The organism is Pseudomonas sp. GW821-FHT07F01 (genome assembly GCF_059418825.1).
In genome coordinates, this window is sequence record NZ_JBWKQO010000001.1 from 896,984 (window position 1) to 1,127,669 (window position 230,686).

General features: G+C 65.1%; 175 protein-coding genes, 3 pseudogenes and 1 riboswitch (2 of these 179 cut by a window edge). Of the genes and pseudogenes, 88 read left to right on the plus strand and 90 right to left on the minus strand.

Features of this window, described 5'->3' with window-relative positions; genetic code table 11:
* The 3 genes in view from AC07R1_RS04105 to AC07R1_RS04115 are tightly spaced (at most 55 nt apart) and all read right to left on the minus strand, a layout consistent with a single transcriptional unit that may run on beyond the window.
* Nucleotides 1–1,284, minus strand: the 5' portion of a protein-coding gene (locus tag AC07R1_RS04105; RefSeq protein WP_495110281.1) for a DUF1254 domain-containing protein. 114 nt of this gene lie to the left of the window's left edge; only the first 1,284 of its 1,398 coding nucleotides appear in the window; it begins with the start codon at nt 1,282–1,284; the stop codon falls past the left edge of the window.
* 55 nt (nt 1,285–1,339) lie between these two features.
* Complete coding sequence (locus AC07R1_RS04110) at nt 1,340–2,797, minus strand: DUF1254 domain-containing protein (protein WP_011061144.1); 1,458 nt, start codon at nt 2,795–2,797, stop codon at nt 1,340–1,342.
* A 9-nt stretch (nt 2,798–2,806) separates the two neighbouring features.
* Nucleotides 2,807–3,598 (minus strand): hypothetical protein, encoded by a 792-nt coding sequence (locus AC07R1_RS04115; protein ID WP_072441943.1) that lies wholly within the window; start codon nt 3,596–3,598, stop codon nt 2,807–2,809.
* A 398-nt stretch (nt 3,599–3,996) separates the two neighbouring features.
* Between AC07R1_RS04115 and AC07R1_RS04120 the strand changes: the two genes are divergently transcribed.
* The 9 genes from AC07R1_RS04120 (at nt 3,997) to AC07R1_RS04160 (ending at nt 18,738) form a co-directional block, all read left to right on the plus strand.
* Nucleotides 3,997–4,440: an SRPBCC family protein gene (locus AC07R1_RS04120; RefSeq protein ID WP_072441941.1), complete on the plus strand. Its 444-nt coding sequence runs from the start codon at nt 3,997–3,999 to the stop codon at nt 4,438–4,440.
* A gap of 43 nt (nt 4,441–4,483) precedes the next feature.
* The gene (locus AC07R1_RS04125) at nt 4,484–5,167 is read left to right on the plus strand and encodes a type 1 glutamine amidotransferase domain-containing protein (RefSeq protein WP_019095224.1); all 684 of its coding nucleotides are present in this window, start codon (nt 4,484–4,486) and stop codon (nt 5,165–5,167) included.
* A 545-nt stretch (nt 5,168–5,712) separates the two neighbouring features.
* On the plus strand, nt 5,713–6,213 hold the full coding sequence (gene tpx / locus AC07R1_RS04130) for a thiol peroxidase (RefSeq protein ID WP_011061148.1): 501 nt from the start codon (nt 5,713–5,715) through the stop codon (nt 6,211–6,213).
* A 177-nt stretch (nt 6,214–6,390) separates the two neighbouring features.
* Complete coding sequence (locus tag AC07R1_RS04135; protein WP_053151414.1) at nt 6,391–7,710, plus strand: MdtA/MuxA family multidrug efflux RND transporter periplasmic adaptor subunit; 1,320 nt, start codon at nt 6,391–6,393, stop codon at nt 7,708–7,710.
* Nucleotides 7,707–10,805 (plus strand): MdtB/MuxB family multidrug efflux RND transporter permease subunit, encoded by a 3,099-nt coding sequence (locus tag AC07R1_RS04140; protein WP_011061150.1) that lies wholly within the window; start codon nt 7,707–7,709, stop codon nt 10,803–10,805. Before AC07R1_RS04135 ends, AC07R1_RS04140 begins: the two co-directional genes overlap by 4 nt.
* 37 nt (nt 10,806–10,842) lie before the next feature.
* Nucleotides 10,843–13,950: an efflux RND transporter permease subunit gene (locus AC07R1_RS04145; protein ID WP_047336709.1), complete on the plus strand. Its 3,108-nt coding sequence runs from the start codon at nt 10,843–10,845 to the stop codon at nt 13,948–13,950.
* Complete coding sequence (locus tag AC07R1_RS04150) at nt 13,947–15,440, plus strand: efflux transporter outer membrane subunit (RefSeq protein ID WP_495110172.1); 1,494 nt, start codon at nt 13,947–13,949, stop codon at nt 15,438–15,440. The genes AC07R1_RS04145 and AC07R1_RS04150 overlap by 4 nt, the downstream gene beginning before the upstream one ends.
* 267 nt (nt 15,441–15,707) lie before the next feature.
* Nucleotides 15,708–17,783 (plus strand): putative bifunctional diguanylate cyclase/phosphodiesterase, encoded by a 2,076-nt coding sequence (locus AC07R1_RS04155; protein ID WP_495110173.1) that lies wholly within the window; start codon nt 15,708–15,710, stop codon nt 17,781–17,783.
* A gap of 208 nt (nt 17,784–17,991) precedes the next feature.
* Nucleotides 17,992–18,738 (plus strand): SDR family oxidoreductase, encoded by a 747-nt coding sequence (locus tag AC07R1_RS04160; RefSeq protein WP_047286367.1) that lies wholly within the window; start codon nt 17,992–17,994, stop codon nt 18,736–18,738.
* A 226-nt stretch (nt 18,739–18,964) separates the two neighbouring features.
* On the opposite strand, the gene AC07R1_RS04165 is transcribed toward AC07R1_RS04160, so the two are convergent.
* The 6 genes from AC07R1_RS04165 to AC07R1_RS04190 all read right to left on the minus strand — a co-directional run bounded on the left by AC07R1_RS04165 (nt 18,965) and on the right by AC07R1_RS04190 (nt 25,150).
* On the minus strand, nt 18,965–19,519 hold the full coding sequence (locus AC07R1_RS04165; protein WP_495110174.1) for a hypothetical protein: 555 nt from the start codon (nt 19,517–19,519) through the stop codon (nt 18,965–18,967).
* A 58-nt stretch (nt 19,520–19,577) separates the two neighbouring features.
* The gene (locus AC07R1_RS04170) at nt 19,578–20,360 is read right to left on the minus strand and encodes a PoNe immunity protein domain-containing protein (RefSeq protein ID WP_495110175.1); all 783 of its coding nucleotides are present in this window, start codon (nt 20,358–20,360) and stop codon (nt 19,578–19,580) included.
* Between the two features lie 14 nt (nt 20,361–20,374).
* Nucleotides 20,375–21,430, minus strand: a complete 1,056-nt coding sequence (locus tag AC07R1_RS04175) for a hypothetical protein (RefSeq protein WP_248766199.1) — start codon at nt 21,428–21,430, stop codon at nt 20,375–20,377.
* 295 nt (nt 21,431–21,725) lie between these two features.
* Nucleotides 21,726–23,135 (minus strand): GntR family transcriptional regulator MpaR, encoded by a 1,410-nt coding sequence (gene mapR / locus AC07R1_RS04180; RefSeq protein WP_011061157.1) that lies wholly within the window; start codon nt 23,133–23,135, stop codon nt 21,726–21,728.
* 157 nt (nt 23,136–23,292) lie between these two features.
* Entirely contained in the window at nt 23,293–24,708 is a 1,416-nt protein-coding gene (gene ccoG / locus AC07R1_RS04185; RefSeq protein ID WP_011061158.1) for a cytochrome c oxidase accessory protein CcoG, read from the minus strand.
* Nucleotides 24,709–24,916: 208 nt separating this feature from the next.
* Nucleotides 24,917–25,150, minus strand: a complete 234-nt coding sequence (locus tag AC07R1_RS04190; RefSeq protein ID WP_011061159.1) for a DUF3203 family protein — start codon at nt 25,148–25,150, stop codon at nt 24,917–24,919.
* A gap of 273 nt (nt 25,151–25,423) precedes the next feature.
* Between AC07R1_RS04190 and AC07R1_RS04195 the strand changes: the two genes are divergently transcribed.
* A complete protein-coding gene (locus AC07R1_RS04195) occupies nt 25,424–25,927 on the plus strand; it encodes an MgtC/SapB family protein (RefSeq protein WP_011061160.1) in 504 nt (167 codons plus the stop codon).
* A gap of 57 nt (nt 25,928–25,984) precedes the next feature.
* Here AC07R1_RS04195 and AC07R1_RS04200 read toward each other — a convergent pair whose 3' ends face one another.
* Nucleotides 25,985–26,149: a hypothetical protein gene (locus AC07R1_RS04200; RefSeq protein WP_019095231.1), complete on the minus strand. Its 165-nt coding sequence runs from the start codon at nt 26,147–26,149 to the stop codon at nt 25,985–25,987.
* A gap of 201 nt (nt 26,150–26,350) precedes the next feature.
* Here AC07R1_RS04200 and AC07R1_RS04205 point away from each other — a divergent pair, with 201 nt between their 5' ends.
* The 3 genes from AC07R1_RS04205 to glgB all read left to right on the plus strand — a co-directional run bounded on the left by AC07R1_RS04205 (nt 26,351) and on the right by glgB (nt 34,035).
* Entirely contained in the window at nt 26,351–28,339 is a 1,989-nt protein-coding gene (locus AC07R1_RS04205) for an alpha-1,4-glucan--maltose-1-phosphate maltosyltransferase (RefSeq protein ID WP_053151444.1), read from the plus strand.
* Between the two features lie 120 nt (nt 28,340–28,459).
* The gene (gene treS, locus AC07R1_RS04210; RefSeq protein ID WP_495110176.1) at nt 28,460–31,807 is read left to right on the plus strand and encodes a maltose alpha-D-glucosyltransferase; all 3,348 of its coding nucleotides are present in this window, start codon (nt 28,460–28,462) and stop codon (nt 31,805–31,807) included.
* Nucleotides 31,804–34,035: a 1,4-alpha-glucan branching protein GlgB gene (gene glgB, locus AC07R1_RS04215; RefSeq protein ID WP_495110177.1), complete on the plus strand. Its 2,232-nt coding sequence runs from the start codon at nt 31,804–31,806 to the stop codon at nt 34,033–34,035. Before treS ends, glgB begins: the two co-directional genes overlap by 4 nt.
* 118 nt (nt 34,036–34,153) lie before the next feature.
* Here glgB and AC07R1_RS04220 read toward each other — a convergent pair whose 3' ends face one another.
* From AC07R1_RS04220 to AC07R1_RS04325, 22 genes and pseudogenes are all read right to left on the minus strand, one after another.
* A complete protein-coding gene (locus AC07R1_RS04220; RefSeq protein WP_015635519.1) occupies nt 34,154–34,843 on the minus strand; it encodes an alpha/beta hydrolase in 690 nt (229 codons plus the stop codon).
* Nucleotides 34,844–34,948: 105 nt separating this feature from the next.
* Nucleotides 34,949–35,755: an endonuclease/exonuclease/phosphatase family protein gene (locus AC07R1_RS04225; RefSeq protein WP_011061165.1), complete on the minus strand. Its 807-nt coding sequence runs from the start codon at nt 35,753–35,755 to the stop codon at nt 34,949–34,951.
* A gap of 83 nt (nt 35,756–35,838) precedes the next feature.
* On the minus strand, nt 35,839–36,597 hold the full coding sequence (locus AC07R1_RS04230) for a PIG-L deacetylase family protein (protein ID WP_401399982.1): 759 nt from the start codon (nt 36,595–36,597) through the stop codon (nt 35,839–35,841).
* 282 nt (nt 36,598–36,879) lie between these two features.
* Nucleotides 36,880–37,545, minus strand: coding sequence for a glycosyltransferase family 2 protein (locus AC07R1_RS04235; protein ID WP_015635520.1), 666 nt, complete (start codon nt 37,543–37,545; stop codon nt 36,880–36,882).
* Nucleotides 37,542–38,141, minus strand: coding sequence for a class I SAM-dependent methyltransferase (locus AC07R1_RS04240; RefSeq protein ID WP_011061168.1), 600 nt, complete (start codon nt 38,139–38,141; stop codon nt 37,542–37,544). Before AC07R1_RS04240 ends, AC07R1_RS04235 begins: the two co-directional genes overlap by 4 nt.
* On the minus strand, nt 38,138–38,896 hold the full coding sequence (locus AC07R1_RS04245; RefSeq protein WP_401020058.1) for a PIG-L deacetylase family protein: 759 nt from the start codon (nt 38,894–38,896) through the stop codon (nt 38,138–38,140). Before AC07R1_RS04245 ends, AC07R1_RS04240 begins: the two co-directional genes overlap by 4 nt.
* Nucleotides 38,893–39,909 (minus strand): acyl-CoA dehydrogenase family protein, encoded by a 1,017-nt coding sequence (locus AC07R1_RS04250; protein ID WP_495110178.1) that lies wholly within the window; start codon nt 39,907–39,909, stop codon nt 38,893–38,895. The genes AC07R1_RS04245 and AC07R1_RS04250 overlap by 4 nt, the downstream gene beginning before the upstream one ends.
* 2 nt (nt 39,910–39,911) lie before the next feature.
* Complete coding sequence (gene glgX / locus AC07R1_RS04255) at nt 39,912–42,071, minus strand: glycogen debranching protein GlgX (protein ID WP_011061171.1); 2,160 nt, start codon at nt 42,069–42,071, stop codon at nt 39,912–39,914.
* 113 nt (nt 42,072–42,184) lie between these two features.
* Entirely contained in the window at nt 42,185–42,484 is a 300-nt protein-coding gene (locus AC07R1_RS04260) for a DUF2934 domain-containing protein (RefSeq protein WP_015635523.1), read from the minus strand.
* Nucleotides 42,485–42,505: 21 nt separating this feature from the next.
* Nucleotides 42,506–45,286, minus strand: a complete 2,781-nt coding sequence (locus AC07R1_RS04265; RefSeq protein WP_495110179.1) for a malto-oligosyltrehalose synthase — start codon at nt 45,284–45,286, stop codon at nt 42,506–42,508.
* Nucleotides 45,283–47,364 (minus strand): 4-alpha-glucanotransferase, encoded by a 2,082-nt coding sequence (gene malQ, locus AC07R1_RS04270; protein ID WP_495110180.1) that lies wholly within the window; start codon nt 47,362–47,364, stop codon nt 45,283–45,285. The genes AC07R1_RS04265 and malQ overlap by 4 nt, the downstream gene beginning before the upstream one ends.
* Nucleotides 47,361–49,157 (minus strand): malto-oligosyltrehalose trehalohydrolase, encoded by a 1,797-nt coding sequence (treZ, locus tag AC07R1_RS04275; RefSeq protein WP_495110181.1) that lies wholly within the window; start codon nt 49,155–49,157, stop codon nt 47,361–47,363. The genes malQ and treZ overlap by 4 nt, the downstream gene beginning before the upstream one ends.
* Nucleotides 49,158–49,170: 13 nt before the next feature.
* Nucleotides 49,171–50,739 carry a glycogen synthase GlgA gene (gene glgA / locus AC07R1_RS04280; protein ID WP_047286397.1) on the minus strand — a complete coding sequence of 523 codons (1,569 nt, stop codon included), beginning with the start codon at nt 50,737–50,739 and terminating at the stop codon, nt 49,171–49,173.
* 532 nt (nt 50,740–51,271) lie between these two features.
* Complete coding sequence (locus AC07R1_RS04285) at nt 51,272–52,225, minus strand: D-2-hydroxyacid dehydrogenase family protein (protein WP_495110182.1); 954 nt, start codon at nt 52,223–52,225, stop codon at nt 51,272–51,274.
* A gap of 15 nt (nt 52,226–52,240) precedes the next feature.
* Nucleotides 52,241–53,251, minus strand: a pseudogene (locus tag AC07R1_RS04290) (alpha/beta fold hydrolase).
* A 186-nt stretch (nt 53,252–53,437) separates the two neighbouring features.
* The gene (locus AC07R1_RS04295; protein ID WP_047286400.1) at nt 53,438–53,875 is read right to left on the minus strand and encodes a YqaA family protein; all 438 of its coding nucleotides are present in this window, start codon (nt 53,873–53,875) and stop codon (nt 53,438–53,440) included.
* Nucleotides 53,872–54,321: a DUF411 domain-containing protein gene (locus AC07R1_RS04300; protein ID WP_047286401.1), complete on the minus strand. Its 450-nt coding sequence runs from the start codon at nt 54,319–54,321 to the stop codon at nt 53,872–53,874. Before AC07R1_RS04300 ends, AC07R1_RS04295 begins: the two co-directional genes overlap by 4 nt.
* 154 nt (nt 54,322–54,475) lie before the next feature.
* Entirely contained in the window at nt 54,476–55,381 is a 906-nt protein-coding gene (locus tag AC07R1_RS04305) for a copper resistance protein B (protein WP_495110183.1), read from the minus strand.
* Nucleotides 55,371–57,119: a copper resistance system multicopper oxidase gene (locus AC07R1_RS04310; protein ID WP_047286403.1), complete on the minus strand. Its 1,749-nt coding sequence runs from the start codon at nt 57,117–57,119 to the stop codon at nt 55,371–55,373. The genes AC07R1_RS04305 and AC07R1_RS04310 overlap by 11 nt, the downstream gene beginning before the upstream one ends.
* Nucleotides 57,120–57,204: 85 nt before the next feature.
* Nucleotides 57,205–57,660, minus strand: coding sequence for an SRPBCC family protein (locus tag AC07R1_RS04315; RefSeq protein WP_495110184.1), 456 nt, complete (start codon nt 57,658–57,660; stop codon nt 57,205–57,207).
* Nucleotides 57,661–57,739: 79 nt separating this feature from the next.
* Nucleotides 57,740–58,270, minus strand: a pseudogene (locus AC07R1_RS04320) (methyl-accepting chemotaxis protein); the annotation flags it as partial.
* A gap of 327 nt (nt 58,271–58,597) precedes the next feature.
* Nucleotides 58,598–59,734: pseudogene (locus tag AC07R1_RS04325) on the minus strand (cache domain-containing protein); the annotation flags it as partial.
* Nucleotides 59,735–60,175: 441 nt separating this feature from the next.
* On the opposite strand from AC07R1_RS04325, the gene AC07R1_RS04330 reads away from it, so the two are divergent.
* Nucleotides 60,176–60,709, plus strand: a complete 534-nt coding sequence (locus tag AC07R1_RS04330) for a hypothetical protein (protein WP_047286406.1) — start codon at nt 60,176–60,178, stop codon at nt 60,707–60,709.
* Nucleotides 60,710–60,755: 46 nt separating this feature from the next.
* Here the strand turns inward: AC07R1_RS04330 and AC07R1_RS04335 are convergent, their stop codons facing one another.
* Entirely contained in the window at nt 60,756–61,751 is a 996-nt protein-coding gene (locus tag AC07R1_RS04335) for an aldo/keto reductase (protein WP_495110185.1), read from the minus strand.
* 118 nt (nt 61,752–61,869) lie between these two features.
* Here AC07R1_RS04335 and AC07R1_RS04340 point away from each other — a divergent pair, with 118 nt between their 5' ends.
* Nucleotides 61,870–62,784 (plus strand): LysR family transcriptional regulator, encoded by a 915-nt coding sequence (locus AC07R1_RS04340; protein ID WP_015635537.1) that lies wholly within the window; start codon nt 61,870–61,872, stop codon nt 62,782–62,784.
* Between the two features lie 94 nt (nt 62,785–62,878).
* Here AC07R1_RS04340 and AC07R1_RS04345 read toward each other — a convergent pair whose 3' ends face one another.
* Nucleotides 62,879–63,007, minus strand: a complete 129-nt coding sequence (locus tag AC07R1_RS04345; RefSeq protein ID WP_011061188.1) for a hypothetical protein — start codon at nt 63,005–63,007, stop codon at nt 62,879–62,881.
* A 171-nt stretch (nt 63,008–63,178) separates the two neighbouring features.
* On the opposite strand from AC07R1_RS04345, the gene AC07R1_RS04350 reads away from it, so the two are divergent.
* Complete coding sequence (locus AC07R1_RS04350; RefSeq protein WP_015635538.1) at nt 63,179–63,367, plus strand: hypothetical protein; 189 nt, start codon at nt 63,179–63,181, stop codon at nt 63,365–63,367.
* Between the two features lie 17 nt (nt 63,368–63,384).
* Here AC07R1_RS04350 and AC07R1_RS04355 read toward each other — a convergent pair whose 3' ends face one another.
* A complete protein-coding gene (locus AC07R1_RS04355) occupies nt 63,385–63,765 on the minus strand; it encodes a hypothetical protein (RefSeq protein ID WP_011061190.1) in 381 nt (126 codons plus the stop codon).
* Between the two features lie 296 nt (nt 63,766–64,061).
* Between AC07R1_RS04355 and pvdQ the strand changes: the two genes are divergently transcribed.
* Nucleotides 64,062–66,395: a bifunctional acylase PvdQ gene (pvdQ, locus tag AC07R1_RS04360; protein ID WP_495110186.1), complete on the plus strand. Its 2,334-nt coding sequence runs from the start codon at nt 64,062–64,064 to the stop codon at nt 66,393–66,395.
* Between the two features lie 50 nt (nt 66,396–66,445).
* Here the strand turns inward: pvdQ and AC07R1_RS04365 are convergent, their stop codons facing one another.
* On the minus strand, nt 66,446–67,459 hold the full coding sequence (locus tag AC07R1_RS04365) for a FecR family protein (protein WP_011061192.1): 1,014 nt from the start codon (nt 67,457–67,459) through the stop codon (nt 66,446–66,448).
* Between the two features lie 151 nt (nt 67,460–67,610).
* On the opposite strand from AC07R1_RS04365, the gene AC07R1_RS04370 reads away from it, so the two are divergent.
* Together AC07R1_RS04370 and AC07R1_RS04375 are read left to right on the plus strand one after the other, a co-directional pair.
* The gene (locus AC07R1_RS04370; protein WP_011061193.1) at nt 67,611–67,880 is read left to right on the plus strand and encodes a PepSY domain-containing protein; all 270 of its coding nucleotides are present in this window, start codon (nt 67,611–67,613) and stop codon (nt 67,878–67,880) included.
* A 201-nt stretch (nt 67,881–68,081) separates the two neighbouring features.
* Nucleotides 68,082–69,119, plus strand: a complete 1,038-nt coding sequence (locus AC07R1_RS04375; RefSeq protein WP_019093987.1) for an Ldh family oxidoreductase — start codon at nt 68,082–68,084, stop codon at nt 69,117–69,119.
* A gap of 58 nt (nt 69,120–69,177) precedes the next feature.
* Here AC07R1_RS04375 and AC07R1_RS04380 read toward each other — a convergent pair whose 3' ends face one another.
* Nucleotides 69,178–69,498 carry an ElaB/YgaM/YqjD family protein gene (locus AC07R1_RS04380; protein ID WP_011061195.1) on the minus strand — a complete coding sequence of 107 codons (321 nt, stop codon included), beginning with the start codon at nt 69,496–69,498 and terminating at the stop codon, nt 69,178–69,180.
* Nucleotides 69,499–69,695: 197 nt separating this feature from the next.
* Between AC07R1_RS04380 and AC07R1_RS04385 the strand changes: the two genes are divergently transcribed.
* Entirely contained in the window at nt 69,696–69,950 is a 255-nt protein-coding gene (locus AC07R1_RS04385) for a hypothetical protein (protein WP_011061196.1), read from the plus strand.
* Here AC07R1_RS04385 and AC07R1_RS04390 read toward each other — a convergent pair.
* A complete protein-coding gene (locus tag AC07R1_RS04390; RefSeq protein WP_368995139.1) occupies nt 69,922–70,857 on the minus strand; it encodes a LysR family transcriptional regulator in 936 nt (311 codons plus the stop codon). The genes AC07R1_RS04385 and AC07R1_RS04390 overlap by 29 nt on opposite strands.
* An 84-nt stretch (nt 70,858–70,941) precedes the next feature.
* On the opposite strand from AC07R1_RS04390, the gene AC07R1_RS04395 reads away from it, so the two are divergent.
* A complete protein-coding gene (locus AC07R1_RS04395) occupies nt 70,942–71,862 on the plus strand; it encodes a carbon-nitrogen hydrolase family protein (RefSeq protein ID WP_011061198.1) in 921 nt (306 codons plus the stop codon).
* Here the strand turns inward: AC07R1_RS04395 and AC07R1_RS04400 are convergent.
* Entirely contained in the window at nt 71,855–72,406 is a 552-nt protein-coding gene (locus tag AC07R1_RS04400; protein WP_011061199.1) for a GNAT family N-acetyltransferase, read from the minus strand. The two genes, AC07R1_RS04395 and AC07R1_RS04400, sit on opposite strands and share 8 nt — an antisense overlap.
* A 144-nt stretch (nt 72,407–72,550) precedes the next feature.
* On the opposite strand from AC07R1_RS04400, the gene AC07R1_RS04405 reads away from it, so the two are divergent.
* The gene (locus tag AC07R1_RS04405; protein WP_019093986.1) at nt 72,551–73,447 is read left to right on the plus strand and encodes a LysR family transcriptional regulator; all 897 of its coding nucleotides are present in this window, start codon (nt 72,551–72,553) and stop codon (nt 73,445–73,447) included.
* Nucleotides 73,448–73,456: 9 nt separating this feature from the next.
* Here the strand turns inward: AC07R1_RS04405 and AC07R1_RS04410 are convergent, their stop codons facing one another.
* The 4 genes from AC07R1_RS04410 to AC07R1_RS04425 form a co-directional block, all read right to left on the minus strand.
* A complete protein-coding gene (locus AC07R1_RS04410) occupies nt 73,457–74,887 on the minus strand; it encodes an aldehyde dehydrogenase family protein (protein WP_053158387.1) in 1,431 nt (476 codons plus the stop codon).
* Nucleotides 74,884–76,080, minus strand: coding sequence for an iron-containing alcohol dehydrogenase (locus AC07R1_RS04415; RefSeq protein ID WP_053151554.1), 1,197 nt, complete (start codon nt 76,078–76,080; stop codon nt 74,884–74,886). The genes AC07R1_RS04410 and AC07R1_RS04415 overlap by 4 nt, the downstream gene beginning before the upstream one ends.
* 99 nt (nt 76,081–76,179) lie before the next feature.
* Complete coding sequence (locus tag AC07R1_RS04420; protein WP_495110187.1) at nt 76,180–77,661, minus strand: APC family permease; 1,482 nt, start codon at nt 77,659–77,661, stop codon at nt 76,180–76,182.
* Nucleotides 77,662–77,953: 292 nt separating this feature from the next.
* A complete protein-coding gene (locus AC07R1_RS04425) occupies nt 77,954–78,862 on the minus strand; it encodes a LysR family transcriptional regulator (protein ID WP_495110188.1) in 909 nt (302 codons plus the stop codon).
* A gap of 128 nt (nt 78,863–78,990) precedes the next feature.
* On the opposite strand from AC07R1_RS04425, the gene AC07R1_RS04430 reads away from it, so the two are divergent.
* On the plus strand, nt 78,991–80,529 hold the full coding sequence (locus tag AC07R1_RS04430) for an MFS transporter (RefSeq protein ID WP_401332774.1): 1,539 nt from the start codon (nt 78,991–78,993) through the stop codon (nt 80,527–80,529).
* Here AC07R1_RS04430 and AC07R1_RS04435 read toward each other — a convergent pair whose 3' ends face one another.
* From AC07R1_RS04435 to AC07R1_RS04465, 7 genes are all read right to left on the minus strand, one after another.
* Nucleotides 80,530–81,783 (minus strand): ferredoxin reductase family protein, encoded by a 1,254-nt coding sequence (locus tag AC07R1_RS04435; RefSeq protein WP_011061206.1) that lies wholly within the window; start codon nt 81,781–81,783, stop codon nt 80,530–80,532.
* A gap of 486 nt (nt 81,784–82,269) precedes the next feature.
* Nucleotides 82,270–83,352, minus strand: a complete 1,083-nt coding sequence (locus AC07R1_RS04440; RefSeq protein ID WP_041118117.1) for an LLM class flavin-dependent oxidoreductase — start codon at nt 83,350–83,352, stop codon at nt 82,270–82,272.
* 36 nt (nt 83,353–83,388) lie between these two features.
* Nucleotides 83,389–85,968, minus strand: coding sequence for a TonB-dependent receptor plug domain-containing protein (locus AC07R1_RS04445; RefSeq protein ID WP_495110189.1), 2,580 nt, complete (start codon nt 85,966–85,968; stop codon nt 83,389–83,391).
* A 355-nt stretch (nt 85,969–86,323) separates the two neighbouring features.
* Nucleotides 86,324–87,907: an ABC transporter substrate-binding protein gene (locus AC07R1_RS04450; protein WP_495110190.1), complete on the minus strand. Its 1,584-nt coding sequence runs from the start codon at nt 87,905–87,907 to the stop codon at nt 86,324–86,326.
* A 4-nt stretch (nt 87,908–87,911) separates the two neighbouring features.
* Nucleotides 87,912–89,120: an LLM class flavin-dependent oxidoreductase gene (locus AC07R1_RS04455; RefSeq protein ID WP_495110191.1), complete on the minus strand. Its 1,209-nt coding sequence runs from the start codon at nt 89,118–89,120 to the stop codon at nt 87,912–87,914.
* A 15-nt stretch (nt 89,121–89,135) separates the two neighbouring features.
* Complete coding sequence (locus AC07R1_RS04460) at nt 89,136–90,359, minus strand: lipase family protein (protein ID WP_011061212.1); 1,224 nt, start codon at nt 90,357–90,359, stop codon at nt 89,136–89,138.
* Between the two features lie 22 nt (nt 90,360–90,381).
* Nucleotides 90,382–91,455, minus strand: coding sequence for an ABC transporter substrate-binding protein (locus tag AC07R1_RS04465; RefSeq protein WP_401023999.1), 1,074 nt, complete (start codon nt 91,453–91,455; stop codon nt 90,382–90,384).
* Between the two features lie 554 nt (nt 91,456–92,009).
* On the opposite strand from AC07R1_RS04465, the gene AC07R1_RS04470 reads away from it, so the two are divergent.
* From AC07R1_RS04470 to AC07R1_RS04485, 4 genes are all read left to right on the plus strand, one after another.
* Entirely contained in the window at nt 92,010–93,086 is a 1,077-nt protein-coding gene (locus AC07R1_RS04470; protein WP_011061215.1) for a sigma-54 interaction domain-containing protein, read from the plus strand.
* A 112-nt stretch (nt 93,087–93,198) separates the two neighbouring features.
* Nucleotides 93,199–93,780 carry a TetR/AcrR family transcriptional regulator gene (locus tag AC07R1_RS04475; RefSeq protein WP_123397390.1) on the plus strand — a complete coding sequence of 194 codons (582 nt, stop codon included), beginning with the start codon at nt 93,199–93,201 and terminating at the stop codon, nt 93,778–93,780.
* A 148-nt stretch (nt 93,781–93,928) separates the two neighbouring features.
* On the plus strand, nt 93,929–94,789 hold the full coding sequence (locus AC07R1_RS04480) for an NAD(P)-dependent oxidoreductase (RefSeq protein WP_026022879.1): 861 nt from the start codon (nt 93,929–93,931) through the stop codon (nt 94,787–94,789).
* Nucleotides 94,790–95,146: 357 nt separating this feature from the next.
* Complete coding sequence (locus tag AC07R1_RS04485; RefSeq protein WP_065364012.1) at nt 95,147–96,349, plus strand: MFS transporter; 1,203 nt, start codon at nt 95,147–95,149, stop codon at nt 96,347–96,349.
* Here AC07R1_RS04485 and AC07R1_RS04490 read toward each other — a convergent pair.
* The 4 genes from AC07R1_RS04490 to AC07R1_RS04505 form a co-directional block, all read right to left on the minus strand.
* Complete coding sequence (locus AC07R1_RS04490; protein WP_495110192.1) at nt 96,325–97,110, minus strand: type 1 glutamine amidotransferase domain-containing protein; 786 nt, start codon at nt 97,108–97,110, stop codon at nt 96,325–96,327. The genes AC07R1_RS04485 and AC07R1_RS04490 overlap by 25 nt on opposite strands.
* A 92-nt stretch (nt 97,111–97,202) precedes the next feature.
* Nucleotides 97,203–98,042, minus strand: coding sequence for a metal-dependent hydrolase (locus tag AC07R1_RS04495; protein WP_169891661.1), 840 nt, complete (start codon nt 98,040–98,042; stop codon nt 97,203–97,205).
* Nucleotides 98,043–98,081: 39 nt separating this feature from the next.
* Nucleotides 98,082–98,981 (minus strand): SDR family NAD(P)-dependent oxidoreductase, encoded by a 900-nt coding sequence (locus tag AC07R1_RS04500; RefSeq protein ID WP_495110193.1) that lies wholly within the window; start codon nt 98,979–98,981, stop codon nt 98,082–98,084.
* Nucleotides 98,968–100,536, minus strand: a complete 1,569-nt coding sequence (locus AC07R1_RS04505; RefSeq protein WP_495110194.1) for a flavin-containing monooxygenase — start codon at nt 100,534–100,536, stop codon at nt 98,968–98,970. The genes AC07R1_RS04500 and AC07R1_RS04505 overlap by 14 nt, the downstream gene beginning before the upstream one ends.
* A 268-nt stretch (nt 100,537–100,804) precedes the next feature.
* Between AC07R1_RS04505 and AC07R1_RS04510 the strand changes: the two genes are divergently transcribed.
* The 10 genes from AC07R1_RS04510 to AC07R1_RS04555 all read left to right on the plus strand — a co-directional run bounded on the left by AC07R1_RS04510 (nt 100,805) and on the right by AC07R1_RS04555 (nt 114,357).
* On the plus strand, nt 100,805–101,800 hold the full coding sequence (locus AC07R1_RS04510; RefSeq protein ID WP_072441899.1) for an alpha/beta fold hydrolase: 996 nt from the start codon (nt 100,805–100,807) through the stop codon (nt 101,798–101,800).
* A gap of 295 nt (nt 101,801–102,095) precedes the next feature.
* Nucleotides 102,096–103,388 carry an alkane 1-monooxygenase gene (locus tag AC07R1_RS04515; RefSeq protein ID WP_011061224.1) on the plus strand — a complete coding sequence of 431 codons (1,293 nt, stop codon included), beginning with the start codon at nt 102,096–102,098 and terminating at the stop codon, nt 103,386–103,388.
* Between the two features lie 141 nt (nt 103,389–103,529).
* Complete coding sequence (gene praA / locus AC07R1_RS04520; RefSeq protein WP_015635562.1) at nt 103,530–104,021, plus strand: alkane oxidation protein activator PraA; 492 nt, start codon at nt 103,530–103,532, stop codon at nt 104,019–104,021.
* Nucleotides 104,022–104,153: 132 nt separating this feature from the next.
* Nucleotides 104,154–104,660, plus strand: coding sequence for an alkane oxidation protein activator PraB (gene praB, locus AC07R1_RS04525; RefSeq protein WP_011061226.1), 507 nt, complete (start codon nt 104,154–104,156; stop codon nt 104,658–104,660).
* A 122-nt stretch (nt 104,661–104,782) separates the two neighbouring features.
* On the plus strand, nt 104,783–106,231 hold the full coding sequence (locus tag AC07R1_RS04530) for an outer membrane protein transport protein (RefSeq protein ID WP_015635564.1): 1,449 nt from the start codon (nt 104,783–104,785) through the stop codon (nt 106,229–106,231).
* 278 nt (nt 106,232–106,509) lie between these two features.
* A complete protein-coding gene (locus tag AC07R1_RS04535; RefSeq protein ID WP_495110195.1) occupies nt 106,510–109,059 on the plus strand; it encodes an acyl-CoA dehydrogenase in 2,550 nt (849 codons plus the stop codon).
* A 30-nt stretch (nt 109,060–109,089) separates the two neighbouring features.
* Nucleotides 109,090–110,442, plus strand: a complete 1,353-nt coding sequence (locus AC07R1_RS04540) for a 3-oxoacyl-ACP reductase (RefSeq protein WP_495110196.1) — start codon at nt 109,090–109,092, stop codon at nt 110,440–110,442.
* Nucleotides 110,443–110,445: 3 nt separating this feature from the next.
* Complete coding sequence (locus tag AC07R1_RS04545) at nt 110,446–111,336, plus strand: MaoC family dehydratase (RefSeq protein ID WP_220224363.1); 891 nt, start codon at nt 110,446–110,448, stop codon at nt 111,334–111,336.
* On the plus strand, nt 111,336–112,634 hold the full coding sequence (locus tag AC07R1_RS04550; RefSeq protein ID WP_011061231.1) for an acetyl-CoA C-acetyltransferase: 1,299 nt from the start codon (nt 111,336–111,338) through the stop codon (nt 112,632–112,634). The genes AC07R1_RS04545 and AC07R1_RS04550 overlap by 1 nt, the downstream gene beginning before the upstream one ends.
* Before the next feature lie 19 nt (nt 112,635–112,653).
* Nucleotides 112,654–114,357, plus strand: a complete 1,704-nt coding sequence (locus AC07R1_RS04555) for a long-chain-fatty-acid--CoA ligase (RefSeq protein ID WP_015635569.1) — start codon at nt 112,654–112,656, stop codon at nt 114,355–114,357.
* Nucleotides 114,358–114,438: 81 nt separating this feature from the next.
* Here AC07R1_RS04555 and AC07R1_RS04560 read toward each other — a convergent pair whose 3' ends face one another.
* From AC07R1_RS04560 to AC07R1_RS04575, 4 genes are read right to left on the minus strand one after another with little or no spacing between them, the layout of a single operon-like run.
* On the minus strand, nt 114,439–115,734 hold the full coding sequence (locus AC07R1_RS04560) for an efflux RND transporter periplasmic adaptor subunit (RefSeq protein WP_065364018.1): 1,296 nt from the start codon (nt 115,732–115,734) through the stop codon (nt 114,439–114,441).
* The gene (locus AC07R1_RS04565; RefSeq protein ID WP_011061234.1) at nt 115,724–117,214 is read right to left on the minus strand and encodes a TolC family protein; all 1,491 of its coding nucleotides are present in this window, start codon (nt 117,212–117,214) and stop codon (nt 115,724–115,726) included. Before AC07R1_RS04565 ends, AC07R1_RS04560 begins: the two co-directional genes overlap by 11 nt.
* Nucleotides 117,207–118,406, minus strand: a complete 1,200-nt coding sequence (locus tag AC07R1_RS04570) for an ABC transporter permease (protein ID WP_053158448.1) — start codon at nt 118,404–118,406, stop codon at nt 117,207–117,209. Before AC07R1_RS04570 ends, AC07R1_RS04565 begins: the two co-directional genes overlap by 8 nt.
* Nucleotides 118,403–119,107 (minus strand): ABC transporter ATP-binding protein, encoded by a 705-nt coding sequence (locus tag AC07R1_RS04575; protein ID WP_495110197.1) that lies wholly within the window; start codon nt 119,105–119,107, stop codon nt 118,403–118,405. Before AC07R1_RS04575 ends, AC07R1_RS04570 begins: the two co-directional genes overlap by 4 nt.
* A 355-nt stretch (nt 119,108–119,462) precedes the next feature.
* On the opposite strand from AC07R1_RS04575, the gene AC07R1_RS04580 reads away from it, so the two are divergent.
* The gene (locus AC07R1_RS04580) at nt 119,463–120,206 is read left to right on the plus strand and encodes a TetR/AcrR family transcriptional regulator (RefSeq protein WP_011061237.1); all 744 of its coding nucleotides are present in this window, start codon (nt 119,463–119,465) and stop codon (nt 120,204–120,206) included.
* Between the two features lie 122 nt (nt 120,207–120,328).
* A complete protein-coding gene (locus AC07R1_RS04585; RefSeq protein WP_065364020.1) occupies nt 120,329–121,276 on the plus strand; it encodes an alpha/beta fold hydrolase in 948 nt (315 codons plus the stop codon).
* A gap of 118 nt (nt 121,277–121,394) precedes the next feature.
* Here the strand turns inward: AC07R1_RS04585 and AC07R1_RS04590 are convergent, their stop codons facing one another.
* Genes AC07R1_RS04590 through AC07R1_RS04600 form a run of 3 tightly spaced genes read right to left on the minus strand, consistent with a single transcriptional unit; the run spans nt 121,395 to nt 125,199 of the window.
* The gene (locus AC07R1_RS04590) at nt 121,395–122,708 is read right to left on the minus strand and encodes an NAD(P)/FAD-dependent oxidoreductase (protein ID WP_019095529.1); all 1,314 of its coding nucleotides are present in this window, start codon (nt 122,706–122,708) and stop codon (nt 121,395–121,397) included.
* Complete coding sequence (locus tag AC07R1_RS04595; RefSeq protein WP_495110198.1) at nt 122,705–123,793, minus strand: polyamine ABC transporter substrate-binding protein; 1,089 nt, start codon at nt 123,791–123,793, stop codon at nt 122,705–122,707. Before AC07R1_RS04595 ends, AC07R1_RS04590 begins: the two co-directional genes overlap by 4 nt.
* A gap of 47 nt (nt 123,794–123,840) precedes the next feature.
* Complete coding sequence (locus AC07R1_RS04600; RefSeq protein WP_011061241.1) at nt 123,841–125,199, minus strand: glutamine synthetase family protein; 1,359 nt, start codon at nt 125,197–125,199, stop codon at nt 123,841–123,843.
* Nucleotides 125,200–125,362: 163 nt separating this feature from the next.
* Between AC07R1_RS04600 and AC07R1_RS04605 the strand changes: the two genes are divergently transcribed.
* A complete protein-coding gene (locus tag AC07R1_RS04605) occupies nt 125,363–126,277 on the plus strand; it encodes a helix-turn-helix domain-containing protein (protein ID WP_011061242.1) in 915 nt (304 codons plus the stop codon).
* A 30-nt stretch (nt 126,278–126,307) separates the two neighbouring features.
* Here AC07R1_RS04605 and AC07R1_RS04610 read toward each other — a convergent pair whose 3' ends face one another.
* Nucleotides 126,308–129,514, minus strand: a complete 3,207-nt coding sequence (locus AC07R1_RS04610) for an ATP-binding protein (protein WP_495110199.1) — start codon at nt 129,512–129,514, stop codon at nt 126,308–126,310.
* 10 nt (nt 129,515–129,524) lie between these two features.
* Nucleotides 129,525–130,151 (minus strand): response regulator transcription factor, encoded by a 627-nt coding sequence (locus tag AC07R1_RS04615; protein WP_011061244.1) that lies wholly within the window; start codon nt 130,149–130,151, stop codon nt 129,525–129,527.
* Nucleotides 130,152–130,586: 435 nt separating this feature from the next.
* Here AC07R1_RS04615 and AC07R1_RS04620 point away from each other — a divergent pair, with 435 nt between their 5' ends.
* Nucleotides 130,587–131,012 (plus strand): response regulator transcription factor, encoded by a 426-nt coding sequence (locus AC07R1_RS04620; protein WP_019095532.1) that lies wholly within the window; start codon nt 130,587–130,589, stop codon nt 131,010–131,012.
* A gap of 222 nt (nt 131,013–131,234) precedes the next feature.
* Entirely contained in the window at nt 131,235–131,990 is a 756-nt protein-coding gene (locus AC07R1_RS04625) for a response regulator transcription factor (RefSeq protein ID WP_011061246.1), read from the plus strand.
* A gap of 220 nt (nt 131,991–132,210) precedes the next feature.
* Here the strand turns inward: AC07R1_RS04625 and AC07R1_RS04630 are convergent, their stop codons facing one another.
* The gene (locus tag AC07R1_RS04630; protein ID WP_026020258.1) at nt 132,211–132,906 is read right to left on the minus strand and encodes a peptidoglycan DD-metalloendopeptidase family protein; all 696 of its coding nucleotides are present in this window, start codon (nt 132,904–132,906) and stop codon (nt 132,211–132,213) included.
* Between the two features lie 246 nt (nt 132,907–133,152).
* Here AC07R1_RS04630 and AC07R1_RS04635 point away from each other — a divergent pair, with 246 nt between their 5' ends.
* On the plus strand, nt 133,153–133,371 hold the full coding sequence (locus AC07R1_RS04635) for a PLDc N-terminal domain-containing protein (RefSeq protein ID WP_015635581.1): 219 nt from the start codon (nt 133,153–133,155) through the stop codon (nt 133,369–133,371).
* Between the two features lie 37 nt (nt 133,372–133,408).
* Nucleotides 133,409–133,945, plus strand: a complete 537-nt coding sequence (locus AC07R1_RS04640) for a hypothetical protein (protein WP_011061248.1) — start codon at nt 133,409–133,411, stop codon at nt 133,943–133,945.
* Between the two features lie 115 nt (nt 133,946–134,060).
* On the opposite strand, the gene AC07R1_RS04645 is transcribed toward AC07R1_RS04640, so the two are convergent.
* A complete protein-coding gene (locus AC07R1_RS04645; RefSeq protein WP_077934113.1) occupies nt 134,061–136,061 on the minus strand; it encodes a peptidase U32 family protein in 2,001 nt (666 codons plus the stop codon).
* Between the two features lie 123 nt (nt 136,062–136,184).
* Nucleotides 136,185–136,565, minus strand: a complete 381-nt coding sequence (locus AC07R1_RS04650) for a RidA family protein (protein WP_015635583.1) — start codon at nt 136,563–136,565, stop codon at nt 136,185–136,187.
* A gap of 249 nt (nt 136,566–136,814) precedes the next feature.
* On the opposite strand from AC07R1_RS04650, the gene AC07R1_RS04655 reads away from it, so the two are divergent.
* From AC07R1_RS04655 to AC07R1_RS04665, 3 genes are read left to right on the plus strand one after another with little or no spacing between them, the layout of a single operon-like run.
* Nucleotides 136,815–137,960, plus strand: a complete 1,146-nt coding sequence (locus AC07R1_RS04655; protein ID WP_026020259.1) for a MexC family multidrug efflux RND transporter periplasmic adaptor subunit — start codon at nt 136,815–136,817, stop codon at nt 137,958–137,960.
* A 27-nt stretch (nt 137,961–137,987) separates the two neighbouring features.
* Nucleotides 137,988–141,119, plus strand: a complete 3,132-nt coding sequence (locus AC07R1_RS04660; RefSeq protein ID WP_258611934.1) for a multidrug efflux RND transporter permease subunit — start codon at nt 137,988–137,990, stop codon at nt 141,117–141,119.
* A complete protein-coding gene (locus tag AC07R1_RS04665; RefSeq protein ID WP_026020260.1) occupies nt 141,119–142,531 on the plus strand; it encodes an efflux transporter outer membrane subunit in 1,413 nt (470 codons plus the stop codon). The genes AC07R1_RS04660 and AC07R1_RS04665 overlap by 1 nt, the downstream gene beginning before the upstream one ends.
* A 108-nt stretch (nt 142,532–142,639) precedes the next feature.
* On the opposite strand, the gene AC07R1_RS04670 is transcribed toward AC07R1_RS04665, so the two are convergent.
* Both AC07R1_RS04670 and AC07R1_RS04675 read right to left on the minus strand, forming a co-directional pair.
* Nucleotides 142,640–143,200: a TetR/AcrR family transcriptional regulator gene (locus AC07R1_RS04670; protein ID WP_047336765.1), complete on the minus strand. Its 561-nt coding sequence runs from the start codon at nt 143,198–143,200 to the stop codon at nt 142,640–142,642.
* Between the two features lie 127 nt (nt 143,201–143,327).
* On the minus strand, nt 143,328–143,591 hold the full coding sequence (locus AC07R1_RS04675; RefSeq protein ID WP_019095540.1) for a hypothetical protein: 264 nt from the start codon (nt 143,589–143,591) through the stop codon (nt 143,328–143,330).
* Nucleotides 143,592–143,809: 218 nt separating this feature from the next.
* Between AC07R1_RS04675 and AC07R1_RS04680 the strand changes: the two genes are divergently transcribed.
* Nucleotides 143,810–144,151: a lipoprotein gene (locus AC07R1_RS04680; protein WP_015635586.1), complete on the plus strand. Its 342-nt coding sequence runs from the start codon at nt 143,810–143,812 to the stop codon at nt 144,149–144,151.
* A 9-nt stretch (nt 144,152–144,160) separates the two neighbouring features.
* Here AC07R1_RS04680 and AC07R1_RS04685 read toward each other — a convergent pair whose 3' ends face one another.
* Both AC07R1_RS04685 and AC07R1_RS04690 read right to left on the minus strand, forming a co-directional pair.
* On the minus strand, nt 144,161–144,460 hold the full coding sequence (locus AC07R1_RS04685) for a DUF7693 family protein (RefSeq protein WP_065364046.1): 300 nt from the start codon (nt 144,458–144,460) through the stop codon (nt 144,161–144,163).
* Between the two features lie 170 nt (nt 144,461–144,630).
* A complete protein-coding gene (locus tag AC07R1_RS04690; RefSeq protein WP_495110200.1) occupies nt 144,631–146,781 on the minus strand; it encodes a TonB-dependent receptor in 2,151 nt (716 codons plus the stop codon).
* A gap of 110 nt (nt 146,782–146,891) precedes the next feature.
* Nucleotides 146,892–147,096, minus strand: a riboswitch (cobalamin riboswitch).
* Nucleotides 147,097–147,459: 363 nt separating this feature from the next.
* On the opposite strand from AC07R1_RS04690, the gene AC07R1_RS04695 reads away from it, so the two are divergent.
* The 8 genes from AC07R1_RS04695 (at nt 147,460) to pelG (ending at nt 160,650) form a co-directional block, all read left to right on the plus strand.
* Entirely contained in the window at nt 147,460–148,392 is a 933-nt protein-coding gene (locus AC07R1_RS04695; RefSeq protein WP_011061259.1) for an NAD-dependent epimerase/dehydratase family protein, read from the plus strand.
* A gap of 80 nt (nt 148,393–148,472) precedes the next feature.
* Complete coding sequence (locus tag AC07R1_RS04700; RefSeq protein ID WP_495110201.1) at nt 148,473–151,283, plus strand: bifunctional glycoside hydrolase/polysaccharide deacetylase family protein; 2,811 nt, start codon at nt 148,473–148,475, stop codon at nt 151,281–151,283.
* Nucleotides 151,261–154,857, plus strand: a complete 3,597-nt coding sequence (locus AC07R1_RS04705; protein ID WP_103407298.1) for a tetratricopeptide repeat protein — start codon at nt 151,261–151,263, stop codon at nt 154,855–154,857. Before AC07R1_RS04700 ends, AC07R1_RS04705 begins: the two co-directional genes overlap by 23 nt.
* A 28-nt stretch (nt 154,858–154,885) precedes the next feature.
* The gene (locus tag AC07R1_RS04710; protein ID WP_011061262.1) at nt 154,886–155,407 is read left to right on the plus strand and encodes a transporter; all 522 of its coding nucleotides are present in this window, start codon (nt 154,886–154,888) and stop codon (nt 155,405–155,407) included.
* A gap of 5 nt (nt 155,408–155,412) precedes the next feature.
* Nucleotides 155,413–156,783, plus strand: a complete 1,371-nt coding sequence (locus AC07R1_RS04715) for a PelD GGDEF domain-containing protein (RefSeq protein ID WP_015635591.1) — start codon at nt 155,413–155,415, stop codon at nt 156,781–156,783.
* Nucleotides 156,761–157,750, plus strand: coding sequence for a HEAT repeat domain-containing protein (locus tag AC07R1_RS04720; RefSeq protein ID WP_041752244.1), 990 nt, complete (start codon nt 156,761–156,763; stop codon nt 157,748–157,750). Before AC07R1_RS04715 ends, AC07R1_RS04720 begins: the two co-directional genes overlap by 23 nt.
* Nucleotides 157,747–159,279 (plus strand): GT4 family glycosyltransferase PelF, encoded by a 1,533-nt coding sequence (gene pelF, locus AC07R1_RS04725; RefSeq protein ID WP_495110202.1) that lies wholly within the window; start codon nt 157,747–157,749, stop codon nt 159,277–159,279. The genes AC07R1_RS04720 and pelF overlap by 4 nt, the downstream gene beginning before the upstream one ends.
* Nucleotides 159,280–160,650, plus strand: a complete 1,371-nt coding sequence (gene pelG, locus AC07R1_RS04730) for an exopolysaccharide Pel transporter PelG (protein ID WP_011061266.1) — start codon at nt 159,280–159,282, stop codon at nt 160,648–160,650. It abuts the gene before it with no gap.
* A gap of 113 nt (nt 160,651–160,763) precedes the next feature.
* Here pelG and AC07R1_RS04735 read toward each other — a convergent pair whose 3' ends face one another.
* Nucleotides 160,764–161,531 (minus strand): substrate-binding periplasmic protein, encoded by a 768-nt coding sequence (locus AC07R1_RS04735; protein WP_495110203.1) that lies wholly within the window; start codon nt 161,529–161,531, stop codon nt 160,764–160,766.
* A gap of 490 nt (nt 161,532–162,021) precedes the next feature.
* Between AC07R1_RS04735 and AC07R1_RS04740 the strand changes: the two genes are divergently transcribed.
* The 6 genes from AC07R1_RS04740 to AC07R1_RS04765 all read left to right on the plus strand — a co-directional run bounded on the left by AC07R1_RS04740 (nt 162,022) and on the right by AC07R1_RS04765 (nt 181,735).
* The gene (locus AC07R1_RS04740; RefSeq protein ID WP_011061268.1) at nt 162,022–164,163 is read left to right on the plus strand and encodes a type I secretion system permease/ATPase; all 2,142 of its coding nucleotides are present in this window, start codon (nt 162,022–162,024) and stop codon (nt 164,161–164,163) included.
* Nucleotides 164,160–165,548 carry an HlyD family type I secretion periplasmic adaptor subunit gene (locus tag AC07R1_RS04745; RefSeq protein WP_011061269.1) on the plus strand — a complete coding sequence of 463 codons (1,389 nt, stop codon included), beginning with the start codon at nt 164,160–164,162 and terminating at the stop codon, nt 165,546–165,548. Before AC07R1_RS04740 ends, AC07R1_RS04745 begins: the two co-directional genes overlap by 4 nt.
* A gap of 2 nt (nt 165,549–165,550) precedes the next feature.
* Nucleotides 165,551–167,710, plus strand: coding sequence for a type I secretion system permease/ATPase (locus tag AC07R1_RS04750; protein WP_011061270.1), 2,160 nt, complete (start codon nt 165,551–165,553; stop codon nt 167,708–167,710).
* Between the two features lie 121 nt (nt 167,711–167,831).
* Nucleotides 167,832–176,843, plus strand: coding sequence for a TcdA/TcdB pore-forming domain-containing protein (locus tag AC07R1_RS04755; RefSeq protein ID WP_495110204.1), 9,012 nt, complete (start codon nt 167,832–167,834; stop codon nt 176,841–176,843).
* Between the two features lie 78 nt (nt 176,844–176,921).
* Nucleotides 176,922–178,427: a TolC family outer membrane protein gene (locus AC07R1_RS04760; protein WP_495110205.1), complete on the plus strand. Its 1,506-nt coding sequence runs from the start codon at nt 176,922–176,924 to the stop codon at nt 178,425–178,427.
* A gap of 128 nt (nt 178,428–178,555) precedes the next feature.
* Nucleotides 178,556–181,735 carry an ATP-binding protein gene (locus tag AC07R1_RS04765; protein WP_495110282.1) on the plus strand — a complete coding sequence of 1,060 codons (3,180 nt, stop codon included), beginning with the start codon at nt 178,556–178,558 and terminating at the stop codon, nt 181,733–181,735.
* Here the strand turns inward: AC07R1_RS04765 and AC07R1_RS04770 are convergent.
* The 9 genes from AC07R1_RS04770 to AC07R1_RS04810 all read right to left on the minus strand — a co-directional run bounded on the left by AC07R1_RS04770 (nt 181,732) and on the right by AC07R1_RS04810 (nt 191,917).
* Entirely contained in the window at nt 181,732–182,649 is a 918-nt protein-coding gene (locus AC07R1_RS04770) for a LysR family transcriptional regulator (protein WP_342402130.1), read from the minus strand. The two genes, AC07R1_RS04765 and AC07R1_RS04770, sit on opposite strands and share 4 nt — an antisense overlap.
* Nucleotides 182,650–182,669: 20 nt before the next feature.
* On the minus strand, nt 182,670–183,650 hold the full coding sequence (locus AC07R1_RS04775; RefSeq protein WP_065364056.1) for a response regulator: 981 nt from the start codon (nt 183,648–183,650) through the stop codon (nt 182,670–182,672).
* Nucleotides 183,651–183,749: 99 nt separating this feature from the next.
* Nucleotides 183,750–185,000, minus strand: a complete 1,251-nt coding sequence (locus AC07R1_RS04780; RefSeq protein ID WP_495110206.1) for a TIGR02270 family protein — start codon at nt 184,998–185,000, stop codon at nt 183,750–183,752.
* A gap of 24 nt (nt 185,001–185,024) precedes the next feature.
* On the minus strand, nt 185,025–185,906 hold the full coding sequence (locus AC07R1_RS04785; RefSeq protein ID WP_041752250.1) for a hypothetical protein: 882 nt from the start codon (nt 185,904–185,906) through the stop codon (nt 185,025–185,027).
* Between the two features lie 27 nt (nt 185,907–185,933).
* On the minus strand, nt 185,934–187,046 hold the full coding sequence (locus tag AC07R1_RS04790) for a PAAR-like domain-containing protein (RefSeq protein WP_073698940.1): 1,113 nt from the start codon (nt 187,044–187,046) through the stop codon (nt 185,934–185,936).
* Nucleotides 187,046–188,086, minus strand: a complete 1,041-nt coding sequence (locus AC07R1_RS04795; protein WP_495110283.1) for a hypothetical protein — start codon at nt 188,084–188,086, stop codon at nt 187,046–187,048. Before AC07R1_RS04795 ends, AC07R1_RS04790 begins: the two co-directional genes overlap by 1 nt.
* Nucleotides 188,083–189,195, minus strand: a complete 1,113-nt coding sequence (locus AC07R1_RS04800; RefSeq protein ID WP_495110207.1) for a DUF2169 family type VI secretion system accessory protein — start codon at nt 189,193–189,195, stop codon at nt 188,083–188,085. Before AC07R1_RS04800 ends, AC07R1_RS04795 begins: the two co-directional genes overlap by 4 nt.
* Nucleotides 189,196–189,209: 14 nt before the next feature.
* Complete coding sequence (locus AC07R1_RS04805) at nt 189,210–189,656, minus strand: DUF6484 domain-containing protein (RefSeq protein ID WP_220222647.1); 447 nt, start codon at nt 189,654–189,656, stop codon at nt 189,210–189,212.
* A gap of 11 nt (nt 189,657–189,667) precedes the next feature.
* Nucleotides 189,668–191,917 (minus strand): type VI secretion system Vgr family protein, encoded by a 2,250-nt coding sequence (locus AC07R1_RS04810; RefSeq protein ID WP_495110208.1) that lies wholly within the window; start codon nt 191,915–191,917, stop codon nt 189,668–189,670.
* Nucleotides 191,918–192,481: 564 nt separating this feature from the next.
* On the opposite strand from AC07R1_RS04810, the gene AC07R1_RS04815 reads away from it, so the two are divergent.
* On the plus strand, nt 192,482–194,173 hold the full coding sequence (locus tag AC07R1_RS04815) for a SulP family inorganic anion transporter (protein WP_011061293.1): 1,692 nt from the start codon (nt 192,482–192,484) through the stop codon (nt 194,171–194,173).
* A gap of 72 nt (nt 194,174–194,245) precedes the next feature.
* On the opposite strand, the gene AC07R1_RS04820 is transcribed toward AC07R1_RS04815, so the two are convergent.
* Complete coding sequence (locus AC07R1_RS04820; protein ID WP_011061294.1) at nt 194,246–194,905, minus strand: hypothetical protein; 660 nt, start codon at nt 194,903–194,905, stop codon at nt 194,246–194,248.
* Nucleotides 194,906–195,243: 338 nt separating this feature from the next.
* Between AC07R1_RS04820 and AC07R1_RS04825 the strand changes: the two genes are divergently transcribed.
* The 4 genes from AC07R1_RS04825 to AC07R1_RS04840 all read left to right on the plus strand — a co-directional run bounded on the left by AC07R1_RS04825 (nt 195,244) and on the right by AC07R1_RS04840 (nt 198,386).
* A complete protein-coding gene (locus AC07R1_RS04825) occupies nt 195,244–196,104 on the plus strand; it encodes an RNA ligase family protein (RefSeq protein WP_015635611.1) in 861 nt (286 codons plus the stop codon).
* Nucleotides 196,105–196,118: 14 nt separating this feature from the next.
* Nucleotides 196,119–197,264, plus strand: coding sequence for an AAA family ATPase (locus tag AC07R1_RS04830; RefSeq protein ID WP_011061296.1), 1,146 nt, complete (start codon nt 196,119–196,121; stop codon nt 197,262–197,264).
* 102 nt (nt 197,265–197,366) lie between these two features.
* The gene (locus tag AC07R1_RS04835) at nt 197,367–197,771 is read left to right on the plus strand and encodes a hypothetical protein (protein WP_495110209.1); all 405 of its coding nucleotides are present in this window, start codon (nt 197,367–197,369) and stop codon (nt 197,769–197,771) included.
* Between the two features lie 102 nt (nt 197,772–197,873).
* The gene (locus AC07R1_RS04840) at nt 197,874–198,386 is read left to right on the plus strand and encodes an Imm15 family immunity protein (RefSeq protein ID WP_495110210.1); all 513 of its coding nucleotides are present in this window, start codon (nt 197,874–197,876) and stop codon (nt 198,384–198,386) included.
* A 348-nt stretch (nt 198,387–198,734) separates the two neighbouring features.
* Here the strand turns inward: AC07R1_RS04840 and AC07R1_RS04845 are convergent, their stop codons facing one another.
* Nucleotides 198,735–199,211 (minus strand): hypothetical protein, encoded by a 477-nt coding sequence (locus tag AC07R1_RS04845; RefSeq protein WP_047336846.1) that lies wholly within the window; start codon nt 199,209–199,211, stop codon nt 198,735–198,737.
* Nucleotides 199,212–199,388: 177 nt separating this feature from the next.
* Here AC07R1_RS04845 and AC07R1_RS04850 point away from each other — a divergent pair, with 177 nt between their 5' ends.
* Nucleotides 199,389–199,988, plus strand: a complete 600-nt coding sequence (locus AC07R1_RS04850) for an MliC family protein (RefSeq protein ID WP_495110211.1) — start codon at nt 199,389–199,391, stop codon at nt 199,986–199,988.
* A gap of 48 nt (nt 199,989–200,036) precedes the next feature.
* Here the strand turns inward: AC07R1_RS04850 and AC07R1_RS04855 are convergent, their stop codons facing one another.
* The gene (locus AC07R1_RS04855) at nt 200,037–200,870 is read right to left on the minus strand and encodes an enoyl-CoA hydratase/isomerase family protein (protein WP_015635615.1); all 834 of its coding nucleotides are present in this window, start codon (nt 200,868–200,870) and stop codon (nt 200,037–200,039) included.
* Nucleotides 200,871–201,102: 232 nt separating this feature from the next.
* Here AC07R1_RS04855 and AC07R1_RS04860 point away from each other — a divergent pair, with 232 nt between their 5' ends.
* The 5 genes from AC07R1_RS04860 to AC07R1_RS04880 all read left to right on the plus strand — a co-directional run bounded on the left by AC07R1_RS04860 (nt 201,103) and on the right by AC07R1_RS04880 (nt 204,424).
* On the plus strand, nt 201,103–201,909 hold the full coding sequence (locus AC07R1_RS04860; RefSeq protein WP_495110212.1) for an AraC family transcriptional regulator: 807 nt from the start codon (nt 201,103–201,105) through the stop codon (nt 201,907–201,909).
* 84 nt (nt 201,910–201,993) lie between these two features.
* Complete coding sequence (locus AC07R1_RS04865; protein WP_204840248.1) at nt 201,994–202,629, plus strand: LysE family translocator; 636 nt, start codon at nt 201,994–201,996, stop codon at nt 202,627–202,629.
* Nucleotides 202,630–202,787: 158 nt separating this feature from the next.
* Nucleotides 202,788–203,204: an NUDIX hydrolase gene (locus AC07R1_RS04870; RefSeq protein WP_011061311.1), complete on the plus strand. Its 417-nt coding sequence runs from the start codon at nt 202,788–202,790 to the stop codon at nt 203,202–203,204.
* A gap of 135 nt (nt 203,205–203,339) precedes the next feature.
* On the plus strand, nt 203,340–203,945 hold the full coding sequence (locus tag AC07R1_RS04875; protein WP_011061312.1) for an SCO family protein: 606 nt from the start codon (nt 203,340–203,342) through the stop codon (nt 203,943–203,945).
* The gene (locus tag AC07R1_RS04880; RefSeq protein ID WP_011061313.1) at nt 203,945–204,424 is read left to right on the plus strand and encodes a copper chaperone PCu(A)C; all 480 of its coding nucleotides are present in this window, start codon (nt 203,945–203,947) and stop codon (nt 204,422–204,424) included. The genes AC07R1_RS04875 and AC07R1_RS04880 overlap by 1 nt, the downstream gene beginning before the upstream one ends.
* Nucleotides 204,425–204,465: 41 nt before the next feature.
* Here AC07R1_RS04880 and AC07R1_RS04885 read toward each other — a convergent pair whose 3' ends face one another.
* Together AC07R1_RS04885 and AC07R1_RS04890 are read right to left on the minus strand one after the other, a co-directional pair.
* The gene (locus tag AC07R1_RS04885; protein ID WP_492617482.1) at nt 204,466–205,089 is read right to left on the minus strand and encodes a class I SAM-dependent methyltransferase; all 624 of its coding nucleotides are present in this window, start codon (nt 205,087–205,089) and stop codon (nt 204,466–204,468) included.
* Nucleotides 205,090–205,160: 71 nt separating this feature from the next.
* Entirely contained in the window at nt 205,161–206,078 is a 918-nt protein-coding gene (locus AC07R1_RS04890; protein WP_011061315.1) for a LysR family transcriptional regulator, read from the minus strand.
* A gap of 162 nt (nt 206,079–206,240) precedes the next feature.
* Between AC07R1_RS04890 and AC07R1_RS04895 the strand changes: the two genes are divergently transcribed.
* Nucleotides 206,241–207,932 (plus strand): AMP-binding protein, encoded by a 1,692-nt coding sequence (locus AC07R1_RS04895; RefSeq protein ID WP_495110213.1) that lies wholly within the window; start codon nt 206,241–206,243, stop codon nt 207,930–207,932.
* A gap of 31 nt (nt 207,933–207,963) precedes the next feature.
* Nucleotides 207,964–211,236, plus strand: coding sequence for an acetyl-CoA carboxylase family protein (locus tag AC07R1_RS04900; protein ID WP_011061317.1), 3,273 nt, complete (start codon nt 207,964–207,966; stop codon nt 211,234–211,236).
* Nucleotides 211,237–211,269: 33 nt separating this feature from the next.
* Here the strand turns inward: AC07R1_RS04900 and AC07R1_RS04905 are convergent, their stop codons facing one another.
* Nucleotides 211,270–212,586, minus strand: a complete 1,317-nt coding sequence (locus tag AC07R1_RS04905; RefSeq protein WP_011061318.1) for a DUF6687 family protein — start codon at nt 212,584–212,586, stop codon at nt 211,270–211,272.
* Between the two features lie 48 nt (nt 212,587–212,634).
* Complete coding sequence (locus AC07R1_RS04910) at nt 212,635–214,050, minus strand: MFS transporter (protein WP_011061319.1); 1,416 nt, start codon at nt 214,048–214,050, stop codon at nt 212,635–212,637.
* A 108-nt stretch (nt 214,051–214,158) separates the two neighbouring features.
* Between AC07R1_RS04910 and AC07R1_RS04915 the strand changes: the two genes are divergently transcribed.
* The 4 genes from AC07R1_RS04915 (at nt 214,159) to AC07R1_RS04930 (ending at nt 218,647) form a co-directional block, all read left to right on the plus strand.
* Nucleotides 214,159–214,935, plus strand: a complete 777-nt coding sequence (locus tag AC07R1_RS04915; RefSeq protein ID WP_041118219.1) for a helix-turn-helix transcriptional regulator — start codon at nt 214,159–214,161, stop codon at nt 214,933–214,935.
* Nucleotides 214,935–216,407, plus strand: coding sequence for an alpha/beta hydrolase (locus AC07R1_RS04920; protein ID WP_228102344.1), 1,473 nt, complete (start codon nt 214,935–214,937; stop codon nt 216,405–216,407). The genes AC07R1_RS04915 and AC07R1_RS04920 overlap by 1 nt, the downstream gene beginning before the upstream one ends.
* Nucleotides 216,408–216,509: 102 nt before the next feature.
* Complete coding sequence (locus AC07R1_RS04925) at nt 216,510–217,019, plus strand: sn-glycerol-3-phosphate transporter (RefSeq protein WP_495110284.1); 510 nt, start codon at nt 216,510–216,512, stop codon at nt 217,017–217,019.
* A gap of 137 nt (nt 217,020–217,156) precedes the next feature.
* On the plus strand, nt 217,157–218,647 hold the full coding sequence (locus tag AC07R1_RS04930; protein WP_495110214.1) for an aldehyde dehydrogenase family protein: 1,491 nt from the start codon (nt 217,157–217,159) through the stop codon (nt 218,645–218,647).
* Nucleotides 218,648–218,691: 44 nt separating this feature from the next.
* Here the strand turns inward: AC07R1_RS04930 and AC07R1_RS04935 are convergent, their stop codons facing one another.
* Nucleotides 218,692–219,162 carry a hypothetical protein gene (locus AC07R1_RS04935; protein WP_011061324.1) on the minus strand — a complete coding sequence of 157 codons (471 nt, stop codon included), beginning with the start codon at nt 219,160–219,162 and terminating at the stop codon, nt 218,692–218,694.
* Nucleotides 219,156–219,611: a glucosaminidase domain-containing protein gene (locus AC07R1_RS04940; protein WP_015635634.1), complete on the minus strand. Its 456-nt coding sequence runs from the start codon at nt 219,609–219,611 to the stop codon at nt 219,156–219,158. Before AC07R1_RS04940 ends, AC07R1_RS04935 begins: the two co-directional genes overlap by 7 nt.
* Before the next feature lie 301 nt (nt 219,612–219,912).
* Here AC07R1_RS04940 and AC07R1_RS04945 point away from each other — a divergent pair, with 301 nt between their 5' ends.
* The 4 genes from AC07R1_RS04945 (at nt 219,913) to AC07R1_RS04960 (ending at nt 223,924) form a co-directional block, all read left to right on the plus strand.
* On the plus strand, nt 219,913–220,926 hold the full coding sequence (locus AC07R1_RS04945) for an iron ABC transporter substrate-binding protein (RefSeq protein ID WP_495110215.1): 1,014 nt from the start codon (nt 219,913–219,915) through the stop codon (nt 220,924–220,926).
* A 4-nt stretch (nt 220,927–220,930) separates the two neighbouring features.
* Nucleotides 220,931–222,541 carry an ABC transporter permease gene (locus tag AC07R1_RS04950; protein ID WP_065364075.1) on the plus strand — a complete coding sequence of 537 codons (1,611 nt, stop codon included), beginning with the start codon at nt 220,931–220,933 and terminating at the stop codon, nt 222,539–222,541.
* The gene (locus AC07R1_RS04955) at nt 222,538–223,602 is read left to right on the plus strand and encodes an ABC transporter ATP-binding protein (protein ID WP_495110216.1); all 1,065 of its coding nucleotides are present in this window, start codon (nt 222,538–222,540) and stop codon (nt 223,600–223,602) included. Before AC07R1_RS04950 ends, AC07R1_RS04955 begins: the two co-directional genes overlap by 4 nt.
* A 109-nt stretch (nt 223,603–223,711) precedes the next feature.
* Nucleotides 223,712–223,924 carry a FecR/PupR family sigma factor regulator gene (locus tag AC07R1_RS04960; protein ID WP_065364077.1) on the plus strand — a complete coding sequence of 71 codons (213 nt, stop codon included), beginning with the start codon at nt 223,712–223,714 and terminating at the stop codon, nt 223,922–223,924.
* 12 nt (nt 223,925–223,936) lie between these two features.
* Here AC07R1_RS04960 and AC07R1_RS04965 read toward each other — a convergent pair whose 3' ends face one another.
* Nucleotides 223,937–224,878, minus strand: coding sequence for a site-specific integrase (locus AC07R1_RS04965; RefSeq protein WP_495110217.1), 942 nt, complete (start codon nt 224,876–224,878; stop codon nt 223,937–223,939).
* A 462-nt stretch (nt 224,879–225,340) separates the two neighbouring features.
* Between AC07R1_RS04965 and arnB the strand changes: the two genes are divergently transcribed.
* The 5 genes in view from arnB to arnT are tightly spaced (at most 5 nt apart) and all read left to right on the plus strand, a layout consistent with a single transcriptional unit that may run on beyond the window.
* Nucleotides 225,341–226,480, plus strand: a complete 1,140-nt coding sequence (arnB, locus tag AC07R1_RS04970) for a UDP-4-amino-4-deoxy-L-arabinose aminotransferase (RefSeq protein ID WP_011061331.1) — start codon at nt 225,341–225,343, stop codon at nt 226,478–226,480.
* Between the two features lie 5 nt (nt 226,481–226,485).
* Nucleotides 226,486–227,505 (plus strand): undecaprenyl-phosphate 4-deoxy-4-formamido-L-arabinose transferase, encoded by a 1,020-nt coding sequence (gene arnC, locus AC07R1_RS04975; RefSeq protein ID WP_495110218.1) that lies wholly within the window; start codon nt 226,486–226,488, stop codon nt 227,503–227,505.
* Nucleotides 227,502–229,508, plus strand: coding sequence for a bifunctional UDP-4-amino-4-deoxy-L-arabinose formyltransferase/UDP-glucuronic acid oxidase ArnA (gene arnA, locus AC07R1_RS04980; protein WP_011061333.1), 2,007 nt, complete (start codon nt 227,502–227,504; stop codon nt 229,506–229,508). Before arnC ends, arnA begins: the two co-directional genes overlap by 4 nt.
* A complete protein-coding gene (arnD, locus tag AC07R1_RS04985) occupies nt 229,508–230,392 on the plus strand; it encodes a 4-deoxy-4-formamido-L-arabinose-phosphoundecaprenol deformylase (protein ID WP_495110219.1) in 885 nt (294 codons plus the stop codon). The genes arnA and arnD overlap by 1 nt, the downstream gene beginning before the upstream one ends.
* Nucleotides 230,389–230,686: the beginning of a lipid IV(A) 4-amino-4-deoxy-L-arabinosyltransferase gene (arnT, locus tag AC07R1_RS04990; protein ID WP_495110220.1), read on the plus strand. 1,352 nt of this gene lie beyond the right edge of the window; 298 of the gene's 1,650 nt are visible here — the first part of the coding sequence; its start codon is at nt 230,389–230,391; the stop codon falls past the right edge of the window. The genes arnD and arnT overlap by 4 nt, the downstream gene beginning before the upstream one ends.

Below are 230,686 nucleotides of genomic sequence, written 5' to 3' on the forward strand. Positions count from 1 at the left end.
CGGCAGCCAGTTGCTTTGCAGCTCCTTGGCCGGCGGCTGGTGCTGCACATGGAGGGTCAGGCCGCCGTCGGCGTCGGTTTTCAGCGAGGGCAGCATGCGTGAGTTGATCAGGTAGCGTTGCAGCGGGTTGGCCACCAGCAGCTTGCTCTTGCCGTCGTACATCGTCAGCGACCAGAAGGCATTGGCCGGGGGCAACTGGCCCTTGGCGAAGTGCAGGCGGTAGCGGTGCTGGCCGGCGTTGAGCGGCTGGCCCTGGTCATCGACGAAGTAGCCGATATAGCTGGCCTCTTCGGCGGAGTTGCCGAAGATCCCCATGTTGGCCCCGGCGTAGCGGTACAGGTAGTTGTCCTGCAGGTGCTGGCGGCTGCCGAACAGGTCGCCACTGGTGATCTTGTGGGTATCGACCTGTTCTTTCTTGAAGGCGGCGAATTCGGCCTTGCCGTCGCTGATGCCGTCTTCCAGGGCCTGCTTTTGCGCGCTGCCCAGCTCTTTGAGGGGGAAGGGCTGGCCGGGAATGATGCCGATGCTGGCCAGGCGTGCCAGCAGGTCCTTTTCCTCGGGCTGGGGCTGGGCGAAGGCCAGCATGAAGTTCAGGTAGCCGAACAGTTCCGGGCTGTCGCTCATGGTGGCGGTGGGCGGGGGCCAGTGGATCGCTGCCGGCGCCGGGGGCGGCGGCCGGCCGAGGAACTGGCTCAGCGCCTGGACCCGGTAGCTCTGCTGGATCTTCTGCACCTGCTCCAGGTCTTTTTCATCGAACAATTGGGTGCGGTACAGGGCGTAGACGATGTTGCTTTCACTGTGCAGCACCTTGTCGATACCGGCTGGCGTGGGGCCTTGCCAGTCAGGCCCGGCGATCAGGTAGTGGCCGCCCTGGTTGCCGGTGCTGCGGGTGCCCAGGTAGTCGAAGTTCTGGGTGTAGAGGTCGATCAACTGCACCGAGTAGTAGCGCTGGGCATCGATGGCCGGCAGGCTCAGTACCTGGGGTTCGGCCCGCAGGTCGAGCCAGGCGAAGGAGTAGGGGGTGTCCGAGTTGGGGGTGACGAAGGCCGTGTCCTTGGGGCTGAAGACCTGGGCGGTACCGCCGATGCGGTTGAACGGTGCCTTGAAGTTGGGCCCCCCCTGATCCACGGCCTGGGTGTAGAGGGTCTTGTACATCTCCACCACCGGAAAGCCGTAGAGGTACGCCTGCTTGGCGATACCCCGGGCCTGCTCCGCGGTCGCGCTGAAGGCGCCCAGGGACGGGCCGCTGAGGGCCAGCGTCAAGACCCCGAGCAAGCTGGGCATCACAGCCTTGATGATCATCGTTCGAATCCTTGCGCCAAAGTCAGGGGGGCAGGCGTTACTGCACCAGGGTGATGTCATCGAGTTTCCAGCGCTTGTCGAAGTAGGCCTCGGTGGGGGCGTAGAGCCGGAAGTAGCTGAACCAGTGCTTGCCCGGCAGGGTCTGCACCCAGTTGCTTTCCAGGCCCTTGGGGGCGCTGGGGCCGAAATACAGGTCCAGGGAGCCGTCGGGGTTTTTCTTCAGGTCCTGGCGCGATGACAGATCGGCCTTGCGCTGCGGGTTGTCGATCAGGCAGCGGCTGGCACTGTCGTAGACGGTCAGCGACCAGAACTGCCTGGCCGGCGGGTTGCTGCCCAGGTGCAGGCGATAGTGCTTGCCGCCGTCCAGCCACTGGCCGTTGTGGTCGGTGTAGGCGCCGAGGTAGGTCTGGCCCAGGCCCGGGGTCTTGGACACCATGCCCTTGGTGTTGGTGACCGCTTCGTAGAACCAGGCGCTGCGTTCCCACAACTGGTCGTAATAGGCCACGCGCTGGGACGGGTCGGCGATGTTCAGCACCTTGTCCCATTGCCGGTCTGGCCAGTACTGGGCATCGGCGAAGCGCTTGGCGAAGGTATTGGCCTGGGCGATCAGCTCACCCATGCGCGCGCCCTGTTCCAGGGCCTGGCGCTGGTGCTCGTTGGGGTTGAAGGGCTTGTCCTTCTCGATGCCGAGGCTGGCGAGCATGGCCATGTAGAAGCGGTCGCGCTCGTTGACCGGCTCCTGCTGGATGATCTGGTGCAGGCGCTCCCAGTAGGCCATGCCCCGCGGCTGGGTGCCGGACCAGGGCTTGCCGCCGGGGGACAGCAGGCGGGTCGCCGGCGGCGTCGCGCGCTGGGCGTAGGGGTACATCTTGAATTGCTGCACCAGCGCCTTGCCCTTGGCCGGGTCCGGGTCGAGCACGCGAAAGCCCACCAGCACGTTCATGGTTTGCGACTTGGCCAGGTAGTACTGGTCGGCGTCGGAAGGTTCCGGATGGCCCGGCGGCAGCACCAGGTACTTGCCGCCCTTGCCCTGGTCCGGGCCGGTCTGGCCCATGTCGGTGATCGCCCGTTGCCAGAAGTCGCCGACTCCACCGGCGGTGGGGCCGGGGGGCAGCTCGACGACCATCGGCCCGGTCTGGTTGAGGTCGACAAAACCCAGGATGTAGGGCGTGGTGGCGTTGGCGGTGATCACCCCGAGCTTGTCTTCGTAGCTTTCCAGGACCATCAGGTCGCCATTGCCGGCGTGCAGCTTGTCGCGAAATTCCCCCTGCCACTGGGCGTAGGACACCAGCGGCAGGGCCCACAGGTAGCTTTGCGTGGCCTGCTGGAAGTCCAGCTCGGCAAACAGCCCGGCAATGGCGGCCCGGGCCGGCAGTTCGCCATCCATCTTGATCGCCGTCAGGCGGCTGTTCTGCGGCTCGGGCTGGGCGCCGACCCCGCAACTGGCGGCCAGGAGCAACAGGCTGAAACCGGCAGTGCGCAGTAGTGGCTGCATGGCGCGTCCTTATTTTCCGAAAGTGACATTGATCCCGGCGAACAGGGTGAACTGGGGCATGCCGTCGCCTTTGCGCTCCACGGTCCACTGCGGCTCGACGAAGGCGTTGAGAATGTTGTCACCGGCTTTCCAGGCCTTGCCCACCCCCAGGCCGATGGGGATGTAGTGGGTGTTGTTCTTCAGGTCGAAGGTCCAGGTGCCGGTGGAGCGCAGGTACCAGCCCCGGGGCAGGTTGTGGATGATGAAGGGCTGCAGGGTGGCGCTTTCGACATGGGCGCGGTCATGGTCGCCGGCGAATGAACTCTGGTACTGCACCAGGGCCCCCAGCAGGCCCCGGGGCGAGGCATCGATGGCCACTGCGGCCAGCCCGGCCTGCCATTTGCCGGTGCCCAGTTCGTCCTGTTCGGCGGTGGGTGCGGTGATCTGCGGGCCGATGCCCAGCTGCACGCCGTCGGTCTTGAGCAGGAAGATATCGAACAGGTTGAGGTCGCCGATGCCGGTGCTGTAGCCGTGGTGCGGATCGGGGCGGGTACTGACCGGCAGGGTGGCACGCAGCAGCTGGGGGACGCCGATGAAATCCGAGGGGGCGATGGGCAGGGTGCCCCGCAGCAGGGTGTCGTTGGTGTGGGCGTTGCTGTCGTACAGGCGCGGGGTGTAGTAATCCTGCAGGTTGAGGCCGGGTGCAAGGTTCAGCGGGTTGTTGCTTTTGTTGGCGGTTTCCGCGTTGTCGGCCAGGGCCGGCAGCGATGAGCTCAGGGCGACTACGGCCCAGACGGCGGGCGCAAAAAATGCTCTGGACATGCAGGTTCAATCCTTTTGCGAACGGTCACCGAGCGGCACTTCTTGAGCCGTGGGTCAACTGATAGTGTTTCTCTCTAATACCCGTAGGAATTGTCTGATGACGCTAGCAGCTAACCTTCGCTTAGCCAGTCGAAAGGGTTAATTCGTTGGTTTTTGTGCACAGGATCACTGCCGGGCTGTGGACAGGCAGTGCGTGGCGGGCGGCCCTTTGAAGGTGAGCGTCGGCGAATCTCTCTTAAAGTGTTTTGTGATTATTTCAATGTAGTTTGTAGGGTTATAGTGATTAATTTTTTATGTGCATAAAAATCATTAAAAACAATTAGTTATATGTTTTTAATGAAGTGGTTTGTAGGTTTGTGTGGGTGCCTCCTCAACAAAATCAGCAAGGATGAACCAGAATGCCCGTGGTCGAACGCACGACTTTCCTGGCCGGATACAGCCCGCAGCAGGTGCTGGATTTCTGCCTCGAAGGCGCCAACTTTCCGAAGATTTTCCCCGAGCGTGTCACGCCCTTGGGGGGCCTCGATATCAATGACCTGCGCATCAGTGTCGGGCGCCAGTTCAGCTTCCTGCACTGGATGTTCGGTGTCATACCGGCGAAATGGACGGTGGTTATACGTGAGGTCGGCGATCGGCATTTTGTCGACGAGATGCTCAAGGGGCCGCTGCGGGCCTTTCGCCATGAGCACCGGGTCGAGGCCGCCGAAGGGGGCACCCTGTACACCGACAGGGTGACCTACAGGGCCATCGGTGGTGCACCTTTGGAGTGGTTGATGGTCAACGCCTACATGGCGCGGATTTTCGATGCCCGGCACCGCAACATGCTGCGGTTGCTCGGTTGATTGCCGTGCCTTGCCCTGTTTTCCAATGCCAAGGAGCATGCCCATGAGCAAGAAGATACTGGTGGTCCTGACCAGCGTGGCCAAATACCCCAACCTGGCCCGCGCCACTGGCCTGTGGCTGGGTGAGGCGGTGCATTTCGTGAAGAAGGTCGAGGCGGCGGGCTTCGAGGTGGACTACGTCAGCCCCAAGGGGGGCTACGTACCCATCGACCCCCATAGCCTGGCCATGGCCGACGACACCGACTGGCAGTGGTACCAGGACAGCGCCTTCATGAGCCGCCTGGGCTCGACCCTCAAGCCTTCCCAGGTCAGGGCCGGGGACTATGTGGCGATCTATTACGCCGGTGGCCACGGCGTGGTCTGGGATTTTCCCGATAACCCGGAACTGCAGGCCCTGAGCCGGGAGATCTATGAGCAGGGGGGCTATGTCAGCTCGGTGTGCCATGGCGCGGTGGGCTTGCTCAACATCAAGCTGGGCGACGGTAGGCTGCTGATCGCCGGCAAGCAGGTCACCGGTTTCTCCAATGAAGAGGAGAAACTCGCCGAACTGGACCAGTACGTGCCCTACCTGACGGAAACCGAACTGGTCAAGCGCGGTGCCCTTTACCAGAAGGCCGCTGCACCCTGGGCGCCGTTCGCGGTGGAGGATCAGCGCGTGATCACCGGGCAGAACCCGGCGTCCGGCGGCCCGGTGGCCGATCTGCTCCTGGCGCACCTCAACAAATAACCGTAGGAGCCGGCTTGCCGGCGAAGAGGCCGTTAAGGCTTGTGCACGGCTAGAAATCGCTTTCGCTGGCAAGCCAGCTCCTACACCGAAACACCCAGATTCACCCCTGTAGGAGCCGGCTTGCCGGCGAAGGCGGCCTTGAGGCTTGCTCAAGTCTCGAAATCGCTTTCGCTGGCAAGCCAGCTCCTACACCGAAACACCCAGATTCACCCCTGTAGGAGCCGGCTTGCCGGCGAAGGCGGCCTTGAGGCTTGCTCAAGTCTCGAAATCGCTTTCGCTGGCAAGCCAGCTCCTACACCGAAACACCCAAATTCGCCCCTGTAGGAGCCGGCTTGCCGGCGAAGAGGCCCTTGAGGCTTGCGCAAGGTTTGAAAGCGCCTTCGCTGGCAAGCCAGCCCCTGCATCCGGTAATGCCGGTGTCGGGGTGGGTTGTTGGACAATTTGCCCGTGGGGCATAGGTGCCCGGGCCGTTTCATGCTTAACTTCGGCCTCTCAGGAATTTCTCATTGCTGTTCCATCATCACTGTTCAATAAGGACTCCGTTCATGGCTCAAGTCACTCTCAAAGGCAACCCGGTGCAGGTTAATGGCCAACTGCCGCAAGTCGGTTCCAAAGCCCCAGCGTTCACCCTGGTGGGCGCAGGCCTGGCCGATGTTTCCCTGAGCAGCCTCGCCGGCAAGCGCAAGGTGCTGAACATCTTCCCAAGCGTCGACACCCCGACCTGCGCCACCTCGGTGCGCAAGTTCAACGCCCAGGCCAACGAGCTGGCCAACACCGTGGTGCTGTGCATCTCTGCCGACCTGCCATTCGCCCAGGCACGCTTCTGCGGCGCCGAAGGCCTGGAAAACGTGCAGAACCTGTCGACCCTGCGTGGCCGCGAGTTCATCGAGAACTACGGCGTGGCCATCGCCGACGGCCCGCTGGCCGGCCTGACTGCCCGCGCCGTGGTGGTGCTGGATGAAAACGACAAGGTGCTGCACAGCGAGCTGGTCAAGGAAATCGCCGAAGAGCCGAACTACGACGCGGCCCTGGCCGTGCTCAAGTAACAGGTTTTACAATTATTCACGGCCTGGCTCTGTCCAGGCCGTTTTTATTTGTGCTTCAGTGGCTTAGCACCGCTCCTTGAAACGTCAGTCAAAGGTAAATTGCCGGTAAAGGCGCTTTGCTAAAACGGTTCCAGTGCTTATCTTTCAGCCTTCTCAAAGAAGCCTCCCACGCGCCCAATGGTTGATCACTCCATGCAATCCTCTGTCTCCCGCAACTCCCGTCGCTGGCTGTTCGGCCTGTTCGTCCTGCTGCTGGTCGTTGGCCTGTGCTGGAAATTCTGGCCGGCCAGTACCCACCAGGAGGCCGCCGGGCAGAAAGCCGCGGCCGGGCATACCGGGCGCAGCGGTAGCATGCGCCCCGGTTTCGGCGGCGCCAGCGGGCCGATCCCGGTGCGGGTGTCACCGGTGACCCAGGGGGATTTCGCGGTGTACTACAAGGCCCTGGGCACGGTGACGGCACTGAACACCATCAACGTGCGCAGCCGGGTGGCGGGGGAACTGGTCAAGGTCAACTTCGAGGAAGGGCAGATGGTCAAGGCTGGCGACCTGCTGGCGCAGATCGATCCGCGTCCGTACCAGAATGCCTTGCTCCAGGCCGAAGGCACCTTGCTGCAGAACCAGGCCCAGTTGAAGAACGCCCAGGTCGACCTTGAGCGTTACCGCGGGTTGTATGCCCAGGACAGCATCGCCAAACAGACCCTGGACACCGCCGCGGCGCTGGTGGGGCAGTACCAGGGGACGGTCAAGACCAACCAGGCGGCGGTCAACGACGCCAAGCTCAACCTGGAATTCACCAACATCCGCGCGCCGATCGCCGGCCGCCTGGGCCTGCGCCAGCTGGACGTGGGCAACCTGGTGGCGGCCAACGACACCACCGCGCTGGTGATCATCACCCAGACCCAGCCCATCAGCGTGGCCTTCACCCTGCCGGAAAACAGCCTGGAAACCGTGCTCGCCCGCTACCACAGCGGCGCCAGGCTGGCGGTGGAAGCCTGGGACCGCGGTGACGTGAAGCTGCAGGCCACAGGCGTGCTGCAGAGCCTGGACAACCAGATCGACACCACCACCGGCACCCTGAAGTTCAAGGCGCGCTTCGATAACCGCGACCAGGGCCTGTTCCCCAACCAGTTCGTCAATGTGCGGCTGCTGGCCGATACCCTGAAGAACGTGGTGCTGGCGCCCTCGGCGGCGATCCAGTTCGGCACCAACGGCACCTTCGTCTACGCCCTGGATGGCGACAACAAGGTGAAGATCCGCCAGCTCAAGGTGGGCGCCAGCAACGGCGACTCGACGGTGATCCAGGACGGCCTCAAGGCCGGTGACCGGGTGGTGATGGAAGGCACCGATCGCCTCAAGGACGGCAGCGAGGTGGAAGTGGTCAACGACAGCATCGACGTGCCCACCACCCCCACCGAACACCTGCAAGGGCAGCCCGCCGGGGCACCGGCCGCAGACGGCAAGCCGGTTGATGGCAAGGCGAAAAAGGTCGGCGCATGAATTTCTCGCGGCTGTTCATCCTCCGTCCGGTAGCCACCACCCTGAGCATGCTGGCCATTGTCCTGGCCGGCCTGATCGCCTATCGCCTGCTGCCGGTGTCGGCCTTGCCCCAGGTGGACTACCCGACCATCCGGGTCATGACCCTGTACCCCGGGGCCAGCCCGGACGTGATGACCAGCGCGGTCACCGCGCCCCTGGAACGCCAGTTCGGGCAGATGCCCGGCCTGACCCAGATGGCCTCCACCAGTTCCGGCGGGGCCTCGGTGCTGACCCTGCGCTTCAGCCTCGATATCAATATGGACGTGGCCGAGCAGCAGGTGCAGGCGGCGATCAACGCTGCCACCAACCTGTTGCCCAAGGACCTGCCGGCGCCGCCGGTGTACAACAAGGTCAACCCGGCGGATACCCCGGTGCTGACCCTGGCCATTACCTCCAAGACCATGCTGCTGCCCAAGCTCAATGACCTGGTGGATACGCGCATGGCGCAGAAGATCGCCCAGATCAGCGGCGTGGGCATGGTCAGCATTGCCGGCGGCCAGCGCCAGGCGGTGCGGATCAAGGTCAACCCCGAGGCCCTGGCGGCCAACGGGCTGAACCTGGCGGACGTGCGCGCCCTGATCGGCGCCTCCAACGTCAACCAGCCCAAGGGCAACTTCGACGGCCCGACCCGGGTCTCGATGCTCGATGCCAACGACCAGTTGACCTCGCCCAAGGACTACGCCGAGCTGATCCTGGCCTACAACAATGGCGCGCCGCTGCGCCTGAAGGATGTGGCCGAGATCGTCGATGGCGCCGAGAACGAGCGCCTGGCGGCCTGGGCCAACGAGAACCAGGCGGTGCTGCTCAATATCCAGCGCCAGCCCGGGGCCAACGTGATCGAGGTGGTGGACCGGATCAAGGCGCTGCTGCCGAGCATCACCGACAACCTGCCGGCGGGCCTGGACGTCACCGTGCTCACCGACCGTACCCAGACCATCCGCGCTTCGGTCAAGGATGTGCAGCACGAGCTGTTGATCGCCATCGCGCTGGTGGTGATGGTGACCTTCCTGTTCCTGCGCCGGGCCAGTGCCACCATCATTCCTTCGATTGCCGTGCCGCTGTCGCTGATCGGCACCTTCGGGGTGATGTACCTGGCCGGCTTCTCGGTGAACAACCTGACCCTGATGGCCCTGACCATCGCCACCGGCTTCGTGGTGGACGATGCCATCGTCATGCTGGAGAACATCTCGCGCTTCATCGAGGAGGGCGACAGCCCGATGCAGGCAGCGCTCAAGGGCGCCAGGCAGATCGGCTTCACCCTGATCTCCCTGACCCTGTCGCTGATCGCGGTGCTGATCCCGCTGCTGTTCATGGCGGATGTGGTGGGGCGGCTGTTCCGCGAGTTCGCCATCACCCTGGCGGTGGCGATCCTGATTTCCCTGGTGGTGTCCCTGACCCTGACCCCGATGATGTGCGCGCGGCTGCTCAAGCGTGAGCCCAAGCCTGAAGAGCAGGGGCGCTTCTACCGCGCCAGCGGGGCCTGGATCGACTGGCTGATCGAAAGCTACGGGCGCAAGTTGCAGTGGGTACTCAAGCACCAGTTCCTGACCCTGATGGTGGCCATCGGCACCCTGGGCCTGACCGTGTTCCTTTATATGGTGGTGCCCAAGGGCTTCTTCCCGGTGCAGGACACTGGGGTCATCCAGGGCATTTCCGAGGCGCCGCAGTCGGTGTCCTTCGCCGCCATGAGCCAGCGCCAGCAGGACTTGGCCAAGATCATCCTGCAGGACCCGGCGGTGCAAAGCTTGTCGTCCTACATCGGGGTGGACGGCGACAACGCCACCCTCAACAGCGGTCGCCTGCTGATCAACCTCAAGCCCCACAGCGAGCGCGACCTGAGCGCAGCCCAGGTGATCGCGCGGATCCAGCCCGAGGTGGACAAGCTGCTGGGCATCCGCCTGTTCATGCAGCCGGTACAGGACCTGACCATCGAGGACCGGGTCAGCCGCACCCAGTACCAGTTCAGCCTGTCGTCGCCGGATGCCGAGCTGCTGAGCCTGTGGAGCAATCGCCTGGTGCAGGCCCTGGCCCAGCGTCCGGAGCTCACCGACGTGGCCAGCGACCTGCAGGACAAGGGCCTGCAGGTGTTCATGGTGATCGACCGTGACGCCGCGTCCCGGGTCGGGGTTTCGGTGTCGAACATCACCGACGCCCTGTACGACGCCTTCGGCCAGCGCCAGATCTCCACCATCTATACCCAGGCCAGCCAGTACCGGGTGGTGCTCCAGGCCCAGGCCGGCGAGCGCATCGGGCCCCAGGCCCTGGAGCAGATCCACGTCAAGACCACCGACGGCGGCCAAGTGCGGCTGTCGAGCCTGGCCCATGTCGAGGAGCGCCAGGCGCAACTGGCCATCGCCCATATCGGCCAGTTCCCGGCGGTAATGATGTCCTTCAACCTGGCTCCGGGCGTGGCCCTGGGCAAGGCGGTGGACGTGATCGAGCAGGTGCAGCAGGAGATCGGCATGCCGGTGGGCGTGCAGACCCGCTTCCAGGGCGCGGCGGAAGCCTTCCAGGCCTCGCTGTCGAGCACCTTGCTGCTGATCCTGGCGGCGGTGGTGACCATGTACATCGTGCTCGGCGTGCTCTATGAGAGCTATATCCACCCGATCACCATCCTCTCCACCTTGCCCTCGGCGGCGGTGGGGGCCTTGCTGGCGCTGATCCTCAGCGGCAACGACCTGGGCATGATCGCCATCATCGGCATCATCCTGCTGATCGGCATCGTCAAGAAGAACGCGATCATGATGATCGACTTCGCCCTCGACGCCGAACGCCACCAGGGCATGGCCCCGGAACAGGCTATCTACCAGGCGGCGCTGCTGCGTTTCCGGCCGATCCTGATGACCACCCTGGCGGCGCTGTTCGGCGCCGTGCCACTGATGCTGGCCACCGGTTCCGGCGCCGAGCTGCGCCAGCCCCTGGGCCTGGTGATGGTCGGCGGCCTGCTGGTGAGCCAGGTGCTGACCCTGTTCACCACGCCGGTGATCTACCTGTACTTCGACCGCCTGGGCCGGCGCTTCGGCAAGCGTGAAGACGCCCAAGAGGTGGAGGCATGAAGGGCCGCAGCCTGCCTCAAGCCTGGAGCGTGCCGGCATGAACCTCTCCGGCCCCTTCATCAAGCGCCCGGTGGCGACCATGCTGTTGTCGCTGGCGATCATGCTGCTGGGCGGCGTCAGCTTCGGCCTGCTACCGGTGGCGCCGCTGCCGCAGATGGACTTCCCGGTGATCGTGGTCCAGGCCAGCCTGCCCGGGGCCAGCCCCGAGGTCATGGCCTCCACCGTGGCCACGCCCCTGGAGCGCTCGTTCGGCGCCATCGCCGGGGTCAACACCATGAGCAGCCGTTCCAGCCAGGGCTCGACCCGGGTGATCCTGCAGTTCGACCTGGACCGCGACATCAACGGCGCGGCGCGGGAGGTGCAGGCGGCCATCAACGCCTCGCGCAACCTGCTGCCCAGCGGCATGCGCAGCATGCCTACCTACAAGAAGGTCAACCCGTCCCAGGCGCCGATCATGGTCCTGTCGCTGACCTCCGATGTGCTGGAGAAGGGCCAGCTCTACGACCTGGCCTCGACCATCCTGTCCCAGAGCCTGTCCCAGGTGCAGGGCGTGGGCGAAGTGCAGGTCGGCGGCAGCTCCTTGCCAGCGGTGCGCATCGAACTGGAGCCGCAACTGCTCAACCAGTACGGCGTGGCCCTGGACGACGTGCGCAATGCCATCGCCAACGCCAACCAGCGCCGGCCCAAGGGCTCGGTGGAGGATGACCAGCGGCTGTGGCAGATCCAGGCCAACGACCAGTTGGAAAAGGCCCGTGACTACGAGCCGCTGATCATCCACTACAACAACGGCGCGGCCCTGCGCCTGAAGGACGTGGCCAAGGTCAGCGATGGCGTGGAAGACCGCTACAACAGCGGTTTCTTCAACGATGACGCGGCGGTGCTGCTGGTGATCAACCGCCAGGCCGGGGCCAACATCATCGAGACGGTGAACGAGATCAAGGCCCAGTTGCCGGCGTTGCAGGCGGTGCTGCCGGCCAGCGTCAAGCTCAACCTGGCCATGGACCGCTCGCCGGTGATCAAGGCCACCCTGCACGAGGCGGAGATGACCCTGCTGATCGCCGTGGCGCTGGTGATCCTGGTGGTGTACCTGTTCCTCGGCAACTTCCGCGCCTCGCTGATCCCGACCCTGGCGGTACCGGTATCCCTGGTGGGCACTTTTGCCATCATGTACCTCTACGGTTTTTCCCTGAACAACCTGTCGCTGATGGCGCTGATCCTTGCCACCGGGCTGGTGGTGGACGACGCCATCGTGGTGCTGGAGAACATTTCCCGGCACATCGACGAAGGCATTGCGCCAATGAAGGCGGCGTACCTGGGGGCCAAGGAAGTGGGCTTCACCCTGCTGTCGATGAACGTGTCGCTGGTGGCGGTGTTCCTGTCGATCCTGTTCATGGGCGGGATCATCGAGAGCCTGTTCCGCGAGTTCTCCATCACCCTGGCCGCGGCCATCGTGGTGTCGCTGGTGGTGTCCCTCACCCTGACCCCGATGCTTTGCGCGCGCTGGCTCAAGCCCCACACCCCGGGCCAGGAGAACCGCCTGCAGCGCTGGAGCCGGCGCAGCAACGACTGGATGATGGGCAAGTACGCCACCAGCCTGGACTGGGTGCTGCGCCACAGGCGCCTGACCCTGCTCAGCCTGCTGCTGACCATTGGCGTCAACGTGGCCCTGTACGTGGTGGTGCCCAAGACCTTCATGCCCCAGCAGGACACCGGCCAGTTGATCGGTTTTGTCCGCGGCGACGACGGTCTGTCCTTCAGCGTGATGCAGCCGAAGATGGAAATCTTCCGCCGCGCCGTGCTCAAGGATGCGGCAGTGGAGAGCGTGGCCGGCTTCATCGGTGGCAACAACGGCACCAACAACGCCTTCATGCTGGTGCGCCTGAAGCCGATCAAGGAACGCGATATTTCGGCGCAGAAGGTCATCGAGCGCCTGCGCAAGGAAATGCCCAAGGTGCCCGGTGCGCAACTGATGCTGATGGCCGACCAGGACTTGCAGTTCGGCGGCGGTCGCGAGCAGACCACCTCGCAGTATTCCTACATCCTGCAAAGCGGCGACCTGGGCGAGTTGCGCCAGTGGTACCCGAAAGTGGTGACGGCGCTGCGCGCCTTGCCCGAGATCACCGCCATCGACGCCCGGGAAGGCCGTGGCGCCCAGCAGGTGACTCTGGTGGTGGACCGCGACCAGGCCAAGCGCCTGGGGGTGGACATGGACATGGTCACCGCGGTACTCAACAACGCCTACAGCCAGCGGCAGATCTCCACCATCTACGACAGCCTCAACCAGTACCAGGTGGTGATGGAGGTCAATCCCAAGTACGCCCAGGACCCCATCACCCTGAACCAGGTGCAGGTGATCACCAGCGCCGGCGCGCGGATTCCGCTGTCGGCCATCGCCCACTATGAAAACAGCCTGGAAGACGACCGGGTCAGCCATGAAGGGCAATTTGCCTCGGAAAGCATTTCCTTCGACATGGCCGAGGGCGTGACGGTGGAGCAGGGCACTGCCGCCATCGAACGGGCGATCGCCAAGCTGGGCATGCCCGAAGACGTGATCGTCAAGATGGCCGGCACCGCCGATGCCTTCGCCGCCACCCAGAAGAGCCAGCCGTTCATGATCCTCGGCGCGCTGCTGGCGGTGTACCTGGTGCTCGGGGTGCTCTATGAAAGCTACATTCACCCGCTGACCATCCTCTCCACCTTGCCCTCGGCCGGGGTTGGCGCCTTGCTCTCGATCTACGTGCTGGGCGGTGAGTTCAGCCTGATCTCGCTGTTGGGGCTGTTCCTGCTGATTGGCGTGGTGAAGAAGAACGCGATCCTGATGATCGACCTGGCGCTGCAACTGGAGCGTCACCAGGGCCTGGACCCGTTGCAGTCGATCCGCAGCGCCTGCCTGCAACGCCTGCGGCCGATCCTCATGACCACCCTGGCGGCGATCCTCGGCGCCTTGCCGTTGCTGCTGGGCGGTGCCGAAGGCTCGGAAATGCGCCAGCCCCTGGGCCTGACCATCATTGGCGGCCTGGTCTTCAGCCAGGTCCTGACCCTCTACACCACCCCGGTGGTCTACCTCTATCTCGATCGCCTGCGCCACAAGTTCAACCACTGGCGTGGGGTCCGTACCGATGCTGCTCTGGAAACGCCGCTATGACCGACCAATCGTCCCGTCCCGTAACCTTGCTGTCCGCCCAGCGCCTGGCCATGGCCCGGGGCTCGCGGGCCTTGAGCCTGGGCCTGTGCGTGCTGCTGCTCAGCGCCTGCGCCATCGGTCCCGACTACCAGCGCCCACAGGTGGCCGAGCCGGTGCAGTACAAGGAAGCCGAAGGCTGGCGCCAGGCCAACCCCAGCGACGCCCTGGCCCGTGGCGCCTGGTGGGAGCTGTACGGCGATGCCCAGCTCAATGGCCTGATCAACAAGCTCAACAGTTCCAACCAGAGCGTGGCCCAGGCCGAGGCACAGTTCCGTCAGGCCCGGGCCCTGGTGCGCAGCTCCCGGGGTTCGTTCTTTCCCAGTGTCGACCTGAGCGCCGGCAAGACCCGCGCCAGCCAGGGCACCGGCAGCAGCAGTTCGGCCCTGAGCAGTTCCAGCAGCGGCATTCGCGACACCTACAACACCCAGTTGGGGGTGAGCTGGGAAGCGGACGTGTGGGGCAAGCTGCGCCGTGACCTGGAGGCCAACGAGGCCAGCGCCGAGGCCAGCTTCGCCGACCTGGCGGCCATGCGCTTGAGCCAGCAGTCCGAGCTGGCGCAGAACTACCTGCAACTGCGGGTGATCGATGAGCAGAAGCGCCTGCTGGAGGCCACGGTGGCGGCTTATCAGCGCTCCCTGACCATGACCCAGAACCAGTACCAGGCCGGGGTCTCCGGCAAGGACGCGGTGGCCCAGGCCCAGACCCAGCTCAAAAGCACCCAGGCCGACCTGATCGACCTGATCTGGCAGCGGGCGCAGTTCGAGAACGCCATTGCCGTGCTGATCGGCGTGCCCCCGGCCGAGTTCAACCTGGCCGAGAGCAAGACCATCCCCGTGCTGCCCCAAGTGCCATTGAGCGTGCCCTCGCAACTGCTGGAGCGGCGCCCGGACATCGCCTCGGCTGAGCGTTCGGTGATTGCCGCCAACGCCAAGATCGGCGTGGCCAAGGCCGCCTATTACCCGGACCTGACCCTGAGCCTGGCCGGCGGCTACAGCAGCAGCACCTACGCCGACTGGATCAGCCTGCCGAACCGCTTCTGGTCGGTAGGGCCGAAACTGGCCATGACCCTGTTCGACGGCGGCCAGCGTTCGGCGGAAGTGGACCGCACCGAGGCGGTGTACGACCAGACCGTGGCCAAGTACCGGCAGACCGTGCTCGACGGTTTCCGCGAGGTGGAGAACTACATGGTCCAGCTCAAGGTCCTGGAGGACGAGGCGGGGGTGCGCCAGCAGGCCCTGGATTCGGCCCGCGAGGCCCTGCGCCTGACCGAGAACCAGTACAAGGCCGGGCTGATCGCCTACCTGGATGTGGTCACCAGCCAGACCACTGCCCTGAGCAACGAGCGCAGCGTGCTCAGCCTGTTGCAGAGCCGCCTGATCGCCAGCGTGCAGTTGATCGCCGCCATGGGCGGTGGCTGGGATGGGCAGCTGCAGGCCAGCGAGCAGAAATAGGCCCGTGAACGCCTTGCAGCAGGCTGGCTGCAAGGCCTGCTCGAAGGCCGCAAGCGGGGTGTATCTGGCGTGATTTGCAACGCCCCGGGACTTCCCGCAAAGCCCATGCCCACAGGGCTTGTAGGGGTATGAGGCAGCCGAAAACGGCGTTCTGTCCGACTAATGGCTTTTTGCTAACTTTGTAGATGCGTTCTTCCGCGCAATCAGTACAATCTGCGGTTTTGCCCGCCGCGCAGGGATGTCGGCACAACGGCCAAGAGACGTCTCATGCTCATCGGTAGCTACTCCTCCGCACTGGTCCTGATCTCCATCTTCGTGGCGATCCTCGCTTCCTATACCGCCCTCGACCTGACCGGGCGCATTGCCACCACCAACGGCCGTGCCGCTTATCTATGGATGATGGGCGGAGCCCTGGCCATGGGCGTCGGTGTGTGGTCCATGCACTTTATCGGCATGCTGGCCTTCAGCCTGCCCATCGACCTGGGCTACGACATCCAGCTCACCGCCTTGTCGCTGCTGATCTCGATCCTGTCCTGCGGCTTTGCCCTGTGGCTGGTGAGCCAGCCGCGGCTGCCGCTGTGGCAGTTGCTGTTCGGCGCGCTGATCATGGGCTCGGGCATCAGTGGCATGCACTACACCGGCATGGCGGCCATGCGCATGCAGCCGGGCATCGACTACGACCCGAGCCTGTTCGGCGCCTCGCTGCTGATTGCCTTCGGCGCGTCGCTGGCGGCGCTGTGGATTGCCTTTCGCCTGCGTCAGAACACCCCTTACGTGCGCCTGGCCCGAACCGGCGCGGCGATTGTCATGGGCTTTGCCATCGTCGGCATGCATTACACCGGCATGGCCGCGGCGCGTTTCGCCGATGGCAGTTTCTGCGGCGCCCTGGGCAACGGTCTGAGCGGCAAGGGCCTGGACAACCTGGTGCTGATCACCACCCTGGCGGTGCTGATCATAGCCTTGCTGACCTCGGTGCTGGATGCGCGGCTGGAAGCCCGCACCGCGGTGCTGGCGCAATCGTTGACCGAAGCCAACAAGGAACTGACCCAACTGGCGCTGCACGACACCCTGACCGGGCTGCCGAACCGCATTCTGCTGGCCGACCGCATTGACCAGGCGATGCACCGGGTCACTGCCCATGGTGGCTGTTTTGCGCTGATGTTCATCGATCTGGACGGTTTCAAGCCGGTCAACGACGCCTTTGGCCACCACATGGGCGACCAGTTGCTGCGCGAAGTGGCCCAGCGCCTGCGCGAGGATTTACGCAGCGAAGACACCCTGGCGCGGATCGGTGGCGATGAGTTCGTGCTGCTGGTGCAACTGGCCGAGCCGGACGATGCCCTGCGCCTGGCGGCACGCCAGGTGGGGCTGGTATCGCGCTCGTTCCGGGTGGCCGAGCATGACCTGCAGATTTCCGCCAGCATCGGCATTGCGGTGTACCCCGGCAATGGCCTGAGTGCACAGGAACTGCTGATGAACGCCGATGCAGCGATGTACCACGCCAAGGGCACCGGCAAGAATGGCTACAGTTTTTTCGATGCCTCGATGAACAGCAACGCCCGGCGCCAGTTGCAATTGCTGCAGGATTTGCGCAATGCCCTGGAGCATCATCAGTTTCGCCTGCATTACCAGCCCAAGTTCGACGCCGCCAATGGCCTGCCGGTGGGGGCCGAGGCGCTGCTGCGCTGGGAGCATCCCCAGCATGGCCTGTTGCTGCCGGACAAGTTCATCGAACTGGCGGAGAAGACCGGGCTGATCATTGCCATCGGCGAGTGGGTGCTCAACGAGGCCTGCCGGCAGATGCGCGAGTGGTACGTCCAGGGCTACACCGACTGGCGCATCGCGGTAAACCTCTCGGCCCTGCAGTTCTGCCATACCGGGCTGGTCAAGAGCGTGGCCAATGCCCTGGAGCGCTACCACCTGCCGGCCAACAACCTGACCCTGGAAATCACCGAAACCACGGCGATGAACGACGCCGATGTCAGCATGCTGGTCCTGCAACAGCTGGCGGACATGGGGGTGGACCTGTCCATCGACGATTTCGGCACCGGCTATTCCAGCCTGATGTACCTCAAGCGCCTGCCGGCCAACGAGCTGAAGATCGACCGCGGTTTCGTCCGCGACCTGGAGCACGACAGCGACGATGCCGCCATCGTCTCGGCCATTGTCGCCCTGGGCCAGGCCCTGGGCCTGCGGATCGTCGCCGAGGGCGTGGAAACCGGAGTGCAGCAGACCTTCCTCACCCAGCTGGGCTGTGATTCCCTGCAAGGCTATTTCCTTGGTCATCCTCTGCCGCCTGAAGGTTTCATGCAGGGTATCCACCGGGGCGAAGAAAAAGCCTGAGCCTGGCGCCTGGCCGGTAGCGGTCGCGATCGGGCGGCAGTTCGCAGGGATATTGCCGCTGTCGGGCCTCCAGCCGGCTTGCACCGTCGGCACGCGGTGCTGTCGTGCATTCCTACTGGCCAGAAGGGGCACATGTGCGCAGTTTTCATCGCTGCCCGCGCGGTGTTTAATGGCTCGCGTTGAAATGTTCAGTGAGGGAGTCGGCAGCATGGATAAAGTCATCGTCATCACCGGTGGCGGACGGGGTATAGGCGCCGCCACGGCAGTGTTGGCCGCGCAGCAGGGATTCAAGGTGTGCATCAACTACCAGGCCGACGAACAGTCCGCCCTGCAGGTGCTGGAGCAGGTTCGGGCCCTGGGTGTGCAGGCCATCGCGGTGCGCGCCGACGTCAGCATCGAGGATGAAGTGATCGGCCTGTTCCACCGGGTCGACAGCGAGCTGGGGCGGGTCACGGCCCTGGTCAACAACGCCGGGACCGTGGGCCACAAGTCGCGGCTGGATGAAATGTCCGAATTTCGCATCCAGAAGATCATGAAGACCAATGTCATGGGGCCGATCCTCTGCGCCAAGCACGCCGTGCTGCGCATGTCGCCGCGCCATGGCGGGCAGGGCGGCAGCATCGTCAACGTCTCCTCGGTGGCGGCGCGCTTGGGTTCGCCGGGGGAATACGTCGACTACGCCGCCTCCAAGGGCGCCCTGGACACCTTCACCATCGGCCTGTCCAAGGAAGTGGCGGGCGAGGGCATCCGCGTCAACGCGGTGCGCCCGGGCTACATCTACACCGACTTTCATGCCCTGAGCGGCGACGCCGACCGGGTCAGCAAGCTGGAGTCGGCAATCCCCATGGGCCGCGGCGGGCGTCCTGATGAAGTGGCCGAGGCGATTGTCTGGCTGCTGTCGGACAAGGCTTCCTATGCCACCGGCACCTTCGTTGACCTGGGCGGCGGGCGCTGAGCCCCCGCAAGTCTGCGGCCTAACCCGTAGGAGCCGGCTTGCCGGCGAAGGGGCCCTCAAGCCTTGCGCCGCGCTTGCGGACGCCTTCGCTGGCGAGCCAGCTCCTGCGGTTTCCCTCCGTTCTTGTGGCCTAATCCGTAGGAGCCGGCTTGCCGGCGAAGGGGCCCTTGAGTCTTGCGCCGCGCTTGCGGATGCCTTCGCTGGCAAGCCAGCTCCTACGGTTTCCTCAGCGGGCGCGGCGGCGGCCGGGGCCGATCAGCAGGGCCAGCAACAGCCCCAGCACGCTGATGCCAAAGCTCATCAACTGTGGCATCAGGAACCCCAGGGTTTCCCCCGGGCGGTTGCAGCTGTAGCCATATCCATCGCCTTGCTCATGGGCCCAGACGCCCGGTATGGCGCTCACGTCCACGGGCGCCGAAGGTGCGGGTTCCTCGTTGGCGATCCCCAGGTTCGAATGGCTCGCGCTGCGCCTTTCCAGCTGTTCGATGGCCTGCAACTGGGCGTCGTTACAGCGGTTCTGCGCCCAATTGCCGACCACCACCAGGACGGACAGCAGAAGCAGCAGCGGCACCGGGTAATAACGCCGGGTCCGCAGCAGGGGCGCCACCACCAGCCCGGCCAGGAAACCCGCCAGCAGCAGATTGACCCCGAACCACGGGACGCCTTCCCAGCTCGGCGGTATCAGATGCACCATCAGCGGGGGCAGCACAACGCGGGAGAACAGCAGGCACAGGGCGGCCGCGAGCAGGGTGATCAGCAGGGTCTTGATCCAGGATTTCATGGGCAATGCATAACCTTTAAGAAGAGGCGGTAAACGGGGGCTATCAGTGCTGCGCCAGCTATTGGGGCATTGGCGGCGGGGTAAAGCGCCGGGCGTATTCGAGCATCTCCCGGGGGAAGACCATGTGCTTGACCGCGCTGTCGTCCAGGCCGTAGAGGTAGGCCACTGCCGCGGCTTCAAAGGCCCAGTAGCCGAAGTAGGAACCCTCGTCGCCGTCCAGGTGGCTGTCGTGCCATGGGGCCTGTTCGAACGCTTCATACCACTGGTCGCAGTACTCCACCAGCAGTTCCCGGGGTTCATCCGGATCTTCGGTGTAGATGGCCCGGATCAGGGGCGTGGAGACGTCGTGGAACCACTGATCAACGTCTTCACGATCCGGCAGGTAGGCCTTGAGCAGGTCCTCGATCAGGGTGTCCTGGCCGCCAAAGCCGGCACGGTCCTGCAGCAGCACCAGGCGCGGTAGCAGGTCGCTGCGTTGCAGCAGGATGCACAGGCTGATGACCTGGACATATTCCTCGTACTCGTCGGGGTAGTCTTGGATGTTCAGCGGCGCGATATCCGGCCGTTCTTCATAAACCCCCATCTTGTGCTGGTAGTCCTCGTAGCCTTCGATCACCCCATCCAGCTCCCGGGCCAGTTGCTCCATGGGTGCACCGCCGGTGTAGCCCAGGATCAGGTGGTGCAGGCGCGCGCTGCGCACATTGGAGGCCTTGAGGGAGGCTTCCTGCTCGGGGCTGTCGGCCATCATCGAATGGGTCTGCCAATGGGCCTCTTCGCCGGCCAGGCTTTCGAGGAAGTCGTGGTACTGCTTGTGGCTGAGAAACACTTGTCTGCGGTTCATGTCGGTGCCTTGGCTCAGTAGACGGGAATCAGGGTGAAGGGCGCCTTGCGCTGCGAGGTTTCCAGCAGCAGGGTCGCCAGGTCGACTTCGGCGGGCTCCAGGTCGAGCTGCTCCAGCTCTTCTTCCAACTGCTGTGCATCCGCGGGCAGGGCAACGATTGGCCGGCGCAGGTAGGGGCGCGGGTCTTCGCCGTAGTAGACCTGCACCGGGCCTTCGGGGATGCCTTCCAGGCGGGCAAAACCTTCCTGGTCGAGGCTGCCCTCGGCTTGCGAGCCGTCACTGAACACCGCTCGGTAAGCGGCGCCGGACACCGGCTCCAGGTTCGGGTAGTGCAGGTTCAGTTCCAGCCAGTGGCCCTCACCGGTGAGGTGTTCCAGGCCCTGGTTGACGTCCTGGGCGAGGCTTGCGGCGTCGTGGGCGCCGGGTTGTGGCGCGGCGGTGATGGTCGGTGGGCGCGGTTCCAGGGACGACTGCGGCTTGGGCGCCAGGGCCGGGCCGCGGCTGTGGGCGGCGGCCGAGTTGTTGCGCTGCTCGGCGATCCACGGGGCGATGCGCTCTTGCACCGTCACCATGAGGAACTCGGTGTGTTCGCAGGCTTCGTTGAGGTTGTGCAGCACCAGGCGCTGCTGCTGGGACGTGAGGCCGTTGAAGGTGCTGGAGGCGCTCACGCCGCGGATGATCTCGGGCAGTTCTTCGGCCAGGCGCAATGGGTCCAGGCACTTTTCCAGCAGCTGTTCGGGGCTGGTCTTCAGGCGGCAGGCCAGCAGGGTGTGGCGGATCAGGTCGAAGAGCTTTTCGGCGTGGCGCTGGGGGGCGCGATTGATCAGGCGCAGGAGGATCTTCAGGCCTTGCCCGGGGCCGGGAATCCAGCCGATCAGGGCCAGGGCCAGGTCGAAGAAGGCGTCTTCCTCGTCCTTGGGGTTGTTAATGGCGTCCAGCTCGAAGATCGCCTGGATGCAGTCGTAGGCGTTGAGTTCCTGGGTCAGCAGTGGCAGGCGGTCGCGTTCGATGGCCTTGATCAGTTCGGCCTTGGCCTCTGGGTAGTCGTCGTAATACAGGTCTTCGACCATGACGTGTTCCTTTCCCTGGAAAATTGGAGCGCGGATGCTGAATGAGTTGAGGGGAGGTGGCAAGGGGATTTGGTTCTTTGATGGGGCGCGTGGGATGGGGTACATATCCATTCCGGCGGGTGCGGCTACTTGCGGTTCCGCTCTTGCAGCGACTCACTCGGCCTGGAGATTGCGCGGTGTGTACCGCCCCGTAGGAGCCGGCTTGCCAGCGAAGGCGTCCGCTCAGGCGCTGCATGGCTTGCGGGCCTCTTCGCCGGCAAGCTGGCTCCTACAGGTGCGGGTGGGGCGGTTGTGCTCAAAAGGACCGAATGATCCGCCCCAGGGTTTCCATGGCCTTTTCCGCGGCTTCGTTCCACGGGCTGCCGTAGTTCAGGCGGATGCAGTTGCGAAAGCGCTGGGTCGGCGAAAAGATCGGCCCCGGGGCGATGCTGATGCCTTGGGCCAGGGCCATCTGGAACAGTTTCAGCGAGTCCATCTGCGGCGGCAGCTCCAGCCACAGGAAGTAGCCGCCGGCCGGCTGGCTGACCCGGGTCTGGGCCGGGAAGTAGCGGGCGATCGCCGCCAGCATGGCGCTCTGCTGTTCTTCCAGGGCATAGCGCAGCTTGCGCAGGTGGCGGTCGTAGCCACCGTGTTGCAGGTAGTCGGCAATCGCCGCCTGGGCCGGCATCGAGGCACACAGCGAGGTCATCAGTTTCAGCCGTTCGATCTTCTGCGCATAGCGCCCGGCCGCGACCCAGCCGATGCGGTAGCCCGGGGCCAGGCTCTTGGCGAAGGAGCCGCAGTGCATCACCAGGCCCTCGGTGTCGAAGGCCTTGGCCGGTTTCGGCGCCTGCTGGCCGTAGTACAGCTCGGCGTAGACGTCGTCTTCGATCAGCGGCACCTGGTGCTGGCGCAGCAGCTCCACCAGCTCCTGTTTCTTCGCCTCGGGCATGCTCGCGCCCATGGGGTTCTGGAAGTTGGTCATGCACCAGCAGGCCTTGATCGGGTGCCGCTCCAGGGTCTGGGCCAGCACCCCGAGGTCGATGCCGTCGCGCGGGTGCACGGGGATTTCCACCGCCTTGAGCTTGAGCCGCTCCAGCACTTGCAGGCTGGCGTAGAAGGCCGGAGCCTCGATGGCCACCAGGTCGCCGGGCTCGGTCACCGCTTGCAGGCACAGGTTCAGCGCCTCCAGGGCGCCGTTGGTGATCAGCAACTCCTCCATGGGCAGCATCAGCCCGGCCACCATGTAGCGCAGGGCGATCTGCCGGCGCAGCTGCGGATTGCCCGGCGACATGTCGGTGACCACCACCCGCGGGTCCATCTCGCGGCTGGCGCTGGCCAGGGAGCGCGACAGGCGCTGCAGGGGGAACAGGGTCGGGCTGGGGAACGCCGAGCCGAAAGGCACGGTGCTCGGGTCCTTGATCGAATCGAGCACCGAGAACACCAGTTCGCTGACATCGACTTCGGTGGATTCATTGACTTCGCTGCTGATCACCGGCTCCGAGAACGGGCTCGGCGCGTGGGCATTGACGAAGTAGCCGGAGCGCGGGCGGGCGCGGATCAGGCCGCGACGCTCCAGCAGGTAATAGGCCTGGAACACCGTCGACGGGCTGACCCCGTAGGTCTGGCTGGCGTAGCGCACCGAAGGCACACGCTGGCCCGGCCCCAGGACCCCGGAGCGGATCAGTTCGGCGATGTCATCGGCGAATTTTTCGTAGCGTTTCATCTGCGGTTGAGGATCCAGTCTGGTCATCGGGTCGACATATCTGCGGTGGCGAGGGAGTGACGAACGCCGCCAGCGGGCTGGCGGCGGGTGTCCGGTTCATTGGCTCCGGGGCCGGCCCCGGGGGGAGCCGGCTCCCTCGCCAGGGCATTCTAGAGGCTCAGCGGTTCATCGGCGCGACAAAACGACTCTTGGCCACGGCGTAGACGCCGGGGTCATCGCTGTCGCTGACCTTGAAACTGATGGCCTGGGAGCTGCTCTGCGCCTTGTCCTGGGTCATCGCCACGGACACCGGCAGGTCGGTGATCTCACCGGGGGCCAGGCTCAGCTCGGTCTTGCCCTGCAGCTCGAAGCCTTCGCCATCCACCAGGGCCAGGTGGTACTGCTGGCGTTCCTGGGTCTTGTTGATGATCTTCAGGCTGTAGATGTTCTCGATCTGGCCCAGGGCGTTCTCGCGGAACAGGCCGCGGTCCTTGCTCACGTCCAGGGACACCATCGGCCGCTGCACCAGGGCCAGGGCCAGGGCGCCGATCATCACCAGCAGCACCAGGCTGTAGCCCACCAGGCGCGGACGCAGCAGGTGGGTCTTGCCGCCTTGCAACTCGTGTTCCGAGGTGTAGGCGATCAGGCCGCGGGCGTAGCCCATCTTGTCCATGATCGAGTCGCAGGCGTCGATGCAGGCAGCGCAGCCGATGCACTCCATCTGCAGGCCGTCGCGGATGTCGATTCCGGTAGGGCAGACCTGTACGCACAGCTGGCAGTCGATGCAGTCGCCCAGGCCGACATCGGCAGGCTTCACATCACGCTTGCGCGGGCCACGGCTTTCGCCGCGCACCGGGTTGTAGGAAATGGTCAGGGTGTCCTTGTCGAACATCACGCTCTGGAAGCGCGCATAAGGGCACATGTGCATGCACACCGCCTCGCGCAGCCAGCCGGCGTTGATGTAGGTGGCCGCGGCGAAGAACAGCACCCAGAACAGGCTCAGGCCGCCGATCTGCAGGGTCAGCAGTTCCTGGGCCAGGGGGCGGATGGGGGTGAAGTAGCCAACGAAGGTCAGGCCGGTGAGCAGGCTGATGCCCAGCCACAGGGTGTGCTTCATGGCTCGGCGGGCCAGCTTGTTCAGGCCCCAGGGCGCGGCCTGCAGCTTGATCCGCTGGTTGCGCTCGCCCTCGGTGACCTTTTCGCACCACATGAACAGCCAGGTCCACGAGCTTTGCGGGCAGGTGTAGCCGCACCAGACGCGGCCGGCGAACACGGTGATGGCGAACAGGCCGAAGGCGCAGATGATCAGCAGCGCCGAGAGGAGGATGAAGTCCTGGGGCCAGAAGGTTGCGCCGAAAATGTGGAACTTGCTTTCGGCCAGGTCCCAGAGCACGGCCTGGCGGCCACCCCAGTTGAGCCACACGGTGCCGAAGAACAGCAGGAACAGGAAACCTGCGCCGCTCATGCGCAGGGTGCGGAACAGGCCGCTGAAACTGCGGGTGTAGACGTGTTTGTCAGTGGTCTTCGTCTTCATCTGTGTAGGGCGTGAAGGTTCGAAGGTTTCTACTAATCGGACGGGGATTCTTTCGCTCATGGTCGTTCGCTCATCAGCCTCCATCAGGCCGGGCAACTATGACCACGGATCTGTTTGCATAACAGACTCAGGTATCTGATAAAAAACCGGATCAGATGGCCCTTTGCAGCGCCCCTGCGACAACTTGCCGTACCCCCTCAGGTGCCACCAGGGAGGGCTGCAGGCCGTGCTGGCACAGGGCCGCGGGGCGGGCCCTGATCCAGGTCAGTCAAATCACCGAATCACCTTCACTGGCTTTCAGATGGCGCCGGCCGTCGGTGGCGCCTGCTACGGTCAATGCGTCGGCTTCTGCTTCGGTGATGTAGACCCGCTCGCCACCCAGGTCCACCGCCGACATCGACTTGGCGCTGTCGGTGATGATGGTCACGGCGCTGGCCGGGAGGTGCTGGTGCAGGGTTTCGGTGTCGAAATAGCAGGTCTGGTTTTCGATTCGCAGGCTCATGGCGGTTACCTCAAGGCAATGGCTGTACAGGTTAGGGCGCAGGGGCTGGCCAGGGTTCGACCACGGCGATCAACGGTGGCTGGGCAGGCGCTGGCGGGTGGGGGCGCAGGCTTGTGCAGGAACTGGCTGGCCAGCGAAGGCGTCCGTGGGGTTGGCAGCCGGCTTGGGGCCTTTTCTCCGGCAAGCCGGTTCCTGCGGTGGTGATGGCGGCACCTTTTGCTGGCGGGCGCGGTCCATCGCTCAGGAACCCGCGAAGGGACGAGGAGCGATCGCATGAACACCTGGTGGCAAGAAGTCTGGCTGACCCTGCAAGACGAATTCGCCGATATCGGCGATGCCCGGCAACTGACCCAGATCACCCTGCGGCTGCTGGTGGCGGCCCTGCTGGGGGGCATTCTGGGCTTCGAACGCGAGCATCAGGGCAAGGCCGCCGGGGTTCGCACCCATATGCTGGTGGCCATGGGCGCGGCCCTGTTCGTGCTGGTGCCGAGCCTGTCCGGGGCCCAGGCTGATGCCATGAGCCGGGTGCTCCAGGGGGTCATCGCCGGGATCGGTTTTCTCGGCGCCGGGACCATCCTCAAGGGCCGTGAAGAAGACCAGGGCCAGCACGTCAAGGGCCTGACCACCGCCGCCGGGCTGTGGATGACCGCAGCCATCGGTGTGGCCGCCGGCATGGGCCGCGAGGCCACGGCGGTGCTCAGTACCTTGCTGGCGCTGATGGTCTTCAGCCTGATGCCGCTGATTGTCCGGCGCCTGGAAAAGCGCCAGGACGGCTGATGCTCCGGGCCTCCCCACGCGGCTGTCTATGCTTGCTGGCTGGGCGGGCGCCCGGGCTCAGGCGCTGACCACCACCGGCGGCATGGTAGTGGGCGGGTCGCCCTTGGGTGGCGGGGTGCTTTCCGGCGGTTCCTGCTCCGGGATCGGCTCAGGCTCGCTGGGGGGCAGGGTCGGTTGGTCGATGTTGGGATCGGGGGTTTCTGCCGGGATCGGGATATTCATCGCGCTGGCCTCCTTTGTGCTTGCAGATGCACGGGCTCTTCTGGTGGACCGCAGCGGCGCGGATTTGATTCCCGCCGCTTGGCCGACCAATCGCGGTGAACTTTCGCCGCAGGCTTTGGCTCGGAACCTAAGTGCATTGATTCACCGGGGCCGCGGCCCCGCCACCAGAGCGTCGAAGACGTGAAAAAGGGGTGATGCTCGATGACTGTAGAAAAACCGACCGAACAGCAATACCAGGCGCACCTGCCGTTGTCCCAGGCCCTGCTGCTGCCGCGCATTGCCATCGAGAGCATCCGCCCGGTGCTCGACGGCGGCCAGTTCGCGGTCAAGGCGGTGGCCGGCCAGGAGGTAGAGGTGGCGTGCAAGGTATTCGCCGACGGCCACGACAAACTGGCGGTGCGGGTGCGCTGGCACAACGAGCAGCAGGACAGCTGGGCCAGCCAGGCCCTGGAAGACCAGGGCAACGACGGTTGGCTGGGGCGTTTCACGGTGCCCGAAGTGGGGCGCTACCGCTTCTGCATCGAAGCCTGGATCGATCAGTTCGCCAGCTTCTGCTACGAGCTGGAGAAAAAGCACCTGGCCGGGGTTGCGGTCAGCCTGGAGCTGCAGGAGGGCCGCAGCCATGTGCAACAGGCCGCCGAGCGCAGCGAAGGGCCGCTGCGCGAGCAGTTGCTGGCGTTGCAGCGCGAGCTGTCAGGGTTGCTGGAGGCCGAGCAGGTGGCGCTGTTTCTCAGCGAGTCCAGCGCGCGCCTGATGGCCGAGGCCGATCACCGGCCCTACCTGAGCCTGAGCCCCGAGTACCCGCTGGATGTGGAGCGGCTACAGGCCCAGTTCGCCAGTTGGTACGAGCTGTTTCCCCGCTCGATCACCGACGATCCGGCCCGCCACGGCACGTTCAACGACGTTCATTCGCGGCTGCCGATGATTCACGACATGGGCTTTGACGTGCTGTATTTCCCGCCGATCCACCCCATCGGCCGCAGCCACCGCAAGGGGCCCAACAACTCGCTGAGCGCAGGCCCGGACGATCCCGGCAGCCCCTATGCAATCGGCAGCGAGGAGGGCGGCCACGAGGCCATCCACCCGCAACTGGGCAGCCGGGAGGACTTCCGCCGGCTGCTGGCGGCGGCCGCCGACCACGGCCTGGAGATCGCCCTGGACTTCGCCATCCAGTGCTCCCAGGACCACCCCTGGCTCAAGCAGCACCCGGGCTGGTTCAACTGGCGCCCGGACGGCACCATCAAATACGCCGAGAACCCGCCGAAGAAGTACCAGGACATCGTCAATGTCGACTTCTATGCCGCCGAGGCCATTCCCAGCCTGTGGCTGGAGCTGCGGGACATCGTCATCGGCTGGGTCGAGGAGGGGGTCAAGACCTTTCGCGTGGACAACCCCCACACCAAGCCGCTGCCGTTCTGGCAGTGGCTGATCGGCGAAGTGCGCCGCCAGTATCCGGAGGTGATCTTCCTCGCCGAAGCCTTCACCACCCCGGCGATGATGGCGCGCCTGGGCAAGGTCGGTTACACCCAGAGCTACACCTACTTCACCTGGCGCAACACCAAGAGCGAGTTGTCCAGCTACCTGGCCGAACTCAACCAGCCGCCGTGGCGCGACTGCTTCCGCCCCAACTTCTTCGTCAACACCCCGGACATCAACCCGCAGTTCCTGCATGACTCGGGGCGCCCTGGGTTTCTGATCCGCGCGGTGCTGGCCACCATGGGATCCGGGCTGTGGGGCATGTATTCCGGGTTCGAGCTGTGCGAATCGGCGCCGGTGCCGGGCAAGGAGGAGTACCTGGATTCGGAGAAATACCAGATCCGCCCACGGGACTTCTCGGCGCCGGGCAACATCATTGCCGAGATCGCCCAGCTCAACCGCATCCGCCGGCAGAACCCGGCGCTGCACAGCCACCTGGGGCTCAAGCTGTACAACGCCTGGAATGACCACATCCTGTATTTCGGCAAGCGCAGCGGCGACAACTTCGTGCTGGTGGCGGTCAGCCTCGACCCGTTCAACCCCCAGGAGGCGCATTTCGAATTGCCGCTGTGGGAAATGGGCCTGGCCGATGACGCCCAGACCCAGGGCGAGGACCTGATGAACGGCCACCGCTGGACCTGGTACGGCAAGACCCAGTTCATGCGCATCGAACCGGCGCAGCCCTTCGGCATCTGGCGCATCACCGCCACGTAGGAGCCGGCTTGGGCCCATGGGCCTTGTGCAGGCCCGGCCGACGCCTTCGCTGGCAAGCCAGCTCCCACGGTGGGGCGTGGTTTGTGGCAGCTGCGAATTCAATTTTTTCAGGAGCCCGACATGGCCAAGAAACCTCGCCCCACGACCTTTATCAAGGACCCGCTCTGGTACAAGGACGCGGTGATCTACCAGGTGCATGTGAAGTCCTACTTCGATTCCAACAACGACGGAATCGGCGATTTTCCCGGGCTGATCGCCAAACTCGACTACATCAAGGACCTGGGGGTCAACACCATCTGGCTGTTGCCGTTCTACCCCTCGCCGCGGCGTGACGACGGCTACGACATCGCCGAGTACCGAGGGGTCAGCCCCGACTACGGCACCCTGGCTGACGCCCGGCGCTTTATCGCCGAGGCCCACAAGCGCGAGCTGCGGGTGATCACCGAGCTGGTGATCAACCACACTTCCGACCAGCACCCCTGGTTCCAGCGGGCACGCAAGGCCAAGCCGGGTTCGGCGGCGCGCAATTTCTACGTGTGGTCCGACGACGACCAGAAATACGACGGCACGCGGATCATCTTTCTCGACACCGAGAAGTCCAACTGGACCTGGGACCCGGTGGCCGGCCAGTACTTCTGGCACCGCTTCTACTCCCACCAGCCGGACCTCAACTTCGACAACCCCCAGGTGATGAAGGCCGTGCTCTCGGTGATGCGCTACTGGCTCGACATGGGCATCGACGGCCTGCGCCTGGACGCCATTCCCTACCTGATTGAGCGCGATGGCACCAACAACGAGAACCTGCCGGAGACCCATCAGGTGCTCAAGCAGATCCGCGCCGAAATCGACGCCAACTATCCGGACCGCATGCTCCTGGCCGAGGCCAACCAATGGCCGGAAGACACCCAGCTGTACTTTGGTGATGTCACAGGCAGCGACGGCGACGAGTGCCACATGGCCTTCCACTTTCCGCTGATGCCGCGCATGTACATGGCCCTGGCCCAGGAGGATCGCTTCCCCATCACCGACATCCTGCGCCAGACCCCGGAGATCCCGGCCAACTGCCAGTGGGCGATCTTCCTGCGCAACCACGATGAACTGACCCTGGAAATGGTCACCGACCGCGAGCGCGACTACCTGTGGAACTACTACGCCGCCGACCGCCGGGCGCGGATCAACCTGGGGATCCGCCGGCGCCTGGCGCCGTTGATGGAGCGTGACCGGCGGCGCATCGAGCTGCTCAACAGCCTGCTGCTGTCGATGCCCGGTACCCCGACCCTGTACTACGGCGACGAGATCGGCATGGGCGACAACATCTACCTGGGGGACCGGGATGGCGTGCGTACGCCGATGCAATGGTCCATCGATCGCAACGGCGGTTTCTCCCGGGCCGACCCGGCCAGCCTGGTGCTGCCGCCGATCATGGATTCGCTGTACGGCTACCCGTCAGTCAACGTCGAGACCCAGTCCGGCGATCCCCATTCGCTGCTCAACTGGACCCGGCGCATGCTGGCGGTGCGCAAGCAGTCCAAGGCCTTTGGCCGCGGCACGCTGAAGATGCTGTCGCCGAGCAACCGACGGATCCTGGCCTATACCCGGGAATACACCGGGTCTGACGGCAAGCAGGAGATCATCCTGTGCGTGGCCAACGTCTCGCGCAGCGCCCAGGCCGCGGAGCTGGACCTCTCGGCGTTCGCGGGCATGGTGCCGGTGGAGATGCTCGGCGGGAACGCCTTTCCGCCCATTGGCCAGCTGAATTTCCTCCTGACCCTGGCGCCCTACGGTTTCTACTGGTTCGTCCTGGCGGCGGAAAACCAGATGCCCAGCTGGCACGTGGAACCGGCCCAGAGCCTGCCGGATTTCACCACCCTGGTGCTGAAGAAACGCCTCGAAGAATTGCTCGAAGCGCCATCGCGCACCACCCTGGAGCAGGAAGTACTGCCCAACTGGCTGCCCAAGCGGCGCTGGTTCGCCGGCAAGGACAGCGCCATCGACCAGGCGCGGATCGCCTACGGCGTGCGCTTTGGCGACCCGCAGCACCCGGTGCTGCTCAGCGAGATCGAAGTCACCAGCGCCGGGCGCAGCGAGCGCTACCAGTTGCCGTTCGGCCTGTTGGCCGAAGAGCAGATCAACAGCGCCTTGCCCCAGCAACTGGCCATGGCCCGGGTGCGTCGCGGGCGCCAGGTGGGGCTGATCACCGACGCCTTCGCCCTCGACAGTTTCGTGCGCAACGTGCTGCTGGCGCTGCAGGGCACCACCTGCCTGGACAGCGAGCAGGGCCAGATCCGTTTCGAGGCCACCGCGCAGCTGGCGGCGCTGGGCCTGGGGGCCGACGCCGAGGTGCGCTACCTGTCGGCGGAGCAATCCAACAGCTCGGTGGTGGTGGGCGGCAGCCTGGTGCTCAAGCTGATCCGCAAGGTGGCGGGGGGCATTCACCCGGAACTGGAAATGGGCGCCTTCCTCACCGCTGCCGGCTTTGCCCACATCTCGCCGCTGCTGGGCTCGGTGCTGCGCCGCGATGCCCAGGGCGAAGACCATCTGCTGATGATCGCCCAGGGCTACCTGAACAATCAGGGCGATGCCTGGGAGTGGACCCAGAACAACCTCGAGCGGGCGATCCGCGACGAGCTGGCCGAGGCCATGTCCGAGCAGGAGCAGCACTACAACGCCCTGGGCGAGCTCCAGGATTTCGCCGGCCTGCTGGGCCAGCGCCTGGGGGAAATGCACCTGCTGCTGGCGGCCCCCAGCGACAATCCGGATTTCGCTCCCGAGCACGCCACCGCCAAGGATGCCCAGGCCTGGAACCAGCAGGTTGCCGAGCAACTGGAGCGCGGGTTGCAACTGCTTCAACAGCACCAGGCCGAACTCGCGGCAGGGGAGCAGAAATTGCTCGGCAAATTGTTGCAGCATAAGGCGCTGATCCTGGGTCACATCCAGCAACTGGCCAAACAGTTGGTGGGGGGCGTGCGGATTCGTGTCCACGGCGACCTGCACCTGGGGCAGGTACTGGTGATCAAGGGCGATGCCTACCTGATCGACTTCGAGGGCGAGCCGGCCCGGCCCCTGGCCGAGCGCCGCGGCAAGCACAGCCCGTACAAGGATGTCAGTGGGGTCCTGCGTTCCTTCGACTACGCGGCGGCCATGGCCCTGGAGGCACCGGCGGTGGACGGCGCGCAAGGCGCGGCGGCGGGGCGGCGCAAAGTGGTCACGCGCTACCTGGCCGAGGCGCGCCACGCCTTTGTCCAGGCGTATCGGCTGGCGACGGCTAATCTTGCCCATGGCTGGCAGGACCCGGCGGCCGCGGATGCCGCCCTGGCACTGTTCAGCCTGGAGAAGGCCGCCTACGAGCTGGCCTATGAAGCGGAGAACCGTCCCGCCTGGTTGCCTGTGCCATTGCACGGCCTGGTGGGGCTGTTACGTGAACTGAAACCCTTTTCCGATATTGAGAGTGGTGGAGAGCAGTCATGAGTTTCTCGAACAAGGAACAGGGAAAGCAGCAACTGGCATTGCTTCCTTCGGCCAAGGCCATCGACGCCCTGGTACGGGCCGAACACCGCGATCCATTCGCCATTCTCGGGCCCCACGGCGATGGCGCCGGCGGGCAATTCATCCGCGCTTTCCTGCCCGGGGCGCTGAGTGTGCAGGTGCTCGACCGCGACCCGCAGCAGGTGCTCGGCAGCCTGCAAGCCGGTGAGGTGCCGGGGCTGTTTGTCGGGCACTTTCCCGAGGCCCGGCCCTATCTCTTGCGCATTCAATGGGCCGGGGGCGAACAGGTCAGTGAAGACCCCTACAGCTTCGGCCCCCTGCTGGGGGAGATGGACCTGTACCTGTTTGCCGAAGGCAATCACCGCGACCTCAGTTCCTGCCTGGGGGCGCAACTGACCACCGTGGACGGCATCGACGGCGTGCGTTTTGCGGTCTGGGCACCGAATGCCCGGCGGGTCTCGGTGGTGGGCGACTTCAATATCTGGGACGGGCGCCGGCACCCGATGCGCCTGCGCCATCCCTCCGGGGTCTGGGAGCTGTTCATCCCGCGCCTGCAGGCGGGCGAGGCCTACAAATACGAGATCCTCGGGCCTCAGGGCATCCTGCCGCTCAAGGCCGACCCCATGGCCCTGGCCACGCAGTTGCCGCCGGACACTGCCTCCAGAGTCGCGCCGCCCCTGACCATCGAGTGGCAGGACCAGGAGTGGATGCTGGCCCGTGGCGAGCGCCAGCGGGTGGACGCGCCGCTGTCGATCTATGAGCTGCATGCCGGTTCCTGGCAGTGCGAAGTGGACGACCTTGGAGAAGTGGCCCGCCAGTACAGCTGGGCCGAACTGGCCGAACGGCTGATTCCCTACGTCAAGGACCTGGGGTTTACCCATATCGAACTGATGCCGATCATGGAGCACCCGTTTGGCGGCTCCTGGGGCTACCAGCCGCTGTCGCAGTTCGCCCCCAGCGCCCGCTACGGCAGCCCGCAGGATTTCGCAGCCTTCGTCGATGCCTGCCACCAGGCAGGCATCGGGGTGATTCTCGATTGGGTGCCGGCGCACTTTCCCACCGATACCCACGGCCTGGCGCAGTTCGACGGCACTGCACTGTATGAGTACGGCAACCCCCTGGAGGGCTTCCACCAGGACTGGGACACCCTGATCTACAACCTGGGGCGTACCGAAGTGCACGGTTTCATGCTGGCTTCGGCGCTGCACTGGCTCAAGCATTTCCACGTCGACGGCCTGCGGGTGGATGCCGTGGCCTCGATGCTCTACCGCGACTATTCGCGCAAGGCCGGGGAATGGGTGCCGAACCGCCACGGCGGCCGGGAAAACCTCGAAGCCATCGATTTTCTGCGCCACCTCAACGACGTCGTGGCCCTGGAGGCCCCGGGCGCCCTGGTGATCGCCGAGGAGTCCACCGCCTGGCCCGGGGTCAGCCAGCGCACCGACCAGGGCGGCCTGGGCTTTGCCTATAAATGGAACATGGGCTGGATGCATGATTCCCTGCATTACATCCAGCAGGACCCGGTGTACCGCGCCCACCATCACAACGAACTGAGCTTTGGCCTGGTGTACGCCTGGTCCGAGCGTTTCATCCTGCCGATCTCCCACGACGAAGTGGTGCACGGCAAGCACTCGCTGATCGACAAGATGCCCGGCGATCGCTGGCAGAAGTTCGCCAACCTGCGGGCCTACCTGAGCTTCATGTGGGCCCATCCGGGCAAGAAGCTGCTGTTCATGGGCTGCGAGTTCGGCCAATGGCGCGAGTGGAACCACGACCAGCAACTGGACTGGTACCTGCTGCAATACCCCGAGCACCGCGGGGTGCAACAACTGGTGGGGGACCTCAACCGCCTGTATCGCCAGTACCCGGCGCTGCACGACCAGGACGACGTGCCCCAGGGTTTCCAATGGCTGATCGGCGACGATGCGATCAACAGCGTCTATGCCTGGTTGCGCTGGAGCAAGAGCGGCGAACCGCTGCTGGTGGTGGCCAACTTCACCCCGGTGCCACGCCAGGGCTATCGCGTCGGCGTGCCGGTGGCGGGGCGCTGGAGCGAGTTGCTCAACAGCGATTCGCAACTGTATGCCGGCTCCAACTACGGCAACGGTGGCGAGGCCTTCAGCGAAGAGCAGAGCAGCCATGGCCAGGCCCTGTCCCTGGTACTCAACCTGCCGCCGCTGGCCGTACTGATCCTGCGCCCTGACAGTTGACCCAGGCGTCCTGTAGCCGCTGCCGAAGGTTGCGAACGGTCTGGGCGGCGCTCCGTCGCTGGGGCGCGGGGTTTGCGAGGACGCCAACGGCTCGTCTGAAGATCGCCCAGTCAACCGGTTACAGGGAGTCGGCGGCCTCGGCGATCAGCGCGGCTACGGGCCCGGGCTGGGAGGCGAGGGAGGCGTGGCTGGCGTCCAGGTGAATGACCTTGCGGGCGTTGAGCCGGGCGGCCATGCGCTCCTGGTTCGCCGGGGCGATCATGCGGTCGGCACGGGACACCTGGTACCAGGAAGGTTTGTCGCGCCATGCCGGGGCCCCCAGGGCGTCGCCGAAGGTGCTGGCCAGCGGCGCCTTCTGGGTCAGGCCCATGACCAGCCCTTCCTGGGGGCTGAGATCCTGGCAGAAGCTCTGCTGGAAACGCTCCGGACGCACCCAGAGGTAGCCGTCGCTGTCGGGCGCCAGATTGGCGGCGGCTTCAGGCGGGAACTCCTGGGTCAGGCCACCGGGGCTTTCACCCTGGTCCGGGGCGAAGGCGGCGATGTACACCAGGCCCGCGACGTTCGGCGCATGCCCGGCCTGGGTGATCACCGCGCCGCCGTAGGAGTGCCCCACCAGCAGCACCGGCCCCGCTTGCTGGGCCACCAGTTTGCGGGTCCGTTCGACGTCCTCGGCGAGGGAGGTCAGGGGCAGTTCCACGGCGCGGATCTTCTCGTAACCGCGGTTCAGCAGTTCGACGATGACCCGGTTCCAGTGGGCGGCACCGCCCCAGAAACCGTGGACCAGGACAATCGTGGGTTGCTCGCTCATCGCTTGATTCCTTCTCTGGGCTCAAGGTTGGCCCGGAGGCGGGCGCCCCCAGGCTCGGGTTCGGGGAAAAGCATGGTCGACTCTGGCGGGAATACGGCTATTTATTCATGAATTCTGATGTGCGGCCCCAGGCGGCAGGTGCACTTCCACCGCCAGCGGCAGGTGATCGGAGAGGTGGGTCCAGGGCTTGTTGCCGAGGATCTGCGGGCGGTGGCTGTGGGCGTTGCGCAGGTAGACCCGATCCAGGCGCAGCAGTGGCCAGCGTGCCGGGTAGGTCTTGGCCGGGCGGCCATGATGGCGTTCGAAGGCTTCGTGCAGGTCGTTGCGCCGGCCCAGGGTGGCGTTGCCGTGCATCTGCCAGTCATTGAAGTCGCCGGCGATGATCACCGGTGCCTCCTCGGGTAGTGATTCGAGCAACTGGCCCAGCAGCGCCAGCTGCAACTGGCGATGGCTTTCCAGCAGGCTCAGGTGCACGCAGATGGCGTGGACCTCGGCGTGGCCGGGCACATCCAGCACGCAGTGCAGCAGGCCCCGGCGCTCGGGGCCGGTGATCGAAACATCGAGGTTGCGGTACTGGCGGATCGGAAACTTCGACAACAGGGCGTTGCCGTGATGGCCGTCGGGGTACACCGCGTTGCGCCCGTAGGCGTAGTCGCTCCACATGCTGTCGGCGAGAAACTCGTACTGTGACTGCTGAGGCCAGTTGTCCAGGCGCGAGGCATGGCGCTCGTGCTCGCCCAGCACTTCCTGGAGAAACACCAGGTCGGCCTGGGTACTGCGCACGGCCTCGCGCAGTTCCGGAAGAATGAAGCGGCGGTTCAGGGCGGTGAAGCCCTTGTGGGTGTTGACGGTCAGAACGCGTAACCGCTGGACCGCCTCGGGGTTGGGCTGGCGGGTGGAATCGCTGCTCACGCGGGCTCCTTGGAATCAGTGGCGGTTACAGATGGGACTGGCGACCGGTGTGTGCGTTCAGCTTATTTTCCACCCGCGCAGGCCTACATCAGGATGATCTCGTAGGGCAGGCGCAGGCGCTCCAGCAGCACCGGCGACAGCGACGGCTCCAGGCCGATCTCCGGCTCGCCCTGCAACTGGCTGGCATAGGCGTGGGCGGCGTGGCGCTTGCGGGCCACGGTCCAGGTGTCCAGGCGCAGCTTGCGCGCACGCTGCCAGGGGATCTGGTGCTCCTCGCGGGCCGCCCAGTGCCAGGCCCAGATCGGGATCTCATGAAAACGCGCACCCACCAGGCTCGCGGCCTTGGCCGTGGCCCGGCCCACGGCTTCGTGGTCGAGGTTGCCATCGGCGCGCCAGGTGCTGAACACCACGTCGGTGTCGCGCAGGTAGCGGCAGATGAAGGGCACCAGCTGCTGTTCCCGTTCGCTCAAGGCGCTGTCGGCAAAGCCGCCGCGGATCCACTTCAGGCTGTGCAGGGGCAGGCCCAGGCGACGCAGGGCTTCGGCGCTTTCCTGGGGCCGGAACACGCTCAGGCGGCGTTTGGGCCATAGCTCCGACCCGGGATGGCTGGCGCTGCCGTCGCTGATGGAAATCAGTTGCAGAGGGTAGCCGTGGTGGGCCAGCACTTGCAGCAAGCCGCCGCTGGCGACCACTTCGTCACCGGGGTGAGGGGCGACTATCACTGCCCGGGAGCCGGCCGGAACCAGGCTGGCCAGATTGATGGCCGGCACCTCGGCCAGGCTGCGGGCACTGTTCCAGACTTGGCTGGGCCAGTTGCTGTCGATTGCGGGTATGGCTTTCATGGGGTGTCACATCCCTGTTATCCGGGCCACGGCAAGAGCGGTTGAACCTCCGTTCAGTCGCGGCCCTGGGTTTGCACGCACGCTGATTCCTTGGTACCTGCCTCAGCGTGAAGTGCCGGTGCCCCATACCTTTGGAGCACCGCGATTCGGGGGTAATCATACACAGCCTGGAGCTTTCCACGCAGTGCCAGCCCAGGCTTATTTGCTGATTACCAAGCCCGTCACAGGGTAGACGGCAATTCTCCCCCCGGGGAGGCGCACTGACCAATGCCATGCTGTACTTCACAGCCCTGCGCAAGGTTCGTTCAGGCGCTTGAGGTAATCGCCGAACCCACCTTTGGCCCGCGAATCCAGGCGCCCGCTGGTGATCACTTGCGGATGCCGGCTCCAGGCGATGCTGGCGCCGCAGCGCTGCAACTGCCGCACCAGCTGCACATCCTCGTGGCAGGCCAGGGCCTCGAAGCCGCCGGCGCGGACATAGGCTGCAGCGCTGATGCCGAGGTTGGCGCCATGGATGTGCCGGTGGCCATCGCTGTCCTGGTAGGCGTCGTGATAGCGGATCCGGGCCTGGGGTTCGAAGCCTTCGCTCCAGCGGTCGACGGTGACGGTGCCGCAGACGGCGTCGGCGCCCAGGGCCAACTGGGCCACCAGCCAGTCTTCGGGTACGCGGCTGTCGGCATCGGTACAGGACAGCCAGCGGGCGCCGGCCTGCAGCAGCAACTGCGCGCCCGCGGCCCGTGCCCGTCCGACATTGCGCACCTGCAATTGCAGGTGTTGCACGGCGAACTGGCGGGCAATGTCCAGAGAACCGTCGGAGCAGCTGTCGAGCACCACCAGGATCGCCACGTCTTCATTGAGCTCGGGGTGGCTGGCGGCTTTCAGGGCGCAGCGCAGGCAGTCGGCCAGCAGTTGCTCCTCGTTATGGGCGGGTATCACCACTCCGATCATCGCAGGCCCTCCAGGGTCGCGACCGAATCCGCTTCGCGGCCCCAGAGGTCGAGGAGAAAGTCCGCTTCCTGGTGCTCCAGCAAGCGTGGCAGTTGCAAATGGCGATGGAGCAGTTCGTGCACTTGTCCGGCATCCAGGGGGCACTCGGCAATGGGCGGGCGCCAGTGGCAGGCCAGTAGCTGGCCATCCGCGGCCAGGGAGCCCAGGGCCCGTGCCACCAGTTGCGCCAGGTCGGCGGCGTCCAGGTAATAGCCGATCTCGCTGATGACGATCAGATCGAAGGGCCCCTTGGGCCAGTCCTGGGGCAGGCGGCCGTGTTCCACCCGGGCGTGGGGGAAGGAGCGCAAGCGCTGCCGGGCCAGGTCCACCGCGTTGCGCGCGGTGTCGTAGGCCAGCAGGCTGTCGCAGCGGCTGGCCAGTTCGGCGCTGAGTTCGCCGTTGGCACAGCCGGGTTCGAAAATGCTCCGGTAGTGGCGGCGCGGCAGGCTGGCCAGGGTGATTGCACGTTTGCGCTGTTCATACCAGCGCTGGCGAAAGGCCCAGGGATCCTGGTCCCGGGCGAACAGCCCTTCGAAATAGCGACTGTCGACACTCATAGGAACACCACCTCAAAAGGTTGCAGCAGACGCTCGATGATGTGCGGTGCCAGCACGGGCGCCAGGCCGATCTGCGGGTCGCCCTCCAGTTGGCTGGCAAAGGCGTGGATGGCATGGCGCTTGCGGGCCACCTGGGCAGGGCTGAGCAGCACCTTGCGGGCCCGCTCCCAGGGCAGCTGCCGGCCCTCGGGATCGGCCCAGTGCCAGGTCCAGATCGGCAGTTCCTTGAGGCTTGCGCCCGTGGCCCGGGCGGCCAGGGCGCTGGCCCGGCCCACGGCTTCGTGGTCGCAGTGGCCGTCCTCGCACCAGGTGCTGAACAGCACGTCACCGGCGCGCAGGCAACCCTGGATGAACTGCGTCAGGGCGGCTTCGTCCCGGGCGACGCGGCTGTCCTCGAAGCCCGCGCGCAGCCAGGTGAAGCGCTGCAGCGGCAGGCCCAGGCGGCGCAAGCCTTCGGCGGACTCCTGGGGCCGTACCTGGCTCAGGCGCTGTACCGGCCAGCGCCGGGAGCCGGGATGGCTGGCGCAACCATCGGTGACCGAAATCAGCAGCAGCTCGCGCCCCTGCGCCGCCAGCAGTTGCAGGAGGCCGCCACAGCCGAGGATTTCATCGTCCGGGTGCGGGGCCACAATCACCGCCCGCGCTCCTTGCGGGACCAGGGTTCGAATATCCACCGCGGCCATGGCCTGCAGTTGCGAGGAAGCCTGCCAGGCCCGCAGCGAGGTGCCGCGACCGACAATCGGATTGGCTTTCACAGTTGCCATCCTCCCGGGTCCGCTGCAGCGTGGGCGGCGTTGGCCAGCTGTTGCCCGAGAATGGCCAGGTCACGCTCGGCATGGCTCTGGCGGATGAACACCGGCAGGTCCGCCAGCAGCCGGGCGAAGTGCCGGTCCAGGCAATAGGGGCCGGCGCCCAGCGCCCGGCCGACGTGGTGCAGCACGCTGTCGACGCAGGCCTCGGTCACCGCCCGGGCGCGCCGGGCCAGCAACTGGCAGTCGGCCTGGGGCGCCTGATCCAACTGCCGGGCACTGTGGCGCAGCACGCAGGCGGCCTGATGCAGGGCGCTGTCCACTGCCCCCAGGTGGGCCAGGGCATGGGGCTCGTCGCGTTTGGCGCAGTGTTCGCGCAGGGGGTGTGCGATGGCCTGGGCGGCCCCCAGCCAGCAGGCGGCGATGCCGATGGCGCCTTGCCAGAAGCCCGGGCGCTGCAGGTAGTCATCCGGCCCGCCGACCCATTGGCCACGAGCCTCGTGGAAGTCAACCCGCTGGCTGCCGGTACTGGCCATGCCCACCGCTTGCCAGCTGCCGCTCTCGACCTGCACCCCGGGCTGGTCCAGGGCCACCGCCACCAGGCGTTGGTGGCCGTCGGCGTCCCAGGCGGTGAGCAGGGCATGGCTGAGCACCTCGGCCCCCGAGCACCAGGCCTTGGTGCCGCTGAGCCGGCAGTGCGGGCCATCGGCAACGGCGTGCACCCGGGCCTGGGGCGGCTCCGCGGCCCAGGTGCCCCAGGTGGTGCCGGGGGGCACGGGGCAGCCCAGTTCCGCCATGATCGCCAGGGCGTCGGTGTGCCCCTCGTAGAGCTTGCACAGGCCCAGGTCATGGCCGGCGACCCTGGCCAGGGCCTGCCAGCGTTGCAGGGTGGCGCCCCCGGCGGGCAGTGGCAGGCGGTCGAGCCCGGCACCCACCAGGGCGTCCAGGCACAGGCCCAGGGCGCGGGTGTCGGCATGCCCCAGGTCGGGGGAGTGATGCAGGAAGCCTTGCAGGTCCATGTTCAGTCTTCTTCCTCATGTTGCAGTTCGAACAGCAGCAGGGAGCGCCCGGTCACCGAATACTCGTGGCCGAAGGCAAAGCGTTCCTGGCCGCGCACCGCCGGCTGGTTGGTGTCGAGCATGCAGGTCCAGAACTCCCCGGCGGGCACCTCAGGCAGGCGGAAGTTGACGATGTCGTGGTGGGCGTTGACCACCAGCAGCAGCGTGGCATCGGCCCCGGGGCGACGGATCCCGGTTTCCTGGGCGCGGCCGTCCAGCAGCATGCCCAGGCAGCGACCATGGGGGTCCTGCCAGTGCTCGGTGGTCATCTCGCTGCCGTCGGGAGCCAGCCAGGTGACGTCCTTGACCCCGATGTCCTCGTTGTAGCTGCCCACCAGGAAGCGCCCGCGCCGCAGGATCGGGTAGCTCAGGCGCAGCTTGATCAGGCGCTTGACGAACTTGAGCAGGGACTTGCCGTCGTTATCCAGCTCCCAGTTGACCCAGCCGATCTCGCTGTCCTGGCAGTAGGCGTTGTTGTTGCCGTGCTGGGTGCGGGCGAATTCGTCGCCGGCCACCACCATCGGCGTGCCCTGGGCCAGTAGCAGGGTGGCGAAGAAGTTGCGCATCTGGCGCAGGCGCAGGGCGTTGATCTCGGGGTCGTCGCTGGGGCCTTCGACGCCGTGGTTCCAGGACAGGTTGTTGTTGCTGCCGTCCTGGTTGTTCTCGTCGTTGGCTTCGTTGTGCTTGTCGTTGTAGGACACCAGGTCGTGCAGGGTGAAACCGTCGTGGGCAGTGACGAAGTTGACCGAGGCGTAGGGCCGGCGGCCGCGCTGGTTGAACATCTCGCCGGAGGCGGTCATGCGCCCGGCAAAATCCGCCAGCTGGCCGTCATCGCCCTTCCAGAAGGCCCGCACGGTGTCGCGAAAGCGATCGTTCCATTCCACCCAGCCCGGCGGGAAGTTGCCCACCTGATAGCCGCCGGGGCCGCAGTCCCAGGGTTCGGCGATCATCTTCACCTGGCGCAGCACCGGGTCCTGGCGGCAGGCCACGAGGAAGCTGTGGCGCTCGTCGAAACCGTCGTGGTAACGCCCGAGAATGGTCGCCAGGTCGAAGCGGAAGCCGTCCACGTGCATTTCCGTGGCCCAGTAGCGCAGCGAGTCGGTGACCATCTGCAACACGCAGGGGTGGCTCAGGTCCAGGGTGTTGCCGGTGCCCGAATCGTTGATGTAGAAGCGCTTGTCGTCGGGCATCAGGCGGTAGTAGGAGGCGTTGTCGATGCCGCGCATGGACAGGGTCGGGCCTTGCTCGTTGCCTTCGGCGGTGTGGTTGTAGACCACGTCCAGGATCACCTCCAGCCCGGCTTCGTGCAGGTGGGCGACCATTTCCTTGAATTCGGCGATCTTGCCGCTGGCCAGGTAGCGCGGGTCGGGGGCGAAGAAGGCGATGCTGTTGTAGCCCCAGTAGTTGGTCATGCCCTTGTGCAGCAGGTGCTGGTCGTTGACGAAGGCGTGGATCGGCAGCAGCTCCACCGACGACACCCCGAGCTTGCGGATGTGCTCCAGCACGTCGTCCACCATCAGCCCGGCGAAGCTGCCCCGCAGGTTCTCGGGCACCGAAGGGTGGCGCATGGTGAAGCCGCGCACATGGGTCTCGTAGATGATGGTCTTGTCCCAGGGCACGCTGACCCGCTGGTCGTTGCCCCAGGTGTGGGCCGGGTCGATGACCTTGCACTTGGGCACGAAGGGCGCGCTGTCGCGCTCGTCGAAACTGAGGTCGGCATCCGGGTGGCCGATGGTGTAGCCGAACAGCGCCTCGGACCATTTCAGCTCGCCCACCAGTTGCTTGGCATAGGGGTCGATCAGCAGTTTGTTGGGGTTGAAACGGTGACCGTTGGCCGGGTCGTAGGGGCCGTGCACGCGGTAGCCGTAGATCAGCCCCGGGTGAGCGTCGGGCAGGTAGCCGTGGAAGATTTCGTCGGTGTATTCCGGAAGTTCGATGCGTTCGAGTTCCACTTCGCCGGCATCATCGAACACACAGAGCTCGACCTTGGTGGCATTGGCCGAGAACAGCGCGAAGTTGACCCCCAGGCCGTCCCAGGTGGCGCCGAGGGGGAAGGGCAGGCCTTCACGAATGCGCGAGGGTTCGCTCTCGGGAGTGGCGGCGGGCTGCTTGGATCTGCTCATGGTTGCTCCTGCAGTGAGACGGTGACGGGCCGGGCCCTTTCTTCAGGGCGAACGCGACCCTTATGGCGCGCGGGCGCGCCACGGGTTGACGAGGACGAGATGGCCGGCGGGTGTCAGTTGGCCGGCGGTTTGCGCGGCGCCCGGGGCTTCTTCGCCGCCGCGGGTTTTTCTCCCGGGGGCACTACCACGGCGGCGGCCGACTTGGCCTTGGGCTTGGCCGCGCTCTTGGCGGCGGGCTTTCCGGTGGCAGGCTTGGCCTTGCCGGCCTTGGGTGGCGTGCTTGGAGCCAGGGCTTCGGCCTCGGCGAGCTTGCGGGCCATGTCCCAATGCCGGGCTTCCTGGCCCTCTGGCTTACCTTCCGACTCCCAGATCTGATAAGCGAATTCACGAATGCGTTTGTCGTCGGTACTCATCGCAATGCTCCTGGACTGAATTCAAGGTTGAATCAAAAGGTTGAGCGCAAAGTCTTGCAGTGCGGCGCTAAGCATCAGCTCCCTGTGGGGTGTGACTGCCACCGTGGAAAAAAGTCCATTCAGCTTTTGCCCCGAGGCGTCGAACGGTAGCTGCACCCGGGTATCGCCCCACAGCGGCGCCTCGATCAAGGGCATTGCGCGATCCTCCAGCAGGCCGGCGACCCGCACCGGCACTATCACCACTGCCCGTTGTGCACCGTGCTCGCGCATGAACGCCAGGACCCGCCCGGCATGCTGGCCAAGCACCGGCAGCGGCTGGTAGCGGCCCCGACGAAACAGCTCCGGGTACTGGCCACGCAGGTTCAGGGTGCGGGCGATCAAGGCTTGCTTGATGCGTCCGTCGTGCCACTGGGCCAGCCACTGGCGTGGTTCGCCGCCGCGCTCCAGGGCCGCCTGTCGGGCCGGGTAATCCACCGGCCGGCGGTTATCCGGGTCCACCAGGCTGAAATCCCAGAACTCGTTGCCCTGGTACAGGTCGGGGACCCCAGGCACGGTCATGCGCAGCAAGGTTTGCGCCAGGCTGTTGAGGGCGCCCGCCGGGGCAATGGCCCGGGCCGCCGCGGCAATCGACTGGCGCAATGCCAGGCCCTGGGGCGCCAGCAGCAGGGCCTGGACAAAGGCCTGCACGGCCTCTTCGTATTCTGCGTTGGGCGCCGCCCAGCTGCTTTGCAGCTTGGCCTCGCGCAGGGCCTTGAGCTGCCATTGCCAGATCCGCTCTTCATAGCCTTGCAGGGCCGCCTGATCCTCGGCCCCCAGTTCCAGGGGCCAACTGCCCAGTAGGGTCTGGTAAAGGATCAATTCGTCCCCCGCCGAAGGCGCATCCGCCTGCTGGCGCAAGGGCGCGGCCAGAGTGCGCCAGTGCTCTACCTGGGCGGCATACCAGGGGGCCCGTTCGCTGAGTACCGCCAGGCGCGCGCGGCTGTCCTCGCCTCGTTTGTGGTCGTGGGTGGCGCTGGTCAGCAGGTTGTCGGGGAAGCTGGCCAGGCGTTGCTGGCAGGCCGTGTGGAAGGCGGCGATCGGCGCACTGAACTGTTCGCTGTTAAAGCCCACGTCGTTGCGTGCCAGCAGCACCGCCGAGCGGTAGAAGGCGGTGTCTTCCACGGCCTTGGCCGCGGCGGGCGAAGTCAGTTGCTGGAAACGCACACAGGCGTGGCGCAGCAGCTTGCGCCCACGGCCCGGAGGCTGCTGGCGCCAGCTTTGGCCGCCGAGCCAGCGCTCCAGGCAATCGAGCACCGGCCTGTCGGCCTCGCCCAGGCTCTGGCGCGCGCCATCCAGGGCCTGCTGGAATAACTGCTGGTCCTGCTGCCCGCGGCCACAGGCGCTGATATAGGTGCGGTACACCGGGAAGTGCACGATCAGTTCCTGCAAGGCGCGGCGGATGGCCCCCAGGGTCAGGTCGCGGCTCATCAGGTCCAGGCGCGCCACCTGCAGCAAGGCCTGGGCCACGCTTTCAAAATCGCTGGCCAGGGAGCCGTTGAGAATCTGCTGACGGGCCAGCAGTGCCTCTTCGGCGAACGCCGCGGGGCGCTGGCTGTGCCGGCTCCACAGTTGGGCCAGCACCGGCTGGCCTGCAGGGGCCTGCTGCAGCAGCGACAGCTGGTTCATGAACTCATAGCCGGTGCTGCCATCCACGCCCCAGTCGCGGTGCAGGGTTTCCCCGGCGCCGAGGATCTTCTCGACGTAGATCGGCAGGTGCTGGCCCGGGCGCAGGCGGTCGATCCGGCGCCGCAGCTTGCGGCAATAGCTGCGCGGGTCGGCCAGGCCATCGATATGGTCGATGCGCAGGCCATCCACCAGGCCACGCTGGATCAGCTCGAAGATCTTGCCGTGGGTGGCTTCGAACACCGCCGGGCGCTCGACCCGCAGCCCGCCCAGTTCGTTGACGTCGAAGAAGCGTCGCCAGTTGATGTCGTCGGCGGCGGTGCGCCAGCTGGCCAGGCGATAGCTCTGCTGCTCCAGCAGACGGTGCAGGCGCTGGAAACCTTCGTCGTGGCGTGAGTCGTAGCCTTGCAGGTGGGCGGTGACGGCCTGGTGCAGCGCCGGTTGCTGCAACAGCTGGCCCAGGGCCTGCTGCAGCGGTTGTGCCTGGGCGTGGGCGTCGCCGCTGAAACGCAGGGCGGCAAAGCTGTCGGCCAGGGGTTTGAGGGCCTGGGCGGCGTCCGGCGGGCCGGCCAGGCGCAGCAGTTCCCCGAAGTCGGCGGGGCAGATGGGGAAACAGTGTTCATAGTGGCGAACATGGAAACCGCAGCGGTCGTCGTCCAGCTGCAGTTGCAGGCTGCCTTCCTGCAAGGCCTGCCCATAGTCGCTGCCGAGGAAGGGCAGCAACAGCTGGCCTTCCATCAGCGGGTCGGGGGAATGCCACTGGATATCGAAGAACTCACCGTAAGGGCTCAGGCGCCCCCATTGCAGCAGGTCCAGCCACCAGGGGTTGTCATTGCCGCCCACCGCCATGTGGTTGGAGACGATATCCAGGATCAGGCCCATGCCGTGCTGGCGCAGGGCATCCACCAGCCGTACCAGGGCCGCCTCGCCCCCCAGCTCGGGGTTGACCCGGGTGGGGTCCACCACGTCGTAGCCGTGCATGGACCCGGCCCGCGCGCAGAGCAGTGGCGAGGCGTAGAGGTGGCTGAGGCCCAGGCCGGCGAAGTAGGGCACCAGGGGCAGCGCATGATCCAGGGTGAAGCCCCGGTGAAATTGCAGGCGCAGGGTGGCCCGTGGCATGGGCGTGGTTGGCGGGCTCATCGGTCACGCTCCAGGGCCTGCTGTCGGGCGCAGGCCAGCAGTTCCAGGCGCCGCGCCGCGTCGCTGTCGTCCAGCAGGCACCGGCTGGCAGTGGCCAGGCGCCGGCGCCAGTTGGGGTGGCTGTCGAGGGTGCCGGGCAGGTTGGCCTGTTCGTCGATGCCCAGGGCGTCCTCCAGGGGCAGCAGCACCAGGGGCGCCCGGGTGTGGCCGAGGAAACGCACGCTGGCATCCACCACCTGGTCGGCCTCGTGGCTTTCTTCGCGAAAGTTCTGCGGGTCCTGGGCCAGGGCGTGGCGCAGGCCGTTGCGTTCGTGCTGGCGATGTTCGCGCCAGTGCCGCGCCGCCGCTTCGTCCACCAGGCCCAGGCGCTGGTTCCAGTCGATGTCGCGGCCATGCCACCAGCCGTTGAGGGTCGGCAGGTCATGGGTGCTGGTGGTGGCCAGGGCATTGTCCGGCCAGTCAAGGATGGGTTTGAAGTGGCAGCCGTGGTCCTGTTCGAACAACAGCACACGCATGCCGAGCATGGCCCGGGCGGCGAGTTTTTCCCGCAGCCCGTCGGGCACTGTGCCCAGGTCTTCGCCCAGCACGATGGCCTGGTGGCGATGGGATTCCAGGGTCAGCAGGCGCAGCAGGTCGTCCACCGGGTAATAGAGGTAGGCGCCATCGCTGGGGGGCGCGCCCAGGGGAATCACCCACAGCCGTTGCAGGCCCATCACATGGTCGATGCGCAGGCCCCCCGCATGGGCGAAGTTGGCCCGCAGCATTTCGATGAAAGCGCGGAAACCATGGCGTTGCAGGCCTTCCGGGGAAAAGGCCGATATGCCCCAGCTCTGGCCCTGGCGGTTGAGGATGTCCGGTGGCGCGCCCACCGTCAGGTTGGCCAGTAACTGCTCCTGGCGGCTCCAGGCCTGGCTGCCGCCGCCGTCGGCGCCCACCGCCAGGTCGGCGATCAGGCCGATGCCCATGCCGCTGCTGCGGGCCGCGCTTTGCGCTCGCTCCAGGCTGCGGGCGATCAGCCACTGGCAAAAGGCATGGAAGCCGATTTCGTGGGCCTGTTCCTCGGCGAAATGAGCCAGGGCCGGGCTGGCCGGATCACGCCATTGCGGCGGCCAGTGACGCCAGTCCAGGTCCTCGCCACGGGCAGCGCGCTGGGCCTGGATGGCTTCGAAGCGGCAGTGGTTTTCCAGGGCTTCGCCGGCCGCCCGGCGGTAGCTGGCGAAGTCCTCGTGCAGCGGGTGCTCGCCCTGGCAGAAGCCTTCGTACAGCGCCCGCAGCGCCCGCAACTTGGCCTGGGCCGCCAGGGGCCAGTCGATCAGCGGCAACTGTTCCAGGTCCTGCAGTTGCTCGCCCAGGCCGCAGGCTTCGATGGCGGTGCGCCAGGCGCGGTCGCCGAGGATCGCGCCAGGGGCGGCATACAGGCTGTTGAGGAACAGCCGGCTGGAAGGTGAATAGGGGCTGTAGCGCAGCGGATCGCTGCTGAACATGGCATGCAGCGGGCTGATGGCCAGGGCATCGGCGCCGCGTTCGGCGGCCTGGCGCGCCAGTTCCTCCAGGGCCTGGGTATCACCGAAGCCGCCATCGCCGGGGTGGCGCAAGGCGTACAGCTGCACGCTCAGGCCCCAGGCCCGTGGGGTGGATTGGTGCACGGCGTCGGCCACGCTGAAGCAGCGTTCGGGGGCCACCGCCAGGACAAAGTGTTCGTCGTCGATGCTCACGGCGTGGTAACCCACCGGAATCGAGCCCGGCAGCCGGCTCTCGGCATCCAGGTCCAGGTGCAGCGGGCTGCCGTCCTCCAGCCGCAGGAAACAGGCCGTGTGCGGGGGGAAGTAGCGCGCCAGGTCCAGGCTCTGGCCGTGGTCGGCGGTCAGCAGCGGTGGCAGGTGCCGGCTCTGTTGCACCCCTTGCAATTGCAGCAGGCTCTGTTCGACCTGCTGCGGGTCTTCGGCCGGATGCCCCAGGCCGGCCAGGACAGCCCGCAGGACTCGGTCCTCGACCCTCTGGGCACGGCCGTTGGCATCGATCCAGTCCACTGCCAGGCCGGCGCGGCTGGCAAGCAGTTCCAGTTGCGCATCGCTCATAGGCATTCTCCATCTGGGTCGGTCGGGGAAGCGGTGGGGGCCAGCAGCACCAGCACGCTGTAGGCAGGCAGTTGGCCCTGGCACCAGTGCTTGAGGGTGTGCGGCGGGTATTCGAAGCACAGTTGCGGCGCAGCCTCGGCGGCCAGTTCGACCTGGTGCGGGCTGAGGTTGAGGTCGATGCGCAACAGGCTGCCGTCCCCCAGGCGCCAGCGCGCACTCAGGGCGCCTTCGGCCAGTACCTGGCAGCCCAGGGCCCGGGCGCCGGGCAGGCGCGGAACCAGCTCGCGGTGGCGGATCTGCAACAGGCTGCGGTACAGCGCGTGGGTGGCCTCGGCCTGCCGGGACTGGGCCCGTGGGCGCGAGGCCTGGAAGGTCGAGGCGGCGTTGGGGTCGGGAATGCGCTGGCGCTGCTCGGCGTCGGCAAAGGCACTGAAGGCGGCGAATTCGTTACGCCGGCCCTCGCGCACCGCTTCGGCCAGCTGGCCCTGGTGGCTGGTGAAGAACAGGAACGGCTCCTGGGCGGCCACTTCGTCGCCCATGAACAGCAGCGGAATCATCGGCGACAGCAGCAACAGCACCGTGGCCGCGTGCAGGGCCTGGGTCGGCGCCAGTTGGTTGAGGCGCTCGCCAAAGGCGCGGTTGCCGATCTGGTCATGGTTTTGCAGAAACAGCACAAAAGCGCTGGGAGGCAGGTGGCCGCTGGGTTCGCCGCGGGCCTCGCCATGTCGGTTGGCATGGCCCTGAAAGGCGAAACCCTGGCTCAGGCAGCGGGCCAGTTGCTCAGTGGGCTGCTCGGCGAAGTCGGCGTAGTAGGCGTCGGTTTCGCCGGTCAGCAGCACATGCAGGGCGTTGTGGCCGTCGTCGTTCCACTGTGCGTCGAAGCCTTGTTGCAGCAGGCTGGCCTGATTGAACTCGTTCTCCAGGTTGAGCCACACATGGCGATCGGGTGGCACTGCCTGGCGGACCCGCTGCGCCAGTTGCCGCAGGAAATCCGGATCGTCGATGGCGTGCACCGCGTCCAGGCGCAGGCCGTCGAAACGGTACTCCAGCAGCCACATCAGGGCGTTGTCGATGAAGAACTCGCTGACCTGCGGGCGGCGAAAGTCGATGGCAGCGCCCCAGGGGGTGTGCAGGTCCTGGCGAAAGAAGCCCTGGGCGTACTCCTGCAGGTAGTTGCCGTCGGGGCCGAAGTGGTTGTAGACCACATCGAGGATCACGGCGAGGCCCAGGCCATGGGCGGTATCGATCAGCGCGCGCAGCTCGTCGGGCGAACCATAGGAGGCTTCCGGGGCGTAGGGCAGGACGCCGTCATAGCCCCAGTTGCGTTCGCCGGGAAACTCCGCCAGGGGCATCAGCTCGATGGCGGTCACCCCCAGTTCCACCAGGGCCGGCAGGGCGTGCTGTACCGCCTGATAGCCGCCCATGACCCCCACGTGGAGTTCGTAGATCACCGCCTCGTGCCAGGGCCGGCCGCGCCACTGCGGGTGCTGCCATTGATAACGCTCGGGGTCCACCACCAGGCTTGGCCCGTGGACGTCACCGAGCTGGGCCCGGGACGCCGGGTCGGGGACCTGGATCCGCTGGTCGATATTGAAACGGTAGGCGCTGCCCGCGGGGCAGCGCGCCTGGGTCATGAACCAGCCTTCGGGCTGGGGCTGCATGGGCAACGACTGGCCGTCCGCCAGTTCGACGCTGACGCAGCGCGCATCCGGCGCCCACAGGGCGAACCGGGTGTGCTCGGCATCCAGCAGCCGCGCGCCATGAGTCCAGGTGTGCAGCGTGCTTGGGGGCATCGGTCCTTGCCTCTTACTGTCGGGCGGCCTGTCCCAGGGCCTTGGCCACCAGTTGCTCGTAGAGTTCGGCGTAGGGTTCCACCGCCTTGCACCAGTTGAAGGGCGCGGCCATGGCCCGGCAGCGCATGGCATTGAGCAGCGCCGGGTAGGCGAACACCTTGAAGGCCCGGGTCAGGGCCTCCTGGTAGCTGGCCACGGTGGATTCATCGAAGAGGAAACCGGTGACGCCGTTCTCGATGGTGTCTGCCAGGCCGCCGGTGTTGCGCGCCACCGGCAACGAGCCGAAGCGCTGGGCGTACATCTGGCTCAGGCCGCAGGGCTCGTAGCGCGAGGGCATCAGCAGGAAATCGCTGCCGGCGAACATGCGCCGGGCGTCGGTCTCGTTGAAGCCGATGTGCACCCCGATGCGGCCGGGGAAGCGCTGGGCGAGGGCGCGCATGGACTGTTCTTCCTCCGGCTCGCCGCGGCCGATAATCGCAATCTGACCGCCTGACTGCACGATGAACTCGGCCACCGCTTCGGTCAGGTCCAGGCCTTTCTGGTAGACCAGCCGCGAGACCACGGCGAACAACGGGCCGTTGCTGGCGTCGAGGCCGAACATCTGCCGTACATGGGCGGCGTTGGCCGCCTTGCCGTCCCAGTCGCCGATGCTGAAAGGGTGCATGAGGTGGGTGTCGGTGGCCGCGTCCCAGCTTTCATCGATGCCGTTGGGGATGCCGCTGAGCAGGCCCTGTTGGGTCTTGCTGGCGAGAAAGCCGTCAAGCCCACAGCCGAAGGCCGGGGTGGTGATCTCCTGGGCGTAGGTGGCACTGACCGTGGTGATGTGGCTGGCGTAGGCCATGCCGGCCTTGAGGAACGAGAGCTTGCCGTAGAACTCCATGCCTTCCTGTTGCAGGGCATGCTCGGGGATGCCCAGTTCCGGGCACGAGGCCAGGCTGACCACGCCCTGGTAGGCCAGGTTATGAATGGTGAACAGGGTCGGCGTGCGTTGCCCGCGCCAGTGCATGTAGGCCGGCGCCAGCCCGGCGGGCCAGTCATGGGCGTGCACCAGGTCGGGGCACCAGTGGATCTGCGCCAGGTTGGCGGCGATATCCGCCGCGGCAAGCCCCAGGCGGGCGAAACGAATGTGGTTGTCCGGCCAGTCGCGGCCGTTGTTGGCGCCGTAGGGCGTGCCTTCGCGCTCGTAGAGTTCCGGGCAGATCAGCACGTAGATCACCAGGCCGTCGGGCATGTCCATGCGCCCGATCTTGCAGGCCGGCAGTGCGGCGTGGCCACCCAGCTCACCGATGATGTGGATCGGGTTCTCGCTATGCAGCACCTGGGGGTAGCCGGGGATCAGTACCCGCACATCGTGCAGGTGGGCCATGGCCCTGGGCAGGGCAGCGGAAACATCGCCCAGGCCACCGGTCTTCACCAGGTCGGCGATTTCCGAGGTGACGAACAGCACTCGCTTGCGGTTGGGATTGGGCCGCGCCAGCGGCAGCACCGTCTTGTTCCCAGGGACCGGAATTGAGGGGGCGGCGCGTTCGCCGGCCTGCTGTTGAGGGTGATCTCCCTGAGTGTCCAATACGGCGCTGATCATGTGTCTCTCCCGTTTTATTGATCTGTTCTGGTGTCTCAAGCGCCGCGCGTGGCCAATTCCTGTGGCCGGACGCAAACGCGCCACACGTCGATCAGCCTGCGCTGCGCGAGCGTGGAAGCAGAAAGGGTGGAGGAGCCGTTGCAAGGAATGCACCAGTGGCAGCGACCCTACCTTTAACCTGACCTTGGGCCGAAGCGAAAAGTTTCGACTTTTTCTCGGTGAATGTGACTGCCCGGTCACAGTGCGAAATTCAGTCTAGGACAGAACCTAGAGCGGTGCCGGGGGAGGTGGGCGTTTCCAGGGGTTGGCAGGGTGGGCAGCGAATGCGTCCCGACGAAAGGTCGGCCATGCACTGCCCGGGAGCAGGGCCGTTGCGGCCCGGGGGCGAAAATGGGGAGGGGCAGCCGTGGGCCGGTGCCGTTGTGGTGCGGCGCCGCCCAAAGATCGGACACTGGCGGGCTCCTGTGCCCAGCGTTGCTGTGAGGCGGGGAAAAGCTGCGCAGGATCTTGCCTGGCGATCGCCACGGGGCTTTCAGTTGAGCAGGCGGATCGGCTGGCCAGCGTGCCAGGCTTGCAGGTCTTCGATCATCTGGCCGAAGAACTGCTGGTAATTCTGCCGGCTGACATAGCCGACATGGGGCGTGGCCAGAACATTGGGCAAGCGCCGCAAGGGGTGGTCGGCAGGCAAGGGTTCCTGGTCGAACACATCCAGCGCGGCCCCCGCCAGCCGGCCCTCTTCCAGGGCGGCAATCAGCGCGGCTTCATCGACAATCGGCCCGCGGGCGGTATTGACCAGCAGCGCCCCGGGCTTCATCCACGCCAGGGCCTGGGCGTCCACCAGGCCACGGCTGCGCTCGCTGAGCACCAGGTGCACCGAGAGCACATCGGCCTGTTCGAACAGTTGCTGCTTGTCGACAGGGGTCACGCCGGCCGCGGCCGCGCGTTCAGCGGTGAGGTTCTCGCTCCAGGCAATCACCCGCATGCCGAACACCTGGCCGAATTGCGCCACCCGTTGGCCGATGTTGCCCAGGCCGAGAATGCCCAGGGTCTTGCCGTGCAGATCGCCCCCCAGGCCTTGTTGCCAACCGCCTGCGCGCAGCGCGCAGGCTTCGCTCAGCAGGTTGCGGCTCAGGGCCATGAGCAGGGCCCAGGTCAGCTCCGGCGCGGCGTGCTTGTAGCTGTCGGTGCCGCACACCTGGATCCCCAGGGCGCTGGCCGCCTTGAGGTCGATGGCGGCGTTGCGCAGGCCGCCGGTGAGCAGCAGCTTGAGCTGGGGCAGGCTGCGCAGCAGGGTTTCATCGAACCGGGTGCGCTCGCGCATCACGCAGATCACCTGGAACGGCTGCAGGCGCCGGGCCAGGGTGGCGGGGTCCGCCGGGTAGTCGTGAAGGAAGCTGACCCGGCCGATGCTATCGAGCACCGACCAGTCCACTACCTCGCGCGCTACGTCCTGCCAATCATCGATTACCGCAATCTCTAGTGTCATGTTCGGGCTCCTGGCTCAGGGTTGCTTCAACCAGCCCAGCAGGGCCTGGTGGAAAGGCTCGGGTTGTTCCATTTGCGGTGCGTGGCCCAGCCCCGGGAACTGCACCAGGGTCGAATGGGGGATGCGCTGCGCCACCTGCCTGCCCAGCTCCTGGTAGTGGCCGATGCGCGCCTTGACCTCGGGCGGCGCGATATCGCTGCCGATGGCGGTGGTGTCGGCGGTGCCGATCAGCAGCAGGGTCGGCATCTTCAGGTCCTGGAATTCGTAGTACACCGGCTGGCTGAAGATCATGTCGTAGATCAGCGCCGAGTTCCACGCCACCAGGCGCTTGCCGGGGCCCTGGTTGAGGCCGGCGAGCATGTCCACCCAGCGCTGGTACTCGGCCTTCCAGCGGCCGGCGTAATAGGTCTGCTGCTCGTAGCGGCGGATACCCTCGGCGGTCTGCTTCAGCTCGCGCTGGTACCACTGGTCGACGCTGCGCCAGGGCACGCCCAGGGCTTTCCAGTCTTCCAGGCCGATGGGATTGACCAGGGCCAGTTGCCGGACCTGGTCGGGGTATTACAGGGCGTAGCGGGTGGCCAGCATGCCGCCGGTGGAATGGCCCAGCAGGCTGGCCTGGGTGACGCCAAGCTTTGCCAGCAGTTGATGGGTGTTCTGCGCCAGTTGCTGGAAGCTGTACTGGTAGTGTTCGGGCTTGCTGGAGGTACAGAAGCCGATCTGGTCCGGGACTATCACCCGGTAGCCGGCGGCGCTCAGGGCCTTGATCGAGCCCTCCCAGGTGGCGCCGCAGAAGTTCTTGCCGTGCATCAGTACCAGACTGCGCCCGTTGGCCGGGCTCTGGGGCGGTACATCCATATAGCCCATCTGCAGTGCCTGGCCCTGGGACACAAAGCTGAAATGGTGCAAGGGATAGGGGTAGTCGAAGCCCTGCAGTTCGGGACCGTAGACCGGCGCCTGGGCGGCGAGGGCAGGCAGGGCCAGGGGCAGCAGCAAGGCACTGAGCCAGCCAGGGGTAGCAAGGGGCATAAAGACACTCCGCAAGGTTGCAGGCGATGCTGTAACGGCCGGATTAGGGCGACGTTAAGCCACAGGCAAATCCTAGGTGCCGGTTTGCCGGCAAGGGAGGCCCTGGGGCAGGTGGTGCCGGGGCGGGCGCTTTCGCCGGCAAGCCAGCTCCTGCGCGCTGGCGTGGTGATGGGGAGCTGCGGGCGCTCAGCCGATCCAGCCCAGGGTCAGCCACGCCAGCACGGCGTAGCGCGCGCCCTTGGCCAGGGTGACCAGCAGCAGGAAGCGCTTGAGGGGTTCGCCCATGACGCCGGCCACCAGGGTCAGCGGATCGCCGATCAGCGGCATCCAGCTCAGCAGCAGCGTCCAGTGACCATAGCGTTGGTAAGGCACCCGGGCTCGCTCCAGGTGACGGGGGCTGACCGGAAACCAGCGGCGCTCCTTGTAGTGTTCCAGGCGCTGGCCCAGCCACCAGTTGACCAGCGAGCCCAGGACATTGCCCAGGGTCGCCACCAGCCACAGCCCCAGCACTGCCAGTTGGCTGTTGTGCAGCAACCCCACCAGCAGCGCCTCCGATTGCAGGGGCAGCAGGGTGGCGGCGCCGAACGCCGCCAGGAACAGGCCGAAGTAGGCGCCGAAGATCAACGGGCCGGGTAGTCCGCGACGACCACGTCCTTGCCCTCGCGGGTCAGGCCGATGACCTGGAAGGCGTCGGCGCCCATGCCGTCCATTTCCATCCCGGGGGAGCCCATGGGCATGCCCGGGGCGGCGATGCCCAGCAGGTCATCGCGCTTGCGCAGGGCCAGCACCTGTTCGGCCGGCACGTGGCCCTCGACGAACTTGCCGTCGATCACTGCGGTATGGCAGGAGCCCAGGCGTGGGGCGACGCCGAGCCGCTGCTTGACCGCGCTCATGTTGCTTTCCACGTGGTCGGTCACGGCAAAGCCGTTGTCCTGCAGGTGCTCGATCCACTTTTTGCAGCAGCCGCAGTTGGCGTCGCGGTGCACGTCGATGGGAATCAGTTCTCCAGCCTGGGCCAGGGAGCCGATCAGCAGGGCGGACAGGGCCGCCAGACGCAGTGAGGTGTTCATCGAAAGTCTCTTTGTCGCTGATCAATAAGGAAGGGTGGCATGGCCGGCCACCCGCGGTTGCACGCTCGGGGTGGTGCATTTTGCGGTTTTTTTCGCTGGCCGCCGCCGGCTTTTGTTTCAAGGTGATACCAAGGCTGGCCAGCGGTCGTGGCCTTCAGAACCATAGGCGCAGGCCCAGGACCAGGCGCGGATCGTTGTCCAGCTCGCCCTCGTCCCGGGCGTAGTCGGCGCTGCGGCCGTAGCTGCGGTTCCAGGTCACCCCTATATAGGGGGCGAACTCGCGGCGGATCTCGTAGCGCAGGCGCAGGCCGATTTCGCTGTCCGCCAGGCCTGCGCCCAGGCCCCGCTGCCGGTCGTTGCGGGTATAGAGGTTGACCTCGGCGGAGGGCTGGAGGATCAGGCGCTGGGTCAGCAGCAGGTCGTAGTCACCCTTGAGGCGCAAGGCAGCCTGGCCACCCTCGCCGAGGTAGGCGGTGACCTGGCTTTCAAAGTTGTACAGGGCCATGCCTTGCAGCCCCAGGGCGGCCCAGGTCTGCGGTGTGCCGGGCTTGAAGTCCTGGCGCAGGCCGCCCACCAGGTCCCACCAGGGGCCAAGGGCATGGCCCCACAGGGCTTGCAGCTCGGCGTGCTCGGTAACGCCCCGGGTGCGTTCGCCTTCACTGCGCAGCCAGAGCCGGTCGCGGTCGCCACCGACCCAGCCCTCGACCTCCCAGGCGACGCTGCCGCCCGGGTCGGCGTCCTGCCATTCCAACTGGTCCACCAGCAGGAAAGTGTTCAGCGACGGGCCGTGGATGTGACCGCTGGAGCCCTGGTAGACCGCCGCCCGATCGGCATCGGTCAGCACCGGGATCGGTGTGCGGCTTTGTGTGGGGGTTGGCGCCTGCATGCCGGGCATCTGCGAGTGGTCCATGGCGCCCATGGCGGTCCCGGGCACGCTGGAGTGGTCCATGCCTGGCATCGACTCGCCCTGTGCCGGTGCCCAGGGCCAGGCCAGCAGGAGCAGGCCCAGTCTCAGGCCGACGCTGGGCTGCCGGGTGAAGCGGGGGTGATCAAGCTTCATGGTGGCGTTCCTCCTCGACCCGGACTTCGCGGAACATGCCGCTTTCCATGTGGTACAGCAGGTGGCAGTGATAGGCCCAGCGCCCCAGGGCATCGGCGGTGACCCGGTAGCTGCGGCGGGTGCCCGGCGGCATGTCGATGGTGTGCTTGCGCACCTGGAAGCGGCCGTGTTCGTCCTCCAGGTCGCTCCACAGCCCGTGCAGGTGGATGGGGTGGGCCATCATGCTGTCGTTCACCAGTTCGATGCGCAGCCGCTCGCCATACCGCAGGCGCAGGGGTTCGGCTTCGGCAAAGGGGATGCCGTCGAAGGACCAGGCGAACTTTTCCATGTGCCCGGTCAGGTGCAGGATCAGGGTCCGGCTCGGTTCGCGACCGTCGGGGTCGGCGAAGGTGCTTTTCAGGTCGGCGTAGCGCAGCACCCGGCGGCCGTTGTCACGCAGGCCGATGCCCGGATCGTCCAGGCGCGGCATGGGGTTCACCGCCTGCATGTCCACCAGGGGGTTGTTGGTTTCCGAGGTCGGGTGGCTGATCGCGGTATTCATCGCGCCGTGATCCATGGCGGCCATGGCGCCATGGTCCATGCCCGGCATGGCCCCGTGATCCATGGCACCCATGGCCATGTCCGTCATGCCCAGCAGCGGTCGCGGGTCCATGGCCGGTGCCTCGGCCACGAGCCCGGGGGCGCTGGCCAGGGTGCCCAGGGCATAGCCGCTGCGGTCCATGGCCTGGGCGAACAAGGCGTGGGCTCCGGCACCGGGTTGCACCAGCACGTCGAAGGTTTCGGCCACGGCAATGCGCAGCTCATCCACGGTCACGGGCACCACGTGCTGGCCGTCGGCGGCGACCACGGTCATCTGCACCCCGGGGATGCGCAGGTCGAAATAGCTCATGGCCGAGGCATTGATCACTCGCAGGCGCAGGCGTTCGCCGGGGCGGAACAGCCCGCACCATGGCTGGCCCGGGGCCTGGCCGTTGAGCAGGAAGGTATAGGTGGCGCCGCTGACATCGGCGAGGTCGGTGGGGGTCATGTTCATCTGCGCCCACATGCTGCGCTCGGCCAGCGTGGCCGCCCAGCCGTCGCGGCCGACGTCCTCGATAAAGTCGCCCAGGGTGCGCTTGTGCTGGTTGTAGTAGTCGGACTGTTTCTTCAGGGTGCGCAGGATCTGCCCCGGCTCCTCGTCGCTCCAGTCCGAGAGCAGCACCACGTAGTCGCGGTCGTAGCTGAAGGGTTCCGGTTCCCGGGCGTCGATCACCAGCGGGCCATACACCCCCAGTTGTTCCTGCAGCCCGGAATGGCTGTGGTACCAGTAGGTGCCGTGCTGCTTGACCGGGAAGCTGTAGCGGTAGAGCCCGCCGGGCTCGATGCCTTCGAAGCTCAGGCCGGGCACGCCGTCCATGTCGGCCGGCAGGATGATCCCGTGCCAGTGGATGGAACTGGGCTGGTCCAGGCGGTTGCGCACCCGCACAGTCACCCGGTCGCCTTCGCGCCAGCGCAGCAAGGGCCCGGGCAGGCTGCCGTTGATGGCCATGGCCTTGCGTGGCCGGCCGCTGAAGTTCACCGGCAACTGCTGGATGCACAGGTCGAAGTCGCTGCCGGCCAGGACCTCGGGCTGGCCCGGGCTGCTGATGGCCCAGACCGGGTTGCGCCACAGGCCGAAGCCGGCTAGCACGCCACCGGCAGCCAGGGCCTTGACGAAGGTGCGGCGGGAGGGGCTGTGGAACGAGGAGGGGCGCGGCATCGGAGGCTTCCAGTCAGTCAGCGGATTGGAGCGGACTCTAATCGGCGCTGGCTGTCAGGAAACTGAGGTGGGCATTACAGATTTGTCAGTCGTCGGGCTGTTCCAGGCGCTGCTTGAGGTTGCCCAGGGCCTGGCTCGAAAGCTGCTCCATGCGTGCTCGCAGGCCACTGAGCTGCAGGTCGGTGGCGTATTCCAGGGTGCGCCGGAACAGTGTGCCGTGCCCCTGCTTGCTCAACTGGTAGTGGAGCGAACCGTCCAGCGCTGCGGAACTGAACAGGGTCTTGAACTCCTTGGGAAACACCGCCACCAGCACCCGGTAGCTGATGGGCAGTTGCACCCCCAGCAAGTCCATGGTCTCACTGAAGCGGTGGCCTGCAGGCAATGAACCGCACAGGCCGGTGTCGGCACGCAGGCTGGAAGGGTGCCACTCCGGCCAGCGGTCCGGCTGCGTCACGTAGTAGTAGACGGTGTCGATACTGGCCTGGATAAACAGTTCGTGGCTGATCTGTTCATGCAACAGATGTGTCTGGCGCTGACCCATGGGACACCTCACGTCCTTGTGACCGGAGCCTGAAATATAGCCCCGCCCCGGCGGGCTGCCAGGGGCGGGGGCAGACCGTTCAGCGGACTTTGAAGCGGCTCATCAGGTGGCTGACCTGGGCATTGGCCTGCAACAGGCTCTGGGTGTTGCTTTCCCCGGCCCGGGCGCTGTCCACGAGTTCCTCGACCATGTGTCGGATGCTCACCATGCTGCGGTTGATTTCCTCGGTCACGGCGCTCTGCTGTTCGGCGGCGGTGGCGATCTGGGTGCTCAGGCTGTTGATCTGGCTCACCGAGTCGGCCATTTCGTCGAGCCCGCTGTTGACCCGGGCCGTGGCATCCGCCGCGGATTGGCAACTGGCCTGGGTGTTTTCCATGGCGCTGACCGAGGAACTCACGCCCTGGGTCAGGCGCGCGAGCATTTCGTTGATCTGCGAGGTGCTGTCCTGGGTCCGCGCGGCCAGGGCCCGCACTTCATCGGCGACCACGGCGAAGCCGCGGCCCTGTTCCCCGGCCCGGGCGGCCTCGATCGCGGCGTTCAGGGCCAGCAGGTTGGTCTGCCCGGCGATGGCGCCGATCACCCCGAGGACCTCGGTGATGCGCTGGGCGTCGGCTTGCATGGCCTCGACCTTGTGGGTGGCATCGGCGACTTCGTCGATCAATGCGATGACGCTGCCGGAAGCTTCGCCCACCACCACCCGGGAGCGTTCTGCGTGTTCGTTGGCGCGGCGGGTGAAGTCTGCGGTCTGGGCAGCGTTGGCGGCAACGCTGTCGGCGGTGCTGCTCATTTCGGTAATGGCGGTCACCGTCTGATCGGTTTCCGAGGCATGGCGCAACAGGATCTGCTGGCTGTGGGCCGAGCTCTGCTGCAACTGCCCCAGGCTCCCGGCCATGGCCTCGGTGGCCTGGGTGACCTCGCCGATCATCTGTTGCAGGTACTGGATAAAGCGGTTCACCGAGTGGCCGATGGCCCCCAGTTCATCCTCGGCGCGGATCACGATGCGCCGGGTCAGGTCGGCGTCGCCGGTGGCCAGGGCGTCGATATTGCCCTTGAGGATCTTCATACGCTGCACCAGCTGGCGGATCGCATAGACCTGCAGCAACACCAGCAGGATCACCATGGGGATCTGCAACAGGCTCAGGGTGCTCAGCACGTCGTCGCGCTGGGCGGTGATCAGCTGGGTCGGCAGGGCACTGGCGAGAAACCAGGGCGTGCCTTCGATGGCGCGCATGAAGAAGGTGCTGGGCACCCCGGCGTTGTCGAACTCGACGCGCCTTGCCCCCTGGTCACGCTGCTGCAGGGCGGCCTGGACCTGGGCGGCGAAGGGGGAGCCGGGGCTCAGGTCGCGGATGTTCTTGAGCATGATCGGGCCGTTGATCCGCGAGCTGTTGCTGATGATCTTGCCGTCGGCTTCGACGATCAGCATCTCGGCCTTGAGTGCCTGCTCCTGGCGCGCCACCAGGTCGTTGAAGAATCCCAGGGTCACGTCGATGGTGGCCACGCCCCAGGGCTGGCCGTCGCGGCGGATGGCCATGGCGCAGTTGGTGCGCGGCTCGGCACTGGCATCGTCCTTGTAGGCCGCGGCCCAGGCGCACTGGCCGGGGGCGGTCTGCATGCCGCCCAGGTACCAGGGCTGCTCGTAGTAGTTGGGTGCCGGGTCGCTGTTCCAGAAGGTGTTGACCACCAGCTTGCCGGAGGCATCACGGTGCCAGAAGGTGCTGTGCTTGTTGCGCCCCGGGGTGCGCTGGCCGGGCAGGGGCCAGATGCCGCCGCCGAAGACTTTCTGTTCACCGTACTGGTCCACCAGGCCCGGCAGGACCTTGTCGATGCTGTCGCTGTCGAGCAGGGGAATGGTCTGGGTGATGCTGCGTTGCTGGGCCTGGACCTTGTTCAGTTCGCCCTGGATACGCTGCGCCACTTCGGCGATGCGGTTCAGGGCTACCTGTTCTTCGGTATGACGCAGCTTGGGTGCTACCAGTTGGCTGATGCCCACCACTGTGAGTATCAGCATCAAGACAATGAACAGGACCAGAAACAGCGTGTAGCGGGCTTGAATCGTGCGCAAAGCGGGCATGGGACCTGTCCTTACCGAGCGATTTTTATTATTCGGGAATGGGATGCCTTGTCAGGGCATCCACAGGATGTCGGCGCGGTTTTCCCGCTCTTTAGTACGATCGTCCAAAAAAAGGCATGCCCTGGAAAAAAGCTGCGCCCAGGGATGGTGGGGCAGGGCAAAGGCGCCCGGTCAAGGGCAAGGCCAGGCATGAAAAGATGACACCTTGATGGCCGGGGAAACTTGCCAAGCCTTTTAAACAGGGGCTTTGCGGCAATTGTGTCGAGTTTGTACAAAAATTGTAAATTCAGGAAATAAAGCGTTGTTGGTGCTTGCCACGGCGTTGATACTTGCGCCCATTCAGATGTTTCAACACGGCTTACATCCTTATTCAGATGCCTTGTCAGAAGTTTCATGGCGCTGAAAAAGGTGATTGGAAGGCCGGACTACAGGAGTTACAGCATGGCAATCGGATACGTCGGCGGCTGGACCAGTAAAGCTGGTCTGCTGGTGCAGGAAAACGGTGGCAGCTCGTCCAAACCGGTTTCCCAAAGCGCCAAGGTACGGCAGATGCTCAGCCTGGTAGGCCAGAACCCTACTGTGCTCGACATCCGCAAGATGGATCAGTTGAAGCTGCACAAGCAGATCAAGGGTTTCGATCCGACCAACGTCACCGCCAAGTCCCTGGGCGGCATGAGCACCTTTCTCAAGAACAATGGCCTGATTTCCGATGTCACGGCGCTGAACCTGATCAACGCGGGCGATCAGTTCGACCGTTTCGGGATTCCGAAGAACCCTGATCAGCCGTTCAATGCCCTCGAGTATTTCGCCATGAAGCTCGATGACATCCAGAACAACAACCTCAAGGGCAACAAGTACGCCAACTACCTGATCCCCGAGTACAAGAAAGCCATCTATGTACTTCAGGGTCTGCAGAACTATGGCAAGGGCAACGGCACCACAGTGACTGACAAGAACGTCTCCACCAAGGCCTGACTCCCATGGCGCGCACGGCTTGCCGGTGCGCGCCACAGCTCCGCTTTCAACGCCCCAGCAAGCCCATGACTTCTTTGGCATACCGCGTTCCGGCGGTGGTCTGCGGGCTGAAAATCTGCTCCAGTGACGCCAGCTCCTCGGCGCTCAGCCTCACCTCCAGCGCCGCCACGTTCTCCTCCAGATACCGTCGTTGCTTGGTTCCGGGAATCGGAATCAGGTAGTCGCCCTGGGCCAGCACCCAAGCCAGGGCCAGTTGCCCGCTGCTCACTCCCTTGTCCGCCGCCAACTGCTGCACTTGTTGCACCAGGCGCAGGTTGTGCTGGAAGTTCTCGCCCTGGAAACGCGGGTTGAAACGCCGGTAGTCGTCGGCGGCGAAGTCTTCCGGGCTTTTCAAGGCGCCGGTGAGAAACCCACGGCCCAGCGGGCTGTAGGGCACGAAGGCGATGCCCAGGCGCTGGCAGGCGGCGAGGCAGCCGTTGTCTTCCTGATCCCGGCTCCATAGCGAATATTCACTTTGCAGGGCGCTGATCGGGTGCACCTTGTGCGCCCGCTCCAGGGTCGCCGCCGAGGCTTCGCTCAGGCCCAGGTAGCGCACCTTGCCGGCCTGGACCAGCTCGGCCATGGCGCCGACGGTTTCCTCGATGGCCACGTCCGGGTCGACCCGGTGCTGGTAGTACAGGTCCAGGGTGTCCACCCCCAGGCGCCGCAGGCTGCCGTCGATGGCGGCGCGAACGTATTCCGGCCGGCCGTCGACCCCGCGGGCCGCCGGGTTGGCCGGGTCGCGGACAATGCCGAACTTGCTGGCCAGGAACACCTGTTCGCGCTTGCCGCGAATGGCCCGGCCGATCAGTTCTTCGTTGCTGTGGGGGCCGTAGATGTCGGCGGTATCGAGCAGGTTGACGCCCAGCTCCAGGGCCCGGTGCAAGGTGGCGACGGCCTCCTGGGGATCGTTGCCGGTGGTGTAGAAATCGCTCATGCCCATGCAGCCCAGGCCAATGGCGGAAACCTGCGGGCCGTCCTGGCCCAGTTGTCGAGTGCGCATCGATGAATGCTCCGGTAAGGGGAAAGAGCCTGCAGTGTGCTACTCGACAAAAAGCCGATAAACAGGCTAAAAGTGCTATCACTATTATTAAATTCTAAATAATCGTCAGGTTTGCTCCATGGATCGTTTCAACGCCATGCGCGTCTTTACCCGTATCGTCGAGCTGGGCGGCTTTGCCAAGGCTGCCGACAGTCTGCAGATGCCGCCGGCTTCGGTGACCATTCTGATCAAGCAACTGGAGGCCCATCTGGGGGTGCAGTTGTTGCACCGCACCACCCGCCAGGTCAGCCCGACCCTGGACGGAGCCGCCTATTACCAGCGTTGCGTACGCTTGCTGGCGGACCTGGAGGAGAGTGAGGCGGCGTTTTCCCTGGCCCGGCACAACCCCCGTGGACTGTTGCGTATCGATATGCCGGTGGGCATCGGCCGGTTGCTGGTGATACCGGCGCTGCCGGAGTTTTCCGCGCGCTATCCGCAGATCGAACTGGAGATCGGCCTCAATGACCGCCCGGTGGACCTGATCCGCGAGGGCGTGGACTGTGCGCTGCGCGGCGGCCCGGCCCTGGACGAGAGCCTGGTGGCGCGGCCGCTGGCGCAGTTGCAGCAAGTCACCTGTGCCAGCCCCGGGTACCTGCGCCAGCGGGGGGTTCCCCGTACTCCGCAAGAGCTGCAAGGGCACCAGATGGTGGAGTATTTCTCCAATGTCAGCGGCAAGCGTTATGGCCTGGAATTCTTCTTCGCCGGCCAGTTGCAGCCGGTGCAGTTGCCCAAGCGGGTGGCGGTGAACAGCGCCGATGGCTACCTGGCGGCCTGCGAAGCCGGCTACGGGCTGATCCAGACCCCGTACTACCACGTTGCCCGGCAGTTGCAGGACGCGACCCTGCAGCGGGTGCTGGAGGACTACCCGCTGCCTGCATTGCCGCTGACCGCGCTGTACCCGCCCCAGCGGCACCTGTCGACCCGCCTGCGGGTATTCATCGATTGGCTGGTGGAGCTGTTCGCCCGCCCGGGCAATCACATTTCTTGCCCCTGAATGGTCGGGCGCCAGGCAGCAAAACGCCCGCGACAAGGCGGGCGCTGGTGGCGAGATCGGGCGGCTCATGGGGCCGGTGGGCTGGCCGGATGACTCAGCGGTGATAGTAGCCCGGGCCGCCGTCGTAGTAGCGGTGGTGCCCGCCATCGTGGGGCATGATGATGCAGCCCGACAGGGTCAGCATGGCCAGCAGGGGAATCAGCAGTGTGATTCGACGAAACATGGATCAATCCTCAAAGGGCTCGGGGAACACGGCAGGACGACAAGGAAGAAAAAACTCCTTCGCGCCTGTACCATGTGACCCCGATTTGCCCGGCTCATCCCCGAATCCGGGTATGTGCTTGGCATCGATCTTGATACACGGCAGATACAATTTCAGCTTCAGGACCCGGCAATGACTCAGAAACAACGCTTGATCTACTCGATTCTGATTTCCCTGGTGGTACTGGGAATCATGCTTGGCCTTTCCTACCTGCAGAACAACGGCATCATCAGCGAGAAGCTGTTCCAGTACATCGCCATTGGCGTGGCGGTGGTCGTGGTGGTGATCAACGGCGTGATGCGCCGCAAGGTCAAGCCCTGAGCCCGGGCTCGACGGCCTCAGGAGAGACCGTCGAGCACCGCTGCGGCCTGCTGGTGCAGGCTGTAGCTCTTGTCTGCATTGAGGGTCAGTACACCCTCGCTGCACAGCCGCTTGAGCACCTCCCGCACACTGAGAAAGGACAGGGGAATGTCCAGTTCCAGCAGTTGGCTGTGGATGCCGCGCACCCCCAGGGAGCGGTCGCTCTGGGCCGCGGTGAGCAGGGCGTCGATGACTTTCAGGCGAATCAGGCTGGTACGCAGGCCGAAGCTTTTTAGCAGGTGCTTGATTCGTTCATTACTGTTGCGCTCGGCGTTCTTGCCGAAGACACCGGCGCCGGCATTCAGGGAAGGCGTGCTGTTCACGGTGTTGCCGTCCATTGGCAGTTGCGGGTTGTACATGCAAAAACTCCTTATCAGAGCCTGATCAGGAAAAGAATGATGGATGCTCTAGTAACTAGACGAACGAGCACGGCAAATCATGAAGTCCTGAATGTAGAAAATTTGTCGGTATCAGGTCGCTGACATGTGATGGCGGGGCTTTTGGCCTTTGCGGATTAAATTTTTTTCAAGCATTTCGTCTTTATGGGCAGGCAGGCGTCGGGTGATCCGTGCGCGGCTGGATTCCCAGACTGGCGGCGTTGCCAACCGCTCCTGCACACCAGTCCTGGTTCTGTATTTTTGCATCAGGAGTCGGCGTGATCATTTCCAGGCAGTTACCGAGTTTTTGCCTTGCAGCCCTGTTTCTAAGCTTCAGCGGTGGCGCCCATGCCTTGGCGCAGCCCGAGCAGACCCGCGCCGAGATTCGCCGCACCAGTTTTGGTGTGCCGCACATCCGTGCCGACGACGAGCGCGGCCTGGGCTACGGCATCGGCTACGCCTACGCCCAGGACAACCTGTGCCTGATGGCCAATGAGGTGCTGACGGTCAACGCCCAGCGCTCGCAATACTTCGGCGCCGAGGGCCAGACCCTGGAACAGCGCGACAACCTCAGCAGCGATCTGTTCTTCAGTTGGCTCAACACTCCCCAGGCCGTGGCGGCCTTCTGGCAGGCCCAGACCCCGGCGATGCGCGAGCGCATGCAGGGTTACGTCGAGGGCTACAACCGCCAGCTGGCGGAGCGCCAGGCCCAGGGCCTGCCCGAGCAATGCCGGGGTGACTGGGTGCGGCCGCTGGCCACCTCGGACCTGGTGAAACTGACCCGACGCCTGTTGGTGGAAGGCGGTGCCGGGCAGTTCGCCGAGGCCCTGGCCGGGGCCACGCCACCTGGAGCCACGGCCCAGGCCGGGCTGCCGGCCGAGCACTGGCAACTGGCGGCGGCACGCCAGCAGCGTTTCGCCCTGGACCGTGGCAGCAACGCGGTGGCCATCGGTAGCGAGCGTTCGTTCAACGGCCGTGGGCTGCTGCTGGCCAACCCGCATTTTCCCTGGGTCGGCGGCATGCGCTTCTACCAGATGCACCTGACCATTCCCGGGCAACTGGATGTGATGGGCGCGGCCTTGCCCGGCCTGCCACTGATCAATATCGGCTTCAACCAGCACCTGGCCTGGACCCACACCGTGGACGCCTCCAAGCACTTCACCCTGTACCGCTTGCAACTGGACCCCAAGGACCCGACCCGCTACCTGCTGGACGGCCGTTCGCTGCCCCTGGAGCGCCAGACCCTGACCGTGCAGAGCAAGGGCCCGGACGGCCAGTTGCAGCCGCGTACGCGCACGCTCTACAGCTCGGTCTTCGGCCCGATCGTGCAGTGGCCGGGGGAACTGGACTGGGATCATCAATATGCCTACAGCCTGCGCGACGCCAACCTGGACAACAGCCGGGTGCTGGCCCAGTGGTACGCGATGAACCAGGCCAGCAGCGTGGCCGGCCTGCAAGACAGCGTGCACCAGTTGCAGGGCATTCCCTGGGTCAACACCCTGGCGGTGGACGATCGGGGCCGGGCGCTGTACATGAACCAGTCGGTGGTGCCCAACGTCACCCAGGCCAAGCTGGCGCAGTGCAGTGATCCGCGGGCCGGCACCCGGGTCATCGTTCTGGATGGCTCGCGCAGTGCCTGCGCCTGGGATATCGACCCGGCAGCGGCGCAACCGGGGATCTTCGCCGCCAGCCAGTTGCCGCAACTGGCGCGCAACGACTACCTGCAGCATTCCAACGATTCGGCCTGGATGGTCAACCCGGCGGCGCCGCTGCAAGGCTTTTCGCCGGTGATCAGCGAGCAGGACGTGCCGCTGAAGATGCGCGCGCGCTTTGCTCTGGATCGCCTGAGCCGGATGCACAAGGCCCAGGTCAGTGACCTGCAGCACCTGGTCACGGACGATCAGGTGTACCTGGCCGGCCAGGTGATGCCCGATCTGCTGCAGTTCTGTGAGCAGGACCTGGGGGCGGATGCCCAGCGCCTGGGGCCGGTGTGCGCCAGCCTGAAAGCCTGGGACCGCAGCGCGGGGTTGCAGGCCGGCCTGGGCTTCCTGCACTTCCAGGGCATCATGCAGCCGCTGTTGCAGGACCCCAGCGTGTGGCGCGTGGCCTTTGACCCGAAAGATCCCCAGCACACCCCACGGGGCCTGGCCATTGGCCGGCCAGCGGTGGTCCGGGCACTGCGCGAGTCGATGCTGGCTTCGGCGCAGCAGGTCGCCGAGGCCGGGCTGGGGAGTGACGTTCGTTGGGGCGATATCCAGCAGGTCAGCCAGGGCGGCCAGCCGACCCCGGTGCCCGGCGGCCCTGAAAGCCTGGGGGTGTACAACGCCATCCAGAGCGTGCCGGCGGCCGATGGCAAGCGTGAAGTGGTCAGCGGTACCAGCTACCTGAACGTGGTCAGCTTCGACGAGCAGGGGCCGCGCGCCCTGGGGCTGCTGGCGTTCTCCCTGTCCAGCGACCCGGCCTCAGCGCATTTTCGCGACCAGACTGCTGCTTTCGCCCGCAACCAGTGGAGCGTGCTGCCCTTTACCGAAGCGCAGATCCGTGCCGATGGCCAGTATCAGTTGCAGGTGATCGAAGAGCCGCGCAAGGGGGCGGTACTGGCGCGCCAGTAACGATTGAGCGTGAGCATCAAGAGGAGGCCGCCCCGGCAACGGGGCGGCCTTCAGCTTTTTGGCGGGGACTGGGGCAGTGAGTTGATTACCGGGTTGCCATCGCGATTACGCGTCAGGTAGACCGGCAGCACCTTGGGCAGCGAGGTCAGCAGGCTCTTGATTTCCCGGGTGTTGTAGATGCCGCCGACGCGGATCTTGCCGGTGTTGGCGTCGGCGACCTGCACCGGAGTGTCCAGGTAGCGGTTGATCAGCGGCAGGGCGTCGGTGAGGGCCAGGTTGTCCAGCACCAGCTTGCCTTCGCGCCAGGCCAGGGAGCTGTCGTTGCTGTAGGTCTGGCTGATCTGCGGCTGGTAGTCGCCGGCCTTGTAGCTGGCCTGCATGCCCGGCTCCAGGCGGAAACCTTCGCCGGGCAGGGCGGTGTTGCTGCTCACCAGGACCGAGCCCTGGAGCAGGGTGACCCGCACCTGGTCCTCGTACATCCACACATTGAACTGGGTGCCGGTGACCTTGACCTGGCCATTGGCGGCCTTGACCACGAACGGGTGGCTGGCGTCGTGGCTGACCTTGAAGAAGGCTTCGCCTTTTTTCAGGGTGACCCGGCGCTGGTCCTTGTAGTTGCTGTAGGTCAGGGTGCTGCCCAGGTTCAGTTGCACCTGGCTGCCATCGGCCAGGGTCACGCTGCGCAGGCTGTCGCCGGCTTCGAATCGCTGGTAGGAGGACGGCACCCAACCCAGTTCCCAGCCGCTGTAGGCGGCCAGGGGCAGGGCGCACAGGGCGATGGCCGCCGCCACGCCATACTGCTGCCAGGTGCGCCGGGGAACGAGCTTGACCGGTGCGGGGGCTGGTGCGGCAGTGAGGGTGGAGGGGGGCAGTTGATCGGCCACTTCCCATATTTCCCGCATCGCCTCGTATTCGAAGGCGTGCAGGGGGTCGGCATCATGCCATTGCTGAAAGGCCAGACGCTCCGCGTCGCTGCAGTCGGGTTCATGCAGGCGCATGCACCATTGGGCTGCCGCTTGGGTGATGGCGTCGTATTCGGCTTCTGAGAGGATCTGTTCGCTCATTGACTCTTCCTGATTTCCCGCATTCTACCCTCCGCGGCAAGTCTTGGAGAACAACCGTCATGGCTAATGAGCATCAAAGTGAACTTATTTTCATCTGGCACGCCCTAAAACCAGGCTCTGTATCGAAAGTGAATACACAAGGAGATGGACCATGTTGAAGAAGACGCTTGCCGCATTGCTTGCCACCGCCAGCCTGCTGGGCGCTGGAGCGGCCCTGGCCGACCGTCCGGGGGCCGGTTGGATCACCATTGAAAAAGCCATTGAAACCGCAAAGACCAAAGCCGGCTACGTGGAGATCTACAAGATCGAAGCGGACAACGATGGCTATTGGGAAGGCGAAGGGCGCAAGTCCGATGGCAGTGTCTATGAGTTTCGCATCGACGGCGCCTCGGGCAATGTGCTGCGCGACCAGAAGGACTGAGCCAGGCTGATACAGCCCCCTGTGCCTTGCCACGGCAGCGCACAGGGGGCTTTTTCTTGCTCCAGGGGGATGGTTGTTCCGGCCATCCTGGCACCTTCCCTGCAAGGCGCCGGCAGTGGTTGACAGGGTTGGAGTGCGGCGTTGTTTAATCGCCAGGTTCACACGCTGTCGCCCCCTCCAATAATTACTCTGGAGCTTCAGATGTCTGCATCGTCCGTGGTTGTTGAAACACCGCCCCAATACCTTTCTTTACCGGCCCTGGTGCAGTTGCTGGAAACGATTTTCCAACGCCACGGCTGCCGCGCCGAAGTGGCCCGCTGCCTGGCCGAGAACTGTGCCGGCGCCGAGCGCGACGGAGCCCACAGCCATGGCGTGTTCCGCATTCCCGGTTATGTCTCGACCCTGGCCAGTGGCTGGGTCGACGGCCAGGCCGTGCCGGTGGTGGAGGATGTGGCGGCGGCCTTTGTCCGGGTCGACGCCGGCAACGGCTTTGCCCAGCCGGCCCTGGCTGCCGCCCGCGAGCTACTGGTGAGCAAGGCCCGCAGCGCCGGTATCGCCGTGCTGGCTATCCGCAATTCGCACCACTTCGCCGCACTCTGGCCGGATGTCGAACCCTTCGCCGAGGAAGGATTGGTGGCCCTGAGCGTGGTCAACAGCATGACCTGCGTCGTGCCCCACGGCGCCGACAGGCCATTGTTCGGCACCAACCCGATCGCCTTCGCCGCACCCCAGGCCCAGGGCCAGCCGATCGTCTTCGATCTGGCCACCAGCGCCATTGCCCATGGCGACGTGCAGATCGCCGCGCGCAAGGGCGAGCGCCTGCCGCCGGGCATCGGTGTCGACAGCCTGGGCCAGCCGACCCAGGACCCCAAGGCGATTCTTGAAGGTGGCGCCTTGCTGCCGTTTGGCGGGCACAAGGGCTCGGCTCTGTCGATGATGGTGGAGCTGCTGGCGGCAGCCCTGACCGGGGGCAACTTTTCCTTCGAATTCGACTGGTCCGGCCACCCGGGGGCCAAGACGCCCTGGACCGGCCAGTTGCTGATCGTCATCGACCCGAGCAAGGCCGCCGGGCAGAGTTTTGCCGAGCGCAGCCAGGAGCTGGTGCGGCAGATGCATGCGGTGGGGCTCAAGCGCCTGCCGGGGGATCGCCGGCATCAGCAGCGCGAGCGTTCGCAGCACGCGGGCATCGCCATTCCCGCCGAGCAGCTGCAGCAATTGCGGGCGCTGGCCCAGGACTGAAGGCATGAAAAAGGCCAGGCCGCCATTGGCGTACCTGGCCTCAACGTTGCACGGGGGCTTAGGAACGACGGCCCAGCAACAGGCCTACCACCAGGCCGAAACCGGCGGAGATGGCCACGGTCTGCCACGGGTGACCACCGATGTACTGCTCGGTGGCATCCACCACCGGCTTGCTGCGCTCGCGCACATTGCTGACCGAATCCAGCGCCTGCTTGAGCTTGAGGCTGACTTGCTGGCGCAGGCTCTCACCTTCTTCGCCCACCAGGCTGGCGCTGCCCTTGAGCAGCTTTTCCGATTCTTCGATCAGCGCCTGCAGTTCGCTGAAGGCCTGGTCCTTGATTTGATCGTTTTCCGCTTGCGCGGCAGATTTACGAGCCATGAAGTTTTTTCCTTGGAAATATCGCCGCTGGTGCACAACGCATCCGCCAGCGGCTACAGGTGAATGGGTAGCAAGCAATGGAGTCTGGCGCGGGGGCAAAAGTTGCAGTTGTTTTACGCCCCCTTGGCGACCCCGGGGTAAAACCCGTAGCCCCTACAGTGTAAGATGGCGCCTATTTTACGCAGCAGGAATTTCCCATGAGTTTCAATCTGGCTAACAAGACCCTGGCCGAGCGCGCCGCCATCGAGGACGAGAAGTCCCGTCTGTTCGACCTGTGGCAGAGCAACCTGGGCAAGGCCAAGGGCGAGGCCGCGCGGCTGTTCGGCGAGCGTGGCAAGCGCAAGGGCAAGTGGGCCGAGTGGGTCCGCGCCGAGCTCGACGGCATGTCGCCGCCGGAGTACTCGAACATGGTGCGCAGTGAAGTCAATCGCCTGATGGCGGCGAACAAGTAAGGGCAAAACTCTCGACAATCGCCTCGCGTACCTTCACCAGCAGCGGGTCGGTCTGCGGGCTGGTGCGCCAGCCCAGCTCGATCGGGTAGCGCGGCAGGGCCAGGGGGCAGGGCAGCAACTGCAGCCCGGTGAGTTCGGCGATGCGCCGGGCGGCATGGGCCGGAATGGTCGCCACCGCCTGGCTGCCCTTGAGCAGAAAGGGCAAGGCGGCAAAGTGCGTGGTCGAGGCGCACACCTGGCGGCTCAGCCCCAGGTTGGCCAAGCCTTCATCGGTAATCCCGATAAACCCCTGGGACGACACCAGCAGGTGTTCCCGTGCGACAAACTCCTCAAGATTGATCTGCTGTTGCCCGGGGGCCAGGCTGGCCGGGTCTGCCAGGCACAGGTAATGGCCTTCCCCCAGCACCTGGCGGCTGAGCAGGCGTTCGGCAAAGCCGCCGGCACTGATGGCCAGGTCGACGCTGCGCTGCAACAGCGCCTCGGCGACGATCTGGCTGTGGCTCTGGCGAAAGATCAGCCGCAGCTTCGGCGCCCGCCGGGCCACGGCCTCGATCATCTGCCGGCCATAGGCAATCTCGAAATCATCCGACAGCCCCAGCGTTACCGAGCGGCCCTGATAGTCGGCGGTGTCGGGGGCGACCATGGCCAGGCTCTGGCGGCATTTGTTCAAGGCTTCGCTGACCACGGGCTTCAACTGATTGGCCTTGAGGGTCGGCGCCAGCCCGCGCCCGGTACGCACGAACAGCGGGTCGCCATACAGCTCGCGCAGCCGGCGCAGGGCAGCGCTCATGGCCGACTGGGTCACCCCCAGGCGCAAGGCGGCGCGGCTGGCGCTGGACTCGTCATGCAGCGCCTCGAAAGCCTTGAGCAGGTTGAGGTCGACACTGGCGATATTCATCTGGTTCATATCATTAAGCACTGGAGTGGGGTTTATCGATGATCAGGGGCCGCAGCAGAATGGGCAACACCTGATTGCTCAAGGAGTCATCCCATGCCCAAGTCCGTTGTCGCTGCCCTGCAGATCGGGGCCTTGCCTGAAGGCAAGGCCGCCACCCTGGAACAGATCCTCTCGTACGAGGCCGCCATCATCGAAGCCGGCGCGCAGTTGGTGGTGATGCCCGAAGCGCTGCTGGGGGGCTACCCCAAGGGCGAAGGCTTCGGCACCCAGCTGGGCTATCGCCTGCCGGAGGGCCGCGAGGCCTTTGCCCGCTACTTCGCCAATGCCATCGAGGTGCCCGGGGTGGAAACCGATGCCCTGGCCGCGCTGTCCGCCCGTACCGGAGCCAACCTGGTGCTGGGTGTCATCGAGCGCAGTGGCAGCACCCTGTACTGCACGGCGCTGTATTTCGACCCGCAGCAGGGGCTTTCGGGCAAGCATCGCAAACTGATGCCCACCGGGACCGAACGCTTGATCTGGGGCAAGGGCGACGGCTCGACCCTGCCGGTGCTGGACACCCAGGTCGGCCGGGTGGGCGCGGTGATCTGCTGGGAAAACATGATGCCGCTGCTGCGTACCGCGATGTACGCCCAGGGCATCGAAGTCTGGTGTGCGCCCACGGTGGACGAGCGGGAAATGTGGCAGGTGAGCATGCGCCATATCGCTCACGAGGGGCGCTGCTTCGTGGTCAGCGCCTGTCAGGTGCAGGCCTCGCCCGAAGAGCTGGGGCTGGAGATTGCCAACTGGCCGGCCCAACGACCGTTGATTGCCGGCGGCAGCGTGATCGTCGGGCCCATGGGGGACGTACTGGCCGGCCCCCTGGTGGGCCGGGCCGGGCTGATCAGCGCGCAGATCGATACCGCCGACCTGGTGCGGGCGCGCTATGACTACGACGTGGTCGGCCACTACGCTCGCCCGGATGTGTTCGAACTGACGGTGGACCAGCGCCCCCGTCCCGGGGTGCGCTTTACCTGAGCCGGCGCCATTGCTCGCGGGTGATTTCCCAGATGTCCACGGGGAATCGCCCACTGACGAACTCACCGTCCTCGGAGCGGATCAGGCGCATGCCCGCGCGTTCGGAAATCCGCCGCGAGCCCTGGTTCGGCGCGGCCTTGGGCACCCGCATCAAGGGCCGTTGCAGTACCTCGAACCAATAGTGGTCCACCACCTTGCAGGCCTCGCTCATGTAGCCCTGGCCCTGCCACGGCGGGGCCAGCCAGAAGCCGCGGTTGTTGTCGGCTTCGTCCATCAGGCTGATGCTGCCGATCATCTGCCCGGGGTTGCTGCGCAGGCGCAGCGTCCAGTGCCATTCCGTGCCCCGGGCCATCGCCGGCAGCGCCATGTCCCGCAGGAAGCTCAGGGCGCCGTCGGCCGGGTAGGGCCAGGGCACCAGGGCGTTGAGGTAGCGCACCACCTCCCACTGGGGGAATAGCTGCTGGATGGCGTCGGCGTCCGCCAGTTCCAGGGGGCGCAGCAGCAAGCGTTCGGTGCACAGCGCGGGCGTGGGGTGTGAGTCCATTGGCAAGCGATCCAAGGTGGCAAGAAGGCGTTGCATAGTCCCTGCAATGTCATCGATCACGCAAGCCGTGATGGATTTGACGCGGCCCGGGCGCTGCCGTTGAATAGCCCCCTGGTTCAGCCCCGCGACTCCTGGAAACCCCCTGTGCTTAGAAACGTCACCGACATGGACCTGCGCCTGCTGCGGATTTTCTCCGTAGTGGTCAAGTGCGGCGGTTTCACCGCGGCCCAGGCCGAACTGAACATGAGCCAGTCCAATATCAGCATGCACATCTCCAGCCTGGAAAAACGCCTCGGCTATCGGCTGTGCGAGCGCGGCAAGGGCGGCTTTCGCCTGACCGAGAAGGGCCAGCGGATCCTGGCGGCGGCCCAGGCGCTGTTCGGCGCGGTGGAGGCGTTCAAGAGCGAGGCCCAGGAATTGTCCGGGCGTTTGGTGGGGGATCTGTACCTGGGGCTGGCGGACAACATCGCCACCTTGCCCGCGGCACGCATCGACGCGGCCATCGCGCGCTTCTATCGCCGCGAGCACGACCTGCACCTGCATGTGTTCATCAATTCGCCCACCGAGCTTGAGCGGGCGGTGATCGACGGCCAGTTGGACCTGGCCATTTCCTATTTCAGCCGCAGCCTGCCGACCCTCGACTATCAGCCGCTGTACGCCGAGGAAATCGCCCTGTTCTGCGGCGCCTCGCACCCGCTGTTCCCTGTCCTGGAGCCAGAGCTTGCGCACATCAAGGCCTGTGACTGGATCAAGCACGGTTTCCTGCCCGCCAACCAGGTGCTGCCGGTAACGCCCCAGCGCGCCTCGGCCACCGCCTACCACATGGAGGCGGTGGTCCACGGGGTACTGGCGGGCACCCACCTGGGCTACCTGCCCAGCCACTATGCCCAGCCCTGGGTCGCGGCCGGGCAGATGCGCGTGCTGCACCCCGAGACGCTGCGCTACGAGGTGCAGCACAGCATGATCACCCACGCCGGGCATGCCCGTGGCGAAGCGCTGAAGGCCTTTATCGCCGACCTGCTGGCAGAGCATGGCGGCTGATCCCGCGCTTCAGCCCAGGCAGCGGGTCAGGTGCTTGATCGACTGATAGGCAGCCAGCCCCCAGGGGCCCAGTTCCCGCCCGATGCCGCTGCCCTTGGTGCCGCCCCAGGAGGTTTCGACGAACACCGCCTGCAGTGAATTGATCCACACGTGGCCCACGTCCAGGGCGGCGGCGACCCGTTCGGCGCGCTGCAGATCGGCGCTGATCACAGTGGCCACCAGGCCGAATGCGCTGTCGTTGGCCAGGGCCAGGGCCTGTGCTTCGTCACTGAAACGGCGCATGCACAGCACCGGGCCGAAGATCTCCTCTTGCCACAACCTGCTGCTGGTGGGCACATCGGTGTACACCGTGGGCGCCACGAACCAGCCCGGCCCGGGCAGGGCATGGCCGCCCACCAGGCATTCCAGGCCCTCGTTCCTGGCCTGTTCCAGGTAGGTGCACACCGTGCGCCACTGGGCCTGGCAACTCAGGGGGCCCATGTCCACTTCCTGCTCCAGGGGGTTGCCGACCCGCAGGGCCAGCAGGGCACTGCGCAACCGCTGCAGCAAAGCATCGGCAATCGACTCGTGGACCAGCAGGCGCGAGGTGGCCGAGCACATCTGCCCGGCGTTCCAGCAAAAGCCGCCGATGATCCAGTGCACTGCCTGGTCCAGGTCGGCGTCGGCGAACACCAGGATCGGCGACTTGCCCCCCAGCTCCAGCGTCAGTGGCCGGCAGAAGGCGGCGGAGCTGGCCATCACTCGCTGGCCGGTGGCAGTGCTGCCGGTGAACGACAGCTTGTCCAGCCCCGGATGCTGGCTCAGGGCTGCGCCGGTTTCGCCGGCGCCGGCCACCAGGTTCAACACGCCCGCCGGCAAGCCCAGGGCGTCGGCGATTTCGCCGTAGACCTGTTCGATCAGAGGCGTCACTTCCGAGGGCTTGAGCACCAACGTGCAGCCCGCGGCCAGGGCCGGGGCCAGCTTCCAGGCACTGGTGACCAGGGGGAAGTTCCAGGGCACGATCAGCCCCACCACGCCCAGGGCCTCGAACCTGCAGTGGGCACTGAAGCCCGGAGCCTGCAAGGGCACCGGTTGATCCTGGCGGGCGTCCAGCTGGGCAGCGAGGCCGGCGTAGTAGTCGAAGGTGGCGATGGCGTCGTCCAGGTCCAGTTCGGCTTCGTGCCGCGGCTTGCCGTTATTGCGCATCTGCAGGGCGATCAGCCCTTCGCGGCGTTGCTGCAGGTGCCGGGCGAAGCCTTGCAGGTACTCGGCACGCCGGGCGCCGCTGAGGCTGCGCCACCCGGGCAGGGCCCGGCGCGCGGCCTGCACCGCCAGGTTCACCTGATGGGCGCTGGCCGCCGGTACCTGGGCCATGATTTGGCCCAGGGACGGGTCATGCACCGGCATCAGCGCGCCGTCGCCATCGACCCAGTGGCCATCGATAAACAAGGCCGGTTTCATGGGCGGGCTCCTGGCAGGACGCCGTGCACGGCGTTGCGGAAGATCTGGCTGTAGTCGGCTGCGCTCAGCGGTCGGGCATTGGTGTCGGAGGACGAAATATCCGCCAGGGCCTGGGCCCCGACCCACTCGGCTTCATGGCTGTCCAGGCCGATATCCGCCAGGCAGTGGGGGATGCCCAGCTCGGCGCGCAGGGCCAGGATCCAGTCCAGGAACCCCTGGAAATCCCCCCGGGGCAAGTCCAGGTAACGGGCCAGGCGCCCGATCTCCTCGGCAATCACCGGCTGGTTGGCCACCAGCACATAGGGCAGGAGGACGGCATTGAGCAGGCCATGGTGACGGTGATAGCGGGCGCCCAGCGGGTGGGCCAGGGCGTGGACGCCCCCCAGGCCCTTCTGGAAGGCCACCGCAGCCATCGCCGAGGCCACCAGCATGCCTTCCCGGGCGTCCAGGTCCTGGCCGTGGCTCACTGCCCGGCGCAGGTGCTGCTGCACCAGGCGCATGCCTTCCACGGCAATCGCGCTGGACATCGGGTGGTACAGCGGCGAGCAGAACGCCTCGATATGGTGGGTCAGGGCATCCATGCCGGTGGCGGCGGTCAGCGCGGGCGGCAGGCCGCGGGTCAGCAGCGGGTCGAGGATCACGCAGGCGGGCAGCAGTTCGGGGTGGCTGATGACCCGCTTGACCTGCTGCTGGCTGTCGGTCAGTACCGCTTCGCGGCCCAGTTCGGAGCCGGTGCCGGCAGTGGTGGGCAGGGCGATCAGGGGCGGCAGGCCCAGGCGCGGAAAGTCACTGAGGCTCGGGTAATGCTCGATCACCCGGGACCACTCGAAACGCTGCAGCCCTTGCGGGTCCACGGCGGCCAGGGCGATGCCCTTGGCGGCGTCCATGGCGCTGCCGCCGCCCAGGGCGATCAGCGAGTCGTGGCCGCCGGCCCTGAAGGCTTGGACGCCGCGCTGCACATCGTCCAGGCTCGGGTTGCTGGCCAGTTCGGCAAATACCGCAAAGCCCTGGCGGCTCTGCTCCAGGTGCGCGGTCAACAGGCCAAAGGGTTCCAGTTCGAGCATGCCCGGGTCGGTGACCAGCAAGGGCCTGGCCATGCCCAGCAGGGCGCAGCGCTGGGCCAGGCCGTGCAGGGCCTCGGCGCCGCAGAAGATCTCGGTGGGGTAGTTCCAGTAGTGGATGGACGGGGGCATCGATGGTCTCCAGAAACATCAGGCGTGAAGCGGCCGGCGCAGCAGGCGCCGGGCCAGTAGCGGGGAGGGAATGCGCTGTCGCTGACAGCGCATGAGGATTCAGCCGCGGTCGGATGCGCTGCTGTCGCGGCGCAGGTAGGGCTTGGCCAGGACCATGTAGATCAGGCCCAGCACGGCCAGGGTCGAGAACACCAGCACCACTGCCCAGACCTGGAACCAGGGCGCTCCGGGCGGCGCCAGGGATTCCCGCGGCCAGGCCACGTTGACGCTCTCGAACAGCAGCCAGATAAAGGCCGCGAGGTTCACCGGCAGGCCCCAGCGGCCGAGGTTGAAGACCCCGGCGTCGGGCCGCCAGCGGCCACGCAGGCGATGGACCAGGGCGCAACCGATCACGATCAGGAACACCATGAAGAAGCCCCCGCTGCCGAAGGCGATCAGGGTGCCCACGGCCGTGGCGTTCAGGCCCAGGGCCAGGCCGAAACTGGCGAACAGGGTGCAAACGAGCATGGCGGCGAAGGGCACCTTGCGCCCATCCACCCGGCGCAGGAACGCCGAGGCGGGCAGGATCGAGTCCCGGGCCATGCCGAATACCGCGCGGCCGATATAGGTCTGCACCGAGACCACGCAGGCAATGAACGCCACCAGTACTACGCCGACGAAGGGCCGCTCGGCCCAGGCGCCAAAGGCATCCACCACCGCCGGGGTGACCGGGTCCACCACCTGGCCGGCCACCAGGCCCGCGGTGTCGGTGAACGAAAGGGTCACGGCAAAGGCGGTGAGCATCACCGTCAGCCCCACCAGCAGCATCGAGCGCAGGATGGCCCGCGGCGTGGAGGTACGGGCATCGGCGGTTTCCTCGGACACCTGGGAGCAGGCATCGAAGCCGAGAAAGGCCCAGCCGCCCACTGCCATGGCGGTGACGAAGCCGCTCAGGTAGGTGCCATCGCCGCTGACGCTGTTGCCCAGGCCTTCCAGCAGCAGCGACCAGGAGTGGTTGCGAAAGAACAGCAGCAACAGCACGCCGATGCCGATGGAGGCGATGGCTTCGGCGATGATCCCGGCGTTGACGAAGTACTTCAGCGGGTTGATCCCCAACAGGTTGACCCCCAGCCCCAACGCCAGCAGCACGGCGCCGCTGGCCACCTGGGCATTGGCCGAAGGCGGCGTGCCGGTGACGAACAGCCACAGCCAGAACCCGCCCAGGTAGGCCACGGTGGTCAGGGAAGCCAGGGCCGAGGCCAGGTACATGAAGCCGGTGAACCAGGCCCAGCGGTCTCCAGCCAGGCGCTTGACCCATTGATAGCAACCGCCGGCCAGGGGGTACTGCGAGGCGAGTTCGGCATAGACCAGCGCCACCAGCATCTGCAAGGCCAGGCACAGGGGCACGATCCAGACCCAGGACGGGCCGGTGCTCATGGCGCCCAGGGCCATCACCGAATAGATCCCCACCACTGGCGAGACCGTGGCAAAGCCCACGGAGAACGACGACCACAGGGACAGGCCGCGGTGCAGCTCCTGGCGATAGCCCTGGTGGTGCAGCAAGTGTTCATCGGTGCCCGGAGCGGGCAGGAAGTCAGTCATGGCGCACCTCGTTCAAGGGGCGGGCGCCACGATGCAGGCCGACGCAAGGGCGGCGTGATGGGGTAGTTGACATAGCGGTTCCTGGAGTCGGCAGATCAGATTGTTATTGGGATGGCCTTTAGCTGTTGTTTTTGGCGTACCGACATTGCCTGGCCTGCAGCAGCAGGCCAGGACGAGCTTACGGCGGGCAAACATCAAGATGAATACATGGATTGGTAAGCTGGCATCTGCATTTGCTGATGTTTTGCAGGGGCCGGCGACTGCCCGGCCAGCGCCAGGCATCGAGGGGATATCAGCGGGAAGCGTGGTGCTTGCCCAGCTCCAGCCGTTCACCGAGAAAGTCGACGAACACCCGCAGCTTGGGCAGCAGGTGACGGCTGCTGGGCCAGAGGATGGAGAACTTGCCGCGCTCTTGCTGGTAGTCGTCCAGCACCGCGACCAGGCTGCCATTGGCCAGGGCCCCGCAGACCACGAACTCGGGCACGTAGGCGATGCCCAGGCCCTGGGTGGCGGCGTGGATCAGCGATTCCAGGTTGTTGCTGGTCAGGGCACTGCCCAGCACCAGCGGCGGGGCTCCGTCGGGCAGGCGCAGGCTCCATTGCTGCAGCAAGCTGCCGCCGGGGAACTTGTAGCGCAGGCAGGCGTGCTGCTCCAGGTCCCGGGGCGTGCGCGGGGTGCCGCGCCGGGCGAAGTAACCGGGGGCGCCGACCAGCACGAAGCCGAAGGGCCCCAGGTTCCTGGACTTGAGTTGCGAGTCCGGCAGCTCGCCACTGCGGATCACCGCGTCCACGCCTTCGGCGATCACGTCGATCAGCCGGTCGTTGAAATCCAGGTCCAGCTCGATGTCCGGGTAGCGCGCGGAAAACTCCGGGAGGATCGGCAGCAGCATCCGATAGCCGATGGCCGGCAGGCTGACCCGCAGCCGGCCCCGGGGCTTGTCGCTGATCCGCGCCAGTTCGGCCTCGGCTTCCTGGACTTCGGCGACGATGCGCTGGCCGCGCTCATAGAACAGCGCGCCTTCATCGGTCAGGCTGATGCGCCGGGTGCTGCGGTTCAGCAGGCGCACGCCAAGGCGCTGCTCCAGGCGCGCCAGGGCCTTGCCTACCGCCGAGGCAGACAGCCCCAGGCGCTCGCCGGCGCCCACCAGGCTACCGCTCTGGACCACGCTGACAAACACCTGCAAGCCGTTTAGGTTGTCCATCGTTCACCTCGATTGCAGCGTTTTTGTCCGTAAAGAGCGGAAGAATGCCCTGTTTTTCAGCGATTGCGGCATACCTACCATGGATTTTTCTTAGCCCACCCCTGGTTGCCAGGGCTTGAGAGGTCCGTGTGAATCCCGAACTCGAATTACCCCTGGGGCAGGCCGCCCAAAGTCGCCGGCAGTCCGCCCATGGCGTGCTGGCCGCGGTGTGCCTGGCGGCCCTGATGCTGCCCCTGACCTTTGTCGGGGTAGCGGTGGCGACCCCGGCCATCGGCCATGAACTGGGGGGCAGCCCGCTGGCCCTGAGCTGGACCACCAATGCCTTCATGCTGACTTTTGGCAGCGTGCTGATGGCCGCCGGCACCCTGGCCGACGAATTTGGCCGCAAGCGCCTGTTCAGCCTCGGCGTTGCGCTGTTCGGCATGAGCTCCCTGGCCCTGGTGTTCGTGCCGTCGCTGCTGTGGCTGAACCTCTTGCGCGGGGTCCAGGGGCTGGCCGGTGCCGCCGCCCTGGCCGGTGGTTCGGCGGCCCTCGCCCAGGCCTTCGACGGCCCGGCGCGAACCCGTGCCTTCAGCCTGCTGGGCACCACCTTTGGTGTCGGCCTGGCGTTTGGCCCGATCCTCGCCGGGGTCCTGGTGGAACAGGCCGGCTGGCGCGGGATCTTTGTCTCCGGGGCGCTGATCGGCGGCCTGTCCCTGGCCTTTGGCGTGCCGCGCATGCAAGAGTCCCGCGACCCCGACGCCCAGGGCGTAGACTGGCCCGGCACCCTGAGTTTCACCCTGGCGCTGGTGCTGCTGACCTGGGGCATCCTGCAGGCCCCGCAAAACGGCTGGAGCAGCCCTTGGGTTCTGCTGTTGCTGGCGGGGGCGCTGCTGGCACTGTGGCTGTTCATCGTCGTCGAGCGGCGTGCAGCGCGGCCGATGCTGGATCTGTCGCTGTTTCGCTATCCGCGTTTTGTCGGGGTGCAGGTGCTGCCCATCGCCACCTGCTATTGCTACGTGGTGCTGCTGATCCTGTTGCCGATCCGCTTTATCGGCGTCGAAGGCTACAGCGCCATCGATGCCGGGCTGCTGATGCTTGCCCTGTCGGCGCCGATGCTGGTGGTGCCGTTCGCCGCGGGCTGGCTCAGCCGCTGGTGCAGCGCCGGCAACCTGTCGAGCCTGGGCCTGTTGCTGGCTGCCGCCGGGCTGTGGTGGCTGAGCCGGATCGCTGCGGGCCAGGCGCCGGCCGATCGGATCTGGCCGCTGCTGCTGATCGGCCTCGGCAGCGGGCTGCCCTGGGGGCTGATGGACGGCTTGTCGGTGAGTGTGGTGCCCAAGGAGCGCGCGGGCATGGCCAGCGGCATCTTCAGCACCACCCGGGTGGCCGGCGAGGGCATTGCCCTGGCCCTGGTGGTGGCGCTGCTGGCGGGGCTGCTGCAGCACGCCCTGGCGGATCAGGCGCTGCCCGCCGAGACGTTGATGGGGGCTGCCCGGCAACTGGCCGGGGGTGACCTGCCCGGTACTCTGGCGGCCTTGCCGGCGCTGGGCCGGGAGGGGTTGCTGGCCCTGTACGGGCAGGCTTTCAGCCAGTTGTTGCAGGTGCTGACCCTGATGACCCTGCTGGCGGCGCTGGTGGTCTGGGTGACGCTGCGCGAGCCGCGCCAGCCAGGGCCGCCAGCGGCTTGATCAGCGGAACTCGAAGAATTCGTAGTGCAGGTTGCCTTGGGGAATCCGGCACTCGCTCATCAGTTCCCGAACCTGGCCCAGCAAGCCCTTGGGCCCGCAGAAGCTGACCTGGATCTGCTGCGGATCGGTTTCGGCCGCGGTGCGCTTGAGGGTCTGGGCCAGGGGCTCGGTGCCGCCGCAGTTGGCCACGAAGTTCACTCCACGGGCCTGGGCCATGCCCTGCAGGGTGTCGACACTGGGGAAGGCCCGGGACGGGTTGTAGCAGTACACCAGGGTGGCCTTGTCGAACTGCCCGGCAGCTTCATCCTGCAGCCAGGAAATAAATGGCGAGATGCCCACGCCACCGCCGATCCAGATTTCCCGGGCAGCCGCCTGCGGCCGCTTGAAACGCCCATAGGGCGCGTAGATATCCGCACGCATGCCGACCTTGACCTGGCGGCGCAGGCGTTGGGTGTAGTCCCCCAGGGCGCGGATCACGAATTCGATGCGCCCGTCATGGGCCTGGGCGCTGGCGATGGTGAACGGATGGGGTTCGCGCAGGCCTTTTTCCTGCATCGAGAGGAAGGCGAACTGCCCGGCCTTGAAAGGAAAGCCCCGGCCCTGGGGAATCAGCTCCAGGTGCAGGGAGTTCTTCTCCACCCGGACCGCCGTCACCTGGTATTCGCCGGCCTTGGCCACCAGGGGGTAGAGCAGCAGCTTGTACAGGGCGCCGAGCACGCCGAGGACGCAGAGCAGAGCCAGCCAGATACCCGAGGGAGAATCCAGGGTGATGGGCGATTTGAAGCTCAGCCAGTGCAGGATGACGATCAGGAACAGCGGGCCGGAGAGCTTGTGCCACCAGCGCCACTGGCTGTAGGGAATGTTGCGGTTCAGTGCCAGCAGCACGATCAGGCCCAGGGCCACGTAGCTCAGCTGGCGGACCAGGCGCGTCCAGTATTTGGACAGTTCGAGGATCGGCACGCTGTTCCATTCATCCAGGTTGGCCTTGAACACCAGGTGGTAGCTGGCGAATGCCAGGGCCCAGATGCCCAGCCACTTGTGCGCCTCGTAGACCCGGTCAAGGCCGCCGAATAGCCGTTCGACCCAGCCCCAGCGGCTGGCCAGCAGGCAGGACATCGCCATGTAGGCCAGGGCTGCGGTGCCCAGGATCATGCTCAGGGTGGCCGAGGTCAGCCAGGTGGCGGAAGGGATCTCCAGCAGCAGGGTGGCCGTGGTGATCAGCAGGATGCCGACAAGTGTGTGCCAGGTTTTCAAAGTGCATGACTCCGGTGAGGAAATGCCGTCATGGCGCAGCAAAGGGCGCGATGCATAAAGTGGATATGACAGGTTCAAAGCCAAAGGCTGGGTGGAATGTTAACGCTTTGGCGAGTATTCGTGGTGATCTGGGTCATCGGCCTGGCGCCGATAAAGTGTTGAAAATGATCGACTATCACTCGCATTCCGATTCCCCGGCCACCGCTCCCGGAGGCGCTGGCAGGCGGCGAAGAGCCCCTGAACTGGGCAGTGCTCTTGCGGGCGCCTTCGCTGGCAAGCCAGCTCCTACAGGGTTGTGGGAAAGGTCAACGCGCTTGTAGGACCCGGCTTGCGGGCGAAAGGGCCCCTGAGCCGGGCGTCAGCCTCTTAACCGCCTTCGTTGGCAAGCCAGCTCCTACAGGGTTGTGGGAAAGGTCAACGCAGTTGTAGGAGCCGGCTTGCCGGCGAAAGGGCCTCCAAGCCGGATGCCAGCCTCGTAAACGCCTTCTACAGGTGTTGCTTGCGGCGGGCGGCGGCTTCGCGGACGGCGGGGATGATCCAGCGCCCATAGTCGATGGTGTCGTAATAAGGGTCGTAGCCACGGTTGAGGAAGGTGGTCACGCCCAGGTCGACGTAGTCCAGCAGGGCCTGGGCCACGGTCTCAGGCGTGCCCACCAGGGCCGTGGTGTCGCCGTAGGCGCCAACGGCGCTGGCGGTGGGCATCCACAGGGCGCGGTCATGGCGGTCGCCTCGGGCTGCGGCCGCCAGCAGGCGTTCGGAGCCGGTGCCCTTGAGGCGCTTCTGCCAGGGGCTGCCGGCGGCGAACTGCGGGTTGGCGCGGATCTGCGCCAGGATCTGTTCGGCCCGTTGCCAGGCCAATTCCTCGGTGGCCCCCAGGATCAGCCGCACCGAGAGGCTGACCCGGGGCGCGGCCACCCCCGCGGCGCTGGCCGCGGCCTTGAGTTTGCCGATCTGTTCGGCCACCCCCTCCAGGGGCTCGCCCCACAGGGCGTAGAGGTCGGCGTGCTTGACCGCGATCTGGTAGGCGATGTCCGAGGAGCCGCCAAAAGAGATGGGGATGTGCGGCTGCTGCAGCGGCTTGACCGGGGAAAACGCGCCCTTGAGGTTGAAGTAGCGGCCTTCGAAGTCGAAGGGTTCTTCGGCGGTCCAGGTGCGGCGCACGATCTCCAGGTACTCGTCGGTGCGTCGATAGCGCTCGGTCTTGTCCAGCAGGGTGTCGCCTTCCTGGGGCTCGGCGGTGATGCCGGTAATGGCATGCAGGCGGATGCGCCCGCCACCGGTGGTGTGGTCCAGGGTGGCGAAGGCCCGGGCCGCCACGGTGGGGGCGCTGAGGGCCGGGCGGTGGGCAATCATGAAGCCCAGGCGCTCGGTGTGGGCCGCGGCGTAGGCGGCAATCTGCAGGCTGTCGGCGCTGCCCGGGCCGCTGGCGATCAGCACTCGGTCAAAGCCCGCGTGTTCGTGGGCGCGCGCGTGCTCGCGGATGAATGCCAGGTCGAAGTCCGGGCTGCGCACGCCGCGGGTTTCGGACCATTGGCGGGGAAAGATCATGCCGACGAATTCAATGCTCATGGGGAGTGTCCTGAGGTCGCAGAAGAAGGAAAGTGCCTAGAAGCGGTAGTCCACCTGGGCCAGCACGGTGCGTCCGGGCATGGGCTGCAGGAAGGTGTTGGTGGAGCCGGCCAGGCCGCTGACGAAGTTCAGTTCGTTGGTCAGGTTGAGCACCCGCAGGGTGGTGCTCCACTGGGGCTGGCGGTAGTACAGGGCCAGGTCGAGGTTGTATTCGTCGGGGACCTTCACCGTCTTGCTCAGGTTCAGGTACCAGCTGCTGGTCCACCAGCCGGAGAGCTCGGCGCCAAAGCCCGAGTCGAAGCGGTAGTCGAGGTAGCCGCTGGCGGTGTACTCGGGGATCTGCACCGCGTCGAAGCGCCCGGAGGGCCGCTGGTTGAGGCTGTTGTTGTCGCCGAACACGGTGCCGTTGTCGGGGATGAACCCGGCGGAGGCGAAGCCGGCCTGGGAGGTGAATTCGTTGTAGGCGCTGAGTCGGGACAGGTTGAGGCCGCTGCGCAGGTGCGGGTCTGGCTGGTAGCGCAGGGTCGCCTCGGTGCCCTTGATGATCAGCCGGGCGATGTTGTTGTTGCTGTCCGGGGACTGGTCCCGGGCCTGCTTGAAGGTGGCCAGGGTCATGAACAGCTGGTCGGGGATGGCTTCGACCTTCAGCCCCAGTTCATGCAGCACGCTCAGGCTCTGGAACGCCAGGGGGTTGAGCTGGTTGGCGCCACTGCCGCTGCCCCAGCCCAGGCCGTTGGAGAAGAACCCGGTGTTGACCGCCAGGGAGCGGTCGAAGGTGTAGTACAGGGTGCTGTTCTCGGTGGGTTTGACGTAGGGGCTGACCTGGAACGCGAACAGCCGGTAGTTGTGGCTGTCGCGCCGGTCGCTGCCACCTGCAAGGGCGAAGGGGTTGTCGATCCGGGCGTCGATCCAGCTGCGGCTGGCACCGATGTTCAGGCCCACCCGCTCGCCCAGGCGCAGGTTGTGCTGGCTGAACAGGGTTTTGGTGGTCCAGGTGCTTTCGGCGGTGTAGGGCGCCAGGGATTCGGCGTACAGGCCGTGGCCGGCGGGGTACATGGCCGCCAGGTTGAGCCAGCCGTAGTAGTTGGAGTATTGCGGCACCCCGGGTTGGCCGATCCAGGCGCCGTTGCCGCCGGCCGGGTTGCTGCCGGTGAGCCCCAGCAGGTCGCCGGGGTTCTTGCCCGAAGGGTCCAGGGTCAGGTCGTAGGCGTTGATGGTGGAGCCGAAATGATTGTTGGCGGCGATCGACTGGTTGAACTCGCGGCGGTAGATCAGCCCGCTGTTGCTGTCGTCCCGCAGGGTCAGGTCGCCGAGCCGGGTTTCATTGCGTGAGCGGAACTCGAAACGGTTGTCCAGCAGGTTGTCCCGGGATTGCACCTGGAACGCCCCGACCGCATCGGTGAGGTCCCGGGAGCGCTGGTAGAAGGTGCTGTTGGCCAGGGTCACGCTGGGGGACAGGTCGCCCTCGATGCGCAGTTGGGTGGTGAAGCGCCGTGAACTGCTCTGGTCTTCGCCGCGCTGGCCGGCCTGTGGCGACAGGGAGGTCAAGCCGTTGCCCGCCAGGCTCGGGTCGTAGACCCAGCCGCGCAGGGTGCCGGGGCTGGCCTGGGTATTGGGCGAGGCCGCCTGGAAGCTGCCATCCACCACGCTGTACTGGCCCTGGGCGTTGCGCTGGCGCTGCACCCAGCCCAGGGTCGGGGCATTGGCGGCACCGGAGGCCAGCACCGGCGACCACAGGGTATTGCCGTTCTGGATGATCGGCGTGGCGCGGCCGGCATAGTACTTGCCGCTGTCCACCAGTTGCTGGGTGGCGCGGTTCCAGCCGTGGGTGATGTTGTAGTCGTAGTAGTTGTCGTAGCTGGCGTTCCAGTCCACCCGCAGGTTGTCGTTGCGCCAGGCCAGGGCCCCATAGAAGGCATCGAAATTGTTGTCGACGTTGTCGTAGTAGTCCTGCTGGCGCTGCTGGGTGATGCTCACCCGGTAGGCCAGTTGGTCGCTCAGGGGGCCGGTGTTGTCGAGGCTGAATTTGCGCGAGTCCCGGGACTGGCCGTCCGGCACCCAGGTCCCGAGCTCGCCGCTCAGACGGGTCTTGAACCCGCTGAAATCGGGTTTCTTGCTCAGGTAGTTGACGTAGCCGCCGCTGCCGGACACCGAACCGTAGGTCACCGAAGAAGGCCCGGCGACGATGTCCGCGCCCTCGTAGGCGTTGAAGTTGGCCGGATGGCGCACGCCATAGGCGCGTTGGCCGTCCTGGAACACTTCCGAGCCCTGGGCACGGAACTGCGGGGCGATACCGGCGTTCTGCCCGCCACCGCGGGTGATCCCCGGGGCGTACTTGACCAGGTCGTCGGCGCTGCGGATCGGGTCGTTGGCCAGTTGTTCGGCGTTGACCTGGGTGATCGAGCGCGGGGTGTCCAGGACCTTGGTTTCGGTGCCGCCATACACCGAGGTCGGTGGCCGGGTGGGCAGGGCATCGTCATCGGCCTGGCTGCTGGCCTGGACGGTGACGGTTTGCAACTGGGTATCGGCGGCGAAGAGCGGCGGCGCCAGGGAAGAAAACACCGTTACGGCCAGGGCCGGGCCGAATGCGGGGCGAGCGAAGGCGTTGGAGGGCATGGCACATGAGCCTCATATTGAATCGCATGAATGTTCTGTAGGAGCCGGCTTGCCGGCGAAGAGGGCCTGGAGGCTCGCGGTGCTCTTGCGGGCGCTTTCGCTGGCAAGCCAGCTCCTACGGGGTGTGTCGCGGTTGCGGTGGTTCCTTGTAGGAGCCGGCTTGCCGGCGAAGAGGGCCTGGAGGCTCGCGGTGCTCTTGCGGGCGCCTTCGCTGGCAAGCCAGCTCCTACGGGGTGTGTCGCGGTTGCGGTGGTTCCTTGTAGGAGCCGGCTTGCCGGCGAAGGGGGCCTGGAGGCTCGCGGTGCTCTTGTGGGCGCTTTCGCTGGCAAGCCAGCTCCTACGGTCGGGCGGTGGGTCAGGCGCTGTTGTTGAGCCACAACCTTTCGAAACGCCAGGTGCTGAACAGCGACTGTTCTTCCCGGGCACCGCCCACGCGGGTGGAGATGCTGTCCAGCAGATCGGCGTAGCCCCAGATCAGCATGCCGCCCCGTTCGTACTGGATCTGCTGGGCCTGGTGCACCAGGACCGTGCGTCGTTGCAGGTCGGGTTGGGCCATGGCCGCGAGAAACACCTCGCTGAACTGCGGGTCGTTGAAGTGGGTCTTGTTGGACACGGCAAAGGGCGCGTCGGTGTGGATGGCGCTGGCCAGGAACGGCGCGCCGATGCTGCCGCCGGTGCTCAGGGTCCAGTCGTTGCGTTGCGGGCCCTGGAAGGTCGCCAGGTCCACCTGGCGGACCTTGAGGGTCACGCCGATGCGCTTGGCCTGTTCGGCCAGCACCAGGGCCGAGGTCAGGGCCGGCCCCGGGGTGGTCACCAGTTCCAGCTCGAGGTTTTCCTGGCCGGCCTCCTTGAGCAGTTGCGCCGCACGCTGCGGGTCGTGGGGGCGGGGCCCCAGGCTGTGGTTGAAGGTCGGGTCGCTGGGGGCATAGAGGTCGTTGGCCACCCGGCCCTGGCCGTTCAGGGCGCGGCGCACCAGCTCCTCGCGATCCGCCAGCAGGCGGAAGGCCTGGCGCACCCTTGGGTCGTTGAACGGCGGCTTGTCCAGGTTCATGTCGAAGGACAGCCAGTTGCCGGTCACCGATTTCAGCAGCCGCACCCGCGGGTCGCGCTGCAGGACTTGCAACTGTTCGGTGGGCATCACATTGGCCATGTCGATCTGCCCGGAACGCAGGGCCGCCAGGCGCGCCACCTGATCCTTGAAGTCGATGATCTCCAGTTCGTCGGCGTAGGGCTGGCCGTTCTTGTAGTAGTTGTCGAAGCGGGTGAACAGCGAGCGCTGGCCGGGGGTGAAGCTTTTCAGCTTGTAGGGGCCGGCACCCACCGGGTTGGTCACCGGGTGATAGTCCACCGGGACGATGCCACCGAAGTTGACCCAGGTTTCCGCCAGGGGCATGTAGCTGCGGCCCTCGCGAAAGCTCAGGCGCACAGTGCGCTCATCGAGCTTTTGCAGGTTGTCGCGATCGACCCAGTGCAGCAGCGCCGCGTAGGGCGAGGCCAGCTGCGGGTCGGTGAGGCGGCGGATGGAGAAGATCAGGTCATCGGCGTCGATGCTCTTGCCGTGGTGGAATTCCAGGCCCTGGCGCAGGCGCAGGGTCCAGCTGCTGGCATCGGCATTGGGTTCGGCAAACTCCGCCAGGGCCAGGCGTGGCTGCATCTGCTCGTCCCATTCCCAGAGTTTGCTGTACAGCGCGAAGCCTCGGACGATGCCGCTGCCGATGGGCTTGTGGGCGTCCAGGTTGCCGCTCTGGTTGCCGTCGAGAATCCCCAGGCGCAGGCGCCCGCCGTAGCGCGGCTGGTCGCTGGCGACCGTGCCCGGGGCGCTGGAATTGTCCGCGTCGCAGCCGGCCAGCAGGCTGCTGCCCAGCAGCAGGCCGCCGCCGAACAGTGCGCTGTGGCCGAGAAAACGACGGCGGCTCAAGCCCGAGTAGTCCTGGCTCATGGCGTCAGGCTCCTGCCGGGCCGTTGGCGCTGCGCAGCTCCAGCGGCGCTTGCGGCTGACGGCTCAGGGCCGCGCGCTCGCCGCGAAAGTGCGGCAGGATGTGCTCGCCCAGGCGGTAGGCTTCCTCCAGATGCGGGTAGCCGGCGAGGAAGAACAGGTCGATACCGATGGCGTGGTACTCGCGGATCCGCGCCACCACGTTTTCGTAGCTGCCCACCAGGGCGCAGCCCGGCGGTATGCCGATGTAGCCGAAGCCGGTCCAGACATTGGGGTGGATGAAGAAATCCTCGAAGCCCTGGGTCTCGTTCTTCTGTGCGAAGCCGTTCTCGTAGCTGAGCTTGCGCGCGGTGCGCAGCCCGGCATGGGCGGCCACGGCCTTGACCGCGCCCTTGGCGATGCCCTCGTCGAAGAAGCGCTTGGCCTCGGTGCGCGCCAGTTCCTCGGTTTCCCGGGTGATGACGTCGATCGACAGGCCGAAGCGGATATCGCTGCGGCCGTACTGCAAGGCGCGCTCACGAATATCGGCGATCAACGCGGCGATCTCGTCCGGGTGCTCGGCGCGCATCAGGTAGAAATCGGCATGCTTGGCGGCGAATTCCCGAGCGGCGGTGGACGATCCCGCGGTGCAGATCAGCGGCAGATCGGCCTTCTTCAAGGGGCCGCGCAGGCCGCCGCCTTCGGCGCGGTAGAACTGGCCCTGGTAGTGGAAGTTCTCGTTGTGCCAGTAGCCCTTGACCACGTCCATGAACTCGGTGGCGCGGGCATAGCGCTCATCGTGGTCGCTGAAGTCGCCGACCTGGCGCTGAATGGCGTCCGAGCCGCCGTTGATGATGTTCCACACCAGGCGGTTGCCGGTGGCGCGCTGGTAGGTGGCGGCCTGCTGCACCGCAACCCAGGGCGTGTAGTGATAGGGCTGGAAGGCGGTGACGAACTTTAGGGTGCGGGTTTCCCGGGCCAGCAGCGAGCACACGGTCCAGGGCTCTTCGCCGGAAGGCGCGTTGACCATCAGTGCGCCGCCGAAGCCGTTGATTTCCGCGGCCCGGGCGATCTGCCCCAGGTAGTCGATGTAGGTGAAGTGGTCGCCGACGCTGAAGCCTGAGACGGCACCGGTGCTGGGCCCGCCCCGGTGCCAGTCGCCGCGGTTGCGCGGGTCGCCGGGGAGGAACTGGGTTTCGCCGTGCAGGGGCAGGCGGGTGAAGAATTCGATGCTCATGGCTGGGCCTCCTGGCTATTGCACGCTGGGGTTGCAGACGGGGGTAATGGCTTGGCCGTTGATCACCTTGTGGGCGAACGGCACCGAGTCCTTGAGGGAGGCATTGACCGTTTCACTGTGGCCCAGGCCCTTGTACAAGTGGCCCTCGACCACCGAGCCGGCCTTGCAGGCGTCCTGCATCAGGGCCACCTGGGTGGCGGCGGCCGGGGTCTTGTCCTCGGCGCCGGTGCCGATGAACACCGGCTGGGCGGTTTTCAGGGTCGGGTAGGACACTTGTTTCTGCCAGGCCGCCAGTTGGCTGCCCTGATAGTCCTTCTTGGCGTTGGCCGGGGTCAGGCCGACCCCCACCACGTCGCTGACCAGGGACGCCAGGCAACTGGTACGGGCCTGCTCGAACAGCGGCAGGGCCTTGTCGGTGTAGAAGTCCCTGGGGTTGATGCTGGGGTCGTACTGCTGGGCGGCCAGCAAGGTGTAGAAACCGTAGGCCAGGGAGGCATCGACCTTGTTCGGGTCCTGCTCGCCGACATTCTTCGCGCCGATGGTGTAGATCACCCCGGTGCCGATGCTGCCCTTGACCCCCAGGTCCGGTGCGTAGGTGGAGGCGTAGGCGGCCGAGGCGAAGGCGCCGGCGCCGCCCTGGGACTGGCCGACGATCAGTACCTTGTTGGCCAGCCCGGGCACCCCGGCGACCACGGCTTTGGCGGCGTCGAGAATGCCGTAGGCGGCCATGCGGTTGTTCAGCAGCGGATGGCCGCCGGGCACGCCCAGGCCCTGGTAGTCGGTGGCGACAATGGCAAAGCCTTCGTCCAGCCAGCGGCTCAGGTACTGCACGTCACGGTAGGAGCGGCCCTGCCAGGACGGCGCGCAGACATCCGCCACGCCCACCGTGCCATGGCCCCAGGAGGCCACCGGCCAGCCGCCGGCCGGGGCCTTGCCCTTGGGCAGGAACAAGGTGCCGGAGACCACCACCGGGGTCTTGCCGTCGATGCCGTCGGTGGAACTATAGAGAATCCGTTGCGCGCTGGCAGCGTTGGGCAGGCTCAGGGTGGCTTCCAGGGGTTCGCTGCGCAGCAGCTTGCCCGGGGTCGGGGGGATCGCGTCCTGCCAGGTGTAGAAGGCCGAGACCCGGCCGTCGCCCTGCAACGGGTCGGGCTTGGGCGCGTAGGTCGGGCCGGCCAGGGCCGACAGGGAGAGCGCCAGGAGGCTCAGGCCAAAGGTGAATTTTGCGGACAGTTTCATCAAGAAGACTCGTGCTCAGGGTTCAGGGATGGGTGGCGACCTGGCCGCGCAGGGCGGGCCAGTAATCACTCAGGTGCAGATCGATCAGTGCCTGGTTGGTGAAACCGGTGGCCAGGGCCGGGGTGATGTCGTAGGGCATGCGGATCAGCTGGTTGGCCAGGGCGTAGTCGCTCAGCGCCTGATAGTGGGCCTTGAGCTGCTGGTCGCTCTTGGGCGCCCAGCGCTCCTTCCAGGCCACCGGGTCGCCCTGGTCGTCGCGGCGCAGCACGCTCTCGGCGGTGCCGGCGCGGGAGGACAGTTGGTAGTAGGCGTCCTGGTTCTGTTCCTGGGAAATCCACCAGGCGGCCTTGACCCAGGCGGTGGCCAGCAGTTGGGTAACCTCCGGGTGCTGCTCGATGAAACTGTCGGTGCCCCAGAGGTCGGAGACCAGGCGCCAGTCATTGGCCCCTTGCTTGGTGGACCAGATGATCCGGCCCACGCCCTTGTCTTCCAGGGCATAGGCCTCGCTGAGCAGCACCGCGGCGTCGACCTTGCCGGCGGACACCGCCGCCGCACCGACCTGGGGGTTGAGGTTGGCGATCTTGAAGTCGTCGAGCTTCAGGCCCTTGCTGGCCAGGAAGTTGCTGAAGGCGAACTCCCAGGGCCGGCCGCGATGCAGGGCCAGGCGCTGGCCCTTGAGGTCCTCGATGCTCTTGGCCGTGGACTGGGTGGGCACCACCAGGTAGATATTGTTGCCGCTGCCGCCGGGCACGATCAGCTTGCCGGGCACGCCGCCGGCGCCAGCGATCACCGACGGCAGGTCGCCACGCACGGCGAAGTCGATGCTGTTGTTGCTGAAGCCTTCGTTGATCTGCGGCCCGGCGCCGGCGTGGGGCAGGGCGATCCACTGCAGCTTGATCCCGCGCTGGCTCAGTTGCTGTTCCAGCCAGCCATCCTCGATCACCCGCCCGGCGATGCCGCCGAACACCGGCTTGCCGCCCTGGGTGAAGGCGACGATGGCAATCTTCACCGACTCGGGGGCCGGGTTGGCCAGGGCCGTGACACTGATCAGCAGCCCGGCCATAACGGCCAGGGTATTGCGCCATAAACCTTGCATTGCACTCTCCCTCAAAAAATAAGCCCTCAGCCCCGCCAGCCCTGCGCCGGATATCGCGGTGTTTCCTGTAGGAGCCGGCTTGCCGGCGAAGAGGGCCTTGAACCTTGCCTCGCCCTTGCGGGCGCCTTCGCTGGCAGGCCAGCTCCTGCAACAGATATCGCGGTGTTCTCCTGTAGGAGCCGGCTTGCCGGCGAAGAGGGCCCTTGAGCCTTGCCTCGCCCTTGCGGACGCCTTCGCTGGCAAGCCAGCTCCTACGAGGGGCGGTGGTGGGTACTGGTGTCGGAAGGGATAGAGCAGATTGCATGCCAGGGCCGCTACAAAGCGCTGCAGGCCTTGCCTGGCAAGGGCTTCAGGCAGATCGACAGGCCCTGGCCCAAGCCGCCGCTGCTGATCTGCGAACAGGCAGGTGCTGGCCGATTGCTGCTCCAGCAGCAGGTGGGGAGCACCATTCAGATATATTCATAAAAGGAATATCTAAAGATTAATTAATAATTATTTAGTCTAAATATCTTCGTGCACTATTGAGCCCGCGCTTTTACTGCCAGGAATGCACCATGTCGCTGATCACTCATCCAAACGCCCGTGAATTGACCAAGTCGGTACGGGCCACCGTTCTGGTGTTCAAGGACCCGCGCTCCCAGGAATTGCTCAGTCGCATCGAGCGCCTGGCCCCCAGTGAGGCCAATACCCTGATCATTGGCGAGACCGGCACCGGCAAGGAACTGGTGGCGCGCCACATCCATCACCTGAGCCGCCGCGGGCGCGAGCCCTTTGTCGCGGTGAACTGCGGGGCATTTGCCGAAACCCTGGTGGAAAGCGAACTCTTCGGCCATGAAAAAGGCGCCTTTACCGGCGCCACCACCCATAAGGCCGGCTGGTTCGAAGCGGCCAACGGCGGCACGCTGTTTCTCGACGAGATCGGCGACTTGCCGCTGAACATGCAGGTCAAGCTGCTGCGGGTGCTGCAGGAGCGAGAAGTGGTGCGCCTGGGCTCGCGCACGCCGATCCCGATCAATGTGCGGCTGGTGGCGGCCACCAACGTCAACCTCGCCGATGCGGTGGTGGCCGGGCATTTTCGTGAAGACCTGTTCTACCGCCTGCACGTGGCCACCATCCGCCTGCCGCCGCTGCGCGAGCGCCCGGGGGACATCCTGCCCCTGGCCGAATTCTTCCTTGAGGAACACTGCCAGCGCCTGGGCTACAACCGTGCCTCGCTGACCGAAGAGGCTGAACGCAAGCTGCTGGAGCACAGCTGGCCGGGCAACATTCGCGAACTGGAAAATGCCATCCACCACGCCTTGCTGGTGTGCCGCCAGCAGCGGGTGGCACCGGGGGATCTGCACCTGGTGGACATGCGCTCCTCCGGCATCCGCCAGGAACAGGCGCCCCTGGCCGTCCCCGGGCCTCAGGCGCCGGCAGACCTGGGCCGGGCCTTGCAGGCGCTGTTCGAGCAGAACATTCCCGACCTGTACGAGCACATCGAGGAAACGATCTTTCGCGAGGCCTATCGCTACTGCCATGGCAACCAGTTGCAGACCGGGCGCCTGCTCAACATCAGCCGCAACATCGTGCGCGCCCGGCTGGAAAAGATCGGCGAGTTGAACAAGCCCCTGGCGACTTCCGCTTCCTAGATCCGCTTCCTGGACCCGAGAACCGGCCCGGGGCTTTTTTTGCCCGGGGCGGTTGACGCCTGCCGGCTTGATCTTTAGTCTTTGGAACGATCATTCCAGAAAGGTAATAGCCGTGCGTCCCAAGGAGTTCGACCCCGAGCAGATTGCCGATGCGGCCATGCAGGTGTTCTGGCAGCGCGGTTACGCCGCCACGTCCATTCAGGACCTGGTGGAAGGCACCGGCCTGAGCCGCAGCAGCCTGTACAACGCCTTCGACAGCAAGCACGGCCTGTACACCTGTGCCCTCAAGCGCTACCAGCAGATGACCAGCGCCAATATCGAGCTGCTGGGCGCCGACGCACCCGCCAGGGAACTGATCCGGCGATTGCTGATGCGCATCGTCGACAACGAGCTGGAAGACACCCGGCGCCTGGGCTGCCTGGCGGCCAATGCCTCCCTGGAAATGGCCGGGCAGGACGCGGCGGTGGCTCAGCTCGTGGCGCAGAATTTCCAGCGCATCGAGGCGGCCCTGGAGCAGGTGCTGCGTCGCGGCCAGGAGCAGGGGGAGATCGACCCGCAGAAGAATCCCCGGGCCCTGGCCAGCTTTGTGGTGTGCACCGTGCAGGGCTTGCGGGTGCTGGCCAAGGGCAGCCTGGCGGAGCAACGACGCCAGCGCCTGCTGGATGTGGTCGAGGTGGTCCTGGCCAGCCTGTAGCAGCCGGCGTGCCGGCGAAGGGCCCCTCACAATCTGCCTCAGGTTCGAGGGCGTCTTCGCTGGCAAGCCAGCTCCTAAAGGGCTGGGCTTTTTTTGCCTTTTATTGGAATGATCATTCCATAATTAATTGAACACGGGAGAGACACAGATGGCCAAGCAACCAGGATCCATTGCGGTATTAGGCATCGGCATCATGGGCGCCGCAGTGGCGCGCAATCTGCGGCGCAAGGGCTTTGCGGTACGGGCCTGGAACCGCACGCTGCAACGGGCCCAGGCGCTGATCGCGGACGATATCCAGGTATTTGCCGAGCCCGCCGAGGCGGTACGCGGGGCGCAAGTGATCATCACCCTGGGCAAGGACGGCGCCGCCGTGCTGCAAGCCATGCAGCAGGCACGGGACGGTTTCGAGCCTGGGGCGCTCTGGCTGCAGATGGCCACCGTGGGGATCGAGGCCAACGACGAACTGCAAGGCTTTGCCCGGGATGGCGGGCTGGTCTTCTACGATGCCCCGGTGCTGGGCACGCGCCAGCCTGCGGAGCAGGGCCAGTTGGTGGTATTGGGCGCGGGCCCCGAGGCTCATCGGCCGGCGTTGCAGCCGTTGCTGGAGGCCATCGCCAAGCGTGTGCTCTGGGTTGCCGAACAGCCGGGAGCCGGCAGCCGCCTGAAGCTGGCCCTCAACAGCTGGGTGCTGGCCCTGACCCACGGCGCCGCGGAAAGCCTGGCCCTGGCCAAGGGGCTGGGGCTGGACCCGGCGCTGGTGGTGGAACTGGTCAGCGGCGGGCCCCTGGACAGCGGCTATTTCCAGGCCAAGACCCGGGCCATGCTCAGTGGCGACTACAGCCCGAGCTTTACCCTGGCCAACGCCCTGAAAGACGCCGAATTGATGGTGGCGGCGGCCGCCAGAGCCGGGGTCCGGCTGGATCTGGCCGAGGCCGGAATCCAGCGTTTCCAGCGCGCCCTGGAGCAGGGCCATGGCGACAAGGACATGGCGGCCTCCTACCTCGGCTGAGCGTTTTCTTCTAGCGCTGATGCAGGCGCTGGCTTGCCAGCGAAGGCGCCCGTGAGTCGGGCGCAGGGGTTGAGGGCCTCTTCGCCGGCAAGCCGGCTCCTACGGGAGCCTGCGCGGTGTATCTGCCTGCTGTATGAGCTGGCTTGCCAGCGAAGGCGCCCGTGGGTCGGGCACAGGGGCTGAGGGCCTCTTCGCCGGCAAGCCGGCTCCTGCGGGAGCCTGCGCGGTGTATCTGCCTGCTGTAGGAGCTGGCTTGCCAGCGAAGGCGCCCGTGAGTCGGGCGCAGGGTCTGAGGCCCATTCGCCGGCAAGCCGGTTCCTGCGGTGATTTCTGGTCTTCTTGTGTGAGCATTCTTTCATGAACATTTGCGTACCTTTGCCGACCGCCTCCAGCAGGCTGCCGGTCTGGCGCCTGCTGGCCTTTACCCTGGCCGGTTTCATCGCCATCGTCACTGAGACGCTGCCTGCCGGGCTGTTGCCGCAGATCAGCCAGGGCCTGGGCATCAGCGAGGCCATGGCCGGGCAGTTGATCAGCCTGTATGCCCTGGGCTCGGTGGCGGCGGCGATTCCGCTGATCGCCGCCACTCGCAGTTGGCGCCGTAGGCCCTTGCTGTTGCTGGCCATCGGCGGCCTGTTGCTGTTCAACAGCCTGACCGCGTTGTCGACCCACTACCTGCTGACCCTGGCCGCGCGCTTTGCCGCGGGCATGGCGGCGGGGCTGGTCTGGGGCCTGCTGGCCGGCTATGCCCGGCGTCTGGTGGTGCCCGAGTTGCAGGGCCGGGCCCTGGCGGTGGTGGGCGTTGGCCAGCCGATCGCGCTGTGCCTGGGGGTGCCCCTGGGGGCCTGGCTGGGCACCCGCATGGATTGGCCGCAGATCTTCTGGGGGCTGTCGCTACTGGCTCTGCTGCTGTGGTTCTGGGTGCGCCTGGCAGTGCCGGACTACCCCGGCCAGCCGGCCCACCAGCGCCAGCCGATCGCGCGGATCTTTCTCACCCGGGGCCTGCCCCAGGCGCTGCTGGTGATCTTCGTGTGGATCCTGGCCCACAACATTCTCTACACCTATATCGCGCCGTTCCTCGCGTCCCTGGGCCTGGCGGCCTCTCTCGACCGGGCGCTGCTGGTGTTCGGCCTGGCCTCCCTGGTGGGGATCTGGTTCACCGGGCTCGGGGTCGACCGCTGGCTGCGCGGGCTGACCCTGTGCAGCCTCGCCGGTTTCGCCCTGGCGTGCCTGCTGCTGGGGATCGCTGCCAGCCAGCCCTGGCTGGCCTGGCTCGGCATTGGCGCCTGGGGCCTGACCTTCGGTGGCGCCCCGACCTTGCTCCAGACCGCCGTGGCGGATGTGGCCGGGGAGGGGGCGGATGTCGCGCAATCGATGCTGGTGACCATCTTCAACCTGGGCATTGCCTGCGGGGGTATGGTCGGCGGCCTGCTCTTGCAACGCTATGGCGCGGCGTCTTTTCCCTGGGCCATGGCCGCCCTGGCGCTGGTGGGCCTGATGCTGGTCTGGGGCGCGCGCAGCCATGCCTTCAAGCCGGGTCAGCGCTCTGCCTGCTGCGCCTGAGGTTGGGCGTCGCGAGCCTGTTGCAGCAGGCTCGCCCATTCATTGGCGAAGCGGTGGCAGTCCCCGGGCCAGCGTGCGGTCAATAGATTGCGGTCGCGGACCACAAAACCGCGCTCGGGGTGCTCTGCCGAATCCCGCCGGGGCAGCCAGGGTCCGGGCAGAAAATCCGCCGGGCTGGCCAGGGCCGCCTTGATCTCTTGCTCGACGCTGTGGTCGTAGGTGCGGTAGTAGCGCCCCAGCCACGGCGCGGTGACCAGCCAGGCCGCCAATTCCATGGGGCCGGCCAGCAGGGCGGTGACCTTGCGCCCATGGAGCACCGAGCGCCCGCTGGCCGGATCGATGCAGCGCGCCAGGGCCAGGGGGCCGTGGCACACCGCGGCCACGGGTTTGTCGGCCTGGAAGAAGGCCAGGATGATCCGCCGCACCTCCTCGGATTCCAACAGGCTGCGCATGCCCCGGGCGTGGCCGCCGGGAATCAGCAAGCCCTCGTAGGCCGCCGGGTCGACCCCGGCATAGGACAGAGGGCTGCAAAAGGCCGGGTCGCGGGTCATGGCGTGGTAGCGCGCCAGGTCGGCCGCCGGGGTCATCAACAACGGGTTGAGCGGGCCGAACCCCAGGCTCACCAGGCGCGAATCGGCGTAGGCCGGCATCCCCAGGGGGGTGGCGAACTGCGCGGCAAAACCGGCGTCCCGGGCAGCCTGCCAGGGCAGGCTGCTTTCGCTGGGGTCGTAGTCGGCGTGGGGCAGCAGAATCAGGATCATCGCGCGGGCTCGCAGCACCTAAGGGTGCGTTGCAGGTTAGCAGCCCCGCCAGGGGATGCCGGCACGCCGCTGTTGCGCCGTGCCGGCATTTGTCACTTGGCCGCGGCGGCGCGGGTGCGTTCGATGTCCTGCACCAGGCCGTCGATGCGTTGCAGTTGCTCGCGGTTGTCGTGGTCCCAGGGGTGAAAGCCCGGCTTGAAGAACTGCAGCCAGGGCAGGGCGATCCGCGGGAACACCCCCTTGGGGCCGTAGAGGTACTTGACCACCTGCCACAGCCCTCGCCAGTGGCCGCCGCGACGGCGGTCGGCGATCAGCATGCGCACATGGAAGTCGAACACCACCAGCCAGAAGCCCAGGGTGGTGAACAGCATGCTCGCGGTGCGGATCAGATAACGCTTGGGCCCGGGCTTGATCACGCTGTTCCAGACGTCGTAGGACACGGCCTTGTGCTCGGTTTCCTCGAGGGCGTGCCACAGCCACATCTGCCGGTAGCCCGCCACCGAATTGCCGAAGCGGCTGGGGTCGCGCAGCAGCAGGTCGGCGAGGATTGCCGTGTAGTGTTCCAGGGCTACGGTGATCGCGAGGTTGAAGGCCGGCGGGAAGTGCTTCTTCTGGAAATCGAGGAAGAAGCGCAACCGCCGGTCCAGCAGATGGGCCGGCAGCCCGGCGTCCTGCAGCAGGTCGTTGTAGCGCAGGTGCTCACGGCTGTGCATGGCTTCCTGGCCGATGAAACCCTGGATCTGGCGCTTGAGCTCGGGGTCGTGAATCTGTTCGCGGTAGTGGCGCACGCTGTCCATGAAGAACAGCTCGCCGGAAGGAAACAGCAGGGACAACGCATTGAAGAAGTGGGTCACGTGGCTGCCTTGCTCGTGCCAGTCGCAGGCGCGTTCGGCAGGCAGTTCGACCTTGATGTCGCGGCGGATGGGCAGCATGGCTGTCGCTCCTCTAGACATGAAAAAGGGTGGGCGGCGCTACAGGCCGCGTTCGTCCTGGGGCTCGTAGACCGCCGACCGCGTCTTGCCCGGCTTGGGCGCCATGCGCCGGCTGGCCCACACCACCAGGGCCTGGTAGGCGCTGGGCAGCAAGCGGATGAACAGGTCGAGCAAGTGCGCGTCGCGGCCGATCAGCACCCGGCGCTTGTTCTTGCGCACCCCCAGCAGGATCACCTTGGCGGCGGTTTCGGCGGAGGTGATGAAGAGTTTTTCGAAGTCGTCCCGGGCCTGCTGTTCGTTGTCGATCAGGAAACCCTTGACGTTGTCGCTTATGCGGCTGGTGCGGGCGATATCGGTGCGGATGCCCCCCGGATGCACGCAGGTGGCGGAGACGCCGTGGCCTTGCAGGTCCAGCTCCTGGCGCAGGGATTCGGTAAAGCCGCGCACGGCGAACTTGGTGGCGTTGTAGCCGCTCATGCCGGGCTGGGAGAACAGCCCGAAGACGCTGGAGGTGTTGATGATGTGACCGTCGCCGGATTGCCTGAGGTAGGGCAGGAAGGCCTGGGTGCCGTGGACCACGCCCCAGAAGTTGACGTCCACTATCCACTCCAGGTCCGCCAGGCTCGAACCTTCCACGGTGCTCGACAGCGCCACCCCGGCGTTGTTGAAGATCAGGTTGATCTGGCCGTGTTCGGCGGCGCTGGCGGCGGCCCAGGCGAACATCGCCTCGCGGTCGCCGACGTCCAGTTCCTGGCTGCTGATGCGCAGCGGCAACAGGGTCGCGGCCCGGGCCTGGGCCACGGTCTGTGCCAGGCCCAGGGGGTTCTTGTCGGCCAGGGCCAGGTGACAGCCCTCACGGGCCAGGGCGACGGCCAGGGCGCGGCCCATGCCGGAGGCGGCGCCGGTGATGGCGGCGACTTTACCGTTAAAGTTTTTCATTGAGAGCGGCCTCTTCAAGGTGCAGGGGGCGCGCGGCGGCCGGTGCGGCGGCGGGCTGGGAGTGGGGCAGGTGGCTGGCCTGGTAGTCCTGCAGCTCGAAGTGCTGCAAGGTCTTCTTGAAGCTCCAGGTGGAGCCCGGCCAGAGGGTGGTGTTCTGCCCGCTGCGCGGGTCCAGGTACCAGCTGCGGCAGCCGCCAGTGGACCAGATGGCCCCGGCCAGGCGCTGCTGCAGGCGCTGGTTGTACTGGCTTTCGACCTGGGGCCGGACTTCGATGCTGGCGATACGTTCGCGCTGCATCTGGCCCAGGGCCTTGAGGATGTAGTCCACCTGGGCCTCGATCATCAGGATCATCGAGTTGTGCCCCAGGCCGGTGTTGGGGCCGACGATCATGAAGAAATTCGGAAAGCCCGGCAGGCAGGTGCCCAGGTAGGCGTGGGCGCCCCGGGCCCAGCTGTCCATCAGGTCCTGGCCATGGCGGCCGAACAGCAGGCCCCGGGGAATCGGGTCGGTGGCCTGGAAACCGGTGCCGAAGATGATGCAATCCACGGGGTGGCGGCTGCCGTCTGCAGTGATCACCGCGTCGCCGTCGATACGCTGGATGTCATCAGTGATCAGCCGCACGTTGCCCCGGGTCAGGGCCGGGTAGTAGTCGTTGGAGATCAGGATGCGCTTGCAGCCGATGGTGTAGTCCGGGGTCAGGCGCTGGCGCAGCACCGGGTCGGGCACCTGTTTGCGCAGATGGCGCAGGGCCACGCGCTGCACCACCTTCATCAGTCTGGGCCGGCGGGCGAAGGCGATCACCCGGCTTTCCAGGGCCCAGTACAGCGCCGAGCGCACCAGCCGCTGGGTGAAGGGCAGGTGCTTGAAGGCCCAGCGTTCCACCGCGCTGAGCTCGCGGTCGGGCTTGGGCATGATCCACGGCGGGGTGCGCTGGAACAGCTTGAGCTGAGCTACCCGCGGGGCGATTTTCGGCACGAACTGGATGGCGCTGGCGCCGGTGCCGATCACCGCCACCCGCTTGCCTTGCAGGGCGTAGCGGTGATCCCACTGCTGGGAGTGAAACCGCTTGCCGGTGAAGGTGTCGAGCCCGGGGATGTCCGGGATCGCCGGGCGCGACAGGCCACCCATGCCGGAGATCAGTACCCGCGCACTGACTTCCCGACCATTGCTGAAGCGCAGGTGCCAGCGCTCCCGGGCTTCATCGAAGACCGCCTGTTGCAGGCCCATGTTGAAGTGCAGGTAGGGCGCCAGGGCGAAATCCCGGGCGCAGTTTTCCAGGTATTCGCGGATTTCCGGCTGGGGCGCGAACTGCCGGGTCCAGTTCGGGTTGGGCGCAAAAGAGAAGGAATAAACGTGGGATTGCACGTCGCAGGCGCAGCCGGGGTAGTGATTGTCGCGCCAGGTGCCCCCCAGGGACGCGGCGTGTTCGGCGACGAAGAAATCCTCTATCCCCGCTTGCTTGAGCTTGATCGCCATGCACAGCCCGGCGAAGCCGGCGCCGATGATGGCGATGTCAACGACCTCGGGGTCGTTGGGTGGCGAGTACGCATTCATGGTGTGTACCTCGATTGTAATGATGCTGCTGGGTGACTTTCGTCAGTGGGTGGAAACTCAGGATTGCACAATTTAAAATAATGTTTTAAAAATTAATTTAAATAAATTACCTGAAAATGTCACCTGCGCTGGTCGCCTGTGGATTTTGCGGGGCTCATCCAGGCCATGGGTGAGGCGTCACAGGCGGCACCAGGCCAGGGCGACACGCCACACCGCCAGGTCATTCCGATCACGGGCGAACGGCGCAGGGAAGCTGAGGGGGCGGGTTATGGAGTGGCTGGTAGCGGCAGCGGTATTCCTGGCGGTCAGTGCGGTGCTCTGGGTGGTGAGTTTTCGTATCAACCGCCGGATTGAAAGCCAGGTTCCGATCAACGGACGCTTTCTCGAGGTCGGTGGCGAGCGCATTCACTACACCGATGAGGGCAGGGGCCCGGCGCTATTGATGATCCATGGCCTGACCGGCTGCGGGCGCAACCTGACCCACTCCCTGGCCCCGCAGCTGCGCGAACGCTTCCGGGTGATCACCATCGATCGTCCCGGTTCGGGCTATTCCACCCGGGCCCGGGGCGCCGCGGCAGACCTACCGGCCCAGGCCAGCCTGGTGGCCAGGTTCATTCGTACCCTGGACCTGGGCCAGCCGCTGGTGCTGGGGCATTCCCTGGGCGGTGCGGTGGCGCTGTCCCTGGCCCTGGACCATCGGCAATCGGTGTCCGGGCTGATCCTGGTGGCCCCCTTGACCCATCCGCAGCGCATGTTGCCGCTGGTGTTCCTGTCCCTGGCAGTGCGCCCGGCTTTGCTGCGGCGCTGGATGTCCCTGACCCTGGCGGCGCCCATGGCCATGCTCGGGCGCCGTGGCCTGGTCAAGTCGGTGTTCGCCCCGGACCCGGTGCCCGAGGATTTCGCCGAGCGTGGCGGCGGGTTGCTGGGGATGCGTTCGGACAGCTTCTACAACGCCTCCAGCGAAATCGCCGTGGTCAACCGTTCGCTGCCGGGCATGGTCAAGCATTACCCCAGCCTCAAGCTGCCGGTAGGGCTGATCTATGGCTCGGCGGACCCGGTGCTCAGTTACCGCCGGCACGGTGAGTCAATGGTCGGCAAGGTGCCGGGGCTGTCCCTGGAGATCGTCCAGGGCCGGGGCCACATGTTGCCCATCAGCGCAGTCGAGCGGGTGGTGGCCATGGTCCAGCACGTCGCTTCCCAGGCTGCGCCACAACGCAGCGCAACCATCCTGCACCCGCCGTTCGCGGCTTCAAGAGCAAGTTGAGGGCGTGGTGGGGGGCGGTTTCGAGCGCCCCTGCCGCGGCGTCGACAGCAGCTGTAAATGCTTCACGGGCGACATTCGAAACAAGCCGAAAAAATAGTTGACGAGCTAACGAACCCGAGCTATTTTTTTAAAAAAATGTTTTGAATGTTTTTTTTGAAAGTGCAATTGAGCGATTAAAAATAATGAAAATAACGCCATTTCACGCTTTTGTTTTTTCATCCCTTCACGCTCGGCACAGCGCAGCCGCGCTGTCCTTTATAGCACCTGTTTCGACTGCCATCCTGCGGAGGCTGCCATGACTGTTTCCGTGGCGGCACCCGGCGTCTGGACCGATAGCAAGCGTCACCTGTGGTGGCTGGGCACCTTGCCCATGATCACCCCTCTGCTGTCGGGGATCTTCGCCCTCACCACCGGGGTGCAAGTGTTCTGGTGGAGCGGGGTCTTGGTGATCTTCGGCCTGATCCCGCTGATTGACGGCCTGATGGGGGAAGATGCCAGCAACCCGCCTGAATCCGCCGTTCCCGATCTGGAAAAACAACCCTACTACCGCTTTATCGTCTACAGCTGTGCCGTGCTCTCGGTACTGTCTTTGGTGGTGACCGCCTGGATGGCCATCAGCGGGGTGGACTGGATCATCGCCGGCGGCCTGCTGCAACTGAGTGAACAACTGCACCTGCAAGGCAGCCTGGCGAGCTTCGCCGCCTTCCTCACCGAGCGTGCGCAACTGCACGGCAGTATCGGCTGGTTCACCTACCTGGGCATGGCGATGTCCACCGGCGCGGCCACCGGCATTGCCATCAACATCGCTCATGAGCTGGGGCACAAGAACCGCGGGATGGCCAAGTTCCTGGCCAAGCTGGCCCTGGCTTCGACCTTCTACGGGCACTTCTTCGTCGAGCACAACCGCGGCCACCATGTGCGGGTGGCCACCCCGGAGGACCCGGCCAGTTCGCGCCTGGGCGAATCCTTCTGGAGTTTCCTGCCGCGCACCGTGTGGTTCAGCCTGAGTTCGGCCTGGCATCTGGAAAGCCAGCGCCTGGAAAAACTCGGCCTGCCGACCCTGCACTGGAAGAACGGCGTGCTCAGCGCCTGGTTGTACAGCGTGGTGCTGTGGGGCGTGCTGATCGCCTGGCTGGGGGCGGCGGTGATTCCCTTCCTGGTGATCCAGGGGATCTACGGCTTCTCTCTGCTGGAGGTGGTCAACTACGTCGAGCACTACGGTCTGCTGCGCCAGAAACAGCCCAACGGCCGCTATGAACGCTGCTCGCCGCGCCACTCCTGGAACAGCAACCGGATCGTCACCAACATCTTCCTGTTCCAGTTGCAGCGCCACTCCGACCACCACGCCAACCCGACCCGTGCGTATCAGGCCTTGCGTCACTTCGACGAGTCGCCACAGCTGCCCTATGGCTACGCCACCATGATCGTCTGGGCCTATGTGCCGGCCCTCTGGCGGCGCCTGATGGACCACCGGGTGCTGGCGCACTACTCGGGTGATGTACGCCTGGCCAACATGCACCCGGCCAAGCGTGACGAACTGCTCAAGCGCTACGGCTTCAGCAACACCGATTCAGACACCGCTCTTTAGTTGTACCGCTCACCCCTTCAAGTGCTGGCGAACCGGTCGTGTTCGCCTGTGATGTGCCCGCTTGAAGGGTGAGCAACGCAGTAGGCAGTCCTTAAGCAAGTTGACCGACAACAACAATAAGCAACTGTAAGGAAGTCACGGATGTCCATTTCACCGCTATTCACTGCCCAGTTGTTCGTGGTCCTGGTGGGGATCTCCCTGATGGGGGCCGCCGAAGCCGCGCGCATTGAACCGGCCAATACCGAGTTCACCGCCAAGGGCCCCATCAGCTTTGCCAAGAGCATCATCAATGCCGACTGCACCATCCAGGTCAGCGGCAAGGTCAGCCCCGACGGCAGCTTCGCCAGCGTCGAGAAAGTCGACTTCAGCGGCGGCCTCAAGTGCGGCCAGGTGGAAGCCACGCACCTGCCCTGGAAGCTGATCGCCAAGGACGAAACCAGCGGCGCCATGTCGGGTATCCAGGTCACCGTGCACGCGCCCCTGGTGGGCGGCGACTGCGGGCCGTCCACCGCCGAAGGCAGTTGGAACAACAGCACCGGAAAACTCGAAGCGGCCCAGGTCAGCCTCGACGGTGGCTGCACCATCAAGACCGTATCGATCCAGATGCCACCCACGTTCCGGGTTGCACCCTGACGCGCACGTCACACCTTTATCGAATTGAAGATTTGGCTGGAAAGGGAAGCTCGGTCGCTGTTCTCCGTGTCGTCTCGCTCAAGGCCATTACCCCGGCGAAATGAATCGCCATACATGTGAGGAAAAACAACAATGAAAGGCATCAAAACTCTCGTGTCCGCCACCGCCATCGTTGCCTGCTTGGGAGCTGCTTCCATGGCCAGCGCTGCATCCATCGCCATTGATGGTGCGAACCCGGATGGTCCGTTCACTACCCCTGGCGGCACCATCACCGTGCGCTCGCCGTCCTCGTTCAACCAGCCCGTGACCTGCAACATCAACTTCAGCGGCAACATCGCCGGCGGCGTGGCCAGCATCACCGGCGCCACCGTCAGCGGCAGCAACGCGCTGTGCAACCTGCCGAAGATCACTGGCTTGCCATGGACCCTGAGTGCCTCCAGCACCACCGCAGGTACCGTGACCAACGTGGGTTACACCATTTCCTTCTTCCCTGCCACCAACTGCGGTCCGACCACCATCAACGTGGCCTGGAGCAACGTGACTCACTCGCTGAGCCTGAGCACGCCTCAGACCCTGAGCGGTGGCTGCTCCGTGGATGTGCTGAACGCCAAGCCGTCGCCACAGGTCAGCGTGATTTAAGCGTTATCTGGAACCAAGGGCTGATCACCCGCTGAAGGACACCGCCTCGCAAGAGGCGGTGATCTGCAGATCAGGAGGGCCCTGTAGTGTCGGTTGCTATCGATAATAATAAGGAGTGGGGCATGAATAATAAGAAACAACAGTTGCAGATCGCGGTGGCACTCGCCCTGTTGGGGGGCTTTGGTGCGATCGGCACTGTTCAGGCAGGCGGCTTCACCACGCCTACCTACGGCGCTCCCGGATGGGGCCGGGCCTTCGGTGGTGGTTCGTTGTTCAAGAACGACCCCAGTGCGGCTTACAACAACCCGGCGGCCATGGCGTTTATCGATCAGAACGTGGCACAGATGACGGTCGACTACGCCCGCATCAAGATGAAATACAAAGGCGATGCCTACGATTATCAAGGGAATCCGGCCACCACCTTGCCGGTGGATGCGTCCGGCGTCCCCACCGGTGGCCCGGTGCCCCTGGAGGGCAATGGTGGCCAGGGCGGCTTCACCGCCTGGTTGCCGACCGGCTTCATGGTAATGCCGATCAATGATCAGTTTGCCTTCGGCCTGAGCCAGGTCGTGCCCATGGGCATGCGCAGCACCTGGGATAACGACAATTCCAAGATCCGCGACTTTTCGGTGGATACCAAGATCGAGACCGTGGGCCTGACCGGCTCGCTGTCGTTCAAGGTCAATGACGACTTCTCCCTGGGTGCCGGGGTCATCGTCCAGCACAGCAAGGGCTTCGTCAGCCAGAACCTCAACCTGACCGGTGCCGCGGCGGTATCTCCCGGCCTGGGCGGGATCCCGCTGCCATCCGGCGTCGGGGCGAACCTGATGCGGGTCAAGGTGGACAATACCTCGGTAGGCTGGTTCACCGGCGTGGTCTGGAAACCCACCGACCGCGACACCCTGGGCCTGAACTACCACGCCAAGATCAAGAACAAGATGGACGGCAAGTACAACGTGCGTGCCGACGCGGTAGGCCGCCAGTACATGACCCAACCGGCCGGGCCCAATGGTGAAAGCCTGGTGGAACTGGCCTATCCCGGCCTGAAGCTGAACCCGGATGGCGCCAACGCCAGTGCCCAGCTGGACATTCCAGCCTCCGCCGGGCTGGACTGGGTGCACGTGTTCGATGACCGCTTCACCCTGGGTGCCAGCATGCTGTGGACCCAATGGTCGTCGTTCAAGGACCTGACCCTGAAGTCCGATGGCAATACCCTGGTCTCCATCCCGTACAAGTACAAAGACACCATGATGTATTCCCTGGGTGGCGACTACCGCTTCACCGACCAGCTGACCCTGCGGGCCGGTGTGGCGTACGACCAGACACCAACCCGTAACAGCACACGTGACCCGCGGATTCCCGACAACGATCGCTGGTTCACTTCCTTGGGCTTCGGCTATGACATCAGGGCGATCCCCGGCCTGACCATCGACGGCGCCTATTCCCGGCAATTCGTCAAGGAAGCCAAGATCAAGACCCAGAACGTGGACCGTCTCGGTGCCTCGCGCCTGGATGGCAAGGTCGACGCCAAGGGCGAGGTGGTGAGTCTCTCCGCGACCTATCACTTCTGAGGGTAAAGGCTTTACCCACGCCTCGAGATAACGGCAGTACAAAGGGATTGTGCTACTGCCGTCGGCGGGACGGGTCACCTCAGGACCCGTCTTGACCTGCCATTTCCCCAAGCCCTGGCTGACATCGTTCGGCCGTTGTGCGTTGCTGAAATCACTCAAAACAATATTTAAAAATAAAATTTGAAACGCGGCAGTTTCCTTTGTAGGGTGATCTTCGAGGGGCCGGCACAACGCCCAGGCTCCAAGTGGTCGTCTGCATAGAACAAGAGAGGTATTCCATGATTGTCTGGTTATTGGTGGGACTCGCCGTTGCGTTCGCACTGGCCTATCGGCAGGCCCCGGCATCCTGGTGGCTGGGCTCGGCCCTGGTCTGGCTGGGGGCAGGGCACTGGTTGGGCCTGGTGGGCTCGCTGGGCATCAGCCTCGCGGCGCTGCTGGTGGTGCTGCCGGCTGCGCTGCTGAGCGTCAAGCCGCTGCGTCGGGCCTTGCTCACCCGTCGTGCCCTGGTCATGTTCCGCAAGATCATGCCGGCCATGTCCGACACCGAGCGCGCGGCCATCGAATCCGGCACGGTCTGGTGGGATGCCGAGCTGTTCAGCGGCAAGCCCGACTGGTCGCGCCTGATAGGCGCCGCGCCGGCCAGCCTGAGCGCCGAAGAGCAGGCGTTCATGGACAACGAAGTGGAAACCCTGTGCGACATGGCCAACGACTGGGAAACCACCCAGGTCTGGCAGGACCTCTCGCCCAAGGCCTGGCAATACACCAAGGACGCCGGCTTCCTGGGGATGATCATTCCCAAGCAGTACGGCGGCAAAGGCTTCTCCCATTACGCTCACTCCCAAGTGGTGATGAAGCTCTCCACCCGCTGCTCGGCGGCGGCGATCTCGGTGATGGTGCCCAACTCCCTGGGCCCGGCCGAACTGCTGCTGCACTACGGCACCGAGGCCCAGCGCCAGCACTACCTGCCGCGCCTGGCCCGGGGCGAAGACATTCCCTGCTTCGCCCTGACCAGCCCGTACGCCGGCTCCGACGCCGGGGCCATTCCCGATACCGGCGTGGTCTGCAAGGGCCAGTTCGAGGGCCAGGAAGTGCTGGGCTTCCGGGTTACCTGGGACAAGCGCTACATCACCCTGGGCCCGATCGCCACGGTGCTGGGCCTGGCCTTTCGCGCCGAGGACCCGGACGGCCTGCTGGGCACCAAGGGCAGCCTGGGGATCACCTGCGCGCTGATTCCCACCACTCATCCCGGGGTCAATACCGGGCGTCGCCACTGGCCGCTGAACGCGGTGTTCCAGAATGGCCCGACCACCGGCAAGGATGTGTTCATCCCCCTGGAATGGGTGATCGGCGGTGGCGACCAGGTGGGCAACGGCTGGCGCATGCTGATGGAATGCCTGGCCGCCGGGCGCGCCATTTCCCTGCCCTCGGCCAACGTCGGCCTGGGCAAAGTGGCGGTGCGCGGCACCACGGCCTACGCGGCGATGCGCAAGCAGTTCGGCCTGCCCATCGGCAAGTTCGAAGGGGTGCAGGCGCCCCTGGCCCGCATGGCCGGGCACCTGTATGCCTGCGACGCGGTGCGCAAGGTCTCGGTGGCGTCCCTGGATGCCGGCGAGAAGCCCTCGGTGATCTCGGCCATCGCCAAGTACCACGTCACCGAGCGCGCCCGGGCCATGGTCAATGACGGCATGGACATCGTTGCCGGCAAGGGCATCTGCATGGGGCCCAACAACTTCCTGGCCCGGGCCTACCAGCAAAGCCCGATCGCCATCACCGTGGAAGGCGCGAACATCATGACCCGCTGCCTGATCATCTACGGCCAGGGGCTGATCCGTTGCCACCCCTATGTCTTTCGCGAGATGGAAGCGGCCCGGGATACCGGGCGCAAGGGCCTGGAAGCGTTCGACAGCGCGATGTTCGGCCATATCAGCTTCGTCTTCGCCAACACCGTGCGCGCTGCGGTGCACGCGGTCACTGGCGGGCGCCTGATCAAGGCCCCGGGCAACACCGACAAGGCCCTGGCCGCCTATTACCGGCAGATCCAGCGTCTGTCGGTGGTGCTGGCCCTGGCCTCGGACATTTCCATGGGCGTGCTGGGCGGTGCCCTCAAGCGCAAGGAAAGCATCACCGGGCGCCTGGGGGACATTCTGTCCCAGCTGTACATCCTGTCCTGCGTGTTGAAGCGCTTCGAGGACGATGGCCGGCCGCAGGCCGACCTGCCGCTGGTGCACTGGGCCGCCCAGGACTGCCTGCTGCGGGCCCATGAAGCCCTGGCCGAAGTGCTGGACAACTATCCTTCCAAGGCTGCCGCGCGGATCATCCGTGGCCTGAGCTTTCCCCTGGGCATTCCCCAGCGCAAGCCGTCGGACCGCCTGCTGGCGCAAGTCGCCGAACTGGTGCAGACCCCGGGCCCGACCCGCGACCGCCTGCTGGCCGACTCCTACATCCCGCAGCCGGACATCGACAAGCTGGCCTATGGCGAACTGGCATTCCGCCTGCAGCCACAGGTGGACCTGATAGAGGCGCGGCTCAAACCGGCGATCAAGCAGGGCAGCCTGGCGCCGTTGCCGATCTCCCGCGAGGCCTTCGTGATCTGGCGGGTCAAGGCCCTGGAGCTGCAGCTGATCAGCCCGGACGAGGACGAGCTGCTGGGGCGCTATGTGGAATACGGCGACCATGCGATCCAGGTCGACGACTTCCCCCAGGACTTCGGTCTGCTCGAAGCCCTGCAACAGCGTCAGGCGCACTTCGAGCAGAGCGCCAAGCCGGCCTCGCGCAAACGCGCGGCCAGCAGCGAAGACGCGGTGGCCGCTAGCGATTCGGCCTATTGACCCTCTACAGGATTGGATCGGGATCTCTTTATGTCTGACGGTTATCTTTCGTTCGTCAATTCCGGCTGGGGCCGCTGGCTGGCCCAGCGCACCGGCCTGCCGCAACCGGTGCCGCTGCAACGGCACCGCGAGGGGCAGGGCGGCAACCTGCTCAACCCGGTGGTCCTCGCCGCAGCGCCCGAGGGGCGCCTGCTGGGCGAGCTGCAACGGATCTTCGCCGCCACCGACACCGTGGCGGCCCAGGCCGCAAACATCACCGCGCCTTCCACGGTGAAGGTCCAGGGCCTGGTGTTCGATGCCAGTGGGGTGGCCGACATCGCCCAGCTGGACGAGCTGTACCGCTTCTTCCACGCCAATGTGCGGCGCCTGACAGCCCACGGCCGGGTGCTGGTGCTGGGTACGCCGCCGGAGCACTGCAAGGAACTGGCCCAGGCGGTGGCGCAACGGGCCCTGGAAGGCTTCGTGCGTTCCCTGGGCAAGGAGCTGCGTCGGGCCATCACGGTGCAGTTGCTGTACGTCGAGCCCGGCGCCGAAGCCGAGCTGGACAGCAGCCTGCGGTTCTTCCTGTCGCGCCGCTCGGCCTATGTATCGGGGCAGGTGGTGCGCATCGGCGAACCGGTGGAAGTGCCCCGGCACATCGATTGGCAACAGCCCCTGGGCGGGCGCCGGGCACTGGTCACCGGGGCCTGCCGCGGCATCGGCCTGGCCATTGCCAAGGTCCTGGCCCGGGAGGGCGCCCAGGTGGTGTGCCTGGACATTCCCCAGAGCGAGGCCGAGCTGCAGCAGGCGGCTGCCGGGATCAAGGGCAGCGCCCTGGCCCTGGACATCACCGCGGCCAACGCCGGGCAACGCCTGCTGGAGTTCGTCGGCGAGCACGGCGCCTTCGATATCGTGGTGCACAACGCCGGCATCACCCAGGACAAGACCCTGGCGAAGATGACCGAGGCAGCGTGGCGCAAGGTCATGGCGGTCAACCTGGAAGCGCCGCTGCTGCTCAGCCAGGCGCTGCTGGAAGGCCAGGGCCTGAATCCCGGCGGGCGCATCGTCTGCGTCTCGTCGATTTCCGGGATCGCCGGCAACCTCGGGCAGAGCAACTACGCCACCTCCAAGGCCGGGGTCATCGGCCTGGTGCAGAACCTCGCCCCTTTGGCGGCGCGCCAGCAGATCACCGTCAATGGCGTGGCCCCGGGTTTTATCGAAACCCAGATGACCGCGAAGATCCCGCTGATGATCCGCGAGGCCGGGCGGCGCATGAACTCCATGAACCAGGGCGGGCAGGCCGTGGATGTGGCGCAAACCATCGCCTGGCTGGCCCATCCGGCCTCCGGCGGCATCAATGGACAGGTGGTCCGCGTCTGCGGGCAAAGCCTGCTGGGGGCCTGAGCCATGAATGCTGATACCGCAATTCGCATCATCGAGCCGCCGCCCTCCCGGGGGCAGCTGCTTTACGACGGCATCCGCAGCCTGCGCAAGCCCAAGCCGGAAGCGGCGCCCCAACTGCCGACGGAGCGCCTGGTGCGCCCGGCGGTAGAGCTCAAGGCCGACGAAATAGCCCGCTACGCCCAGGCCTGCGGCTTTCGCCGGGAACACGGCGTCCCGCTGGCGTTTCCCCACACCCTGGCGTTCCCGCTGCACCTGTTGCTGCTGACCCGCCCGACGTTTCCCTATCCGGCCAGCGGCATGGTCCACCTGGCTAACCGTATCCGTCAGTACCAGAAACTGGAGGAGGGCCAGGCCCTGCGCCTGGAAGTGTTCGCCGAGCGCTGGCTGGCCCATCCCAAGGGCCAGGCCCTGTCGATTGCCACCCGTGCCCACAGCGGTGGCAGCCTGGTCTGGGAAAGCGACAGCCTGTACCTGCGCCGCGGTGTAGCCGGGCCCATCGGCGAGCCCTGGGAGGGCTTGTTGCAATGGGATGAGCAGGCCCTGGTGCGCACTCAGCGCTGGAGCCTGGGGGGCGATCTGGGCCGCCGCTTTGCCCAGGTCAGCGGCGACTTCAACCCGATCCATACCTCATGGCTGGGCGCCCGGCTGTTCGGCTTCCGCCGGCCCATTGCCCACGGCATGTGGACCCTGGGCCGGGCCCTGGCGGCCCAGCAACCGCCCCATCCTCTGGCGGCAGCCCAGCTGGACTGCGAGTTCAAGCTGCCGATCTTCCTGCCGGCGGCGGTGACCCTGTGGAATCGCCTGCCGGACGGCCCGCGCCATGAGTTCGAAGTGCGCAACAACGCGGGGGACAAGCCGCACATGCGCGGTCTATTTATCTGGGGAGCTCGTTGATGGCTGAGTACAGTTTCAATCCGGCGCCGGTCCGCCGGGTGGCGATCCTGGGCGGTAACCGGATTCCGTTCGCCCGTTCCAACACGGTATATGCCAATGACAGCAACCAGGACCTGCTGGTGGCGGCGTTGCAGGGCCTGGTGGATCGCTACGGCCTGTCGGGCCAGCGCCTGGGGGAGTTCGCCGCGGGGGCGGTGATCAAGCATTCGCGGGATTTCAACCTGGCCCGGGAAAGTCTCTTGTCCACCACCCTGTCGCCGCAGACCCCGGCCTATGACCTGCAGCAGGCCTGCGGCACCGGGCTTGAGGCGGCGCTGCTGGTGGCCAACAAGATCGCCCTGGGGCAGATCGAAGTGGGCATCGCCGGGGGCGCCGACACCACCTCCGACGCGCCCATCGGCATTAACGAAGGCCTGCGCCGCACCTTGCTCCAGGCCAATCGCGCCAAGGGCACCGGCAACAAGCTGCGCAGCCTGCTCAAGGTGCGCCCGGGGATGTTCTTCAAGCCGTTGCTGCCACGCAACGGCGAGCCGCGCACCGGGCTGTCCATGGGCGAGCACTGCGAAGAAATGGCCAAGCGCTGGCAGATCAAGCGCCTGGCCCAGGATGAACTGGCCCTCACCAGCCACCACCAGTTGAATGCGGCCTACCAGCGCGGCTTCTTCGATGACCTGATCACCCCGTACCGCGGCCTGAAACGCGATAACAACCTGCGGGCCGACGCCAGCCTGGAGAAGCTCGCCGGCCTGGGCCCGGCCTACGACCGCCACAACGGCACCCTGACTGCCGGCAACTCGACCCCGCTCACCGATGGCGCCTCGGTGGTGCTGCTGGCCAGCGAAGACTGGGCGGCGGCCAACAACCTGCCGGTGCTGGCCTACCTGCGTACCGGGGAAACCGCCGCGGTGAACTTTGTCGACGGCAGTGAAGGGCTGCTGATGGCCCCGGCCTATGCCGTGCCGCGCATGCTCGCCCGGGAGGGCCTGAGCCTGGAGGATTTCGACTTCTACGAGATCCACGAAGCCTTTGCCGCCCAGGTGCTGTGCACCCTCAAGGCCTGGGAGGACGCTGATTACTGCCGGGACAAGCTCGGCCTCGACGGACCTCTGGGCAGCATCGAGCGCAGCAAGCTCAACGTCAACGGCGGCTCCCTGGGCTGCGGGCATCCGTTCGCCGCCACCGGTGGGCGGCAACTGGCGACCCTGGCCAAGGCGATCCATGAGCGCGGCGGCGGCCGCGGGCTGATTTCCATCTGTGCAGCAGGCGGGCTGGGCGTAACCGCCATCGTCGAAAAATAAAATAACAAGGAGACTGCCAATGAGTGTCGTGAGCCTGCAACCCGTCGAGCGTATCTGGCTGAACGCTTACCTGCCGGGAGTGCCCAGCGATATCGAAGCGGAGATCGACCGTTACCCGTCGCTGCGGGAAGTGTTCCTCGAACACGTGGACAAGTATCGCCAACGGGTGGCCTATGTGAGCATCGGCACCGAGATGGGCTACGACCTGTGGGAGAAGCGGGTATTCGCTTTCGCCGCCTGGTTGCAGTCCAAGGGGGTGAAGAAGGGCGACCGGGTGGCGTTGATGATGCCCAACTGCCTGCAGTACCCGATCTGCCTGTTCGGCACCCTGCTGGTGGGGGCCGTGGTGGTCAACGTCAACCCGCTGTACACGGCTCACGAACTGCGGCACCTGCTCAAGGACAGCGGCGCCGAGACCGTGGTGATCTTCGAGAATTTCGCCCACACCCTGGAACAGGCGATGCCGGGCAGCCAATTGAAGAACATCGTGGTAGCCGCCATCGGTGACCTGCTGGGCACCTTCAAGGGCGCAGCCCTGAACTTCGCCTTGCGCCATGTGCAAAAGCAGGTGCCGAAATTCAACCTGCCGGGGGCCATCCGCTTTCCGGCGATGATGAAGCTGGCCAGCGTGCTGGAGCACCGCCCGGTGGAACTCAAGCAGGACGACATCGCCTTCCTGCAATACACCGGCGGCACCACCGGCGATGCCAAGGGCGCCATGCTCACGCACCGCAACATCCTCGCCAACCTGATGCAGGCCAAGGCCTGGGTCGGTGACCAGCTGGACGAGAACCAGCAGGAAACCAACGTCACCCTGTTGCCGCTGTACCACGTGCTGTCGCTGACGGTGAACTGCCTGATGTTCATGTGCCTGGGCGGGCGCAACATCCTGATCGCCAATCCGCGGGACGTGAAGCGGGTGCAGATGATCCTGCGCAAGGAAAAGTTCAGCGGCATCGTCGGGGTCAACACCCTGTTCAACGGCCTGCTGGAAAACGAGGAGTTTCGCGGTCGGGATTTCTCCGACCTGAAGCTGGCGATTGCGGGCGGCATGGCCACCCACACCTCGGTGGCCCGGCGCTGGAAGGAAGTCACCGGGGTGCCGATCATCGAAGGCTACGGCCTGACCGAGTGCTCGCCGGTGGTGAGCATCAGCCCGATCGACATTGCGCGCATGCGCGAAGGCGATTTCACCGGGACCATCGGCGTACCGCTGCCTTCGACCTGGGTGCGCTTCGTGCGCGAGGACGGCCAACTGGCCGAGCTGGGCGAGGAGGGCGAGCTGCAGGTACGCGGGCCGCAGGTGATGAAGGGCTACTGGCAGCGCCCGGAGGAAACCGCCAAGGTTCTGGATCGTCACGGCTGGCTGTCCACCGGGGATGTCGGGGTGATGAACGAGCAGGGCTTCATTCGCCTGGTGGACCGCAAGAAGGACATGATCCTGGTCTCCGGTTTCAACGTGTACCCCAACGAGATCGAGGATGTGGTGGCCCTGCACCCGGGGGTGGCGGAAGTGGCGGCGATTGGCGTCGAGGATGATGTGACCGGCGAGAAAGTGAAGATCTTCGTCGTGCGCAAGGACCCGGCGCTGACCCAGGACCAGTTGCTGGCCCACTGCCGGGAATACCTCACCGGCTACAAAGTGCCGCGCTATGTAGAGTTCCGTACCCAAGAGCTGCCCAAGACCACCGTGGGCAAAGTCCTGCGCCGCGCCCTGCGCTGACCTGCAGGAACCGGCTTGCCGGCGAAGAGACCCCTGGGCCTTGCGCCGTTCCCGAGGGCGCCTTCGCTGGCAGGCCAGCGCCTACAAGGTGTTGGGCAGGCGAACCTGGCCCGGTTGCAGGCCGAACACTTCCACGCCCTCCGGGGTCGATTGGCCCACGGTCACCGGCACCCGCTGGCCTGGTTGATCGGCCGTTGCCCGGTATTCCACGCTCATGCCGTCGGCGTCGCGCTGGATCGCCGCAGGCGGCAGCACGATGGCCTGGTCGTTGCGGTAGGTGACGATGGTCAGCCGCGCGCTCATGCCCAGGCGCACCCGTTGCAGTTGTTCGCGGCTGAGCTTGGGCACCGACAGGGTCACCGGGAATTGCGCTCCGGCACCTGCGGTTTCGTTGGGCAGGGCCAGGCTGCTGACGATATCCACCACGCCTTCCAGGCGTTCACCATCAAAGCCATCACCGAGAATTTCCACGCGCTGCCCCTGGTGCAGTTGGTTGATGTCCAGCTCCGACACCTTGCTGACGATCTTCAGCTGTTCGATGTTGGCCAGGCCGAACAGCACTTGCCCGGGGCTTAGGCGTGAACCGGTCTGCACCGGACCGTTGGCGGCACCGGCGGTGTTCGGGCCCGCGCCGCCATTGGGTGGCGGCACCACGATGCCGGCAAAGGGGGCGACCACGTTCTTGTGCTCCAGCAGTTTGCGCAGGGCGTCGTACTTGACCGTGGCGTTGGTCAACTCCATTTCGGCAATCTGCCGGTATTCCCCCGTGCCCTGGTTCAGCGCCTGCTGCAATTCACTCTGGGCGGCGGCCAGGTCCAGGCGCTGCATCTGTGCCTGTTGCTCCTGGTCGTTGAGCTCGTTGCGCGGAATGATTCCGCGCTGGAACAGGTTCTGGCTTTCCCGCAGCTTGCGTTCGGTATTGGCCAGGGACATCTGCGAGTTGCGCAGGGTACGGCGGGCCCGGGTGACCACGGCGCCGTTGTTCCAGTCCTGCAGCTCCTGGACGGTGCGGCGGGCCTTGAGCAAGGTGGAAAGGGCTTCGCGCGACTGGATTTCCACCAGCCCCGGGTCCATCTGCAAAAGGACCTGGCCGGCCTCTACGCGCTGGCCCTGTTCCACCAGGCTGGCCTGCACATTGCCTTCGAACGGGGCGGTGAGGACCACGGTCTTTTGGGGTTCGATCTTGCCCACCAGGCCGATCTGGTGAGTCAGTACCGTGCCTTGCACGCTGACCCAGCGGGCCTCGCTGGCCGGAGTGCTGGCGGGGGACTGGAGGGTGACCAGGGCAGCGGCGCCCACGGCGAGGGCGACGGCCAGGGCCAGCGCTTGCAGGGTATGGCGACGGCGCTTGCTCGCCTGCGGCTTGTCAGAAGTCATTGAGCGCAATGTCCCAGCTCTCCAAAGTCATGCCCAGGGTCAGGTCCAGTTGCGTCTGGGCGTTCAGGTAGGCGATCAGCGCATTGAGCCGGGCATTCTCGGCGTTGCGCAGGTCACCCTCGAAACTCAGCACCTGGAAGTTGCTGGAACGGCCGGCACTGAGCTTTTCCCGTTCGATGTCCAGCTTGCGCTTGGACAGTTCGCTGGCGCGCTGGGCAATCTCGTACTGGCGCCAGCGGGTGCCCAGGTCGCGCACCACGTTGTTGACGTCACGCTCCAGCACCTGGCGGGCATCGGCCAGGAGGATTTCCTGGTTCTCCACATTGACCCGGGCGTGGACCTCGGCCTGGCGGGTACTCAGGTCGCCAATGGGAATCTGCACCTGGACCCCGGCGTAGCTGTCCCAGCGCCGGTCCGAACCGTTGCTGGTGTCATTGTCATAGCGGCTGCGGGTCTGGTTGGCCCCGGCCACCAGGGATACGTCCCAGCGCGACTGGTCCTTGGCGATCACCAGGTTCAGGTCGGCCTGCTGGCTGCCCAGCAGGGTAGCCAGGTATTCGGGCTGCTGGATCTGCGCAAGCCGCAGGGCCTCGCGCTGGTCGATGCTGATCTTGGCCGCCTGCAGGGCCTCGCTGGCGTGGATCCGGCTGGACATGTCCAGGGCCAGCAGACGCAGCAGCGACAGGCGGTTGACGTCCACCTGGTTGCGCGCTTCCTCCACCCCCAGCTCCTGGCTGGCGATGTCGGCTTCGGTCTGCACGATCTCGAACTCGGCCATGCGCCCGGCGCTGATCAGCGCGCGGTTGACTTCCAGCAGGGCATTGGCGCGTTTGAGGGCTTCCTGGGCGATGGTCAGCTGTTCCTGGGAACGCAGCAGCTCGCGGTAGGTGGTAATGATCGCGGTGATGGTCTGGGCGACCCCGGCCTTGAGGTTGAGGCGGTTGCTTTGTTCGGTGATGCGCGCCAGGCGCAACGGCGCGGTGGTCACGTCCCAGCCGGCGCCGCGCAGCAATGGCTGGATGATCGCCAGGTCCAGGCCGTCGCTGCGCTGGCGGCCGGCCCGATCGGCTTTGTTCAGGTCCTGGATCCAGGCCATGCTCAGGCGTGTGCCGTACTCGCTCAACAGGCTGGTGGCCGGGGCCATGTTGAGGTTCTGCGTGGTGTCGCTGCTGCCCCGGGTGGTGCGGTAGTTGCCGGTGATCAGCAGCTTGGGGTTGAACACATCCTCGGCCACCCGCAGGTCGAACTTCTGCGCCACCCGCTGCAGGTACGAACTGCGGATGCTGCGGTTGTTGCGCAAGCCCAGGTAGACCGCGTCCCCCAGGGTCAGGTCGGTGACCTGCTGGCTGAGCAGGGCGCTGCGCGAGTAGTCGCTGCGCATGGTGGGAGCGGAGGGGCGATCCACCCGCTCATCGGCGCTGAGCGCCGGCAAGTACAAAAGGCACAGGCAGGCGAGTGTTCGCAGGCGCCAGTCATTCATCGCGCAACGCCTCCACCGGTTGCAGTCTGGATGCCGAAATGGCCGGGTACAGGCCGAAAAACAGGCCCACCAGCAGGGTGCTCCCGATCCCCAGCGGCAGTGCGGCTCCCGCGAGGGAGAAGTGCCAGCCGGACATCCGGGCATAGATAAAGGCCGAGGCGACCCCCAGTATCGCCCCCGACAGGGCGCCGACTGCGGTCAGGCTGACCGCCTCCAGCAGGAACAGGTTGCGGATGTCCTTTTGCCGGGCGCCCAGGGCCATGCGGATGCCGATCTCGCGGCGGCGCTCCGAGACATTCATCAGCATCACGTTCATCACCCCCACGCCACCCCCCACCAGGGAAATGCCGCCCAGGGCCATCAGCAGGTAGCCAAAGGTGCGGCTCTGCCGGGTCATGCCGTCGATGATCTGCTGCGGTACCTGCACTTCCACCTCACGTCCGCGCAGGATCTTTTTCAAGGCCTGGGTCATGGCCGCGGCGACCTGCTCCATGTTCTGGCCACCGGCGACCCGGGTCACCACGTTGTCGATCTGTGGCGAAGGGAAAATCCGCCGCATGCTGCCCTGGGGCAGGAACACCGAGTCATTGGCCTGGATTGGCACCAGCACCGCGCTGGGCTGGTTCTGCAGGATACCTATGACCAGGAACAGGTAGTCGTTGATCCGCACCCGGTCCCCCAGTTGCAGCGGGGCCCCGGCGGCGCCCAGGGTCTGAGCCACCTGATGGCCGATCACCGCATAGATTTCGTTCTGATCGAAGTCCGAGAGAAAGCGCCCCTCACGCAACTGCAGGCGCATGGCCGGCGCCAGTTCGGCGGTCGCGCCCACCACGCTGGCGTTGGCGGAGCGGCCATTGCGAATCAGCGTGGCGCTGAGCAACACCGTCGGGGCAATGTTGATCAGGCTAGGCACCGCCTGGCTCAGCGCCCGGGTGTCCAGGGCCGCGGGCAGCGGCGTGCGGCTGTCGGCGCTGGCGGGAAAGCGGGCCACCAGGGTGTCGGTGCCCATGTTCTGGAAGATCGCCGCGGCGTCCTCGGCGGCGTTGTGGCCGATGTTGATCAGTGCCACCACCGAGGAACTGCCGATGACGATGCCCAGCAGGGCCAGGATCGAACGCTTGCCCAGGGTGCGCAGGCTGACGAAGGCTTCGTGCAGCAGCTGGCTGGCGCTTTGCTCGACCTTGAGGCTCATGCCGGGCAGACCTCCTGCACCACGCCATTGGTGACACGGATCTGCCGTTCCAGGCGCTGGGCGATATTGGGGTCGTGGGTGACGATGATCAGGGTCACCCGGCGCTCGCGGTTCAGCGCCAGCAGCAGGTCCATGATGTCCTGGGCGGTGTGGCTGTCGAGGTTACCGGTGGGTTCGTCGGCGAGGATCACCGAGGGTTCGCCCACCAGGGCCCGGGCGATCGCCACCCGCTGGCGCTGGCCGCCGGAAAGGTCCGCCGGGCGGTGGTCGGCGCGTTGCCCGAGGCCTACCTGGTCGAGCATGTGCATGGCCCGCTCCAGGGAATCACGCCGGGCCACGCCGCGGTAGCTCAGGGGCAGGGCGACGTTGTCCAGGGCGCTGAGACGCGGCAGCAGGTTGAAGCTCTGGAACACGAAGCCGATCTGCTGGTTGCGGATCGCCGCCAACTGGTCGGGGCTGGAGCGGAAGATATCGTGGCCGGCAAAGTGATAGTCGCCGCTGTCGGGCAGATCCAGCAGGCCGAGAATGTTCAGCAGGGTACTTTTGCCGGAACCGGAGGCACCCAGGATGGCGCAGCTTTCACCGGCGTCGATGCAAAGGGAGACGTTCTTGAGAATGTGGAGCGGTTGCTCCGCCAGCCGATAGCTCTTGCCTATGCCCTGCAGGGAGATAAAACCTTGCTCGATTATCGTCTCTGTCATCGCTTACCGCGCCGGCTGGCTCGACTGGCTGCTTGAACAACCACGGGGCGCAGGGATCACGCAACAGGGGTATTCAGGGGCAGGGCCAAGCTCTGGTTTTATTTATTATTTTAAAAACATTGTTTGAATAGTAACTGCGTTCATCCTGCCACGCCAGCCGTCTGAACCGGGTAATTGAGGGCTTTTTCCAGGTTTTTTTGCGGAGAAACCCGTGGGTCACAAAAAGGCCGGTGGCCACCGTGACGGTCCCTAGGGCGCTTGCTTTTAGGGCTTCTCGCAGGTATAAAAAATCAAATTTTTTTTTAAAACACTGTTCGAACGGTCAGTTTTTCATCCCAGCAAAGGTTAGTCCTCCATGGTCGCCAAGAAACTCAGTGCCCCCAATGTCACCAAGACCCGACTGCTGGAAGCGACCGAGGCATTATTTATCAAGTACGGCTACGACGCGGTGCTGCTGCGCCAGATCACCGAGCGGGCCAAGGTCAACCTGGCGGCGGTGAACTACCACTTCGGCGACAAGGATTCGCTGATGAAGGCCCTGTTGATGCAGCGCCTGGGGCCACTCAATGATCAGCGCCTGGAACTGCTGGCCAAGTGCGAGGAACAGGCCGAGGGCCCGCTGGACTGCGAAACCCTGCTGGGGGTGCTGTTCGCCCCGGCCATGGGCCTTGAGCGCAGCGACGAGAGTGGCGGCGTGGAAGGGCGCTCGTTCATCCGCTTCCTTGGCCGGGTCTACAGCGATACTTCGCCCTTTATCCAGGAATACCTCAAGGAGCATTACCAGCCGGTGTTCGAGCGCTTCTTCAAGGCCTTTGCCCTGGCTTTGCCGGACCTGCCGCGCAACGAGCTGGGGGTGCGCCTGCAATTTGCCCTCAAGGCTATTTCCGGCGTCATGGCCGGCACCGAGCTGCGCCTGCTGATGCAGGCCATGAGCCTTGGACGCCCGGCCACCGATGCTGAAGTCATGGCCAAGCTCATCAGCCTGGTGTCGGCGGCGATTCGCGCCCCCATGCAGGACCCCGATTCCGAGCAGGCCCTGGAGAAAGTCCTCGATACCCAGCGCCTGATCCGTCAGCAATCCCATTCCCTGGCCGGCTGATTCCCGGCTGAGCCGCCCGGCCCCGACAGCGCAGCAGGATCATTCGGAGCGTCAATGATTCTCGGGGCAGGTGCCCACATCTGCTAGGTTCTGCTTCTTGCATCTGCCTTGGAGCATTCGCCATGAGTTCCTCCCAACAGCATGTTCTGGCCGTCAACGGCATCGAACTCAGTGTGCGGGTCAGCGGCCCGGAACACGGGCAGCCGGTATGGCTGCTGCACGGTTTTCCCGAGTGCTGGCATTCCTGGCGCCATCAAGTGCCGGCCCTGGTGGCAGCGGGATTCCGGGTGTTCGTCCCGGAAATGCGTGGCTATGGCCGCAGCTCGGCTCCCGAGGCGGTGCAGGCCTACGACCTGCTGACCCTGTGCGCCGATATCCAGCAGGCCATGCACGCCTTCGGCCAGCAGCGGGTGTGCATCGTCGGCCACGACTGGGGCGCCCCCGTGGCCTGGCACCTGGCGCTGCTGGAGCCGCAGCGGGTGGCGGCGCTGGTGACCCTGTCGGTGCCCTTTGCCGGGCGGCCGAAACGCCCGGCCAGCGAGATCATGCGCCAGGTGCACGGCGAGCATTTCAACTACATCCTCTACTTCCAGCAGCCGGGAGTGGCCGAGGTGGAACTGGACGCCGATATAGACGCCAGCCTGCGCCTGTTCATGGGCAATGTCGGTGCATTGCTGCAACCCAAGCCGGCCGATGCCCGGTTGTTCGACGGGGTGACGGTGCCCGCAGGGTTGCCGCAGTGGTGCAGCGAGGAGGATTTCCAGGCCTATCGCCAGACCTTCGCCGGGCGCGGCTTTCGCGGTGCCCTGAACTGGTACCGCAATTTCGAGCGGACCTGGAAGCGCACCGAGTTCCTGGCCGATGCCCAGGTCCAGCAACCGACCTTGTTCCTGCTGGGCGACCAGGACCCGGTGGGTGTACTGGAAGCCCATACCCTCAAGCGCATGCCGGGCAAGGTGGCGGACCTTGAGCAGCACCTGCTGGCGGACTGCGGGCACTGGATCCAGAACGAACGGCCGCAGCAGGTCAATGCCCTGTTGCTGGATTTCCTGCAGCGCCGGTTCACCTAGGGAGCCCGCCGCCCCGCAGGAGCTGGCGTGCCAGCGAACGCGCCAGCAGGTGCGGCGCAAGGTGTTCGCCGGCAAGCCGGCTGCTACGAGGCCGGGTGGTGCCAGCGAAGGGGGCCGATCAACCGAGCATTTCCCGCATCCGGTGCCAGAGCATGCCCAGGGCCAGCAGTGGTGCCCGCAGGGCCGGGCCGCCGGGGAAGGTCATGTGCGGTACGCCGCTGAACACGTCCAGGCCGCGACTGTGGCCGGCATGGATGGCCTCGGCCAGTAGCCGGGCAGTCCAGTGGGTGACGTTCAGGCCATGCCCGGAATAGCCCTGGGCGTAGTACACATTGGGGTACTGCGACAGGCGCCCGACCTGGGGGAAGCGATTGGCGGTGATGCCGATCTTGCCGCCCCACTGGAAGTCGATCGCCACATCCTGCAACTGCGGGAAGACCTTGAGCATCTTGGGTCGCATGTAGCCGGCAATATCCGCCGGATCACGCCCCGAATAGTGGCAGGCACCGCCGAACAGCAAGCGCCGGTCCGCGGTCAGTCGATAGTAGTCCAGGCCGACTTTCTGGTCGCACAGCGCCAGGTTGTCCGGGATCAGTTGCCTGGCCCGGGCCTCGGCCAGCGGCTCGGTGGTGATGATGTAGCTGCCCGCCGGCAGCACCTTGCCACTGAGCCGCGGCTCGAGGTCTTCCAGGTGGGCATTGCAGGCCAGCACCAGGTGCCCGGCAGTGACGGTGCCGGTCGCGCAGCGCACTTTCACACTGTCGCCGTGGGTCAGTTCCAGCACCGGGCTCTGCTCGAAGATCCTCACCCCCAGGGACGCTGCCAGCCGCGCTTCGCCCAGCACCAGCTTGAGCGGGTGCAAGTGCCCAGAGCCCATGTCCACCAGCCCCCCGGCATACGCCGAGGAGGCCACCACCTGCTGCATGTCCTGGGGCGCCACCAGCCGAGTGGGGTGGCGGTAGCCCAGCCTGACCAGGCTGTCCTGCTCGGCCTGGAAGGCGGCGAACTGGGCCGGGGTGTTGGCCAGCTCACAGAAGCCCCAGCGCAGGTCGCACTCGATGGCATGTTCGCTGATGCGCTGGCGTACCACCTCCACCGAGTCGATGCCGGCCTGCTCGAGGTATTTCACCCCTTCCTGGCCGACGTAGCGGGCAAAGCCTGTGACCTCGTGGCCAATGCCGCGGATCAGTTGGCCGCCGTTGCGCCCGCTGGCGCCCCAGCCGATGCGCCGGGCTTCCAGGAGGATCACCGAGAGCCCGCGCCGGGCCAGCTCGATGGCGGTGTTGACCCCGGTGAAACCGCCACCGATCACGCAGACGTCGGCGCTCGGTTGGCCCTCCAGCGATGGGTAGCCGGGCAGGCTGCCGGCCGAGGCGGCGTAGTAGGAGCGGGCATGCCCGTTGGCGCTGCCCGAAAGGTTTGGCTGAATCATTTGTTGGACTTCACTTTGCTCCAGGAGCGGGTCATCAAGCGCATGATGGCCGGCGACTGGGTGGTGGAGATGTACAGCTTGTCGAGCACGGCCTGAGGTGGATAGACCTCGGGGTTGTTCACCAGGTCGGCCTCCATGTACTGCTGGGAAGCCGGGTTGGGGTTGGCGTAGCCGACATAGGTGCTGACCTTGGCGATCACTTGCGGGTCCAGTAGGTAGTTGATGAAGGCGTGGGCTTCCTTGACGTTGCCGGCATCGGCGGGAATCGCCAGCAGGTCGAACCACAGGTTGCTGCCTTCCTTGGGAATCGAATAGGCGATGTTCACCCCGTTCTTGGCTTCCCTGGCCCGGTTGGCGGCCTGGAACACGTCGCCGGAGTAGCCGAAGGCGATGCAGATATCACCGTTGGCCAGGTCCGAAACGTACTTGGAGGAGTGGAAGTAGGTGATGTAGGGGCGCAGGGTCAGCAGCTTGGCCTCGGCCTTCTTGTAGTCCTCGGGGTTCTCGCTGCGCGGGTCCAGGCCCAGGTAGTTGAGCACCGCCGGGAACACTTCATCCGGCGAGTCCATCATCGACACCCCGCACTGCTGGAGCTTCTTGAGGTTCGCAGGCTCCAGCAGCACCGCCCAGGAGTCGATGTGGTCGATGCCCAGTACCTGCTTGACCTTGTCGACGTTGTAGCCGATGCCATTGGTGCCCCAGAGGTAGGGCACCGAGTACTGGTTGCCGGGGTCGTTCTGCTCCAGCAGGGCCAGCAGCTTGGGGTCCAGGTTCTTCCAGTTGGGCAACTGCGAGCGGTCGAGCTTGAGGAACGCGCCGGCCTTCACCTGGCGCGCCAGGAAGTGGTTGGAGGGCACTACCACGTCGTAGCCGGTGCGCCCGGCCAGCAGTTTGCCCTCCAGGGTTTCGTTGGAGTCGAAGACGTCGTAGATCACCTTGACCCCGGTCTTGCCCTGGAAGTCGGCGAGGGTGGTCTGGCCGATGTAGTCGGTCCAGTTGTACACGCTGACACTGGGTTGTGCCTGGACGGCGGTGCTGCACAAGACCGCTAATGCTGCCGGGACCACTGCTTTCAAAAGACGCATATCGACACCTCTTCGGGTTGTTTTTGTTGATTGCAGAATGCGGGTTGTCAGACGCTGAGCAGCAGGAACTCGCGTTCCCAGGAGCTGATCACGCGCTTGAAGTTCTCGTGTTCGGCACGTTTGACCGCCACATAGCCGCGCACGAACTTGCGCCCCAGGTACTGCTCGATGGTCGGGCAGTCCTCCATGTGTGCCAGGGCGTCCTCGATGGTGATCGGCAGGCGCAGGTTGCGCCGCTCGTAGGCCCGGCCTTCCACCGCGGCGCTGGGCTCGATGCCCTCGACCATGCCCAGGTAGCCGCACAGCAGGCTGGCGGCAATGGCCAGGTAGGGGTTGGCGTCGGCGCCGGGCAGGCGGTTTTCCACGCGCATGGCGTCTGGGCTTGCGGTCGGAACCCGCAGGCCCACGGTGCGGTTTTCCTCACCCCATTCGACGTTCACCGGGGCCGAGGTGTCCGGCAGGAAGCGGCGGAACGAGTTGACGTTGGGGGCGAACATCGGCAGCAATTTGGGGATGTACTTCTGCAGGCCGCCGATGTGGTGCAGGAACAGCTTGCTTTTCTCACCGTTGGCATCGACGAAGATCGGCTTGCCGGTGTCGATGTCCACCACGCTCTGGTGCAGGTGCATGGCGCTGCCGGGCTCGTCGGCCACCGGCTTGGCCATGAAGGTGGCGGTGACGTTGTGCTTGAGCGCCGCCTCGCGCAGGGTGCGCTTGAACACGGTGATCTGGTCCGCCAGGTCCAGGGCGTCGCCGTGGCGGAAGTTGATTTCCATCTGCGCCGGGCCGTCTTCGTGGATCAGCGTGTCCAGGTCCAGGCCCTGGGCTTCGCACCAGTCGTAGACATCTTCGAACAGCGGGTCGAATTCGTTGGCGGCATCGATGGAGAACGACTGGCGACCGCTTTCCGCTCGGCCGGAGCGGCCCAGGGGAGCCTTGAGCGGCAGGTCCGGGTCTTCGCAGCGCTGGGTCAGGTAGAACTCCATTTCCGGGGCGACGATCGGCTTCCAGCCCTTGTCGGTGTACAGCTGCAGCACTTTCTTCAACACGTTGCGCGGCGACAGTTCAATGGGGTTGCCGAATTTGTCGAAGGTGTCGTGGATGACGATGGCGGTGGGTTCGATGGCCCAGGGCACCAGGTAGATCGATGACGAGTCGGGGCGGCAGACCATGTCGATATCGGCCGGGTCCAGCAGTTCGTAGTACAGGTCGTCGTCGACAAAATCCCCGGTTACCGTTTGCAGCAGGACACTTTCCGGCAGGCGCATGCCTCGCTCATGCAGGAACTTGTTGGTGGGTGCGATCTTGCCGCGGGCAATGCCGGTCAGGTCGCTGACCACGCACTCTACTTCGGTAATCTTGTGATCTTTCAGCCAGGAGGAAAGCTGATCGAAAGGGGCGTTCATAAAGACCTCGATTATTGGTTTTATCTGCTCCGAGGTGAGCGGGAGTATCCCGGCAAGGCTTCCCCTGCGGCGCATTGGCGACTATCTTGGGCGAGCCTTGTTGTTCCATCTATCCACTTTAAGCAGAACCAAAACGCACCAAACGAGTGCGTAAGGTCCCCCGATGACAGCGTCCAATCCGCTTCAGGTCCAAGCGTTCAACACCTTCGATGTCGCCGATCAGATCCGTGCCACCCCGGGTTGGGTCCAGCATTACCAGCAGATGTCCCCTGGCCATTTCAACGGCCTGGTGCGCTACCTGGACCTGCAGGGCGTGGAGATCTACGAGGAATGCATGAACACCCGGGTCGAGCAGAATTTCAGTGCCCCCCAAGGCGCCCTGGCGTTCTGTTTCGACCGCAGCGACAACGCGCTGTACGTGCTCAACGGCGAGAGCCGCAACATCTGGATCACCCCGGAGAACTACCAGGAAGTGGCGGTGGTGTTCGGCCCCGAGTTCGTCCGCGGCCACGGCCTGGGTGTGGAGCGCCTCGACGGGCTGTTCATGGCGCCCCTCAACAGCCAGCAGAACGCCTTGTTCTGCCGCTGGCTGAGTTCGACCCTGACCCGCCTGTCCCAGACACTCGACCCACCCAGCCGCGAAGCCCTGACCCAGCAACTCCTGGAAGATTGCCTGTACATCCTCGACAACGCCTGCGTGCGCCTGGACCGCGGCGGCCTGCAACGGCGCAGCGAGGAGCGGGGGATCATGCAACGGGTAGCGCAGTGGGCCGCCGACGTGCCCGAGGAAACCCTCAACCTGCTGGAGCTGTCCCAGGTAGCCGGAGTGTCCCTGCGCCAGTTGCAGAGTGCGTTCAAGGCCTTTACCGGGATGGCCCCCAGCCAATGGCTGCGCCTGCGCCGGCTCAACAGCGCGCACCGCGAACTGCTCAGCCGAGGGCCGACTGAGACCACGGTGGCCGAGGTGGCGATGCACTGGTCGTTCTGGCACCTGGGGCGGTTTTCCAGCAGTTACCGGGCGCTGTTCAAGGAGCTGCCGAGCCAGACCTTGAAACGCAGTGCCGTGGCGCGTCGCTAGGGCGAGCGCCCGGGCCTTGCGGGCAAGCCCTCAGTACACTTGCAATGACTGGTTGAGGTCGCGCAGGGCCTGATCCAGCCGGGCCACGGCGGTGGACAATTGCTGCTCCTGGGCCGCGTCGGCCACCAGCTCTTCCAGGCTGACGCACAGCTCCAGCAAACCTTGGGCATTGAGCAGGTAGGCCGTGCCCTTGAGCTTGTGGGCGATGGCTTTCAGGGCCTGGCGATTGCCACTGGCCAGGGCCTTGCTCAAGGCCTGCAGTTCCTCGTTGTTGCTGTTGATCACGTGCTCGGCCAGAGCGGCGTGGATGTCGCCGTTCAATGACGGCACCGCGCTCTGCGCCTGGGGGGGCGTCAGGCTCAGCTTGGGGATCAGGCGGTTCAGCCCGGCAAGGCTGATCGGCTTGGCCAGGGCACTGTCCATGCCCGAAGCCAGGCAGCGCTCCAGTTCCTCAAGCTGGGCGCTGGCGGTCAGGCCGATGATGGTGCAGGGGCGCACCCCCATCTGGCCCTCCATGCGCCGGATCGCCTGGCTCATCTCATGGCCGCTCATCTGCGGCATGTTGCAGTCGGTGATGATGATATCCACGTCATGCTCCTGCCACATGGCCAGGCCTTCCAGGCCGTTGTAGGCGATCAGGGCCTCGTGTCCCAGGTAGTTGATCTGCTGGTTGAGCAGGTACTGGCTGGGCAGGTGGTCTTCGACGATCAACACGCACAGGGGCTGGTCGGTGCTGTTGAGCACCGTTTGTTCCGCGCTGTCGGTGGTGCTGCTGCGCTCGTCGGCAACGCGCTGAAAACAGGCCTTGAAGGTCATGCGGGTACCTACGCCAAGTTCGCTCTGGACTTGCAGGCTGCCGTTCATCAACTGGGTCAGCGAATGACTGATGGACAGGCCCAGCCCCGACCCGGCGTTGGGGTTGCTGACTACGCTGTCGACCTCGAAGAACGGGGTGAAGATCTTCTGGATCTGCGAAGCCGGAATGCCCGGGCCGGTGTCGATCACTTCGACATGGAAGTCGAGAAAGTGTTCATCTTTCACCTGGCCCAGGCAACGGATATGGATCTCGCCCTGTTCGGTGAACTTGATCGCGTTACTCAGCAGGTTGGAGATGATCTGCTTGAACTTCAGGCCATCGATCCACACTTGCGCGGTGGCCCAGGCATCGAACTGCAGGTGGATGTCCAGGTGCTTCTGGCGGGCCAGGCCATCGAAGACATTGGCCACCGATTCGATCAGGTCCTTGAGGCTGGCGGCTTCCGGGCGCAGGGTCAGGCGCCCGGATTCGATCCGCGAGATATCCAGGATATGGCCGATCAGCGCCAGCAGGTTCTGCGCCGACTCGTAGGCGATATGCACGGAGCGGGTATTGAGTTCTCGGTCGTTGTCACGGGTCAGCACCAGCTCCAGCATGCCGACGATGGCGCTCAGGGGGGTACGGATCTCATGGCTCATGGTGGTCAGGAACACGGTCTTGCTGCGGCTGGCATGCTCGGCGGCTTCTTTGGCATCGCGCAACTGGTCGAGGATCAACTGGCGCTGCAGCAGGTCCAGGCGCTTGCGAATGATCCGTCGTCGCTGGCTCAGAATCCACCAGGCCGCCAGCACCAGCATCAGGCCCAGGCTGCCCAGGATTTTCCAGGTGAAGGCCGTCACACCTTTCCAGTAGCTGTCGTCGGTGCTGCCGCTGGCGCGCCAGCGACCCAGGATCTGCAGGTATTCCTGAGGGCTGATCTCGGCCATGGCCTGGTCGATGATGGCGATCAGTTGCTGCTGGCTTTGCGGTGCGGCGAAGGCGATCCGGGCTTCCAGGCCTTGCATCATGCCGTGAATCTTCAGGCTGTTCTGGAGCCTGAAGGACAGGTAGTAGTTGGCCAGGTTGGCCGGTGCCAGGGTGAAGTCCGCCTTGCCTTGGCGCACCCGGTTGAGGGCCTCGGCAACGGTGGATGTCTGCTGGACCCATAGCCGTGGATAGCGCTCGCGCAGGTCCTCGCTCTGCAGGTAGCCGGAGGCGAGCGCCACGGAGCCGATGGAGTCGCGGTTCAGCGGTGCCAGGGGCGGGGCGTCGGTCTTGCGCACAATCACATAGGGCGTGGTGACGATCGGCCGGGTGTACAGGTAGGACGCACGCCTGGGGTTGGCGCGGGCCAGTATGCTGAGGTCCGCACGGCCTTCGCGCAGGCGGGTGTCGACCTGCTTGAGCGAGCCGACCCGGGAGACCTCGAAGCGCAGCCCGCTCTTGCGCCGGATGAGGTCCAGAAGGTCCGAAGCGATGCCGTTGAACAGCCCGCGGCTGTTGAAAAACGCATAGGGCGCCAGGTCGTCGCTGATCACCAGCCGCACCGGCGGTGCATGCTCCAGCCAGAGCCGCTGATCGGCGTCCAGGCGTTCGCGAAAGCTGTTGGAGTCGCAGTTACCCGTACCGCCCCACATCTGCAGCGCCGATATCACCTGGCAGCGCTTGATGCCGCCCAGGGCTCGCTCGAGCAACTGTTGCAGGTGGGTATTGTCACGGGCCACGGCAAACCCGACCTGGATTTCCGGCAACCGTGCACTGTGGCTGATCACCAACTGGTCGCTGAACAATTGGCTGGATAGATAGCCGGTAGACAGCGAGTCCCCCAGGTAGATGTCTGCGTCGCCATCGAGTACCGAGCCCATGGCGGCGCGGGGGGAATCGTACAGCTGGATCAGGCCCCGTCCACCGGTGCGCAGATAGAGCTCCAGGGCCATGCCGCGGGTGGCGGCGATCCGTGTCCTGGAGATGTTCGCGCGGTAGTCCCGCAGGTCACCGCTCTCGGCATACAGGGCCAGTTCGGTGACCGCGTAGCTCGGGCTCAGCCGGACCTGGTAATCCTCGGCTTCCACCTGGGTAGCGCTGTCTACCAGGTCGACCTCACCACTGCGCAAGGCGTGATAGGCGGCATCCGTATTGGGGTAGGTGCGGACTTCCACGGGGATCGCCAGCTCGCGCTGCAAGGCCCCCAGGTAGTCGGCCCCTATGCCTTCGAGTTCATGGCGCTGATTGATTTCCCGGTAGGGGGGCAGGTCGCCACTGACGATGCCGACCAACAGGGCCTCTTTGTTACGCAGCCAGGTCTGTTCATCGATGCTGGGGCGAATATCGAGGAAGTCCAGCGGCTGGCGGGCACGGATCTTCACCCTGTCCTGCGCGAATACCGGCAGGGCCAACCACAATATCAGTACGAAAAACAGCGGGCGCGGCGGTAACCTCACATCAGGTTACTCAGACCAGTTCGTTCTGCCTGGCGATGTTCACCAGATCCACCACCGAAGTGACCCCAAGCTTGCTCAAGATATTGATCTTGTGGCCGCTGACGGTCTTGTTGCTCAGGTGCAGTTTCTCGGCGATCTCAAGATTGGTCAGACCTTCAGCGAGCAGCTTGAGGACTTCCAGTTCGCGATTGGTCAACGCCGCCAGGACGTCGCTGCTGTGTTTGCCGCGGCCGCCATCGCTGAACGGCATCGACTTCTTTGGGAAGAACACATAGCCCTCGACGATGGTGTCCACTGCCTTGAGCAGTTTGGTCAGGGGTTCGTTCTTGCTCACGAAACCACTGGCTCCGGCCTGCAGGCAGCGCATGGCGTAGGTGTCGACGGATTGGGCGGTGAACACCAGCACCCGCACATCCAGGTTCGCCTGGGCGATGCGCTTGAGCACGGTGAGACCGTCCATTTTTTCCAGGCTGACGTCCAGGATCACGATGTCCGGCCTCAGCGACAGGATCATGTTCAGGGCGCTGATACCGTCGGCAGTTTCGCCAACAATGGTGTAGCCCTGGGACTCCAGGGTTTTGCGAATCGCCTCACAGACTACCGGGTGATCATCGACGATCAGTACACTTTTACTCATGCCAGGTTATCCAGAATCAAAATATCTAGGTAATTAAGTGAGCCAACAACGGTCAGCGCCTTGATGAAATCTGAGGCTGGTTGAGATTTTTCTCTGACCCAGGGTGGATTTGCGGAAAGCACAAATAAGAAAATGATGCCGAATAAGCCCCCCAGGGTCATCAGAATGTCACTGGCAGGCTAGCAGGAAGCAACCTGAGTACTGCCAAGAAAATTCCTGTTTTCGAATCCATTCCTTCGGGTTGACGGGCTCTTGGCAGCGATCTCGACTAGATGAATGCAATTCAAGACTATTCCTACATCCCACCCACAGCGCAGAGCTTATCTTGCCCTGTCATTCAGCCAGGCACAGGGCGAGCCTGAGTGGCGGGCAGCATTCTAGTGCACTGTGCCAGCAGTGTGACGGCCCACTATTTTCCTGAGGTCGAACCAAGCGATGTTGAAGTTAAGGGTAGGGGTACTGGAGCAACATAATATTGTCCGCCACGGTCTGTACAAGCATCTGTCCAGGCAGTCGGTTCTGTGCCTGAGCGAGTTCTTCAATTTCGCCGACATGTTGGAGGCCCTGGAACAAGAGCAGTTGGACGTGCTGATGATCGGCCACCTGATGGATCGCGACCCGGTTCATCTGGTACGAAACTTGATCACCCGCTACCCCGGTCTGAAAATACTCGTGCTGCTGAACCGTCCCGATCCTGTAATTGCCTCGCAGCTGCAGGCCGTGGGCGCACATGGGGTGATGTCCAAGACGCAGTCTTTGCCGGACTACGCTGATGCGCTGCGAAGCCTGGCTCGCGGCGAACGCTATGCCATGCTCAGCGATGGCCGGGCAAGCATGGAAAAGCCACTCTACGACGCCTAGCCGAACAGGCCGCGTCGCCCTCGATTCAAGATTTTCTTTGGAAAACTTCAAGACGTTTCTTGTTATGGCTAGGCGGCCGGCGCTCTAGAGTACCCGGCACTGGTGACCTGAAAGACTGTCGCAAGGCCGTGACAGTCGGTGGGCCAGGACCACTTGGACGAGAGGCTTGAGAGGATGGAAAATCCAGTTCTGAAGACCACCATCGAACGTTCTGGAGGCGCTATGTCACTTGCCGTGAACAAGCCCTTGCGCATCGCAGTGCTGGACGATCACGCATTGATTCGCATGGCGATGCAGCTACAGCTGCAGAGCGTGGCGGATTTCCAGCTGGTGGGTTTGTATGCCAGCAGCGGCGAGTTGATCTCGGCCCTGCGTGATACCGAACTGGACCTGTTGGTGCTCGATTACCAGCTGCAGGAATGCGACCTGGATGGCCTGCGCCTGATCCGCCTGTTGCGCAACAAATACCCGCATTTGCTGATCCTGGTGTCCTCGGCCACCGAGACGCCGTTTTTCGTCAAGCAGATCATCGATATCGGAGCCAATGGCTTTCTCGGCAAATCACAATCCCTGGACGACCTGATTCCAGCTATCCGCACGGTAGCCAGCAAGCGGCTCTATCTGTCGCCGTTGCTGGCTTTCGCCGTGCAGCACCCGCCAATCGGCCCCGCCGCCGAGCCGGGCAGCCCGCCATTGACCAGCCTTGAGACCCTGTCCCCCAAGGAGAACGAAGTCTTGCGCTGCTTTCTGGATGGCCTGCGGATCTCGCAGATCGCCAGCAAGTTTTCCCGCAGCATCAAGACCATCAGCGGTCAGAAGCAGGCCGCGTTCAGAAAGCTGGGGATCCGCACCGACGCCGAGCTGTTCAAGGTGCAGCGCAAGCTGGACCTGCATATTGCTTCCCGCGAGCCGGCAGAGGACGCCTTTCATGATGAGGCCAGCGAGCCGACGCTGCCGCCGACCCGCAGCACCATCTAGAGCGGCAGTGACAGGCGTGAGCACTGATGCTCGTTTCCAGGCCTTGAGCTATTGACGCGCCCCGCGTCAATTGCTTGCGCCGAAGTCATCGGCCACTACAGAGCCGCTATGGCAAGCATCAAGAAGGTTGCGCTCACCATCCTGCTAAACCCCAGCATTCAGCGCGGGCGCGGTTTTCGAGGACATCGAGGGCAGGAGCGCTGCGAGGCCAGTCACTCGCTCAGCCCGGCGGCAGCAAGCGCAGCGGATCCACCGGCACGCCGTTGGCGCGGATCTCGAAGTAAAGCTGGGCGCGGTCGGTGTCCTGGGAACCGGCTTCGGCGATCTTCTGGCCCTTGATCACCATCTGCCCTTCCTTGACCAGCAGCCGGCTGTTGTAGGCGTAGGTGCTGGTGTAGGAGGGGCCGTGCTGGAGAATCATCAGGTTGCCGTAACCGCGCATGTAGCCGGCGAACGCCACCTTGCCGCCCAGGGTGGCGTGGATCGGCTGGCCCTGGGTGGTGGCGATGCGGATGCCCTGGTTGAGCTTGCCGGTGGGGGAGAAGCGCCCGATCAGCACTCCGCGCAACGGCCAGCTCCAGCCCTTGAGAGTGACCTTGGGCATGGGGGCAGGGGCCGGGGGCGCTGTTCGGCCCTTGCTGGCGGTGGTTCGCGACTTGCTGCTGACCACCCGGGTGGTCCTGGCCGCGCCGCCTACCCGCAGCACCTGGCCGACCTCCACGGTATAAGGCGCCTTGAGGCCGTTGAGCCGCGCCACCTCCTTCCAGTTGGTGCCGTTGCGGCTGGCAATGGAATACAGCGTGTCGCCGCGCTTGACCCGGTACTCGCCGGCCTTGAGGGGGCCGGAGTTGGAAGGGCTGGAGCTGCAGGCTGACAGGGTCAGGAGCAATGCGATGAAAAGCAATCTTGCGAACACGCGACATCCACTATGTCTTGACGGGGCCAAGGGGCCCGAAACTTCGGCGTTAGCCAGGCCGATAAAGCCGGCAACTATACCTGTTTGCCGATGAAGAGGCGCGTTATAGACCGCTGCCGCAGCGGTTAAATTCAATCCGGATGTCACAGGACGCTGATCTTTCCTGCGCCATGAACGCCCACGGCAATCTTTGTGAACCCTCGTCGCCTGCACCGCACTAAGGCAGTACAGACCGGGAGGAATCTTATGCAAGTGCAATACCTGTTGATCGTACTGGCCGTGATCGTGCTGCTGGCCGAGATCTGGGCCATCAGAAGCCTGCTGCGCAGCGGTGCGCGGGCAGAAAACAAGGGGCTGTGGATCGTGGTGATCATCTTCGTGCCGCTGCTGGGGCTGTTGCTATGGCTGATGGTCGGCCCCAAGGCCCTGAACCGGGACGCGCCGGCCGAGCGCGGCAGAAGCTGAAAACGGGGGGCAAACCCGCTGAAGGGTTGATCACGACATGCCAAGAATTCTTACATCCCATGTGGACGAAGCCGAGCTGACCGAGCACAACGCCAAGATGTTCGGCTCGCCCAAGGAACGGCTGGACTTCTATCGCCGGGAGATCCAATACGAAACCAGCATCCTGGCCAACCGCACCGATGCCTACCTGACGGCCCAGGCATTCCTGGTAATCGCCTTCGCTTCGTGCATGGCCAACCTCAATCCGGAATGGGGCAAGCTGTTTACCCTGTCCGTGCCGCCTTTCCTGGCGTTGCTGGGGATCCTCAGCTCTCTCAATGCCTGGCCTGGCATCAGGGCCGCCTACGAGATCATCGATCACTGGCATTTCAAGCAGAGTCACCTGCTGCACAGCGAACCGGTGATGGGCCTGGCCTATGACGAATCGCCGCTGTTCTGCGAAAGCGAGTCGAGCCACAAGGGCTATCGCAAGTCGTTGCTGTTTTCCATGCGTTCGCCCTGGTTGTTCGCGGCGTTCTGGCTGCTGCTGGGGATTTGGGCGGTGTATATCCAGGTGACCAATCCGGGCTCCTGAGGGCGCAGGCTCGCTGCCTGCGCTGCGGGACGCAACGCTACCGGCCTATGGGCGCCAGCTGGCCGGTGTGCCGCGCACGCGAACGCGGCACCTGGGTGCCACGCTCGCCGGCCACTCAGTGCGGAGCGCGGGGAATGGTCTTGAGCAGGTCTTCGGGGCTGATATGGCCGACCACGGCCTCGGCGGCGCTGCCCGGTAGCGGCAGGTCGAGGATATGACCCTTGATCTTGCCCACCACATGCATTTCGCACGGCTTGCAGTCAAATTTCAGGGTCAGCACTTCATCGCCGTGTACCAGTTGCATCGGTGCCACCTTGGTGCGCACGCCAGTCACGCCCTTGGCCTGCTTGGGGCACAGGTTGAAGGAGAAGCGCAGGCAGTGCTTGGTGATCATCACCGGCACGTCGCCGTGCTCTTCATGGGCCTCGAAGGCCGCGTCGATCAGTTGCACCCCGTGACGGTGGTAGAAATCCCGGGCCTTCTGGTTGTAGACGTTGGCCAGGAATGACAGGTGCGATTCCGGGTAGACCGGCGGCGGGCTGCTTTCGGCCTTGCGCGAGCCCCGTGGGTGGGCAGCGATGCGTGCGGCGTCCAGGGCTTCGATGACCTCCCGGCGCAGGGCCTTGAGCTGGGAGTTGGGGATGAAGTAAGCCTGGGGCGCGTCCAGCCTGATGCTGGTGGCGTGGTAATGGGTGGTGCCCAGCTGGCCCAGCAGATCCTGCAGTTGCCCCAGGGCCTGTTCCGGCTTGTTGGCCACGCCGAACGGGCCATCCAGGGCGACGCTGGCGCTGATGCCTTCCTCGCTGGTGGCGGTCAGTTCCAGGCGTGCTTCGCTCAGGCGGGCCAGCCAGGACAGGCCGATGCGCCGCTCGGCGGAAGTGCGGGTCAAGGCTTGCTGCCAGTTGTGGTCGAGGTTGCGGCTCAGGGGGTGGTTGGGCCGCAGACGGCTCAGGGCTTCGGGCATCTCGTTGGGTTCGACCCGATAGCGGTAGCGTTTCTCGCCATCTTCTTCGAACTCGCCACGGGCCTCGGCGATGTTGGCGCGGAAACCCACCACCTCACGCTTGACCAGCAGGTTCAGGCCATCGCCATTGGACAACGGCTCGAAGGTCACCACCTGCAGGTCGCGCTTGCCGACCTTTTCCACGGTGCCTACCGGCAGCCCGGTGAAAGTCGGCGAGTCGAAGGCGCCGATGTCGATCTTGCGCTCGCTGACAAAGTAGTCGGTGCTGCCGCGGTGGAACGTCTTGTCCGGGTCGGGCACGAAGAAATGCGCGGTACGGCCGCTGGAGGCGCGAGCCAGATCTGGGCGATCTTCCAGAACCGCGTCCAGGCGCTGGCGGTAGTAGGCCGTGATGTTCTTCACATAGGCCATGTCCTTGTAGCGCCCCTCGATCTTGAACGAGCGCACGCCGGCTTCGACCAGGGCGCGGATGTTGGCGCTCTGGTTGTTGTCCTTCATCGACAGCAGGTGTTTTTCATAGGCGATCACGCCGCCGTGCTCGTCTTTCAGGGTGTAGGGCAGGCGGCAGGCCTGGGAGCAGTCGCCACGGTTGGCGCTGCGGCCGGTCTGGGCGTGGGAAATGTTGCATTGGCCGGAGAAGGCCACGCACAAAGCGCCGTGAATGAAGAACTCGATGGCGGCATCGGTTTCAGCGGCGATGGCACTGATTTCCTTGAGGTTCAGCTCGCGGGCCAGGACCAGCTGGGAGAAACCGGCCTGGTCGAGGAACTTCGCCCGCTCCAGGGTGCGGATGTCGGTCTGGGTGCTGGCGTGCAGCTCGATGGGCGGGATATCCAGCTCCATCACCCCCAGGTCCTGGACGATCAGCGCATCGACCCCCGCGTCATACAGTTGGTGGATCAGCTTGCGCGCCGGTTCCAGCTCGTTGTCGTGGAGGATGGTGTTGAGGGTGGTGAACACCCGGGCGTGATAGCGGCGGGCGAACTCCACCAACTGGGCGATCTCGCCCACCTCGTTGCTGGCGTTGTGGCGGGCGCCGAAGCTCGGGCCGCCGATGTACACCGCATCGGCGCCATGCAGGATGGCTTCGCGGGCGATGCTCACATCGCGGGCAGGGCTGAGCAGTTCCAGGTGATGTTTGGGCAAGGACATGTTTTTTTAGTCAGGCTTATCAGGGTCAAGGCGCGCATTGTAGCGGCGAAACGCTTGCCCGGCACCCGTGCGCTGCCAGGTGGCGGCCACGCCTTGCGCGTGGCCGCCGATTGAAGCGCTGCCTCAGGCCTTTGCGGCCATTGCCGTGACTTCCACGCGCATGCCTTCCACCGCCAGGGCGGCCACGCCCACCGCGGCACGTACCGGCCAGGGCTTGGCGAAGAAACGCTGGTAGACCGCATTGAATGCCGCACGATCGGCCATGTCGGTGAGGTAGATGGTCAGGTGCATGACCCGGTCCATGGAACTGCCGGCGCGCTCCAGGGCCACTTTCAGCGCCTGCAGCGTGCACTCGCTCTGCAGGGTGATGTCCCCCAGTTCCAGGCTGCCGTCGGCGCGGGTGGGGATCTGGGTGGAGACCAGGATGCCGTTGAAACCGACCACGTCGGAGGAAATGGAATCGGCGTCCGGGTCGGGGGTGAAGCTCAGGTCTTGGTTGGCCATGGGGGTCTCTTGCAGGAGGAGTGGAACAGGCGGCGGTCATTGGGCTCTTGCCCCGTAGGCGCCGCCGCCGCGGTGCGCCGAGGTTAACAATCCTGCGCAAGCCTGCCTATCACCAGGCCGGGGAAAGCTCGGCAGGCTCTCGCGGCGGACGATTTCAATAGATCGAAACAATTTCATATGAGACTAAATTGACTCATTTGCTCTTTAAAAGTATCGTCCGCAGCGTTTTCCATCAGGCTCGGGTGATTCATGGGCAATTTGCGTGCAGTAAAAATGGCCGGTTCATTGGCGGCAGCCATGCTGCTGGCCGGGTGTGGCCCCGCGGACGAGCAACAGGTGGCCGAGGCGCCGCATCCGGTCCAGGTCATGGCCGTGGTTGCCGAACCCCTGGCCCTGGCATCGGAGTTGCCGGGCCGGGTCGAACCCATGCGGGTGGCAGAGGTGCGTGCACGGGTAGCAGGGATCGTCCTGCACCAGCGCTTCGAAGAAGGCGCCGATGTGAAGGCCGGCGACCTGCTGTTCCAGATCGATCCGGCGCCGCTCAAGGCTGCGCTGGCGCGGGCCGAGGGCGAGCTGGCCCGGGCTCGCTCGGTGGTGTTCGAGGCTCAGGCGCGGGTCGATCGCTATGGGCCGCTGGTGAAGATCGAAGCGGTCAGCCAGCAGGACTACGACAGTGCCAACGCCGATCTGCGCAGCGCGCAGGCAGCGACGCGCACAGCCCAGGCCGACGTGGAAACGGCCCGCCTGAACCTGGGTTATGCCACCGTCACCGCACCGATATCCGGCCGGGTCGGCCGGGCGCTGGTCACCGAAGGGGCGCTGGTAGGGCAGGGCGACGCCACCCTGATGGCGCGGATCCAGCAGCTTGATCCCATCTATGTCGACTTCAACCAGTCGGCGGCCGACGCCCTGCGCCTGCGCGAGTCGCTCAAGGACGGCAGCCTGGCGGCGACGGATGACCAGGCACTGTCGATTCGTGTCGAAGGCACGTCCTACGAACGCCAGGGAACGCTGATGTTCACCGATGTGGCCGTGGATCGCGGCACCGGCCAGGTGGCCTTGCGCGGCAAGTTCGATAACGCCGACGGCATGCTGTTGCCGGGCATGTATGTGCGTGTCAGGGCCCCGCAGGGTACGGACCAGCGGGCCATCCTGGTACCGCAGCGGGCCGTGCAGCGCACCAGTGATGGTAACGCCAGGGTATTGGTGGTCGGTGCGGACGGGCGGGCGCAATCGCGCAGCGTGCGCACCGGGACCATGCAGGGTTCGCGCTGGCAGGTCAGCGAGGGGCTGCAGGCTGGCGAGCAGGTCATAGTCGGTGGCCTGGCGGGTTTGCAGCCCGGTACCAAGGTCGCGCCACAGCCGGCGCAAGAGCAACAGGCCAAGGGTCATTAAGGCCTGAATGCGCCGCGAGGATTAGCAATGTCTCTGTTTTTTATCAAGCGCCCGAACTTCTCCTGGGTGATGGCGCTGTTCATTACCCTGGCCGGCCTGCTGGTGATTCCAGCCCTGCCAGTGGCCCAGTACCCCAACGTGGCGCCGCCGCAGATCACGGTGACCGCCACCTATCCCGGCGCTTCGGCGAAGGTCCTGGTGGATTCGGTCACCAGCGTGATCGAGGAGTCGCTCAACGGCGCCAAGAACCTGTTGTACTTCGAGTCGACCAACAACTCCAACGGCATCGCCGAGGTGCTGGTCACGTTCGAGCCGGGCACCGATCCGCAACTGGCCCAGGTGGATGTGCAGAACCGCCTGAAGAAAGCCGAGGCGCGCATGCCTCAGGCCGTGACCACCCAGGGGATCGAGGTGGAGCAGACCAGCGCCGGCTTCCTGCTGATCTATGCCCTGAGCTACAAGGACGGTGCGCAGAACCCGGACACCACGCTCCTGGGGGACTACGCCGCGCGCAACATCAACAACGAACTGCGCCGGGTGCCCGGCGTAGGCAAGCTGCAGTTCTTCTCCTCGGAAGCGGCGATGCGGGTCTGGATCGACCCGCAGAAGCTGGTGGGCTACGGCCTGTCCATCGATGACGTGAGCAACGCCATCCGCGGGCAGAACGTGCAGGTGCCGGCCGGCAGTTTCGGCGCCTCTCCCGGCAGTTCCGAGCAGGAGCTGACCGCGACCCTGGCGGTCAAGGGCACCCTGGACGATCCGCAGGAGTTCGGGCGGATTGTCTTGCGGGCCAATCAGGACGGCTCCATGGTCAAGCTGGCGGATGTGGCGCGCCTGGAAGTCGGCAGCGAAAGCTACAACTTCTCCTCGCGCCTGGACGGCAAGCCGGCGGTGGCCGGTGCCATCCAGTTGTCACCAGGGGCCAACGCCATCCAGACCGCCGCGGCGGTCAAGCAGCGGCTGGCGGAGCTATCCGCCTACTTTCCCGAGGGCGTGGAGTACTCGGTGCCCTATGACACCTCGCGCTTTGTCGAAGTGGCCATCGAGAAAGTGATCTACACCCTGGTGGAAGCCATGGTGCTGGTATTCCTGGTGATGTTCCTGTTCCTGCAGAACGTGCGCTACACCCTGATCCCCACGATCGTGGTGCCGGTGTGCCTGGCCGGAACCCTGGCGGTGATGTACCTGCTGGGCTTCTCGGTGAACATGATGACCATGTTCGGCATGGTGCTGGCCATCGGCATCCTGGTGGACGATGCCATCGTGGTGGTGGAGAACGTCGAGCGGATCATGGCTGAAGAAGGCCTGTCGCCGGCGGCGGCCACGGTCAAGGCCATGGGCCAGGTATCCGGGGCCATTGTCGGCATTACCCTGGTGCTGTCGGCGGTGTTCATGCCACTGGCCTTCATGTCCGGTTCGGTGGGAGTGATCTACCAGCAGTTCTCCCTGTCCCTGGCGGTGTCGATTCTGTTCTCGGGCTTCCTGGCCCTGACCTTCACCCCGGCCCTGTGCGCAACCCTGCTCAAGCCAGTTGCCCAGGGCCATCATGAGAAGCGCGGTTTCTTCGGTGCCTTCAACAGAGGCTTTGCCCGCCTGACCCAGGGCTACTCGCAGATGAACTCGCGGCTGGTGAGCAGGGCGGGCCGCTACATGCTGGTGTACCTGGGCATGATCGTCCTGCTGGGCTTCTTCTACCTGCGGCTTCCGGAGTCTTTCGTGCCGGTGGAAGACCAGGGTTACACCATGGTGGATGTGCAACTGCCGCCCGGGGCCAGCCGCACGCGCACCGCCAGCACCGCCCAGGACCTGGAGCGCTTCCTGATCTCCCGGGAGGCGGGCGCCGCGACCTTCATGGTCACCGGCTTCAGCTTTTCCGGCATGGGCGAGAACGCCGCTCTGGCCTTTCCTACCTTCAAGGACTGGTCGCTGCGGGGCAAGGACCAATCGGCGGCCGCCGAGGCCGCGGCGGTGAACCAGGCGTTTGCCGGTTATGGCGATGGTACCGTCACCGCGGTGATGCCTCCGCCCATCGACGGCCTGGGCAACTCCGGTGGTTTCGCCCTGCGCCTGCAGGACCGTGGCGGGCTGGGGCGCCAGGCATTGCTCGAGGCCCGTGATCACCTGCTGCAACAGGCCAACAGCAACCCGAAGATCCTCTACGCGATGATGGAAGGCCTGGCCGAAGCGCCGCAGTTGCGGGTCGACATCGATCGGGAACAGGCCCGTGCCCTGGGGGTGGCCTTCGAGTCGATCAACAACGCCTTGTCCACGGCCTTCGGGTCGGCGGTGATCAATGACTTCTCCAACGCCGGGCGCCAGCAGCGCGTGGTCGTGCAGGCCGAGCAGGGCCAGCGGATGACGCCCGAGAGCGTGCTCAAGCTGTTTGTCGCCAACAGCCGCGGCGAGCAGGTGCCGCTCAGTGCGTTCGTCAGCCTGCGCTGGGAGGAAGGCCCGGTACAGATCGTGCGCTACAACGGCTATCCGTCGATACGGATCTCCGGCGACGCCGCACCGGGGTTCAGTACCGGCCAGGCCATGGCGGAGATGGAGCGCCTGGCGGCCGAGCTGCCCGCGGGCATCGGTTACGCATGGACCGGCCTGTCCTATCAGGAGAAGGTCTCCAGTGGCCAGGCGTCGCAGCTTTTTGCCCTGGCCATTCTGGTGGTGTTCCTGCTGCTGGTAGCGCTGTACGAGAGCTGGTCGATCCCACTGACGGTGATGCTGATCGTGCCGATCGGTGCCCTTGGCGCGGTGCTGGCAGTGATGTCTGTCGGCATGCCCAACGATGTGTATTTCAAGGTCGGGCTGATCACCATCATCGGCTTGGCCGCCAAGAACGCGATCCTTATCGTCGAATTCGCCAAGGAGCTGCTGGAGAAGGGCCACAGCCTGAAGGACGCCGCGCTTGAGGCCGCGCGCCTGCGCTTTCGCCCGATCGTCATGACGTCCATGGCCTTCATTCTCGGCGTGGTGCCCCTGGCCCTGGCCACCGGCGCCGGCGCCGCCAGCCAGCGTGCGATCGGCACCGGGGTGATCGGCGGCATGCTCAGCGCCACCTTGCTCGGCGTGGTGTTCGTACCTATCTGCTTTGTCTGGGTGCTGTCGTTGCTGCGCAAGCGGCTGGCCACCGCCCGACACCTTGCCCAGGCCCAGGAGTGATGCCCATGCCTATTCGTAGACTTTCACTGGCGCTGCTGGTCCTGGCGCTGGGGGGCTGCTCCCTGGCACCTACCTATGAGCGTCCCGCGGCGCCGGTGGCCAACAGCTTCGGCGGCCTTTCGGCCCAGCCCGGCCCGCAAGCGAGTGAGCTGGACTGGCAGGGTTTTGTGCTTGACCCGCAGCTGCGGCGCCTGATCACCAGTGCCCTGGACAACAACCGCTCGTTGCGCCAGACCCTGCTGGACATCGAGCAGGCCCGGGCGCTGTACCGTATCCAGCGCGCTGACCGCGTGCCGGGCTTGAACGCCGCCGCCTCGGGCAATCGCCAGCGGCTGCCGGCGGACCTGTCCAACAGTGGCCGTTCGCAGGTTGCCAGCAGCTACCAGGTGGGCCTGGCGCTGCCAGAGTACGAGCTGGACCTGTTTGGCCGGGTCAAGAGCCTGAGCGACGCTGCGCTGCAGCAATATCTGGCCACCGAGGAGGCGGCGCGGGCGGCGCGCATCGCTCTGATTGCCGAAGTCAGCCAGGCCTATCTGCTGCATGACGGCGCCCAGCGACGCCTGGCCCTCACCCGGCAAACCCTGGCCAGCCGCGAGCAGTCCCTGGCGCTGATCAGCCAGCGCCGCCAGGTAGGCAGCGCCACGGCCCTGGACTATCAGGAAGCCCTGGGGCTGGTGGAGCAGTCCCGCGCGGATCAGGAAAACACCCTGCGCAATCAGCAGCAGGCGTTCAACGCTCTGGTGCTGTTGCTCGGCACCCCGGAGTCGGTGAAGACCATAGGGCCGCCGGCACCCGAGCGCCCGCTGCTGGTCCAGGACATCGCCGCCGGCAGCCCTTCGACCCTGATCGAGCGCCGTCCGGACATTCTCGCCGCCGAACACCGGCTGCGTGCGCGCAACGCCGATATCGGCGCGGCACGGGCGGCGTTTTTCCCGCGCATCAGCCTGACTGGCAGCCTGGGCACTTCCAGCGCGCAGATGTCGGGCCTGTTCGACGGCGGTTCGCGCTCCTGGAGCTTCGTGCCGACCCTGTCCGTGCCCTTGTTCGATGGCGGGCGCAACAGCGCCGGCCTGAGCCTGGCCGAGGCACGCAAGGACGCCGCGGTGGCGGAGTACGAAGGGCGCATCCAGACCGCCTTTCGCGAGGTGGCCGATGCCCTGGCCGCGACCGACACCCTGCGCCGGGAAGAGACTGCGCGCCGCGCCCTGGCGGCCACCAGCCGTGAGTCGCTGAAACTGGCCAGGGCACGTTACGAAGGGGGTGTCGACAGCCACCTGCGCTACCTCGATGCCCAGCGCAGCAGCTTTGTCGATCAGTCGGCGCTTATCGAGGTCAGTACCCAGCGGCAGATTGCCCTGGTGGACCTGTTCCGCTCCCTGGGTGGCGGCTGGCCGGCTGCGGCGCAGCAGTAACCCGGGGGCAGGGCACTACCGGCTGGCGCATCCGGCCGGTACTTGGCTCCGTGGTCCTCTGGGCCACGGGGCTTTTTTTATCCGGCCAGAGGGCCGGGGAACGGGGCGCTATAGCGCCAGGGCCGGGGCGGCGGCGCCGTGGAGGAACATCTGCTCCAGCACCTTGGCCGAGTTGGCGCTGGCGGCGCGGCCCCGGCGTTCGGCATCGACGATGCCGAAGATCATGGTCAGGAACAGCTCGGTAAACACCGCGGCAGTGATGTCGATACGGAAGGTCCCCAGTTGCTGGCCCCGCAGAAAGAAGGTGTCCAGTGCCCGGGTGTAGGGCTCCCAGCGTTCGTCTTCGCAGCCGAGCATGTCGGGGCGGTACTGGAACAGCAGGAACACCAGCATTTCGCGGTGCGCCAGGTGCTCGCTGATCAGGCCGCGCAGGGTCGCGACAGGTTCGTCCTGCTCCGGCTCGATGGCCTCGACGATGCGATTGAGCACCGTTTCGGCATGGTCTTCCATCATCTGCAGCAGCTTGTCCCGTGTGCCGCAGAAGCGATGCAGCGTGGCCTTGCTGACGCCAGCGGCCTCGGCCAGTTCCTTGAGTGTTGCCCGCGGGCGGTCGACGATGGCCAGGGCCAGCGCCTTGATAAGTCGTTCCTCTTGGGCAGTCAGGGACATCAGTGGGCCTCGGATCAGTGTGGGCCGGGCATGGTGTCGAAGCAGCCGAAGGCTTCAATGAGCATGACCGGTTTTACAAAAAAGGTTTCAAATGATGCGATTCTAGCTCATCTGAGGCCAAAAAGTTTCAATCCTCCCCAAGGACTTGGGCCGGATCCCCTAGCCATGTCGCCAGCACCCGCCGGTCCAGCTCTTCCCAGTCGGCCATGCCCAGGACCCGGGTGGTGTTCAGACCACGCAGGTAGCCACGCAATTGATAGGCGGCGATCCGCAGGCTTTGCGGGTCGGCGCTGCTGTCACCCAGCACCTGTTCGTACTCCACCAGGTAGTCCGCCACCCGCTCACGGAATTCCGGGAGGACGGCGTCGCGAATCAAGTCAAAGGTGCGCATGGGGAAATCCTTTTTTTAGTTGTAGTCGGGCTGCCGGGCAGTCTGCCCGGGGGGCAACTATCGGTTCAAGTAATAGTGACAATCAAGCAACGCAAGTTCTGCTTTGGGCGCCAACCATGGACAATCGCCCCCGACCCAAAACCATGACCGCAACGGCAGCGCCCGTGACGCTGAACCGTTGCGCACCGAACCAGGCTGTACATTTTCAGGACTTACCGATGCGCCCTCTATTTGCTCCCGCCATGACCCTGGCCACCTTGCTGCTGGCCGGTTGCGCCACCGCGCCCAACGACCCGACCCTGGTCATGCAGACCCGGAAAACCCCGGCCGAATATGCCGAGTGCGTGGTGCCCAAGCTGCAAGGCAACGCCCAGAGCCCGACGGTTTCCCAGACCCAGCGCGGTTTTCGCATTGTCGTTGCCAGCAAGGTGGCGGCAGACAACGTACTGGAAGCCTACAAGGCGCCCAATGGCGGCAAGGTGTTCCTCTACGAGCGGCACTTGCTGGCCTCCAGCTTCGCCCCGTCGAGCTTCGAACGCGCGGCCCAGGAATGCCTGTAGCCAGCCGTGTTAAACCGCCTCTTTCAGTAACTTCTCGATCTGCGCCAGCTCCCAGGTACTGAGCAGGCTCACCGGGTCGGTGCCGAAGCGTTGCCGCGTATCGAGCTGCCAGACATCGCCTTCGGCGCTGCGGCAGCTCTGGCAGTGATGCAGATGCCGGCCATCGAAATCCAGCAGCAACTGCCAACCCTCGATATCCACCTGCACCTGGCCAGCGCCCGAATGGCTGGCGCTGGGCCGTAGGGGGTAAACGCCAAGGGCGGCATCGCGCAGGCGCTGGCAGACATCTCGGGCATTCAGGCAGGGCATGGGGCTCTCGCGGGCAGTGCAGGGACAAAGGCGCTCAGCATATCCATCGACTGCGTGGGTGCAAGTGCCGATTGGTCGCTGTCCGACGCTGGCCCGGGCCAGTGGCTGGCGAACTCACTGCACGCCTTAAATGGCGCCGCAAAGCCCAGGGCCTTGCGGCAACCCCTCGATCAGAAGCTGTAGTCGGCGGTGACGAACAACGAGCGCGGTTCACCCATCAGCCATTGCTGGCCGCTGTTCTGTTGCGCCGCGGCATAACGCCGGTCCAGCAGGTTTTTCACCTGCAGGCCCAGGCGCACATCGGGCAGGGCCTGCCAGCCGAGGTTGGCATCCAGCACCGTGTAGCCGGGTACATCGACGCTATTGGCGGTGTTGGCATAACGCGCATCGACGTAGCGCAGGCCCATGCCGGCTTCCAGGCTCGGAGCCAGGGCCTTGTTCAGCCACAGGTTGGCGGTGCGTCGCGGCACGTTGGTGGGGCGATTGCCGGCCCGGGACACCGCTTTGCCAGAGACCACCTCATCGAAGTCATCGTACTCGGCACGCACCACCGAGGCGTTGGCCGAGACTTGCCAGCCGTGATCCAGGGCCAGCTCCAGCGAGGTTTCCAGGCCGTCGGCGGATTGCTGGCCGACCTGCTGCGCCAGGCGGGTCACCGGATCGGTGGTCAAGAGCTTTTTCTTGACGATGTGGTAGGCCGCCAGGGTCCATTCGCCACGGCCGTTCCAGAACTGCTGCTTGAGCCCGAACTCGGTCTGCTTGGCTTCGGTCAGGTCCATCTGCAACTGGCTCGGGTTGAGGCTGATCAGGTTGCTGACCCCGTCTTCACTGGTGGAGTACTGGCCGTACAGCGACAGTTGATCGGTGACCGCGAACACCAGGCCGGCGCGCCAGTTGCCGCCGGTGAGGCTGCGATCGGTGCGGGTGCCGGCGCGCAGATCACTGCGATCGATATGGTTCTGGTCGCGGCGGATGCCGGTCACCAGCGACCAGCGCTCCGACAGTTGCAGGCGGTTTTCCGCAAACAGGGCGAAAGTGCGGGTGCTGCTGTCGGTCTGGGGCGAGAAGGGCGAGCGGCTCTGGAAGTAGCCCGGTGCCGGGTTCCACGGGTCGATATAGTCGCTACCGATATCCTTGTAGGGCGAGTTGTTGGCCACGCCGAAGCGAATCCTGTTGTACTCCAGGCCGACCACGGTCCTGCTGTCCAGGCCGAACAGCGAGTGGTTGAAGGTGAAGCTCTGGCGATCGCCGATCTGCTCCTGATCGTGCTTGATCTCCAGGTAGTCGCCGCGCAGCAACTGCTCCCGGGAGCTGACCCAGTTGTAGGCTTCGGCGTTGCGCCAGTGGCGGCGGCTCTTGATGTAGTAGAGCTGGTTGCTGGCGCTGAGGTTGTCGCTCAGGGTCCAGTCGGTGTTGAGCCGGGTCCATTCGTCGTTGTAGCGCTGCACGGCGTTGCGCAGGTTGTAGTTCTTGTCCCGCAGGCTGTCGCGGTATTGGCCGGCAATCAGCGGCGTGCCGAAATAGCTGGCGGGTTCGCTTTCACCGCGTTCATGGGCCAGGGTGAAACCGAGGTCGTCGGTGGCTTGCCAGCGTAGCGCCGCGCTGAGTGCCAGGCTGCGTGACTGGCCCTGGTCGACCCAGCCATTGCTCTGCTGCTGGTTCAGGGTCAGGCGGTAGCTCAGGGTGTCGGTCAGCGAGCCGCCGCTGTCCAGGCCCAGTTGCTGGCGATCATGGGAGCCATAGCCCAGGCGCAGGCGGTTGTGGATCTCACCGTCGAAGGGCTTCTTGGCAATCACGTTGATCACCGCGCCGGTGGCGCCTTCCCCGTACAGCACCGAGGCCGGGCCGCGGATCACGTCGATGCGCTCGACCATCCACGGGTCCACCGGGAAGGTCTGGCTGCCGGCGCCGGTGTACAGGCGCGCGCCGTCGAACAGGGTCATCACCGAGGAGTGCCCGGTAAAGCCGCGGGCCGACAGTGCGGTATTGCCGTTGCCCGGGGTGGCGATGCTGGTGATGCCGGGGGAGCGGGTGACGGCATCCTGCACCGTGAGGTTGTTGCGGTTGCTGATGGCGTCGTTGCCCAGGCTGCTGGTGCTGGCCGGAGTCTCCAGGGCCGTGAGGTTCAGCCGCGAGCCGGCGGGCAGGGGCGTGTCCAGAGAGGTTTGCGGGGCGCTGGAGACTCCGCTCACTTGGGCCTCGGGCAAGACCAGGAAGGTTTTCTGTTCAGCCTGTGCCAGGGCCGGGCAGGCCATGCAAGGCAGGAGGGTGAAACACAGCGAGGGGCTCGCCAGGTGTTGCAGCAAGGAGGTGCGGGACATGCGATTCCTACTACTTGTAAGGAATGAATGAATCCCGGAGGGAACAACGCATAGGGAATCGCGGGCAGCCGCGCCCACGAAAACCGGACTGCGCCCGCCCACCGCGGGGTTGTCAAACGAAGTGGCAGGCCGGTCTCCGGGCTCGCGAGGGTCATGAGGCATTCACCTTCCCATGCCTTGGCACAGTGGTCTGTCGAATGCTTCGCTCGCTTACCGTTGCGGGGGCAGCGCCGGACTGATCATCGAAATGACGCACCGGCTTCCCGTTTAACCCCATGCACGGCGGCATGGGACACCTGAAACTGGCGCGCATATGAGCACTGCCGAGCCCTTGCGTCAATGGCATGTGGCCAGCTACGGCGGCGGTTTCAGCGCTTTATGCTGGGAAAGTCAATATATTGACCTATTTTTCCTGGCGCTTAAATAATCGACAAATATCGACGCATTATTGACGATTTTGCTTTTCTGACCCAGTATGTCGGCGCTGAGCGATTGATTATCTTGAGTTTTTTTTTGACGCCAAAGCTCTGAACTCTGCTCCGAAAAAAGGCGAAACAGCCTATGGGGCAGAGCAGCCAAACAAAACATGATGGCCAGGATGGCAAGTAGCCAGGGCTGATCCGTTGGCTGTGCTAGCTTCAGACGGCGTAGCCGCGATTTTTCTCTTTGGAATGATCTATGTCTGCCGAACGGATACTGGTTACTGGGGGCGCTGGTTTTATCGGTTCTCACCTCGTGGATGCACTGCTGGCCAAGGGTTATGCGGTGCGGGTTCTGGACGACCTTTCCACGGGCAAGGTCGGCAATCTGCCCATGGGCGATGCTGGCCTGGAACTGCTGGTGGGGGATGCCGCCGATGCGGCACTCCTGGCGGATGCCGTTCAGGGCTGCGATGCCGTGGTGCATCTGGCTGCTGTGGCGTCGGTCCAGGCTTCGGTCGAAGACCCGGTGGCCACCCACCAGAGCAATTTCATCGCCACCCTGCGCCTGTGCGAGGCGATGACCGCGGCCGGTATCCGCCGCGTGGTGTTCGCCTCCAGTGCTGCGGTCTATGGCAATAACGGCGAGGGCACGCCGATTGCCGAAGACACCCCCAAATCTCCCCTCACGCCCTACGCGGCGGACAAGCTCGCCAGCGAGTACTACCTGGACTTCTACCGCCGCCAGCATGGGCTGGAACCGGTGATCCTGCGCTTTTTCAATATCTTCGGCCCGCGCCAGGACCCTTCATCGCCGTATTCCGGGGTGATCAGCATTTTCAGCGAGCGGGCCAAGGCCGGGCGGCCCATCACCCTGTTCGGCGATGGCGGGCAGACCCGCGACTTCGTCTATGTCGCGGACCTGGTGAAGATCCTGGTGCAGGGCCTGGAATGCCCCGCGCCGGCAGCCGATGCCACCAATGTCGGGCTCGGCGGGGTGACCACCCTCAACGATCTGATTGGCGCCCTGCAGCAGATCAGCGGCAAGCCGCTGCAGGTGAGCCACGGCGCGACCCGCTCCGGGGATATCCGCCATTCCAAGGCCGACAACCGCCGCTTGCGCGAGCGCTTCGACCTGGGCACGCCCAGCAGCCTGGCCGAGGGCCTGGAACGGCTTTACCGCAGCCTTTAGTTCGTTGCCTTAGGGGCGCCCGCCATGGCGGCTGCCCTAGAGCCTGATGTTGTGCAGATTGATCTACTGAAGAGTGAGTTATGGATATCGAGTTTCGCAGGGGGCATGTCTGCAAAGTGGTTCGACGCCTGTTTACCGCATTGGCCTTGTGTGCCACCAACACCCTGGTGCAGGCCGCACCCGCGGCGCCCGCCAGTGTCGGGTTCTGGTACGCCGAGCAGCCACCCTTGCAGGAGCTGGCGCAGTTCGAATGGGCAGTGGTCGAGCCCGGCCATATGGCCAGCGCCGATGTCGCCACCTTGCGCAAGCTCGGCAGCCAGCCGTTCGCCTACCTGTCGGTAGGGGAGTTCGACGGCAACCGCGCTGCCCTGGCCAAGCAGGCCCTGGCCCAGGGCGCGAGCCCCGTGCGCAACAAGGCCTGGGACAGCCAGGTGATGGACATCGCCACCCCGGCCTGGCGCGAACACCTGTTCAAGCGTGCCAAGGCGCTGCAGGACCAGGGCTACGCCGGCCTGTTCCTGGACACCCTGGACAGTTTCCAGTTGCTCCCCGAGGCCGATCGCGAACCGCAACGCAAGGCCCTGGCCTCGTTCCTGCGGGAACTGCACAGCCGGCTGCCCAACCTCAAGCTGTTCTTCAACCGGGGCTTCGAGGTACTGGGCGAGCTCGATGGCGTCGCCTCGGCCGTGGCGGTGGAATCCATCCACGCCGGCTGGGATGCCTCGGCCAAGCGTTACCGCCCGGTTTCCGAAGCCGACCGCACCTGGCTTGAAGGCGAACTCAAGCCGCTGCGCGCACGCAACATCCCGCTGGTGGCCATCGATTACCTGCCGGCCAACCGTCGGGAAGAGGCACGCAAGCTGGTCCGGCAATTGAGCCAGGAAGGCTTTATACCGGTGGTCACCACCCCGGACCTCAACGCCCTGAGCATGAGCACCGTGGAAGTCCAGCCGCGGCGCATCGCCATGCTCTATGACCCGCGCGAAGGGGAACTCTACGATCACGCCGGGCACCGCATGCTCGGTGGCCTGCTGGAATACCTGGGTTACCGGGTGGACTACTTCCCGGTGGACGACAGCCTGCCTGCCTACAGCTTCGCCGGCCTTTACGCCGGGGTGGTGCTGTGGATGACCAGCGGCCCGCCCGAGGACAGCCGTGCCTTCTATAGCTGGGTCGGCCAGCGCCTGGATGAGCAGGTGCCCCTGGCGATCATGGCCGGCCTGCCGATCGAGGACCGGGCGCTGCTCAAGCGCCTGGGGCTGAACCTGGCGGCGCCGGGGGCTCGCGATGCCCTGCATGTGCTGAGCCAGGACAAGAGCCTGATCGGCGCCTTCGAGGCCCCGGTGGTGGCGCGCAGCCGTGAACTGACCCGCGTGAGCCTGCTGCCCGACGGGCCGAAACCAGCCCTGGTGCTGGGCGATGACAAGGGCGGCAAGTACGTCCCGGTGGCCACCGCCGCCTGGGGCGGCATGGCCCTGGCCCCCTATGTGGTGGAGGCCAATGTGGAGCGCAGCCGCTGGATCCTCGACCCGTTCGCCTTTATCCAGAAGGCCCTGCGCCTGCCGTCCCAGCCACGACCGGACACCACCACCGAGAACGGTCGGCGGATCGCCACGGTGCATATCGACGGTGACGGTTTCCCGTCCCATGCCGAAGTGCGTGGCACCCCGTATTCCGGGCGCCAGGTGCTGGACGACTACATTCGTCCCAACCCGTTCCTGACCTCGGTCTCGATCATCGAAGGCGAAGTCGGGCCCAAGGGCATGTCGCCGTTCCTGGCGCGGGAGCTGGAGCCCATCGCCCAGGAGATCTTCGCCGACCCCAAGGTCGAAGTGGCCACCCACACCTACAGCCACCCGTTCTACATGCAGCCGGAGAAGGCCAAGAAGGACGAGGATTTCCACGCCGAATACGGCCTGCGCCTGAATATCCCGGGGTACAAGACCCTGGATTACAAGCGCGAGATCCTCGGCTCGCGGGACTACATCAACAGCCGCCTGACCACCGCGCAGAAACCGGTGAAGCTGGTCTTCTGGCCGGGGGATGCGCTGCCCAGCGCCGAGACCATCAAGCTGGCCTACGACGCCGGGCTGAAAAACGTCAACGGCGGGCAGACCATCCTGACCAAGGCCAACTCATCGCTCACCGGCCTGTACCCGCTGTTGCGGCCGACCTCGGGCGGCTTGCAGTACTACGCTCCGGTGATCAACGAGAACATGTACACCAACCTCTGGAAAGGCCCGTACTACGGCTTTCGCGATGTGATCGACACCTTCGAGCTGACCGACAGCCCACGGCGCCTGCGCGGCATCCACCTGTACTACCACTTCTATTCGGGCACCAAGCAGGCGTCGATCAAGGCCATGACCGACATCTACCAGTTCATGCGTGGCCAGCAGCCGCTGTCATTGTGGATGAGTGACTACCTGGACCGGGTCCACGGCCTGTACCAGGCAAGCCTGGCGCGGACCGCCAATGGCGACTGGCAGGTACGCGGCATGGACGGCCTGCGCACCTTGCGCCTGGACCCGGCGCTGGGTTGGCCGGACCTCGGCCGCTCGGTGGGGGTGGCCGGGGTGCGCGACTTGCCCCAGGGGCGCTATGTAGCCTTGAGCAGCGATCATGCGCTGTTGGCCCTGCGCCCCGAGCGCGATCCGCGCCCGGCACTGGAGCTGGCCAATGTTCCCCTGCGCGACTGGCGCTATGTCAATGACCGGCAGGTGAGCTTCTCCTTTGCCGGCCAGTTCAACCTGGAATTCTCGGTGCGTTCGGCCAGCGCCTGTCGGGTCGAGGTCCAGGGCCAACGCTACGCCGGCAAGTCCGAACAGGGCCTGTGGCATTTCCAACTTCCCATGAAGCAGGTGAGTGATGCCCAACTCCTCTGCAACTAAGGCCAAGGCGCCCAGCGCGCGGCTGCTCAACCCCTGGGCCTTGCTGCTGGTGGCGATCGCCGTCGGCGTGCTGCTGTGGGCAACCTTTCGCAATGAAGAGGCGTTCCGCCCCAAGGGCGGGCAGCCGGACGAAGTGTCGGCCAGCTACGCCGAGGTGCTGCTGGCCGCACACCCGGAAAACAATGAGCTGCGCACCCAGCTGCTCGACCTGCTGATTCAGCTGGGGGACTACCCCAAGGCGGAAAAACACCTGGCCCAGTGGCAGCGGCCCGATCCGGCGCTCAAGGCCTACTACCGCTTGCAGCTCGATGCCCTGGCGCTGAACAACAGCACCGACAGCGCGGCCCTGCAGGCCCTGGCCGAACGTTTCAAGGCCTTTGACTACAAGCCGCTGCCATCGCCGCAACTGGAGCGCCTGGCCACTTTGGCCCTGAGCGCCCAGGCCCCGGGGCTGGCGGCGGATGCCTATGCCGAGCTGGCGCGGCGCGACCCGACACGGCGCGAGCAGTGGCTGCCTGAAGCCGCCAAGTGGTACCAGGCCAGCGAACAGCCGGGGCGCGCGGCCGATCTCTATGTGCAGTTGCTCGATGCCAGCCAGACCCCCGAGGCGCGTCGGCAGTTTCTGCAACAGGCCTTCACCACCCTGGTGGCGGCCGATCGCGGCGATCAGGCAGTGGAGCTGCTGGCCCGAGAGCTGGCCGCACAGCCGGACGTGGAATTCGAACCGGCGCTGCTGGACCGCGGCGTGGATGTGGCCGTGGCGCACAACCGCGTGGACTTGGCGGAACAGTTCTTCAGTGCCTGGCGCAAGGTGCAGCCCGACAGCCCGGAAATCCTCGCCAAGGAATTCAAGCAGCGCCTGGCCTTCGGTGACCTGGCCGGCGCCCATGCGGTGGGCCTGCAACTGCTCGAACAGCGGCCGGATGACCCGCAGTTGCTGGAGCAGATGGCCCATCTCGCCGAATGGCAGGGCGACTCGGCCGCCGCCCTGGGCTACTGGATCAGCCTGAGCACGCTAAGCAAGGACCCGGCGCAGTTCGAGCACACCTGGCGCCTGGCGATGCAGACCTACGACTTCGACCGGGGCATCCCACTGCTGGCGGGGATCATGGACAGCCGCGCCCTGACCAACGTCGAGCTCGATGCCCTGGTCTACGCGCAAGAGTCCAGGGGGACGCCCGAGGAGGCAGAAAAGTGGCTGCGCCGCTATGTCGCCAAATACCCGAAACAGCGTCTGGCCTGGGTGCGCCTGTTGCAGAACCTGGAAAACACCGAGCAGTACCCGCAGCGCCTGGTGGTCTGGAACCAGTTCGCCAAGCGCTATCCGCTGACCAGCACCGAACGTGTGGACTGGGCCAACAACCACCTCAAGCTGTTCGATAGCCAGGGGGCCTGGAAAGTCATCACCGCGGTGGATGGCAACAAGATCAAGGACTTCAACTACTGGCAGTCCCGCGCCGCCCTGGCCTGGGACCTGGAACTGGACGACGAGCTGCAGCTGGCGCTGGAGAAGATGCTGGCGATCAAGGGCTCACTCAATACAGGCGACGAAAGCGAGCTGATTGCCCTGTATCGCACCCGCGATCCGCGCAAGGCCCTGCAATTGACCGTCGACAGCTGGCGCCAGGGCCACAGCCCGCAGCGCCTGGTGGCCGCCCTGCAACTGGCCCAGGAACTCCAGGACTGGCCTCTGGTGGTCGATTTGCTCAAGGAAGCCGAGCAGTACCCGGGTGCCAGCGACCAGTCCCAGGTGCTGGCCGCCCGCGCCGCGCTGGCGGTGCAGCAGGGCCAGACCGATCTGGCCCTGCGCCTGTATCAACAGGGCTTGAGCCGCTTCCCGGACGACAACACCTTCCGTGAGCGGCTGCTGTGGCTGTATGTCGATCTGGGCCGCACGGGCGAGATCAAGCCGCTGTTGCAGCAATGGCGCTCCCTGGCCCGCAGTGACAGCAGCCTGTGGCTGCCGTTCGCCGCCGCCAGCCAGTTGCTCGGGCGCAATACCGAGGCCCTGGCCTGGTATCGCCTGTACTTGCAGGCCAACCCCCGGGACTGGATGGTCCAGGCCGCCTATGCCGATGCCCTGGAGGGCGCCGGTTATGCCGACTCGGCCCAGCGCTTGCGCCTGCGGCTCGATCGCCAGGTCAGCCCGGAGCAGATCCGCGCCACGCCCCAGGGCTATGCCACCTGGCTGCGCCTGCTGGCCAGCAGCTATTCGTCACGCAAGGCGCAGAACAAGGCCATGCAATGGCAGGACGGCTCCAAGCCGATGCTGCAGCTGTGGTTCGATCAGTTCCTCGCGCGCCTGGATGACCTCAATCAGTCGGCGCAAAAGGATGAGTGGCTGGCCTGGGCCCGCAGCCGCGGTCTGAAGGTCAGCCGCTACGAGCAGATCCAGGAAGCCCTGCGCGGCAGCAATCGCCAGGCCCTGGAGCGCCTGGTGGCCAGCGGCGACCTGGACCCGGCGCAGCAGGTCGAGGCCTTGAACAGCCTGGGTCGCAGCGGCGAAGCGCTGGCGGTGGGCCTTTCGGCACTGGGTGACGAGCAACCGGCGGCGCTGCGCGAGCAACTGCGCCGCCAGGCCATCGAGATGACCGAGCGCACGCCCCAGGGTATGCAAATCGCCTGGGAGCGCCAGGACTACGGCGGCCTGGTGTTCAACGGCCCGCGCCTGACCGCCGCGCGCTATCTGAACGACAACTGGTACGCCAAGCTGGTCCTGGAGCAGGGCCGCTACAGCGGCGATGTACTGGATGAGTCGCGCCTGGGCAATGAGACCAACACCGAACTGACCTTGCAGCGCCAGCTGGAGAACGGCAACTACAAGCTGATCTTCGACAGCAGCCTGCGCAAGGACGATGACCGCAACGGCCTGGGTGCCAGCCGCACCTGGCAACTGGACAGCGGCAACGAGCTGGACGTCGGTGCCGACTGGCACCGCAAGAACGAGGACAGCGGATACATGCGCACCTTCGGCCAGCAGGATGATGTCTGGGTGGGCGGCCGGCATCGCTATTCGGCCCGTGACCAGTTGTCCTGGAACCTGGCCCAGCGCTGGTTCTCGACCCGCGGCGGCGATGACCTGGGCAGCGGCCAGGCGTTGAAGATCGAGTTCGACCACACCTTGCAGTTCGAAGGGCCGAACTGGGAATTGCGCAGCGGTATCGACTACCAGCAGAACAGCCTGAACAACCGCTCGCTGCCCGACCTGGCCAATACCCTGGGCGGAGGCATCGATCTGGCCGGGGCCGATCTCGACAATCCGGAGCAGATCACCAGCCAGACCCTGCTGCAGAAGCGCTACGGCCAGCTGTTCTTCGGCAGTTCCTGGCGGCGCGGTTTCCCGGGGGCGCTGAACCGCACGCGGGGGCAATACACCTGGCTGGTGGATGTCAGCACCGGCTGGCAGTGGACCGACAACACCATCAACTACGCCATCAGTACCGGTGTCGGCACCGAGGTGATAGGGGATGACGAATTGGCAGTGACCCTTGGCTACCAGTCCGCGCCGCAAGGCGGGGCAGGCAAGTCCGGGGGCACTGCAGGTGTCAGCTACAGCGTGCGTTTCGGACGCTGATCATGGAATTCAAAGAGGAGTAAACCTTATGCAATCCATTCGTTGCGTGAGTCTGGCAATGGTCGCCTTGCTGATGGCCGGGTGCAGCAGCTTCACCGGGCAAAGCAGCCCCGAGTTGTCCAAGAGTGCGCGCTGGGGCGTGCTGCCGCTGGTCAACTATTCCCAGACACCCCAGGCCGGCGAGCGCAGTGAGCAGATTCTGCTCAGCGTGCTGAGCAGCCGCGGCCTGCAACCCCAGGTCTACACCGGTACGGCGGGGCAGGGCGAACAGGCCCTGCTCGACGACAACGAGCGCCTGGCCGGGGCCATGGACTGGGCCCGGGAGCAGAAGCTCGACTATGTGGTGTCCGGCAGCGTCGAGGAGTGGCAGTACAAGAACGGCCTGGATGGCGAACCGGCGGTAGGCATCAGCCTGCGGGTGGTCGAGGCCGGTACCGGCAAGGTGCTGTGGAGCAATAGCGGGGCCCGCGCCGGCTGGTCCCGGGAAAGCCTGGCCGGGGCCGCCCAGAAGGTGCTCGACAAGCTTGTCGGTGGCCTTCGGATCGAGTGACTGCCATGAACTCTCCACACATGGACTATGCGCTGGCGCCCCGCGCCAGCGGTCCGGCGTCCTGGCTGGAAACCTTTCTGGTGACCGCCCTGGTCATCGGCGTCGGCCTGTGGCTGGCCCCCGAGGACCCCTTGCAGGTGCAGGGCGAGTTTCCCTGGTCGGTGCTGGCGCCGCTGCTGCTGGGGGTGCGCTACGGGTTTGTCCGCGGCCTGATCAGTGCCAGCCTGCTGGTAGCGGCGTTCTTTGCCCTGCGTCATTCGGGGCTGGCGAGCTACGCCCAGGTCGCGCCGTCCTACATTGTCGGCGTACTGGTCTGCGGCATGCTGGTGGGCGAGGTGCGCGACCTCTGGGAGCGGCGTTTGCTGCGCTTGCAGATGGCCAACGAGTACCGCCAGTACCGGCTCGATGATTTCACCCGGGCGCACCAGATTCTGCGGGTCTCCCATGACCGCCTGGAGCAGCGCCTGGCGGGCAGCGACCAGAGCTTGCGCAGTTCCCTGCTGGGCCTGCGTGATCGGCTGCGCGCGGCGCCCAATGGCGGCGACCCGCTGAGCCTGCTGGCCGAGCCGGTGCTGACCCTGCTCGGCCAGTACGGCTCGCTGCGGGTGGCCGGGCTGTACCGGGTGGAGCAGGGCGCCAGTGCGGCGCCACAGCTGAGCCTCTTGGCCTCGATCGGCACCATGGGGCCCCTGGACAGCCAGGACCTGCTGGTGCGTATGTGCCTGGAGCGCGAGGAGCTGGTGAGTGTGCGTGAGGAGCTGCTGGATAGCGGCGCCCAGGCCTCGGTGTCGTCCTTGCAGGCCTGTGTTCCGCTGGTGGACACCCAGGGCCAGGTGCTGGCGATTCTGGCGGTGCGGCAGATGCCGTTCTTTGCCTTCCAGGAACGCACTCTCAGCCTGCTGGCCCTGCTGGCCGGACATATCGCCGACCTGCTGCACCCGGACCCGCAGGTTTTGCAACTGCAGAGCGCCGATGCCCAGCACTTCACCCGCCAACTCAAGCGTTCACTGGTGGATGTCGAGCGCCACGGCCTGTCCGGTTGCCTCTATGCCTTCGAGCTGACCCAGCCCAATGATGAACTGGCGCGGCTGTTCGAGCGTAGCCAGCGTGGCCTGGACCTGCACCTGAGCCTGGCCAATGCACGCGGGCACGAACTGTTGCTGGTGCTGTTGCCGCTGACCAGCGCCGAGGGCGCCCAGGGCTACCTGGCACGCCTGGGCAAGCTGGTCCACGAACACTTCGGCATGAGCGTGGAGCTGGCCGGCCTGGGGGTCAAGGTACTGCCCTACGACCTGGAGTCGGCCCGGCAACGCGATGGGCTGCGTAACTTCCTGTACAACGAGTGTGGCCTGAATGATCAGCAAGTGGCTGTTTAGCGGAGCGCTGTTTTTCGAGATCGGCAGCTGGGCCAGCCTGACGGCGCAGTTGCCCGACCTGCAGACCGCGCTGTTGTATGCAATGACCCATGGCATCGCCTGTGGCCTGCTGACCGCGGCGGTCTGGCTGCTGCTGCCGGCGCGTTATCGCCGGCCGTTGCCATGGAGCCCGCTGTTCATCTTCAGCCTGGCGTTCTTTGTGCCGCTGATCGGGGCCGTCGGGGTGATTGCCGCGATCTTTCCGGCGCTGTACCTGCCGCGCAAGCGCGAGGCGCAGACGTGGCAGGCGGTGGGCATTCCCGACCTGCCGTTTCGCGCTCAGACTCAACTGCATTCGCCCACCTTCGGTGACAGCGGGCTGCAGGATGTCTTGCGTCATGCGCCGGACCCCGACCAGCGCCTGGCGGCCTTGCTCGCCACCCGGCGGATGCCGGGCAAGGAAGCGGTGCCGATCCTCAAGCTGGCCCTGGGTGACCCGAGCGACGATGTGCGGCTGTTGGCGTATTCGATGCTCGACAAGCAGGAAACCGACATCAACCAGCGGATCCAGTCCTCCCTGGAACAACTGCCCGGCGCGGCGCCGCAGAAGGCCGGAGCCTTGCACGCGACGCTGGCCCGCTGGTACTGGGAATTGGCTTACCTGGGCCTGGCCCAGGGCAGTGTGCAGCAGCACGTGCTGGGCCAGGCCGGCGAACATGCTGAACAGGCGCTGAAGCTGGGGGAGGGCGGCGAGCTGCTGTTGCTGGCCGGGCGCATCGCCCTTGAACGCGGTGACGTCGGCAAGGCGCGCCTGCACATGCACCAGGCCGAGGAGGCGGGCATGGACTCGGCCAAGGTCCTGCCGTTCCGCGCCGAAATCGCCTTTGAAACCGGCCGCTATGCCGAGATTCCCGGGCTGCTGCGAAGCCTGCCGGCGCAAATGCAGCAACGTCCGCCCTTTGCCGGGCTGGTAAGGACCTGGACATGAAGAAAACCCCCGACTCAACCCCCATCGCCGATGTCTGCCTGCTGCTCGAGGGCACCTGGCCCTATGTGCGTGGTGGCGTGTCCAGCTGGATCCACCAGATGATCCTCGGCCTGCCGCAGCTGCAGTTTTCGGTGCTGTTCATTGGCGGCCAGCGCGAGGCCTATGGTCAGCGCCGCTATGAGATTCCGGCCAACGTCGTGCATATCGAAGAGGTGTACCTGGAAGAGGCCTGGCGCAACCCCAGGCACAAGCGCGAGGCCCACAGCGCGTCCCTGGAGGAACTGAGCAACCTGTACCGCTACCTGCACAACCCGCAGAAGCCCGCCGCCGAGCTGGGCATCGAAGTGCTGGCATCCCTGGCCCAGGGGCGCATCACCCTGGACGACGTGCTCTACAGCCGGCCCAGCTGGGAAGCGCTGACCGAAGGCTACGAGCAGCACTGCGCCGATCCGTCCTTCGTCAACTACTTCTGGACCCTGCGCACCATGCAGTCGCCCTTGCTGATGCTGGCCAATGCCGCCCGGCACATGCCGCGGGCCCGGGTGCTGCACTCGATTTCCACCGGCTACGCCGGGCTGGTGGGCTGCATTCTCAAGCAGTTGTGGGGCTGCCAGTTCCTGCTCAGCGAGCACGGGATCTACACCAAGGAGCGCAAGATCGACCTGGCCCAGGCCAGCTGGATCGCCGAAAGCAGCAACCAGGCGCTGAACGACAGCATGGATTCCGGCTCCGGCTATATCCGCATGCTCTGGGTGCGTTTCTTCGAACGAATCGGGCATCTGGTCTATGAAAGCGCCGACCAGATCATTGCCCTGTACGACGGCAACCGCCAACGCCAGATCAAGGACGGCGCGCCCCCCGAGCGCACCCAGGTGATCCCCAACGGCATCGACCTGCAGCTCTGGACCCAGGCCCTGGAGGCCCGGGCCGAAGGCATTGCGCCGGTGGTCGGGCTGATCGGCCGGGTGGTGCCGATCAAGGACGTCAAGACCTTCCTGCGGGCCATGCGCGGGGTGGTCAGCGTGATGCCCGAGGTCGAAGGCTGGATCGTCGGGCCGGAAGAGGAAGACCCGGAGTACGTCGCCGAGTGCCGCAGCCTGGTGGCGAGCCTGGGGCTGGAGCAGAAGGTACTGTTCCTGGGCTTCCAGAAAATCCAGGACATCCTGCCGCAACTGGGCCTGATGGTGCTGACCTCCATCAGCGAGGCCCAGCCCCTGGTGATTCTCGAAGCCTGGGCCGCCGGCACGCCGGTGGTCAGCAGTGACGTGGGCTCCTGCCGCGAGCTGATCGAGGGCGGCGAGGCGGCCGACCGGGACCTGGGGCGGGCCGGGGAAGTGGTGGCGATCGCCGATCCGCAGGCCACCTCCCAGGCGATCATCGACCTGCTGCGCAGCCCCGAACGCTGGCGATCGGCCCAGGCGGCGGGCCTGTTGCGGGTACATCGCTACTACAGCGAGCGCTTGATGCTCGACCGCTATCGCACGCTCTATCACACGGCCATCGGCACCCCACACAAGGAGGCTGTGTAAATGGCCGGCATCGGTTTCGAACTGCGCAAGATTCTCTCCCGCGACTCCTACACGGCGACCCTGCACGCCTATGTCTATGCCGGCCTGATCAGTTCCGGGCCCTGGGTGCTGTCGATCCTCAGCGTGATGCTGGTGGGGGTGATCAGCCTCGGGCTGGTGGTGCCGGAGGTCCTGATCCGCCAGTTCCTGATCACCGTCACCTACCTGATGGCCACGTCGCTGATCCTGACCGGCGGCCTGCAGCTGTTTTTCACCCGTTTCGTGTCCGACCGCCTGTTCGAGCGCAAGTACGAGCAGATCCTGCCGAACCTGGTGGGCGTACTCTTGCTGGTGACTCTGGGCTCCGGGGCGCTGGGCATCCTGCTGCTGGTGACCCTGTTCGACCAGGCGCTGATCTACCGCCTTCTGACCCTGGCCAACTTCGTGGTGCTGTGCAACCTGTGGCTGGTGATCATCTTCCTCTCGGGGATGAAGGCCTATAACCGCATCCTTCTGGTGATGCTGGTGGGGTATGGCTTGATGGTCGGCAGCGCCTTCTATCTGCGCTACATGGGCATGGAAGGGCTGTTGCTGGCGCTGCTGCTGGGGCACAGCACGCTGCTGTTCCTGTTTCTCTACGACATCCTGCGCGAGTATCGGGCCGAGAAGCTGGTGGCCTTCGACTTTCTCGACCGCCGCCAGGTGTTTGTCAGCCTGCTGCTGACCGGGCTTTGCTACAACCTGGGGATCTGGATCGACAAGTTCATCTTCTGGTTCAACCCGGAAACTTCGAGCCAGGTGATCGGGCCGATGCGCGCGTCAATTCTCTACGACCTGCCGATCTTCCTCGCTTACCTGGCGATCATTCCCGGGATGGCGGTGTTCCTGGTGCGCATCGAAACCGATTTCGCCGAATGGTACGACCGCCTGTTCCGTGCCGTGCGCGATGGCGAGACCTTGCAGCACATCGGTTCGCTGAAGGCCGAGATGACCTTCTCGATCCGCCAGGGCCTGCTGGAAATCTGCAAGGTCCAGGGGCTGACGGTGGTCCTGCTGTTCCTCTTCGGCCCGCGCCTGCTGGAGTGGCTGGGGATGTCCAGCTACTACCTGCCGCTGTTCTACATCGACCTGATCGGGGTGAGCATCCAGGTGGTGTTCATGGCGATTCTCAACGTGTTCTTCTACCTCGACAAACGCGCCATCGTGCTGGAGCTGTGCCTGCTGTTCGTGGCCCTCAATGCCGCCCTGACCCTGCTCAGCCTGCACCTGGGGCCGAGCTTCTTCGGCTATGGCTTTACCCTGTCGCTGCTGATCTGCGTGCTGCTGGGGCTGACGCGGCTGTCGACGGCGCTGGATGACCTGGAGTACGAGACGTTCATGCTGTCGCGTTGAGGAGCATCGGCAAGCGCGTGCTGCGGACCCGCGGCGGTGCTTTGCAGAGGCTTGCAGGATCGGGACGCCGGCTATGCCAACGCGGCCCGGGTTCTGCGCAGCACAGGGGCCGGTCAGGGAGCGTCGAGGTAGGATTTTCGCATTCTCTCCAGCGTGCCGTCCTTGCGCAGCCTCTCGACCGCCGCGCGCAGCTTGTGCACCAGTGTCGCATTGCAGTTTCTGGAGCAGGCCAGGTACAGATCGGTGCTCATAAAGACCGGACTGACCTGCAACGGCTGAGTCGACACCTTGCGCCAGATGCTCTGGGTTTCGGGAATGCCGTTGAACCAGGCGTCGACCCGTCCCATCAGCAGCAGTTGAGCCGGGTTCTCGCCAATTTCAAACGGATAGATCTGGTTGTCGCCAAAGCCTTCAGCCCGAAGCTTCTGCTCTTGGGCACTGCCTCGGCCAACGGCGATCCGAGCGAAGGTTTCCCGTGCCTGCTGCAGGGTTTCGACGCGCGTGTGCAGGCTGAAGAAGGCTCTGTCCATGGTCATGATGGGCGCGATCCAGGTGTAATCGGCCTCTCTTTCCGGCGTGCGCGACAGGGGAATGATCAGCTTGTCGACGCCTTTGCGTACGCTTTGCTGGGCTCGTGCCCAGGGCACTTCTATAAAGTGCAGCGTATATCCGGCTCGGGTCGCCGCTTCCAGCGTCGCGTCGCCGAGGATGCCATGCAGGCCGGACGGGTCCAGCATCGATAAAGGCGGCGCTTCGGCGATGTACAGGTCGAAGCTACGGGACTCGGCGCCAGACACTGAGGGCACCCAGGCCGTCAGAACGAGCAGCGTCGTCAGGATCAGCGCCCCCCGCTGGCGCAACGATTGGATCATATGAGTCATGGCAGTAACTCAACAAACAGTGGCATTTCATGCTCTCGGATTAACGCTGCGTATTCGACACGTGCAGAGACCGACCCGCAACGACCTGCAAAACATGCCGCCAAGATTAGAGGGTTATGTGCAGAGACGGTTGGGTTTGACGGATTATTTTGACCGCTGATTGCCATCACCGTTCAGGGCTGGCGCAACCAGTGAGGGCAGCGACTGGTACGCGCTGACACTCAGGTTGAACAGCCGTGGGCAGCGCTGTATCAGTAGCCTCGCCAGCCTGGGACCAGGTCCCTGTGCATGCGCAGCCTGGACATGCAGGGGATTTAGGGGACAGCCTTAAGTTTTAGTTAAAACGCTTCAATCAAACTGCTGATTATCATTCGTAATTGGCTGACTCAGACTGCGTTCGTGCCTCCATGCTCCCTGGAGCAAGCAACGAGCGGTCTATGCCAGTCAATATTGCAACAACCCGCAGCCTGTCCTCAGCGGATGCTCCGCTATGACAGCGCTGTCTGCCCCATCATCCGCGGCCGATACGGCCGTTCACTCAGCCTTGGCCTGCTGCCATCTGCTGCTGCAACTAACCCAGGAACGCGTACCGCAAGCCGCGGCCCCGCAATCCCTGGACCCTGACCCTTCGCGGGACCTGCGCCAGGCGGTCAGGGACTATGCACGCAACGCCGGTGTCGATCTTCGCCTGGAACGCCTGGCGCTGACCCGACTGACCCCAAAGATGCTGCCCCTTGCCTGGCGCAACCAGAGCGGCGAATTCATGCTGCTGGCGCGGCTCTCGGACACCCAGGCGCTGGTGCAGCGACCTTCAATGCCGACCCCGGACATGCTCGATCGCCTGCAGTTGGCCGAGCAGTGGAGCGGGGAGGTGATTCGCCTGCGCCAGAGCGGTTTGCGCTTTGATCTGTCCTGGTTCGTACCGGAGCTGCTGCGCCATCGGCGGATACTGGGCGAAGTGCTGCTGTGCTCGCTGTTGCTGCAGGTGCTGGCCCTGGCGACGCCGTTGTTCTTCCAGGCGGTGATGGACAAGGTCATGGTGCATCGGGCGCTGTCGACCCTCGACGTGCTGGTGATGACCCTGGTGGTGGTGGGCCTGTTCGAGGTGCTGCTCAAGGGTTTGCGCGAATACCTGGCGGCGCACACCGCCAACCGCATCGACATCGGCCTTGGGGTCAAGCTCTTGCGCCATCTGCTGGGCCTGCCGCTGCTGTACTTCAAGCAACGCCAGGTGGGGGCGATCATCACCCGGGTCCAGGAGCTGGACAGCATCCGCGAGTTCCTCACCGGTTCGCTGCTGACCCTGTGTGTCGACGTGGCCTTCACCCTGGTGTTTTTTGCGGTCATGGCCTGGATTTCCTGGCCGTTGACCCTGCTGGTGCTGCTGACCCTGCCCCTGTATGCGCTGCTGGCCTGGTTCAGCACCGGCCCGCTGGAGAAGCGCATCGAGCGCCAGTTCTACAGCGCGGCGCGCAACACCGCCTTTCTCAATGAAAGCGTCAGCAGCAGCGAAACCATCAAGAGCCTGGCGGTGGAGCCGCGCATGCAGCGTCGCTGGGAGTCGCAGACGGCGCAGATGGTCGAGGCCGGGTTTGCCAGCCAGACCCTGGGCAGCGCCATCAGCCAGACCGTGATGCTGTTGCAGAAAGTCACGGCGGTGGCGGTGATCTGCTGGGGCGCTAGCCGGGTCATCGACCTGCAGATGAGCATCGGCCAGTTGATTGCCTTCAACATGATGCTGTCCCACGTCAGCCAGCCCGTGGCCAAACTGATCGAGGTCTGGCAGCAGTTCGTCCGGGTGCGGGTGTCGGTGGACAAGCTGGGCGACATGCTCAACCTGCCGGTGGAGCAGGCCGAGGGGGATCTGCGCCCGGCACAGGCGTTGCGTGGCGAAGTGCGCATCGAACAGTTGGTGTTCCGCTACCGTCCGGAACTTGAGTGGGTGCTGCGCGGCCTGGACTTGCAGATCGCCGCGGGGCAGACCCTGGGCATCGTCGGGCCGTCCGGGTCCGGCAAGAGCACGCTGACCCGCTTGCTGCAGAAACTCTACACCCCCGATGGCGGGCGCATCCTGATCGACGGCTTGCCCCTGGATCAGTTGCAGCCGGCCTGGTTGCGTAGCCAGATTGGCGTGGTGCTCCAGGAAAACTACCTGTTCAACCGCAGCGTGCGCCACAACATCGCCCTGCGCCATCCCACCGCCTCCCTGGAAAGCGTGATCGCCGCGGCGCGCCTGGCCGGTGCCCATGATTTCATCCTGCGCCTGCCCCTGGGCTACGACACGGTGCTGGCCGAAGCCGGCAGCTCGTTGTCCGGCGGCCAGCGGCAACGCATCGCCATAGCCCGGGCACTGATGGGCGACCCGCGCATCCTGATTTTCGACGAAGCCACCAGCGCCCTGGATGACGAATCCCAGGCGCTGATCCAGGACAACATGGCGAGCATCGCCCAGGGACGCACGGTGATCATCATTGCCCATCGCCTGTCTGCGGTACGGCATTGCCAACGCATCATCGCTCTGGAACAGGGGCGCATCAGTGAATCGGGCAGCCACCAGCAACTCTTGGCCAACGGCGGTTGCTACTCGCGCCTGTGGGCGCTGCAACAGGCGCTGTGCAAGGAGGCGTCATGAGGTCCGGTGCGCTGTTGTCTCGCTTACGCCGCGCCTGGCAGCGCCTGGGTGACGCGCGGACGCGGCTCAAGCGCAGCCGCGACGAATACGAGTTCCAACCCGGCTACCTGGAAATTGTCGAGCGGCCACCCGCGCCCTGGGCACGTGGCACGGCACTGCTGCTGATCCTGGCGATCCTGCTGGCCCTGGGCTGGGCGATCCTCGGCTTTCTCGACATTCATGCCAGTGCCGCCGGGCGCCTCATGGTCTCCAGCTACACCAAGGTGATCCAGGCGCACGAGGCGGGTGAAGTTCGGGCCATCCATGTGCGTGACGGGCAGCGGGTCAAGGCCGGCGAGGTGCTGGTGGCGCTGAACCCGATCGGCATCGACGCCGAGTTGAGCGAGTTGCGCACGCAACTGGACTTCAAGCGTCTGGAACTGGCCCGGGCCCGTGCACTGCTGACCCCGGACCCCTTGCACAGCTACCAGACGCCTGCTGGCCTGGATGCACAGCAGGTCGCGGCGGCCCGGGAGCAACTGCTCAGTACCTGGAAGGAAATCAGCGCCAACCTGGACAGCCTCAACGCCGAAATCGCCATCAACCAGGCCAATCAAAGGGCCCGGGGCAGCGAGATCAGCGCCCTGGGCAAGCTGGCCAGCAATGTGCGCAAACGGCTCCATGCACGCCGGGCGATGGCCGCCGAACAGCTGATGCCCCTGGTGGAATTGCTTGAGCAGGAAAAGGAGCAACTGGACGTCGAGCGTTCGCTGGCCCAGCAGCAGGCCGAACTGCAGGTGCTCAAGGCCCAGGCGCAGAACCGTCGCGAGCAGCGCGACAGCTTCCTGGCCAGGACCCAGCGCGAACAGCATGAATTGCTCAACCGCAGCCAACAGGAGATCGCCGTGCTCGAGCAGCAACTGATCCGTGGCCGCGACCGGCAGCGCCTGCAAACCCTGCTGGCGCCGGTGGACGGTGTGGTCCAGCAACTGGCGGTGCATACCCTGGGCGGCGCCGTGCAAGCGGCGCAGCAGTTACTGGTGATCGTGCCCGAGGGGGCCGAGCTGGATGCCGAGGTCATGGTGCTGAACAAGGACGTCGGTTTCGTCAGGGCCGGCCAGCCCGTGGAGATCAAGGTGGATGCGTTTCCCTATACCCGCTACGGCACCTTGCGCGGCACCGTGGCCCATGTCTCCGGTGACGCCATCAAGGACGAACAGCTGGGGCTGGTGTTCCCCACGCGGATTCGCCTGGAGCGTGCGGCCATTGCCGCAGGGCAGGGCTGGATGCCCTTGCAGGCGGGGATGAGCGTGACCGGCGAGATTCGCACCGGCGAGCGGCGGGTGATCAATTACCTGCTGAGCCCGATTCGCGAGTATCAGTCCGAAGCGTTGCGGGAGCGTTGAGCATGACCCGCGCTTTCGATGCCGCTTCTGAACCCTCACCGACAATGCTCGACACCGGCCTGCACGCCCTGGCCTGGGCCGCCCGGCGCTTTGACCTGAGCATCAGCGTGGCGCAACTGACTCACCGCCTGGGACGGGTTGAAGGTCCGGCCGACAGCCTTGACCTGCGGCGCTGCGCCGGCTGGATCGGCCTGCGCGCACGGGCAGTGCAAAGCCGGGTGCAACGCTTGCATCACCTGCCGCTGCCGGCGCTGCTGGACACCACTCGGGGCTGGGCGGTGCTGGACGCGGTGGAGGGCGACCGGGTCCGGGTGTTCTGGCCGCTGCAGGGGCAATGCCAGACCCTGTCGCGCCAGGAGCTGGCGACGCTCTGGCAAGGCCATGATCAGGGACAGGGAGAGGTGTTGCTGCTGGCCGAGCGGCATGTGCAGCTGAAGACGGGTGGTTTCGGCGTCTCCTGGTTCCTGCCGTCGATCCTCAAGCATGGGCGCCAGTTTCGCAGCGTGCTGCTGGTGTCGCTGATGCTGCAAGGCGTAGCGCTGGTCACGCCGCTGCTGTTCGAGAACATCATCGACCGGGTTCTGGTCAGTCGCGGCCTGTCGAGCCTGCAAGTGCTGGGGATCGCCATGCTGGCCCTGGCGCTGTTCGAGCCCTTGTTCGGCCTGTTGCGGTCCTGGCTGTTCAGCAATGTGGCGAGCAAGATCAACGCCGAGCTGTCCGCGCGCCTGTACCAGCATCTGATCCAGTTGCCGCTGGGTTATTTCCAGCGGCGCCAGAGCGGCGAGATCATCGCCCGGGTCGGTGAGATGCAACAGATCCGCCAGTTTCTTACCGGCTCGGCCTTGACCCTGGTGCTGGACCTGGCGTTCTGCGGGTTGTTCATCGCCGTGATGTACAGCTACGCACCGCTGCTGACCTGGGTGGTTGTGGGCTCCCTGGCCCTGTATTTCCTCTTCTGGCTGTGCGTGGGCCCCTTGCTGCGCAGCCGGGCCTTGCGCGAATACGAGTTGAATGCGGCCAACACGGCGTTTCTCACCGAGACCGTGACCGGCATCGAGACTATCAAGACCGGGGCCATCGAAAGCGCCTTCCAGCAGCAGTGGCAGCGCCAGCTGGCGGCTTATGTGCGTGCGGCGTTCCACACCCGCATCGTCGGGATCTGGGCCGGGCAGGGCATCGGCCTGATCCAGAAGCTGACCGCAGCGCTGTTGCTGTGGTGGGGCGTGATGCTGGTGCTGGATGGCCAGTTGAGCCCCGGCCAACTGGTGGCCTTCAACATGCTGGCCGGGCATGTGGTGGAGCCGATCCTGCGTCTGGCCCAGGTCTGGCAGGACTTCCAGCACACGCTGATTTCCCTGCGCCGCCTGGGGGACATTCTCGACAGCGACTGTGAAAGCGGCAGCGGCGGCCTGGCCTCGGTGCCAGCGTTGCAGGGCGGGGTGAGCTTCCAGGGGGTGCGTTTTCGCTACGAGGAAGACGGCCAGGAGGTGCTGCGCCAGCTGGATCTGGAGATCCAGCCGGGCGAGTTCGTCGGCATCACCGGGCCTTCCGGTTCCGGCAAATCGACCCTGACCCGCCTGCTGCAGCGCCTCTATGTGCCCCAGCACGGCCGGGTGCTGGTGGACGGCATCGACCTGGCCATCGCCGATCCGGTGGCCCTGCGCCGCAACATGAGCGTGGTGCTCCAGGAAAGCGTGTTGTTCGCCGGCAGCGTTGCCGAGAACATCCGCCTGTGCCGGCCTCAAGCCAGCGACGCCGAGGTGCGGCACGCCGCCGGTCTGGCCGGGGCGGCGTCCTTTATCGAGGCCCTGGCCCAGGGCTACGAGACCGAGGTGGGCGAGCGTGGCGGCCAGCTCTCCGGCGGCCAGCGTCAACGCATTGCACTGGCCCGGGCCCTGTTGACCAACCCCGGCATCCTGTTGCTGGACGAAGCCACCAGTGCCCTGGACTACGAGTCGGAAGCGGCGGTGATGGCCAACCTGCAGGGCATCGTCCACGGCCGCACGGTGATCAGCGTCGCCCATCGCCTCAATACCCTGCGCCATGCGGACCGGATTCTGGTCATCGATCAGGGCCGGGTGCTCGAACAAGGCACACACCAACAGCTGCTCGCTCTGGACGGGTTGTATGCCCGGCAGTGGGCGCTGCAGATGAAGGACTGACCCCACCGACGGCAGGAGGACTCGCCCACCCGTCATGTCTCCCCACCCCGCAGTTCCATACCCATAGGCAGCCCTTCGCGAGACGCAGGGCTTGGCTCAAAACAGACAAAGGATCATTGCAATGGCTTTTATGTCCAAGGACTTCACGCGCCTGCTCAATACCCTGATCGACCAACAGATCAAGACGGCAGGGCGGCAAACCGAATGGTTCAACATGAGCGCCGACGAGCGTGCCGCGTACATCGGCCAGGTCGGCGAGCGCCTGCTGGAAATGCAGCAGAGCACCCTGAGCGTGCTGGCCGCCCAGCACTACCAGATGCAGGACAACCCGGTCTCGGTGGGCGACCAGTTGCAGGTGCTGCAACAACGCCGCAAAGAAATGAAGGCCATCGCCGACACGCCGGCCACCATTGCCTACAAGCAGCAACTGGACCGTGACATCCTGTTGTACAGCCGTCAGGACACGGCGATCAGCCACTATGACAGCACCTGGAACAAGGCCCTGCGGCTGCTCAGTCCCGGTGGCGCCAAGGCCGAGGTCCTGCAAGCCGATGCGCCGGCCAAGCAGAAAGAGCTCAAGGGCCGGATCAACCGCCTGGAGAAGCACCTGAGCCTGCAGGTGGCCGACTCCACCTTCAGCCAGACCTACGTGACCCTGTTCTCCGAGCTGCAGGCCTACAAGGAGGTGAGTACCCGCTACAACGCCTGGCTCAAGGCCGCCCCGCAGCAGCAGGCCGCGAGCCTGGACGCACTGGCCAAGCCACCTCGGGCCTCCGACGAGCTGCCGGTGAACCTTTCACTGCTGATGATGGAGGAGCGCCCGGGCTACATCCGCATGAACGTGGCGCTGGTCAATGCCAGCACCGATGGCCGCTTCAAGGACTTCTACCTGGAGCACGGCCGGCTGGTGGTGCCCACCGACGGCGTGCTGAATTTCTCCTTTGGCACCGCCGCCCGTTCCCTGGCCTGGCAGCAACAGTACCGGCTCAAGAGCGAGCCACCGTCCATGCGCTCGCCGACCTATGCACCGATTCGCTCGGTGCTGGTCAAGACCGGGTTCGTCGAGCAGTACTTCGCCAACCACCTGGTGTCGGAAAGCTCCCTGCGCGAAGGCTTCAAGGCCCAGGTGTTGAGCAACGGCCGCAAGCTGCTGTTGACCGGCGTCGATCGCAAAGTGCCCAACCAGGTCGGCATCCAGGTCTCGGGCCAGTCGCCCGGCACCAGCGTGACCCGTGAAGTGCCCCTGGCTGGCGCCTTGAGCGAACTGATCAACCAGAACGCGGACCTCAGCAGCTTCCAGACCCTGGGCGTCGAAGACTATCGGCAGAACAGCTACCACCCGGACCGCGACGGCCTGTTCGTCAATATTCATGAGCTGGAACGCTCGGTCGGCTTTGCCGAGCATCAGTACCTGCTGGAAATGCCCCAGGGTGACGCTTACCGTTCGGCGACGCCTTTTGCCGTGATGACCGTCGAGGGCGACAAGGTCAGCAGCAGCCACCTGAGCAAGGCCCAGACCGAGACCCTGTATCAATACAACGCAGCGTTTTTCGAGCGCCTGGAGCAATTGCGCGGCGAGGGCTTCAAGGCCAGCCGGCTGTTCGCAGGCAGCAGCGAGCGCGCCACCTTCGTGCAACAGCTGACGCGCCTGCTCGAACGCAACCACATCACCCCGGCCGGGGTGCTGCTGGCGCAACACAGCCGCCCGAGCCTGCGGGATATCAAGGGCAACAACCTGAACAAGGTGCTGTGGGAACAGGCCTTCGCCGCGTCGGTCTGGCAAAGCCACGACAACGATGAGCTGCTGTTCGGCCTGGGGCAGAACCTGGTGAAGAGCCAGGCGCTGAGCAAAGTCCTGCAAGGCGGTTATCTGCAGAGCGACATTGCCCAGGCCAAATTGCTGCTGGCACCGTTGTATGAACAGTGGCGCGCCCAGGCGATCGAGACGGAAACACAGCGAGTGGCCAGCGCTAACGCCGGGCAGCATCCAGGCAACCCGAAGGTGCATGTCTTCGATCAGGTGGCGGTGGAGCGCGGCCTGGACAGCAAGTTGCTGAACCTGTTGTTGAGCGGCCCCCAGGGCCTGGCGCCGGCCGACGTCGCGTTGCGGCCGACGGTCGAGGCGCTGTTGTCCGGCGACCAGGGCCGCAGCCTGCGCAAGCAGGCGTTGTTCCATGCCCTGCGCCCCGTGGCCGACAGTTTTTCCAAGGCCGCGGTGCCGGTCAATGCCCATGCCGCGCTGACGCCAAAAACCGGCGCCGACAAGGTCATGATCAACAACCGGCTGAACCAGCCCGACCCCTACCTGATCCTCAATACCCACCCGGAGCAGGCCCGGACCGATGCCGCGCTGCTGATCCAGGACGACAAGTACCGCAGCTACAGCCAGTTCCGCCCCGATCCGAACAATGAAGCCACACGCTACATGAGCGACCTGGACACCCCGTTCGTGGGGGGCATTTCCGGGACTACCCAGACCGTCAGCAATGCCTTGCCGGAGTTGTTCGGAAGCGCGCCGAGCGTCAAGCAGTACTGGCAGTTCCAGATGGCCAACGCGGCCTTCATGATCCGCAACGGCTACCACTCGTTCTTCGAAACCCTGTATGTCGCCGCCCGTTATGAACCCCAGGGGCCGGACAGCATCGGCAAGGACCTGCTGCAGACCTTCGACCGCTACCGTGCCGAAGGGCGCCGGGAGGCTTTGCATGGGGAGCTGTACGACGCCGTGATGGCCCGGGTCCTGCCCATCGTCAATCAAGGCCTGGCGCCGAGCGAGGAGTTCCATCCACCGCGCTTCACCGACCTGGGGCCGCTGCCCGCGCTGTTAGGGCAGGCCGCCAAGGACCGGCAACTCAAGACCGGGCTGGCGTCGCTCGGAGCCGGCTTCGAACCGCGCCAGGGCAGTGCCGACATTCACCAGTTTGCCGCCGACCCGGTGCAGTTCGCCCAGACCCACACCCTCAGTGCCGAGGCCCTGGTCAAGGCGGGGCGCTTGCCGGCCCAGGGCAACGTGCAGTTGGTGGAAGTCGCGCCCAGGCTGTATGAGCTCGAATACACCGAGCACAGCGCCAACTCCGTGAGCGGGAGCCCGGACAGCGTGCCGGCGTATTTCCTCGGCTACAACGGGCCGAACCAGGCCAACGCCGCGCCGGCCTATGTGGACATTCCCAAGCAGGCGCGCGCGGGCAGCTTCCTCTTTACCGGCACCTTGTCGGGCTGCTCGCTGGTGGTGACCAGCCTGGACGCCACTACCTATCGGGTCTATCACGACGGTCGGGTCAACAGTTCGCTGCTGTACGACAACGTGGTGATGGCGGTCGACTACAAGGACTACCAGGTGGCCGGCACCGCCGAGGGCCTGGCTGCGGCGTACATGCAGGTCGTCGACGGCCAGTGGCAGTTGGTGTTCCAGCGCCAGGAGTACCAGCGCGAAGGGCAGATGGTCTGGCCGAAGTTGCGCGAGGGTGCAGAGCCTCTTTCCATCCAGACCGCCGACAGCCAGGTGCAGGAACGCAACCGGACCCAGTTCGCCGAGTACCGCGAACAGGTGCACCAGAACCTGAAGAAGGTGGCGACCCAGTTCGGCGTGTCCACTGAAGGGGTGGCCGATGGCGTCTACAGCGGCGGCGACTTTTCTCCCGAGCACCCGGCCATTGCCGCCTGGAATCGGCTGCGCGATGCGGTCCAGGCCAAGGTCAGCGCCGACATCGAACAGCTCGGCAACCAGCGTTATCAACTCCAGGAGCAGCGGCGCGGGGCCAGCGACAAGAGCCTGATCGACCAGCAGATCAAGCAGCTCAACCTCACGCAGGATTTCTACCGGGCGCAGTACGAACCGGTGTTGCGTGAGGCCGCTTCGGTGGAAAAGACCTGGCTCTGGCAGCAGATCCAGGCCAAGCAGGGCAGTGCTGCGGTGGTACGCACCGACGACACGGCGATCCAGGGCGGGGGCGATGAGCGCAGCACCAGCGTGGGCGAGCGCTACGCTATTGCCGAGGCCTATCAGCGCGGGGCCCGGGGCACGGCATTCAGTGACGGCGTGCGGGATTTTCGCGAGATCAAGATCCCCGGGCTGGACGACAAGAAGTCGGCCCTGGAGATGAAGCGCCTGTTTCTCGACGGCCAGCTCACGCCTGGGCAGCGTGGCGCCCTGAGTGCCCGCATCAGTGAGACCAGCCAGGCCGAATACATCGACAAAGTGCTGCGCCAGACCGCGACCCTCAGTGAAGACTTCCGGGGCGCCGGCAGTGTCTTCGGCCAGTTGGCGCCCCAGGACTTCTACCTGTCGCTGGTGGGGGACCGCTCCGGAGGCCGCTGCTACCCGCTGGTCAGGGCCATGGCCGTCGCCCTCGCCAGGGGTGGTGAGGCGGGGGTCAACAGCCTGGTGCAGAAGCTGTTCCTGGCCTCGGCCGATCCCCAGGCGGGCAGCTCGACCTTGCTCAAGAACAGCCTGATCCGGCTGCATTCCAATGTCGACGCGGTCCAGGCCTCCAAGGCGCTGGGGCAGTTCCAGTTGTCCGACGTGGTGGCACGGTTGGCCAACGGCAGCAGCGACTCGATGTTTGCCCTCAACACCCAGAACCACTCGATGATGGTGGGCAGTACCCAGGGCCCCGAAGGCCGTCGCTACTACTTCTATGACCCGAACGTGGGGATCTTCGCTTTCGACTCCAGCAAGGGCCTGGCCAAGGCCATGGAGCAGCACCTGGTGCGCCGAAAACTAGCGGCGCACTACGGCTCGTTCGGCAGCCAGTCGCAGCCGGCCTTCAACCTGGTCGAGATCGACACCCACAAGATGGCCGAGGTGCCGGTGGGCAGCGGGCTGAACGTTGCCGATCTGTCCCGTCCCGAGGAGTTGGCCGGTGTCATCGGCCAACGCCGCCAGGTGGAGCAGGCGGTGGGTGCCCAGCAGCGCGTCAGCCAGGACCTGCGCCTGGGCGCAGCGCTGACCACGTTCGACGCCGAGCAATGGGGGGCGCGCTTTGACGCCGCCAGCACCCGGCTGGCCCGGGAGCACCAGTTGAGCAGCCAGTGGATACCGATCATCGCCAACACCGAGCCACAGCCGGAGGGCGGCTATCGGGTGCAGTTCATCAACCGTGACCAGCCCGATCAGACCCGCTGGCTGAGCACCGACGATGGCACCTTTGTCGAATTCCGTCGTTTCGTCGATGAGCACATGAGTGTGCTCAACGAGCACTTCACCCTGGAGCACGGACAGATCCGGCCCCGCGGCGGGGTCGGCGAAGTGGCGCATGTGGACGGCCTGAACGCGGGCTTTGCGGTCCAGACGCTGATCCAGTGGTTTGCCGACAAGAACCGCAAGGATGCGGCCCAGGGCGTGGTTTCACCGGACCTGGCCACCGCCCTGAAGATCCATAGCTACCTGGGCCTGGCGCAGATCGGCCATGGCACGGTGCAAGATGTGGCCAACATCACCCAACTGGTGCAAACCGCGTTGCGCGGCGAAGCCCTGGCCGCCGAGTCCTCGCTCAAGGACTTTGCCTCGACCCTGGGGCACACGGTCAACGAGGGCGCAGGCGTGCTGTTTGGCGGGGCCATGGTCGGCCTGGATGCCTATGAGCTGGCCCATGCCGAGAACGATGTGCAGAAAGCCGTATTCGGCACCCAGCTGGCGTTCGATTCGGCGAGTTTTGTCAGTGGCGCGGCGGGTATCGGTGCCGGGCTGATCGGCGCTTCGACAACGGCGGCGGTGCTGGGCGGCGCGGGGGTGATCCTCGGTGGCCTGGCGGTAGGCTTCACGGCACTGGCCCAGGCCTTTGGCGCGGTGGCCGAAGATGCCAAGGCGGTGGGACGTTACTTCGACACCCTGGACAAGGCCTACCAAGGCAACGGCTACCGTTATGACGAGAAACAGCAGGTGCTGGTGCCCCTGGCCGGGGCGGTGGTCAAGCGCCTCGACCTGCGCTCGAACGAGGTAGGTTTCGACAGCCAGTACATTTACCGCACTCACCACGGCTCCACCGGTTCCGGGGCGATCAACTACTTCTTCTGGGTCGGGGACTTTCCGCGGATGATCCACGACCGCGCCCAGGCGATCGAGGTGCGCAGCGGCATCGGCCACGGCGCCAAGCCGCCCAGACTCGACCACGGCGACAGCAGGACGGTGATCCTGCCGGGCACGCCCAAGTCCTACATCAGCTACGAGTACATGATCCTGCCGGGAGCCACCACCCGGCATGACACGGGTTTCGATGTGATTCGCAAGCTCGAGCAGGACCGGCGCTTCGACTACGACTTCTACATCTTCCCGAGCGAGGAGACGATCCGGCGGATTCACCAGGAGTACGTCGAGACGCCGGTAGAAGTGCTGCTAGATGGGCACAACCGGCAATTGGTGGTGCCGCAACTGCCCAAGGAGCTGTACGGCTACCTGCGCTACGACATCCAGGGCGCGGGCGGCGAATACCTGATCGGCCTCAACGAAGGCACCGAGGTCAGGCTCAGTAACGAGGCCGGCCGTCAGCCGTCACGCTGGATCATCGACAGCAGCCAGCTTGAGAGCGACAGCATCACCGTGGCGAAGGACCACTTGCTGGTGGGCGGGGTCAAGGTCAGGCTCGATCCGGCCCAGAGCGGGCAGGTGCTGCTGGTCAACGCCAAGGGCGAAGTACGGGCAGCCGATTTTGCCGGCCAGACCACCTACGTGGTGAAGGAAGACGCCAGCCAATGGCAGGTGTCCGGGCAGCGCATCGAACAGCACCTCAAGGAGCTGGCCCAGGCCCATCAGTTGCACGGCCAATACGTGGTGGTGGAGAACTACAAGCACGGTGAGCGCAATGTCGGTCGGGCGTACTACGACGTTGCCAAGGACCGCATGCTATTCACCGACACCGATGTGCAACAGGCGCGCAACGCCCAGTTGGGGGCGGTCATCGGCGAGCATGCCTACTTCGTCGATGCCGAGAACGCCGCCGCGTGGCGGGTCGATATTGCCAGCGGCAAGGTCGATGCGCAGTTCGCCCCTGCGTTCAACCAGAGCGCCGGCCAGATCAGCCGGTTCTGGCAAGAGGGCGATGCGGTGTATCTGGCCCGTCGTTATCAGCTCAAGGAGCGGGAAGCCGAACTGAGCTTCCGTATCCTCGGTGACCGCATGGAGCTGGTGGGGGTGGTCGGCGATGAGTCGTTGCTGCAACTGTCGGCAAGCAACAGCCAGCATGGCAAGGACGCCAAGACCCTGCTCAATACCCTGCTCAAGGGCTACGAGACTCAGGCCACCCAGCGCGATACCCCGGTGTACAGCCTGGGCGCGCCCGTGCTGGAGCCGACTGCGGCAGAGCTGATCACGGTGTTTGGCCTGGACAACGCCAAAGTCGCGCACCGCTACTGGGTGCGCAGCAGCGACGGCATCGTGATCAAGCCGAACCTGGCACCACCGGCCGGGCAGGCGCCGCGCGCCGATGCCCCGGGGCAGGCTCAAAGCGCCTGGCAGATTCCGGCCGACCTGGTGTTGGCGGGCAGCCAGGCGCAGCCCGGTGGCCAGGAAGTGTTTTATTTCTACAGCAAGGCGCAGCAGGTGCTGTTCCGCCAGGAAGGGCCGGGGCAGAAGGTGCTCGATGCCGGCCAGCCAAGCGCCTTGCGGCTGAGCACGCCGCCCCTGGCCAATGTGCTCAATCTCAATGGCCATCTGCTGGCCGTGACCAACGACGGGCGCATGGCCCGGATCGAGGCGACGGGACGGCTGAGCTATGAGGCGGTCAACGAGCATTGGCTCAAGGCCCACAGTAACTGGTGGAAAAACCTCGCCGAGGTCGCCGGCAGCAATGCCACCCTGGCGGTATTCGGGGTCAAGGCCGCCGACGGCAAGAGTGCGTTGCCGGTGTGGTACCACAACGGTCAGGTGGTGGTGGCATCGTCCGCGCTGCAAGGCAAGCCGCTGCAGTTTCTCGGCTTCGACAGTGCCAGCGCCCGTGCCCGGCTGTTCGAGCCCGAGAGCGGCAAGCTCTATCTGCAGCCGCCGCTGACAGCGCAAGCACTGGCCACCGCGTTTGGCAACGACGAGGTGCTTGAGGCCTCGGCGCAATTGCCGGCCGCCATTGACTGGATGCCCAAGCTGCAACTGCGTTCGGCGGTCCAGGTCGATGCCGGGTTGCGCCTGACCACGGTGCAAGGCGAAGTGCTGCTGCGCAGCAACAACGGCGATGTGCAACTGGTGGCCGTGGACAAGGGTTGGCAACAGGCGCGGCTGAGCAATCTGCCCCAGGCCCTGGCAACCGTGGCTGGCCAGTGGGGCGCCAAAGGCGTGTTGAGCTTGCAGGACGGCGACACCCGCGGCTGGTTCGATATTGCCAGTGGGCAGATGTTCGCCAGCAACGGCATCCCGGGTGGCAGCGACTTGCGCTTTATCGGCGTCGCTGCCGGGACGCCGAACTCGGCCTATGTCTACAGCCCGACGGCGCAGGCGCTGTATCTGGTCAAGGACGGCAAGGCGCTGCAGCTGGGCCATTACGCAAATGTCGAGCGCATCGGCTCCTCGCTGCTGCTTCAGGGAGCCAGCGGCAATGCTCCTCAGGATGACCTGGCGCCGCCGTTGATTGCCGGGGTCGACAGCGTGGTGCTGCACGGCGGCGCCGGGGATGACACCTATCGTTTCAGCCCGGCGATGTGGGCGCATTACCGCTCGGTGGTCATCGACAACGATGATCCGGGCCTGGCCCTGGATCGGGTGATCCTGCCGGTGGCCGATGGCAAGAATATCCTCGTCAGCCGTCGGGGCGAGGACGTGCAGCTGACCGACACGGGCAATGGCACCGCCCTGGTGCTGCGCCAGGTGCTGGGCAGCCAGGCGGCCGCCCATGGGCATTTGCTGATCGAGCTCAAAGGCGATTCGTCGATGATCAGCGTCGAGCAACTGCTCAAGGGCTTTGGCCCGAGCGGATCGGCCGGGGACAGCGTGTTCGAACTGGCCTGGAGCCAGCGCGAGACGCTGCCGGCGGCGAACGCTCTGAGCTCGGTGGCGGATGTGCCGGACTCGGCGGCAGATGGTCGGGGCCCCAGCCTGGCAAAACTCAGCGGGGCCATGGCGGCCTTCGCTGACACTGGCGGTGCTCGCGAACAACTGCCGAAAAACCATCAGGCCGCGCAGGCGGTGCTGGTGCCTTCACTGACCTGACCTCGCAGGAGAAACACAGGAGGGGCGCAAAGCCCCTCCTGTCTGCGGCGCCCTCTTTTCCCGGTGTTAGATCCAACCATGAGCAAACCCATGAATTCGCGGCAGCGAGCCCTTGCCGGCTGGCTGCTTGTCGTCCCACTGCTGGTGGCGCCCCTGGCGCAGGCGGCCCCATTGCATCGGCAAGACCTGCCACAAGACTCGGCACAGCATCCGCCAGCCCATGTGCCACAACAGCGGCCCCAGGCGCTGCCCAGTGACCTGTGGCGGGTGTACCTGGATGCCCGGCAGAACAACAGCGAGCTGGCGGCGGCGCAGGCCGATCAGGCGGCCCGCGCCGAGGCGGTGCCCCAGGCCCGGGCCGGCCTGCTGCCCACGCTGTCCGCCAGTGCCGATCTCAATGCCACCAGCACCTCCCTGCAGCAGCCGCGGCAGGACACCCGGCGCAGTGGCACCAGTTATCAGGCGGTGCTGAACCAGCCGATATTCCGCGCCGATCGCTGGTTCACCCTCAAGGCCGCGCAAGCTGAAGACCAGCAGGCCCAGCTGGAGCTGGCCGCCGCCGAGCAGAAACTCATGTTCGACAGCGCCCAGGCCTACTTCGGCCTGCTCAAGGCCCAGGACGCCCTGGCGGCGGCCAAGGCCGAAGAAGCGGCGCTCAAGCGCCAGCAGCAACTGGCCGAACGGGGCTTGCAGCTGGGCCTGTCGGACCGCACCGATGTGCTGCAGGCCCAGGCCGGGCATGACACGGCGCGGGCCAACCGCATCGTGGCGCAGAAGCAGACCGACGATGCCTTCGAAGCCCTGGACACCCTGACGCATCAGCAGTACCAGGCAGTCCAGGGACTGCGCCACGACATGCCGGTGCTGTTGCCCGAACCCAACGACGCCCGGCGCTGGGTGGACACGGCGGTGCACCAGAACCTGACCCTGCAGGCCAGCCAGTTTGCCCTGGAGGCGACGCAGCAGACCCTGAGCGCGCGCAAGGCCGGGCACGCGCCGACCCTGGACGCGGTGCTGCGCTACCAGACCGGGGACAACGACGCCCTGGGCTACGGCAACAGCGATATCCGTGGCAATGGCTACGGTGGCAATGTCGAGCAGCGCACGGTCGGTCTGCAGTTGAACATTCCGCTGTTCAGTGGCGGCCAGACCCGCTCCCAGGTGCGCGAAGCCCACCAGCGGATGAACCAGCGCGAGTACCTCAACGACGGCTTGCGGCGTCAAGTAGTGGAGCAGACCCGCAACCTGCATCGCGGTCTCAACAGTGGTGTCGATCAGGTGCAGGCGCGGCGCCAGTCGATCATCTCCAACCAGGGCGCCGTGCTGGCCTCGCAGATGGGCTTTCAGGTCGGAACCCGCAATATCGTCGATGTGCTGGAGGCGCAGCGTCAGCTCTATAACGCCGTGCGCCAGTACAACAACAGCCGCTACGACTACATTCTCGACACCCTGCGGCTCAAGCAGGCGGTGGGGACATTGTCGCCCCAGGACCTCAGGGCGCTTTGTGATTACCTCAAGGCCGACTACGATCCGGACCGCGATTTTCTGCCGCCGGAGTTTCCACGCCGGCTGGCAAAACGCTGACAGGGCCAGGCAATGCCTTGGACAAGGGTTGGCGGGCACCGATTTTTTTCAGGTAAAGGGGGACAGGGTTGTACGGGTTATTGGACTTCTTCGACAGTCACAGGCGCTGCTGTTATGCCCTGGGCGTGATGATCGCGGGCGGCGCCGCAGGGGCGCTGGGCAACTACTACCGTGTGCAGGTCGAAGACGTCTACCGCGCCAGCATCCAGATGCAGACCCGGGAGCAGGCCCAGGACCTGGAACAATGGAAATCCAACGGTTTTGCCATTGGCGCACTGTCGATCCTCGGGCGTCACAACCCCTCGCTCAAGCGCATTGTCCTGGAGCCCGAACCCTCTGCGGACCTGATGGAGCGGGCCACCATTCCCCTCAAGACCCTGTCCCTGGTGGTGGAAGCCAACCATGCGTTTGTTCTCAACCGGGAAGGGGTGGTGGTAGCGGCCCATGACCAGCACGGGCAGACGCCCCTGGGGCTGAACGTGGCCTTCCGCCCCTACTTCAAGGTGGCTCTCGATGGCGGCAGCAGTGTCTACGGCGCCATCAGCGCCACCACCGGCACTCGCATGTTCTACATGGCGGTGCCGATCTTCGAGTCGCGTACGCGCCAGGACAAGGTGATCGGGGTGCTGGTGGCGCGTTTTGATGCCGATAGGCTCGATGCCAGCCTGAGCAAGCCGTACAGCGACGATCTGAAGATGATCCTGTCCCCCAGCGGCGTGGTGCTGGCCGCCAGTTCCCCGGCCTTTATCCTCAAGTCCGACCGCGCCTGGCCCTGGAACCGGTTCACGGGGGAGATCCGCCGCCAGTTCAGCGACTATCGGTTTGCCAACGGGGTGCCCGAACGCTTGCCCTTCGATGCCCATCAGTCGGTGGTCCAGCTGGACGGCCGGCGCTATAGCCTGTCCCGGGTGGATTTCGACTGGAATGACCCGAGCGGTCCCTGGACCCTGATCACCCTGGGCGACCTGGATACGCTGTTGCCGGGGGAACAGGTGCTGCTGATCGAGGGGCTGAGTGCCCTGGTGTTCTTGCTGTTGCTGTGGGGCGGCCTGCGGCGCCTGGCCGATGCCCGGCGGCACAAGCGCGACGTGGCGCAGATCGAGCAGAGCGAACAGCGCCTGGACATGGCCCTGCAAAGCGGGGCCCTGGGCCTGTGGGACTGGAACCTCAGCCTGGGGACGGTCATCAACAACGATGTCTGGCTGCAGATTCTTGGCTACAGCAAACAGCAGATGGAACAGGCTTTCGGCCATGGCCTGGAGCGCTGGACCGCTCTGGTGCACCCGGACGACTACGAGCCAGTCATGGCCCGGCTCAAGGCGCACCTGAACGATGAAGTCGGCGAATACCGCGCTGAGTACCGCATGCGCAACAAAGAGGGGCAATGGCTGTGGGTGCTGGACATCGGCAAGATCATGCAGCGCGACGCCAGTGGAGCACCGACGCGGGTCACCGGGGTGCTGCAAGACATCAGCGAGCGCAAGGCGGTGGAAGCGCAAATCCAACAGTCACGACAGGATGCCGAGCGGGCGACCCAGGCCAAGTCGGAGTTTCTCGACTGCATGTCCCATGAGATCCGCACGCCGCTGAACGCGATCATCGGCATGGCCCACCTGGCACTGGACCTGCCGCTGGAGCCGGTGCAGCGCGACTACATCGAAAAGATCGACCGTGCGGCCAAACATCTCGTGGGCACCATCAACGGCGTGCTCGACCTGTCGAAGATCGAAGCCGGCAAGCTGAGCATGGAGCAAGTGGGCTTCGACCTGCGGGAACTGGTGGACGATGTGTTGCTGCTGGTCCGCCAGCGCGCGGAAGAAAAGGCGCTGCGGCTGCAACTGGATATTCCGGCTTCACTGCCGCGCCGTTATGTGGGTGATCCGCTGCGTCTGGCCCAGGTGCTGACCAACCTGGTGGACAACGCGATCAAGTTCACCGAGGCCGGCCATGTTTGTATCGGTGTGTGCCTGGTGCGCCAGTGGGATCATCAGGCGCTGCTGTGCTTCAGCGTCACCGACACCGGGGTGGGCATCAGCGACGAGCAGCAGGCCCGCTTGTTCAATGTCTTTGTCCAGGCCGACCGGTCCATCAGCCGGCGTTATGGCGGCAGCGGCCTGGGGCTGACCATCTCGAAGAAAATCGTGCAACTGATGCAAGGTGATATCTGGGTGAAAAGCCAGCCAGGGCAGGGCGCAACATTCAAGTTCAGCGTGCAGTTGAGCCTGTCGCCGTTACCGCTTGAGGAAAACTGCGCCACGCCTGCCGCGCCGGCGACTGGCGCCACAGCGGGGCAGGGCGCGATCAATGACCCGGTACGCTGGCTGGCGGGGACGCGGGTGCTGGTGGTCGAGGACAACCGGCTCAACCAGGAAGTGTTGCAGGGCCTGCTGCAGCGCGTGGGGGGCCAGGTGGTGCTGGCGGCGAACGGTGCGCAGGCCCTGCGTCTGTTGCTTGAGGAGGGGCGCTTTGACGCTGTGCTGATGGATTGTCAGATGCCGGTCATGGACGGCTTCGCCACGACCCGCAAGATTCGCGGGTATCCGCACCTGCGGTGGCTGCCGATCATTGCCGTGACCGCCAGTAGCCAGGCCGATGTGCAGGGCAGGGCGCTGGCGGCTGGCATGAGCGATCTGCTGAGCAAGCCCCTGGAGGTCGCGGCGTTCTATCGGACCCTGGTGCGCTGGATCAAAGCGACGGACATGCCGGTAGCGCAAGTTCCGGCGCCTCCGGGTACAAGCGTCTTGAACTCGACTTATGCAGGCATCGACACCGCGCGCGGGCTGGCGGTGGTGAACCAGGACCTGGCCCTGCACCGCAAACTCCTGGCCGACTTTCGTGACAGCCAGCAGCAGGTCATCGAACGCTTGTGGCAAACCCATGCCGCAGGGGACCTGGCCGCCCTCGGCTCTCTGGCCCACAGCCTGCAGGGCAACGCTGGGAACATCGGTGCCACGGCGGTCAAAGAGGCCGCTGGACAACTGGAGGAACAGGCGGGCGGGCCGGCAGCGCTGGGGCCGCTGATCGAGCAGCTGGCGCGGTGCCTGGAACCGGTGCTGGCCGGCCTGGCGTCCCTGCCAGGGGCAGCCGACGGGGATCTGGCACCGCAGCAGCTGGGGCTGGACCCTGAGCAGGTGTTGGCACTGAAGCGCTTGGCCAAGCTGCTGCGCAGCCATAATGCCCAGGCCCTGGCGCTGATCGATGAACTGTACGAGCAATACCCCTGTGGCCCTCTGCGGGCCATTCAAGAGCGGATCTACCGGTTGGAGTTCCAGCAGGCCCATGACCTGCTTGTCGACTTCCAGGGCTAGCGGGTGTCCTGGGTCAGGGCCTGATAGCGGGCCATGCGGTCGGTGCAGTGCTCGACCAGGCATTGATGCAAGGCGCGCAACGACGAAGTGATCTGCGAGCGGTGCGAGACCACCAGATTCAGCGGCGCCGCGTCGGACTGCCAACCGGGCAGCAACGGCAGCAGGCGACCGGCGAGCAGGTCCTCCACGACATTGAGCAGCGGCAGGTTGACCACGCCATGGCCAGCCACGGCCCAGCGCCGTGCGGCATCGCCATCATCACAGCAAAAATGCCCTTGCACCGGCACGTCCTCGACCTTGTCGGCCCCATGGAAACGCCAGCGGCCCTCCGGGCGGCCAATGCTGTGGCAGATGATGCATTCGTGCTCGCTCAGCTGTTCCGGCGACTCGGGCTGGCCATGCTCGGCCAGGTAATCGGGCGCGGCGCAGGCGATGAAGTAATGCTGCTTGAGCACCGGTAGCTCGACCAGATCCAGTGCCAGGTTCTTGCCGTAGCGCAACGCCGCATCGAAGCGGCCCTTGAGCAGGTCCTCTTCCTTGTCGCTCAGCGCCAGCTTGATGTACATGCGCGGCCGTTCCTGCTTGAGCCGGGCGAGCATGTCCAGCAGCAGGTTGCGGCCCAGGTCGGAAGACACCGTGAGTTCCAGCATGCCGTCATCGTGGCGCAATGAGCGCTTGCCGTTGGCCAGGATCTTCAAGGCGTGCTGGGCACTTTCCAGGTAGCGCGCGCCTTCGGGGGTGAGCTTCATGGTGCGGGTGGAGCGGGTGAACAGCCGCACGCCGAGGCGGTTTTCCAGGCGCTTGAGCCCCAGGCTGGCGGCAGCCGGGGTGATCGACATGACGCGAGCGGCGGGGGACAGGCCCTGCAGCTCGGCGATCAGAATGAACAGCTCCAGATCTGCGAAGTTAGGCATTGGCCAGGCTCACCATCCATTCACCGGCCGAAAAAACTCTGTGACGAACTCAGCAAGGCCGCCGACAGCGGCTCCGGGTCGCCGGCGATGCATTGCTCGAACCCGGGCTGGCGGTACATCTGGCCCATGGCTTGCGCATGCCGACTGTGGAGGTCCTCGGTGCTGGCCTGGAGCAGGCTCAGGTGGTAGTTCAGCGCCAGGGCGAACAGACGGGCCGACAGGGACAACCGCTCGCAGGTGTGCAGCTCGCCAGGGCCCTTGAGCAAGGCATCGGCGTGGGTGATTTTCCAGGCAAGGTTGAGGATCGGGTCTTCCGGCTCGGCGTGGGCGAGAATCTCTTCAATCAGCAGCCTGCTGTGACCCAGGGCCTGATCGATACGGCTGCCCGGCTGATTGAGGCCCATCAGCGCCAGGCAGGCAGCGCTGCGCAAGGCCGCGGGGTCGCGCCGGCTCGGGCTGCTGCGCAGCAGAATCGACAGGGTATCGAGCAGGGCCTGGAGGCGAATCTGCGGATTGCCGGCCAGTTGCAGGGTCAATGCACTGACAAAACCGTCGCGCATGTCGCTGCCGGCGCAAGGTCCGGCCACCGCTTGCAGGTCATGCAGGGGTTTGTTGCGGTAGCCCAGTTGCGTTGCCACCCGGGCCAGTACCACAGGGGGCGAAATCGGCTTGGCGATGTAATCGGCGGCGCCCAGCAGCAGCCCCAGGCGTTCGTCTTCGACGCTGCTGCGCGAGGTCAGGAAAATCACCGGAATGGCTGCAGTCGCCGGATGACTCTTGAGCTCGCTGAGCACCTGGAAGCCATCCATCTCCGGCATCAGGATGTCGAGAATGATCAGATCGGGGCTGGCACTGCGAGCCAGGGCCAGGCCACGTTCGCTGTTCTTTGCCAGCAGCACTTCATATTCGGCGGTCAGGGTTTTCGACAGCACGATCAACGATTGCGGATCATCGTCGATGGCCAGGAGCGTATAGGGCTTGGGAACATGCTCTGCGGGCATGACGAGGGGGCCTGAACAAAATAGGCCGGCAGTCTAGCGTATTTGGTTTATGGGTACCTAGCGTCCAGCTGCCGCAGTCGAAGAGAATGAATTGCCTGCTCATCCTCCGGACAACAACCGCTTTTGCCGCCAGGCCGGTGCGCTGGTGGGAAAAAGCACTTCGGTCGGCCGGAAGCGGGCGATGCCGTAGGCGGCGGCAATACGCTGGCGTTGCTGGCCCCGGACAAGCGCTTGCTGAAAACTGCTTTCGCGCTGCGCCAGCCCCAGCACATAGCCCACGCCCGCCTGGAAATCACCTCCATGGGCCTGCCACCAGGCTGCGATCAACTGCGGGTCGGGCCAGGGTAGATTCTCATCGGGGTCCATGGCGACACTGGCATCCTCAGGGTCGTCGTTCGGGCCTGCATCGAAATCCGGCAGGTCCTGCAATTCCAGATCGAGTAACGCCAGGTCTGCCCCAGTAATCTGGCTGAAGGCCTCGCCGGCGACGCGGGCATGAGGCAGGTCGCTCATCTGCTGGATCAGCCAAGGCACGCTGACCGGGTCGCCCAGCAGCCCAACGGCCTGGATGCCGACGCGCTGTTGCTCGGGGTTCTGTATCAACTGGCGTATCCAGGCGATGCTGTGCTCACGCCTTTGCCAGGCCAGCAGTACACAGAGCGCGCGGTACTGGAACTGGCCCGGTTGCTCGGCGAACTGCCGCAGCGGCTCCAGCGCCTTCTCGTCGCCCATCTGCGCGGTGGCCCAATTGGCCCAAAAGCGCGTGGCGGTGTCCTGGTGTTGCCGATGGCTGCGAATGGTCGGCATCAGGTCTCGACGGCGCAGCTCGCCGGCAGTGCGGGCGGCACGTGCCAGGACGCTTGGGTCGGCGTGGGAAAGGCCGGTAAGCAGGGCTGGGCCGGGGTCGTGGCGGTGCATGCCACAGGCGGCCAGGCCGAGGCGCAGAAACAGGGGGTCGGGGGAGGCGAGCAGGCGATCGATCCAGGGCGAAACCCACTTCCAGTCGAGCCAACCCAAGGCCATCAGGTAGCCGCTCTCCGTTTCTACGGCACTTCGCAAATGCTCGCTGAGCCGTGACAACACCTGTGCGTTACCCGCCTCGAAGGCCAGCACCACACTGGCGAACAGCTCGCCAATGGCGTGTGGCCCAAGTTGAGCCAACAGGGTTTCCAGGCCGCAGGTGCCGGCGACGCGAAGGCCGTCAAGGTGGGCGTCGATGCGCTCGTCGAGTTGGCTGAGGTGGTCGAAGTCGTAGTGCGGTGCGCCCAGGGCATAGTCCCGCAGGACGGCGAGGAAGCTGGCTTCTTCGACATGTTGATCCAGAATCAGCGGAATCAAGTTCGAGTACATTTCAAAGTCTTGAAAAATAGTGAGTTAAGCAAGTTTCCTCCAGCTCTGCCCGTCATGTACCAAGATATCCTTTTGGCCAACAGACCAAAGCGCCCCGTTTTTAGCGGAAAGACAGTAGCAAGTATTGGGCTTTGGCATGTTCCAGTTGATTGGCCGCAAAGAACTTTCATCGAGAACGTATACTTCGAACAAGGTGGCTAAATAGATTTTTCCTTGGTGTTCAGCAATGCTCCAGAAATCATCGGTGAACTCTTCGAGATCGATAATTTCCCATGTATCTGCTCTGCCACGCAACAAAGTGCCTTGGCGGCCACATAAATAACAATAACCATCAGAGGCGCATATCAATGCAGTTATTTTAAAGTTGGTTGGACTGTCGACTTGCCGCCAGTTGCCTTGCTCCCGCAGCCATATTTCTCCCTTCCAGCCGGCGGCATAGATTTCATCATTGGAGAAACCGCCCAGTGCTTCGAAGCCAAAAACACTGTCTTTACTCGTAGGCTTTGGGGCATGTATAGGCTGCCAGGCAGAAGATCCATGGCGTACATACACCTCTCGGGACACTCCGCACAAGTAGGTATATTCGCCTATCGAGCTTATCCCTCTGAGCATTAGCGGTGGCGGATCCATTTGCGACAAGCTGAGGGTCGAGCCGAGATAGCCTTCCCCAATTTCACCCTCTTCGGATATTGCCAGCATCTGTTGTGACCGGTCGGTGGTCATGGCAACGGTATCCCAAGTCGCCTCGCCAACTTCTCGCCACTTTCCAGAGTTGTACTCCAGGAAAATAGTGTGCGAAACGTCCTGGGCTTCTAGTCCGATTTCCCGAAAAGCGAAAAAAGATTTTTGTGCGTCTACGGCGGCAACATAAGCGTAGTAATAATCTTCCAGCCATTCGTCAGCCATATGAATATCCGTTTATTGGGTGGTGGCTCAAGGGGAGGGCCTTCTCGCGGTACGGTTCAATACCGCTGGCTTACTTCTTCCGCTTGGTGAATGTTTTACTTTAGGGGGCTGCGTATTTGGCGGTAGCATTTTTTTATGCCCGTCGGCCAACTGTGCCGTGAGGCAGCGTTCGCTACAGTTTGACTCGGGAAACGCGCCACGAGTACTTTGGGCCGCCATGGAGGCCTCTTTACTGAATTCGCGCATATCGCCTTTCTTGACCCCAGCGATAACCCCCAGAGCTTTATGCTCGCTGTGTCGGACACCATGACTCCCATGAGTGTTCCCCCAGCCCTCAACACACATACAAGGCGCCGTATCTTTCGAATACTCTTCCCAGCCGGGCTGGCGCTTGTTGTTACTGAACGCTCCTACAGAAAATGAGCTTTTCGGTATGACATGGTCAGGTGTTTGTGCTGGACAGCATCCGGCTATACCTGCTTCGTCCTTAGGGCGGTAGGGTACTAATTGACAGCGGCGAGCCGACAAGCATTTGTTTGCTTTGGCTCTTGTCGCTGTTTTGCTGGCCCAAGCGCTTTCATTGACCATTGCACCGCTCAGCTCGGCTTCTTTACAAACATTCTTTTCACCGTACGGTTTGTATTCCTGGCAGGATTTTCTTTCTCTTTTTTTCTCCCTTTTGCATTTTCCCTGGGTGCTCGGCGACATCTTGGAAAGGTGAGGCCAGGGAGGGGTATTACCTGGCTGTGAAGCATGGTTATGCGTCGTCATGTCAAGGTGCCGTACTACGTTTTGACCTTCGAACTTCACATTCATCGACCAGGAAGTGAAGTACACCTTCCCCTTGATCTTGCTAGTGATGACCCCCTTCTTGGGCGCATTCCCAGCCTCATCCCCATAACTTGTCTTGAAGTAACTCTTGTCCTTGAGCATCACCTCTTTGCGGGTGATCTTGACCGTTCGTGTGCCCCGGGTGGTGTCCTTGGACATACCCGTATTGGGGTAGGGAATGGGTACCCCCATCGGTGTCGGCGGAGCCACGGGCGGGGTGAAGCAGACATCCGGAAAGCAGGCGACGGACTTGCCATCGGCCGCCTTGCAGGAAATCTCCATATTGTTGGCATACACCTCGTTGGCCATCAGGCAGCCCTCACGGTCTGGTAGCTGAGCAGGGCGGCGGCGCGTTGGCCGGCGTCGTTGCCGAGGTGGCAGAGGATATTCGGGCCGTCACCGTAGCCCTTGCGGCTGGCGGCCAGGGCCACGGCCAGCATCGTCGGGCCGATGGCGGCGCCGACTTCGCCAATGCAGTCGGCCGGGTGCCAGAGGTGGAAGAACTCCTTGCGCACCCGCAGGGTACGGCTCAGGGCCAGGGAGGCTTCCTTGAAGTAGTACTGCTCGCCGGAGATGTCGGTGAGCCGATAATCCATTTGCTCCAACCCACAGCCAACCTCGCTCAGGGCAGCGCGTACGGCTTGAGTCAGACCTTCAGCACGCAGGGGAGTACCTTCGGCCTCCACGGTGGCCTTCTCCACGCCGAATCCCAGGCCGAAGCAGGCCAATTGCGGCTCTTCGCTGGCAACGGGGGCGGCCAGCACCACGGCGGCGGCGCCTTCGCCGGGGATAAATCCGTTGGAGTTCTGGCTAGTGAGCAGGCGATCGCGTGCTTCGAAAGCGGCCAGCGTCGGTCCATTCAAGAAGGAGTCGACGCCGGCAATCAGCACGTGGCGATGGCCGCCCTGGTAGATCAGCGTACGCGCATCAAGCAGGGCCACGGCAGCGCTGACCCGTCCATAGGCGATGACGTTGGAACTGGGATGAAAGCGCAGGCCCAGTTCGGCTTCGATGGCGTGCAGCAGCCCCTTATCGAGGCCGTCGAGGCGGCCGGGGCGCTCGACTTCCGCCACCCCCAGCAGCAGCGGGGTCTTTTCCGGGTCGACGTTAGGGGTGCTTTGCAGCGCCTCGGCGATGGCGCAGGCGGCCATCTTGATCAGTTTGCTGCGCCCACGCCAGGGCTGCTCCAGAGGCACGCTGGCAGCGATCAGCCATTCGCCGCCGCAGTCGATGAAGCGGGTTTCCTGGAAGTTATCGATAGCGCAGCGAATCGCCGCGCAGCTCGCGGGTGCGCTGAGGCCAACGGCGCTGACCATGCCGGAACCGATGATGCAAAGTGCAGTCATCAGTCTGTCTCCTCGGGGGCGTGCCTGGCTTTTACCAGGGAGGAGAGCGACGGGTAGTAATCCTTGCCCAGTTCGCGGGCGCGCCACCAGCCTGTGGACATAGTGCCGACCAGCACCTGAGCGATCTCGAACATGTTGTGTCGTAGTGCACGGGAGACACGCCAGGTCAGTTGCACCTGGAGCGCGTCTGTGTCGATCAGCAGGGTATCGATCACCGCCTGCACAGTCTCGTGACCGCCTTTTTTCAGAAAGAAGGTCACCGGCACGTCCATTTCGGGAATGCGAAAACCCGCGCGCTCCTGGCGTGTGAGGTTGAGCAGCAACACATCCTCGCCGCCACGCAGGTAAGGAATCTGCTGATCGTCAGGTGCCGCCTGAAAGTAGCGACGGTCGAAATCTCCCGGCAGAAACGGAAAGCGGTCGGCCAGCCAGGCATCGTCGTAAGTGCCAGCGAAGCGAGCACGTTGCGGCCAGCTGCGGCCGATGGGACCAAGGGCCATAGGACGGAAGTCGCCAGAGGGACTGTCGATCGCCTTGCCCAATTCCTCGGTGCTCGGCATCGGCATGCCGACGATGGCAGCACTACCCATGCGGCTTGGAAACCAGCCACAACCGGTCGGATTGTCCAGGTAGCTGTAACGCAATTCGGAGTCTTCCGCCATCGGATGGCTGCCGCCAAAGGCCTGAGCATAAGAGATGTCCTGCTCGATGAAGGGCTGCGGCAAGCCGGGAGAAACGCCCAGTAGCCCCAATTGCCATTGTCGGGGGCCGAGCACGGAAAAGGCCTTGCTCATCTGACCGACGCGAATGCCCGCAGCCATCTGGCTCACGGGTCGCCCGCCTGGGGCATAGGCCTTGCCGCGCACCAGCACGTCGCAGAACGGCTTGACCGGTGCGAAGTCCATTTCCTGCAGGGGGGCGCTGAGACCGGGTTCGCCGAGGAAGGTATCGGCCATCAGCAGCGGTTGCTGGGTCTCGGCCAAGGTCGCCGGGCGGCCGTCCAGAGGCAGATTAAACGTGCCTTTGACCACCACCACCAGGGATTCGCGGCCATCGGGCTCCATGCCCTGGGTATAGGCAGCAAGCAGTTTACTGGCGTTGAGCAGTTCCATAGGCGACTACCTGTCTAGTTGATCTGCACCGAACCACCCTTGATGCGGTTGACCCCGCTGGAGCGACTGGACAGGTAGGCGCCCTGGATGATCACTTTGCCCGCGCGGGTCAGGGTGATGCTGGCCTTGCCGCAACGCAGCACGATCTCGCGTTCGGCGCGCAGTTCCAGGCGCTGGTCGTCCAGTTGCACGCTGGCAACCGGTTCGGGTGCCATGGCCTGGCTCAGCAGGCGGCCGATCACTAGCGGGCGGGAAGGGTCGCCATTTTCGAACATCAGCGCCACTTGGCTGCCGATGTCTTCAGGGGAGAGCAGGGTGGTGCTGCGGGCGGCGATGCTCTGTTGCTCGGGGCAGCCGGGGTAGGTCACCCAGGGCGCACTGGTCTGTGGCAGGTCGAGCAGTACACCGACGACTACGCCATCGATACGGGCCTGCGTGGGCAGTGAGTATTGAACCGTCATACGCGTTACTCCTAGTTTTGCAGGATCTTGCGTCCCTTGATCACCACGTTCTTGTTGGCCTTGATGTTGATCACGCCAGAGCCGTCTATGGTGATGTCCTTGCCGCTGATGCTGATGGTGCCGTCCTTCTTCATGACGATGCTGGCTTTGCCGGTCATGATGGTCACCGAGTCACCGGCATCGATGACAAGGTTCTTGCCCACCGTCAGCTCATCGTCCTTGCCGATATCGGTCGTGCGTCCTGCGCCGACCTGGCGCGATTCGTTATCTTTTACCGTCGTTGAAAGATTGGCTCCGACGTCCACCGAGCGGTTGGTGCCCACATTGGTCGACTGGTAGAGGCCCACGTTGACGTTTTGGTAGGCCCCGACATTCACCGTTTGAAAGGCACCGATGACAACTTCCTGCGCGGCGCCGATGGCGATCGTCTCGTTGATACCTACCGCATGGGTGCGTTGCAGGGCCACGGTCGCGGTTTCGCTGGCGCCCACGCTGATGGTGCGGTTGAGGCCTATGCTGATCGTCTCGTTACTGCCGACGCTTTCGGTACGGTTGACGCCAATGCTGATGTCCTCGTTGTTGCCCACGCTTTCGGTGCGGTTGACGCCGATGGTGATGGTCTCGTTGTGATCGACGGTTTCGGTGCGGTCGTGTTTGACATGCACAGTCTCGTCGTTATCGATGGTCTTGCTGCGGTCGTGGCCGACCCAGTGGGTCTCGTCGTTCTCGACCTCGATGTCCTGGTTCTTCTCGGCATGGATAAACAGTTGCTCCGCACCTTTCTTGTCCTCCATGCGGATTTCATTGAAGTTGGCCGGTGAGCCGTCCTTGCTCGAACGGCTTTTCACCCCGCTCTGAGTGGCATTGGCCGGTAGCGTGTAGGGCACGGTCTGTTCGGCGTTGTAGACGCGGCCAGTGATGATCGGCCGATCCGGGTTGCCTTCGATGAAACTGACGATCACTTCCTGACCGATCCGCGGGATCTGCACCGCCCCCCAGTTCTTGCCGGCCCAGGCCTGGGACACGCGCATCCAGCAGGAGCTATTGGCATTGGACTGGTCGTGGCGGTCCCAGTAGAAATGCACTTTGACCCGGCCATACTGGTCGGTCCAGATCTCCTCGCCATCGGGGCCGACCACCACGGCGGTCTGCGGCCCGCGAACAATGGGCATGGGGGTCAGGGGAAGAGGGCGGAAGGCCTGGCTGGCATCCATGCAGTCCAGCTCGCTGGTGAACTGCTCGGACAGGTCCAGCTGCGCATTTTCATAGAGTTCCTGGCGGATCTGATAGCGTGCGAACACCACCAGGTATTCGCGGTTCTGGTCCTCGCGCTCGTAGCCGGTCAGCTTGAACAAATGGCCGCAGCCCAGCCCGCGGGCGCGGCCGCGCAGCTGCACGCGTTCGAACTGGCTATGAATGGCTTCGATGCGGGTACGCGCGTAGTGCTCGCCATCGTTGCTCTGTACGTATTCACCGGGGTAGTCGTAGAGCGGGTGGTCGCCGTTGCTGTGACTGCGCGACACACTGGAGCGCACCTCCAGTCTGGCGCGGGGGCGCTTGAAGTCGTAGTCGTTTAACTCCAGAGAACCGGGTTGGACTTCCCGCTCCAGTTGCCAATCGTAGAAATGGTCGCGCTCGCGCATTTGCCGATCGGGCGGGTAGAAGGGCACCGAGTCATAGTCGGCCACCGTGGAGTGGGCGCTATAGGCGTCGGCAAACACCAGTACATGACGCGCCTGCTCATGGCGAAAGTAGTAATAGATGCCTTCGTGCTCCATCAACCGGCTGACGAAGTCAAAGCTGGTTTCACGGTACTGCACGCAATATTCCCACTCGCGGTAGTTGCCGCTCAGGCTGTCTTCGAAATCGGAGAAACCGAGGTCGCGGAACACCTGCTTGATGATCTCCGGCACCGTTTTGTTCTGGAAAATCCGGCAGTCCGAAGTGCGCGTGAGCAGCCATAACCAGGGCCGCAGGCTGACGCGGTAGCCGGCGAACTGACCGTGGCCGTTCACTTGCCGGCAGCTGCAGACAATGCCGTGGAAATAGCGTTTGCTGCCGTCGTGCAGCTCCAGGGTCAGGCCCATCGGCTTGCCCAGCAACTGGTCGAATGTGATCGCTCGGTTTTCGGAGGTGAGGTCCAATTCGTAGTGGAACAATCGCCCCAGCTCTTCGTTGCCTTCCATGCTCTGCAGCAACAGGACATCGCCGCCGAGGGGACTGTCGACCTGCACCAAACGGTTGTTTTGCGTTATTGCCATAAACGACTTCCTCTGGCTCGTGTTCGGGCGTCAGTCGTCCGTCTCGCGGGGTCAGGGGAAATCGTGTCCATCCATCGCGGTACATCCACCACAGAGATGATCTCCATATCGGCCTCATAGGCACTCAGTCAAAGCGAACGTACGAGTCAATCCGGCTCCTGCGGATTAACCTTCTGTCCAGAGCCACTTGGGCATCACCTCTAACAATTTCGGTTAAAGTCTTAGCGCGGTTTAATCCTAGTCAAGAAACTCTCCGACCAATGGAGCGAACACCGAGACGTTTCAAGGTAGGTGACCGACGGTCATTTGCTGCCCGGCTACGAGCGCGACGACATGCACCGGGAGGTGGCGCGTCATCGTGGTTGTTCATCTATAGAGGCCCAAGCTCACCACCACCTGCGCCTCAGCGGGTTGCCCATGGCCAAGCACCTGGGTGAATCGAAGCAAAAGCTGCTCCAGCTCATGGCGCTAAGTTGCCCGATTCGCTTGAATAACGCCCCGCGTCGCCTTGCCAAACAAGCGCGCAGCCAAAGAATAAAACGGAATATTTCGAAAGGACCCGGCATGTCGTTATCCCGCTGTCTATCTGGCCTGTCCAACTTGCTGCACTACCGCCGCGAATGGTTGCGCGCCGACCTGCGGGCCGGCTTGTCCGTGGCGGCTATCCAGATCCCGATCGCCATCGCCTATGCGCAGATTGTCGGCCTGCCACCGCAGTACGGGCTTTACGCCTGTGTGCTGCCGATGATCGTCTATGCCTTGATCGGCAGCTCGCGGCAACTGATGGTCGGCCCCGATGCCGCCACTTGCGCCATGCTCGGCGGGGCCGTGGCGCCTTTGGCCATGGGTGACCTGCAGCGTACCGTCGAATTGTCGATGATCGTCACCGTGCTGGTGGGCCTGATGCTGATTGCCGCCGGGATCGCCCGGGCGGGTTTTATCGCCAGCTTCTTCTCGCGGCCGATCCTCATCGGCTACCTCAACGGCATCGGTCTGAGCCTGATCGCCGGGCAAATGGGCAAGGTGGTGGGCTTCAAGATCGAAGGCGACGGCTTCATCCTGGGGCTGGCGGACTTTCTCCAGCGCCTGGGGGAGATCCATGGCCTGACCCTGGCCGTCGGCCTGGCCAGCCTGGGCCTTTTGATCTGGCTGCCGCGACGCTATCCGCGCGTACCTGCGGCGCTGCTGACGGTGGCGCTGTTCACCTTGCTGGCCGGGCTATTGGGCTTCGACCGCCTCGGAGTGGCGATCCTCGGTCATGTGCCGGCCGGGATGCCGGAGTTGTCCTGGCCCAAGACCACCCTGGAGGAAAGCAAGAGCCTGCTGCGCGACGCGCTGGGCATCGCTACCGTGAGTTTCTGCAGCGCCATGCTCACTGCCCGCAGCTTCGCCGCGCGCCATGGCTACGCGATCAACGCCAACCATGAATTCATCGCCCTGGGCCTGAGCAACCTGGCCGCCGGTGCCTCCCAGGGCTTTGCCATCAGCGGTGCGGATTCGCGTACCGCGGTCAATGACATGGCCGGAGGCAAGAGCCAACTGGTGGGCATCATCGCCGCCCTGGCGATTGCGCTGATTCTGCTGTTTTTCACCGCGCCCATGGCGTGGATTCCGCAGCCGGCCCTGGGCGCGGTGCTGTTGATGGCGGGCTGGGGCTTGCTCGACGTCAAGTCCCTGAAGCAAATCTACCGACTCAGCCGCTTCGAGTTCTGGCTGTGCCTGCTGACCACCGTCAGTGTGCTGGGGCTGGGCGTGCTGCCGGGCATCATGTTCGCCGTGACCCTGGCCATCCTGCGCCTGCTGTACAGCATCTACCAACCCACCGACGCGGTGCTGGGCTGGATGCCGGGCATCGAAGGCCAGGTGGACATCCGCCAGTACCCGCAAGCCCGCACTGTGCCCGGCCTGGTGGTGTATCGCTTCGACGACGCGATCCTGTTCTTCAACGCCGACTACTTCAAGATGCGCCTGCTGGACACCGTGCAGCGCGAGAGCCAACCCGAGGTGGTGCTGTTCGATGCCGAGGCGGTGACCGATATCGATGTCAGCGGCATCGCGGTGCTGCGGGAAATCCGCGAGACCCTGGCCGCCCAGGGCATCTACTTCGCTATCGCCCGTGCCCGCGGTACTTTCCTGGCGATGCTGGAACGTTCGGGGATGACCCGGGAAATGGACAGCCAGTTGCTGTTCGGTTCGGTGCGTTCGGGGATCAGGACCTACCGCATATGGCGCAACAGCATGCGCGGCAAGCAATGAAGCAGAGGAGGGTGACCGGCAGGGAGCAGCCCTGCCGGCGCTTGATCGAGGCTCAGCTAGGCTGGCCCGGCATCACTGGGTGATGGTCATGCTGCTGGTGGCCTGGACCGAGCCATAGCGGATGCGCGGATACGTCGGGTCGGCGTAGCTGAAATCCATCACCGTGCCGACGGAACCGAAGTACAGGGCCTGGCAATTGAAGTTCACCGCGACCTGGCCGCCGTAAGGAGTGACCCCGATGGCGACCTGGGTCGGCCCGGTCCATTCGATCTTGCAACCCAGCGTACCGCCTGCTGCGCCGGCATTGTATCCACGACAGTTCAAGGTGGCGTTGCCGTTGCTGGTATTGGGAAAGCCCGCCCATTTGGCGATGGCCAGGTTGGCCGAGCATGAAGTGTTGACGCTGCTGGCTCCCGGGGCGAGCTTATAGACCCCCGACGGTGGCGCGAGCGTTGCCGTGACGGGCGTCAATGGCAGCGCGGCAAGGCTCGATGCCGCCTGGTTTTCCACCACGGTGGTGGGCGAGGGCGGGAGCTTGCACACCACCACGGCGCCGACGTCGTCGGACTTCTTCAACTCACCCAGCGCAGTGATATCGGCGCCGCCCTTCGACTCGCAGAAGAGTTTGCGCAACTGGGCTTTCTCTTCGCTGTCAGCCATGGACGAGGCCTGGGCCAAAGGTGCAAGTGCCAGGCCAATGACTGCAGCCATCAGCACGCTTGAACGTTTCATGATCGATTCCTTATCGGGTTATGACTGGCTGCACCCTATGAGCCCCAGGCGATTTTTTTCATGACAAAAGCTCGGGTGTTTCGCGCAAGCAGGGGCGCTGGAGTTTTGTCCTCTCGGGGCTTGACCTGATGCCGCTATCTGCTGTTGAATGCGCGCCCTAAAGCCTCTGCAACCTTTTCTCCAAGTGGTGAAGCCAGTGCCCTACGCCAGCCAACACGCCTGATACCGACGACGGTCCATCCTGCCTGATGGCTGCCCGTGCCTATGCACGGCGGCGCTTCATTGCCATGCCTGCCTGATCCTGTCGTTGGTTTTTCTCTGTTTTCGAGGACAAACCCATGCACACGGATATTCGTGCCACCGCGCACAACCTGGAACTGCTCAAATACCCCCGTACGCCCCACCTGCAAGGCTCGCGCCTGCAAGATGGCGACACTGACACTGGCCAGGTGCGCTATGGCGCCCTGGCCGGACAGTGGCTGGTGGTGGAAGAAAAACTCGATGGTGCCAACGCGGGCATCAGCTTTGGCGCAGGCGGCGAGTTGCTCCTGCAATCTCGCGGTCACTACCTCACCGGCGGTGGGCGCGAGCGCCAGTTCAATCTGTTCAAGCAGTGGGCCTCGGCCCATGAGCACTGGTTGCTGGAACGCCTGGAAGATCGCTTCGTGCTGTATGGCGAGTGGCTGCACAAGAAGCACTCGGTGTTCTACGACCACTTGCCACATTACTTCTGCGAGTTCGATGTGTGGGACCGCGCCACAGGGCTGTTCCTCTCCACCGCGGCGCGCCGGCGCCTGCTAGAAGGTGGGCCGGTGCTGTCGGTGCCTGTGCTGTACGAAGGCCCGGCACCGCGCCGGCATGCCGAGCTGCTAGCGCTGGTGGGCGATTCGCTGGCCAAGACCGCGCACTGGCGCCAGGTGTTCGAGCAGGTGGTGCACCGCGAAGGCCTCGACCTGGCCCGTGCCTGGCGCCAGTGCGACCGCTCCAGCCGCATGGAGGGCCTGTACCTGAAGCTCGAGGACGAGCAGCAGACCCTCGGCCGGCTCAAGTGGGTACGCCAGGACTTCGTCCAGGCCATCCTCGATGCCGACCAGCACCATGCCAGCCAACCCTTTATCCCCAATCAACTGGCCGCCGGCGTCGATCTCTATGCCCCGCGCCTGTCCATGGACTGGCAGGGCCCACGCCACGGCTACTGAAGGAGCATCCCGAAATGGATATTCAACAACTGCGCCAACTGGTCCCCGAGCCGGGGCGCGATATGGACACCGCCGCCTGCCTGTCGGCCATTCCGGCCCTGGCGCGCCTGGCCGACACACCGCAGGACCCGATCTACCACGCCGAGGGCGATGTATGGATTCATACCTGTCTGGTGGTCGAAGCATTACTGGCCCAACCCGCCTACCAGCAGGCCAGCGCCGAGCAGCGCTTTGTGCTGTTCTTCGCGGCCCTGTTGCACGACATCGCCAAGCCCGACACCACGGTGATCGACAAGGATACCGGGCGTATCGGCCAGCCCGGTCATTCACGCCGGGGGGCGGTGGATGCGCGGCTGCTGTTGTGGCGCGCCGGTGTGCCGTTCGAGCTGCGCGAGCAGATCTGCCGCATCATCGCCGTGCACCAAGTGCCGTTTTTCGCCCTGCAGGGTGATCGCAGCGGCCGCAGCCCTGAGTTCCTGCTGCACAAACTGTCCTGGGAACTGCCGCTGTGGATGCTCTGCGCCGTCGCCGAGGCCGATATGCAGGGCCGCAACTACGCCGGCAAGGCCGATGTACTGGACGCCATCGAACTGTGGCGCGAACTGGCGCAGGAGGAGGGCTGCCTGCACGGACCGCGGGCCTTTGCCGACGACTACACACGCATTCAGTACCTGCGTGGCGCCCGGGTACATCCCGACTACCCGTTGCACGCGCCGCAGGGTTCGTCGGTGGTGATGCTCTCGGGCCTGCCGGCCAGCGGCAAGGACACCTGGACCGCACAGCATCACCCGGAGCTGCCGGTGGTGTCGTTCGACGACGCCCGCCAGGCCCTGGGCCTGCGCCATGGCCAGAATGAAGGCGCCGCTGCGCATTACGCCATCGACCGGGCCAAGGCCTTGCTGCGAGAGCACAAACCCTTTGTGTGGAACTCGACGCACCTGTCGGCGCAGATGCGCAACCGCACCCTGGACTTGCTCTACGGCTACGGCGCGCAGGTGGAAATTCTCTACCTGGAGCGCCCCGAGGGCGAGATCATGCGGCGCAACCAGCAGCGCGACACCTCGCTGCGCAACGATGATATCCGCCGCATGCTGTTCAAGTGGGAAGTGCCACTGCCCACCGAGGCGCATCGGGTTGTTTATCAGGCGGTGACGGGGTGAGTGGTCCAGGGGGACATGGCGACGCGAGGCATGAAGCGTTTCAAACCCTATCCGCTTGAAAAGCAACCAACTTGAAAGTCACGGCCAGAAATCACCAGGTAAATGAAAATGTCAGAAACTGCAGAAAAAATAAGTGAGGTCTTACAAGCTTTTCACCGTTTTGAAGATGGCTTGCTATTGTCGTTCGAGTTTAATTATGCGCCAGGCGAACGACTCGCAGCACAGGTTGTATTTCATGCCAGAGATCATCGTATTGATGGGGATGTTTGGAAGAAAGTCAAAGTGGTTGTCCGTGGCGTCGAAGAGCTGAGCGCGAAAGTTAGCGGTCATCAATTCAATTCAATTTGCTCGGGGGTTCGGTTGTTGAAGTTTGACGAGTGTTGGTGTGTCGACATTGATGGAAATTACGCTTTGGATGCTGATCCAGCATCTATTGATCAAGTGCGCGAAGAAGGGGATCTATATGTTATTGGTCGTGATATTGAGGTTTATGAGCTTGAGGGCTAGGTGATACCAGTGAAAGTAGTTCTAGCCAGCACGCACCCTCGTTGATTGAACTTCCTGACGTTCCCCCCGAACATCCTGCGACGGATGGAGTATCCCCTGGTAATGAAGCTTACAGATCTCTATAACAAGGTAATCAGTAAAGAACCGTACAATGATATGGACGTGTTCTTCGAGAGCTATGAAAGCTTTGAAGAGATTCCGCTTGTATCAAGGTATGGTCGCTTAAAGCACCTGATGGATGAAATGAGCAGCGACGGGGTGTCTGATTTCCTGACAGGGCTCGCTTTGTTTGTTTTAAATACTTTAAGAGTCTTGGAGATATCAACAGATAAAGATGTTTTTTTTGCCGTGACTTTTACAGACTTTGAAGGGCTGGAGCAGCAAGGTGTTCTCATACCCAATATTTTTATTTGCGCAAAGCCAGCTTCAGTCAGTTTTTTGGAAAAAGTACGAGAACATGATAAAGGGCTTGCGTCGAAGGAGATGAAGGAAGTGAAAAAACATTTTTCCAGCTGTGGGGCAGAAACGGCTTTTGATTTTTATGAAAGCAGATCTTATGACGCAGCTTGCGCTGAAGAAATTGTAAGGGTCTTTGCTGTACCCAGGACTTCATGAGAGTACAGGGTTCGTCAGCCAATCCGATTCGATGGTGAAGCACTCCAATGATGGGGTGGGAGCTATGCGATTGCTCGCTGCGTCAGGTCCATGGGCTTGGTCGAAGCCTATAGGTGCAGAGCGAGCCATCGGTGGATCTGAGCAGTGAGTGGTTTCGAAAACTGGAAATGACCAGCTCGGGTACCCCAATTCAAAGCGTCGAATGCGCCCGGATGTGTGATCCAAGCCTGATAGCTGATCACAGATCCTGTGAGCCTTGGAGTTATTCTATTTAACATAATATACATTATGCGAATCTTCGTGTGGAGATGCGGGAGCCGAGGGTGGTTAGATTGGGCTTAAGAACAGTCACGAAAATGAAGAACCCTTTTGAGCTTCAAAATTACCGCTCTTCAAAATGGGTTCTAGATAATCCTGGTATTCCTGCCATGTGCTGAATACCTCAACCTCGACAGACGGAGCCTCTGGCTCTCCAGTTAGCTTGGCCAAAAAAACTCCACCACCAAGATTCAGTGCCTGACGAACCTTTTCGCCTAGGGAATGACGCGACAACAGGTAACCCAGCGCGGCAAGACCCAACACTGAACCCTTTTGTGCAGCGGAGGCTTTGAGTAAAGGATCGACCGGGATGTCAGAAAGAATCAGCATCAAAGCTTTCAAATGGTCGCTATCGGTATCAAACCCACCGGCAATCTCCTTGCCTATACGTACAGCATCAGCAGCACGAGATTTAGGGATCTCATTTTCATGAGCAAAGGCACCATACGACGTCAGTATGATCGACCCAACAGATGGAGGGTGTTTCGGGTAGTGGCGGTTTTGCATAAACAGCTTCCTTGAGATTTGCCTGTCGATCATAGCCGGTTTCGGCACGCAGACCGCCTAGATCGGGGCTCAAATTAGCTGTGAAACCACCCTCTTTACCTTGATTTTAATAACAGTTAGTAATAACTAAACTAAATGAATATTTAGTTTAGTTATATTGGATATCAGGAGTTACTCATGATCTTTCCCCTTCGAACAATGGTGAGCAGTGTCGCTTTATCGGCCCTGCTGGCCACTTCTCTGGCAACGGCCGAACAAGGTCCTTCATTCAACTGCAGTGAGAAGATGACCGGGTCGATAACCGCACTGATCTGCCAGAACCCTGGTCTCGCGGCACTGGACCGCAAGTTGGCCACTATTTATCGCGACGCCCTGAAGAATGCCGGCAAGCGCGGCAATGTGCTCAAGGCCGAACAGCGTGGCTGGATCAAGGGCCGCGACGAGTGCTGGAAGACCGATGATCAGCAAGCCTGCGTGGCTGATAGCTATCGTCGGCGCATCGTCGAACTGCAGACGGGTTATGGGCTGGTCACCTCCTCCGCTCCGGTCATGTTCGATTGCGCGAGCAATGGCCGTATCAGTGTCACCTTCTTCCAGACCGAACCGCCCTCCCTCACCGCCTTATATAAAGGCCGGCAATCGCTGATGCTGGAGGCCAGTTCTGCCAGCGGCTCACGTTACCTAGGGCAGAACGAGAGCTTCTGGGAGCATCAGGGCGAGGCCGCTGTCACTTGGGGCCATGGGGCTGAAGAGATGATCTGCAAGAAAGCAGGCTGAGCCCTGCCGTCTGCACCGCATCGGGTGCAGGCCGCCACGCCCTGGAGGTTAGTTCCTGACAATACCCGGCGTCCCGGGCGACTGCTGGCTGGCCCGATCCGGATGATCGCGCTCGATGAACCGCCGCAACCCTTCCTGGGTTTCCGGTTGATGGATCGAGCGGTTGAAGCACTGCGCTTCGATCTTCAAGCCCTCCGCCAATGGCAAGCCATAGCCGCGCACGGCCGCTTCCTTGTCCGAACGCATCGCCGGTTGCGGCAGGCCGGCCAGGACATGGGCCAGCTCCAGTGCCCGTTTCAGGGAGCGCCCACTGGGCACTATTTCGTTGACCAGGCCGATGCGGTACGCCTCCTGGGCGTCGATCACCTTGCCCGTGAGAATCAGTTCCATGGCCCGGCCCATGCCGATGATCCGTGGCAGGCGCTGGGTGCCGCCATCCGCCAGGCCGATATTCCAGCGCCGGCAGGTAACGCCGAACGAGGCGTGTTCTTCAGCGATGCGGATGTCGGCAAAACAGGCCCACTCCAGGCCACCGGCATAGGCCACGCCGTTGACCGCGGCAATGATCGGCTTGTAGATCTCGGTCCAGCGGCTGGGGCCGATGATGCCCGGGCGTTCGCCACGGTCGTGGGCTGCCATTTCCTCGGCGCTGCTGGGCACCAGTTGCGCGGCCGCCTTGAGATCGCCGCCGGCGCAGAAGGCTCGGTCGCCGGTACCGGTGATGATTGCCACCAGGGCGTTGTCATCCTCGCGAAAGCGCGTCCAGGCCTCGATCAGCTCGCGGTGGGTGACGGGGCCGATGCAGTTGCGCTGCTCGGGACGATTGAAACGGATGATCACCACGGGCCCGGACTGCTCGTAGGCTATTTCGCTGAATGTCATAAACGCTCCTGTTTATGGATGTCCTTCGATGAAGCCCTTTCGAAGTCCAGTATAGGAAGTACCGAAAGTGGAGCCATACCGATTGGCGTGTTCACAACCACCCAACCTTTCCTCTCCCCAGCCGGGCCTCTTGCGGGGCGGCCTTCACCGCTGTGGCTTGACTGACAGGAGGCCTGTTAGGCTGATCCCCCCCTGCCGCCCCAGCGGTGTTCTCCTGCTTCGGAATCACAACATGTCCTCCACCGCCCAATTCTGGCGCGACCCGAACCTGCCCTACGTCGAAAGCCGCCGGGCCTGTGACAGCCGCGCCAACTACAAGGCCCACAGCCATCCGACGGTGTCCATCGGTGCCGTGGACCGGGGTGTCAGTGTGTTCAGCGGCGGCGCCCAGGGCCCGACCCGGATCCGGGCTGGCAGCGTGGTATTTGTCCCGGCCGATTGCGCCCATGCCTGCAATCCCCTGCCCGAAAGCGCCTGGAGTTACCAGATGCTGCACCTGGACCCGCGCTGGGTGGACGCTGTGCGCGAAGAAGCGCAGCAGCATGGGTCGGCGCTTTCCCAGGTCGTGCTGAGCCACGACAGTGGCCTCTACCAGGCTTTTTGCCGGCTCAACCAGTTGTTGTTTTCCAGCGCCAGCTGGCAGCACAAGGAGGCCGCGCTGATCGAGTTCATCGGTGGCTTGGCCACCCGGGAGCAACCGGTGATTGCCCTGGCGGCCGATCCGGCCCGGGCCAGCGCAGGTGTGCGCCGGGTCGTGGATTTCCTCCAGTGTGATCCGCAGCAGGCCGGGCCTCTGGAGCACTTGGCGGAACTGGCGGGAATCAGCCGCTACCAGTTGATCCGCGCCTTTCGCGCGGCCACCGGGATGACGCCCCATGCCTACCAGTTGAACCAGCGGATCATCCAGGCCCGCGCTTCGCTGCAGGCCGGGGAAGCGTCGGCAGCCCTGGCCCAGCGCCTGGGCTTTGCCGATCAGGCGCATTTTCAGCGAGTGTTCAAGGCTCATGTCGGCGTAACCCCGGGCCTGTACAAGGCCTGAGGCCGCGCAATTTTCTTCAATACCCCGGCTCTCTCGGCGCCGCAGACTTCCAGGCTTTCACGTCACTGGAAGGCTCTACCCATGATTCAACAGTTCCTGCTGGTCGCCGCCGCGCACTTTCTCGCCCTGCTCTCCCCCGGCCCGGATTTCTTCCTGGTAGCACGCATGTCCATGGCCGCGGGGTGGCGCTCGGCCACCGGCGCCTGCCTGGGCATCGCCCTGGCCAATGGCGCCTTTATCGTCCTGGCGTTTGCCGGGGTCTCGGTGTTTCGGGCAGGCAGCCCGCTGTTCCTGGCGATCCAGTTGGCCGGGTGCGGCTACCTGCTTTATATGGGCTGGCTGTTTATCCGCCATGCCGGCGCCAGTTCACTGGCCGCGGTAGACGGCAACGGCGAAGCCCGGCCGCTGGGCCGGGCCACCTGGTGGCGTGGCCTGGGCATGGGCTTTCTCTCCGGCATCCTCAACCCCAAGAACGCCCTGTTCTATGTCAGCCTGGCGTCCCTGGTGGGGGCCCAGACCAGTGCCGGCTGGAAGCTGGTCTATGGCTTGTGGATGTTCAGCGCCGTGCTGTTGTGGGACGTGCTGGTGGCCCTGGCCATTGGCAACCGCCGGGTGCGCGAGCGCTTTGCTCGGGCCCTGCCCTGGCTGGAACGGGGCACCGGGGTGGTGCTGATCCTGCTGGCGCTGCTGGTGATCGGCGCCACTGTGTGGCGTCACTGAATCACGCCCCGGGCAGTGACTTCCAACTGTCATTACAAATAAACAACAAAGCAATAATCTGCCGAAAGCGCCGCTGCCGATATTGTCGCAACGGTGAACGGGCCTGCCGGGCATTGCCCGGTATCTGCCCCGCCGAAACAGTGCAAGGAGGACCTGCCATGCAACAACAGCCACGCCTGGGGTGCGGTGTCGCGATTGTCCGGGACGGCCAGCTGCTGCTGGTCAAGCGCCTGCGCGACCCGGAAGCCGGTTGCTGGGGCCTCCCCGGAGGCAAGGTCGACTGGCTGGAACCGGTGGAACAGGCCATGCGCCGGGAAATCCACGAAGAACTGGGGCTGACCCTGCAAGGCGTGAGCCTGTTGTGCGTGGTCGACCAGATCGACCCGCAGCGCCAGGAGCACTGGGTATCACCGGTATACCTGGCCTCGGCCCCGGCCATGCCGGCGCGCAATTGCGAGCCGCACAAGCACAGCGATGTGGCCTGGTTCGAGCTCGACCGCCTGCCCCAACCCCTGACCCAGGCCACCCGCAGCGCCGTGCGCGCCCTGGTGCAGATGGCCGCCCTGGAAAGCTGAGCAGCCACGCCCCGGCCCTTCCCGACCTGCGACCGATGGCCGCAGGCATTGGTCTAATTAGCCCGCCGCCGCTTTCGTCTGTTTGTTACCATGCGCGGGTTTTTGCCTGTCTGGCTGTTCAAAGGGCGTTATTTCATGAGTGTTCTGCTGACTCGCCGCACCCTGCTCACCAGCGCCGGAGTGCTCGGCCTGGGCCTGCTCGCCGGTTGCGACAACAGTCCCCGACTGTCCTTCAAATACGGCAAGGACCTGAGCAATCAGATTCTTGGCCGCACCTTCAAACTCACCGATTCCCAGGGCGAAACCAAGTCGCTGTCCAGCTACCGCGGCCTGATGCCGATGATTTTCTTCGGCTTCACCCAGTGCCCGGCCGTGTGCCCCACCACCCTGGCCCGCGCGGCCCAGGCCAAGAAGCTGATGGGCCGTGATGGCGACCGCCTGCAAGTGGTGTTCATCACCCTGGACCCGGAGCGCGACACCCCCGAAGTGCTGGACGCCTACGTCAAGTCCTTCGACCCCAGCTTCGAGGCGCTGTACGGCACCCTGGAGCAGACCGCAGCCACCGCCAAGGAATTCGGCGTGTTCTACGAAAAGATCCCCAGCGGCTCGACCTACACCCTGTCCCACACCGCCACCAGTTTCGTCTTCGACTCCCGGGGCACCTTGCGCCTGGGGCTTTCCCAGTCCCTTACCGCCCAAGAGTGCGCGGAAGACCTGCTCACCGTCATGGAGGTTTGTTAATGCATTCCCTACAGCGCCCATCCCGTCTCAAAGCTGCCCTGCTGCTGGTTTCCCTGCTGGGCCTGGGCGGCACCGCCAGCGCCGCGACCCAAGTGGACAACGCCTGGGTCCGCGCCACCGTAGCCGGCCAGCACGCCAGCGGCGCCTTCATGGACCTCACCGCCAGCAGCGACAGCAAGCTGGTTGAGGTGCAATCGCCAGTGGCCAAGAACGTGCAGATCCACCAGTCGAGCATGCACAACGACGTGATGAGCATGCAGCAAGTGGACGCCGTGGCCCTGCCGGCCGGGCAGAAAGTCAGCCTGGACACCCACGGCTACCACGTGATGCTCATGGAGCTCACCGGCCAGATCAAGGCCGGCGACAAGGTGCCCCTGACCCTGACCGTGGAAAACGCCAAGGGCGAGAAGGAGACCATCAAGGTCGAAGCCCAAGCCCGAGCGCTGAATGCGCCGGACCACAGCATGATGAAGCACTGACAGCACCGTGAAGAAAAACCGGCCCTTGGGCCGGTTTTTTTTCATCCCCAGTCAATCGCCCGCGCCAGCCAAACGGTGAACCCGCAGCAGTCCGGGTCTTCGCTGATGTGCTGCACCACCTCGAAACCATGGGTGTCGAGCAAGGTGCAGTATTCCCCCGGGGAGAGGCTGGCGTGGTACAGGTCTTGGCCCTCGAATTCGCCGATGGCCTCCCCTGCCTCGGGGCCGCTGGTGAACATCAGGGCACAGCCCGGGCCGGCGTGGCGTTCGAAAACGGCGAACATGGCGCGCTGATCGTCCGGGCTCAGGTGGAACAGGCTGTTCCAGGCGAGGATGCCGGCAAAATCCTGGTCCAGGGCGAGGCTGCGCATGTCAGCGTGGATCCATTGCTGCCCGGCAAAGCGCTGGCGGCACTGGTCCAGCAAGGCGGCAGAGCTGTCGACGCCGGTGACTGCACATTGGTGTTCGATCAGGTTGCGCGCAATCGGCTCGCCACCTCCGCAACCCAGGTCCAGCACCTGGCCGCCCTGCCCCATGACCCGGCGAAAGCGCTCCAGCCATGCCTGCTCTCCCTCGAAGGCCTCGGGGTTGGCCCTGCGACGCTGGTCCCAGGCCCGAGCATGACGCTGGTACAGATCGACGATATGACGGGCGGACTCGTGCATCCACAGGTTTCCGTGTGCGTGTATGGCCGCAAATTACAGCACAACGGCGCTTGGGCCCGGCGTCAAACCGTTCAACTGCGCCCTGCCAGCTCCAGCAACTGCCCGCGCAGCCAGCGGTTGGCCGACTCGTTCTGCACTTGCTTGCTCCAGTACAGGTTGAGGCAGACCTCGGGCAGGGTCAGGGGCATGTCGAGAATCCGGTTGCCCAGCCCGGCGTTGATCAACTGCGCATTGTTGCGGGTCAGGGTCAGCAGGCCATCGCCCTGGGCCACCAGTTGCGCGGCGGTGAGAAAGTGCTGGCAGTGCTGGCGGATGCGCCGTACCACCCCCAGGTGCCCCAGGGCCAGGTCTTCGACGCAGATGCCCCGGCGCCTGGAGGTCACCGCCACATGCTCGGCCGCCAGGTAGCGTTCCACCGTCAGTTCGCCGCTGAAGCCGGGGCCGGCCATCACGCAGAAGGAATCCTGCAGCAGCAGTTGCTGTTGCAGTTGCGGGTCGGTGAGCCGCGACAGTTCGATGGCCAGGTCAATGCGCCCGGCAATCATCTCCAGCTTCAGGTCGGCCCAGTGCACGCTGGTGCTGCGCACTTCCAGGTGCGGGGCAACACGGTTCAGGTGCGCCAGGATCAAGGGCAGGATCACCGGCTCCAGTTGCTCCGGCATGTTCAGGGTGAAACGCCGACGGTCCCGCAACGGGTCGAAGGCCTGGGCCGGGTTGAGGCTGCGGCGCAGACCGCTGAGGGCGTCCTGGATCCCCGGGGCCAGTTGCTTGGCCAGCGGCGTGGGGGCCACGCCATAGCCTTCGCGGACGAACAGCGGGTCGTCCAGCTGGGCGCGCAGGCGCGCCAGGGCGTGGCTGATGGCCGACTGGCTGAGGTGCAGCACCGAGGCGGCGCGGGTCAGGTTGCGCTCCTGGTACACCACCTCGAAGACCCGGAACAGGTTCAGGTCCAGGCGGCTCAGCCCTGACCATTCATGCGGTGAGTTCATGGTTGTGCCCTCGCAGTCTCGACCCGCAGCAGGCTAGCAGCGGGCCGGCGCCGGCAGAACCATGTAGCGCATTCATGAATCTCGATGAATAACCGTCGGTTCTGTGGTGCCCCGGGCGCTGCCTAAGATGGCCGTGCCGATAACAACAATTCAGGAGGCACCATGGACCTTGCGGCCTATCAGCAGCACCTTCACGCCCTGCAGCAGGCCGCCTGGCCCGAAGGCGCGCCGCGTACCCCGCAGTACCCCCTGGGCCAGCAGCCCCTTACCGAATACCTGCGGGCCTGGGCGCAGTCGCAAGCCAGTGCCGTGGCCCTGGACTTCTATGGCTATCAGTTGAGCTTTGCCGAGCTGGACCGGCTGTCCGACCGGTGCGCCGCCTTGCTCGGCGAGCTGGGAATCGGCCCCGGTGACCGGGTGGCGGTGTACCTGCCCAACTGCCCGCAATTGCATATCGGCTTCTGGGGCATTCTCAAGTGCGGCGCCGTGTACGCGCCGGTCAGCCCCCTGGCGCGCACCCTGGAGCTGGAGTATCAGCTCAAGGACAGCGGCGCCCGGGTGATCCTGTGCTTCGACCAACTGCTGGATGTGGTGCAGGCGGTCAGCGACGCCTGCGAGTTGAGCGCGATCCTGGCCACCAGCCTCAGCGAGTTGTGCCCGGCCACCCCAAGCATTCCCCTGCCGGACCTGCTGCGGGCGCCCAAGCGCCTGGCCCCGGGGGTGATCGACTTTTTCCCCGCCCTGGAGGCCTGTCGCGCCGCCACCCCGGCCCACCGTCCTGCCCTGGGCGATATGGGCACACTGAACTACACCGGTGGCACCACCGGCATGCCCAAGGGCTGCATTCATAGCCACGGCGACATGCTCTACACCTGCGCCAGCTTCGTGCCGGTGGCCTTGGGCCTGAGGCAGGACAGCGTGCTGCTCAATTTCCTTCCCGAGTTCTGGATCGCCGGGGAAAACGCCGGCCTGCTGTTTCCCATCTACGCCGGCTGCCGCCTGGTGCTGCTGGCGCGCTGGGACGCCCTGGGTTTCATGGCGGCGGTGGCGCACTACCGGGTCAGCCATTGCGGGTTGCTGGTGGACAGCGCCGCCGAAGTGCTGGAGCACCCAAGCGTCGCCGACTACGACCTGAGCTCCCTGAAGGCCACCGGCTGCATCTCCTTCGTCAAGAAGCTCACCCCGGACTATCGCCAGCGCTGGCGCGCGCAAACCGGCTGCACCCTGTTCGAGTTCAGCTTCGGCATGACCGAAACCCACACCTGCGACACCTTTACCGCCGGCCTGCAGACCGACGACTTCGACCTCAAAAGCGCGCCAACCTTCGTTGGCCTGCCGGTGCCGGGCACCGAGTTCAAGGTCTGCGACTTCGACAGCGGCGCCCTGCTGCCCCTGGGCTCCGAGGGCGAGTTGTGCGTGCGCAGCCCTTCCCTGCTGCAGGGTTACTGGCAGCGCCCGGAGGCGTCCGCGGCGGCCCTGCGCGACGGCTGGCTGCACACCGGTGACCTGGGGCAGATCACCGGACAAGGGTTTATCCGCTACCTGGGCCGGCGCAAGGAAATGCTCAAGGTCAATGGCATGAGCGTGTTTCCCAGCGAGCTGGAGGCGCTGTTCGGCCAGCACCCGCAGGTGCTGGCCAGCGCAGTGATCGGCCGCGCCGATGAACGTCGGGGCCAGCAGCCGGTGGCCTTCGTTGTGCTCAAGCCCGATGCGCCCCAAGACCCGCATGCCCTGGCAGCCTGGTGCCAGGAGGTGATGGCCGCCTACAAGGTGCCGCAGATCCGCCTGGTGGCCAGCCTGCCCATGACCGCCACCGGCAAGGTCAAGAAGAACGAGCTGGAACAACAGCTCTGAGCCCTTCCTTTTCAGCATTGCGAGAATTGCCATGTTCCAGAGTCTGTTGATCGCCAATCGCGGCGAGATCGCCATCCGTATTGCCCGGGCCTGCGCCGACCTGGGCGTTCGCAGCGTCGCGGTATTCGCCGAGGACGACGCCGCCAGCCTGCACACGCGCAAGGCCGATCTGGCCCTGCCCCTCAAGGGCCGCGGGGTGGCGGCCTACCTCGACCGCCAGCAACTGATCGCCCTGGCCCTGCAACAGGGCTGCCAGGCGATTCACCCGGGCTACGGCTTTCTCGCGGAAAACCCCGACTTTGCCCGGGGCTGCCTGGAAGCCGGGCTGACCCTGATCGGCCCCGGCCCCGAGGTGCTGCAACTGTTTGGCGACAAGGCCGCGGCCCGTGCCCTGGCCGAAGATTGTGGGGTGCCCTTGCTGGAGGGCATCAACCGAGCAGTCAGCCTGGAACAGGCCGCAGCCTTTCTCGAACGCCATGGCGCGGTGATGCTCAAGGCCCTGGCCGGTGGCGGTGGCCGGGGCATGCGCGCGGTCACCGAGGCCGGGCAACTGCAGCAGGCATTCATCCGTTGCCAGTCCGAAGCCCAGGCGGCCTTCGGCAATGGCGCGCTGTATGTCGAACAACTGCTGCAGCGGGCGCGGCACATCGAGATCCAGGTGCTGGGAGACGGCAGCGGCGCGGTCAGCCACTTGTGGGAGCGCGATTGCAGCCTGCAGCGCCGACACCAGAAGCTGGTGGAAATCGCCCCCAGCCCGGACCTTGCCCCGCAGTTGCGCCAGCAGTTGATCGACGCCGCCCTGGCCCTGGCCGCGCGAGTGCGTTACCAGGGCATTGGTACCTTCGAATTCCTTCTCGACCAGGAACACCCGGGGCGCTTCTATTTCATGGAGGCCAACCCAAGGATCCAGGTGGAGCACACGGTGACCGAGGCCATCACCGGCGTCGACCTGCTGCACACCCAACTGCGCCTTGGCGCGGGCGCCTCCCTGGCCAGCCTGGGCCTGAGCCGGCCACCAGAGCCCCAAGGCTTTGCCGTGCAGGCGCGGATCAACCTGGAACAGCCCCTGGCCGATGGCGGCATGGGGCCGGTGGCCGGCACCCTCAGTGCCTATGAAGCCCCCAGCGGGCCCGGGCTGCGGGTTGACGGCTACGGCTATGCCGGTTACCCGGTGAACCCCGGCTATGACTCGCTGCTGGCCAAGCTGATCGCCCAGGGTACGGATTTTCCCGCGGCCCTGGGCCGGGCCTATCGTGGGCTTTGCGAGTTTCGCCTGGAGGGCGTGCCGAGCAACCTGGGGCTGTTGTTGAACCTGTTGCGCCAGCCGGCGGTGCTGGACTATCAGGTGGACACCAGGTTCGTCGAAGCCCATTGGGCCCAGTTGCTGCAAGATTGCGCCGGGCAACACCGGCCGATGTTCTTTGCCCGGCAGGCCGCCACTGCGCAGAGCACTCGCAGCGATGTCCAGGCGCCCCCGGGCACGGCGGCGCTGAACGCCCCGAGCACCGGGGTGCTGGTGAGCCTGGAAGTGGCCGTGGGTGATGAGTTGCGGATTGGCCAGCGGGTTGCGGTGCTGGAAGCGATGAAGATGGAGTTCGAGGTCAAGGCGCAGAGCAGCGGTATCGTCCGGGCCTTGGCCGTCCAGGTTGGCGAGGCACTGGGCGAAGGCCAGCCCCTGCTGTTTCTGGAGCCGGCGGAGTTTGCCGACCAGGGCCAGCGCAGCGAAGAGCAACTGGACCTGGCACTGATTCGCGCCGACCTGGCCGAAGTCCGCGAACGCCATGCCTTGCTGGAGGATGCCCAGCGTCCGGAGGCGGTGGCCAAGCGTCGCCGCAACGGCCAGCGCACCGCCCGGGAGAACCTCGAGCACCTGCTGGACCCGGGCAGTTTCATGGAGTACGGCGCCATGGCCCTGGCCGCCCAAAGGCGTCGGCGCAGCGTCGAGGAGTTGCAGGCCCTGAGCCCGGCGGATGGGCTGGTGGGAGGCATAGGTACGGTGAATGCCGGGCTGTTCGACGGCCAGGACGCCCGTTGCCTGGCCCTGGCCTACGACTACACGGTGTTCGCCGGCACCCAGGGGGTGATGAACCACAAGAAGACCGACCGCCTGCTGAGCCTGGCCCAGGAATGGCGGCTGCCGGTGGTGCTGTTTGCCGAAGGCGGCGGTGGCCGGCCCGGCGACAGCGACTTTGTCGGGGTCGCCGGCCTGGATTGCCATACCTTCGCCGCCATGGCCCGGCTGTCCGGCTGGGTGCCCACGGTGGGCATCGCCTCGGGGCGCTGCTTCGCCGGCAATGCCGCCCTGCTCGGCTGCTGCAACCTGATCATCGCCACCCGGAACGCCAGCATCGGCATGGCCGGCCCGGCGATGATCGAAGGCGGCGGCCTGGGCAGCTTCACCCCGGAACAGGTGGGCCCGGTGTCGGTACAAGGCCCCAACGGAGTGATCGACGTGCTGGTGGCCGACGAAGCCGAGGCCGTGCAGGTGGCCAAGCAGTACCTGAGCTATTTCCAGGGGCCGCTCAAGGACTGGCACTGCGCCGACCAGCGTGAGCTGCGGCATTTGATTCCGGAAAACCGCCTGCGGGTCTACGACATCCGCCGGGTCATCGAGACCCTGGCCGACCGCGACAGCGTGCTGGAGTTGCGCCGGCAATTCGCCCCGGGGCTGATTACCGCGCTGATCCGCGTCGAAGGCCGGGCCTTTGGCCTGCTGGCCAACAATCCGGCGGTGCTGGGCGGCGCCATCGACGCCGCGGCCGGGGACAAGGCCGCACGTTTCATGCGCCTGTGCGAAGCCTTCGGCCTGCCGCTGGTGTCCCTGTGCGACACCCCGGGGTTCATGGTAGGGCCGGAATCGGAGCAGCAGGCCACGGTGCGCCATGTGTCACGGATGTTTGTCAGTGCCGCCAGCCTCACGGTGCCGTTCTTCACCCTGGTGCTGCGCAAGGGCTATGGCCTGGGCGCGCAGGCCATGGCGGCGGGCAGTTTTCACAGCCCGTTGTTCACCGTCGCCTGGCCCAGCGCCGAGTTCGGCGCCATGGGCCTGGAAGGTGCGGTGCGCCTGGGCTTCTCCAAGGAACTGGCGGCCCAGCCCGACCCGCAGTCGCAACAGGCGCTGTTCGACAAACTGGTGGCCAAGGCCTACGCCCGGGGCAAGGCGCTGAACATGGCCAGCTACCTGGAGATCGACGCGGTGATCGACCCCCTGGAAAGCCGAGCGTGGCTGCTGCGTGGCCTGCAGGCCGCACCGCGCCCGGTGCCCTGGGCCGAGCGCGCCCAGGGTTTTGTCGATACCTGGTAGCCCTGCCCCTCCATCGTAGGAGCGGGCCGCAGCTCAGGCGTTGGCATCCCAGGCGACAGGGGCTTGTTCGAGGAACTGGCGCAGTTCGGCCAGCAGGGTGCTGCTGGCGTGGCTGCTGGGCCGGCTGGCGACAAACCTCAGGGCCGGCATGATTTCCTGCACGCCGTCGTAGTGCCATTGCCCCGGGGTGCGTTCGGCTTCCTGCAGGGCCCGGGCGAAGATCGCCAGGTCGCGCCGGGGCCGGGCAATGCCGCTGATGCGCTCGACCCAGCTCTCGTAGCGCTGGCGAATCTCCACCCGCCCCTGACGGACCATGGCCAGCACCCCGCAACGGCTGCGGTTGTGCACCGCCACCGGCGACAGGCCGCAATACTCGCCCAAACCGTCCCAGCCCTGCTCGGGCAGGACAAACACCGCTAGATCAATGGCCGGGTACTCCTCGATCACCGTGCCCGGATCGGCCAGCAGCGCCTCGCTGCGTTGCAGCGCGAGCATGGCCGGAGCATACAGGGGCGCATAGCGCCGGGTGTTGTCGAGTACATCGGCCATCTGCGGCAGCAGCGCGGCGAAGCGTGTCAGCAATTGCCGGTCGTTGCTGGCCTGTGGGTCGACGCGCACCCGGGCCGCCAGGGCATGCAGGGCAAAGGCGCAGTGCAGGGCCTGGGCCGAAGTGCCCCGGGAGAAATCACCGAGGCGGGCAATATCGATCAGCAACTGGCGGTGCCCCAGGGCATGCTCCGGCGCCAGGAAGGCATACACCGAGGCCAGCCCGTCGAGATCGAAATGATCGCTGGTGATCACCTGCGCCCGGTCCACCGTCAACCCTTGCTGGAGAAAGCCCAGGGCACTGGTGGTGGAGAGATTGGCCTTGTGCTCGACAGGCGTCTTGTTCGCCGGCCAATGGGACAGGGTCAGCAGGGTCGCCGGGGTATCGATGGAATCCAGGGAAATGTTCTCGCGGTGTGTGCTCTGGCCCAGGGGCAGGAAGCCATAGCGGCTTTGCCGGCCCAGGCGCAGGGCTGGCAAATCCAGCTCCAGGGGCGGGGCCGGCGTTGCCACCGGCCCTGGGGGCGCCGCCGGCGCAGACGCGGTTGCACGGGTCAATTCGCCCTGCCCGCCCAGGCGATAGCCGAGCTGGCAGATATTCTCCCGGCGCAGGTCCCAGGGGTTGCCGTTGCGCACCGCGCAGCCGGGCCCGCCGACAACGCTGAGCAAGTCAGTGAAGCGGTTGTCGGCAATGCCGATCACCCTTCCCCCCAGCTGCCTGAGCTGCAGGTGGTGCAAGTGCGGGGCCAGCCCCGGATCGAGGATCAAGGCCGGTTGCGGCGCATCAGTGGCAAGGCTGTTCATCGTGGTTTCCTTACAGGTCAATGACGCCAGGCGCACGCCCGACAGGGTTCAGGCTTGGGCCAGGTGCGGTGAACCGTTGCGCCGTACCTGGCGCACCGAGACAAACAGCAGCGCCGACAGCCCGGCGTACAGGCCGAACAGCCAGGCCGCAGCCTGGGCCGCGCCAGCAGTCCCGCCCGTGGAGGTCAGGCCTGCCAGGTTGACGATCATTCCCGCCAGCGCCGCCCCCAGGGCAGTGGCCACCAGTTGCACCGTGGTAATCGAGGCGCCGGCCAGTTCCTTCTGATCCTGCGGGGCCTGTTCCAGAACCCGGGACAGCAGGTGCGGCCAGGCCAGGCCGATACCGACGCCCACCAGCAGCATGGCCAGGCACACCGCCCCCAGGCTCAGGGCCGGGGTGGCGGTGGCAGGCATGAACAGGCAGGCCAGGAGCAGCCCGGCCACCACCAGGAACGGTCCGATGGCAATCGCCCGGGCCGCGCCCCGCGGGCCAAGGCCTGAGCTGAAGATCGCCCCCAGGGTCCAGCCGGCGGCCATCAGTGCGGCGATATAACCTGCCAGCAACGGCGTCTGCTGATGCAGCACCTGCAGAAACAACGGTACGAAGACCTCGCTGGTCATGCCCACCACCAGCAGGGCCATGGAAATGTACAGCGCCAGCAAGGCACTCCCGGCCTTCAGGCTATTGCGCGGCAACAAGCGCGCGCCGTCGCGGTTCTCCAGAGCGAATACCGGCACCAGCAGAACCAGCCCGGCTCCCAGCCCCAGGGCGTTGTACAGCGGCGATGGGGTGATGCTGCCGATGGAAATGGCCAGTACCACGGCGGTCAGCAACAGCAGTTGCAGGGCGGGAATCGGGCTACGGGGCGCGCTTTCCCGACTCTTGCCCGGCAACAGTGCAACGGCCAGCAGCATGAACAGCAAGGTGCAGGGCAGCAGCACCCAGAACGCCGCGCGCCAGGCCCCATGTTCGGCGAAAATTCCGCCGACCGCCGGGCCGATCAGGGTCGCTGCGCCCCACATGGCGGAAATCAACGCCATCGCCCGGGGCCACAGCGGCTCGTCGAACACCAGGCGGATCATGGCGTAGGGCAAGGCGAACAGCAGGCCGCCCCCCAGCCCCTGGACGCTGCGCCCGAGGATCAGCCCGCCCATGTCCGCCGCCAGGGCGCACAGGCTGCAACCGAGCATGAACACCAGGCCCGCCAGGCCGTACGCGGCTTTGGGCCCCAGGAGCGCCAGGGCCCGGGTGGAGAGCACCGAGCCGATGATCGAGGCCACCACGAACAAGGTGGTGTTCCAGGCGTAGTAGTCCAGGCCGCCAATGTCCTTGACCACCGAGGGCAACAGGGTGGTTACCAGGTAGACGTTGATTGCATGCAGGGCCACGCCACCAGCCAGGGCCGCAGAACGCAGCCCGTTCTTGCCCAGTAACAGTGCCGACCATCCGCTTGTCGATGCCATGCCGTTCTCCATGTGTGTTGTTCGCTGTTGGGCGAATGTAATACACAAGCAAATACTTTGATAATTGTTTTTTCCAGCCGTTCCGGCAATTCCCCCCAGCAGCAGGCAATGGATCGACAAGCTGCGAGCCCCTGCGCCCGAGCCTGTTATGCTTGCGTGGTTGCCGGCGTCATGGACGCTCCTGATACCCCACCTGTGCATTGGTTAATGGCCCAGATGTCTTTGATTTCCCCCTCCACCGAGAAGAAAAGCCCCGGGGCTACCGCCGAGCGGATCCTGTTTCTGCTGAAAACCCGCGGCCCGTTGAAAACCGCCGATCTGGCGCCGCTGCTCAAGGTGTCCCAGGAAGCCGCGCGCCAGCAATTGCAGAAGCTGGTGGACAGCGAACTGATCGTCGGCCAACTGATGCCGGCCCAGGGCGCCGGGCGGCCCTCACAGAAATGGGTGCTCACCGAGCTGGCCCAGGCGCGCTTTCCCGACACCCACGCCAACCTGACCCTGCAGTTGATCGATTCGATCCGCGCGGTGTATGGCGCCGACGGCGTGGAGCGCATCGTCAGCGATATGGAGCGGGCCAACAGCGCCGAGTACCTCAGCGTCTGCGCGCCGTTGCCGACCCTGGAGCAGCGGGTCCGGGCCCTGGCGCAGATCCGTGAAGTGGCCGGCTACATGGCCAGTGTCGAAGCCGACGGCGATGCCTGGCTGCTGATCGAGAGCCATTGCCCGATCTGCGTCGCGGCCCAGCAGTGCCAGGGCTTCTGCCGTTCCGAGTTGCAAGTGTTCCAGGCCGCCATCGGCGAGTTGGGCCAGGTACAGCGCGTGGAACACCTGATTACCGGCGATCGACGCTGCGTCTATCGCATCCGTGCCACCCCAGTGAGTTGATGCCCGTGCCCCTGCCAGTCCTGTCCCGCCTGCTCAAACAGGGCGCGCTGATCCTCGGCGTCGCCACCCTGACCCTGCTGGCCTGGCGGGCTTACGACAGCGAGCGCGGCCCGGCGCTGCAGCCCTGGCACCTGAAGGTGCCCCATGAACTGAGCGTGGAGCAGTTGGACCACGCCGACTGGGGCGCCTGGCTGCAGGCCGAGGACCGGGTATTCACCGAGGTCCGGCAGCAGGTCAGCGAGCGCCTGGACCCCGGGCAGGTACCGCCCTTCAACCGCTACCGCCAGGACAGCCGGGCCTACCCGCCACGCTTTGCCACGAACTGGAACCGTTCCTACCTGTTGCGCCCGGCGGGTACGCCCCGGGGCGTGGTGGTGCTGCTGCACGGCCTGACCGATTCGCCCTACAGCCTGCGGCATGTCGCCCAGCGCTACGTCGAGCACGGTTACCTGGCCATCGGCTTGCGCCTGCCCGGCCATGGCACGGTGCCGGCGGGGCTGACCGATGCCCAGTGGCAGGACTGGCTGGCCGCCACCCGCCTGGCCCTGCGTACCGCCCGGGCCGAAGTGCCGGCGCCGGCTCCGCTGCACCTGGTGGGCTACTCCAACGGCGCCGCACTGGCGGTCAAGTACACCCTGGATGCCTTGAGCGACCCGCAGTTGCCCCAGGCCCAGCGCCTGGTACTGATTTCCCCGATGATCGGCGTCGCCTCGTCCGCCCGTTTTGCCGGGCTGGCCGCCTTGCCTGCGGTGTTCCCGGCCTTCAGCAAGGCGGCGTGGCTCAACCTGCGGCCCGAATACAACCCGTTCAAGTACAACTCGTTTCCAGCCAATGCCGCGCGCCAGTCCTGGCTGCTGACCGACACCCTGCAAAAGCAGCTGCTGGCTCTGGTGGGCGATCCACGGCTGGCCCGGTTGCCACCTATCCTCAGCTTCCAGTCGTTGACCGACGCCACCGTCAGCACCCCGGCCCTGGTCAGTGGGCTGTACCGGCAACTGCCGGCCAACGGCAGTGAACTGGTGATCTTCGACCTCAACCGCGAGCGCGATTTCGAAGGGCTGCTGGACCCGGCCAGCGTCACCTCCCTGGCCAGCCTGCTACCGCCCGCGCCACGCAACTACACCACCCGCATCCTCAGCAACGAAGGCACGGGCAGCGCGACACTGGAAGAAGTGAGCACCCCCGCCCTGAGCCCGGACAGCAGCCGGCGGCCCCTTGGCCTGGCCTACCCGCCGGGGGTGTTTTCCCTGTCCCATGTGGCATTGCCCTTCCCCGTCGATGACGGCCTGTACGGCACCCAGCCCAGCCCCGATGAGGATTTTGGCGTGCACCTGGGCACCATTGCCGCCCGTGGCGAACGGGGTGTGCTGGTGGTGCCCATGGATGAGCTGATGCGCCTGAGCGCGAACCCGTTCTACCCCTACCTGATCCAGCGCATCGAGGCTCAGATAGATAAAGCAACAGTTCATTGATTGATCCCGTGAATGCCCGAGTGGTAGTTTCGCCGCCCCCTACCCTCCTTGATTTCCGAGGGGGCGCAACTGCCGCCATGGCAGGGAAAGACCATGATCTCCATGCTTCAATCTCCGGCACTGCGCCTGCCAACGCCCAAGCACCGCACCCTGAAAGCCGCCGCTGCGGCCCTGCTGTTGCTGGGCGCGGCCGCCAGCGCCCAGGCCGACCAGCAACAGGACTTCTGGTACGTACAGACCAGCGTGTACACCAACCACTGGAGCAACGACCCCGACCACAACAACCACCAGGACCTGATCGGCGTGGAGCGCAACTACGCCGACGGTGAACTGTGGGGCGTGAGCACCTTTCGCAACTCCTTCTCCCAGCGTTCCTACTACGCCTATGTCGGCAAGGCCTGGGAAAATGCCGACTGGCCGGTTTATGCCAAGCTCAGTGGCGGCCTGATCCAGGGCTACAAGGGCGACTACAAGGACAAGATCCCGCTGAACCACTTTGGCGTGGCGCCGGTGCTGATCCCGGCCATCGGCACCCATTACGGCCCGGTGGGCGCAGAGCTGGTGGTGCTGGGGGCCGCGGCGGTGATGGTCAACGTCGGCTACCGCCTCTGAGCACCCGGCCCTCGCACAATCGTACAAGACGCCTCTGCACTCCCCTTCCTAGACTCCCCGCTGAATGACCACCGCGCCGCGGTGGCCCGGCGTTGCCATCGTTGCCAGTCCCGGCACACTTGGAAAGGGATCTTCCAATGCACGGTTTTCAACCCTGGAACCCGCAGTTCTATATCAACCCGCTGTACCTGCCGGCTTCCGGCGATGCCCCGCACCAGGTGTTCAACCCGGACACCCGCGAGCCCATCGGGCTCAACCCCAGCTGTACCAAGGACGATGTGCACACCGCGGTGGCGGCGGCCAACGTTGCCCACACCCTGTGGCGCCTGCTGGATACGGATCAGCGTCAGGCGCTGTTGCTGCAACTGGCGGACAGCATGGCCGCCGACAGCGAACTGAACCGGCAGATCATCCGGCAGATGACTCGGGAACTGGCGCTTTGCGTGGCCGAAGCCCGGGCCGAGCTGGATCACTGCGCAGCCGTGTTCCGCTATTACGGGGCACTGGCCGACGGCGATGTCCCGGCCCCGAGCCCGAGCGGTGCAGCGCAGTGCCGGCTACGGTACGAGCCCTACGGCGTCAGCGTGCATATCCTGCCGTTCGCCCTGGGCATTGCCCTGCTGGGGCGCACGTTGGCCGCAGCCCTGGCGGCCGGTAACAGTTGCCTGGTCAAGCCGGCGCAGAACGCCAGCCTGTCCACCCTGGCCTTCATGCAGCACTTCGCTGGCCTGCCGGCGGGGCTGGTCTCGTGCATTCCCGGGAACGCCGCCACCGCACAATGGCTGCTGCAGTCCAGCGGCACCCATGCCGTGGCCTTCACCGGCAGTGTCGGCGCTGCCAGCGCGGTGGCGGTGACCTGCGCCGAACTGCTCAAGCCCTGTGCGATCGAGAGCACCGGCCGCGGCGCGATGATCGTTGCCCAGGACGCCGACGTCGCGCTCGCCGCCGCCTACGGAGCTCGCGCCGCCTTCAGCCGCGGTGGCCAGAGTTGCCTGTCGATCCAGCATTTTTTCGTCGAGGCGCAGGTCCATGACCAGTTCGTCCGGCACTTCATCGAGCACACCCGCAACCCGGGCCACGACTCCAGCAGCGCGGTGCGGCCGCTGATCAGCCAGGCCGCACGGCACAAAGTCCGGCGGCTGGTGCGTGACGCCCTGGCCAAGGGCGCCGCACTGCTGGCCGGAGAACAGGCACTCGAAAACCCGCTGCCCGGCAGCCTGCAACCGCCGGTGATCCTCACCGAGATCGACGACGACATGGTCATCACCCAGGAAGAGTGCCTGGGCCCGGTGGCGGTCATCCGACAGGTGAGTGACCTTGGCGCAGCCGCGCAACTGGCCAACGATTGCCCGGCAAGCTTTGAGGTGACCCTATTCAGCAAAGATCCGGCGCACGCGGTGCAGTTGGCCCAACGCTTGCTGAGCGCCCGGGTGCGGATCAACCCGCCGCCCGTGCCGAACCACCCCGACAGCGAGCACCACTGGACCCTGTCGCAATTGGCCGGCGACCTGTCTCCCAGGGCCCTGGATGCTTTCCGGCGGCCCAAGCGCCTATTGCTCGGTGCTGCAGCGGCCCCGGCCACGCAGCAGGCGCCGGTGCAAGCCTTTGCCGCAGGGCTGCCCGAGTGATGAGCCAGAGGTTGGAAGAGCACGCGGCGACGGTGCTCCTAGGCTTATTGTTGGTCTTCGCAGCCCAGGCCCTCGCGCTGGCTTTTTTCATCCGCCAGGCTCTTGCCGGTGCGGGCCATCACCCGCCGCTGCAAGGCTCGCAGCTCGGCGCCATCAAGGCGCTTGCAGCTGTTGATTTCCCAGGTATCGCCCGTGTTCAGGCTGACCGAGAACAGGCCCCAGTACTCGGTGGCCCCGGCCTTGGGATCGTTGTAGCCGAGGCTGAAGTCGTAGTACCCGGGATGGGGCGGCTTGCCGTTTTCGTCCTGCAGGTCGCCGTCGATGAACACCCCGGGGCGCTGCAACTGATAGTCCTGGTGCTTGAGGGCCACCCGCAGGACCTGCTCCGCCTGTTCGCGGGTCAGGCCGCTGTCCTTGATCCGCGCCGGCTGCAGGCTATCGGTGGCGCAGGCCACCAGTGTGGTGCAGGCCAGGGACAGGCCAAGCACCCAGGAAGGACTCTTGAGTTTCAGCACGCCATGCGCCCTCTGACCGCGATGATGATGTCCGCCAGGTAGCGGGCGAAGCCATCCCGGCCGCCGGTCTTGGCGTTGCCGGTGTTGTAGCCGCTGCGTACCAGCGCCTGGGCGAATGCCATGGGGTCACGCTGGCCACGTACTGCCGTGCCAAAGCTCGAGGCAAAGGACTGGGCGGACTTCTGGAAGGAGTCGAACTTGGCCACCTTGATGCTGGCGTTGCCCAGGGGCGCCTCGGCGCCGATCTGCAGGGGGGCCGGTGCGTGCATGGAAAAGTAGTTGTTCAGTTCCCGGGCAATGCGCCCGGTGCCGTACTGGCTTTCCTGGGCGGCCAGGCCCAGCAGGTTTTCCACCGGCAGGTCCAGCTGGTCGGCAATCGGCTGGCACACCGCCTTGTACTTGCTGACAAAGGTCACGGCACTGATGTTGTTGCAGAGTCTGGCGCTCACGTTTGTTCCCTCGGTTGACCGGTCAATTCCATTTACTGCGGTTTTCGCCGCGTGATTATAAAGCAACCCGGGGCCCACGCTGTCGAGTGCGTCACAGCCTCAAGGCAGACGCGTGACCGGCTACCGCGAGAACCTCCGGGCATCACGGGAATTCACCATAAATTTGACGATTTTTTCTTGTTTGCCGCTCTACATTGCGCGCAGTTTTCATTTGCAAATGATTCCTATTGTTCGAGCTGCCCGACGGCTCGATTCTTCCGGCTTGATGCATCCAGAAACCACCGCAGGAGCTGCCTTCTCCATGACCCCACGTATCCCCTCACGCTTGAAAACCGGCCTGCTGGTCGGTGCCTTGCTGACTGCCGGCCATGCCTATGCGGCCGATGCCGACGGCTTGCTGGTGTACAACGCCCAGCACGAAGGCCTGACCAAGGCCTGGGTCGAAGGCTTCACCCGGGACACCGGGATCAAGGTCACCCTGCGTAACGGTGATGACAGCGAAATGGGCAACCAGCTGGTGCAGGAAGGCCGGGCTTCGCCGGCGGACGTGTTCCTCACCGAGAACTCACCGGCCATGGCCCTGGTGGACAACGCCGGGCTGTTCGCCAAAGTGGCTCCGACCACCCTGGAGCAAGTGGCCGCGGCCTATCGTCCAACCCATGGCAACTGGGTGGGCATCGCCGCGCGCTCCACGGTGTTCGTCTACAACCCGGCCAAGCTGCAGCAGGCCGACCTGCCCAAGTCCCTGCTCGACCTGGCGAACCCAGCCTGGAAAGGCCGCTGGGCCGCGTCCCCTGCCGGAGCCGACTTCCAGGCCATTGTCAGCGCGGTGCTGGAACTCAAGGGCGAAGCCGCCACCCTGGAATGGCTCAAGGGGATGAAGAGCAATGCCAGCCTCTACCGGGGCAACAGCGCGGTGCTCAAGGCGGTCAACGCCGGCCAGGTGGACAGTGGTGTGATCTATCACTACTACAGCTTCGTCGACCAGGCCAAGACGGGGGAAAACAGCAAGAACACCGCCCTGCACTACTTCAAGCACCAGGATCCTGGGGCGTTTGTCAGCCTTTCCGGCGGTGCGGTGCTGGCTTCCAGCAAGCACCAGGAGCAGGCCCAGGCTTTCCTCAAGTGGATCACCAGCGCCAAGGGCCAGGCAGTGCTCGGCAGCGGCAAGTCGTTCGAATACGCGGTGGGCCTGGGCGCGCAGTCCAATCCCAAGCTGGTGCCCCTGGCCGAGCTGGACGCGCCCAAGGTTGACGCCGCCAGGCTCAACAGCAAGAAAGCCGTGGACCTGATGACCCAGGCCGGCCTCCTGTAAACCCATGGCCGACGACCTCTCACGCTTGCCCGCCGGGGATACGACCCGGGTCGCTGCCGCGACCCACACTGGCTATCGCCGCCACGGGCCGGGACGGCGGGCCGCCCCCTGGCTGTTGGGCGCGGCGCTGCTGGTGTCGCTGGGGGCGCTGCTGCCCCTGGGATTTGTCGTCGGCATCTCGATCCAGACCGGTTGGGCGACCATCGCCGAGCTGGTGCTGCGCCCGCGAGTCGCGCAGTTGCTGGGCAATACCCTGTTGCTGCTGGTGCTGACCCTGCCGCTGTGCGTGCTGCTGGGGATTGCGCTGGCCTGGCTGACCGAACGCAGCGACCTGCCCGGGCGGCGCATCTGGTCGCTGCTGGCCGTGGCGCCCCTGGCCGTGCCGGCGTTCGTCCACAGCTATGCCTGGGTCAGCCTGGCGCCCGCGCTGCACGGCTTGCCAGCGGCGGTGCTGGTGTCGGTGATTGCTTACTTCCCCTTTGTCTACCTGCCGGCGGCGGCCACCCTGCGCCGGCTGGATCCGGCCCTGGAAGACGTGGCCGAGGCCCTTGGGCTCGAACCCTGGGCCCTGTTCCTGCGGGTGGTACTGCCACAGTTGCGCCTGGCCGTGGGCGGCGGTGCCTTGCTGGTGGGCCTGCATTTGCTGGCCGAGTACGGCCTGTATGCAATGATCCGCTTCGACACCTTCACCACCGCCATCTACGACCAGTTCCAATCCACCTACAACGGCCCGGCGGCGAACATGCTGGCGGGCATCCTGGTGCTGTGCTGCCTGGTGCTGCTGGGGGTGGAGTCCGCCAGCCGTGGCCAGGCGCGCTATGCCCGGGTCGGCTCGGGCAGCCCGCGGCCCCAGCGCATCCAGGCCTTGCGCGGCGTGGCCCGGGCCGCCGGGCTGTTGCTGGCGGCGCTGACCAGTGCTCTGGCCCTGGGCGTGCCCCTGCTGACCCTGGGCAACTGGCTGCTGGCCGGCGGCCTTGAGGTCTGGCAGGTGCCGGAGCTGCTGCCCAGCCTGCGCCAGACCCTGATGCTGGCCAGCCTGGGGGCGCTGTTGACCACCTGTGCGGCGATCCCCGTGGCCTGGCTGTCGATCCGTGCCCCGGGGCGCCTGCTGCGGCTACTGGAAAGCTGCAACTACCTCACCAGTTCCCTGCCCGGCATCGTGGTGGCCCTGGCCCTGGTGACGGTCACGGTGAAATTCGCCAGGCCGATCTACCAGACCAGCTTCACCGTGCTCCTGGCCTACCTGCTGATGTTCCTGCCCCGGGCCCTGGTCAGCCTGCGGGCGGGTATCGCCCAGGCACCGGTGGAGCTGGAAAACATCGCCCGCAGCCTGGGCCGCTCGCCGCTCCAGGCGCTGTGGCGGGTCACCCTGCGCCTGGCGGCACCGGGAGCGGCAGCCGGCGCGGCGCTGGTATTCCTGGCCATCAGCAATGAACTGACCGCGACCCTGCTGCTGGCGCCCAACGGCACCCGCACCCTGGCCACCGGCTTCTGGGCCAGGACCAGCGAGATCGACTACGCCGCCGCGGCACCCTATGCCCTGATCATGATCCTGCTGTCCCTGCCGTTGACCGGCCTCCTCTACCATCAATCCAGACGTACGGCGGGCCGATGAACGCTCTCGAACTCCACGCAGTGCACAAATCCTTCGGCGGCGTGCCGGCGGTGCAGGACATCAGCCTCAGCATGCCCGCCGGCAGCCGCACGGCTATCGTCGGCCCTTCGGGCTCGGGCAAGACCACCTTGCTGCGAATGATCGCCGGCTTCGAGTTTCCCGATCGCGGGCGCATCAGCCTCAATGGCCAGGTGCTGGCGGACGCTCAGGGCGCGGTGCCGGCCCATCAGCGCCTGATCGGCTATGTACCCCAGGATGGCGCGCTGTTTCCGCACCTCAACGTGGCGGCCAATATCGGCTTCGGCCTGACGGGCAAGAACCCGCACAGGCAGCAGCGCATTGCCGAGCTGCTGGACATGGTGGCTCTGGATAGCAGCCTGGCCGCCCGTTGGCCCCACGAGCTTTCCGGCGGCCAGCAGCAGCGGGTTGCCCTGGCCCGGGCCCTGGCGCAGCGCCCGCGGCTGATGCTCCTGGACGAGCCCTTTTCCGCCCTCGATACCGGCCTGCGGGCCTCGATGCGCAAGGCCGTGGCACGGCTCCTGGCTGAGGCCGGGGTGACCACCATTCTGGTCACCCATGACCAGGCCGAGGCCTTGTCCTTTGCCGACCAGTTGGCGGTGATGCGCCAGGGCTGGCTGGTGCAGGCCGGTGCGCCGCTGGAGCTGTACCAGCACCCGCGGGATGCCCAGACTGCGCTGTTTCTCGGCGAGGCGGTGCTGCTGCCGGCGCAGCTGGACCAGGGGCTGGCCCAATGTGACCTGGGGCAGGTGCCGATCCGCGAGCGCTCGCTCAAGGGCCCGGCGCGGATCATGCTGCGCCCCGAGCAACTGCTGGTGCTGGCGGACGACGGCGATGGCGCCGGCAGTTGCCCGGGAGTGGTCAGGGACTGCGACTTTGCCGGCAACACCTGCACCCTGAGCATCGGCGTGGCCGGTGCCGGGGGCCATGAACAACTGGTGCCGGTCCGCAGTTCCGGCCTGCATGCGCTACCGGTCGGCAGCCGGGTGCGCATCCGCACCCTGGGGCATGCCCATGTGCTGGGGGCGGCCCCCGGTGCTTGAGTGAAGGATGCTGCCCTTGATCATGGTCACGCGCGGCAATCGCTCCGATACTTCAGCCATGCCGCTGTACAGCGTGGCTACCGGCTCCACCTTGAACAAGGAATGAACCATGACTGATTCTGCCAGCCAAGCAGAGGAATACCTGATGATGCAGGCCGCGCACTGGTGCATACGCCTGCGCGAGGCCGATTGCAGCCTGGCCGAGCGCCGGGCATTCGAGGACTGGCTGCAGAGCGACCCGAGCCATGCCTTCGAGTACGCGAAGATGCTGGAAGCCTGGGACCTCACCGGGCAGTTGTCGCCCACCCTGCCCTCGCTCTGACCCTGCCACGGCCTACAGATCGAAGCGGTCGATGGCCCGGCGCCGCTCGTTGTCATCGCGCAGGTCATAGCTGGCGGTGGTCTGGATGTTGCTGTGGTGAGCCAGTTTCTGCGCCAGCGACAGGTCGTGTTCCTCGATCACCCGGGTGATGAACGAGCGCCGGAAATCATGGGGCATGATCCGCACGCCCACCTGGGCCCCGCGTTGCCGGGCAATGTAGTAGATGGCGTGCTTGGTGATGCGCTCGCGAGTGATGTGCCCGCCCCGGCGGATGCGGTTGAACAGGAACGGGTCGTCTACCAGGCCCGCGGGCAGATGCCGGCGGCGCAGCTCCAGCCAGGCCTGCAGCTTGTCGAAAGCCCAGGTGGGTGCGTACTTGATCAACTGACGATTGCCCTTGGCCAGCACCTGCAGGCTGCGCTCGCTGAAATCCACCTGGGCCAGGTCCAGGTTGACCGACTCGGACTTGCGCATGCCCGAGCCATAGAGCAGCGCAATCAGCGCTGCATCGCGCACGCCCTGGGGGCGCGGGTCGGAAGCGCACACGGCCATCAGTTCATGGATCAGGCCGCGCTTGAGGTTGCGCCCGCGGGCCAGGCGCGTGCCGCTGATGGCCTTGACCGAACGCATCTTCAGCAGGTGGTCCTGGCTGATCAGGCTGGCCCGCCACGCCTCGTTCATCACCCCGCGCAGGGCGTTGACGTACAGCGATGAGGTATTGGGCGCATAGCCGTCTTCGCGCAAGGTGGCCACCAGGGCCGTGACATGCTCGGGTTGCAGCAGGTGCCAGGGGATTTCTTCCAGGTTCTGTTCGGCGTAGCCCAGCCGGTCGGCGGCGTCCTGCAGCACATAACGCAGGGTCGACTGGCTGGAGGGGGCCAGGCGCCTCAGGTACAGGTTCAAGGGGTTGGGCGCGTCAAGGCCGGCGGCGCGGTCATGGCCCGGCAGGTTCATGGATGCTCCGCTGGGCAAGGTTGTACCGGGTAGCACCTTGGCGAGGTGAAAAAAATACTCCCGGTGGCCCCTTCAATACCCATTGAAAACTGGTTACAAAAGCCGCCAGGCCTGCGCACTTCGATAACTTTGGAAACAAACTGAACACTAGCTGTCTGGCTCGCAGAAAAACGGACTTTTACCTTATTTTTCATATTCGTTTCACAATTTTCGGCTTAATCTCAGCCCCCGACAGACAACCGTCCGAGTGCAGTTTGTTCTCAGGTTGTAAAGATAACACCTTGATCCACCTTTACTTTTCACAAACCTAGTCTTTACTGATTCGCTGCATGGAATGCCCTGTTGGCTCAATAACTGGATGCGCCTTGATGACTGCAAGACCTCCCCGCTTTCCATGAACTGTCCGTTCACCCGCAGCAACCCGTATTCCAGTAATTCGCATTGTGTAAACCCGAGGTAACCATGAACCAGGCTTTCCTTCCTTTCTCGCGCCCGAGTATTGGCGAAGAAGAGATTGCTGCAGTGGAGCAGGTTCTGCGCTCCGGCTGGATCACCACCGGCCCGAAAAACCAGGAACTGGAACAGCAGTTCGCCGAACGCGTCGGCGCCCGCCACGCCGTGGCACTGTCCTCCGCCACCGGCGCCATGCACATCACCCTGCTGGCCCTGGGCATCGGCCCCGGGGATGAAGTGATCACCCCGTCGCAGACCTGGGTCTCCACCGCCAACATGATCTGCCTGCTGGGCGCCACCCCGGTGTTCGTCGATGTCGACCCCGACACCCTGATGAGCGACGCCGCCACCATCGAAGCCGCCATCACCCCGCGGACCAAGGCGATCATCCCGGTGCACTACGCCGGCGCAGCCTTCGACCTCGACCCGCTCTATGCCCTGGCCGACAAGCACGGCATCGCGGTGATCGAAGACGCCGCCCACGCCGCCGGTACCACCTACCGCGGCCGCGCCATCGGCGCCCGGGGCACGGCGATCTTTTCCTTCCACGCGATCAAGAACATGACGTGCGCCGAAGGCGCGATGTTCGTCAGTGATGACGAAGCCCTGGCCAACCGCGTGCGCATGCTCAAGTTCCACGGCCTGGGAGTGGACGCCTACGACCGCCTGACCCATGGCCGCAAGCCACAGGCCCAGGTCATCGAGCCCGGCTTCAAGTACAACCTGGCGGACATGAACGCGGCCATTGCCCTGGTGCAACTGCAACGCCTGGACGAGATCAACGCCAAGCGTGAAGTGCTGGCCAAGGCCTACCTGCAGCGTCTGGAAGGCTTGCCGGTACAGCCCCTGCTCCTGCCCCAGTACCCGCAGCAGCATGCCTGGCACCTGTTCATCCTGCGCATCGACGCCGAACGCTGCGGCCTGGACCGCGAAGCCTTCATGAAAGGCCTGCAGGAACAGAACATCGGCACCGGTATCCACTTCATTGCGACGCACCTGCATACCTATTACCGACAGCGCTTCCCTGAAGTGCAGCTGCCCCATACCGAATGGAATTCGGCGCGGCTATGCTCGATTCCACTGTTTCCGGACATGACCCTCGACGATGTCGAGCGGGTGACCGGTGCCATTGCAAACCTTTTGGACTGAAGCCTTTGAAACCTTATCCGATTCAGTTCGTGTCGATCGTGATCCCGGTCTACAACGAAGAACAGAGCCTCCCCGAGCTGTTGCGGCGCACCGAAGCGGCCTGCCGCCAGCTCAAGCACGAGTTTGAAATCGTCCTGGTGGACGACGGCAGCCGCGACGAGTCGGCGAACATCCTGCAAGCTGCCGCCGAGCGCGAAGGCAGCCCGGTAGTGGCGGTGATCCTCAACCGCAACTACGGCCAGCATGCGGCGATCATGGCCGGCTTCGAGCAGTGCCGTGGCGATGTAGTAATCACCCTCGACGCCGACCTGCAGAACCCGCCGGAGGAAATCCCGCGCCTGGTGGCTCAGGCCGAGCTGGGCTACGACGTGGTCGGCACCGTGCGCAACAACCGGCAGGACTCGGCGTTCCGCCGCTGGCCCTCGAAGCTGATCAACCTGGCCGTGCAGCGTTCCACCGGTGTGGCCATGAGCGACTACGGCTGCATGCTGCGGGCCTATCGCCGGACCATCATCGACGCGATGCTGGCCTGCACCGAGCGCAGCACCTTCATCCCGATCCTGGCCAACAGCTTTGCCCGGCACACCACCGAGGTGCTGGTGGAGCACGCCGAGCGCGAGCACGGCGACTCCAAGTACAGCCCGATGCGCCTGATCAACCTGATGTTCGACTTGATCACCTGCATGACCACCACGCCCCTGCGGCTGTTGAGCATCATCGGTTTCGGCATGGCCGGCCTCGGCGCGCTGTTTGCCCTGATGCTGATCGTGCTGCGCCTGATCTTCGGCGCCACCTGGGCCGGCGACGGCACCTTCGTGCTGTTCGCGGTGCTGTTCGTGTTCACCGGTGGCCAGTTCATCGGCATGGGTCTTTTGGGTGAATACCTGGGACGCATGTACAGCGACGTGCGGGCCCGCCCGCGTTTCTTCATCGAAAAAGTCTCGCGCAGCCAGCCTGCGGCCCCGGCCCCTGCTGTGACTGTCGACGGTTTAACTTCCACTCATACTGATCAGGTTTCGCCATGAGCAATAAAGCTGTTGTCTTCGCCTACCACGATATTGGCTGTGCTGGCATCGAAGCCCTGCTCAACGCAGGTTACGAGATCGCCGCCGTGTTCACCCACGCCGACGACCCCAAGGAAAACACCTTCTACGGCTCGGTGGCCCAGCTCTGCGCCCGCAAGGGCATTGCCGTGCATGCCCCGGAAGATGCCAACCACCCGCTGTGGATCGAGCGCATCGCCAAGCTCAACCCCGACTACCTGTTCTCCTTCTATTACCGCAACCTGCTGAGCGAGCCGCTGCTGGCCACTGCCAGCAAGGGCGCGTTCAACCTGCACGGCTCGCTGCTGCCGCGCTACCGTGGCCGCGCACCGGCCAACTGGGTGCTGGTCAAGGGCGAAACCGAAACCGGCGTGACCCTGCACCGTATGGTCAAGCGTGCCGATGCCGGCGCCATCATTGCCCAGGAGCGTGTGGCCATCGAGCGCAGCGACACCGCGCTGAGCCTGCACCACAAACTGCGTGACGCCGCCGCCAGCCTGCTGCGCGACACCCTGCCGGCACTGGCCCAGGGCAAGATCACCGAAACCGCCCAGGACGAGTCCAAGGCCAGCTACTTCGGTCGTCGCACCGCGGCGGACGGCAAGATCGACTGGCAGCGTCCGGCCGAAGAGCTGTTCAACCTGGTGCGCGCCGTGACTCAACCCTACCCGGGCGCCTTCTGCGCCGTGGGCGAGCACAAGCTGATCGTCTGGAGCGCCGAAGTCGCCAAGGGCAACGAAGGCCAGGCCCCGGGCCGGGTCATCAGCGTCGACCCGCTGCGCATCGCCTGTGGCCAGGACTCCCTGGTGATCACCTCCGGCCAGCGCAACGCCAACGGCCTGTTCCTGGGTGGCCCGCAACTGGCCAACGAACTGGGCCTGGTGGACGGTTCCCTGCTGCGCGGCGCCGAGTCGGGGCGCAAGCCACGTCGCACCCGCGTACTGATCCTGGGCGTCAACGGCTTTATCGGTAACCACCTGTCCGAGCGCCTGTTGCGTGACGACAAGTACGACGTCTATGGCCTGGACATCGGCTCCGACGCCATCGAGCGCCTGCGCAGCCATCCGAACTTCCACTTCGTCGAAGGCGATATCAGCATCCACTCCGAGTGGATCGAATATCACATCAAGAAGTGCGACGTGGTCCTGCCACTGGTGGCCATCGCCACCCCGATCGAGTACACCCGCAACCCGCTGCGCGTGTTCGAGCTGGACTTCGAAGAGAACCTCAAGCTGGTTCGCTACTGCGTCAAGTACAACAAGCGCGTGATCTTCCCGTCGACTTCGGAAGTCTATGGCATGTGCCAGGACAAGAACTTCGACGAAGACACCTCCAACCTGATCGTCGGCCCGATCAACAAGCAGCGCTGGATCTACTCGGTCTCCAAGCAGCTGCTGGACCGGGTGATCTGGGCCTACGGCGCCAAGGGCCTGAACTTCACCCTGTTCCGTCCCTTCAACTGGATGGGCCCGCGCCTGGACCGCCTGGACTCGGCACGCATCGGCAGCTCCCGGGCCATCACCCAGTTGATCCTCAACCTGGTGGAAGGCACCCCGATCCGTCTGTTCGATGGTGGCGAGCAGAAGCGCTGTTTCACCGACATCGCCGACGGCATCGAAGCCCTGGCACGCATCGTCGACAACGAAAACGACTGCTGCAACGGCCAGATCATCAACATCGGCAACCCGGACAACGAAGCCAGCATCCGTCAGTTGGGCGAAGAGCTGCTGCGCCAGTTCGAAGCTCACCCGCTGCGCGGCAACTTCCCGCCGTTCGCCGGTTTCCGCGATGTGGAGAGCAAGGCGTTCTACGGTGCCGGCTACCAGGACGTGGAACACCGCAAGCCAAGCATCGACAACGCCAAGCGCCTGCTGAACTGGGAGCCGACCGTGGAAATGAGCGAAACCATCGGCAATACCCTGGACTTCTTCCTGCGTGAAGCGATGCTGGAAATCGCCGACCGCGCCAAGCAAGAAGCACGCTGATGCAGGCAGGTCTGCGCATTGATGTCGATACCTACCGCGGCACCCGGGAGGGGGTGCCGCGGCTGCTCGAATCGCTGGATGAAGCCGGGGTCAAGGCCACCTTCTTCTTCAGCGTCGGGCCGGACAACATGGGGCGCCACCTGTGGCGCCTGATCCGTCCGCAGTTCCTCTGGAAAATGCTGCGGTCCAATGCCGCGGGCCTGTACGGCTGGGACATTCTCCTGGCCGGCACTGCCTGGCCGGGTAAACCCATTGGCCGGGACCTGGGGCACTTGATGCGCCAGACCCTGGCCGCCGGCCACGAAGTCGGCCTGCACGCCTGGGATCACCACGGCTGGCAGGCCAATACCGGGCGCTGGAGCCAGGCACAGCTGATCGAACATATCCGCCGTGGCGTCGACAGCCTCAACGATATTCTCGGGCAAGCGGTGAGCTGCTCGGCGTCCGCCGGTTGGCGCGCCGACGAACGCGTCATCGAAGCCAAACAGCAATTCGGCTTTCGCTACAACAGCGACTGCCGCGGCCAGAGCCTGTTCCTGCCACGCCTGGCGGACGGCAGCCTGGGCGCACCACAGATTCCGGTGGACCTGCCGACCTTCGACGAAGTAGTCGGGCCGGTGGTGGCCGCCAAGGATTTCAACAGTTACATCCTCGACCGGTTCAGCCCGGACAAACTCAACGTCTATACCGTGCATGCAGAAGTAGAAGGGATTCTCATGGCCAACGATTTTCGCCAGCTGCTGGCCAGCGCCAGGCAGCGCGACATCCACTTCCAACCCCTGGGCGACATGCTCCCGGCGGATCTGGCCAGCCTGCCCGCGGGCAAGGTGGTGCGCGGTGTGCTGGAAGGCCGTGAAGGCTGGCTGGGAGTGCAAGGCGCATGACCAGACGTTGGGCTCTGCCGCTGCTGCTGATCGCGTTCGGCCTGTTCTACTTGCTGCCCCTGGCCACCCACGGCCTGTGGATTCCCGATGAAACCCGCTACGCGCAGATCAGCCAGGAAATGCTCCTGACCGGCAAATGGGCGTCGCCGCACTTCATGGGCATCCGCTATTTTGAGAAACCGGTGGCCGGCTACTGGATGATCGCCATCGGCCAGGCGCTGTTTGGCGACAACCTGTTCGGCGTGCGCGTGGCCTCGGCCCTGAGCACCGGCCTGAGCGTGGTCCTGGCCTACC

Bases quoted from the DNA above. Each gene is read 5' to 3' on its own strand.
- AC07R1_RS04615 (WP_011061244.1), bottom strand. From the start codon at position 130,151: ATGAGTAAAAGTGTACTGATCGTCGATGATCACCCGGTAGTCTGTGAG.
- AC07R1_RS04775 (WP_065364056.1), bottom strand. From the start codon at position 183,650: ATGCCCGCAGAGCATGTTCCCAAGCCCTATACGCTCCTGGCCATCGAC.
- AC07R1_RS04870 (WP_011061311.1), top strand. From the start codon at position 202,788: ATGCAACAACAGCCACGCCTGGGGTGCGGTGTCGCGATTGTCCGGGAC.
- mapR (WP_011061157.1), bottom strand. From the start codon at position 23,135: ATGAAACGCTACGAAAAATTCGCCGATGACATCGCCGAACTGATCCGC.
- AC07R1_RS04745 (WP_011061269.1), top strand. From the start codon at position 164,160: ATGAGGTCCGGTGCGCTGTTGTCTCGCTTACGCCGCGCCTGGCAGCGC.
- AC07R1_RS04590 (WP_019095529.1), bottom strand. From the start codon at position 122,708: ATGATTCAGCCAAACCTTTCGGGCAGCGCCAACGGGCATGCCCGCTCC.
- AC07R1_RS04750 (WP_011061270.1), top strand. From the start codon at position 165,551: ATGACCCGCGCTTTCGATGCCGCTTCTGAACCCTCACCGACAATGCTC.
- AC07R1_RS04670 (WP_047336765.1), bottom strand. From the start codon at position 143,200: ATGTCCCTGACTGCCCAAGAGGAACGACTTATCAAGGCGCTGGCCCTG.
- pelF (WP_495110202.1), top strand. From the start codon at position 157,747: ATGAAGAAAACCCCCGACTCAACCCCCATCGCCGATGTCTGCCTGCTG.
- AC07R1_RS04640 (WP_011061248.1), top strand. From the start codon at position 133,409: ATGCCAAGAATTCTTACATCCCATGTGGACGAAGCCGAGCTGACCGAG.
- AC07R1_RS04545 (WP_220224363.1), top strand. From the start codon at position 110,446: ATGAATGCTGATACCGCAATTCGCATCATCGAGCCGCCGCCCTCCCGG.
- AC07R1_RS04160 (WP_047286367.1), top strand. From the start codon at position 17,992: ATGGATAAAGTCATCGTCATCACCGGTGGCGGACGGGGTATAGGCGCC.
- AC07R1_RS04695 (WP_011061259.1), top strand. From the start codon at position 147,460: ATGTCTGCCGAACGGATACTGGTTACTGGGGGCGCTGGTTTTATCGGT.
- AC07R1_RS04550 (WP_011061231.1), top strand. From the start codon at position 111,336: ATGGCTGAGTACAGTTTCAATCCGGCGCCGGTCCGCCGGGTGGCGATC.
- AC07R1_RS04140 (WP_011061150.1), top strand. From the start codon at position 7,707: ATGAATTTCTCGCGGCTGTTCATCCTCCGTCCGGTAGCCACCACCCTG.
- AC07R1_RS04310 (WP_047286403.1), bottom strand. From the start codon at position 57,119: ATGCCGCGCCCCTCCTCGTTCCACAGCCCCTCCCGCCGCACCTTCGTC.
- AC07R1_RS04650 (WP_015635583.1), bottom strand. From the start codon at position 136,565: ATGGCCAACCAAGACCTGAGCTTCACCCCCGACCCGGACGCCGATTCC.
- AC07R1_RS04395 (WP_011061198.1), top strand. From the start codon at position 70,942: ATGCCCAAGTCCGTTGTCGCTGCCCTGCAGATCGGGGCCTTGCCTGAA.
- AC07R1_RS04915 (WP_041118219.1), top strand. From the start codon at position 214,159: ATGGATCGACAAGCTGCGAGCCCCTGCGCCCGAGCCTGTTATGCTTGC.
- AC07R1_RS04425 (WP_495110188.1), bottom strand. From the start codon at position 78,862: ATGGACAACCTAAACGGCTTGCAGGTGTTTGTCAGCGTGGTCCAGAGC.
- AC07R1_RS04150 (WP_495110172.1), top strand. From the start codon at position 13,947: ATGACCGACCAATCGTCCCGTCCCGTAACCTTGCTGTCCGCCCAGCGC.
- AC07R1_RS04905 (WP_011061318.1), bottom strand. From the start codon at position 212,586: ATGAACAGCCTTGCCACTGATGCGCCGCAACCGGCCTTGATCCTCGAT.
- glgX (WP_011061171.1), bottom strand. From the start codon at position 42,071: ATGAGCAGATCCAAGCAGCCCGCCGCCACTCCCGAGAGCGAACCCTCG.
- AC07R1_RS04605 (WP_011061242.1), top strand. From the start codon at position 125,363: ATGACAGCGTCCAATCCGCTTCAGGTCCAAGCGTTCAACACCTTCGAT.
- AC07R1_RS04860 (WP_495110212.1), top strand. From the start codon at position 201,103: ATGTCCTCCACCGCCCAATTCTGGCGCGACCCGAACCTGCCCTACGTC.
- AC07R1_RS04965 (WP_495110217.1), bottom strand. From the start codon at position 224,878: ATGAACCTGCCGGGCCATGACCGCGCCGCCGGCCTTGACGCGCCCAAC.
- AC07R1_RS04950 (WP_065364075.1), top strand. From the start codon at position 220,931: ATGGCCGACGACCTCTCACGCTTGCCCGCCGGGGATACGACCCGGGTC.
- glgA (WP_047286397.1), bottom strand. From the start codon at position 50,739: ATGATCAGCGCCGTATTGGACACTCAGGGAGATCACCCTCAACAGCAG.
- AC07R1_RS04455 (WP_495110191.1), bottom strand. From the start codon at position 89,120: ATGAGCATCGAATTCTTCACCCGCCTGCCCCTGCACGGCGAAACCCAG.
- AC07R1_RS04195 (WP_011061160.1), top strand. From the start codon at position 25,424: ATGAACACCTGGTGGCAAGAAGTCTGGCTGACCCTGCAAGACGAATTC.
- AC07R1_RS04230 (WP_401399982.1), bottom strand. From the start codon at position 36,597: ATGAAAGCCATACCCGCAATCGACAGCAACTGGCCCAGCCAAGTCTGG.
- AC07R1_RS04575 (WP_495110197.1), bottom strand. From the start codon at position 119,107: ATGACAGAGACGATAATCGAGCAAGGTTTTATCTCCCTGCAGGGCATA.
- AC07R1_RS04510 (WP_072441899.1), top strand. From the start codon at position 100,805: ATGGAGTGGCTGGTAGCGGCAGCGGTATTCCTGGCGGTCAGTGCGGTG.
- AC07R1_RS04490 (WP_495110192.1), bottom strand. From the start codon at position 97,110: ATGATCCTGATTCTGCTGCCCCACGCCGACTACGACCCCAGCGAAAGC.
- AC07R1_RS04145 (WP_047336709.1), top strand. From the start codon at position 10,843: ATGAACCTCTCCGGCCCCTTCATCAAGCGCCCGGTGGCGACCATGCTG.
- AC07R1_RS04265 (WP_495110179.1), bottom strand. From the start codon at position 45,286: ATGAGCCCGCCAACCACGCCCATGCCACGGGCCACCCTGCGCCTGCAA.
- AC07R1_RS04305 (WP_495110183.1), bottom strand. From the start codon at position 55,381: ATGAAGCTTGATCACCCCCGCTTCACCCGGCAGCCCAGCGTCGGCCTG.
- AC07R1_RS04125 (WP_019095224.1), top strand. From the start codon at position 4,484: ATGAGCAAGAAGATACTGGTGGTCCTGACCAGCGTGGCCAAATACCCC.
- arnD (WP_495110219.1), top strand. From the start codon at position 229,508: ATGCAGGCAGGTCTGCGCATTGATGTCGATACCTACCGCGGCACCCGG.
- AC07R1_RS04580 (WP_011061237.1), top strand. From the start codon at position 119,463: ATGGTCGCCAAGAAACTCAGTGCCCCCAATGTCACCAAGACCCGACTG.
- AC07R1_RS04235 (WP_015635520.1), bottom strand. From the start codon at position 37,545: ATGATCGGAGTGGTGATACCCGCCCATAACGAGGAGCAACTGCTGGCC.
- AC07R1_RS04495 (WP_169891661.1), bottom strand. From the start codon at position 98,042: ATGCTGCCCATCCGCCGCGACATCAAGGTCGAACTGCCTGCCGAACGC.
- AC07R1_RS04200 (WP_019095231.1), bottom strand. From the start codon at position 26,149: ATGAATATCCCGATCCCGGCAGAAACCCCCGATCCCAACATCGACCAA.
- praA (WP_015635562.1), top strand. From the start codon at position 103,530: ATGTCCATTTCACCGCTATTCACTGCCCAGTTGTTCGTGGTCCTGGTG.
- AC07R1_RS04370 (WP_011061193.1), top strand. From the start codon at position 67,611: ATGTTGAAGAAGACGCTTGCCGCATTGCTTGCCACCGCCAGCCTGCTG.
- AC07R1_RS04330 (WP_047286406.1), top strand. From the start codon at position 60,176: ATGGCAATCGGATACGTCGGCGGCTGGACCAGTAAAGCTGGTCTGCTG.
- AC07R1_RS04420 (WP_495110187.1), bottom strand. From the start codon at position 77,661: ATGACTGACTTCCTGCCCGCTCCGGGCACCGATGAACACTTGCTGCAC.
- ccoG (WP_011061158.1), bottom strand. From the start codon at position 24,708: ATGAGCGAAAGAATCCCCGTCCGATTAGTAGAAACCTTCGAACCTTCA.
- AC07R1_RS04770 (WP_342402130.1), bottom strand. From the start codon at position 182,649: ATGCCTAACTTCGCAGATCTGGAGCTGTTCATTCTGATCGCCGAGCTG.
- AC07R1_RS04315 (WP_495110184.1), bottom strand. From the start codon at position 57,660: ATGGGTCAGCGCCAGACACATCTGTTGCATGAACAGATCAGCCACGAA.
- AC07R1_RS04815 (WP_011061293.1), top strand. From the start codon at position 192,482: ATGTCGTTATCCCGCTGTCTATCTGGCCTGTCCAACTTGCTGCACTAC.
- AC07R1_RS04485 (WP_065364012.1), top strand. From the start codon at position 95,147: ATGAACATTTGCGTACCTTTGCCGACCGCCTCCAGCAGGCTGCCGGTC.
- AC07R1_RS04385 (WP_011061196.1), top strand. From the start codon at position 69,696: ATGAGTTTCAATCTGGCTAACAAGACCCTGGCCGAGCGCGCCGCCATC.
- AC07R1_RS04535 (WP_495110195.1), top strand. From the start codon at position 106,510: ATGATTGTCTGGTTATTGGTGGGACTCGCCGTTGCGTTCGCACTGGCC.
- AC07R1_RS04855 (WP_015635615.1), bottom strand. From the start codon at position 200,870: ATGACATTCAGCGAAATAGCCTACGAGCAGTCCGGGCCCGTGGTGATC.
- AC07R1_RS04585 (WP_065364020.1), top strand. From the start codon at position 120,329: ATGAGTTCCTCCCAACAGCATGTTCTGGCCGTCAACGGCATCGAACTC.
- AC07R1_RS04300 (WP_047286401.1), bottom strand. From the start codon at position 54,321: ATGAACACCTCACTGCGTCTGGCGGCCCTGTCCGCCCTGCTGATCGGC.
- AC07R1_RS04500 (WP_495110193.1), bottom strand. From the start codon at position 98,981: ATGAAAAACTTTAACGGTAAAGTCGCCGCCATCACCGGCGCCGCCTCC.
- AC07R1_RS04600 (WP_011061241.1), bottom strand. From the start codon at position 125,199: ATGAACGCCCCTTTCGATCAGCTTTCCTCCTGGCTGAAAGATCACAAG.
- AC07R1_RS04345 (WP_011061188.1), bottom strand. From the start codon at position 63,007: ATGTTTCGTCGAATCACACTGCTGATTCCCCTGCTGGCCATGCTGACC.
- AC07R1_RS04335 (WP_495110185.1), bottom strand. From the start codon at position 61,751: ATGCGCACTCGACAACTGGGCCAGGACGGCCCGCAGGTTTCCGCCATT.
- AC07R1_RS04900 (WP_011061317.1), top strand. From the start codon at position 207,964: ATGTTCCAGAGTCTGTTGATCGCCAATCGCGGCGAGATCGCCATCCGT.
- AC07R1_RS04895 (WP_495110213.1), top strand. From the start codon at position 206,241: ATGGACCTTGCGGCCTATCAGCAGCACCTTCACGCCCTGCAGCAGGCC.
- AC07R1_RS04885 (WP_492617482.1), bottom strand. From the start codon at position 205,089: ATGCACGAGTCCGCCCGTCATATCGTCGATCTGTACCAGCGTCATGCT.
- AC07R1_RS04880 (WP_011061313.1), top strand. From the start codon at position 203,945: ATGCATTCCCTACAGCGCCCATCCCGTCTCAAAGCTGCCCTGCTGCTG.
- AC07R1_RS04240 (WP_011061168.1), bottom strand. From the start codon at position 38,141: ATGAGTGTCGACAGTCGCTATTTCGAAGGGCTGTTCGCCCGGGACCAG.
- AC07R1_RS04400 (WP_011061199.1), bottom strand. From the start codon at position 72,406: ATGGACTCACACCCCACGCCCGCGCTGTGCACCGAACGCTTGCTGCTG.
- praB (WP_011061226.1), top strand. From the start codon at position 104,154: ATGAAAGGCATCAAAACTCTCGTGTCCGCCACCGCCATCGTTGCCTGC.
- AC07R1_RS04220 (WP_015635519.1), bottom strand. From the start codon at position 34,843: ATGAGCGAGCAACCCACGATTGTCCTGGTCCACGGTTTCTGGGGCGGT.
- glgB (WP_495110177.1), top strand. From the start codon at position 31,804: ATGAGTTTCTCGAACAAGGAACAGGGAAAGCAGCAACTGGCATTGCTT.
- AC07R1_RS04705 (WP_103407298.1), top strand. From the start codon at position 151,261: ATGCCCAACTCCTCTGCAACTAAGGCCAAGGCGCCCAGCGCGCGGCTG.
- AC07R1_RS04665 (WP_026020260.1), top strand. From the start codon at position 141,119: ATGCCCATGCCTATTCGTAGACTTTCACTGGCGCTGCTGGTCCTGGCG.
- AC07R1_RS04685 (WP_065364046.1), bottom strand. From the start codon at position 144,460: ATGCCCTGCCTGAATGCCCGAGATGTCTGCCAGCGCCTGCGCGATGCC.
- AC07R1_RS04595 (WP_495110198.1), bottom strand. From the start codon at position 123,793: ATGCGTCTTTTGAAAGCAGTGGTCCCGGCAGCATTAGCGGTCTTGTGC.
- AC07R1_RS04910 (WP_011061319.1), bottom strand. From the start codon at position 214,050: ATGGCATCGACAAGCGGATGGTCGGCACTGTTACTGGGCAAGAACGGG.
- AC07R1_RS04260 (WP_015635523.1), bottom strand. From the start codon at position 42,484: ATGAGTACCGACGACAAACGCATTCGTGAATTCGCTTATCAGATCTGG.
- AC07R1_RS04675 (WP_019095540.1), bottom strand. From the start codon at position 143,591: ATGCGCACCTTTGACTTGATTCGCGACGCCGTCCTCCCGGAATTCCGT.
- AC07R1_RS04565 (WP_011061234.1), bottom strand. From the start codon at position 117,214: ATGAATGACTGGCGCCTGCGAACACTCGCCTGCCTGTGCCTTTTGTAC.
- AC07R1_RS04845 (WP_047336846.1), bottom strand. From the start codon at position 199,211: ATGCAAAACCGCCACTACCCGAAACACCCTCCATCTGTTGGGTCGATC.
- AC07R1_RS04205 (WP_053151444.1), top strand. From the start codon at position 26,351: ATGACTGTAGAAAAACCGACCGAACAGCAATACCAGGCGCACCTGCCG.
- AC07R1_RS04825 (WP_015635611.1), top strand. From the start codon at position 195,244: ATGCACACGGATATTCGTGCCACCGCGCACAACCTGGAACTGCTCAAA.
- AC07R1_RS04780 (WP_495110206.1), bottom strand. From the start codon at position 185,000: ATGTACTCGAACTTGATTCCGCTGATTCTGGATCAACATGTCGAAGAA.
- AC07R1_RS04355 (WP_011061190.1), bottom strand. From the start codon at position 63,765: ATGTACAACCCGCAACTGCCAATGGACGGCAACACCGTGAACAGCACG.
- AC07R1_RS04460 (WP_011061212.1), bottom strand. From the start codon at position 90,359: ATGAAACTGTCCGCAAAATTCACCTTTGGCCTGAGCCTCCTGGCGCTC.
- AC07R1_RS04930 (WP_495110214.1), top strand. From the start codon at position 217,157: ATGCACGGTTTTCAACCCTGGAACCCGCAGTTCTATATCAACCCGCTG.
- AC07R1_RS04135 (WP_053151414.1), top strand. From the start codon at position 6,391: ATGGTTGATCACTCCATGCAATCCTCTGTCTCCCGCAACTCCCGTCGC.
- AC07R1_RS04820 (WP_011061294.1), bottom strand. From the start codon at position 194,905: ATGAAACGTTCAAGCGTGCTGATGGCTGCAGTCATTGGCCTGGCACTT.
- AC07R1_RS04785 (WP_041752250.1), bottom strand. From the start codon at position 185,906: ATGGCTGACGAATGGCTGGAAGATTATTACTACGCTTATGTTGCCGCC.
- AC07R1_RS04110 (WP_011061144.1), bottom strand. From the start codon at position 2,797: ATGCAGCCACTACTGCGCACTGCCGGTTTCAGCCTGTTGCTCCTGGCC.
- AC07R1_RS04540 (WP_495110196.1), top strand. From the start codon at position 109,090: ATGTCTGACGGTTATCTTTCGTTCGTCAATTCCGGCTGGGGCCGCTGG.
- AC07R1_RS04680 (WP_015635586.1), top strand. From the start codon at position 143,810: ATGCGCCCTCTATTTGCTCCCGCCATGACCCTGGCCACCTTGCTGCTG.
- AC07R1_RS04960 (WP_065364077.1), top strand. From the start codon at position 223,712: ATGACTGATTCTGCCAGCCAAGCAGAGGAATACCTGATGATGCAGGCC.
- AC07R1_RS04340 (WP_015635537.1), top strand. From the start codon at position 61,870: ATGGATCGTTTCAACGCCATGCGCGTCTTTACCCGTATCGTCGAGCTG.
- AC07R1_RS04375 (WP_019093987.1), top strand. From the start codon at position 68,082: ATGTCTGCATCGTCCGTGGTTGTTGAAACACCGCCCCAATACCTTTCT.
- AC07R1_RS04715 (WP_015635591.1), top strand. From the start codon at position 155,413: ATGAACTCTCCACACATGGACTATGCGCTGGCGCCCCGCGCCAGCGGT.
- AC07R1_RS04735 (WP_495110203.1), bottom strand. From the start codon at position 161,531: ATGACTCATATGATCCAATCGTTGCGCCAGCGGGGGGCGCTGATCCTG.
- AC07R1_RS04890 (WP_011061315.1), bottom strand. From the start codon at position 206,078: ATGAACTCACCGCATGAATGGTCAGGGCTGAGCCGCCTGGACCTGAAC.
- AC07R1_RS04655 (WP_026020259.1), top strand. From the start codon at position 136,815: ATGGGCAATTTGCGTGCAGTAAAAATGGCCGGTTCATTGGCGGCAGCC.
- AC07R1_RS04250 (WP_495110178.1), bottom strand. From the start codon at position 39,909: ATGGACCTGCAAGGCTTCCTGCATCACTCCCCCGACCTGGGGCATGCC.
- AC07R1_RS04555 (WP_015635569.1), top strand. From the start codon at position 112,654: ATGAGTGTCGTGAGCCTGCAACCCGTCGAGCGTATCTGGCTGAACGCT.
- AC07R1_RS04920 (WP_228102344.1), top strand. From the start codon at position 214,935: ATGCCCGTGCCCCTGCCAGTCCTGTCCCGCCTGCTCAAACAGGGCGCG.
- AC07R1_RS04115 (WP_072441943.1), bottom strand. From the start codon at position 3,598: ATGTCCAGAGCATTTTTTGCGCCCGCCGTCTGGGCCGTAGTCGCCCTG.
- AC07R1_RS04445 (WP_495110189.1), bottom strand. From the start codon at position 85,968: ATGCCCTCCAACGCCTTCGCTCGCCCCGCATTCGGCCCGGCCCTGGCC.
- AC07R1_RS04530 (WP_015635564.1), top strand. From the start codon at position 104,783: ATGAATAATAAGAAACAACAGTTGCAGATCGCGGTGGCACTCGCCCTG.
- AC07R1_RS04380 (WP_011061195.1), bottom strand. From the start codon at position 69,498: ATGGCTCGTAAATCTGCCGCGCAAGCGGAAAACGATCAAATCAAGGAC.
- AC07R1_RS04765 (WP_495110282.1), top strand. From the start codon at position 178,556: ATGATCGCGGGCGGCGCCGCAGGGGCGCTGGGCAACTACTACCGTGTG.
- AC07R1_RS04805 (WP_220222647.1), bottom strand. From the start codon at position 189,656: ATGACGGTTCAATACTCACTGCCCACGCAGGCCCGTATCGATGGCGTA.
- AC07R1_RS04925 (WP_495110284.1), top strand. From the start codon at position 216,510: ATGCTTCAATCTCCGGCACTGCGCCTGCCAACGCCCAAGCACCGCACC.
- AC07R1_RS04560 (WP_065364018.1), bottom strand. From the start codon at position 115,734: ATGACTTCTGACAAGCCGCAGGCGAGCAAGCGCCGTCGCCATACCCTG.
- AC07R1_RS04755 (WP_495110204.1), top strand. From the start codon at position 167,832: ATGGCTTTTATGTCCAAGGACTTCACGCGCCTGCTCAATACCCTGATC.
- AC07R1_RS04190 (WP_011061159.1), bottom strand. From the start codon at position 25,150: ATGAGCCTGCGAATCGAAAACCAGACCTGCTATTTCGACACCGAAACC.
- AC07R1_RS04175 (WP_248766199.1), bottom strand. From the start codon at position 21,430: ATGGTCGAAGACCTGTATTACGACGACTACCCAGAGGCCAAGGCCGAA.
- AC07R1_RS04625 (WP_011061246.1), top strand. From the start codon at position 131,235: ATGTCACTTGCCGTGAACAAGCCCTTGCGCATCGCAGTGCTGGACGAT.
- tpx (WP_011061148.1), top strand. From the start codon at position 5,713: ATGGCTCAAGTCACTCTCAAAGGCAACCCGGTGCAGGTTAATGGCCAA.
- arnB (WP_011061331.1), top strand. From the start codon at position 225,341: ATGAACCAGGCTTTCCTTCCTTTCTCGCGCCCGAGTATTGGCGAAGAA.
- pelG (WP_011061266.1), top strand. From the start codon at position 159,280: ATGGCCGGCATCGGTTTCGAACTGCGCAAGATTCTCTCCCGCGACTCC.
- AC07R1_RS04570 (WP_053158448.1), bottom strand. From the start codon at position 118,406: ATGAGCCTCAAGGTCGAGCAAAGCGCCAGCCAGCTGCTGCACGAAGCC.
- AC07R1_RS04465 (WP_401023999.1), bottom strand. From the start codon at position 91,455: ATGCAAGGTTTATGGCGCAATACCCTGGCCGTTATGGCCGGGCTGCTG.
- AC07R1_RS04440 (WP_041118117.1), bottom strand. From the start codon at position 83,352: ATGAGCATTGAATTCGTCGGCATGATCTTTCCCCGCCAATGGTCCGAA.
- AC07R1_RS04660 (WP_258611934.1), top strand. From the start codon at position 137,988: ATGTCTCTGTTTTTTATCAAGCGCCCGAACTTCTCCTGGGTGATGGCG.
- AC07R1_RS04645 (WP_077934113.1), bottom strand. From the start codon at position 136,061: ATGTCCTTGCCCAAACATCACCTGGAACTGCTCAGCCCTGCCCGCGAT.
- AC07R1_RS04835 (WP_495110209.1), top strand. From the start codon at position 197,367: ATGAAAATGTCAGAAACTGCAGAAAAAATAAGTGAGGTCTTACAAGCT.
- AC07R1_RS04170 (WP_495110175.1), bottom strand. From the start codon at position 20,360: ATGAACCGCAGACAAGTGTTTCTCAGCCACAAGCAGTACCACGACTTC.
- treS (WP_495110176.1), top strand. From the start codon at position 28,460: ATGGCCAAGAAACCTCGCCCCACGACCTTTATCAAGGACCCGCTCTGG.
- AC07R1_RS04505 (WP_495110194.1), bottom strand. From the start codon at position 100,536: ATGAATGCGTACTCGCCACCCAACGACCCCGAGGTCGTTGACATCGCC.
- AC07R1_RS04945 (WP_495110215.1), top strand. From the start codon at position 219,913: ATGACCCCACGTATCCCCTCACGCTTGAAAACCGGCCTGCTGGTCGGT.
- AC07R1_RS04515 (WP_011061224.1), top strand. From the start codon at position 102,096: ATGACTGTTTCCGTGGCGGCACCCGGCGTCTGGACCGATAGCAAGCGT.
- AC07R1_RS04800 (WP_495110207.1), bottom strand. From the start codon at position 189,195: ATGGAACTGCTCAACGCCAGTAAACTGCTTGCTGCCTATACCCAGGGC.
- AC07R1_RS04850 (WP_495110211.1), top strand. From the start codon at position 199,389: ATGATCTTTCCCCTTCGAACAATGGTGAGCAGTGTCGCTTTATCGGCC.
- AC07R1_RS04810 (WP_495110208.1), bottom strand. From the start codon at position 191,917: ATGGCAATAACGCAAAACAACCGTTTGGTGCAGGTCGACAGTCCCCTC.
- AC07R1_RS04955 (WP_495110216.1), top strand. From the start codon at position 222,538: ATGAACGCTCTCGAACTCCACGCAGTGCACAAATCCTTCGGCGGCGTG.
- treZ (WP_495110181.1), bottom strand. From the start codon at position 49,157: ATGCCCCCAAGCACGCTGCACACCTGGACTCATGGCGCGCGGCTGCTG.
- AC07R1_RS04690 (WP_495110200.1), bottom strand. From the start codon at position 146,781: ATGTCCCGCACCTCCTTGCTGCAACACCTGGCGAGCCCCTCGCTGTGT.
- AC07R1_RS04710 (WP_011061262.1), top strand. From the start codon at position 154,886: ATGCAATCCATTCGTTGCGTGAGTCTGGCAATGGTCGCCTTGCTGATG.
- AC07R1_RS04165 (WP_495110174.1), bottom strand. From the start codon at position 19,519: ATGAAATCCTGGATCAAGACCCTGCTGATCACCCTGCTCGCGGCCGCC.
- AC07R1_RS04120 (WP_072441941.1), top strand. From the start codon at position 3,997: ATGCCCGTGGTCGAACGCACGACTTTCCTGGCCGGATACAGCCCGCAG.
- AC07R1_RS04365 (WP_011061192.1), bottom strand. From the start codon at position 67,459: ATGAGCGAACAGATCCTCTCAGAAGCCGAATACGACGCCATCACCCAA.
- AC07R1_RS04875 (WP_011061312.1), top strand. From the start codon at position 203,340: ATGAGTGTTCTGCTGACTCGCCGCACCCTGCTCACCAGCGCCGGAGTG.
- arnA (WP_011061333.1), top strand. From the start codon at position 227,502: ATGAGCAATAAAGCTGTTGTCTTCGCCTACCACGATATTGGCTGTGCT.
- AC07R1_RS04700 (WP_495110201.1), top strand. From the start codon at position 148,473: ATGGATATCGAGTTTCGCAGGGGGCATGTCTGCAAAGTGGTTCGACGC.
- AC07R1_RS04410 (WP_053158387.1), bottom strand. From the start codon at position 74,887: ATGAAACCGGCCTTGTTTATCGATGGCCACTGGGTCGATGGCGACGGC.
- AC07R1_RS04415 (WP_053151554.1), bottom strand. From the start codon at position 76,080: ATGCCCCCGTCCATCCACTACTGGAACTACCCCACCGAGATCTTCTGC.
- AC07R1_RS04470 (WP_011061215.1), top strand. From the start codon at position 92,010: ATGTCGCTGATCACTCATCCAAACGCCCGTGAATTGACCAAGTCGGTA.
- AC07R1_RS04740 (WP_011061268.1), top strand. From the start codon at position 162,022: ATGACAGCGCTGTCTGCCCCATCATCCGCGGCCGATACGGCCGTTCAC.
- AC07R1_RS04635 (WP_015635581.1), top strand. From the start codon at position 133,153: ATGCAAGTGCAATACCTGTTGATCGTACTGGCCGTGATCGTGCTGCTG.
- AC07R1_RS04720 (WP_041752244.1), top strand. From the start codon at position 156,761: ATGATCAGCAAGTGGCTGTTTAGCGGAGCGCTGTTTTTCGAGATCGGC.
- AC07R1_RS04285 (WP_495110182.1), bottom strand. From the start codon at position 52,225: ATGACACTAGAGATTGCGGTAATCGATGATTGGCAGGACGTAGCGCGC.
- AC07R1_RS04830 (WP_011061296.1), top strand. From the start codon at position 196,119: ATGGATATTCAACAACTGCGCCAACTGGTCCCCGAGCCGGGGCGCGAT.
- AC07R1_RS04350 (WP_015635538.1), top strand. From the start codon at position 63,179: ATGACTCAGAAACAACGCTTGATCTACTCGATTCTGATTTCCCTGGTG.
- AC07R1_RS04480 (WP_026022879.1), top strand. From the start codon at position 93,929: ATGGCCAAGCAACCAGGATCCATTGCGGTATTAGGCATCGGCATCATG.
- AC07R1_RS04840 (WP_495110210.1), top strand. From the start codon at position 197,874: ATGAAGCTTACAGATCTCTATAACAAGGTAATCAGTAAAGAACCGTAC.
- AC07R1_RS04450 (WP_495110190.1), bottom strand. From the start codon at position 87,907: ATGAGCCAGGACTACTCGGGCTTGAGCCGCCGTCGTTTTCTCGGCCAC.
- AC07R1_RS04390 (WP_368995139.1), bottom strand. From the start codon at position 70,857: ATGAACCAGATGAATATCGCCAGTGTCGACCTCAACCTGCTCAAGGCT.
- AC07R1_RS04760 (WP_495110205.1), top strand. From the start codon at position 176,922: ATGAGCAAACCCATGAATTCGCGGCAGCGAGCCCTTGCCGGCTGGCTG.
- AC07R1_RS04155 (WP_495110173.1), top strand. From the start codon at position 15,708: ATGCTCATCGGTAGCTACTCCTCCGCACTGGTCCTGATCTCCATCTTC.
- malQ (WP_495110180.1), bottom strand. From the start codon at position 47,364: ATGAGCGATGCGCAACTGGAACTGCTTGCCAGCCGCGCCGGCCTGGCA.
- AC07R1_RS04790 (WP_073698940.1), bottom strand. From the start codon at position 187,046: ATGGCCAACGAGGTGTATGCCAACAATATGGAGATTTCCTGCAAGGCG.
- AC07R1_RS04620 (WP_019095532.1), top strand. From the start codon at position 130,587: ATGTTGAAGTTAAGGGTAGGGGTACTGGAGCAACATAATATTGTCCGC.